The following is a 164709-nucleotide window of genomic DNA, read 5'->3' on the forward strand; positions in this document are numbered from 1 at the left end:
CCATCCCATTTCTAATGCTTGGATTGGGTGTTTGGTTTGTGCTGAGGGGGTTTAACCTGGATATTCCATATTTGAGTCCGCCTAAAATGGATACGGGAGTTGAGGTTTGTTCCGTTGCGGATCAGGTCCGCAATGACAACGGATCAGGTCCGCAATGACAACGGATCAGGTCCGCAATGACAACGGATCAGGTCCGCAATGACAACGGATCAGGTCCGCAATGACAACGGATCAGGTCCGCAATGACAACGGATCAGGTCCGCAATGACAACAGGTCGAACTATGAAATAAATAATTTTCTATTTTAATGCAGCATTCTAATCTGGATATAATTCCTTCCATTCGGGATTGGATTTATCGATAAGGTCATTTTTCCAGCTCCGTTGCCAATTTTTTAATTGCTTTTCCCTCCGGATAGCTACCCGGATATCAGAATATACCTCAAACCATACCAGTTTATTGCAATTATTCTTAGAGGTAAAGCCAATATTTAGCTTTTCTTTATGTTCTTTAATCCTCCTGCTCAGATTGTTAGTCACACCAATATATATTACAGAATTTGATGAATTGCTTAACATGTAGACGAAATATTGAGCCATAACTAAAATTATGAATTCATAATTTTAGAATTTTGGAGAATGAGTAAACGGTTGCTTTGCGGGTCAAGCCCGCAATGACAACGGGTCAAGCCCGCAATGACAACGGGTCAAGCCCGCAATGACAATGGATCAGGTCCGCAAGATGGTAGAATCAATCCAGCAATGACAACGAGCCTCTAGTCCGCAATGACAGTAGGATTCTGTCATTCCAGGCTTGACCTGTCATTCCGGGCTTGACCTGTCATTCCGGGCTTGACCTGTCATTCCGGGCCTGACCTGTCATTGCGGGCTTGACCCGCAACTAGCCCGCCATACTAAACAACTGCGTTTCCGGTTGGCTGGCCCATAGATGAGCATCAAAGGCCATACAGATATTTCTAAGGAATCGTTTTCCAGGCGGTGTTACAGCTAAACTATGATCCCTGATAATCAGCAATCCATCTTCCTGAAGTGTTTTAGCGCGCTCCAGCCCTGATACCATGGCATCAATCAAAGGCTCGTTTATATTCCAATCTGTTTTCCCTTTGCACATCAGATTTAAGATATGCTTCCGGATAATCAGATCCTCCTCCGATAAATGATGTCCTTTGAAAACAGGTAACTTTCCACTATTCACCATTTCGAGATAATCTTCTACCTTTTTAACATTTTGTGCAAAAGCAAACCAACTGTCACTGATTGATGAAACCCCAAGGCCTACCATCAATTGTGTGTATTGGTGGGTATAACCCATAAAATTCCGGTGAAGTTTTCCTGAATGTTCAGCCTTGAACAAGCTGTCGGTACTGAGTGCAAAATGATCCATGCCAATCTCTTCATAACCCATTGAAGTAAACATCTGACGGCCTAATTCATATAAACGTTGCTTCTCATCTACTGAGGGAAGATCTGCTTCTGTAAAACTCCTTTGTCCGGGTTTAATCCATGGCACATGGGCATAGCTATAAAATGCGATACGGTCGGGCATGAGTTTCTCAACCTGAAAGATCGTATCTCCCAGCCCTTCATAAGTTTGGAGCGGCAAGCCATAGATCAGATCAAAATTGATGGAAGAGTACCCAATCTTTCTTGCCAGTTCTGTTACAGCTTTTACCTGTTCAAAGCTTTGCATGCGATTGATTATTTTCTGCACCTTTGGATCAAAATCCTGTATACCAAGGCTCAGACGGCGAAAGCCCAAATCATATAAAGTTCTTAGATGGTCTTCTCTGGTATTGTTGGGATGAGCTTCAAAACTAAATTCTGCATCAGGATGTAAATCGGCACCCGCAGTCAGACCATTTATGAGAAGCTTTAGGTTTTCAGCAGCAAAGAAAGTTGGTGTACCTCCACCCAAATGAATTTCTCTGATTTTTGGTTTATCTGCAAATACCCCTTTGTACAATGCCCATTCTTTCAAAACTGACTGAATATAAGGATCTTCCACCTGATGATTCCGGGTAATCCGGGTATTGCAGCCGCAATAAGTACAGAGACTTTCGCAGAAAGGTAAATGCACGTACAAACTGATTCCATTCCCGGAATTACTTTGATCAAAAGAAAATTTAACAGATTCTTTCCATTGACTAATATCCGGAACATCGGTATTCCAATATGGAACAGTTGGATAACTGGTATATCGCGGAGCTGCCACGTGGTATTTATTAATCAGATTCTGGGTATTCATAATTAGTCGTTTGAGTCTAATATTTCAACGTTTTGAGCATCCATCAGCACATACACAGGCTTTACCTGAGCATTTTCCGGCCTGCCAGTTATCCAGGTTCTTAATGATCAGATTTGCAATTTCCTGAAGCGCTTCTTTAGTCAAAAATGCCTGATGAGGTGAAATAATTACATTCGGGAATGAAAGTAATTCTTCCATGATCGGATCTTTGACATGATCGGCACGATGATCAGAATAGAACATATCCTTCTCAAACTCATATCCATCCAGGCCGAGCCAGCCGATCTTAGCGGTCTTTAATGCCTTAATCAAATCTTCCGATTTGATTAATCCGCCTCTGCTGGTATTAATCAGCATCACACCATTCTTCATTTTGGAAATACTCTGCATATTAATGATATGCTTTGTTTCTGGGTTTAAAGGAATATGAAGGGAGATAATATCTGACTCTTCCAAAAGCTGCTCAAAACCAACTTCCTCTATACCATCCAGATTTGGAACCGGACTACTATCATGGCCAAGGATTTTACAGCCCAGGCTCCTGAAAACTGTGGCCGTTGCTTTTCCAATCGCTCCAAGCCCAACAATTCCCACAGTTTTTCCTTTAAAATTGAAACCTATATGCTGATCTATTCTGAAATCAAACTCACGGCTACTGTTCACTGTGGAGATGATCCTTCGGCCTAAAGAAAGAGCAAGCATTAGGGTGTATTCTGAAACAGCTGCGGGGGAATAAGACGGCACATTTGCCAGTTTGATATTTCTCTTACCAGCAGCTACCCTGTCAATATGATCGGTCGACACCGAACGTGTGGTAATGTATTTAATGCCAAGATCTGCCAGTTTTTCGATCACTTCTTCAGAAAGATCATCCTGGGTTGATACCACAACAGCCTCTTTGCCTTGTGCATAAACTGCAGTTTCAAGGCTTAGGGAATTGGAAATCAGTGTAATATCGTGTTGTTTTTGATTTGCACGAGCTACAAATTCTTTCTCAAACTCTCTAACACTATAGGCAACAACTTTCATTAATAAACATTTATTCCAAAAGTACTTTTAGGAATAAGGTTTCGTAATGAGTGATGTCATAAAGAAAAATGATCTTTATCAGTTTTTCATTTTATGGAGCTTGGAAAAATCGATGATATCAATCACGCTGCCTTTCTTTTCAATGATTCCTTCATCCTTAAAATCGCTCAGGGTTCTGCTAACTGTTTCTGTAGCCATGCCTGCCATTGATGCCAGGTCCTCCCTTGAGATGCGGATCTGGGCTTCAGAATTTTCTGTGGGATTTTGCTGCTTTGCCAGGCGAATCAGAATCTCGGCCATTCGTTTCCTTACTGAGTGATAGGCGAGCTGAAGTAATTGTTCCTCCTTCTCAATCAGATTGCTGGAGAGCACCTTTATAAATTTCTGACCAATATCTGTATAGGTATCAAGAAGCTGCTTTACGGTATCCTTAGGAAGAAGGCAGATTGTAGTATCATCTACAGCTTCAGTAGTTTCATTATAATGATCTCCGGAAAGCATGGCCTGAATTCCCAGATATTCATCCGGCCCATACATTCCTGTCACCAATTCTCTGCCGTCTTCACTTAATTTAACAGCCTTCACCCTCCCACTAAGTATTAAATATATGCCAGTTATTGCATCACTCTCATAATAAATAATCTGCTTTTTTCTGACCTGTTTAACCTTACGATCGGCGATAATTTTCTTCAATTCATCAAGACCCTGACCCTGATTCTGGTTAGTCAGAAGCTGGAGACTTTCAAACGATTTACTGTAAAAAGCTTCTATTTTTTCCTTTTTCTGAAAGCGCGACTCAATGGTATTCAGTAATTCCATATCATCAAAAGGCTTAGTCAGATAATCATCGGCACCCATGTCCATACCTTTTCTCATATCGGCCCTTTCAGCTTTTGCTGTGAGAAAAATGAAGGGGATATTAGAGGTTTCCCTATTTTTTGACAAGAGATATAAAACACCATAACCATCCAATTCAGGCATCATTATATCACAAAGTATCATATCAGGAATATGCTGCTGCGCCAGCTCCACCCCTATTTTACCATTATCTGCTTCCAAAACTTCATATCCTGCAAGTTGCAGAATTTCAACAGAACTATCCCTGATATCCTCGTTATCTTCGATTATTAGAATTTTCTTCTTTTTCATAGAATTTTACTGTGGGAAATTTAGGGTAAAAATTGTTTTCTGTTTAGGCAGACTTGTAAAATTAACCTTTCCACCCATCAAATTAACATAACGCATGATAATATTAAGCCCAAGACCTGTACCCGGAATATTTCCGGTATTGTTGGCCCTGAAAAACGGTTCAAATAAATGCTTGTGATCTGCTTCAGGTATGCCAATTCCATTATCTCTGACTGTAACAATACATTCCTTATCCGAAAGTTCAGTATTAAACTCAATGAAGGTATTCTCGCCAGAATATTTGATGGCATTAGAAATTAAATTGATAATACAGTTCCTAAGCAAATTCTGATCCAGTAACACCGTACTATACAGCCCGGTATGCTGATAAATGATATTCTGATCCTTCTTAGCCATCATTTGCATCTCCTCAGTAATCTCTTCAGAGAGTTTGACAATATCAAATTTCGAAAAAGCTGTTTCAATTTTACCTGCCTCCAGACGTTCGAGAGAGAGAAAATCATCCAGAATGGTCGTTAAATTACCGACTGAATTTTTAATCTTACTTACATGCTTTGAAATATTGGCTCCATCATCCTGAAGTTTATACTTTTCAATCAATGATGCAGATAATTGTATGGAGCTAAGTGGTGTTCGAAATTCATGGGAAGCCATTGATACAAACCGGCTTTTCAATTGATTGAGTTCCTTTTCCTTTTCGAGAGATTTACTAACCGTTTCTTTAGCCACCTCAAGTTCTGTTACAGACTTCTGAAGAGAATTTGTACGATCTTCAACTAATTTTTCGAGTTGTGAAGCATAATGCAATATCTGGGCCTCTGCTTCTTTTTCCCTGGTTAGGTCATGAATAAACCCGGTATAAATTGTTCTGCCTGAATACTTTACCTCACTTACTGCCAAACGGAAAGGAAATAAAGTACCATCCTTCTTCAGGCCTTTGACATCACGCCCCATACCAATGATATGGGGAGTACCCGTCCGCTGATAACGTGCAATGTATTCATCATGCTGACTCTTATCAGGCTGAGGCATCAGCATGGAAACATTCCTTCCGGTAACCTCCTCAATAGTATAGCCAAACAAGGCGCAAGCAGAAGGATTTATTGACTCAATTAGTCCACGCTCATCAATTGTAATGATTCCATCAATCGCATTTTCAATAATAGCATGTAATAATGCGCCTTTTTCAGTCATTTAACAAAAATAGTCTTTTGAATATAAAAATGAAGATTTGCCACTGAAAGTACTGTTTAAAATTCAGAAGTTCTCTTTCCTGATTTTGAAAATTCAGACTGTGGATTTATTGAAAAATTAATTCAAAGCCAGATAGAGTAGAGCGGCCAGACCAGCTCCAATCATAGGTCCCAGAACCGGTATCCATGAGTACGACCAGTCGCAGTTTCCTTTACCAGCTACCGGAAGTATTGCATGCATAATCCTTGGGCCGAGATCGCGTACCGGGTTAATTGCATATCCGGTTGTGCCCCCAAGGGAAAGCCCTATGGCCCAAACCAAAAACATTACAGGAATGGCGCCCAATGAGCCCAGACCAACAGGTGTTTTAGTGTCAGCTATTTCTGCACTTGTAAAATGGAATATCACGAACAGAAGCACAAAGGATCCTATAATTTCACTTGTAAGATTTGAAAAGGTATTTCTTATCGCAGGCCCGGTGCAAAATGCCGCAAGCTTTAATCCTTTGTCTTCAGTAGCTGTAAAATGATCTTTATACTTCAGCCAAACCAGTGAAGAGCCAAGCATTGCTCCAAGCATCTGAGCTAGCATATAGGCAGGAACCTGTGCCCAGTCAAACTTACCGCTTATTGCCAGTGCGAAGGTAACTGCAGGATTAAGATGTGCACCGCTGTAAGGAGCCGAAACAACTACCCCAACAAAAACTGCCAGTGCCCAGGCTGTAGTGATTACTATCCATCCCCCGCCGTTACCTTTGGTACCGGTTAAAACAACGTTGGCAACAACTCCATTACCCAGTAAGATCAATAGTGCTGTTCCTAAAAACTCAGCTGTAAAAGGTGTCATATCTGAAATTTCTATTTTAAAGGTTCACATTAGCTTTTGCGGCTCTTACAGCCCGGTTCCAGCCATTAACAAGATCATCATAATTTTCCAGATCCTCTGGTTCGAAATTTCTTTCAACCTGCCATTGTTCTGCAATTTCTTCAATACTCCCCCAAAAACCGGTTGCGAGCCCGGCAAGATAAGCTGCCCCAAGAGCAGTTACTTCGGTAACCTTTGGCCTGATAACCCTGCATTTCATAATATCAGCCTGGAATTGCATTAATAAATTATTGGCTGTGGCACCTCCATCTACACGCAATTCACTGATTGGAGTACCCGCATCCGCTTCCATTGCCTTCAATACATCCATTGTTTGAAAAGCAATACTTTCAAGGGCCGCTCGTGCAAAATGCCCTGAATTTGTACCCCTGGTAATCCCTGTAATTGTTCCTCTTGCATGCTGGTCCCAATGTGGTGCTCCCAATCCGGCAAAAGCCGGAACCATATAAACACCACCGGTATCTTTTACTTTTGCAGCCAGTTCTTCCACTTCAGCTGAGTTTTTGATCAGACCCAGCTCATCTCTCAGCCATTGAACTACGGCTCCACCAATAAAAATTCCTCCTTCGAGTGCATAAGTGACTTCTCCGTCTATTTTCCAGGCGATTGTAGTAAGTAGATTATTTGAAGATATTCTTGACTTTTTGCCTATGTTCATCAGCATGAAACATCCGGTACCATAGGTATTTTTTACCATGCCGACCTTTGTGCACATCTGACCAAAAAGTGCTGCCTGCTGATCACCTGCAATTCCGGCAATAGGAATTTTAGCAGCAAGAATATCCCCTGCAGTTTCGCAAAATACTTCACTTGATGATTTGACCTCTGGCAACATGGCCATAGGAATATCGAATATTCCGAGCAATTCCTTATCCCATTCAAGGGTATTGATGTCAAAAAGCATCGTCCGGGATGCATTACTTACATCCGTAAAATGACATTTACCTCCCGACAATTTCCAGATCAACCAGCTATCTACCGTTCCAAAAAGCAATTTTCCCTGTTCCGCACTTTCTCTTGCTCCTTTAACATTTTCAAGAATCCACCTCACTTTAGTTGCTGAAAAATAAGAATCAATGATCAGACCGGTCTTTCTCTGGATTTTTTCACCATGTTCTTTTCGGATTGAATCGCAATAATCGGAAGTTCTCCGATCCTGCCAAACAATTGCATTATAAACAGGAAGCCCGGTTTCTTTATCCCAAACGACGGTCGTTTCCCTTTGGTTTGTAATTCCAATGGCATGGATATCCCTGGGATTCAGTCCCGCTTTAACCATCGCCTCAGTTGCTACTGAAACCTGTGTTGACCAGATCTCTACAGGATCATGTTCCACCCATCCTGGCTTGGGATAGATTTGCTCAAATTCCTTTTGCGAAACTGCAACGATACTGCCCTTACGGTTAAATATAATGGCTCTGGAACTTGTCGTACCCTGATCGAGTGATAAAATATAATCTGGCATATTGATATTAATTTATTCAGCCGGATTGTTTATGGCCTAATTAAATATGAGAAAAATATGTAATATTGACGATAATATTTACCTATTAAAAGGTATCATGGCTTGCGAATATATTTCAGCAGCATGAATTTTATTGTTTTTGATTAAAGTTAAAACCGGATAAATTTATCCACAAATACATCAGCTCTTAAACATGAATATAGGAATCATAGGCCTCGGTGACATGGGCTGTATCTACGCTAAGTCTTTTGCTAAAGCCGGATACAGAGTTTACGGATGCGACCTGCCTAATCGTAGAGAATTACTTGAAACTGAGCTGAGCCCTTACGGGATTGAAGTAATGGATGATGGCAAAGCTATATCACGAATTTCTGATGTGATCATTTATTCTGTTGAAGCTGAACGAATTGCTGAAGTTCTGAGTTTATATGGTGCATACACCAAGTATGGAGCAATTGTCGCCGGACAAACTTCTGTTAAACATCCTGAAATAGAAGCTTTTGAAAAATACCTTCCGAAGGATGCCCATATCATAACCTGCCATTCCCTGCATGGTCCCGGATTTGATCCGAAGGGCCAAAAAATGATTGTTATCCCGCACAGAACCACCAAAGAAGCATATCAGCGTATGACAGATCTTCTATCTACATTGGGTTCGGTGCTTGTAGAAATAGCAGATTTTCATGAACATGATAAAATTGTTGCTGATACACAGGCGGTGACTCATATGGGTTTCGAGAGTATGGGAACTGCATGGAAAGAAGCAGGTTTCTTTCCATGGGAGAATGCTTCATATCTGGGAGGGATTGATAATGTTAAGATCTTGATAACACTTAGAATCTTTAGTTATAAGGCCCATATTTATGGCGGACTCGCAATTTTGAATCCATATGCCCGTCATCAGATCAAGCGATATGCTATTTCTGAATCTGAGTTATTTAAGCTGATGATCAAGGAAGAGGAGGCAGCCTTCCGCAAGCGGCTATACCAGGCAAGGGACTTTATTTTCGGCAAGGATCATAAACCGGTCATGCTGGATGAAAAAGTGATGCAGGAATTCTCCTTATCTGCAGGATCAGAAAGCCGGAAGCCAAATTCTCACCTCAGTCTGCTAAGTATGGTTGATGCATGGCACCATCTTGGCATTAATCCTTATGATAATCTGATCTGTCAGACACCCCCATTTAGATTGAGATTGGGCATCGCTGAATACCTTTTCAAAAATGAAGAATTACTTGAAGAGTCGATCAATACAGCATTATTTGACAAGACCATTCGCGGCGATGATCTGGAATTCCATTCAGCTGTCAGGGAATGGACCTCACTCATTGTTTACGGTGATATGGAGGGTTATAAACAGCACTTTGACCAGGTGAAAACATTCTTTGCCGGAAGACTTGATCAGGGAAGGGCACAGAGTGCCGAACTGATCAGAAAGCTTGAAATGGAATAGGAATAATGCTTTCAATACTCTGATTCAGGATATTTCATTAATTTATATATTAAAATCCCATTGTAATTTCTTTAATATGTGACCGCTATCATATTTTAAGAATTCTTTAATGCCCTTATTTGTACTCGTGGATTAACCCTTTTTAATTCTTTTCATGAGTCATACATTTCATATTCCTGTACTTGGCCTTGCCTATTCAGTAGACACACCAATAAAAGTTGCCCGATATGGTATCAGTTCGGTGGTGTCAATTGTAGATGATATTTTAATTGAACGAATGCGTCAATTATATACCGAAAAAATCAATGAGGAATTTGTTCCTATCGATCCTAAGGAAGCTAATTTCCGTAGTAAAAGAATCACGGCATACCTTAATCTTGTTAAGAAGATCGTTGACAAACAGTTCGAAACACTGCGCAATGAAGCATTTGCAGAGGGTACTGACATCACAAGGTATTTTAATCTCCTGCCGGAAAGCTCTCCGCTAAAAATAAAATATCATCAAATGCTCAATGAAGGGGATGCGGTAAAGCGTATTGCCCTGCAAAATGAATTACGCAATGAAATTGAAAAGGGCGAGATTCAGGTCAACATAATGGCTAAAGTCGACCGTATGAACCCAAATACTACCGGTGAGCAAATTTCGGATGCATTATCTGCTTTGAAGGGATTTGCAGAGAGCGAATTAAATACCCCTGTAGTCCTGTCGGCCGGAATGAATCCCCGACTGTACAGCTATCTTGAAAATTTTCAAGAATTCTTACCCGGTCAATTCAGCAATTTCAGAAAAAGTGTTATTCTGAAGGTAAGTGATTTCAGGTCTGCATTAATACAGGCAAAATTTCTTGCTAAAAAAGGTCTTTGGGTTTCAGAATTCCGTGTTGAATCAGGTCTGAATTGCGGTGGACATGCGTTCGCAACCGAAGGATACCTCCTGGGTCCGATTTTGGAAGAATTTAAAACCAAAAAGCAGGAAATGATCGATGAATTATATCAGATTTACAGCAAGGCAATAGAAGAAAAAGGAATTCAGCTATCAAGCGTTCCAAAATTAAAGATCAGTGTTCAGGGGGGTATTGGAACTTCAGATGAGAACGATTTTCTGATGAAGCATTATCAGCTTGATGCCACCGGATGGGGCAGCCCCTTTTTACTGGTACCTGAAGCAACAAATGTGGATGCCGAAACACTTGAACTACTTTCTACGGCTACTCATGATGATTTTTATATCAGTGGTTCATCACCACTTGGGATACCCTTCAACAATTTCAGAAAAAGCACTGCCGAGAAACAGCGTCTTGAGCGGATTGCTAAAGGCAGGCCCGGAAGTCCATGTGTTAAAAAATTCTTGTCATCCAATACCGAATTTACTGAACAACCAATCTGCACCGCATCCAGAGAGTATCAGAATCTTAAAATCAAGCAACTGGAAGCAGAAGGCTTGCATGCGGAAGAATTTAAGACAAAATTTGAGGAGATAACCGAAAAACTATGTCTTTGTGAAGGACTTGCAGCACCGGCATACTTAAAAAACAATATTCTTAAACCCAAAGAGAGTCAGGCTACAGTCATTTGTCCGGGACCTAATATTGCTTATTTCAGCGGTAAGTTTTCACTGGATGAGATGGTCAGCCATATTTATGGTAAACTCAACTTATTGAATGACCCTAATCGTCCTAACCTCTTTGTCAATGAGCTCAGTCTTTATGTGGAATACCTCAAAAAAGATATCAGCAAGCAGATTCAGGAAATGAACGACAAAAAAGCAAAATACATTGTAAAATTTAAAGAGCAGCTGGAAAACGGAATCGAATACTATAAACAACTGATTCCCAAAATTACTGACCAGACTGAAGTTTACAGGAAGAAAATGTTGAATGAACTCCTTGAAATTGAAGAAAAATTACAGCATTTAAATCCTGTTGTTGAGCAGAGGGTCTAAGCGACCAAACAATCAGCCGGCTCTAAAATTAAGAGCCGGTTTTTTTATGCAATCTCAAAAAATCCTTCTTGTTTTAAGTTTTCAAAGCTCTAATAACACTTCATTCATTCATACTTGTTCAATAAGATAAAAATACATACATCTTCCTGAATTACAGATACTTAATCTCATAAAAAAGTGACTAAAAAATCATTTAAATATGACTAAAGTCATAGTATAAAGAGATAATTCTCAATAAATTGGATGTAAGAAAACTAAATTAAAAATTATGAGAAAGATCTTATTAGCTACATCAATGATCGGTGTATGCGTATTGCTGAGCTGCAATAGCGGAACAGAACAAAGTGCCGGTACACAAACCAGTGAGGAAAGTCAGGCCGTCGGACAGTCGGGCGTTCAGGATGACATGTCGCAAAAGAACGTTGTTCAGGTTGCAGCGGGCAGTAAAGACCACACTACCTTAGTGACTGCTGTTCAAGCAGCAAAATTGGTCGATGCATTAAGTAATGCGGGGCCCTTTACCGTGTTCGCTCCTACGAATGCAGCTTTTGATAAATTGCCGGCAGGAACTGTTGATGGTCTTTTAAAACCCGAAAGCATTGATGACCTGACTAACATCCTGCAGTACCATGTTACTGTTGGGGTATTTAAGACAGAGAGCTTAAGCGATGGACAAGTAATAGGCCAGGTAAACGGAAATGACGTTACCATTGGTGTAAAAGATGGAAAGGTGACGGTCAACGGAGCTAACATTGTTGCTTCAGTACCCGCATCAAATGGTATCATTCACGTAATTGATGCAGTATTATTACCACCTGCAGCTAATTAAACTTAAACCGAAGAAAGAGTTTTTGCAAATGACAAGGGGATTACTTTTCAGTAATCCCCTTGCTTGCCTGTGACCGATTCCGGTTCTTTTTATTACTATTTCCCGTGCACCCCGGTTTTAATATCTTTGGTTGTTTTCTGATATTCAAAAACCTTATCTCTTATAATTCCGGAGATACTAATAGCCCTCTCCTTAGCAAGTTCAGCCTTTGAACCTTCAAACAATTGATCCACAGTTAGAATGAAAAGCTTGTTCCATCGATCAAAATGAGTTTTACTAAGCGGTTCAATAGCGTGTAAATGCTTGTGCAAATGTACCGGATTACCTTCATAAGATCCTGTAAAAAGGATTACATTTTCCCAGAAATCATATAAGAGTGGGATATGTGTTGACCAGTTAACCTTAGCAACATCCTGAAAAATAAACCCAAGTTGTTTATCGGCTAATACTTTTTTATAGAAAGCATCAACCATAAGTTCAATATCAGATCTATTTTCAATATCCTTTTTCAAGCTATTTTTCAGTATAAATATCAGCAAGTTTATTTAAACCTTCATCAGGACAACATTCCTGAATCAGTGGAAATATCACACGGTCTTCCTTACGTACATGGCTTTCGAGAGCCCGTCCGATTACATCAAGCTGAGTAGGAAGATCCTGATCAATATTTATAGAATTAAACAGGGAATGTAATTCCTGATGTTCGGCTTTCATACAAGTAAGTAAACTATCCAGAGTAGCATTTATACCCTTTATCATTGGTATCATTTTCTCTTCCTTTTCAAAATGATCTAACAGCTCTTCCCGATAATATTTCATTGCATACTCTGCTTTCCCTTCTGCATCAAGCGGAAGTCCCTTGAAAGGAGGTGAATCTGATCGTAACAACCTGGCCAGTATCAATGTCCCGTGATGATCTCTTGATAATGGAATAAGTGCTTCATGTCTTTTCATATCACAGATCTTTAGAGTTAAACTTCAAGGTGGAATACCACACTGGTATTACAATCCAGGATAGCAGCACAAAAAATGAAAATATAAGGCCATTGCTTGCTCCGAAAAAGTCTTTGAATACTGCACCTGTATAACCCATCATCGCCGAAACATCCAGTTGAAGCAGAATCAAAATACGGCTCAGATCAATTGGGTTTAATGCACTTAAGCCTATCATTGCATTTTCCATCGGATAGTCTGCAAATTGAAATAAGATAAATAGAACCAATCCGTCGAACAAGAGCGAAAAGTATAACCACAGCATGATAGCTGCCCCAATTCCTTTGGCCTTATCCCGTGTTTGTACGGTAGCCAGAAATGCGATTGCTGCAAAAATAATACTGAGTAACACCCCGGTTAAAATCATGGTGAATCCAACTAAATTGGCCTGATAGATCAAGACCGGGACACCTGCACCTATTAAAAATGCAATTGAAAGTGAGGAGGCTAAGCCGGTGAACAAACTGAGCCAGATCGTATTTCTTTTCAAAGGCTGACTCACCAGAAGCTCTATGAACTCTGCAGAATTGTACATATAAATGGTTGAGAATATGATGCTAACCAAAGGAACAACGATTAGAATTATATTCAATAAACTTAAAAGACCTTTACTGCTGTTATCTTCCAGACTGAACACACTGAATGATGCCGCAAGTAAAAAAACGGTATAGATAAGCACAATTTTATTGCGCAGGATATCTGTAATTACATATTTTATAATCTTATTCATAATTGCTGATCATTACCTGTGCAATTGATTTAACCAATCTTTCTTCCCCGGTATCCTGCCTTAATTCTTCGATGCTCTTATGGAAAATAAGTTTCCCTTCCTGCATGTATATGATCCGGGTAACCAAATCATCCAAATCACTCAGGATATGAGAAGTGATTAGTACAAGTTTTCCTTTATCCCTTTCAGCCAGGATCTTTTCTTTAAAAAGTTCTGATGCTACCGGATCAAGACCAGCAGTTGGTTCATCAAGAATTAGTACTGAGGGATTGAACAAAAAGGCGAGCGCTGCACTTACTTTTTGTATAGTTCCACCCGACAAAGTACCCATACGCTTGTTCAATAGGTTCTGAACCGAAAAAGCCTTAATCAAATCCTCATCCAGACCTTCAGATTTGCCACGGATGTCTTTCATCATCCCCAATACCTGCCCGATGGTCATATTATCAGGATAACGACCCATTTGGGGCATATAACCAATCTGATCCCGGTACTGCCAATGGTTTAGAATATTATTACCTTTAAATGTAATTGAACCACTATCCGGAACTACCATTCCCAGAATTGTTTTGATCAGAGTAGTCTTACCGCAACCGTTTGGCCCGATCAGAGCAATACATTCTGATTTCTCACAGATTGTTGTTACACCGTCCAGAGCTTTCAGTTTGCCAAAGTGCTTGCTGATATTTTTTAATTGAATCATATTTCTTCTATTTCATCTCTGCCCAAAATATTTATTGGGCAATAAGCCCATTAAAAGGCTCTTTTCATCATTGGAGCAGGATCTTTCAGGTTTTCAGGAGTGAGGCTCGGTATTAGTTTTTCTGTTTTATCGAGCAGACTAGTTATAAAACTTCTAAAAAGGATCATTGCCGGAGGATATTTTTCAACGATCATTGAATACATGCTTACCGGACGGTAAGGTATATCTCCTATCTTATCCTTATCAAGATCATATCCATCATATTTATCCCAATAATTATTATTAAACCGATTAAGAACCAATGAGCCATTGGTACCCACATCAAATGTATTTCCTATGAAATTATTTAGCTCAAGCACTACATCCATACAACTCGCCTGAATTTTTAAAGCCCATCCATTGTTCTCAAAAACGTTGCGTTTCATATAGATCCTGTTGGCTCCTTCCATATAAATTCCACTGGTATTCCTTTTGAAATAATTACCCTCCATAAAACCATCTGAAATTTCTTTGAGCAAAATTCCATGAGCAGCATCTCCCCAGTTCTCTTCAAAATAATTGCTGAACATTTTGATTCGGTTAGAGTACATAACAGATACTCCCGAGCCATTATTTCTGAAAACATTGTTCACATACATATCATCATTTGAGAACATAAAATGTAATCCATAGCGGAGATTATTCTTTGACACATTTCTCCAGATCACAGAATTCTTAACAAACTCAAAGTATATTCCATCACGGTGGCCGGATATTTGATTCCCGATTACTCTCAGGCTATCCCCTTTCCAGCAATGAATTCCATTCCCACTCTGCTGCTCTTCCAAACCTATTGCAATGAGCTGATTGTTTTCTATACTGCAGTTTACACCGTTCTGGATATATATTCCGAAAAAAGTATCTTCCAGAATATTATTCCTGATAACAACATTCCTGCTGTCATATACTTTAATTCCACTTAGGTCTTCAAGACTCGATATACCACTATGTATTAATTTGAATCCGTCGACAACAGCTCCATCTGCTGTTATGGAGATAATCTCGTATTTTTTTTCACCATCCAATACAGGAGAACCAATACCTTTCAGGACAATACTTTTATCTATAATCAGATTCTTTTCTCTGTAATGCCCGGCATCAACGAAAATGGTATCTCCTGGCAGAGCTGCATCCATCGCAGAAATGATTGTCTTGTGACTACGCTTTGCTCCAACATAAATATTAGCTGCTGAGGCACTGCAATATAAAAGTGTAAAAAATATGAAAGGAAAATATCTCACTTCAGTATCTCCTCCCAGGTAATTTTATTTCCGTAAAATGTCTGAACGGCATTTTCCAGGCTATCATTATGGCTGAAAGCGGCAATATTGCCATTCATCGGACTTTTTAAGGAAGGGCTTTGAAGGAAAAATGCATTTTCAACATTAATAAGAGCATGTGGTTCGTTGAAATCTACAAAATAAACACCTGAAATGTCCTCATCTTTAACTTTATCCTCATATAAGAACTGGGACAGGCAATGCTGGTCATCAAACTTATGCTTTTTACCCTTTTTTGTTACAATTTGGGCTCCAAACCTGGAATCACTGATCGTCATTTTGCAAAAATCACAATTGTCTTTCCCAATTCGTATTGGTTCTGGTTCCGTACTGCAGGAACTAAAAAGCAGAGAAAGTAGTCCGACAATAACCAGATTTAAAGCGCCTTTAGGGTGTTTACTTTTGTTTTTTCTTTTCCACTCAAAAACAACAACACCCAAAAGAACAACACCAGCTCCTATAAAGATCCATCCACCGGTATCAGGAATTGAATAGGCCCCAAAATTAAGAAGCTGTTTAAATCCGATCAATGGCGGCTGATAAGCCATGCCAGGTACTATGATGGCTGCATTTGGATCCAGATTATGACCGTAATCGTATTCCCATCTCCAAAAATCAACCATTGCCAATACTCCAAAGAGAATAAATAATCCTAGGAGGAAGTTGATAAGCTTCCTTCTGGCAAGCAGACCGGCCAGAACAAAAAAGGCAGCAAAAAATAATATGATGCCCGGAAGCACTTTAAATTCAACAAAATCATCCGCATGAAGCGTCTTCATTCCAATATAATGATTCAATCCGTTTATAATCTCCACATTTCCGGCCAGCTTATTTGCATGAATCAATAAACTTAAGCCCTCTGGATATTGGGGTGCATCCAGTTCAATTCTCCAGATTGGAGTAAAGAGTACCAGAACTAAAGAAAGACCGCATACAACGAGTGCAATGCTGCTTGTTTTGGCAATTTTATTATTATTCATAATAAATTGATAAAAAAAGAGAGATATGAAATTGCTTAAAGCATTTTTCATACCTCTCCCTGATGAAAATTATTTCTTTGCAGCAGCACTGTTAGCGACTGCCTTATCTTTTTCCGCGATATTAGTACCGGTACTAAAACTAATCGGCACATTACTTCCTGCAGGAGAAACACGCACATATCCTGACATTTCCTGGTGTAATGCACTACAGAAGTCGGTACAATACATTGGGTACATACCGGCTTTTAGCGGAATCCATTTCAAGGTAGTTGTTTCACCCGGCATAACTAAAAGTTCGGCATTTAAAGCTCCTTTAACTGCAAAACCATGTGGAACATCCCAATCCTGTTCAAGGTTGGTGGTATGGAAATAAACTTCATCGCCTACTCTGACTCCTTCAATATTATCAGGGGTAAGGTGTGAGCGCATCAAGGTCATGTTAATATGCACCTTATTTCCTTCACGCCATACTTTTGCCTCTTTCTCACCTTTAGCAACGTAAGGGTGTTTATTTTCTTCGATCTTAAAGAACTTAGTTGAATTGTTTTTTATTACATCAGCAGCAACTCCCTGGGCATAGTGAGGTTCACCAATAGTAGGGAAATCTAATAATAATTGCATTTTATCTCCGCTGATATCATACAACTGAGCACTCTGAGAAAGTTCAGGGCCTGTAGGCAAATAACGGTCCTTGGTGATTTTATTATAAGCTACCAGGTATTTTCCTGTTGGCTTTTTGGAGTCTCCTCCCGGAATCATCAGGTGACCTACAGAATAGTAAGTAGGAACTCTGTCTAAAACTTTAAGATCCTTTACATTCCATTTTACAACCTCACTTGAAACGAACATGGAAGTGTACGCATTTCCTTTATCGTCAAATTCTGTGTGCAATGGGCCTAAGCCTGGCTTTTTAACCTCACCGTACAAGGCAGCTTCATACTTGATGACTGGAATACCATCATATTCGCCGTCAAAGGCTTTATCTGCGATAGCTTTCTGGATTTTATCAAAACTGAATACAGGAATCAATGCAGCAAGTTTACCGCTACCAACGATGTACTCACCTGTTGGATCAACGTCGCAACCATGTGGAGATTTAGGGCATGGAATCATATAAACCAATCCTGGGAAATCTCTGATATCCAGAACGGTTACCTGATTCTTGATTGTTGAAGTTGCAGTATGAGTGCTTTCATCAAAACGATTGCTGGCATATTTTACAGCCTGTTTGCGACCCTTACCTTCTTTGATTAGTTTTTCAGCCATCTTCCAGTTTACTGCCATGATAAAATCCTTATCACGTTTGGATGCATTCACTTCCAATAAAGTATTGGCTTGCTCAGTATTATAAGTACTGAAGAAGAACCAGCCGTTGGATTTTCCTTTTCCGGCATGACTCAGGTCAAAATTAACGCCGGGACCCTGCAACTGGAATGCAACATCCATGTTTCCACTGGTCTTATCTACACTAATAAAGCTGATTGTACCTTTAAAATTCTCCTTATAAGTATTGATCGGAACATCCCCATTTTTATCATCCGGTGGAATACTAAATCTGGTTCCTGCAACAATATATTCTGAGTTCTCTGTAATAAAGGGTGAAGAGTGGTTACCACCACTGTTTGGAAGCTCCAGAATCTCTGCAGTACGGAATGTTTTCAGATCAATTCTGGCAACACGCGGAGTATTGTTTCCATTGGCAAATACCCAGCGACCATCAATTTCGCCATTGGTTTGGGACATAGAGACGTGGTGAAGATCATCCCATGGAACATTTCCGTGAGAGGTATTTAACATTGGCTTGGTTTCTTCAGAATAACCCCAGCCCTTTTCAGGGTCTACTGAAAAAACAGGGATTACACGAAGCAGTCTGCCGCTTGGAAGCCCGTAAACAGAAAGTTGTCCGCTAAATCCCCCGGATACGAAGTTATAATACTCATCATATTTACCCGGGGCAACATACACTTTGGCAGCAGCATCTCCGCTAACAACAGAGCCTGCATCTTTTGGCTTACAAGCATTCATGCTTGTTAATAATGCAAGGGCAGCCATCCCCTGTACATATTTGGAATTTATCTTCATTTTTTTAATAATATGGTTTCAATAATTTTAGTTTAACTCTCCTTTTTATGTTTTAAAAAGAACAAAGCATCCCCCTTAAGCATTTTTTTGAATGCCATTATCCTCTTTAAGAAATTCACAGAGCTTATAAGGCCTGGATCAAACCTATTTTACTCCGTCATTCTGGCGCATGAATTCAAGCAGATTTCTGGCATCTTCATCTGAAAGATTTTGATTTGGCATACGTACCAGACAAAGTTCAAGCTGCGCCTGTACTTCAGGATCTTTATTGATCATTACATCCGTATTGGTGATGAAATTCATAATCCATTCCGGTTTCCGTCGGGTTGTCACCCCTGCCCATCCCGGTCCTACCAGTTTCTCATCAGTAAGTTTATGGCAACTGCTGCACTTGACCTGAGAAACCTGATTCCCTAATTCAGCTTTTGCGGCATCCAAAGTCGGAGAAATATCTACGCTGGTAAATTTGCCTTCTCCTCTGTGCGGATCATAAGATGGGTTACCATCATCTGAATCTGTACTTGCAGTTGACTCTGTCGTAGCTTCAGTGGTTTTCTCCGAATCACTACTACCACCGCATGAAGCTGCAGCAATAATAATCAGAGTAATAATACTTAGTGAAAGAAGTTTTTTCATGTTTCAGAATTTAATTTTAGGAATTATTTGCTTGTACAATTTTACCTAAGACCAAAGGATCTTCTTATGCGTTCAATCATAAGTGATAAACATCATATATTTGAATAAGCAAAGTCACAAACCGTGCCATGTCCAGACTTTAATTTTGCTTATCGCTCATAACATCATAGAGAATGATTGATATCAACTTATTACTTGCATGGGGGGCTACTTATAAAAAAATAAGTTCAGGAGAAACTATCTTCCGCGAAGGTCAGATTTGCACCTACTATTTTCAATTAGTAAGTGGAAATGTAAGATGGATTAACATTGATGCTGAAGGCAGAGAATGTATCCATAGTATTATTGAACCTGGTGAATCTTTCGGTGAATTCCCGCTCTTCGATGATGAACCTTATGCCGCATCAGCAATTGCCGAATCAGACTGCATTCTGATAAGACTTTATAAGTCAACATTTATCAATCTGCTGAAGGAAAATACGAATTTGCTTTTTGATTTTACCAGATTATTAACCAGAAGATTAAGATTCAGGTATGCTGTTATTCAATCATTTGCCTGCCACAACCCTGAAACAAGAATAATTAATCTGATTAACCATCTGAAAGCAGAAAACAAGAACTTCTGTAAAGAGTGCAATCAATTAAAATTAACCCGACAGCAAATAGCTTGCATGACTGGTCTGAGGGTTGAAACCGTTATCCGAACCATGCGTTTAATGCATGAAAAAGGAGAACTGGTAATTAGTAAGGGTAAGGTGTATTGCAAGGATATGATTGAAGTCATAGCGACATAATTAATTCCGGGCTATTTTTGTATTAATCATGAATAGCTTTCTATCCAAGTGGCTCAGTATTTCTATACTAAATTTATCGTTTGTTGCAGCCCTGGGCTTAATTCTGCGTTATAAAATTGCCTATTCCCTTCCCTTTCTTGATCAGAAATATATTCTGCATAGTCATTCTCATTTTGCATTCTCCGGCTGGATCACTCAAACGCTGATGATTCTGATGATCATTTATCTGAGTAAAGCTTTGGGCAAAGAGATTAATAGCAGGTACCGCTGGTTATTATACACTAATCTGATCAGTTCCTATGGTATGATGATTTCCTTCATCATACAGGGATACGGTTTGTATTCGATAAGTTTTTCAACACTCAATATTTTTGTTTTTTACGCCTTTGCATTTTATTTCTGGCTGGATCTTAACAGAATTAAAGATAAAAGCACGAGTATCCTCTGGTTTAAAGCCGCTTTACTTTTTGGGGTCATTTCATCACTCGGAGCATTTAATCTGGCTTATATGATGGCCAATAAGATGAGTAATCAAAACGTATACCTGACCTCAATTTATTTTTTTCTGCATTTTCAGTACAATGGCTGGTTCCTCTTTGCAGGCTTGGGTCTGCTCAACGACAAGCTGGAATTTATTACCGGCGAACGAAAGAAACTTTACAGGGCATTCCAGCTTTTTTGCTTTGCTTGCATACCAGCGTATTTCCTTTCAATCCTTTGGATGGAATTTATCAGTACTATTTACATTTTGCTTATTGCGGCAGTCATTGCACAATTGGCTGCCTGGATAATTGTACTGAAAGTTTATTACAAGAATAGAAGTTTGATCCGACAGAAGATTACATATTATGGAAAAATCCTGCTGATCTTGTCAGCTTTAGCTTTTTCAATAAAATTGATTTTGCAATCGGGATCGATACATACGGAGTTAAGCCATTTATCCTATGGATTCAGGCCAATAATAATCGGGTACCTCCATCTTGTTCTGTTAGGTGTAACAAGTATATTTCTGTTGGGATATATTGTTTCCTTTGAGCTGATCAGAATCAACAAATCATTAATTAGAGGAATATTCATCTTTGTTGCAGGAGTAATTATCAATGAGTTGCTACTGATGATTCAGGGTGTGTCAGCATTGAGTTATACCGCGATACCCTATATCAATGAGATGTTGCTGGCTGCTGCAGTCATTCTGTTCAGCGGTATTCTGATTATGCTGATCAGTCGCTTCGCATATATGAAAAACAATATCCCTGAAAGGCTTCCCACTCGTCCTGATTGAAATATGAACCTGATAAAAATACTTGACCCCTGGTACTCAATACGCTATACTCAATACTCTAAACTCAATGCTCACCTCAATATCGTCACCGCCCCCGAAATAACTTGCCTGCCTTTAGTTTTAGGGTCAATAATATAATAATAGGTGCCTACCGGTAAATCCAGACCATTAAATTGCCCGTTCCATGGTTTAGCATAACCCTTACTGCTTTGATAAACTATCCCCCCATACCTGCTGAAAACCTTAACTGTAGCATTGGCATAGCTTTCGAGGTATTTCACATTCCAAAGGTCGTTCATCCCATCGTTATTGGGACTAAAAGCATTCGGCACTTCAGGCTGTTTCAAAACCTTGATCCGGATATTATCCATAGCGGCACAAGCCTGATCGGAGGTAACAGTCAGTGTATAAATAATGTCCTCTGTAGGGCTTGCTACCGGATCTGGTATATCATCACGGCTTAAACCAGTTGAAGGAAACCATTTATAAGTCAGGTTACTACCACTGGCTATTGCATTCAGTTTAGTTCCACCCCCTTCAAGGATTAATGTATCTCTGCCGGCATTGACCGAAGGAGTTGGCATGACTGTTATTGTCTGAGAAATTGATTCAGAGCAGCCATTATTAGCAGAAAAGACATATTGCAGGGTATGTGTGCCAACTCCCGCTTGTGCGGGATTGAATATCCCTGTTGAAGAAAGTCCGGGACCATTAAAAGTACCTATCCCCGACTGTCCAGATAATTCGCTTGCCTGCGTAATGCGAAAAGGAGCGATTTCCTGACAAACATTGGTCAGGGCAGTAAAACTAACTGAAGGAGCTGCCAACAAAGTAATGAGTTGTCTTTTCTCATCAAAGCAGCTTCCTCCCGAAAAAGCGACCATTCTTACTCTGATTGGTTTTGTAGCCGGTGAGCTGAAAACAGGATAAGCAAAACGATATTCCTTGTTAGGAACTGGGTTTTCATCAATCATTTTAATCGTGGGAGCATTGTCATAATCAAAATACCATTCTATTTTTCCCACATCTCCAAAATCAACAGTAGATGTATTACGAAATATAACTTCCTTATTACTACATAAGCCGCTAGGGTTTAAAACTTCAAATCCCGCTGTCGGGATGGCACCATTTACAGTGAATGTTTTAACCAGGGTATTTACACACCCAGCTTTTGATGTTACAGTTAGCGTAACCTGATAATTTCCTGCAAGAGTATACCTATGTGTCGGATTTTTAAGTGAGGAGGTATTCGTGCCCGGTGCCGCTGTAGCATTCCCGAAATTCCAAAGATAAGTCAACTCAGACCCATCTGATATTGTCGTAGAATCTGTAAACTGTGCAAAGGAGTCTTTAATACAAACCTCAGGGACACCAAAATTGACTACTGGAGATGGATTGATAAGAATAGATTTTTCAAAGGCCACACTCTCGCAGCCATTTTCTGTCAGCACCTTTAATTTGACGATATAAGTTCCACTGCTTTTGAAAGTATGGGTAAAGGGAACTGCTGAATCCTTTTCCTCTACCGGACTCTGGTCGCCAAAATCCCAGAACCATTTAATGATCTTACCCTGTGAAGAAACCGACTGATCATTGAAAGTCAGTGTTTTATTTTCGCAGGCAGGTGAACCGGCCGTAAAATCTGCGACCGGAAGGGCATAGACAATAATATCCTGGCTTAGAATATTAGATTCACAACCACTTTCACCTTCAACCAGAAGCTTTACTGTATATACACCACTTTTAAGGAAGGTATGTACAGGATGTTGTAAATCAGAGAGCCCCCCATCTCCGAAATCCCATAACCATTTTATGATCTTGTTGCCGTTCGCAGAACTTGTATCTCTAAAAGCGGTGGGGACATTCACGCAGGAACTTTTCAGGGCTGTCATAACAGCACTCGGTGGATTAATGGCTGAAAATTGCAATTCTATTACCTCACTACTTCCACATCCATCGGTGGAAGTTTTATCTGCAGTAACTTTTATCTTGTAATTCTGGAGTGCATTATAAATTACCTTTTGGGGAAATATAAATTCATATAATCCATCTGTCGGAGTTGAATTTACAGGAACCGGATTTAAAATTTCTGTTGGAGTTGATCCATTGCCCAGATCCCAAACTATTTTGCTGGTTAATGAATTCAGTTTAACACTTAAGATGAGCTGCTCATTTACACAAACTGAACTGACAAGTTTATTATTATTTGACTTTCTAATCTCAACTCCAAGGCCTTTTATATTCGTGCCCGCAGCATAACCATAAGATTCTGCGTTACCAAATCCATAAGCGATAGCATTGAACCCGGCATTTGCCTGTAAATTATGAGTCCCGGATGAAACAGGTATTTGTGCATAAGAATATTCGGGATTAGCAGCTACTGTTTGAAACAGACTTGCCTGAGAAATTCCATCTAATGTAAAACTTGACACAGCAGTTTTGGGTATGACTATATTAATAAAATGCTTGGTTATCATGTGAAGCTGGGTAGAATACATGGTTATCTGCGAAAGTGTCTGTTCCAAAGGATTTAAAAAAATCATTTCAGGATCACCAACATCTCCCGGCACATTCGTACAATTCATTGACTTACCCTGAGTAACAGCATAAAGTGCTACCTGGATAGCTTTATCAGATTCAACATAATTAACTGTTTGCCCTGCAAATTCGTAGTAAAAATTATTAACAAAACTTGCCGTGGGAATAATAGTGCCATTTAACTTAACAACGGCATTCGGATCACTTTTAAAAATACGATAAACATCGTAATTCCTGTCCTTTGATGGTACAGTAATAAATGATTTACCCCAACTGGCCGTTGGATATACCTGCTGGAAAAGATTATCTGCAGATCCTGCTGAACCATTGGCATTCAAACAACCTATTGCCATTTTACCACTTCCTGCGAATACAGCGATTTTTTTACATGGTTCGGAAGTTGTAGATATCGATTGAATTCTGCTGCCAGTAAGATCACCTCCTTTTGTAGTTGAACCGATCCTCGATGTCTCAACTCCAAATACCTGATAGATTTCACCCTTGTTTAATTTGATCGGAGCAGATGCTACACCAGCTTTTAAGCCTCCCTGAGTATTAACTGAAGGTGTAATAATAATCTCTGTATTGTCTTCAGTCGCCACAACAAAAAAGAATGAATGAGAATTGAGGCTATTGGATATTTGCTCATAATTGAGTGAAAAATAATCTTTACCCAATGTGTTGGTTGGCAAAACTAAAGTTGCTCCTGAAACCGCCTGATCATAAATATGAGCATATACCACTATGGGCAAGAGAGAGGTGATATGAATTCCTTTATCGCTAATCTTACTTTCTACATTTCCGATATAGGCCATCTGCGGAACTGTTACATTGGTGATCGCATTTGCGCTTACCTGAAATGGGATACTGGTACCCCCCACTTCCAAAACTCCGGATGTACTGACATCTGAAGTAATGTAGACCACCATTTCCTGACCAATAACCGGGGTATATCCTGCGACATGATTTCCATAGGCAAGCCAGAAGTCAGTCCCTTTGTTTGATGTACTTTGTGCGGATGCAGATTTGAATAAACCGGCAATCAGGCCAAAAACAACCAGTAATATTCCTGAACTACGTTTCAAATACTTATAAGATTATTTATCAGAAGAAATCTGCATCTAAAACTACGTAAACAGTTTGATTTGATGTTAGAAATTAATGATTCAGGTTAATTAATAATCATTATTCCATAAATCAGGGCAGACCAAAATACTTATTCAATTGGAATAAATCTAACTAAAGAAGGTTTGTCGATCTGCAATTTTTGACCTGTAGGACTTAATTTTCCAGTTTGCTGATCCCGCTTAAATACAATGATCTCATTGCTGGCCTGACCAGTAGAGAGAAGCCAGTTGCCGCTTGGGTCAATTTCAAATGTACGCGAACTTCTTCCCAATGAAGGCTGCCTCCCAATCAGGTTAAGCATTCCTGTTTTCTGATCAATTGAATATATAGCTATCTCATTCAGTGTACTCCGGGTACTTGCATAAAGAAATTTCCCATCTGCAGAAACATGAATATCTGCTCCATGGCCCGGACCATTAAAACCCTCAGGAACCATAGAAATAGCCTGAATCTGACTTAAATGGCCTTTTTTATATTTAAAGGCATATACTTTTGAGTTAATTTCTGTAACTGAATAGAGAAATTTTTTATTAGGATGAAATGTTAGGTGTCGCGGGCCAGCGCCAGGATCCAGAATAAAAAATAGCTGAGCCGCTACCGATAAGGCCTGTGGCCTGCCTTTGGCGCGGAACTTGTAAATATTGATCTTATCTGTTCCCAGATCGGCAGTTAATACGAATTTATTATCCGGTGATACTATTGCTGAGTGTACAAAGGGTTTTTTCCTGGCAATACTGCTTCCTTCATGTTTAATATCCTGAATATCTGCACCTAGTGTACCATCTTGCTCTATCGGCAAAGCGGTGAGAGAGCCTCCACCATAATTGGCGGCAAATACATATTTTCCTTTAGCATCCACAGAAATATAAGTTGGCCCGTTGCTACCTGAAGGCTGACTGTTTAAATAATTCAATTCCCCGGATTTAGCATCAAATGCAAATGAACTAATCTTACTCCCTCTCCCTTCTGTTACCGCATAAACAAATTTCCTGTCCTTTGTCAAAGCAAAATAGGATGGGCTTTCTATTATTGCCTTCGATTTATAAGTCATAGAACCATTCTGACTGTCAAATTCATACACATAAATTCCTTCACTCTTTCCCGGAGATGTGTAGGTGCCTATTAGCAAATGGTATTTTGTACTTTGAGCCTTTAAGCTTGAACATAAAAGCAATAAAGCAAAAAGTAATGTAATCCTAGTTGTAGCCATAATTAATTTTTCTGGGTCGATTCCAAAAATATTAAAAAAAAGGGGAGAAATCTGCACAGAACAGATTCTCCCTCTTTATTAATATTTAACCAGGGAATAAGTCCTGGAAATCAAAAACTCCTAGTTCTGTGCGGTATGTACCACACCAGAGGCTGTAATTGTTAATCCTCCAATCTGCCCGCTTTTCAAAACAAAATTAGCCTGTGTATCACCCCATATCAGATTGAAACCATATCCACCACGTGGTGCTCCTGTACCAACATTAGTTGAAGGATAACTACCCGGATCCCCTATCACAATACGATCACTCAATTGAGACAAGTTAACGCGGCTGCCATTCAAAGTTAAATATTGAGCTCCGTCTCTGGCACCCGTGCCGCTGTCAAATAACCAGTCAAAATTAGTTTTTGAAGATCCATACTCAAAAATCTTCCATTCAGCACGTGTACTAAAATTGGTTCCAACATAATTGTTTTCAGAAGAAATTACTGCATAATTTCCTAATCCGTCAGTTACCCATATATTCAGATAAGGGACAATTCCTGAATTTCCTGCGATCAGAGTCCAATTCACACTTTGAATTGAATTAAGTTTCTGTCCATCAAAAAAATCTGTACCATAGCCTACTTTTTGTCCTGCACGCGGAGTGCTGTATAAAAAGCCATCTCCAGTCCCATTTTCTGTCAGCAGAACATCTGCATCCCATGGCGCGACAATGGTCCCCGCATTATTTCGAATATTGAATATTACGAAATCAGGATCGCAATTTTCATCAATTAGGCCATTGCAGTTATTATCCTTGCCATCCCCACAAATTTCAGTAGCTCCGGGATTTATGCTTGCATCATTGTCATTACAGTCATCCTTTGTGCCAGAACATGCACCAATCGCTGAATAACCGTCACCATCAGCATCAAGTACAAAATCCCCATGCGCCAGATGAGATGCCAATGCATTTGCATTTATCTCTGTAATATTTATTTTGCCCTTACCTGCCTGATGACAAACCTTTACTTTCTTTCCATGCCCATTCTTTATCGCATCTATTAAAAGGTCAGTCTCAGCTTTCTTACAGGAAGACAGGATCAATAAAAAAGAAAGACCCAAATAAATTAAATTTTTCATGATTAATGTTTTGAGTTACGTTTTAGTTTTCAGGTGTTTATACTCAAATACAGAAAATTAGTTTTTAAAAAATATCGCAATCAGAAAAAATATTTCAACCAGAAAGCGTATCCATCTGTAATGAGTTAAACAGCCCGAATAAAATCCTGATTAATCAAATAATTCCTTTCCATTTTCTGATATGGATTAATTTACATTATATTTATGGGTACGTACACAATCTATCTATGAGAACGAAATTCACTTTCCTGCTTTTAATCTATGTCTCACTTTCTCTTGAAGCTTTTTCTCAAAAGCAGGTCAGGGTTATCCCTCTTCCCGACAAAACAGGTTTTACAGTAGAAACCTCTACGAAGGATCTGGGCAATGGTTTTTTTGACCATGGTGTGGCCTCTCCAATCAGCAATCATCGTGGGGTGGTTTCTACCATTGACAGCAAGGGAAAGAATGTAGTTTTGGTATGGCTTTTTGATCATCGCGGGGGATATTCTTTATTAATGATCGATGCTGAGACCGGGAAGAGCGAGGAATTTCCAATTCCATTTGATCCGAAGCAGGATACCCCATACTCATCAATTTTGTCAAAGGATAATAAATTCTATACACACTTTAGCGATCATTTCACTGAATTTGATCCGGTAAAACGAGCCTTTACATTCACTCAAAAGACTATGCCGCAGATGGCTATGTCGATGACAGAAGATGATAATGGCAAAATATGGTCTGTAACTTATCCAAATAGCGGACTCGTTGCATTTGATCCAAAAAAACGGGAGCTGATAGACTATGCTTATGTTAATAAGGAAAACTGGCGTCAGTATCAGCGTTCCATCGCTGCTGATGATACAGGCTGGATCTATTTTGGATTGGGAAATGCCTCCAGCCAGATCCTTGCCTTCGACCCGAATACAGGAAAAGCCAGCGGCATTCTTCCCCAGAGTGAACGAAAACTGGGAACTGCCGCAGTTTACAGGGATGAGAATGGTAAAGTTTACGGTCGCGCATTAGAATCAATCAAGGATCAATGGTACGAGCTTTATAAAGGTGAGGCCAGAAAGATTGGAGAATACAATGACCTGAAGCCCGTAAAAATCATAACAGGTTCTCAAAGTCTGTTCCATAGAAATTTCCCTGATGGCACTATTCTAAAAGATCTTGATCTAGTTAACCGCATCCTCATTACAGAAAACCCCAAAACAAATACAACAAAAGAAGTTTCTTTTGATTACACCAGTGATGGAGCAATCGTAATGGGTATTGGTACGGCTCCTGACGGGACTATTGTTGGTGGTACGGCATTCCCCATGCGTTTTTTTAATTATGACCTAAAAAAAGACAGATGGATAAACCGATTCGCTTTAGGACAATTCAATGCACTGGTAAACCAGAACAAAAAGGTCTATTTTGGAGTGTACTCGGGTGGACATCTAATAGAGTGGGATCCGTACAAGCCATGGGTACAAACCAAACTCAATGATAAAAGTTCAAACCCGCTTCATCTTACCACAGTTTCGCCCGAATTAATCCGCCCTTACCGCATCATCGCACATCCCGATGGAAAAACCATTATCATGGGTGGTACCCCTCAATACGGCGCTACCGGTGGTGGATTATTGCTCTATGATAATCAGGCAAAAAGCAGAGTCCTTCTTACTGACAGCATGGTTGTAAAAGATCAAAGCAGTATGAGTCTTGTACCTCTGAAAAATGGCAAACTTTTGGGTGGCACAACAACCTCACCTGGAACCGGAGGCGAAAAAAAGGCGAAAGAAGCACAAATGTATATCATGGACATGGACAGCAAGAAGATCGAATGGCAGGAAGTCGTTTTTCCGGGAGTTCAGGAATACAGTGAGATGCGTATGATGCCGGATGGCCTTGTATATGGTATTACCGATAAGAGAAAGTTCTTCGTTTTTGATCCTGCGAAGAGACAAGTGGTCTATACGAAAGACATTTTTTCTGAATTCGGACCCACAACTGCAGAACAAAGTCCGAGGATATTTGTTATGGGTCCCAGGAATGAAGTTTATATACTTTTTGCAAAAGGAGCTATCGTGCAGGTTTTACCAAAGAGCTACGAAATGAAGCTTATAGCTACCGCTCCGGGTCCGATCAAAGCGGGCGGGGATTATGCCCATGGCAGGATATTCTTTGTATCAGGCTCTCATTTAATGAGTTATAAACTAAAATAATTACAAATACATCTGAAAATACCCCTTATTAAATTCAATCTATGAAACATATAATCCGCTATTGCTTAGCCATTCTGACACTTACCGCAATTTCTCAAATCAGTTTTGCGCAGCGCCAGTATGGTGGTTTCTACACCCGGGAAAAGATTCAAAACCTTAGAAACAATTGCGATAAATACGATTGGGCAAAGGAATTGAAAAACTCTGTTATTAATAATGCGAAAAACTTTGCCAATAAAAGCGATGAAGAAATATGGTCATTGGTACCCGGGCAGAATACTCCGCGCGGCATCGATGTCACCCTCGACCGTATAGCAAAAGGCCCTAAAGTTTTAGGTTGCTTAAAATGTGGACTTGATGTACTTAAATTCGGTAATTATCCCTATGAACCGGAATTTGAAGATAAACCATGGAAGCTAACCTGTCCTTCCTGCAAAAGTGTATTTCCAACGAATGATTTCGGTAAATTTTATGCGAGTGCACTTGATGAACGGGGTCAGTTTGATGTAACAAAAGGCGACAAAAGCCTGCTTTTCAATACAGTCCATCCCGATCCATCCGATCCACTGCATAAGTATGGCGTTGATGATGGCTATGGCTTCATTGATCAGAACGGTCGTGCCCATCGCTTCATTGGTTATTTCGTCTGGAAAAAATGGGATTACATCAGCAAAGGACTTGCAGACCTGGCTGAAGCTTATTTGTACACAGGCGATAAAATGTATGCGCGCAAAGCCGCAATCATTTTAGACCGCATCGCTGATGTTTATCCTGAAATGGACTGGAAACCCTATGCCGACAAGGGATGGTATCATTCTGACGGAGGACGCAATATGGGCAAAATACATGGATCGATCTGGGAAACTCAAATCATCACATCTTTCGCTGATTCGTATGATAAAATTATAAGTGGTACTGTTAATAATAGTGAATTATATAGCTTCCTGAAAAAACAATCCGAAAAATATAAAATAGGAACAAAAGGTACCCGGGCATTATTAATGCAAAATATAGATGACGGACTTCTGAGAACGGCATACAAAGCTGTTTTGTCCACACATATCAGGGGTAATCAGGGAATGCATCAGTTGACTCTGGCGACTTGTGCAATTGCACTTGATTCGCAACCGGAAAGTAATTTATGGCTCGACTGGATCTTTGCAGCGGATGGCGGAAATATCCCGGGTCTGATGATTTCCACTTTCGACAGGGATGGCACCTCCAATGAAGGTGCTCCGGGTTATACCCTGATGTGGGGACGACTGATTACTCAGGTTGCTGAACGTCTGCAGGGCTATCCGGCTTATACAAAGCACAATATCATTAAGGAGTTCCCTCAGTTCAATACCACATTTCTTGCAGCCTATAGGATGGCAGCCCTCGGTATAGCCATTCCGAACATGGGCGATAGCGGTGCAACCGGAACTGTGAGCAATGGCTATGCAGACCCAAAATTTATCGCAAAGGGTTATGTTTTCACTAAAGATCCTGAATTTGCAAAAGCGGCTTACTTATCCAATAAAAATTCGGGAGAGAAACTTGGCAGAGATATCTTTTCCAAAGATCCTGATGCAATCAGCAGAGAAATACAAAAAATAGCTGAACCTCTTGGTCCGCGGCCGCAGGGAGGATATTTAATGAGTGGCTTCGGACTTGCCTTATTGGAAAATGGAATCGGAAACACCGGAGTTGCTATTGCGAATAATTTTGGAAGAACCATCATGCATGCGCATCCAGACCTAATGAATTTTGATCTCCTTGCTTTCGGCAAGTGGCTGGCACCTGATCATGGATACCCTGAATTTGCGACTAATATTCCAAGCAATCGCGACTGGACAGGAAGCACAGTATCACATAACCTCGTTTTTGTTAATGAAAAGCCTCAAAAAGAAATTTGGGGCGGACATACCCGAACATTTAAACAGTTGAAAGGTTTTGGTGTGTTCGAAATCGATGGACAAAAAGCCTACCCTGAGACGAAAACCTATCAAAGAACCATGTTTCTTGTGGATGCAGAATCAGGTGAAAACAATTCCTATGTCATTGATATTTTCAAGGTGGATGGCGGCAAAGACCATTTATTTAGTTTCCACGGCCCTCCGGGAGAAATCAGCACTTCAGGACTGAATTTAACAGCCCAAAAAACAGGAACCTATGCCGGCGAAAATATTGAGAAAGGAATTGCCGCCAACGGGTTTCCAATGGGTTATTCATTCTTTTACAATGTAAAAAGGGATTTAAGTCCGGCCTCAGGATTCATGATCGACTGGAAAACCGAAACAGGCTATCGTGGCACTAAAGCAGATGATAACATTCATTTAAGAATGCATTCCATCAGTCCGGCAAATGATGTTACACTTGCAGATGGGGATCCCCCACAAAACAAAGCAGGGAATCCTAAAAAATTGGGCTATGTTCTGGTGCACAGAAAAGGTGAAAATCTCAATAGTACTTTTATCTCAGTATTTGAACCTTACCGTCTAAATCCTTTCATTAAATCAGTGAAACGCATCGACAATGGGGATGAATCGCAGATCGCATTGCAAATTGAACATACCAATGGCAGCATTGATCAGATTTTATACAATCCTGAATCAGAAAAACTGATGAAACTACCCAAAAATGTCAGTATGACCGGAAATATAGGCTTCCTGAGGACAAAAAATAATCAATTAAGCAAGGCTGTTCTTGTCAATGGTACTGCTTTAAGTTCCGGGGATTTGAATCTTAAATCCGATGGACAAATAAAAGGCAAGATTGTTAAGATGAATAAAAATCCTTCTGGAAGCGGCTGGGTCCTGGTTGATCAGATTCTTCCTGCAAACGGCAGCCTGATTGGTGAGCAACTGATCATCTCAACCACAGGAGAAAGAGATGCTACGTACACGATCAAAAGTGTGAAAAGAGAAGGAAAATATACCCGAATAGATTGCGGACCAATCACTTTTGCAATGGGATTAAAGAGTAATCCATCAGCAGACCCGAAAAATCCATACAGCAATTATATCTATGAATTTGAAGAAGGAGCTGCATTCAGTATTCCTACTCATACAGAATGGTCATCTAAAAAGTAAAATATGGAAATAAAAAATTTTAACAGAAGACAGTTTGTTACTGCTGCCTCTTTAGGCTCACTGGCTGCATTAAGCTCAATCAGCCCGGCAATTGCGGCTGAATCAAATTTTGAGACTGAAGCTGCCAAAAAAGAAAAACCTACCTGGAAAAAAATCGGCAATGCCATTTATGGAGCTAAAGCCGATGAAACCGGACCTATCGGAGGTGGCAAAGGCTATACAAAGATCATCACTAGCGGTGATTACACTGTCGACAGCCTCGAATCACTGATTGAAGCACTTGCTAAAGCAAAATCGGGACAGGTAGTTTTCATTCCGGGAGATAAGATTATCGACATGACCACTTTCATCTATATTGATAAGATCATGCTGAAGATCCCCGGAGGAGTTACCCTGGCCAGCGACAGAGGACATAACGGCTCTTCAGGAGCACAGATTACGAGTGATAGCCTGGATACCCCGGGAATGATCTCAATTGAAGGTCCGGGAGTACGGCTTAGTGGTATCAGGTTACAGGGACCAAATTCAAAACGATACCTCGACCATCATAAAAGAGCATTTGGTCCTGGAGGCCCTGGTCATACCTATTATTATAAATTCCCTACATCAAGAGGGATTATCACCAAATTCGGAAATCTGGAAATAGACAATTGTGAGATTTCGGCTTTTGCCAATGCAGGTGTTAGCTTACAAAAAGGCACTGGCAATCATATTCATCATAACCTGATTCATAAATGCCAGTACAACGGACTTGGTTATGGGGTTAGTCATGATGAAGCCAGTTCTACCATTGAATTCAACCATTTCAATGAGAACCGCCATTCATTGGCAGGAACAGGCAGACCAGGCTGCGGCTATATTGCACGTAATAATGTGGAATTGGGAATTTCGCTTAGCCATAACTTTGATATGCACGGAGGACGCGACCGTAAAGACAATACCACTATTGCCGGAACTACTATGGAAATGTATAATAATACCTTTCTTGGGCCACAAAGAGCCGTTGTGATCCGCGGAGTACCGCAGGATAAATGTGATGTGCACCATAACTGGATGCCTACCCATAAAGATGCTGCATCTGCAGTCAGGGCTGAGGAAAAAACTTATACCACTAATAATCTTTATGCAGACGGGAAGGTTGCCTGATCTACTTTAATCTCTTAAAAGAAAGCTTTTTCAATATCCGGGAGAGCTCTCTTTCCGGCTTCGCCGGAAATTACTAAATTGATTTTTCCAAAGGATAAGCAATGAGAACAAAATACATGCAATTCTTATCAACGGTACTACTTATTGTCCTGCTAAGTACATTTTCTTCAGCACAAGAGAAAAAGGATTTAACTATCGTCACTTTCGGTAATTCCACGACGGCACCAAGAAAAGGGATTGAGAAGGTTTATGCTGTCAGGATACATGAGGCATTAAAGACAGCCGGGATACCAAATAAAGTAATTAATTCAGGAGTTGGAAGCAATCATACCGGCTCAGTAAAGGATAATGATCGTCCTAAAATCGAGCATGGAATGGACAGGTTTGAAAAGGCGGTATTAAGCCATCATCCGGATTGGGTAACTCTCAATTTCGGTCTCAATGATGCTTATCAGGACAAGGGAGATGGCACTGCATCACGTATCCCACTGGAAGCCTTTATTGCTAATCTGACTCATTTCATAACTGAGATCAAAAAAATCAATGGCAGAGTTATACTTCTGACCCCGAATCCGCTAAGTTCAAAACTGGAACCATTCAGGCATGAGCGCCTGAAATTATATAAAAATGCAGTTATCAAACTAGCCAAATCAGAGCATGTTGAGCTCATCAATTCCTGGAAAGTCTTTGGAAAATATGCCCGGAAAGACCCCGCCGGAATGGAGGGGCTCTTGCCAGACGGCCTCCATCCAATGGATACCGGTCATAAGCTGATTGCTGATGAAATAGTGAAAATCATTAAGAAAAGGAACCGCTAAATTCAGAGGCGGAACATCTTTTTAGCGTTATTGTAGAGGATTTTTCGTTCAATGGCTTTACTCGCTGAGAGTTTTTTGATTGCTTCAATAGTTCCAGCACCCTGACAAGCCGGACCATGTCCTGCATAGTCATCACAATCACTGCCATACAAGAGTTTGTCCTGATGTTTGCCGAGAAAGGCGCGCGCATGATCCTCATCCCTGGTCATGGAACTCAGTCCGGAACCTCCGGAAATGTCACCATATATATTCGGATAATCGCTCATCAGGCGATCTGTTAATCCACCCGGGCTTACCTTGCCGCGGGGATATAAGATATTCTGATCGGCATGATTCTTATCGATATTGGCCCAGAAGGTTTGAGAATGTCCTAAAAAATTCACTTTTGGGAACTTTTCGAGCATTTTATGGAAACGATCAAAGCCACGATTATACATATTGTATTGCCAGTGCATCAGTACAGGTACATCATACTCCTGAGCAAGCTGATAAATCTTTTGCATTTCGGGGGAATCACAATCCACATTGAACTTTAACTCTCCGATCATTTTTGCACCTAATTTCAGGTACTTTTCAATTTCGGGAATCGCCCCCGGGAAATCAGGCACCTCGCATGCTCCGAAAAGCATTTCAGGAGCACGATCTTTTGCATATTGGTAACAAACTTCATTCCCTCCCGCTTTAACCTGCAGTCCGTTACTTACCCCATAATGTGTTGAACCATAATTCAATGGCCTACCACCGGGCAAAAGTATTGTGGTCGTAATTCCCATCATCCGTTGATGTGCAAGCATTTTATCCTGCGTTCTCCCGGCATAATCGGTATGCTGGTGAATATCAATGATCGGCTCAGAAGGCTGAAGTATAGCTCCATTAAGTCTCAGACTATAGCCAGCAAGCAGCAAACCTGTTCCTGCAATAAAGTGGCGGCGATTGATTGTATTTTTTGTTTCCATAATAACGTTTACGTACCCAATTTACACATTGTATGTCAAACTGGAAAATTTCCCGAATGCGAAATCACCTGGCCGAGTGGAAAGCAGATTTCGTCTTCGCATACTAGAATGGTGACTGACGAATTTAAAAAGCATGATGCCCAGGTAAATTCGTAAGTCTGAACTATCAAAATGTCATTCCCTCAGTCACCTGTATTTTACAGTCAATGTAGATTACATTAATCAAATCTTAATTAACTTTATCTCCTCAAATAAAATTATGAAAGCAGTAAAAGCATATGCCGCCCAAAGTGCGGAAAGTCTACTGGCACCATGGCACTTAGATCGCCGTGAACCAGGGGCAGAAGATGTTGAAATCGAGATCCTTTATTGCGGTGTTTGTCACTCAGATATTCATACCGCCCGTAACGAATGGAGAGGAACAGTATATCCCGCAGTCCCGGGTCATGAGATCGTCGGAAAGGTCACCCGTGTGGGTGATTCAGTTACCCGCTTCAAAGCAGGCGATACCGTTGGCGTGGGTTGTTTTGTAGACTCTTGTGGACATTGCAGCAATTGCAATGACTATCTGGAGCAGTATTGTGAAAACGGACATACTCAAACTTATAATTCCTTAAGTCAGGACAAAAAATCGATTACCCTTGGCGGATATTCTACTCATATTGTAGTTAGGGACCGATTTGTACTCAATGTCTCTGATAAACTGCCCCTGGCAAACGTTGCACCCCTCCTGTGTGCCGGAATTACAACCTACTCTCCCATCAAACACTGGAATGTAAAAAAAGGCGATAAACTGGCGGTTTTGGGCCTTGGAGGATTAGGACATATGGCAGTTAAAATTGCCTCATCTATGGGTGCCGAAGTCACGGTGTTAAGTCGCTCAAAAAGTAAAGAAAAGGATGCAAAACGTCTGGGTGCGACACATTTTAAACTTACTTCAGACCCAGAAGTAATGAAATCACTCGCTTCAAGCTTCAATTTCATCATTGATACAGTCTCTGCGGATCATGATTATAATGAATACCTGGCACTCTTACGTTCAAATGGCGTGATGATACTTCTGGGTGCTCCACCAAATCCTGCCGATGTATCTGCCTTTCAACTGATCGGTGGTCGCCGGAGTCTTGTGGGTTCACTGGTTGGAGGCACGAAAGAAACCCAGGAAATGCTGGATTACTGTGCCGAACATAATATTACATCAGACATCGAACTGATCAATATTGACCAGATCAATGAAGCCTATGAACATACATTAAAGGGAGATGTTCATTACCGCTTTGTAATTGACATGAAATCACTGAAATAAGGCTTATTTTAATGTATATATTTATTAATTTTGAGATTATCTAAAAAAAACAAAATGACAAAGAAATTCCATGTTCTTGCAGCAGGTGCGGCAATAATTTTTACCTCTTACAGCAATAATGCCAATGCATTTGCAAAACATAACTCAATCCAGGACACCACAAAAGCTCCTGTTGAGAAATTAGCTCCAAACAATAGTTATTCTCCTGCATTCGCAGGTCAAACCAGAATTGCTGGAACAAAAACTAAAACACCGCTGGCTGTTAAAATTCTTGCCGAAGGATTGAAAAGACCCTGGGGAATAACTATTCTTCCAGACGGCCGTTTGCTGATTACTGAAAAAGCCGGGACGATGAAAATTGTCACCACAGCCGGAAAGGTAAGTGAGCCTATCACCGGTTTACCGGAAGTAAATTCTGGTGGTCAGGGAGGTCTATTGGGCTTAACCACCGATCCTGCTTTTTCAAAAAACAGAATTGTATACTGGGTATACTCAGAAAAAACCAGCACAGGAAACCTGACTGCTGTTGCGAAAGGGACTCTTTCTGCTGATGAGAAAAAAATGGAAAATGTTAGTGTCATTTACAGAGCTGATCCTGCGCACCCTAGTATGGGACATTATGGGGGCAGAATCCTTGTCGACAAAACAGGAAATCTACTGGTAACAACCGGAGAACGTTCTTCATTGGAAACCAGACCACAGGCACAATATCTAACATCTGCCAATGGTAAAGTTATACGCATAACCAAAGAGGGAAAACCTGCTCCGGGCAACCCGGTATGGAGCGCTGGCGCAAGACCTGAAATTTATTCTTATGGTCACAGAAACGTACAGAATCTCGCATTCCACCCTGTAACAGGTGATATCTGGACTGCAGAATTTGGTCCGATGGGTGGTGATGAGCTAAACCTCGTAAAACCAGGCAAGAACTATGGCTGGCCAACAATCACCTATGGCCTGGAATACAGCGGAGCCAAAGTGGGCGATGGAATACAGCAAAAAGAAGGTATGGAGCAACCTGTTTACTACTGGAACCCATCCATCTCTCCAAGCGGAATGTCTTTCTACTCAGGCAACATGATTCCTGAATGGAAAAACAATCTGTTCATTGGTGCTTTAAGTGGCAAACACATCTTGAGATTGGTAATTAAAGACAATAAAGTTATTGGAGAAGAAAGATTACTGGCAGATCAAAACCAAAGATTCAGAGCGACCATGCAAGGCAAAGACGGAGCACTTTATGCAATTACTGATGAAGGAAGGCTTTATAGAATAGCTAAGAAGTAATAAGAATAACGCCTCCAAATTAAAGGTGTCAATTGCTCAGTATATATTTTCAATGTTCTGAATTAAACTCAAAACGGCAATTTTCAATCTGGAAATTGCCGTTTTCATTAAACACAAATCCCTGCACAGGTGCATATAATTCCATTGGCTGCGTTAACGATGGGAGAGGCATCCTTTTTGGCTTTTTGGAGCCAAAAAGATACAGCGGACAGCGTGTTTAAACGCCCAAAATATCAATTTATATTGCCTTATACTTTAGTGGTTAAACTCCGGGCATTAGAACAAGGAGACTTAATAAATATTAAAAAATGTCTGTAATTGTTGATTTTTACCTGTCAACCCTGTTTCTTTTAATTCATTATGTTCCAAACCTTAATTTTTAAAATAAAATTGAGCATATTTATTTTTCAATCGCATACAAATTCATGAGATCATTTATCCTTTATTTCAAATCAGCATTCCTAGGCTTAATTCTATTCCCTTTACTTAGCATTGCTCAGGAGAATGATTTTAAAAATTATACTCAAAACCTCGAAGGAACTGATCTGAAGTTTGACATGATTGCGATACCGGGTGGAAGTTTTAACATGGGTAGTCCACTGAATGAAGCTGGCCGACGCCCTGATGAAGGTCCGCAGCACCAGGTAAAGATCAGTCCCTTCTGGATTGGGAAACATGAAGTTACCTGGGACTTTTTTGAACCTTTCGTTTATAAAAACCAGGAAATCAGTCGCAGTAAAGTACCTCTAAAACAACAGGTTGATGCCTTAACCCGTCCGACGAAACCCTATGTCGATATGACCTGGGGCATGGGTAAAGAGGGTTTCCCGGCAATAGGCATGACTCAATACGCTGCGATTCAATTCTGTAAATGGCTTTATGCCAGAACAGGTGAGTTTTACCGCCTTCCAACAGAAGCAGAATGGGAATACGCCTGTCGTGCAGGAACCAATAGCGCATACTCACACTCTTCCGAATCGAAACTTGAGGACTATGCCTGGTACAAGGCAAACAGCAGCAATAAAACACATCCGGTAGGAGAAAAAAAGCCTAATCCCTGGGGTATATTTGATATGCATGGAAATGTCACAGAATGGACCTATGACCAGTATAAACCTGACACTTATTCAAAATTCGCAGGTACAATCGCCCAGGATCCGGTAATTCCTTTTGAGACTTTATATCCAAATTCCGTCCGTGGAGGATCCTATGAAGACCCCGCAACAGATTTACGCTCGGCAAGCCGGAGAGGATCATTAGCTGAGTGGAAGCAAATAGATCCGCAGATCCCAAAAAGTAACTGGTGGTTAACCGGAGGTACATTTGTTGGGATACGGGTAGTACGTCCTCATGTGCCGCCTTCTAAGGGAGAAATTGAAGCATATTACAATCGTGAACCTATAGCTGACTTTTAATTCAAATTATTCATAACATGAAGAACGAAATTTCTGAAACTAAACACAGGAGAGATTTTCTAAAAACCTCAGCCATCCTTACCGGTGGTGCATTATTGAGTGGAATTCCACTTGCAGGAGCCTATGCAAGCGGCTCCGACGTTATTAAAGTTGCCCTAATCGGCTGTGGCAGCCGCGGTACAGGAGCTGCATTTCAGGCCCTGAGTACGAAGTTCAATCTAAAGCTTGTAGCCATGGCAGATGCTTTTCCCGATAAACTCGAGAAAAGCTATCAGACCCTTCTGACAAAATTCGGTGCTGAAAAAATCAGTGTTCCGGCTGATAAAAAGTTTGTTGGCTTCGATGGTTATATCGCAGCCATGCAGGATGCTGATGTAGTTATGCTTTGTACTCCTCCGGGATTCAGGCCAGCACATTTTGCAGAAGCAGTAAAACAGAACAAACAGATCTTCATGGAGAAGCCGGTTGCAACCGATTCGCCGGGTATCCGAAGTGTATTAGCAACAGCTGAAGAAGCAAAGCGTAAAAAACTGAACGTAGTCGTTGGACTCCAGCGTCATTATCAGAAAAATTACCGTGAGATCATCGACAGAGTTCACCAGGGTGGAATCGGAGATGTTATTTCAGGACAGGTGTACTGGAACAGCGGTGGTGTATGGGTAAATCCACGCCAGCCAAACCAAACAGAGATGGAATATCAAATGAGAAACTGGTATTATTTCAACTGGCTTTGCGGCGATCATATCGTTGAGCAGCATGTTCATAATATCGACGTAGCCAACTGGGTAAAAAACAAATATCCTGTTTCAGCATATGGCGCAGGTGGTCGCTTTTTAAGAACCGGAAAAGATTATGGAGAGATCTTCGACAGTCACTCTGTTGAATTCGTTTACGATGATGGTAGCGTAATCTCAAGTCAGTGCCGTCACTATACCGGTGGTGCAAACCGTGTGGATGAATCCTTCCAGGGGACTAAAGGCAAGGTCTTCCTTGATTCGAGTAATATTGGTAAGATTTGGGATCATAAAGGGAAAGTGCTGGTAAATTATGAAGGAAAAGGCGATGCCAATCCATACCAAACTGAGCACGATGAATTATTCGCAGCCATTACTGCCGGTCAGTTCAAGTTTTCGGATGCAGAAAATGCCGCAAAAAGTACAATGACCGCAATTCTGGGTCGTTATGCATCCTATTCAGGTAATGTGGTTAAATGGGATGAGGCCCTGAATTCGGAGATCAGTCTGATGCCTGAACGCCTCGCATGGGATGCATTGCCTAAAGTTTTACCAAATTTCGATGGCACCTATCCCTATGCAATTCCTGGAGTAACAAAAGTGGTCTGAGAAGCTTAAAAAATAAATACTATGAAACGAAGTGAATTCATAAAAAGCAGCGTCATGCTCGGTTTGGGTGCAACTGCCGCCAGCTCAACTCTTGCTGCAGCTATGCCTGCAGCTAACAAGGCAGAAAAAACCTTTAATCTGGATTATGCACCGCATGCAGGCATGTTTGCTGCCCATTCCGGAGAAAATTTTATCGATCAGATTAAATTCATGCACGACCAGGGTTTTAGAAGCATTGAGGACAATGGTCTCATGAAGCGCCCGGTAGCTTTGCAGGAAGAAATAGGGAATACCCTGGCAAAGCTCAACATGACCATGGGAGTATTCGTTGTCGATAAAGGCGGAAACGGTGCAAACACCCTCGCAGCAGGCAAAAAAGAATACATCGACATCTTCTTAAACGGATGCCGTCAGGCTGTTGAGGTAGCCAAGCGGGTTAACGCAAAATGGGCAACAGTAGTTCCCGGTGATTTTGAGCGCGCTCTTCCCATAGGTATACAAACCGGAAATGTAATCGAGGCATTGAGACGCGGTGCCGAAATTCTGGAACCGCATGGATTAATTATGGTGCTTGAACCACTCAGTGACACCCCTAACCTATTCCTGCGTCATTCCGACCAAACCCATCTGATCTGTAAAGGTGTAAATAGTCCTTCCTGTAAGATCCTGTACGATATTTACCACATGCAGCGCAATGAAGGCAATCTGATTCCGAGCATGGAGAAATGCTGGGATGAAATCGCCTACATTCAGATCGGTGATAATCCTGGAAGAAAAGAACCAGGAACCGGCGAGATCAATTACCGGAATGTATTCAAATACATTGATGGTAAAGGCTTTAAGGGAGTACTCGGAATGGAGCATGGAAATGCAATACCGGGCAAAGACGGAGAACTCGCGTTGATCAAAGCTTATCGGGAAGCTGATAAGTTTAAATAAACTGTTTGGATTTTAAATCTTTATGGGTAAGATATAGAGATGATTTTCATTTATGCTAAAAGGTTTATCATCTGAAAAACTGCTGTTCTGCAATCTTTAATGGTAGCCCCCCTTTGCGCTCATACTCCACAGGCCTTAAGCACAGGCCGGTATCCGCTGCAATCGGGTTTAAGAACCAAAGGCAGTACTTAAAAACCTAATCAGTCCCAATTAAAAATGGACTTATAAAGCTGAAAATTCTGATGAACCTGTCCCGCTTTGAGGGACAGGTTCATTTCATTTATTAAAAGAAAAAAACTTACAATCAATCCACTTTCAAGATCGTTCCCTGAATCGATCTGGTCCTATTATCCTTATTGAAATAATAAACAACCAGAACCCGCTTCTTATCTAACTGTACCGGCCAGGTGTAGCCGATATCGCTACTCCCACCATCCTCACGTAGAATAATCTCTGGTGCTGTTTTAAAATCAGTACACTCCTCATTCAGAATCCGGGCACGGATTCCAAAAGGCTTGTGGCGGTAGCCATAGGTGATCAGCACCCGCTTATCCGGAAGTCGGAGGGCATTCAAAGGATGACCCTTAAATCCCATGCTCTCCCATTTGCTGAAAGTTTTGCCTTCATCTGTTGAACGGGCAATACAAGCCTGGTCTTCATAGCCTGCTGTCCTCAGGAATGCGAGAATATCCCCCTTTGGAGTTTCATAAACCGAGGTCTCATTGAATGAAATTTTATCATCTACAGCCACAGGAGCGGAATAATTCCAGGTCTGACCCTTATCGTCAGAATTGATCAGATGAACAGAAGTTTTTCCGGGAGCATGGCTTGCTGCCACCGCCCAGAAGATTCTTCCGCTCTTGCCTTCATACAGGGCACCACGGTTGTAGGCCGGGACAGGATCGCCCATCGGATTAATATTGATCTCAGGCTCAATATGAGGTGGATAGATTGGCTGCTCCCAGTTCTCTCCTCCATCTTTTGAACGTACCAGATAGCCTCCTAAAAACACTGCACCCCCGGTCAGGAAATAAGGCTTTTTAAGATTTACCATACCATCGGGTCGGACAAATGCCCAGCCATAACTCGTACACAATAAGGTGCCGTCGCGCAGTTGTAGTAAACAAGGATCCTGAGATCCACCAAATGGGTGAGCATAGATCAGTTCCGGATTCTTTGACCAGTTTTCTCCATCTTTCGACCTTAATGAAACCAGATAACTGTTTGGATCAACATGCTCCGTATGGTCTTCCCCAAATACCTTACGATCGGGTGCCCGTCTGAAAGCCAATAACAATTCCCCGTTTGGGCGTTTTACAATCGATGGAAATGAGGAATAGAATTGAGGGTCTTCATAGATCATAATGTCTTTGATCTTTTGAACTCCGGGGATGCTGTCCTTCCTGAGTGGCTCATCGGGAAAATTCGAGTTGCCCGTATTTGCAATGATGCCGAAACCATTGGTTGTGATGCAAAGAACAAGCACACAAACTTCAAATGCCAGAATTAATCTCAATTTTTTCATAAAAAGGCTTGAAAAAAGAAACTATCTCCTCCAGCCATTTTGAGGAGACACGATTTGTTCAGAGAACAAATTAATAAAAAGAAAGAGGAAATGTTTGTTGATCTTTATTTAAGGACAAAATTTTGTTTCAAGAGCGCTAAGTTCCTTCTCTTCGTTCAGGATTACAGGTTGGTAGGCTGCTAAGTAAATAATAGGGTACTAAAACACTGTCATCCCGATAGCTGCCCTTCAGCAGCTGAGGGAACTTAGCGCTAAGAAATGAGAATTTTTCTTCAATTGGTGAAGATCCCTCCTGCGTCGGGAAGACAGGTAAAACGTTCAGGATGACAGGTTGCAAGGCTGCTAAGTAAATAATAGGGTACTAAACGCAATGTCATCCCGATAGCTGCCCTTCAGCAGCTGAGGGAACTTAGCGCTATGGAATGAGAATTTTTCTTCAATTGGTGAAGATCCCTCCTCCGTCGGGAAGACAGGTAAAACGTTCAGGATGACAGGCTGGAAGGCTGCTAATAATGACTAAGCAATCTTATGAGTTTAGTAATAATAGTGAGGAGATTGCTTCTCCGCCCAGAGCGGATCGCAATGACATAACGCTATGCTACCCTACCATTGACTAACCCATCCTATCCCAAAACCGTAAAAACCAAAAAAGCCACTGGAATAGCAAGAATCATCCCAATAATAACCAGCGATTCTTTATGCGCAAAATTTAAGGTCCAGCCGATGCCGATACGCTTTTCAATCCATATAGAAGGATCACTCGGATTGAAATAGATAATGCCCCATTTCCAAAACTCATTATTCTGCCTGTTGAAATCATCCATGGTTGGCTCTTGCTTAAATAATTTCTAATAGTTTGTAGGTAACAAAACAATTCCTTGCTTGCTTCTATCCCCTAAATTACTGATATTCAGAAAACTTTGCAAAAAATCTGATTCAATACCTAAACTTAAAATCTATGACTGTTCATACCCAAAGATCATTCAAACAGTTTAACCAAAAGTCGCTAAGGTTTACACTCATCATCCTCTTCGGAACTTTTCTTATTTCCTGCGGCAAATCAGGCTTTGATAATTTAGCTGTCAAATGTCTGAAAGAACCGGTCGAAATTATCAGGGATGAATGGGGTGTGAATCATATCTATGCGAAAAATCAGCATGATCTGTTCTTTGCCCAGGGATATGCCGCAGCCAAAGACCGCCTGTTTCAGTTCGAAATATGGAGGAGACAAGCAACCGGAACCGTTGCAGAAATCCTCGGGGAACGGGAAATAAAGCGGGATATTGGTTCCCGATTATTTAAATTCAGAGGAGATATGAAGCAGGAAATGAATCATTATCATAAAGATGGTGAAGAGATCATTACTGCCTATAGCGATGGAGTGAATGCCTACATTGAAGAAATCCTTAAAAAGCCTGAAAAACTACCTATTGAGTTCAAATTGCTAAATATTAAACCCGGCAAATGGACCCCAGAAGTAGTCATCTCCCGGCATCAGGGTTTATTGGGAAATATTGGAGTAGAGCTAAAAACAGGCCGTGCAGTAGCCCGACTGGGTTCTGAAAAAGTGAAGGAGCTTTCCTCCTTCCATCCACAGGTTCCTGATATAGATCTTGATCCGGCAATCAATAAAGAATTATTATTTGATGATATTCTGGAATTGTATGATGCTTTCCGTGCGACTGTAAAATTCGAACCCGAAGATATTCAGGCGGAGTATCGCGGAGATAAGAAGCTGACCGCCGGTCTGAATATGCTACCTGCTGATGAATCAAAAGAAGATAAACTTTCAATAGGCAGCAATAACTGGGTCGTGGGAGCAAATAAAATGGCCGATGTAGCTGCTTTCATGGCCAATGACCCCCATCGTACAATTTCTGTTCCATCACTTCGCTATATGAGTCACCTGGTCGCGCCCGGATGGAATGTAGTGGGTGGTGGAGAGCCAGAAATTCCGGGTATTTCAATCGGGCATAATGAATATGGGGCTTGGGGTTTAACCATTTTCGGTACCGATAGTGAAGATCTTTATGTTTACGATCTAAATCCAAATAATCTGCGTCAATATCAATATCAGGGGAAATGGGAGGATATGAAAGTCATTCAGGAAAGGATTAAAGTGAAAGGTAAAGCTGATGTATCAGTTGATTTGCTTTATACCCGTCATGGACCGGTAAGCCATGTCGATAGCCTGAATAAAAAGGCCTATGCAGTCCGCTGCGGATGGCTGGAACCTGGTGCAGCACCTTATTTGGCCTCCTTAAGAATGGATCAGGCGAAAAGCTGGGAAGAATTCCGCGAGGCCTGCTCTTACAGTCATATCCCAAGTCTGAACATGGTATGGGCTGATAAGCAAGGAAATATTGGCTGGCAGGTAGTTGGTTATCAGCCAATTCGGAAAAAATCAAGCGGACTGGTACCAGTACCCGGCGATGGTCGCTTTGAATGGGAAGGCCGTTTGCCAATTAAAGAACGTCCGCATACCTATAATCCTTCCAAAGGCTTTTTTGCGACTGCCAATCAGAATCTGACCCCTGAGAGCTTTAATCGCTGGGATGCTACCGGCTTTGCCTGGGCAGATCCCTTTCGCGGAAACCGCATCAATGAGGTTTTGAGCACGGATAAAAAATTAACAATGGATGATATGAAAGCCCTTCAGGTTGATTATCTGTCGATTCCGGCAAGAACAATCACTCCTCTGCTGAATAATTTATCCCTTTCTGGAAAAGAGGCAGAGGCAAGAGAACAACTCAAGGCCTGGGATTTTAAACTCAACCCGAATTCCATTGAAGCTGCAATCTATGTAGCATGGGAAAATCAGGTCAAATCACAAGCTGCTGAACGATTTATTCCGGTATCAGTTAAAGGTTTGATTTCTCTGCAGACTAAGAAGATAATCGATTGGGTCATGAACCCGGACAAAAAATTCGGTTCAAACCCAATTGCCGGCCGCGATCGCTTTTTAGCTGAAACCTTTAGCGCCGGGTTAAAAGATCTCGAAGAAAAGCTTGGTCCTGATAAGAGCAAATGGCAATACGGACAGGCAAAATATAAACACAGCTATATGGCTCATGCATTGGGGCATCTCGTAAAAGACAGCATTAAAGCAAGTTTAGATCTCGGTCCCCTGCCTCGCGGCGGTTATGGCGATACTCCGGGTTCAACCAGCGGAAATTTACGCCAGAATGCAGGTGCTTCCTTCCGCATCATCGTAAATACCGGCGATTGGGATGCCGCGGTAGCGACCAATGGTCCGGGCCAATCAGGTGATCCTGCAAGTCCCTTTTACAGAAACCTTTTTGAGCCCTGGACCAAAGACCAGCATTTCCCAATCTATTATTCCAGAGATAAGATTGAGAAGGTAAGCGTAAGTAAGACCTTACTGAAACCTGAATAAGCCTAAATCATCACGCAAGAGGGACAAGCTCGCAGACCCAGAGCTTGTCCTTTTTTTATGAAATCAATATCATTTCCTTCCAGATGTGTATTTTGGCTCCTGAACAATTAAATACCTATGGATATCGTACAAAATGTCAATTCACTAAAAATTGATCTTGAAAATTTACCTAAACCGGGCGGTTCTTATACCGCAGTCAATACCCGCGGCAATATTGCTTATGTTGCAATTCAGTTTCCGATAAAGAATGGGCAGCTCCAGCATGCCGGCCGTTTGGGTGATCAGATCAGCACGGAACAGGGTTATGAAGCTGCAAGAATCTGTGCAAGGAATATCATCGGACAGATTCAAAAATTCATTGGATTTGAAAATGTTGAAGGCCTCAATCATCTTGACATCTATTTTCAGAATGCTGAGAACTGGAATGATGGTCCAGCAGTAGCAAACGGTGCTTCTGAACTCTTTAATGAGGTACTGGGAGGAGCAGGAATACATACCCGCACAATAATTGGTGTACACTCCCTTTCCAGAAATTCCTGCATTTCAATTACCAGTTCCTTCACCTTAAAATCGAAATAATGCCTGCATCTTTTAAACAGCAAATACTTAGTTTCAGCACCCTATGAATCAATTTATACTTCGAAACATAAAAACTTTTGAAATGATCGGGGTCATTATGCGGATTTTCAGCTTTACGCTGGTCAGTTGGCTCGGTCCCGATAGCCCCTTTCTTTTTGTATGGGTTTTCAATACCATTGATGCTATTCTTCTTTCCTGGTGTGCGATACTCAAAAAAGACCGTGCCTATACCCTATTGAATGTGTTCTGGATTCTTGTTGGGATTATTGGAATTTTGAGAGCCATTGGCTACATTTAATTTAACCCTGAGAAATAGCTTGTTTTGGTATTGAACAATAAAAAGAATATGAGAAATTTCATTATTACAGGTATTTTGTTCCTTTTAGCTTCCTGCGGACAAAATGCAGAAGTACAGGGTCCGGCAGATCAGATCAGATTTGTGAACTATGTCAAATCAATCCGGGATGTTGTAAATGCTTCAGAACAGGATAAAGCCAATCGGAGTATCCTGCTCGACAATGGGGTAATTTCTACTAAAGCCTATGTAAAAGACAGTCTGGCTTTAAAGTTTAATTCCTGGCAGGCTACTCTGGTTGAAATCATCGAAAAGCCGGCTTCTATTGAAGTAAATTTCAGTATTCCGCTTGATCCTTCTAATAAATCTGCCCAGAAGTCGATTATTTTAAGCAGTATGCTGGAAATAAACAAAAAGGAAATGATAAAGGGATTAAAAACAGGCGATCAGGTGAAAATTAGTGGAAATTTTATTGAAAAAGAGGGATTTATTGATATCGATAGTTATAGTGATTATAAGTTTTCGAAGAATGTGTTTGATAATCCGGAATTCAAAATAGAGTGGATAATTGAGAATTGAGAGGGGAGAATTAAAAACGGATAGTAAATTAAGCCACGATGTCATCCCTGACACAGGAGGGAACTTAGCCATTGAATTGATAGTTGAGAGTGGAGAGTTGAGAATGTGGATTTCGTAGCTTGAGAACATAATTTGGGGTGGTAAATAAACAGGGAATTATATACATGGAAAACGATAAAGTTAAGAACATATCAAGGCTCAGTTTTTTAAAGAACACGGGTATTATCGCTGCGGGATTAACTTTTCTGCCGGAATTACTGAGTGCGGAATTGAAGGAAAGTCTTTTGGGCAGGCAAATGACCGGAGATGGGATTTTGGATTATCAGATCATTATTCCGGCACAGGCGAACGGGATTGAGAAGGAGGCAGCCTTGCAGCTGCAGAAGTATTTATCCAAATTATCTGTTAAGGCGGTTCCAATTTCAGAAGAAGGGAAATCAGTAGTAAAAAATGGTATTTACCTCGGTGAAACGGATTATGCGAAAGCCAGGCAGATCAATTTTATTCAGCTACCTGAAGCCGGTCTTATCCGGAAAACTGTTGGGAACAATTTTATAATTGCCGGTAGTGCGAAGAGGGGATTACTTTTTGGCGTTGTTGATCTGCTGGAAGATCTGGGTTTCAGGAAATATTCACCTGAGATTGCGACAAGTCCAAAAGCTAAGACTTTCAATCTACCCAAGACTGAAAAGGTGGTTGAGCCTAAGATCAAATACAGAACCACCTCCTACAGCCAAATGGCTGATCAGGAGTATTCAGACTGGCACAAACTTTCATCGAGGGATGACTGGGGATTATTTGTACATACCTTTAACACGCTGGTTCCGCAGCAACAATATGCCCAAAGCCATCCCGAATATTATTCACTGATCGATGGTAAAAGACGACCGGGAACCCAGTTATGCCTGTCGAATCCTGAAGTTTTAAAGATTCTTGTTGCCAGCCTGAAAAACAAAATAAAGGAAAAACCAAATTCCAGCTATTGGTCTGTTAGTCAGGATGATAACGACAGGTATTGCCAATGTGATGGCTGTAAGGCATTGAATGAAAAATACGGAAATGTCCCAAGTGGCTCGATCATTTATTTTGTCAATCAGGTCGCACGCGAAATTCCCGATAAGATCATTTCAACTTTGGCTTATTGGTACTCCCGCAAGGCTCCAAAAAACATTGAAATTGAGCCCAATGTTAATATTATGCTTTGCAATATTGAAAGTTCGCGTCAGGCTCCGGTTTATGTCACAGATCCGGCTTTTTCAAAAGACCTGAAAGATTGGGGTGCACTTTCAAAAGATATCATCATCTGGGATTACAATATACAGTTCACCAATTTTATATCCCCTTTTCCAAATCTGTATACCTTAAAACCCAATATTAAATTCTATACCGATAATCGCGTAAATGCTTTGTTCATGCAGGCAAACAACGAAGCAGCAGCCGAAATGGCCCTGCTGCGCTCTTACCTGATCAGCAAATTAATGTGGGATCCTGATGCAGATGATAAAGCAATTATCAATGAATTTCTGAACGGATATTTCGAAGCGGCAGCTCCATTTATCCGTCAGTACATTGAAAGCATGCAGGAATCACTCGTAAAAAGTGGCATGGTACTGAGTATTTTCGGGGATCCTATCCATGCAAAAAATGCCTATTTGTCGGCAGGAATGATGCAGCAGTACAAGCAGCTTTTTGATAAAGCCGAAAAGGCAGTAGCTTCAAAACCTGAATTATTAAAGCGCGTAAAAACTGCCCGTTTACCTCTCATGTATGCCGAGATACAAATTGGCCGCACAGAGATCAATACCGACCGAAGCATGTTCCGGAAGGACAGTGCCGGGCGGGTTTTACCTAAAGCAGAATTTAAAACCCTGGTCAATAGTTTTGCAGATGGCTGTACCCTGGATAAGGTCAAACTGGTGCGGGAAAGAAGCGGAACACCGGAACATTATCGTGCATCCTATATGCGGATTTTTGACAATATGGAAGGAATGAGCGCTGTTAAATCATTCCAGAAAAAAATCATCCCAATCAGCAAAGCGAATCCTAAATCAAAAGCTTTGGAAAGCCTGACCGACGGCATTTTTGCATCCTATGAATCATGGCAGGAAGCCGATCAGAACTGGGTATATTGTACCGCCGAACATATGGATTTTATCCTTGATCTCGGAGAAGTCATTCCTGTCAATTCTTTAAACATGGATTTCCTGAACCCGCAGGCACAACCCGACTGGCATTTGTTTGCTTTGCCAAAATTTGTTAGCTATTCCCTTTCTTCGGATGGTAAGGAATACAGCGAAGCCATTACAATCAGCAACCCCCATAACCCAAACCCGCTCGAAAACCAGGGAATTATAAAAATCTCATTCCTCCCATTTCTGGCAGAATTAAAATCAGGGACGAAAACCCGATACATTAAAGTCCATGCAGAAAGCTGGTTAAAAACTCCATCCTGGCATATTAGATCAGGGCAACCGCTTTCAATTTATACGGATCAGATTGCGGTGAGGTGAGGGGGAAAGGATTACTTAATATTAGGTTAAATTAAGGAGATACTACAATTAATCTTCTGTCCGTAAGGTTTCCATCGGTTACCATAATTGATTGTCCGGTACTACAGTAATTAACTGTTGTACAGTTTCAGCGCAGCGTCTCCGGATTGTCGAATGATGAAGAGCCCCACCTACGCTATTGTCCTTTCCCCATCATAAGCAGATGAAAATATACTCAAATTTCCTATGTTTGGGTCTATGACCCAGCCAACTACCCCCGCGAATCCGGTACGCCGTATTTTAGCAGCGAGCCTCATCGGCACCACCATTGAGTTTTTCGATTTTTATATTTATGCCACTGCTGCGGTACTGGTCTTTCCGAAACTATTTTTCTCAGCTTTGGATCCAGCTATGGCTACGCTCGAGTCGCTGGCTACTTTTGCACTGGCCTTTTTTGCAAGGCCCCTGGGTGCAGCACTATTCGGACATTTCGGCGATCGCAAAGGTCGTAAGGCGACGCTCGTTGCTGCGCTTATGACGATGGGTCCATCCACTGTCGCCATCGGACTCTTGCCGGGCTATGCCTCTATAGGCATTGCAGCCCCGATATTACTGGCCGTATTTCGTTTCGGTCAGGGATTAGGCCTGGGTGGTGAATGGGGAGGTGCAGTTTTACTGGCGACAGAAAATGCCCCTCCACACAAAAAAGCATGGTACGGTATGTTTCCGCAATTGGGTGCGCCAATAGGTTTCCTTTTATCTACAGGTTCTTTTTTTATACTGAGCAGAACCATGAATGATAGCGACTTTATAAACTATGGCTGGCGTATACCATTCATAGCCAGTGCATTGCTCGTATTTGTGGGCCTCTATGTGCGATTAAAAATTACCGAAACGCCTGATTTTATGAAGATCGTCGACAATAAGCAACAATCAAAAATGCCGGTTAAGGATGTGTTTGTAAAACATACCAAAGCCATCACTTTAGGTACACTAGCAACGATCACCACCTTCCTGCTCTTTTATTTAATGACTGTATTTACGCTGAGCTGGGGTACAACGGCGCTGAATTACACTAAAAGTGATTTCCTGATCCTGCAAATGGTCTCTATGCTGTTCTTCGGATTAGGCATCCCCCTATCTGCCTGGCTGGCTGATAAATATGGACGTAATGAAATGCTGGTTGCAGCAACTATTGGGATCATGTTGTTCGGACTTTTCTTTGCTTTCATATTTATCTCAGACAACCTATTTCTCACAGGAGTATTCCTTTCACTGGGTATGTTCCTGATGGGCCTTAGTTACGGACCAATAGGTACTGCACTTGCAGGGATCTTTCCGGCGCCTGTGCGTTATACCGGCGCATCCCTGGCTTTTACCCTGGCCGGGATTTTAGGTGCTTCCTTAACACCCTATTTAGCTACCACCCTTGCGCAGAATTACGGACTTGCCTATGTGGGTTATTATCTGACCATTGCTGCTGGACTTACGCTGCTGGCTTTGCTGGGATCGAGGAAAATGATGAAGGAGGTTTAAGCTAAAAGCAGAAAGCTTAAAGCCTAAAGCAAAAAGTCATAACCATAGAATAGAAATTAAAATGAGTACATAGAAAGCATAAACAAATAACAACATGAGAAATTTAATTTTTTTTATGCACACTTCACTTGATGGTTTTGTTGCAGGACCTAAGGGGGAATTGAACTGGGCAAAATTAGATGATGAGATTTTTGACTTTGTTGCAACAATGACCGACAAGGCTGACACCGCACTTTACGGACGGGTAACTTATCAATTAATGGAAAGTTATTGGCCCACTGCTGCCGATCATCCAAATTCCTCAAAACACGACAAAGAGCATTCAGTCTGGTACAAGAAAGTCCACAAAGTTGTTTTATCAAAGACAATCAGTGCAAAAGGACTTGAAAACACAACAGTTATTAGCGACAAACTCACAGAGAACATAAATAAAATCAAAAATCAGGAAGGGAAGAATATTTTAATCTTTGGAAGTCCGACAGCTTCACATTCATTGTTAAGTGAGGGTTTGATTGACGAATTTTGGTTATTTGTTAATCCGGTCTTACTGGGAGAGGGCATTCCTTTATTTAAAGGGATCAGCGAAACGACAAAGCTGAATCTTATCGAAACGAAAACATTTGATTGCGGAGTGATTGCACTACACTACCTTAAAGCTTAAAGCAGAAAGCTTAAAGACTAGCAGGCTGAGAGGACAAAAGGGTATATTCCAAAAGCTTTTGGCAGTAACGATTTGAATCTCAATCAATTCGTATATTTGTATCATGACAAGTTTGATAGACATCAAAAACACATTAAGAAACCATAAAGCACGGCTAACAGATAAGTATGGCTTGAGTTTTATGGCGATTTTTGGATCATATGGTCGTGGTCAACAGACAGAAAACAGTGACATAGACATTTTAGTTGACTTTCAAAGGCCTATTGGGGTTGAATTTATTGACTTAGCTAATGAACTTGAAAAACTTCTTAAGGTAAAGGTTGATCTGGTTTCAAGAAAAGGAATAAGGCCTCAATATTTGAAACAAATCGAACAAGAGTTAGATTATGTCTAAACGAGATCCAAAACTTTTACTTGCTGACATCCTTGAAGCCGTTAAAAAGATAAAAAGATATACAGTTTGACTATCTTATGAACTTTTCTCAGAAGATTCAAAGACACAGGATGCAGTAATTCGTAATTTTGAAATAATTGGAGAAGCTGCTAATCGGCTTCCTGAAGAATTTAAAGATCAACATTCGGCGGTTGACTGGTTTAGAATTATCGGATTCAGAAACCGAATAGTTCATGATTACATGGGTGTGGATTACGAGATCGTTTGGACAATAATTCAGAATGACATTGACAAATTATCCTATGATATAAAAAATTTATCTCTCAATAAATAAATACCCAATCTACTAACAGATCACAAGACTATGCCCTGTATCTCGTTTAGCTTTGAAAATCGTTCCAATAAACAAAGAATATGACAGAAAGAAAACTCTCAGAATTAACAGACAAAGGATTATTGCAGGTAGTAAAAAAAATGAAATCTAATTCAATTATGAATGCTGTATTAATTGGCTTTCTGGCAGGTATTATAATTTATAGTGTTGTGAAAAACACTTTAGGATTGTTGACACTAATCCCTCTGTTCTTAGCATATAAATTGGTTAATAAGTCGAATCCTAATAAACAGGAATTAGAAAATCTTTTAAAAGAACAGAATTTAAAATAACGTGGATTCAAAATTGAATTCTTAAGGAAATTACTCTTTTAGGTGGTTCTATCATCATTATATTTAGCACTTAAATTACAAGTAGCACCAATCAACATTAGAATTTTAATCCAAAGAATAAGAAATTTATTTTAATTGATAATTAATGTATTTTTATTGTTTATCAATAAATAATTATTATCTTGCAACATTAATTTAAATTTCTAAAAGGATGAAAAAGAAAAATAACTACGTGTTTACATTCCTGACTATTGTGGCATGGGTCATCTTCGTTGGCTTGTGTATTGAAGCCGGAGGCTTGATCGTCAATTTTATATTCAGCTTATACAAGCCTGAATTTGTCCAAAATTTATATCAGAAGCTGGACTTAAGTGAAATGTATAATGTTAGCAAATGGGATTTTTTCAATATGTACACCTTTATCCTGGCTATCTCACTTTTGAAAGCCTACTTATTTTATATCGTCGTCAGGCTAATAAGCAAACTTGATTTGTTAAAACCATTCAACAGTTTTGTTTCAGAACAAATTACTCAAATTTCTTACTTTACATTGTCCATAGGATTATTAAGTTCTCTAGCTCAGCACACAAGCACAAATTTGCTTAAGCAGGGCCTTAAAATTGATACACTGGGCCAGTTTTGGGCAGACAGTGAAGCGTTTATTCTAATGTCGGCGATTATTTATATAATTGCGACCATTATAAAAAGGGGAATTGAGATCCAAAACGAAAACGACTTAACTGTATAATCTATGCCAATCATTGTAAACCTGGATGTGATCATGGCAAAGAGAAAAATATCTCTGAATGAACTTTCCGAAAGAGTTGATCTGACATTATCCAATCTTTCAATCTTAAAAACCGGAAAGGCCAAAGCAATCCGTTTTAGCACCTTAGACGCAATTTGTAAAGCCCTGGATTGTCAGCCTGGTGATATTTTGGAATACGACAATGAGAACAAAGGAGGATAATATTGATTTTCAACCATTTTTAAAATTAGAGGAGTCGGGAGAACCTCATCTTTGATAATCCGTAGAGGCGCTGCGCTAAGGACAGTCGGTAATGATTCATAATAATCAAATAAATCATCTGAATCATGGTTCAGACAACAGCATAGTCGGGACTTTTCATCATTCTACAATTCCGCTATTCGATATCTTCTGCAAGGCATATCGAATTCCAGATGATGCGGGTTCTTAAACCGCATTTTAAATACATAAAAATCAGCAGGCAAAATTTTTATTTAATTTATAGATTTATAATAAATGAACCGCAGGGCAGATTCATTCCTATTCAAGAAAATAAAACATCATGGCAAAGAGAACAAGCGAAATCAAAGGCAAGGCGGCAGATACATTCCCCATCAATGAAATTATTGAGTCAAACCCAGGCTTCACCCGGCGGGAAGTGCTCGGTATGGCCGGCTTAGCGGGTATAATGGCCCTTACCGGCAATGCAGCGGATGCTTTCGCGCATACTCCGCAGACAAAACCTCGTATCGCTTGTCTTGTCAGCTATTGGGCTGCTACCAGATCTCATGCCGACTGGATCATTTGCAAGCTATTGGACGGTTATTGGTGGCATGGCGCCCATACTCCGTCGCGGGTGGAGGTTGTGTCTGTTTACATCCATCAACTTGAAGAAAGCGCATTGGGTCAGAAAATATGTAAAGCGAAAAACATTCCGATCTTTAAGACAGTAGCGCAAGCCGTCACACTTGGGGGAACGGAACTTGCCGTGGATGGTGTGGTCATTATTGGGGAACACGGGAATTACCCAACCGATCTTAAGGGGCACTGGCTCTTGCCGCGCTGGTGGATTTACAATCAGGTTATTCGCGTTTTCGAGCAGAGTAAGCGCTCGGTACCGGTCTTTAACGATAAGCACCTCTCCTATAATTGGGATGAAGCTAAGTGGATGTTTGACAAATCCCGGGAGCTGAACTTTCCCCTGACAGGAGGGTCTTCCATACCCAGCTATTATCGCAAGCCAGAAATAGAACTGGATATTGATACACCCATAAAGACATCGCTTGTGGTTGGAGAAGCTAATGATGAGGGAGCCATTTTCCATTGCATCGACCTGCTACAGTCCTTTGCAGAACGCCGAAAAGGCGGTGAAACTAGTGTTGAATCGGTACAATCAATCCGGGGTCCTGAAACATGGAACTGGGTCGAACGCAATCCATGGGCTGGCAAACTGCTTGAGGCAGTGCGGGCAAGTTTTGATCTGAAGCCGGGTTACTTTCAGGAGAATAACAGACCAAGTGTCCTTATCGTGGAGTATAATGATGGAACAAAAGCAGCTATAATTTCAGGCAGGAATGTGGGCTGGACTTACGCCGGCGAAATCGAAGGGCGCAAAGAACCGGTAATCGTCTCGATGCTTGGGATGCCCGGCCCCTTCGGGCAGTACCACGCCGCCAATGACCTGCCGCACTGGATTACCGAGATGATGCTGACCAAAAAAGAACCATTCAATGCTGAGCGGCTGCTATTGTCAACCGGAATTGTGAACCAATTCAATGAATCGAACTGGGAGAACAGCCGTTACTCTGCAATCGGACGACGTATCGAAACACCGTTCCTGAACATATCCTACCGCTCTACGCGCGGAGCACTCTTTAACAAGGGCGAACGACCGCCTAACCAACCCTACATCCGGGGTTTTGATCAGTAAATCAAAGAGCAAGGAGCAAACCTGCCGGCAGGCAGGGAAAACTATTAAACTCATCCGATGACTTGAGTCATCCGATGAGTTTAATAATTAATGTTGTGCTAAAAAATCAATTTTCGTAATCGATGGAAACTCTACGGACAGTTGAGTTGATGAACTTATTCCTTATTCGATATATTCTGAAAACCACCAATCCCCCTCCACTACATTTGTTACATGCCCCGACATTTATTCATTCCTAATCATTCAAAGTATTGTTAATTTAGTTTCCGGATATAGATTAAATGACAGGGCATAATATTCACTCCTAAACAAGAAAGAAAACCTTATGGCAAAGAAACAAGCGGAAATTGCAACAGGAGCTGCAGATTCCTTCCCAATCACTGAAATTATGGATGCTGATCCGCTGTTTACCAGGCGTCAAATGCTTGGAATCGCGGGTATGGCAGGTTTAACGGCTTTTGCGGGTAATGCTGCAGCTGCTGCTTTTCCGAATACTCAGCAAAGCCGACCCCGTATCGCTGTTCTGGCCAGTTATTGGGCTTTTACGAGATCGCATGCCGACTGGATTGTAAACAAACTGATTGACGGTTATTGGTGGGATGGTGCCTACACTCCTTCGCGGGTAGATGTTGTGTCTATTTATATGCACCAGCATGACGAAAGCTTATTGGGTCAGAAAGTGGCCAAGGCGAAAGGCATTCCGGTCTTTAAAACAGTAGCTGAAGCGTTGACACTAGGGGGCAAGGAACTTGCAGTAGATGGTGTTGTCATAGTTGCAGAACACGGTGAATATGCAACCGACCTCAGAGGGCACTGGCTCCTGCCACGCTGGTGGATCTACCAGCAGGTTGTGCGGGTTTTTGAACAAAGTAAGCGCTCGGTGCCGGTCTTTAACGATAAGCACCTCTCCTATAACTGGGATGAGGCAAAGTGGATGTTTGACAAATCTCGTGAGCTGAACTTCCCATTAACAGGAGGTTCCTCCATACCGGTCTATTACCGCAAGCCTGAGATAGAAATTGATATCGATACTCCTATAAAAAACTCAATCGTAATTGGAGGTGCGGGAGATGAGGGTGGTATTTTCCATGCTATTGATGTACTTCAAGCCTTCGTAGAGCGTCGTAAAGGTGGTGAGTCTGGCGTTAAGTCGATACAATCTATCCGCGGACCTGAAGCATGGAAATGGGTCGAACGCAATCCATGGGCCGGCAAATTGCTTGATTCAGTCGCTAAAAGATTTGAATTTAAACCCGGATATTTCCAGGAAAGCCCACAAACAAATATATGTGTCATCGACTATAATGATGGAACAAAAGCTGCTGTAATTGGCGGCCAGGGTGTGGGATGGACTTACGCAGGTGAAATCGCAGGACAAAATGAGCCGACGATTATTTCTATGCTGGGCTGGGCCGGACCTTACGACCAATATCATGCCTCTAACGCTCAACCACACTGGATCACAGAGATGATGGTTACTAAAAAGGAACCATTCAATGCTGAGCGTTTGCTTCTATCTACCGGTATTACAAACCACTACATGGAATCAAACTGGGAAGGCAGTAAGTACTCCGCAGTCGGACGCCACCTTGAAACACCTGCCCTGAACATCAAGTATCGCTCTACAAGAGGAGCACAATTCAGCAAGGGGGAAAGACCACCGGCACGGCCGTATATCAGGGGGTTTGATCAGTAGGAAAATGAGGTAGGAGGTCTGAAGTCTGAGGTAGGAGGTTTCAGACATCAGACATCAGACATCCGACTTCAGACCTCAGACATCCCTCCCATAAAACAGTAACAAGAAACACAGAAAAAGAAACCAAATAAAATTGCACCCATGGATCCAGATTCACTACCGATAAATAAAATCATAGAGTCAAACCCAAACTTTACCCGCCGTGAAATACTGGGTATTGGTGGAATAGCAGGTTTGGCTGCATTAACAGGCATCTCAAGCGATGCTCTTGGAAAGACTCAGGACAGAAAACCCCGGATTGCCGTGTTAGCTACCTTTTGGGGTGCTACGAGATCACATGCCGACTGGTTGGTAAACAAGCTGATTGATGGTTATTGGTGGCAGGGTGCTTACCATCCTTCCCGTGTTGAAGTTGTATCACTATACCTGCACCAGCATGATACAAGCTTGCTCGGACAGAAGGTCGCTAAAGCAAAAGGTTTTCCGGTCTTTAAATCGGTAACTGAAGCTTTGACACTCGGTGGCAAGGAACTTGCAGTGGATGGTGTGGTCATCGTTGGAGAACACGGCAATTATACCACCGATCTTAAGGGGCGTTGGCTCCTGCCACGCTGGTGGTTATACAATCAGGTTATCCGCGTTTTCGAGCAGAGTAAGCGCTCGGTACCGGTATTTAACGATAAGCATTTTTCATACAACTGGGATGATGCGAAGTGGATGTTCGACAAATCCCGTGAATTGGGCTTTCCATTGACCGGCGGATCCTTACTTCCGGTCTACTACCGCAAACCCGAAATAGAACTGGATAACGACACGCCAATAAAGCACTCAATCGTGGTTGGAGCTGCTCCGGATGAGGGAGCAATTTTCCATTGCATCGAATTGCTTCATGCATTCGTTGAGCGCCGCAAGGGCGGCGAGACAGGTGTGAAGTCGATTCAATCCATCCGCGGGCCCGAAGCATGGAAATGGGTAGAACACAATGCCTGGGCAGGCAAACTGCTCGATGCAGTCGCGAAAAGTTTAGACCTGAAGCAGGGACACTATCAGGCGAGCCCTAGAATAAACATCTGTGTCATTGAATATAATGATGGAACAAAAGCGGCTATCATTGGTGCTCAGGGGCCATCCTGGACTTACGCAGGTGAAATTGAAGGGCAAAATGAGCCGACAATTGTCTCTTTACTTGGCTTCCCGGGGCCATTCGACCAGTATCACGCATCAAACGCCCAACCGCACTGGATTGTAGAGATGATGCTAAGCAAAAAAGAACCATTCAATGCAGAGCGACTGCTTCTTACCACAGGAATTACAAACCATTATATGGAGTCAAACTGGGAAGGCAGTAAATACTCTCCTGTCGGACGCCGCATCGAAACTCCTTTCCTGAATGTGACTTATCGTCCAACACGTGGAGCACAATTTAACAAAGGTGAGCGGCCACCGGCACGGCCGTATATTAGGGGATTTGATCAGTAAGAGGCAGGAAGTCTGAGATAGGAGGTCTGAGGTAGGAAGCTTCCGACATCAGACTTCTGACTTCTGACCTCCGTCTTCAGACCTCAAATTTGAAATTAGCAGCCTTTATTCTGATAACAGGCAACCGACAACAGACATTAAACACATGAAAAGAAGAGACCTGATAAAGACTTTAACACTACTTCCTTTAGCTGGAAGTTTTCCAATAGATTCCCTTTTTGCTACTCCGGTAGCCGGAAATAATGTGCCCTTTAATATGCAGAATAAACCAATGCCTGATCTGCATCGCAAAGCATTTGTGATGGATGGGCATACGCATGTGATGACCCGCGAGCTGTTAATGGGAACTGATATCGGTCAGCGTTATACCGATGGGAATGTCGATCTGCCAAGGGCAAAAGAAGGTGGCGTTGACGCGATGTTCTTTTCAGTCTATACTCCTGAACACTATTATCCGGGAAGGTTTGAGACAAAAAATACTTTTCGGGTAGTAAACCTGGCATTGGACCAGATCAAAAAGAATCATTCTCAAATCGAACTGGCGCTTAATGCCAGCGATATCCAGCGCATCAATAAGAAGGGCAAAATGGCTGCTTTCCTCGATCTGGAAGGTCCATGGGACATGGATGGGGATATAAACCTGCTCCGGGCACTTCATCGCTTAGGACTTAGATCCATTCAACTGCCTGCACATAACACCACCAATGCGTTTATTGATACCTGTAATGATGTAAGTCGCTGGGGTGGCATTAACGATCTTGGAAGAAAAATCATCCGGGAAATGAATGAGCTAGGTATGGTGATCAATATTGCCCATGCATCTAATGATGCTATCCTGCAAAGTGTTGAGGCCAGTAAGCATCCCCTGATTTACAGTCATGGAGGATTTTACGGCATTGTACCACATCCACGCTGTATTACCGACGAAGCAGCAAAATCTCTCGCAGCAAAGGGTGGAGTGATTGGTATCCACTTCGGTAGCCTCTTTAACAATCCTATATACTGGAAATGGCAGCAAGGGCAGAAAAAATCCAACGAGACAAAGCCTGGCACAGTACAGGCTGCTCCTCTGAAGACCATTGAAGAAGTAGATAAGGAAGTACTTAAAGAGGTTCCATTGAGTTTCAGAGGAACCATCCCTGAAGAGTATTGGATGCATGTAGATCAGTTGGCTAAAGTGATTGACTATGGTGTGCAATTAGTGGGTGAGGATCACATGGCTTTGGGTTCCGATTTAGACGGTGGCCCCGAATTGCCGCGCGAAATTAAAGACATCAGCGATTATCCGCAGATGACCATGGCGATGCAAAGGCTGGGTTACAGTGATACGAGGATTAAGAAGATTCTTGGATTAAACTGGCTGAGGGTGATTCGGGAGGTGACGGGAAATTAGTAAATGAGCAAATAGAATAATTTGTCAATTTGTGTGAATAATCAGATTCCGGTCTCCGAACCGTATTCTAGGTTTATTAAAATCGATTTGTCATCGTGGCGAAAGCCACGACCTAATCTGCTTCTCAAGTAATCCAAATATTAGTCCGCTCAGTATGAATAAAGACGCTAAAAGCTTCCATGATTGTATTTCTTCACCTAAGTATATTGCCGAACTCATGAATCCTACCACCGGTACCAAAAGCGTAAAAGGAACAACCACTGAGGTGGAATAGGATTTCATCAGAAATCCCCAGGCACCATAACCTATATGGGTTGAGAAGTAAACAATATAACATACTGAGGCAATCGCAGGCCACGACATATTTTTCAATGAACTCTGGATAACATGCGGCCCTTCAAAAAAGTATGAGACCAGAACCATCACCGGAAAGGCTGCCAGATTACCCCAGACTACCAGTGCAAGTGGAGATTCTGAATGAATTTTCTTGGTGAACATATTCCCTGCAGCCCATGAAAAGGCAGCAAGAAGCATCAGAATCAGACCTGTAAAGGTGCTCCCACCATTAACATGATATCCCACAATCCCGATGCCGACGAAAGATATCAGGGAGCCGGCAATTTTGAAAGGACTTGGCCGGTCGTGAAAGAACAAGAAAGCAAGGCCCATTGAAAAGAATACCTGAATCTGGAGAACGAGTGAAGCAAGCCCCGGAGATATCCCAAGATGGATTCCGGTAAAAATGAACCCAAACTGCAGGGCGAAATTAAAGAGGCCGTAATATACAATCAACTTAACTGAGCCTTTGGGCCTGGGTATGAAAAACACCCATGGTAGGGCCGAAAGGCCAAATCGAAGCGCACTTAACAGAAAGGGAGGGAAACTCTTTAATCCGATATAGACTGCAACAAAATTGACGCCCCATATCAACACGATGGCAAGAACCATGAGAAGATGTTTTGGAGGTAAATTTATCGTGTTCATTATTTTAATAACATGTAAGCATGATGAGCCTCCTTATTAAATCATCCTCATTCTGATCCGAAACCTGTTTCCTTTACCAATGGACTGACTAGATTACTCATAAACCATAAAGCAGTCCGGTACTTTTTGAGTCTGTAAGATTCGAGTGGGGCAGGCCTCTTTACAAGGAGCGACAAATGTAGCCATCTTTACGAATCTGTATTGAAATTTTTGAAATAATCTGCCGAATGGTCCAAAACCTGTGGAATTCTCCTTCATTCGTTTTATTTCATATTCTCTTGACTATTCCGCCCTGATATAACTGAACAGGTTAATTAACGAGTTCGATATAGGCATTACTCTTCTAATCAGATTGAGGTTTCAGCTTTGAGCTGTAGAGAAGAATTGAGCGCTGAAATTTTACTCTCTCAACCCGATTGTACTATCGCGTTTCCTATTCCCTATTCCTACCTGATATCTTTCCCAGAGTTTGAACAGTCATTAATCCTTATTTTATAAAAAAGAACACAAGTTTTCATAATTACGGAAATTGATTTTTCAGTAAAACATTGAATAGCTGTTGTACAGTTTCAGCAAAGTATTTCCACAGACAGTGAGTCTACCTGCAAAGAAAGGGCATTCCAGAGCTAATTCAATTTCGGCAAAGAAAAACAGACTGTAGTCCCCTTACCTAATGTACTTTCAATCCATAATTCGCCATGATGATTTACGATTAACTCTTTAGAAAAAATCAATCCGAGTCCACTGCCTTTTTCATTGGCGGTACCGCGCATTGTCGTTCGCCTATTCATATCGAAAAGTGATTTCAAGGAATCATGGCTCATGCCAACACCTTCGTCCCTGACTAAAAAAGTCAATTTATCCTCAGCTTCTATTGCAGAGAAAATAATGGTTTGGTTACTATGGCTAAATTTAACAGCATTAGCTGTTAAATTTCTTATAACGAATGAAATCTGCTCCAAATCGGCTATAATGCCGATTGCCGGCGAGATATTGTTTTTAAAAACTATGTTTTTCTTAAGAGCCGCCTGATTGAAAAACAGTTTTATTTTTTCAACCACCTGATAGAGATCTATCTGTTCAGGTTTAATCTTACTTTCAGAATTATCAGCATAGTAAGTTTGTGTTGCCCATGCTAAAATATTATCCAGTGTTTCCAGCGAAAGGTCTACGCTTTTCTGTAAATCAGCAGTTAAGCTTTTCTTTTCGTTTTCTGTCAATTCATTGTTCACCATAAGTTCCAGTATCCCCTTTGCATCTACAAAGGGGGTACGCATATCATGCCCAATGACAGTAAGCATCCTATTCTTAAACATGATCGAATTCTCAAGGGCTAATTTTTGGTCTTGTATAATTTTTTCGGATCGTTTAGCATTATTAAAGACTACGATATAAATAAAAGAAATGGCGATTAAGGGAATTACGGTGTTTATAAGATAAAATACAGGTGCTGCTTTGGGTAAGGGAAAGTAGGGAAAATAAAATTGCTGATGTAAATTAATAATTACAGCAACCATAAGTATGATCAGAATACTAATTATTTTATATCGGGTACTCTTACTGAAAATTGCCAAACAGATGAGGGCAATGATCAAATAATTTTGATTGCCAAGTTTGGTTCCAAATGCTAAACATGAATAAATAATCCAGATGGTGGTGCTTATCGGCAAAAAGTACCGTACAAGGTTTATAGCTTTAAAATAGCAAAGTACCAGCGAAAAAGTCATAATTCCCGCAAGTGCAATCAGGGATATGGCATAAGGTACCGAGTCTCTTCCAAAAAATGCACTGATAAGCGCCATAACACCACTAGTGGCACTAATAGCACTCATTATTTTAACAAAGGAACTATCCGCAAATCCGGTTTCGCCGTTCCTTAAAAAATAGTGGTTTGACATATGGTTAAAATTTATCCGAATATAATACTTAAAAAAATAAAGCAGGAAAGGAAGAATATGATCTCAGCTATTAAAATTAATTAAAGGACAAATTGTCTTAAGATTTATTAACTTATAGAAAAGTATGTCTTAGGTCCTACCCCTCCCCAGGGTTTTCATTAACTATATAATTTTTAAACTAATGATGCACAAAAGAACTAACATACGCCAACTATAAGCAAGAGCATTCTGAAGCCCAGAAACTACTTTACAAAATCCCCCGCCGCGTGATTGACAAAGAAATTAAATAGAAAAAGCATAAAAATTGTCCCCATAAAAGTTAAAAACGGATCTTTTGTAGCTGGAACGATCGGATGGTCATTCCTCCAGTATCGCCAACAGGCAAAACCAAAATTTTAAACGAGTTGAATCTAAGTGCGTTCGCATAAACGTATATAACATATCAAATTTGTTCATGAAAACTCTCCTGGCCTATACTGCAATTTGTTTTTTAATAAATAACACCAGCTTTGCACAGGTTAAGATAGATGCTGCAGATTCCATCCACAAAGAAGTAAATCAGGAATATATCGAGCGATATAAAGAAAACCGCGAACTATCCTATACTAGTCCTTTCGGGGAGATAGGCGCTCCTGCTAAATTTATTATCGAGGGGCGGCTCACCACCACTTACTTAATAATTGCCAGTAAACACTTGCCGGTATCACTTGCGCTAATTCCTGATTTTACAGTTAAAGTGCTCAATGAACGGTCGGCCGGAGTGCGCACCTCTAGCTTTAGGCTTGGAGCAGCAGCCTATGTGCGGTTAAACAACGATGCTGAACATTATAAATATGCTGAGCTAAGTTTTACCCATCATTCTAACGGACAGGATGGCAATGCCTTAAACCCAGACGGCACAATAAACACGTATAATGGCAATTTCAACACCAATTACATCACTGCTTTGTACAGGTTTGGCCATTTTCAGAATCAGGATCCTCAGCATACTGCATATTCTTCATTTAATCATCGCGTAGGTGTAGAAATACATAAGGGTTTTAGCTATGAGCCCATCTTAAAAAACGATTATGGTTTTACCCGGATCCTGTATAGCTTTTCCTTCAGGAGGTACAACCTATATAAAGAAAATGGCAGATCGTGGAAAAAGTTGAAAAACAGAGAGAACGATGACCAGAAGGTATTGGAAAAGGAATTGATTCGGGTGAACGCTGATTTATCTTATGCCGTTAATCCGATGGCTGAATACAAATTTGGATCAGCAAAGAAAAGACTAAATGCAGAGGTTTCATTCAACTACAGCATGCCTTTTATGCAGAACGCATTTCTGATGGCTTCCGCCGGATATTATGGCGAGGATCCATACAATATCTATTACACAAATCAGTATAGTTATATCCGTTTGGGGATTTCCAGCGGATTTATAAAGAATAAGATTCGTTCATTGCAATACTTAAAATGAGGGATTCTTATTTTCGCTAATGAATGTAGATTGAGCTATAACGTGCCAAAATGTGTCAGCAAACGTGTCAATAAACCTTAAAATCCTTATAATTATATCTACAAATTAAGTATTAATTCTAGACACAAGGTAAGCCATCAAATAGCATAAATACCCCCTCAAGCAGGCCGGCGACACCTTGCAGCATAAAAAAGCCTCAGAGAATATCTCCGAGGCCTGTGCACCCAACTGTGCGTTTCTCGAACCACTTTATGGATGATTTGAAGCGATTAGTGGATCTATGTGCTTGAAACAAGGTTTTGATAAGAACCCAACTGTGCGTTTCTCGAACCGGGAAACTTAAATACATTTCATTTAAGTAATGTCCGTGACACCACTAACTCGGTTTTTTATCCATAGTTTAAGGTCACTATCGATAATAATTAACGGTAACATATCGGCAATTCAAAGGAAAATTACCCCTCTTAAAAGAAGCATTCGTCTAAAAAGATAAAATTCGCTAAATAGCATAAGATGATCTTACCAAGGCTCAACATAGATAAATATCTGCCTCCATTATTACACATGTTAGGATGGTTTGCCTACATTTTAATGGTTTACATTGGAAATGCGTCAAGGGTAAGTTCCTATTCTTTATTAGTTCATCAGGGCTTAGGCATCGTATGCCAGGGGATAATCTTTTATGCAAACTTCATTTATCTGCTCCCCTTCATTTTTAAAAGGATCAGGCTTATTAGTTGGATCTTTATTAATCTGCTATTGATCGTCTTTTTATCTGCTTTTTTTGTCTGGGTTCAGTATGCATTTAATTATCATACCACCCTATCCGACAGGCACTATATTCTAGATATCTTCATACGTATTATTAATAATGTAGCATTTCTTGGACTTGCTATGATCATACGGTTCAGTATTGATTGGTTTAAACAGAAATATAATGAAAATGAATTGGAGAATAAAACACTTAAAACAGAGCTTGCTTTTTTAAAAACACAGATCAATCCTCACTTTCTGTTCAATGCACTCAACAACTTGTATGCGTTGTCATTAAAGAATTCTCCTGAAGCTCCTCAATCCATTTTACAGATCTCAAAGATCATGCGTTATTTGCTTTACGAGACCAATGACTCGAAGGTTCAACTGAGTAAAGAAATAGAGATCATTCAGGATTATATAGCCCTGCAGCAATTAAAATCCAAAATAAAAACTGAAGGACTATTTACGATAACCGGAGATTCTGAATTAATCAATATTGAACCTTTATTGCTGCTTCCGTTGGTTGAAAATGTATTTAAGCATGGTGCGGCGCCAATGAAGATACAACTAACTATAACGAGCAAAACAATAACATTCGGAACTGTTAATCTTAAAAAAACAGAACAGAAAACAGCGGAAGGCATTGGCCTGCAAAATCTAAAAAGACGACTTGAACTACTTTATCCAGATCAATATCAATTGGATATTGATGAAAAAGAAGGCAACTTTATAGCAGAGATGATTATACAATATAAATCATGATCAGATGTATTGCGATAGATGATGAGTTTCTGGCCTTAGAGGTTATAGAAAATTATGTTGAACGGTTGCCGCATGTCCAATTGGTAAAAACATTTACGAATGCGCTGGAATCGATATCGTTTCTCAATCAGGAACAACCTGACCTTATCTTTCTGGATATTGATATGCCCGAGATCAATGGCATTGAGTTTCTCAAATCATTGAATAAACCTCCCTTAGCCATTTTTACAACAGCTTACTCTCAATTTGCACCAGAAGCATTTGATCTTGATGCTGTTGATTACCTCATCAAGCCCATTCCTTTTGAACGCTTTTTAAAAGCAATACAGAAAGTAGAGCAAAGGATGAATTCCACAGCCGATAAGAACAACCAGCCCTATCTGTTCATCAAATCAGATTATAAGACATTCAGGGTTGATTTTGATGATATTCTGTTTATTGAAGGGATGAAAGATTTTATATCCGTACGCACCTCCAACCAGGAAATTCCAACACTGTTAACCATAAGTGGAATCCTTGAAAAATTACCTGCATCTAATTTTATACGTGTCCACCGTTCCTTTGTAATAGCGTTGAACAAAATAAGCAGCATTGAACGCGGCCATATCTTTATCGGCGAGTTCAAAATCCCTATCGGAGATATGTATCGCGATGAGCTGATGAAAAGGATCGTCTGACCTTCATTTTTGCAGGCATCTTTTTTTAACCCCCCTATTCTGACCGTTCACCTCCAAAATCAGGTCATTGATGAATTTATTCTTCAATTGGACAAGTCGCCTGTTTCTTTGATGACATTATTAGTTAAACACGAATATGTCATCAATAGTAAAGACAACAAATCTGGATTACTCCTTTAACGCCGGAGAAAAGATCCTGGATAATATCAATTTGGATATCCCGGACGGAAGCATTTATGGTTTTCTTGGCCCGAATGGTGCCGGAAAAACAACCACACTACGGTTATTGCTTGGTCTGCTTCAGATTAAAACACCTGGCATCAGGATATTGGGACGGGATTTCAAAAGCAACCGGATCTCAATTCTCCGGTCTATCGGTTCGCTGATTGAACAGCCCTCGTTATACCTCCACCTTACCGGTAATGAAAATCTTGAGATCTTCCGCTTATCCTATGATCTTCCCAAGTCGCGAATTGCAGAAGTCTTGACTATTGTTGGCCTAAGGGACGCGGCAAATAAAAAGACAAAGGCATATTCTTTAGGGATGAAACAACGGCTTGCGATAGCTATTGCTTTACTTCATGACCCGGAACTTTTGATCCTGGATGAACCTACTAACGGACTGGATCCAAATGGCATCGTTGAAATCCGAGATCTGATAAGCAAGCTAAACCAACAACATGGCAAAACCATTATTATCTCCAGTCACCTGCTCTCTGAAGTAGAAAAAATAGTTACTCACGTAGGGATCATCCATCACGGCAAATTACTCTTCCAGGGTACCTTTCCTGAATTACAGAAATTGCAGTCCAACCATTCCTTCATCGAAATTAACACCAGTGATAATATAAAAGCTATGGATATTCTGGGTGGGGCAATTTCAAAGAGTAATATGCTGCGGGTACATTATAAAAACGACAAACAACTGGCAGAGATTAACCGAACATTGGTTTTGAAAGACTTTGAGGTATATCATCTGGCTCGTGTAAAGAATGACCTCGAAGAGATATTTATGGAACTAATTGCTGAATGATCATGAAAAGATTTTTTTTAAATACAAAAACTGAGTTCCTGAAAAGTAAAGGAACAGCAGCAGTGTGGCTCACTATTCTGGCTGCACTATTTATCCCTGTCATTTATGCCATGGTGTGTTTGGAACGCCCTGATGTGATGGTTAAAAAGATCAATTCTGATCCATGGATGGCTTTCCTAAGAATGAACTGGAAAAATGTAGCCGCGGTCATTCTTCCACTTTATTGTGTACTGATGACCAGTCTGATCATACAAATTGAATACCGGAACAATACCTGGAAACAGGTTTATACCCTTCCGCGAAAATTTGCAGATGTGTTCTTTTCTAAATTTATTGTTATCCATTCGTTCCTCATTGGATTTATTCTGCTATTCAGCAGCGCAATAATTATATCCGGATTATCAGTTGCTCGGCTCAATCCGGCATATCATCTTCTAAGTAAAGATATTCCATGGATGATGCTACTGATTATAGCATCAAGAATCTATCTCGGCCTGTTCGCCATAACAATTGTACAGTACTGGTTAAGCCTTCGATTTAAGAATTTTGTCGTTTCGTTGGGGATTGGCATGGGCCTTTGGATTACTGGTATAGTGTTGATGGATTGGGACAAGATCGTCTATTACCCATACATGTATTCAACGTTTATGTTCTTTACAGATTTTGATAAAAATCCCGAAACGCTTGTACAGTTGAGCCTGTGTTCAATTATTAGTTCTGTCTTGTTCCTGACCTTATCCTTCCGGGATATTTATCTATTACCTGAACGGGGATAATCTTAAAAACTTCTAAATCAATACAAATGAAAGCATTAATTTTTCATATAGCATTGCTATTGGCTGTAACAAGCGGCTATGCGCAACAAATAAACGGGTCTGTTAAAGGTGAAGATGGTTTCCCGTTAAAAAACGTATCTGTATCTCTAAAGAAAACAAGCGATAGCTCAACTGTTAAGCTAAATATATCCGATGAAAAAGGGAACTATAGTTTTAATAATATTCCTGCGGGAAAATATTTCATTACAGCCGCATATACAGGTTACCTGAACCAACGATCGGATGATTTTGAGGTAACAAAAAGTGATGCCAATATTCAAACTATTTTTCTGGCAAAAGCCCAGATAAATTTAAAGGAAGTAACAATCACTTATCAAAAACCCTTAATAGAAGTCAAATCTGACAAGATCGTTTTGAATGTAGAAAACACAATAAATGCTATCGGTCAGGATGCATTAGAGCTGCTTCGCAAGTCTCCCGGTGTCATTCTCGACAAGGATGATAATTTAAGTTTGAACGGCAAAAATGGGGTGCAGGTTTATATTAATGGTAAGCCAAGCCCACTGTCAGGGACTGATCTTTCGGAATACCTAAAATCATTTCAATCTTCACAGATTGAAGCCATAGAGATCATTTCCAATCCATCCTCCCGTTATGATGCTGCCGGCAATGCAGGTATTATAAACATCCGGTTAAAGAAGAATAAAGCTTTTGGAACCAACGGTACATTGACAGCCGGACTTGGAATGGCAAACAGTCCAAAATATAATGGCGGGCTGACACTCAACCACCGTAATAATAATATAAATCTATTTGGAAGCTATAGTTACAATGAACGTAAAAATGATGGATATTTAACGACCTACAGAAAGCTTTTGGACTCCACTTTTAATCAATCTGCCGTTAATGTCAATCAATCAGAATCTCATAGTCTGCAGGGAGGCGCAGACTATATTCTAAATCAAAAGAATACTATTGGAATTCTTTTAAATGGTACGCTATCTGATAATCATGTAAACTTTAATAATAAGACGGTTATTTCTTATACTCCAACAGGCCTGATCAGCAAAAGCTTAACAACAAATACACTAAATGAAACAACCAGGAACAACGGTAGTATCAATCTCAATTATAGATTTGATAACACAAAAGGCCACTCCTTAGGGATTGATGCTGATTACGGCATTTATTCGGTTCATAACAATCAACTTGTACCGAATCAATATTTTTCTCCCGCCGGAACATTTTTATATGACAACACGTATCGGCTCTTAGCCCCAACCACCATTCAAATTTATAGTTTCAAATCTGACTATGAGCGAAAATTAAATAACGGTACACTCGGGCTGGGTGCTAAAAGTTCCTATGTAAATAGTTCCAATGACTTTCGCGAATACAGTATCAAAAATGGAGCAGAACAATTGAATATTGATCACAGCAATAACTTCGCTTATAAAGAGAATATCAACGCAGCGTATGCCACATATAATCAGGCATTTAAAAGCTTCACTATACAGGCAGGTTTGCGTTTGGAAAATACAATTGGGAAAGGGGTATCGATGAGGTATAGTTCAATAACCGGATCTTTTGCCAGTGATTCAGCTTTTCATCGTAATTATACGTCTCTGTTTCCAAGTGCCTCGATCAATTTTAACCATGATCCGATGAAGCAATGGAGCATCAATTACAGCAGACGTACAGACCGGCCATCTTATACAGACCTTAACCCTTTTGAGTTCAAGCTCGATGATTATAACTTCAGGAAGGGTAATACATTGCTTACGCCTCAATATACAAACAGCATTGGAATCACTTATCTATATAAGCAGAAATTAACTACGGGTTTGAACTATAGCCATGTGAAGGATGTGTTCGGCATCATTCGGGATACTCTAAACAGATCTATGACTTATGTAATGAAAAAGAATCTTGCATCGCAGGATATTGTTAGCCTGAGTATGAGTTATAATCTTTCTGTGAAATGGTACACGCTCTTTGCAAATTTAAACTCCTACTATGTTGACTATAAAGGAAATTTTGGGCCAGGAAAAACGATCAATATGAATACTGTTGCAACGGAAGTCTTCCTGCAGCAATCTTTCCGTCTCGGTAAAGGATGGTCATCGGACCTTGGCGGATTTTATAATTCGCCAACAGTTATCCAGGGTGCTACAAAGCTCAAAGGATATTGGAGTACAGACGCGGGACTTCAAAAACTATTACTGCAAAATAAAGCTTCACTTAAGTTATCTGTGAGCGATCTTTTTCACACATTATATAATACCGGAACAATTAATTATGCAGGACAGCAAATTATTGCAAAAAGCGGAGGTGAGACACAGGTTTTCAGGTTAGCTTTTTCATGGAGATTTGGGAATAGCCAACTAAAAGCACTTCCAAAACATAAAGCGGGAACGGAGGATGAAAATAGACGGTCTGTAAATTAACTGTAAACAATGATAGAAAAATCCAAATTGGGCTCGAACCAAAAAAGTGCCTTTGCAAGCTTTAAATAACATTTTCAGAATAGATCGAATCAAAAAACGGCCTTAATGATATCATTAAGGCCGTTTGTGCGCCCACCTGGGCTCGAACCAGGGACCAAAAGATTATGAGTCTTCTACTCTAACCAACTGAGCTATGGGCGCCTTCGTCCGACGTAGCTTTAGCGAAGTCGGATTGTTGATTTCCCACCTACGCTAAAAAGCTACGGCGGGTGAATAAGGTTGCAATTTTACGGAAATGCTTTGGGATTCTAAAATAGAATTTAGGAATTATTCGAATTTGATAAACGAGTGATGTTTAAGAGGGGTTTGGAGCCCAAACACCTACCTGCAAAACTAAATAAAGACAAGACTCTGCCCTAATGTCCATTTTGGACATCAAAGCATCTTACAAAAATTGATTGATCAAAAGCACTCCGAGTAAACCAAGCACAGATACCAAACTCTCCATTATAGTCCATGTACCGAAAGTCTGTTTCAAACTCAGGTTAAAATATTCCTTAAACATCCAGAATCCGGCATCGTTCACATGAGAAAACATCAGGCTACCGGCACCTATAGAAAGCACCATTAACTCTGCAGATACGCCACTCCCGACCAATGGAAGGACAATACCTGCTGCTGTAAGTCCGGCAACCGTAGCCGAACCCAGGGTAACCCTGATTAAAGCGGCGATGAGCCAGCCAAGAAATAAAGGTGACAGATCAAACCTTGCGGAAAACTCTTTGACTGTATCTCCTACTCCACTGTCAATAAGAACCTGCTTAAATGCACCGCCTGCGGCAATAATCAAAATAATCATCGCAACACCTTTAAGCCCCTCGGCACTGTAATCCATTGCCTTAGCGATTGGGATTTTGAGAACAATGATGCTAAGCAATACCGCTGTCAGCAAGGCAATTGTAGGATCTGCCATAAACACAAACAGGGGTTGAATAGCTTCCGAACGAATGAAAAAAGTGCCTGCAGTACCCGCAATTATTAAAAATACCGGCAACAAAGCTGTGATAAAGCTCCTGAAGCCAGATGGCAGTAGTTTCTCCTCTTCTGGTAAAAATTCAAGCGGACTGGCAACAGACAAATTATTCTTCAGGATGATGCGGGGTAAAATTATTCCTCCGGCGATCGCAACAGGAATAGTTAATATTAAACCATAGATAAGAATAATGCCCACATCGGCTTTAAATATAGACGCTATGGCCAATGGACCGGGATGAGGAGGGAGAAAACCATGAGTAACTGACAATGAAGCCGCCATTGGCAAAGCCAGGTATAATAAGGGCAAACGCGTGGTGGAAGCAATGGCAAATATCAGCGGAACCAAAACCACAAATCCTGCATTATAGAATAAGGGGATACCAACCAGTAAGCCCGTTAATAATATCGCCCATTGAATATTTTTAATCCCGAAAAGACGGATCAGGATGAATACAATTTTTTTAGAAGAACCACTTTCTTCAATCAATTTACCCAACATTGCACCCAGAGCTAATACCATCACCATACTTCCGAGCGTACTGCCTATACCGCTTGCAATGGTGGTCATTACTTTACCCGGCGTCATACCAAGCAGTAGGCCCGTGATAATAGATACGATAAGTAAAGCCAGCATTGGACTTACTTTTTTTACAATAAGAATGAGAAGAAGCAGAAGCCCAAAGAGTACAATGAGTAAGGCCATAACAATAAATTAATGCTCAGAAAAACTGATTTGTTTTAATAAAGATTAGCAAATAAATCCTTATTTAACAAAATATTGAGAGAAATAAACAAATAGAGGTTCAAGAATTTTCTCAATTATAAGCCCGATCATTTCAATTTTGAAACCGCCCAAAATATGGCATTTCTGTACAGGCTCGTATAGGATGGATTTTCAAACAGTTCAGGCCCATGCCCCATAAAAATATAGACATTCCTGGCTTTCATTTTTGTATTTGTCCAGATAACGGGATGATCTCCCATCTTAATATCCCTTGACGGGATATAGGTATTTTCATCTACAGTAGCCAGAACCTGTATGTTTTTATTCAAGCGCGGACTTTTATCATAGGTATACCATTCTTCTCTGACAATAGGAAAAGAAGCTGGTACACCTGCCATTACAGGATGTTTCTTAATCTCTACATTCACTGTGGCCGCTGCAAAATCCGGGATGTACTTTTTGAATTGAATGCCGCCCATAAATTCGGAAAACCATTGCCATAATGGAAAACCATCGAAAGTTCCGAGCAGGGTAGCATGATGAAAACCTATCCAGCCTCCTTTACCCTGTTCAATATATTCAATAAAAGCATCTTCGGATTCTTTACTCCAGGAATAAGGGGGATAATCGATCTGAATAAATAGTTGATACTGCCCGAGGAACTCCTTAGTAATGGGCTTGGTATTGGTATAATAATCAATGGTAAAATTACTATCTGCCGCAAGCTTGTTGAGCCAGATCTTCGCTGCCTGAGTGTGCAGAAGATGGTGCCCACCGTTCTCTCCTATGGCAAGCACCTTAAATCGCGGTTTAATGGTTTGAGCGCTAACAGAATTGCTGAAAAACAGAACGCAGAGAAATAAAAGTATTTGAAACTGCCTCATCTTTATTTTTAATATCACTGAAATATCCATGCAGCTTAATTAGGGAGTGTAGCAAAAATTAAAGTTTCTACTTGCCCTGAATAAACCCTGGATTTACCAATTAGCATTTGGAATGCGAACACAGAATTTACTACCTTTTCCCATTTTACTTTCCACCCAGATTGAACCTCCGTTCTTTTCAATAAAATCTTTGCATAAAAGTAGTCCAAGCCCTGTACCCTGCTCATTATCAGTACCACGGGTAGTAAAGGTCTCCTGCTCAAATAATTTCTTCTGGTCAGCCTCAGAGATTCCAACTCCGGTATCTTTGATACAAAGAATAGTATTATTTCCTTCCGCACTAGTGCTAAGTTTAATATTACCACCACGTTTTGAGAATTTCATGGCATTGGATATCAAATTCCTGACTACCAGTTGGATCATGTCTTTATCCGCATAAACCTTACACCCCAATTGAATATTGTTTTCTATTAAGATATTCTTCTCGTGAATTATGTTCTCAAAAAGATGAAGTACATTAACACTAACTTCTTTCAAATTAAAATAAACAGGTTTTACCACCTCTCCCTGAAGCTGACTTTTCGACCAGAATAAAAGATTCTCAAGTAGACCGCTGGTATAGCCAATGTTCTTTGATAATTGGGGCACAAATGATTTGAACTCTTCCTCAGTAATCATACCCTCATTGAGCATTTTGATAATATCATTTAAATTGATCAGTGGCCCCCTGAGATCATGTGAAATGATCGAAAACAGTCGGTCTTTCAGCTTGTTCATGCCTAAAAGCTCATCCGACTGCAGGCGCACCTTATTTTCAATTTCTACGCGTTCTGTAATATCCCTGATCAGGATAATCAAGCCGCTGTATGCATGCTGATTTTCAAACAAAGGAGTAAGGCTGGCTTCCAGAAAAAGCTCAGAGCCCACAAGTTTCAATTGTAATTGCCCACCCTTTCGGGCCTTAATCAATTCATAAAGCTCAGTCTGCTCCGGAAGGATTATCTCAAGTCGCTTACCAATGATTTTTTTCTCTTCAATCGAGAGGATCTTCCTGATTTCCTGATTCAAATCTACAATCCGGTCCTGATTATCCGTCACAATCAGACCTTCGTTCATAGCTTCAATAACTTTCTCACGTGCAATTGGGATGATATCCAGCAATCTGAAACGAACGAGTCCGATACTAAGAAACAGCATCGTAATGACGAATGCAAAAGGTGTACTATCAATATGTCCCATTGGCCGGTAACCAAACAAGTACAGTACATTGGCAACCCATGGAATGAATACCGCAATGAGAATGGTTAGATTCTGCCTTCTAAAGACCTGGTCAGACTTCCTGTACTTATTGACAAGCAAGATTACTCCCCAAACCAAAAGTGTATAGAAATAAATAGTATGAACGATATACCAGGGGCCAGTTTCAAGGCTTAATAATGGGAAGGGACCCGAGTTATCAACCCCTACACTTTTATAATGAAGATGATGATACTTATTGGTCCATACCATCAGTAGCGTGATTAATGGCAACACCATGAAGGCATAAAAATATTTCGGGTTCAGCCACTTATCCTTGCCGGTAAACTTTAAGAGGAACAATAACCAGAATGCCGGGATGAAGGCTATTCCAAGATACTCGACATTGATCCAGAATAACATCTGCTCAAGGCTGGTACTTGAAAGTTCTAATCCATAACTTAGCGCCCAGATTGCAATGCCTAACATCATAAATCCAAACCAGCGTACAACGATCTCATATCTGCGAAAAATCCTGACACACATATAGAGTGTGATGAGGCCGCAGATTATTAGAATAATTGAATAGGTATTCGGAATAAATGTCATTTAGCAGATCAGATCGGGCAAGAAAAAAACAAAAAAGAACCCTGACTTTAAAAGGTTAAAATTTTAATATACTGCACTAAATATATGAATAAGATTAGAAATATAATTTTCGATTATGGTAATGTAATTTTCACTATTGACTTCAACAAAGCCCAGCATAGTTTTACTGAGCTTGGAGTCAAAAAAATAGAACATTTCTTTTCACATAAAGGTCACGATTCACTGTTTGATCAGTTTGAACAAGGCCTTATCTCCTCTTCAGAATTCAGGGAGGGTATTCGCAAAGCCACCGGAATCGAAAGTTTAAGTGATGCTGAGATTGATAAGGCATGGAATTCCCTGCTAATCGGTGTTCCTGAGCCAAACCATGATCTTCTTTTGAAAGTAAAAGAAAAGTACAGAACCTTCCTGCTTAGCAACAACAATGAAATCCATTACAACTGGATTATGGATTACCTTCAAAGAGAGCATCAGTTAGATTCCAATGCTGTATTTTTTGAGAAAGATTATTATTCCCATCTCATGAAAATGCGGAAGCCCAATCGCGAGATCTTTGAATTTGTAATGCGTGAAAACAATCTCAATCCTAATGAAACCCTTTTTATAGACGACAGCCCGCAGCATTTGAAAACTGCTGATATGCTGGGACTTAACACCCACCTGCTAACAGCGGATGAGACACTGGAAAGTTATTTGTATGATTCCGGAATATTAAGCAGATAAATGCTTTGATCCAGGAACCAAGAACCAGGAGCAAAGACAGATTGGAGTTAATTAGAGATTAGGCTTTTTTGTCTTGGTTCTTGGTTCTTGATACTTGATACTACTTCAGTTTCCGGCGCTTCATTTCGGCAGAGATCAAACGAAGCTCCCTGCCCATTTGCCCGGCAACTGATGTGTTTTCCTCTGCCCTCCTGAAAAGATAAGGCATAACCGCCTTTAGCGGCCCATAAGGAACATATTTCGCAATATTATAACCTGCTTCACCCAGATTAAAGCTTAAATTATCACTCATCCCAAGTAATTGGGAAAAATAAATATGCTCATGATTATGTGGGATACCCTTTTCTTCGAGCAATTCAGTCAGTAATTCACAGCTAAATTCATTGTGAGTACCGGCGACAAAGGAAACAAAATCGATCTTACTGATACAGAACTTTAAAGCATCATTATAATCATTGTCTGTGGATTGCTTATCCGTATGAATTGGCGAAGCATAAGCCATCTCAACAGCACGCTCACGTTCCTTTTCCATATAAGCACCCCTAACCAGTTTGGCTCCAAGCATGAATTGTTCTGAACCCGCTAATGTGATATCTGCCTGGAGCGATGCTAATTTGTCTTTTCTGTAAAGCTGGTAGGTATTAAAAACGATTACCTGCTCCTGATTATACCTGCGCATCATTTCAAGAGCCATCGAATCTATCGGATCCTGAATCCAGCTTTCTTCTGCGTCAATCATCACCCTGACATTCAACTCATGTGCGAGTCGGCAGATCTGATCAACCCTGTGACTCAGTCGTTGAAATTCCGATTTTTCAGCGGATTCAAGAGCTTGACCTGCATTTATTTTCTCAAGTAAAGCAAATCTGCCCAGTCCGGTGACTTTAAACACTGTTAAAGGAATACGATCGTCACCATCCGCATGACGAATCGTTTTCATGATTTCTTCACAGGTATGATCAAATACCTCTTCATCATCTTCCCCCTCAACCGAATAATCGAGAATTGATCCTACGCTGCCGGCATGAAGCTGAGCAACAGTTTGTTCACATTCTGCAATACTCTCTCCCCCGCAAAATTGACGGAAGATGGTAGCTTTAATTAGTGATTTAATAGGTAAGCCCAACGTAAGGGCTGCATTGGTGATTGAAGGACCAATCTTCGTTAGAAAATTAATACTAATAAACTTAAATAACCAGTATGCACGGGTTAGATCTGAATTCGATTTTCCACGAAAAGCAATCTCAGTATTATCAAATGATAAATTATGGCTTGTTGCCGGGCGGCTCTTCAAAATAATTGGTTTATTGCACAAAGGTAGAAATATTGAGATATTAACATACAAAAGCTAAAATTTGTAAGTTTGCTGCATGCTCGAATTTAAATTAGAAGGAGAATTCATTCCGATGATCCAGTTACTGAAGGCGATGAACCAGGTCCCAAGCGGTGGAGAAGCCCAAATTGTGGTGGAAGCAGGATTAGTGAAATATAACGGAGAGGTGGATCTACGCAAACGCCTGAAAGTTAGACGTGGCGATATCGTTGAATTCAAAGGACAAAAAATAAAAGTTACATGAAACCCATTGAGAGTATAAGCTATTCCGTTTTTTTCGAGAACAGTCTGCAGGAATTATCTGCATTTTTAAATAAAAAGAAATACAGCAAGGTTTTTGTTCTGGTTGACAGCAATACAGAAATTCATTGTCTGCCGGCATTACAGGAAGCTTTAGGATCCATTGAATTTGATCTGATTGAAGTTACACCTGGTGAGGAAAATAAGAATATTGATTTTTGTATCGGGATCTGGAGAATGCTCCTTGACTTTGGCGCCGACAGAAACAGCATCATGATCAACCTTGGCGGTGGTGTGATTACTGACATGGGTGGTTTTGCAGCTTCTACATTCAAGCGGGGTATTGATTTTGTACAGGTACCTACTACCCTATTATCCCAGGTTGATGCTTCCGTCGGTGGCAAAACCGGAGTGGATATGGAGAGTGTAAAAAACATCATTGGCACCTTTACTCAGCCTAAGGCGGTCTATATCCAAACCCAGTTCCTGAAGACATTAAGTGACAGGGAACTCCGTTCTGGATATGCTGAAGTAATTAAACACGGACTCATTTACGATGCCTCCCTGTTCGAAGAGCTGAAGGGAATTGTTCCAAAAGAACTGAGTGATGAAATTATCTACCGTTCCATTGAAATTAAAAATGAAGTAGTCATTGCAGATCCTTTTGAAAAAGGGTTACGAAAAATTCTGAATTACGGTCATACCATTGGGCATGCTGTCGAAAGTTACTCTTTGAAACATGATAAAAGTCCATTATTGCATGGAGAAGCGATTGCAATTGGTTTCATTTGCGAAGCTTTCCTTTCTGAAAAAAGAAATGGCCTTAAAAAAGAGGAGCTTTCTGAAATTGTAAAAACCATTCAGAATACTTACCCTGCTTATAAATTAAATAAAAGCATTTATCCTGACCTGCTTGATATCATTAAGAATGATAAAAAGAACAATGCCGGGCAGATCAGCTTCTCCTTGTTAAGTGAAATTGGTAAATGCGGATACGACATTTATTGCACCGAAGAAGAGATATTTGAGAGTTTAGATTTTTACATGACTTGCGAAATCACCTGACAGAGCGGAAAGTAGATTTCGTCAGTCTGAACTTCCCCGACTTGCGAAATCACCTAACCGAGCGGAAAGTGATTTCGTCAGTCGCAAATCTAAATAGGGCGACTGACGAATTTGTCTTGCATGATGCCCAGGTAAATTCGTAAGTCTGAACTTCCCCGACTTGCGAAATCACCTAACCGAGCGGAAAGTAGATTTCGTCAGTCGCAAATCTAAATAGGGCGACTGACGAATTTGTCTTGCATGATGCCCAGGTAAATTCGTAAGTCTGAACAAGCATATAAATTAGATGATTTGCAAAAATCCAGTCGATTCACAAAATAATTTATTTTTTCTATTGACAGAATTAAATTTTGTGCTACATTTGGAAAACATAAGGATGAAAAATTCAACTACATATTACTTCGCTTATTTTTACTATCACGGTAAGAGCGGGGAAAATATGCAATAGATCTTAATATAGAAATTAGCAAAAAGTCCCTGCCCAAAAGCAGGGACTTTTTTTATTTAAAATCAAATGCAAAAAAAACGAGTAGCAATTCAGGGAATCCGGGCATCATTTCACGAAGAGGCAGCATTTAAATTCTTCGGGACTGATATCGAAACCATTGAATGCGAATCATTCAAAAAAACCTGTGAGGTTTTGAAGAATAAACAGGCAGATTACGTGGTCATGGCTATTGAAAATTCAATTGCCGGAAGTCTTCTGCCTAACTATACCCTGCTCAGAGAATACAACTTCTCCATAGTCGGTGAGGTCTATCTCGCGATACAACTTCATTTGCTTGCGCTTCCTGGAGTAAAATTCGAAGATGTAAAGTATGTTCAGTCACATCCGATCGCCATTCGTCAATGCAGTGATTTCTTCGAAGAATTTCCTCATTTACAAGTAGTTGAAAGCAGTGATACTGCGGCCTGTGCGAAGAAAATCAGAGAAGAAAACCTGACTGATACCGTAGCTATTGCAAATCTTCTTGCTGCTAAACTATATGATCTGGAAGTCATGGAAAGAAGGATTGAATCTAATAAGAAAAATTTTACCCGATTCCTGATCCTTGCAAATAAACCACTCGAAAATGTTGAAGTCAATAAAGCTTCCTTTAGTTTCCAGGTAGGGAACTCCGTTGGATCGCTGGCCGATGTGCTGAATATCTTTGCTTCCAAAAAGATAAATCTGAGCAAAATCCAGTCAATGCCCGTACTTGGAAAACGAAATGAATATAATTTTTACGTTGATATAGAATGGAAAAATCAGGCCGATTATGATTCTGCGATCCGTCAGGTTTTAAAACATACCATCAACTTCACAATTATGGGTGAGTACTTAAAAAACGATAAAGTTTAACCTAAAAAAGCAAACAACAATTAAAAACGATACTATAATCAACCCTGGAAAGCTTTCCGGACCAAAAATTAAAACGATGAAATTAAATTTAAAATTACAGCCCTTAAGTACCTGGGTAAAAACAAAAAACGAGCCTTTATTAATTGCAGGGCCATGCAGTGCTGAAACTGAAGATCAGCTGATGGCTACCGCACATTTACTGGCAAAAACAGGAAAGGTTTCTGTTTTAAGAGCTGGAATCTGGAAACCGCGTACCCGTCCCGGAGAGTTTGAAGGTATTGGAAGTATTGGCTTAACCTGGTTAAAAAGAGCCAAGGAAGAAACAGGCTTACCTACTGCAGTAGAAGTAGCAAACGCAAAACATGTAGAAGAAGCCCTGGCAGCAGGAGTTGATATACTTTGGGTGGGTGCACGTTCAACGGTAAATCCATTTACAGTACAGGAAATTGCCGATGCCCTTAAAGGTGTAGATATTCCGGTGATGGTTAAAAATCCGGTTAATCCTGACCTTCAGTTATGGATAGGTGCATTGGAACGTTTCAATAATGCTGGTATCACAAAGCTTGCGGCTATTCACAGAGGATTCTCTTCTTTTGAAAAAACCGCGTTCAGAAATGAACCGATGTGGGAACTGGCCATTCAGCTAAAAACTTTATGTCCTGAACTTCCAATCATCAATGACCCTAGCCATATTTGTGGAAACCGTGAATTGATTCAATACGTTGCCCAAAAAGCACTTGATCTGGATATGCAGGGATTAATGATCGAGTCTCACCTTGACCCTTCTGTAGCATGGACTGATGCAAAACAACAGTTAACTCCTGCTGCATTATCAGAATTAATGGAGCTTCTTACACTGCGTAAGCCGGAAAGTAAAGACAAAGAGTTTACTGATAAACTGGCTGATCTGCGTACCAGTATTGATAAAATTGATGATCAGATCATTCAGAAAATAGCCGAAAGAATGCAGGTAGTTCAAAAAATCGGTGAATTCAAACGTGATAATGGAGTAACTATCCTTCAGGTAAACCGCTGGGATCAGATCATGAACAAACGCAGTGCATTTGCAAAGGCTTTAAAGCTGGATCTTAACTTTACAGGTAAACTTCTGGAATTAATCCACAGCGAATCTATCCGCAAGCAAACTGAAATCATGAACGATAAAGTGAATGTTGAATAACAATGAGTTCAGCAAGCATAAAAATATCAGCAGCAAATAAAAAACTAGACTGCACCATACCTCTGACCGGATCAAAAAGCGAGTGTAACCGCGCTTTGATCATGCAGGCATTGAGTGATGGTGCGGTCCAGGTAGAGAATATATCTGAAGCTGCTGATACTGTTACGTTAAACAATATCCTCCGAGATAAGGCACAAAAAATAGTTGATATCGGTCCGGCAGGTACTGCCATGCGCTTTTTAACTGCTTTTTACTCCCTACAGGCTGGTGAAGTGATTTTAACCGGGTCGGAGCGCATGAAACAGCGACCTATCGGGATTCTGGTTGATGCTTTAAGAACGCTCGGTGCTGATATTCAATATGCGGAAAAAGAAGGATTCCCTCCATTAAAAATCAGGGGTTCGCTTCAGCAGAAAACGAATCAAGTGAGTATAAAAGGCAATATCAGTAGTCAGTATATTTCTGCCCTATTGCTTATTGCCCCAAAACTTGAACAAGGTTTGAATCTTGTGATTGAGGGGGAATTAACCTCAAAACCATATGTTCAGATGACCCTTGCAATGATGGAACAAGCTGGCATCAGACATACCTGGAGTGATAATGTGATCAGCATTGCAAGGCAGCCTTTCAATAAGTCGGTAATTAATGTGGAACCCGACTGGAGTGCAGCTTCTTATTGGTATGCTATTGCGGCCTTATCTGAAGAAGCCCGTCTTTTCCTACCGGGATTGAATGGATATAGTCTCCAGGGAGACAGTATGATTACTGAGATTATGGCAAACTTTGGCATAAGCTCACAGTTCAAAGATGGTGGTGTCTATTTATTCAAGGAAGCAAAGAAATTGGAGCGAAAGATCTTTGATTTTAAGGAATGTCCGGATCTGGCACAGACTGTAATTGTTTGTTGTGCAGCACTGGGACATGATGCTACCTTCACCGGATTGGAGACTTTAAAAATTAAGGAAACCGACCGGGTCAATGCACTTCAGACTGAACTGGCTAAGATCGGAGTAAAGCTGATTGAAAAGAATCAAACTTATAAACTGGATTGCTCAGGACTAGATCTGAATAAAAAAATTCAGATAGCAACTTACGATGATCATAGAATGGCTATGGCCTTTGCACCACTTGCATTAGTTATGCCGGAGCTCGAAATTGAAGATCATCTGGTTGTTGAAAAATCATATCCGGATTTTTGGAAACATCTGGAAATAGCAGGATTCAATTTAAGGAGTATTGAGAAGTGAGTATTGAGTATTGAGAATGAAAAATCCTACTACCAACTATATTTTTTACCACAAATTGTAATTTTAACTACTTATAACTTAAAACCTACAACTTATAACTTATAACTTATAACTTATAACTCAAAAATGGCAGGCAATTCATTCGGTCAACTGTTCCGCATAACAACTTTCGGAGAATCACATGGTGAGGCTATTGGGGTGATTATCGATGGCTGTCCTTCTAATTTGGTGGTCGACATGGATTTCATCCAGTCTGAGCTCGATAAGCGTAAACCGGGACAATCAAAGATTACAACCCAGCGCAAGGAAAGTGATACAGTACAGATCCTTTCAGGAGTATTTGAAGGCAAAACCACCGGCACTCCTATTGCTATGATCATCCCGAATGAAGATCAGCGTTCAAAAGATTATTCGCATATCAAAGATGCCTATCGTCCCTCACATGCAGATTATACTTACGATGCCAAATACGGTCATCGGGATCACCGCGGTGGTGGAAGATCATCTGCAAGAGAAACAGCAGCAAGGGTAGCCGCAGGAGCAATCGCTAAACTTTTATTACAACAATCCGGAATCGAAATATTTGCACATGTATCATCAGCAGGTACCATCGAAGCTCCCCTGCTTTCAATAAATTCGATACCAGAATTGCTTGAGATCAGGGAGAGTAATATTGTACGTTGTGCCGATCCGGCTACCGCCAATCAGATGATTGAACTGATCGATGGGGTCAGAAAAGAAGGAGATACGATCGGTGGTAAAATTTCATGCCTGGTTAAAAACTGTCCCGTTGGATTGGGAGAGCCTGTTTTTGACAAACTGCATGCCGATTTAGGTAAGGCGATGTTAAGTATCAATGCCGTTCATGGCTTTGATTATGGATCGGGGTTTGCAGGTTCAGAAATGAGAGGTTCTGAGCATAATGATCTTTTTGTAGCCCCTTCAGAAGGACAGGAAAACAGTAATTTCCGTACTCTGACTAACTATTCGGGCGGAATTCAGGGTGGGATATCAAACGGAATGGATATTACCTTCAGGGTGGCATTCAAACCGGTAGCAACCATCATGCAAAATCAGGCCAGCCTCGATTCTGCAGGTAATGCAGCAAATGTTCAGGGAAAGGGCAGGCATGATCCATGTGTTGTGCCCCGCGCGGTAGCAATTATTGAAGCTATGGCAGCACTGGTACTGGCTGATCATTTATTGAGGAATAGGGTAATCAGGCTTTAGGGGATTCGTGAATGACAGTATTTGTGTCATTGCGAGCACAGCGAAGCAATCTCTTGGTTATTCAATCACCAATTGCATAAGATTGCTTCGTCGTACCTCCTCGCAAAGACATTCTATTATTGATACTGCTAATTTTGGCAAAGGAGTGCCGCCTGACCAGATGGGCAGGTACGATGGAGAAATCTGTTCTTCAATGGCAAAGTGTTACTCAACAGATTTCTCCTCGCGTTGAAAATCACCTAATTACAAAAATTTTAGCTCGCTCGTATGACGGGATGTTGTTCGTAACGATTAAAATAACTTTGGAAACTTATCCGGGAAACTGTCGTTCATCATTGCATAAACGATTTCAACAACATCATCCACAGAAGGTTTGGTGAAATAATCACCATCCGAACCATAGGGTGTACGGTGTGGTTTGGCAGTCAGTGTATGCGGCTGCCCGTCCAAAAACCGGTATCCATTCTGACGTTCCAGTACCTGCTGCATGATAAAAGCTGATGAACCTCCGGGAACATCTTCACCAACAACAAGCAATTTATTAGTCTTACTCAAAGATTTTGCGCACAGATTGTCAAGATCAAAAGGCAAAAAAGTCTGTGGATCAACAATTTCAATATCGATACCCAAACTCTCAAGTTCCTCAGCAGCCTCTTCCACTATTCTCAAAGTTGAACCGTATGAAATAACAGTGATATCCTTTCCTTCACGAATAATCTCTGCTTTACCCAATTCCACTCTGAATTCACCTACATTATCAGGCATGGTCTCTTTCAGGCGGTAACCGTTAAGACACTCAATAACCAAAGCAGGCTCATCCCCACGAAGGAGTGTATTATACATACCTGCAGCCTGAGTCATATTTCTGGGCACACAAACATGCACACCTCTTAAAGAATTGATGATCACTCCCATTGGCGAACCTGAATGCCAGATTCCCTCTAAGCGGTGTCCTCTGGTTCTGACGATAAGGGGAGCTTTTTGCCTGCCTTTGGTACGGTAACTTAATGTTGCCAGATCATCACTCAGAATATTTAAGGCAAATAGCAAATAATCCAGATACTGAATCTCAGCAATGGGTCTTAAACCCCGCAAAGCCAAACCAATTCCTTGCCCGATGATGGTCATTTCTCTGATACCGGTATCCGTGATCCTCTTTTTACCAAATTTAGCTTGCAGACCGGCAAAACCCTGATTTACATCCCCAATAGCTCCAACATCCTCACCAAAGGCAAGAACACGGGCATCGCGAGCGAAATTTGCATCAAAACATGCATTTAGAATTTCCCTGCCATCAACCACTTTTGAACTTTCAGAGTATTCAGGTTTAAGTCCTTCGAGATTTAATGGAGATTCCTTTGATCCTGTGAAAAGTTTGGAATTATAACGATCAAAAATCTGGTCATGCTGCTGGCTATACCAATCCAACAATGCCTTTTTTGATTCTGAATGATCATGACGCAATAATCTTATTGCATTTCTGACCATTGCTATGACATCCTTACGGGATGGGTCGATACTTGTTTTAAGCTGAGTGGCTAACTGGATAAGTTCAGGCTTCTGCGTCCTCTCAACAAGACTGATCGCTGAATCAAGCTCTGATTTCATCCCTGAATTGAACTCAGCCCATGCCTTCTTCTGACAATTACGAATATATATTTTGGCATTTGCTTCGATCTCATTCAACTCATCTTCTGAAGATATAGCTGATTCGATCATCCATTTCCGCATCTGCAACATGCAATCGTATTCATTTTCCCAGGCTATCCTATCCTTATTTTTATAGCGTTCGTGTGAGCCTGAAGTCGAATGCCCCTGTGGCTGGGTCATTTCAGTAACATGTATCATTACCGGAATATGCTGTTCACGGCAAACCTTGATCGCTTTTTCATAGGTTTCACACAAACCGGGATAATCCCAGCCCCTGACTTTAAATATCTCGTACCCTTCGCCCTTATCATCACGCTGAAATCCCTTCAGAATTTCAGAGATGTCCTGTTTGGTGGTCTGATATTCGGCAGGAACAGAAATCCCATAGGCATCATCCCATATAGAAATTGCCATTGGCACCTGCAGTACTCCGGCAGCATTGATAGCCTCAAAGAAAATACCCTCTGAAGTCGAAGCATTACCTATGGTTCCGAAAGCAACTTCATTACCATTTACCGAGAAATTCTTTAAATAATTAAGATCCGGATTGTTTTTATACAACTTCGAAGCCAGAGCTAAACCTACAAGGCGCCCCATTTGCCCGCCTGTAGGCGAAATATCTGAGGACGAATTCTTAGTACTTGTCAGATCCATCCAGCTACCATCTTCGTTTAATAGACGGCTTGCAAAATGGCAATTCATCTGTCTGCCTCCCGAACCCGGGTCAGCATCAGGATCTGTATTGGCATAAAGCTGAGCAAAGAATTCAGGCATCGTTAGCATACCTGCTGCAAGCATAAAGGTTTGATCCCGGTAATACCCTGAACGCCAGTCGCCAGCCATAAAGACCTTTGCCATAGCCAGCTGTGCTACCTCTTTTCCATCCCCGAAGATTCCGAATTTAGCTTTACCGGTCAGAACTTCCTTACGGCCCAAAAGACTTGCCTGCCTGCTTTCAAAAGCAATTTTGTAATCATTAACGATTATGCTTTTGAATGCTTCAAAGCTTAATTCCTCTTGTTCCTGCAGATTGTTCTCGTTTACCCGGATTTCTATCATAGAATTGCTTTATGGCCAAAAATAAGAAAAGAGTGCAGGAAATGATAATCCTGATGCAAAATAATAATTCGCTTATTCAGGAATTAGCCAAATAATAACATCCGGATGATTAATAAATAAATGCAATCGCCTGATTTGGAATGATATTTGAATGATTCTGTTTGATATTGCTAAAATAAATTAAGATGAAAAAAGTATTAATCCTGTTAGCTGCCGTAATTGTAATTGTGGTTTTTAAGTCAATGCAAACTGAAAATAAAGCAGAATTCAAATTTGATAAAGAAACTCATGATTTCGGACAGATCCCGAAGGGCACACCAGTTAGTGCCGAATTTACCTTCACAAATACGGGAGGTGAACCATTGATTATTTCCTCAATTGAATCAAGCTGCGACTGTATCATTACCAAATTCACTAGAGAACCTATTTTAGAAGGAGGCAAAGGAATTATTACTATCACTTATGATGCTGCTTTGCCTCAGGCAGGATTTACAAAAGCTGTGAGGGTTAAATCCAATGCAAGAACCCCTATTAAAGTACTCTATGTTAAAGGTGAGGTCCGGAGTGCCGGCTGATAAATAATCATAAATTAAAAATTAAAAAGCCTCTCCCATTCGGAGAGGTTTTTTAATTTTGTACCATGCCAGAAATTTCAAGTAAAGGCAGGCAGATGCCTGCTTCTCCAATTCGCAAGCTTACTCCTTTTGCTGATCAGGCAAAACGTGAAGGAAAAAAGGTTTATCATTTAAATATCGGTCAGCCGGATATTGAGACCCCTCAGGGAATGCTCGATGCGATAAAAAATATAGATTTTAAGGTCTGGGCCTATACCCCTTCAGAAGGAACGCTGGTTTATCGTACCAAGCTGACTGAATATTATAATAAACTGGGTTATAACATCAATCCGGCACAGATCCTGGTGACAGTAGGTGGTTCTGAAGCAATTACTATCGCAATGCAGGCCTGTGTCAACGAAGGTGATGAGATCATAATTCCTGAGCCTTTTTATGCCAACTATAATGGATTCGCCTGCATGAGCAATGTGGTGGTGAAGCCCATCCTGTCTGTCATTGAAAACGGATTTGCGCTCCCTCCGATCTCTGAATTTGAGAAACTGATTAGTCCGAAGACCAAAGCTATCATAATTTGTAATCCAAATAACCCAACCGGGTACCTGTATTCAAAACAAGAATTGGAGGCTCTTAGAGAGTTATGCCTCAAATATAACCTGTTCCTCTTCTCTGACGAGGCTTATCGTGAGTTCTGCTATTATGGTAAGGAATTTATTTCTCCAATGCATCTCGAAGGACTTGATCAGCATGTGATCGTTTTAGATACTGTTTCCAAACGATACAGTGCCTGTGGTGCCCGTCTGGGATGTCTGATTACAAAAAACAAGGAAGTAATTGCCGCGGGATTGAAATTCGCACAGGCACGTCTGAGTCCGGGTATGGTTGAACAGATTGCAGCAACAGCCGCAGTTGACACACCTGATAGCTATTTTGAACAGGTAAATAAGGAATATACCATCCGCAGGAATACACTGGTTGAGCGACTTAACAAAATTGAAGGGGTATTTTGTCCGAACCCCGGTGGTGCGTTTTATGTTGTTGCAAAATTCCCGATCGACAATGCGGATAAATTCTGCCAGTGGATGCTGGAAGAGTTTGAACATGAAAATTCGACAGTAATGATGGCGCCTGCAACCGGATTTTACAGTACTGCAGGGGCCGGAACTAACGAAGTACGTTTGGCATACGTTTTGAACAAGGAAGATCTGGAAGCCGCAATGACCTGCCTTGAGCAGGCATTAAAAGTGTATCCGGGACGGATATAGTGGCTTTTGCAGGGATGCTATTGTAATATTTCGTATCTTTGCATTATATACTCTCCAACACAAAATTCAGGGGCCGACCGGAATTGACAGGATGGAGGCAGGTATGTAAGCATGCAGCGCATTGTGAGTAGTAGCGCTTAAATCTGAACTTTCAAACCACAATTGGCGAAAATAACTACGCCTTAGCTGCTTAATTTAGAATTAAGTAAGCTTTTGTTCCGTCAGATTCTGTTCTGTAATCTGACATCAGGAGCATCGAACAACAGGACTGGCCAGGGTTTAATGATGTGATAATCCGGTAAGACAAGACATCTACGGAAGACGGTACAGGTAAGCGGTTGACCTTCCCCTTCCCGACAATTAAACAACAGCTAAGCATGTAGAAAGCGTAACATGTCCCATGTTTGGACGAGGGTTCGAATCCCTCCGGCTCCACCACAGAAGCAGAAAAAGCTATCCTTATGGGATAGCTTTTTCGCTTCGTGGTGTTCCACAGCGATGGAGGCACGACATCTGCTGTCGGAACTCTATATAATTGAGTTCAATTTAGTAAGTTTATGAATGACACAAGCTTTGCCATATTGTATATATGTACTTTTTAGCGAAAAGGATGCAATGCTTTATGTTGGATATTCTTCAAATCTTGCAAACCGGATAGTAAATCACAATGCCGGTAGAACGAAAAGCACAGCGTCAAGAAGACCTCTCAAACTAATCTTCTGCGAATTTTATCTGTTTGAAAAAGATGCCAGAAATCGTGAAAAGTATTTAAAAACTACAGCAGGTAAAAGAGCATTAAAACTAATGCTTCGATCAACGCTTCATAGCCTTGGCTATGCGGAAAAAGTATCATTTATTTTCGCCAATGAGGATGAGGATAATGACTAATATTTGGATGAAGCTCTTCTGATTCGCCGAAGCGACCTATGGTGGACGAAGTCCACCGCAGGGTTGCGAAGGAGACTAAATGATAAAAACCAAGCCCATAAGGTTTGGTTTTTTTATGTAATAATTTTCAGGAGGGATGAGAACCCGGATGGCTCTAAACTTTCTCTGGATGGGGATGAACGAAAATCATAACATCAAGAGCCTTATTAAAATAATCATCTGTTATTTCAGTCCGATTTAAATAGCTTAAGCGATATTATACTATAGACAAAATCTATAACAACATAAACATAATCGATAAGATTTATAATATAGAATAATGTAGCTTTGAATAGGCGAATTAAACCGCAAAAACCTACAAATTCGATATATTTATCTTATATAATTTAATAAAATTTTAATAAAATGGAAAATAACACATCCCAGGGCAAGTGCCCGTTTGGTCATGGTTCATTAAAACCAAGCGCAGGTGGTGGCACAAGCAACCGCGACTGGTGGCCAAATCAGTTAAAACTGAACATTCTGCGTCAGAACTCTACACTATCTAACCCTATGGGCGATAGATTCAATTACGCCGAGGAGTTCAACAGTCTGGATCTGGATGCTGTAAAAAAAGATATTTTCGAATTAATGACTACCTCACAAGACTGGTGGCCGGCTGATTATGGTCATTATGGTCCATTCTTCATTCGTATGGCATGGCATAGTGCCGGAACTTACAGGATCCAGGATGGACGTGGTGGAGCTGGCTCTGGAACCCAGCGCTTTGCACCCCTGAACAGCTGGCCTGATAATGTGAGCCTCGACAAGGCACGCTTACTGCTTTGGCCGATAAAACAAAAATATGGCAGAAAAATTTCCTGGGCAGATTTGATGATCCTCACCGGTAACTGTGCACTAGAATCAATGGGTCTCAAAACCTTTGGTTTCGGTGGCGGACGTGAAGATGTTTGGGAGCCTGAAGAAGATATTTACTGGGGTTCTGAAAAAGAGTGGTTGGCCGATCAACGCTACACTGGCGACCGCGAACTTGAAAACCCTTTGGCAGCTGTACAAATGGGTCTGATTTATGTAAATCCAGAAGGACCTAACGGAAATCCTGATCCGATTGCGGCAGCACGCGATATCCGTGATACTTTTGGCCGTATGGCAATGAATGACTACGAAACTGTTGCCCTGATTGCGGGCGGCCATACCTTTGGTAAGGCACATGGAGCCGCTGATCCTGGTGAATATGTAGATGTGGCGCCAGCAGCTGCAGGTATTGAAGAGCAAGGCATGGGCTGGAAAAACACATTCGGCAGTGGCAAAGGAGCTGATACTATCAGTAGTGGGCTGGAAGGTGCCTGGACAACCACACCTACCAAATGGAGTAATAACTATTTTTGGAATCTGTTCGGCTACGAATGGGAATTAACCAAAAGCCCTGCAGGTGCTCAGCAATGGATACCGAAGCATGGAATGGGTGCAGGAACTGTGCCTGATGCTCACGACCCTTCGAAGCGTCACACACCAATCATGTTCACTACTGACCTTGCATTAAGATTAGATCCAGTTTACGAAAAAATTTCAAGGCACTTTCATGAGAACCCGGATGAATTTGCAGATGCCTTTGCCAAAGCCTGGTATAAACTTACCCACCGAGATATGGGACCTACTTCACGCTATCTTGGTAAAGAAGTTCCTGCTGAAGTATTAATCTGGCAAGATCCAATTCCTGCAGTTTCGCATGAGTTGATTGACAATAATGATATCAATGCACTGAAAGCTAAGATACTTGAATCAGGACTTTCAATTTCCCAACTGGTTTCTACGGCATGGGCTTCGGCATCAACCTTCCGTGGTTCTGATAAACGTGGAGGTGCAAATGGTGCACGCGTCCGCCTGGCTCCTCAAAAATACTGGGAAGTCAATAATCCGGCTCAACTCGCTCAGGTGATTGATAAACTGGAAAGCATTCAACAAGAATTCAATAGTGCCCAGTCTGGTAATAAAGCAGTTTCCCTCGCTGATCTGATCGTTCTTGCCGGCTGTGCAGCTATCGAGAAGGCAGCTCAAAATGCCGGTCATCATTTACCAGTTCCATTTACAACAGGAAGAAGCGATGCTTCACAGGATCAAACTGATGTAGAATCATTCGCTGTTTTAGAGCCACAAGCAGATGGTTTCCGTAACTACAAGAAGTCCAGGTCAACTTCTACAACAGAAGAAATGCTAATCGATAAGGCACAATTATTAACGCTTACTGCACCAGAAATGACTGTTCTTGTAGCCGGCATGCGTGTCCTCAACACAAACTTCGATCAGTCTCAGCACGGTGTCTTCACAAAAAATACAGAAGCACTTAGCAACGACTTTTTCGTGAACCTGCTTGATTTAGGTACAACCTGGAAAGCAATTTCTGAATCTCAGCAGGTATTTGAAGGTCGTGATCGTGCAACAGGTGAAATCAAATGGACCGCAACCCGCGCCGACCTGATTTTCGGATCAAACTCCGAGCTTCGTGCAATCGCCGAAGTTTATGGATGTGAAGACTCCAAAGATAAGTTCGTTCAGGATTTTGTTGCCGCCTGGACTAAAGTGATGAATCTTGACCGATTTGATCTTGCATGATTTAATAAAAAATAATTTAATAGAAAAGGTGGCCAGATAATGAGCCACCTTTTTTTATACCCTGCTCATTCGCTTATTATCTATTCGAATAGATTTAATATCCATAAAAATTTAGCGACTAGAATTTAGTTGCAATTACAAATCGCCTTTTATAGATTTGTAATAACCGTTTAATAATTCAATGACATAACCTGTAGCTGCTTATAGATATATTGGTTCAGTTTATAAACTGTTCCATCATGTCGAGATTTGAAAAGCTACAAAGAAGATTTTTATCAGTACCTAAAGACTTCACATGGGAAGAATTGGTTAAAATTTTATCTGCCTTTGGTTATGAAGAAATTATTGCTGGAAAAACGGGTGGATCAAGAAGGAAATTCAAAGATAGTAACAATAATATCATCTCCCTTCATAAACCTCATCCCTCCAGCATATTAAAAGAATACACTATTTCTGATGTGATTAATCATCTAAAAATAAATGGGCATATTAAACATGAATGATATCTTACAATACAAGGAATACTATGCTTCGATACAATTAAGTGCTGATGATGAAATATTTACCGGCAAGGTATTAGGCATTAATGACCTGATAAATTTCGAAGGGTCTTCAGTTTCAGAATTAAAAAAAGCTTTCAAAGAGGCTGTAGATGACTATCTGCAAACCTGTTCAAGTATTGGCAAAACACCAGACAAGACTTTTAAAGGCAGTTTCAATGTCCGTGTTTCGCCTAAGCTTCACCAGGAAGCTTCTACATTTGCAGCCATTCACAATATTACTTTAAATGAATTTGTTAAAACAGCACTTTCATATGCATTGAAGCAAAAAGAAGATGTCAGTCAAATTCTGGAAGAAAATAACAAAAAGCTGGAAACCGCTTAAGCGCCTTTCGAAACATTATATTATTAAAAAATGATCCAAAACCTCATCCATCAATACAATTTACTCCCCCACCCCGAAGGAGGTTATTTTAAAGAGACTTACCGATCAACAGAAAGTATTCCGGCGAACGGATTACCATTAAGATTTCCCGCTGAGCGGACTTTCAGCACCGCCATTTATTTTCTGTTATTAAAAGATTTATTTTCAGCTTTCCACCGCATCAAAAGTGATGAATGCTGGCATTTTTATGAAGGAGACAGCCTGAGTGTGCATGTGCTGCATCTTGACGGAACTTACGAACTGATTCGTCTGGGTAAAAACCGCGAAGAAGGAGAAGTTTATCAGGCCATAGTACCTGCCTGTGCATGGTTTGCTTCAGAAACAAGCGGAGAATATTCATTTGTTGGCTGTACCGTAGCTCCGGGATTTGATTTCACCAATTTTGAACTTGCTAAAGCTGCTGAACTGAAACCAGAATATCCCGAATCTGCAAGCTTAATTGAAAGACTTTGTCGTCAGTGAAAAATCTTTAAATTACAGTATAATTAATACAAGTTTTCATTCATGAAAATTCTATCATTTATTCTGGTGGTACTTATACTTCCAACGAGTATAATTGCTCAAAAAATCACCACAAGGGCAAAAAATGTATTGATTATTTATTCAGATGATCATAGTTATCATGCCTTAGGTGCTGCCGGGAACAAGGAGATTTCAACCCCAAATCTGGATAAACTGGCAAAATCAGGATTGATGTTTACCCAGACTCATGTAATGGGCGGGCATCAGGGTGCAGTTTGTATCCCAAGCCGTGTGATGCTACTAACAGGTCGCTACGTAAACAGATTACCCGGAGATGGAAATACAATCCCCGATAGCATTGTTAGTTTGCCCGAAGTATTACGAAAACAGGGTTATAACACCTACCATACCGGTAAATGGCATAGTGATAAAGCATCCCATAGCCGCATGTTCAGTACAGGAGGGGATATATTTTTTGGAGGAATGCATTTTCCGAAATTTGGCGGACAGGAACATCCAACAGTATCTCTTTTCGATAGTACCGGAGTTTATAGTGAAAACCGCAAGCGGGTCAGTGATATTTACAGCACCACGCTTTATGCAGATAATGCCATCCGCTTTTTGAGTAGTTCAACAGCGAATACAAATCCATTTTTCTGTTATGTGGCTTTTACTTCTCCGCATGATCCAAGAACTCCTCCAGGGAATTTTGCAACAATGTATGATCCAAAAAAAATTACCTTGCCAGCAAATTTCCTGATTAAACATCCTTTTGATAATGGTGATCTGAATGTACGGGATGAACAATTGTTACCTGTTCCCCGGGATCCGGAAGCTACTAAAAAAGAGATTGCCCTATACTATGGAATGGTTAGTGAAATGGATGCCCAGGTTGGGAGGATTTTAGAAGCACTTGAGAAAAACGGCTTGAAAGAAAATACCTTAATTGTTTTTGCAGGTGATAACGGCCTGGCAGTGGGACAGCATGGATTACTCGGCAAGCAAAATCTTTATGAGCATAGCATCAGAGTACCCATGATTATGTCAGGTCCCGATATACCTGTTAACAAGAAAACTGAAGGATTTACTTACCTGAGTGATATTACACCGACAATAATAGATTATCTGGAGGTAAAAAGACCCTCAAGTGTGGAAGGACGTTCATTATTGCCTGTTATTCAGGATCCATCAAGAAAGGTCAGATCATCTATTTACAATGTTTATGGTCACTGGAGCAGAAGTATTAAATCTGAGGATGGTTATAAAATGATCGTTTATAATGTGGATGGAATCGCAACTACACAGTTGTTCAATCTCAAAAAAGACCCATTGGAAATTAAAGATCTTTCCAAAGAGCCGGCCTACAATGAAAAGATCCTGCAAATGAGAAATCTGCTGAAACAGCAAATGACAGCTGCATTCGACGATCTTAATATTGATCTGCCTGATTGGGGAAGAAAGAAAAATCAGAAATCCCGTGGTAGTTGAAAACAGAAAATCAATTAAAATGATAATCAATACTTCAAATAAATACATTGCTTTAATTACTGCATGCCTGATACTTGTCTTAACCGACAAAATCTATGCTCAGAAAAATATTCCACTTCCTAAAAAAAGTCAGTTAGTCTGGCAGGATGCAGAACTTACGGCACTAATCTCTTATGATCTGCATGTTTTTGATGGTAAAAAATACAATCAGGCGTTAAACAGGATCACACCTATCGCCGATTACAATATTTTTAATCCCACAAAACTGGATACTGATCAATGGATCAGGTCTGTGAAAGATATGGGAGGTAAGATTGCGATTCTTACGGTAACACACGAAACCGGATTTGCACTTTACCAATCTGATGTGAACCCCTATTCCATGAAGGCTCTTAAGTTCAGAATATCAATAATTAGTTAACCCGAGTAATAGCCTGATTAACCTGAGATTGATATTAAACTATCTAAAGATTAATATTTAACCACATAGATTGACTGTTATTATGCTTTAAAGGAGACATAGATTGTAAATCACATAGCTTGAAGCGAAGCTTCAAGGCTATCTGTGTCTAAAATATGGGGTAGAAGCTATAAAATGCTATGTTTCTATGCGGTTTTTTAAATATTATGTCGAACTCACGTTAATTAACCAGAAAATGTAAAATTCTGCAGGCATTGCCATTACTCTTGCTATTCTTTTCTGAAAGGGTTCTGATAATCAGGGTATGCTTTTTATCATCTAATTGATCATTTAGCATGATGTACCAGGGAAGATGAAGTCCCCCGCTCCATTGGGTGTAAAGATCTGCCTTTTTAAAAGCAGCTCCGTCAATACTATATTCAATCATACCTGCATCCGGACCTGAAGCAATACAGATACCAATAGCCTTTCCGGTAAAGTCAAGCTTCATTTCAGCACCGGATACTTCTGCGACCATTGCCGGAATGTCCACATAGCGCTTTCTTGTAGAAACACCATCCTTAGGCGACCATTTCTCAATAAAATTCCAGTTAATCACATTTCCCGCCTGACTAACAGGCAGATACTGACCTGAGGTATAACTGAAGCTATCCAGCGCTTCGGGCAATAGCCTGGCTGTAGGTTTCGGACTGTCTGCAGCAACCTTTGCGAATGCATTATCCAAAAATGTGCTGATCGAGCGGGCATAAATCTCATGGCCAAATTCTGATGGATGAAGATCCTTAAAATCATCTTTCCAGTTAAACTCAGCGGCAAGAATCCGGTCGCTAATCTCTCTGGCCAAATGAATACTATTCACTTTGTATCGCTCAGCTACCTTTTCGTGATTGATAATAACTTCCGGCACACCACCATTCCTATAAATTTCTAGTTTTGGGGGATCAATAAAATGCAACATCACCACATCCATTTTGGGATAACTTCTTAATGCATGACTAATAATACCTTCCATCCCCCTTAATTGTGATTTTCCATCAAAGCCATTCACTTCATCATTTACAGCTGCCTCTTCAAAAAACAAGTCGATCGGACCTTTTGAAAGCACATCCTGTTCCAGCCTGAATGCTCCGGGAGTGCTTCCGGTTGAACTGATTCCGGCATTGATAAATTCAAAATCAGTATCCGGAAAACGGCCTTTCAGATAGCTTTCTATCTTCCCGCGCCAGGCACCACCTTCCGTAATTGATCCACCCATAAAAGCTACCCTTCCTTTTTTCTCCTGACTGAATTTATTATAACTGTTTTGCAAGCTCTGCCGGTGAATATGGTAATTGGACGGCGGAATAAAATTATTTGAAGCCCCATTTTGCTTTCCCGGTGGCTGAATAACTTGCTGAAGCCTTAATGAATCTGCGATCTGTTCGTATAATTCATCAGGCCATGGAATCTGCTTACCTGTTTTCTTGTAAGTTGGCATAGCAGCCCCCCTTTTTTTAAGCTCATTGGTCAGAAGCCCCGCCATTTCCTTCAACTTTTTGACTTGAAGCATTGAAAGATCGTTTTTCTCCCCAATATCAGCCTGAATATCATATAGCTCCAGCTTAGCTGCCTTATGAAAATAAATAAGTTTCCATTTACCTTTGCGAATGGCAGAAGCCCAGGAAATTCCTTTCAGATTGATAGTTGTCCAGTTATTTGGATAATGCCATAACAGAATCTTCTCATTATCTGTTTTATTCGAATCAAACAGAAAAGGGCTGATACTTCTACCGTCAACTTGTTGTATAGTGCTGTATTTTTTGAGTCCGGCCAATTCCAACACAGTTGGAAAAATATCATCAATACCTACATATTGATTATTGGTACTGGCTTTGGCTATTCCCGGCCCTGCTGCGATCATTGGAATACGAATTCCCCCTTCATACAAAGATCCTTTCCCCATTTTTAATGGCAAATTTTGAGTATGTGCCAATCCACCTCTGTTCGGTGTAGTTGTTAATCCACCATTATCAGAAAGAAATAGAATATAGGTATCATCGGATATTCCTTCGGCATCCAGATAATCCATCAGATCACCCAAACTTTTATCCATGCCTTCAATTAAGGCTGCATATCGGGCTTCTGTATCCGACAAACCCCTATCGATATAGTTCTGATAAAAACGTTTGTCCTTACTGAATGGCAAATGCACCGCATAATGCGACATGTACAAAAAGAATGGCTTTTTATTTTTCCTGTTTGATGCTAAAGTAGCAATGGCCTCTCTGGTCAGAGCCTCGGTAAGATTTAAACCCTGATCTGCATACTTATCCAATCCCCTGACACCCCAGGTAGTGTCATTTGGATTGTTTCTATATCGGTCTTCGGCCAGAAAACTTCCCGGATGACCGGCTGCTGTGCCTGCAATATTCACGTCAAAACCAATTGTTAAAGGATCTGATGCAGGGGTGCCATATGGAGCAAAATGGGCCTTTCCGCAATGTATATTGAAATAGCCTGCCTGCTTTAAAAGTACTGGAAGTGGTGTAGCTATTACGCTATTGTTAATTCCTTTTGCCAATGCAAGTCCGTTATGGTTCCACACCGGAGGAATCAGAACACTGTCCGGATAATCGGTAGGCGTATTCTTTTTTACATTGGTCCAGTTAGTTATTCCATGCCTGGCTACATTCATTCCGGTTACCAGACTAACCCGGGTTGGTGTACAAACTGAATTAGCATAAGCATTACTAAATTTCATCCCACGCCTGGCAAGACGCTCCATATTTGGGGTACGATAGATCCCGTTTAAACTGGTTGATTTAGACCAGAAAGGCACAGAAGTATCCTGCCAACCCATATCATCAACCAGAAATACGATGATATTCTTTTTTTTCTGTTGGGAAAATGCCTGCATCGAAATAACTGAAAGCAAAGCAATTAGAAGGGAGTATCTGATCTTTAGCATTTGACTAAATTAAATAATAAAACCAAAAAATGATACTCAGGTAATAAAAATGCCTTATTGAAAACGGAGGGTAGTATTTCGTCAATCCATGAAGAATATTGAATGAAAATGTGAATACAATTTTTCTATCTTGTCATTCAAATTCAATTTTGATCACAAATATGTTAAAAGAAGCAAGGAATACTTTAAATCAATGCTTAGGAACATCGGGCCTGTTTGTTTTATTTTTCCTTATTCCTTTGTTCATTATAGCGCAGGAACAAAAAACTAAACCAAACATTATTTACATCTATGCTGACGATCTTGGCTATGGAGAGCTTGGCAGCTATGGTCAAACAAAAATAAAGACCCCACATCTTGACCGGATGGCAAAGGAGGGAATGCGTTTTACACAGCACTACAGTGGAGCACCCGTTTGTGCACCATCCCGGAGCATTTTGATGACAGGAAAACATTCAGGGCACTCTTATATCAGAGGGAATTATGAAATGGGTGGTTTTGCTGATAGTCTGGAGGGCGGACAAATGCCCCTGCATGAAGGTGCCTATACAATTGCCAAAATGCTTAAAGAAAGAGGCTACCATACCGGGCTTGTTGGGAAATGGGGAATGGGGGTTACCGGAACTACCGGTAGTCCGCTGAACCATGGCTTCGATTATTATTACGGAGTTCTGGATCAGAAGCAGGCACATAATTTTTACCCTACACATCTCTGGGAAAATGACAAATGGGATGCATTGAACAATCATGTATTCAGTGTTCATGGAAAAATTGATTCAAAAACTGCAACAGGCGCCGATTTTGAAAAGTTCAGAGGCAAAGATTATGCTCCCGCAAAATTCACTCAGAAGGCATTGAGTTATATTGAAAAGAATAGCAAACAACCTTTCTTTTTATACCTGCCCTATACCTTGCCGCATCTGGCTTTGCAGGCTCCAGAGGAATCTGTCAGGAAATATATTGGTCAGTTTGATGAAAAGCCCTATTATGGCGAAAATGGTTATGCGCCCAATAAATATCCACTCTCAACCTACGCTGCTATGATTAGCTATCTTGATGAGCAGGTAGGAATCATCATGGACCGGATAAAAAAACTCGGACTGGATGAGAATACGATCATTATGTTTTCAAGTGATAACGGTGCTACTTTCTCGGCAGGGGTGGATACAAAATTTTTTAACAGTGTTTCAGGTTTACGCGGATTAAAAATGGATCTCTATGAAGGCGGAATCAGGGTACCGTTCATAGCCCGATGGCCAAATCATATTAAAGCGAATACCGTGAGTGATCATGTTTCTATTCAATATGATATTATGCCTACCCTTGCAGAACTAAGCGGCTCAAAAATTACACAAACAGATGGAAAATCATTAGTCCCGGAACTATTAGGAAGGGAAACAGAGCAGAAAAAACATGAATTCCTTTATTTTGAATACCCTGAAAACGGAGGGCAACTAGCGGTTAGAATCGGAAATTGGAAAGGGGTAAAAAGAAATGTGAGGAAGAATCCCAAAGATCCATGGGAGCTTTTTGATCTTGCAACAGACAAATATGAGCGTAATGACCTTGCTGCTAAACATCCGGAGATCATTGAAAAGATGAATGCTATTGTAAAGCGGGAACATGTTCATCCTCATATACTTGACTGGGAATTTATTGACCCAAAAATCATCAGGAACTAATTTAGTATAGACCAAATTTTAACACCAAAATATGAAGTATCGCTTTTTAATATTATTTCTGATTCTGGCTGCGGAATCATTCGCACAGAAGCCTAATGTGGTCTTGATTTATGCCGATGATTTGGGTTATGGCGATCTCAGTTGCTATGGTGCAAAAGCCATAAAAACGCCAAATATTGACAAATTAGCCAAACAGGGAATGAAATTTACCAGGGGCTATAGTACTTCAGCAACCTGTACGCCATCCCGATATTCCTTGCTAACCGGCCGTTATGCATTTCGTCGGAACGATACTGGAATAGCCCCGGGAAATGCTTCCGCACTAATTAAGGGCGGGCAGCAGAGCGTAGCTACTGTTTTCGGTAAAGCAGGTTATCAATCGGCAGTTGTAGGTAAATGGCATCTGGGCCTTGGTGGTGCTGAAGGCCCTAACTGGAATGGTAAGATATCTAACGGACCACTAGATATAGGATTCAATTATGCATTTCTGATCCCTGCAACCGGCGACAGGGTACCTTGTGTCTATGTTGAAAATGATCGGGTAGTAAATCTGGATCCAAAAGATCCGATTGAGGTTAATTATGTAAATAAAATAGGACAATGGCCAACAGGGAAAGATAATCCTGAACTTTTAAGAATGAAACATTCTGACGGGCATGATAACACCATAGTCAACGGAATCGGTCGTATAGGTTACATGACTGGCGGAACCAGCGCCCTATGGAAGGATGAAGATATTGCCCAGCGAATTACTGACAAAGCAAAAGAATTTATTTCAAAGAATAGCCAAAATCCATTCTTCCTTTTTTTCTCTACTCATGATATTCATGTTCCGAGAGTCCCTAATTCCCGATTCCTTGGCAAAAGTGGCCTTGGAAACAGAGGCGATGCAATTTTGCAATTCGACGATTCAGTTGGGCAGCTTATGAAATTACTTGATTCGCTTCAACTGAGTTCAAACACTATGGTTATTCTAACAAGTGATAACGGACCCGTTGTAGATGATGGATACCATGATGGTTCAAAAGAGAATATTGGAAAGCATAAGCCCGCTGCGGGCTTAAGAGGAGGAAAATACAGTGCTTTTGAAGCAGGTACACGGGTACCATTTATTGTCAGGCATCCATCAGTAAAAGCAGATGAGAGCTCAAGTGCCTTGGTATCACAGGTAGATTTTTTGGCAACAATGGCGGGTTTAACGAATCAAAAATATGATGTAGCTTCAGCATCAGACAGTCAGAATCAGCTGAAAACCTGGCTTGGCTCCGATACCAAAGGAAGAACACATGTTATTGAACAGTCAGGAACATTAAGTATCGTACAAGGTAACTGGAAGTATATCAAACCGAATAAAGGTCCTGCTTACAATCCTAAAATCGATATCGAATATGGTAACGATGAAGCAGAACAACTCTACGATCTTAGCAGGGATCCCTTTGAGAGATATAATCTCGCAACTTCCGTTCCGGCAAAATTAAGTGAATTGAAAAGTCTCTTACAAAACGAATTATTAAAGAAATAAAAATTTGTTCTGTTAGAAAAGCTACATCAGTTCACATATTAGATTCATGGATATCACAGAAAGAAAATATTTATCTAATTTAGAAATCTAGCAACAATCCAATTAAAAGAATTTAGTGTACTATTAATCTGCAATTAATAAACATTATAACCTGTTAAACTCTCATATTTATTTAGAAGATTTAAAAAACCAGATTATGCTGATTCCAGAAAAAGATGATGAAAGTGATAAGCGCTTTTACAAAGCAGCCCAATTAAGCAATCAGATTTATATTGACACCCAAAAAATTAAAAAATTTCTATACTACACCTTTCTAATACAACTAACATTCAATCTTGTAGTAGTCTTTTTAACTGAAGCAGGCCATACCAATTTTTATGGTTTTAAAAAGTTCTTCTTTGATGATGAAGAAAGTATACCTACTTACTTTTCAGCTATTAACCTGCTTTTCGCGGGCATTCTATTGGCCTTAATTACAAATTTAAAGTCAAAGGTAAATGATCCTTTTACTATGCGCTGGAAGATACTTTCAATCCTGTTTATACTCTTATCGATCGATGAAATTGCTGGTTTTCACGAAATGACCATCGATCCTTTGGTTCGGGTTTATCAGCTTAGCGGTTACATGAGGTTTCCCTGGGTTATTTTGGGATTAATTTTCATGACCGGTTTTTCCCTGTACTATTTTCAATTTCTAAAAGCCTTGCCCAGACCTTATATTAAAGGCTTCTTTTATTCTTGCTTGATTTTTTTAAGTGGCTCAATTGGTCTGGAAATTATAAGTGCCAAAATATTTATCAGTCTGGAACAAAGTCCTAAAGATCTGATGTATAATTTAGTAACAACCATGGAAGAAAGCTGTGAAATGCTTGGAATAATTATGTTCATTAATGTTTTGCTTTCATATCTAAAGTCATTGAATATCACCACTAACTTATATTTTCAACACAGTGAATAGCATTAAATCACTGTGTTGAATTATTATTCTCTAAGAAAAACTGATCACTAAAGTTGACCAGAAACAGCTCCTTATTAGAGCGGGTGACCCCGGTATAAAGCCATCTTAAAAATTCAGTATTCAGCATTTCATCGGTAAGATATCCCTGATCGATAAAAACGGCAGGCCATTGTCCGCCCTGAGCTTTATGGCAAGTGACAGCAAAGGCAAATTTTATCTGGAGGGCATTGTAGTATGGATCCTTCTTTAGTTCCTCCATCCTGAGTTTCTTGTTTTCGATATGCATATAATCCTGCAATACTGCTTCATAAAAGCGTTTATTGTCGGCATTGGAAAGGCTTGGCGTTTCAGAATATAAGGTATCCAGCATCACTTTACAGCTCAGTGGTTCCTGGTCAGGATAATCAAGCAATTCAATGACAAGCTCAGCAAAGCGGAAGCCATATTGCTCTTCAATGCTTCTCACCTTCCGTATCTTTGCAATATCTCCATTTGCAATAAAATCACCGCTATTATCTTCCGGTTTCAGCCAGAAATAATTATTACGAACAACCATAATATGGTCGCCACTACTTAACTCCTCCTCCCGGTACAAAATCCTGTTACGGATATTTTGATTGTAGGCATTTGCATTTTTATTGGAGCGGCAGATCACAATGCTATTTTCCATTCCATACTTATCATAGGCATAATTCAGGCCTTCAATAAGTCGTTCACCGGTCATTCTGAAAATATCCTTGTATCCCCTGATCTTAAATTTTGGGAAGACTTCTTCTCCTTTCCGTACCAACTCACGGAGTTGTGTAGCATTAAACAGTATTCCGGATTCCTTTTCCTGACGAACTACATCAGTCAGTTCATAGGTAAAAACACTCAATCGGAACTGATCGGAAACGAATTGTTTGTTCAGTGCCGGACTTATAGCCGAACCTACCGGCGGCAATTGTGCGGTATCGCCTACTAACATCAGTTTACAGTTTTTACCATTGTAAACGTAGGAGATCAGATCCTGCAAAAGGCTTTGACGACTGTAATCATGCACCTGATCGGAGATCATGGAAGCCTCATCAACGATAAACAAGGTATTTTCCATGATATTATCACCCAGTACGAAATTCATTTCCGGACTTGCCGCAACTTTCTTACGGTATATTTTCTTATGGATAGTAAATGCTTTCTTGCCTGAATAATTACTGATTACTTTAGCTGCCCGGCCGGTCGGTGCGAGCAAAACTGATTTTAACTTCATTTTAGGCAGTACCTTAACCAGTGCACTGATCAGAGTAGTTTTACCGGTTCCTGCATAGCCTTTCAGAATGAAGCATTCATCAGCGTTTGTTGAACTAAGAAACTTCTCGAGCATAACAAAAACCTCTCTCTGCTGGGCGGTAGGTATTTTGCCAAAATTTTGCTCGATAAGATCCCGGATATACATTTCCGCAAATTGCAAATAATGAATCTATTATTTTTCGAAAGCATAAAATGGATTGAAAATAATTAAAGTGCTAAATCAGCAGATTGTGCAAAATATTGCAGAGAAACTATATTTTTGTTGTTGATGATCAAATTACTACACTTAGTCGACAACAGCTTACAATCTCAAACAGCAGCAAAGTGCGATCTTTTGATCCATATAGGTATTGGAAAACTACAATACGCCATTATTGATAAGGTAAGGGATGAACTTAAAGCTCTTGCAGAATATGAATTGCCTGAGATTAGTAATCTGGCTGACCTGATGCTTGCAATTGAAAGACTTCCTGAAACCAAACGGGAATTTACATACCCTTTCAGTAAGATCCGGATTTCTTTCGACTCCTATAAGTTCACGTTCATCCCTGAAGAATTATATGAAAATGAGAATGAGCAGGAATATGCAAAATTCTTTAATCCTTCGGCAACAGATCTGATTCTAACGAACAGGATCAGAACTTCCAAAATCAGAAACATTTTCGCCATCGATGCAAATTTCAATAGCGCTTTAAATCATATTTTTCAGAAGCCGCGTATTTACAGTCAGGCTAGTTCTTTCATTGAAGGCATAAAAAAAACCAACCCCGACAGAAATGGCACCTGCTTATTCATCGATTTTCATGGCGATCATATCCAGATTGCTTGTTTAAAAAAATCTGAACTTGTATTGTACAATATACTCGAATGTATCAATGCAGATGAATTTAACTACTATCTGCTAAATACAATTGATTCGTTAGATCTTGACCCAGCAATTACAAAAGTGATGATTTCAGGAGATGTGACATCCGGGAATGATGAATATTATGAGAGGATTATAAAATATTTTAAAGTACCGATGTTTGCCGATAGTAGATTAATTGTTAATCACCCGGAATTGTTTAATAATGTAAGTCCTCATACTTATTTCTCACTAATTAGTCTGGACGAATGCGAATAATAGGCGGGAAATTAAAAGGCCTGCGTTTAAACCCTCCAGCGAAATTACCTGTCAGACCTACAACTGATGTTGCAAAAGAAGCCCTGTTTAATATCCTTTTTAACCAGTTTGATTTTGAAAAGATTCGGGTTTTAGATCTTTTTAGCGGAACCGGAAATATTTCAATGGAATTTGCATCAAGAGGAGTCCCCAATATCTGCTCAGTCGACCGCGACTTTGGCTGCTATAATTACCTCAAAACATTAGCAAAACAATACGACCTTCCAGCCATAAAATCTTTCAAGGCTGATGTATTTAAATTCCTGGAATCTGAAACAGAAAAATATGATCTGATATTTGCTGATCCACCCTATGACCTTCCTCAAATCAATATAATTGCAAAAACAATTTTTGATCGTAATCTATTAAAGGCTGATGGATATCTGATTATTGAACATTCAAGTATGAAAAAGCTGGATAATCACCAAAATTATATTGAGCAGCGACAGTATGGCTCATCTTCATTTAGCCTTTTCAGGGAAAAGCAAGGTAAAAATGAAGATTGATTATATTCAATTATATTTAACTTTAATAAAAAAGCACTCTAAAGCAATTTCTGAATAAGTACAGATCATTTTAATTAATCGATCCGCCCCGGGCGGAAAAACAAAAAAACCTATGAAGATCGCCCTTTTTCCAGGCTCATTTGACCCGGTTACAAAAGCCCACGTCGATATACTAAAACGTTCTTTACCCCTTTTTGATAAAGTTATTATCGGTATTGGCTTAAACAGTACCAAAGCCCCATACCTTGGTATCGACATCAGAAAAGCAATGCTCAGAGCGGTATTTGCGAATGAGCCTAAAGTTGAAGTTCAAACCTATGAAGGACTGACGGTTGAATTTTGCAAAAAGATCAATGCCACATACATGATCAGAGGCATTCGAACAGTTTCAGATTTTGAATATGAAAAGGCGATCGCTCAAATGAATCATGCACTCGTACCCGAAATTGAAAGCATCTTTATTGTCAGCAAACCGGGGTATTCATCCATAAGTTCGACAATAGTTCGTGATATAATGAGGAATAATGGGGATGTGAGGCAGTTTATACCTCAGGAAGCGTTTGATTTAATTAACCCGAATTCGATAAAGAAAGGGTAAAATAATACGATTATAATTGGTCAGGTCGGGCTCTGGAGCGAAAATAATTTGATTTTTGAAACCAATACAGTTTTGCGTGTATTATAAGTAGCCGATTAAAAAGCACTTAACTTTCAGTTTGGCAATGACTTTATTAAAAGCACTGACCTTTGATTTATTAGTGGCTGTGCTTTATCTAATCTTGATGTCCGTAACCTAATTCTTCATTTTTGTCCCAAAATGCCATAAAAAGTTCCGCAGAAGTTCCTTTTCTACTAGTCCACTCCGCAACAATCTTTATTGCTTCTTCAAGGTCTTCAATATATGCCATTCTACCATCACTACCTCTTATTCCTTTTTCGTCCTTTTTAGCTCCTCGATTAATAAGAATATTTTTTTCATCATAAACAATTCTTCTCACATCTTCAAATTCCTTTCCTTTTGGAAGACTGTCTTTTAATAGCTTAGATAGACCGTGATAATATAATTGAAACTTTTGTACTGGGTCGTCTATTCGCTGACCAAGGAGAAGTTCCGCTTGATTTTCAACAATAAGTTCCGAGTCAAGATTTATAGAAAGTTGCTCTCCTTTTATATCTTCAGACTTTTGTAGAATTTCTAATCTCTCTAAGTCTTCCTTGGAAAGTTTCCTTTCTATTTTGCTTTGGTCTGTCTTTTTATCTTTCATACCACAATTTTATACTGTTAATAATTCTCTTATTTTTAATGCTGCTTCTTTAATTGATTCTATGTCCCAATTTGAAACGTTTAATTTTTTAGTGACGCTTTTTATATTAGGAAAATGTTCTTTAAAAGCACCCCAGTAATCATTTCCTTTTTCTGATTGCCTCCATTGGTACTGTGAATAAATTATACAAGGATGAACTTGACACTCTTTTGCAAATTTTTCCACCATAAATCTATTATGCATCATCTTTTCAATAAATCTCATTTTCTCAGATGATAATAAATACTCAGATGCAAATTCGTTTGCTTTATCTTCTTGTATTAAAAATAGATCAGGCTCACCAGACAAATGATAATTTGTTTTTTCAATTGTTTCCAGGTCAAATAAAATATGATGGAGTTCGTGAATCAGAGCAAACCAAATCGTTGAATAATTCCTATTGAAATCTGTAATTACGATACAAGGTTTATTTTTAATTAAAAACGTTGCTCCTCTTATTTGTGTTTTTGGCAAAGAAGGTTGAAAAACTACTGTAATACCGATGTTGTATAAGGCTTGAAAAACTGTAAGTAAACCTGTTTCAACGTTTTGCGTATATGGTTTGATTTTAGGAATTAATTCAACTAAATTTCGTCTGCTGTAATCGTTAGGGTTATCAATTAACTCAAAATATTTATAACTTGATTTAATCCAAAAATCTTTCATTTTATCACTAAAAGACTTTTTGGTTCTGCTATAAAACGCTTCACTTAATTCTCTATCATATTCGTAAATACTGTCTATATCGAAAAAATTACAAATTCTCTCTTTCAGTTTATCCAAAGAATCATTCTTATCAATAAACCCTAAATTTATCAACGTTTTAAGATCAAAATATTTATTGATAAATGTAATGTCCATTGATGATTGGAGTTCTTTTATTTCCTCAACAGGTCTATCTTTAAAATGAACGATTAATAGTTCATTGAAATCCATTTCTAAGAACTCAGCAAGTTTTAAGAGTTTAATTATGTCTGTTTGTTTGGAAGTTTTGTCAAGAATGGCATCTAGACTTCTTCTTTCCATTCCCGATAATTTTTCAAATTGAGTCTTAGTCAAACCCGAATTTTCAAGCTTCTCTTTAAATAGTTCTTCAAGAGTTGGACCATTATACTGAAAGCTTCTATCTAAAATATTATCTATCATTGAATTTATTTGAGGTAAATATACCGCAAATATAATGATATTAATTAAATAAGCAAATAATTAAAGGTAAATTTACCTTTTAAAAAAATTAGCATTTTCCTCTTTGTTTAATTGATTTAGCTGTGTGGTCAGTTAGCATAGCCACTAACTTTGTGTTATAGATTGGCTCAGCCCTTTCCTCCGGAGTATTTCCGGCAATAAATCCCGTTCTATTTCAAATTACGAATAGCCTGAAGCTACCTCCTCCGGCAAGGTTTATTTTACCCGGAGCTGTATTCCATTGGGACAGACAGCTCGGCCTTGCCGCTGCGCGCACTATAAATTAACGTGTTCTCGACATAATATTTTAAAAACCACATAGAAACATAGCAATTTATAACTTCTAACCTATATTTTAGACACAGATAGCCTTGAAGCTTTGCTTCAATCTATAGGATTTACAATCTACGTTTCCTTTAAAGCATAATAAAAGTCAAACTATGTGGTTAAATTTTAATCTTTAGATAGTTTAATATAGAACTCACGTTAAATTAGCACACATTACACACGTGCGCTGGCAAGTAGGCTGGCACAACCGAAGAGAAACAGACCCTGCTTTCTAAAACAAGAGAAAATCATTCAATCTAAAATAGCCCCGCAGGATTTTATACCGAACTCAGGTTAATTAATACCTGAAAATCAGAACTCAGCATTCAGCAGATCCCTGATCGAAGGATAAGTATTCTGCCTGATCATCATAAAATCACCCGGAGCAAGCCATCGTACATCTGTGATTCCTTCTTCAAGCTGAGGGATCAATACCTTCTGATTAACAGCGCTCATCCGGTACCAGGAAGTTTTCTTTAATATCCGTTCTTTGTTCATTTCATAAATATGATAGGTGTTACAGATCTTATCTCCAAGGCTCTCGATACGAATACCACACTCCTCTTCCACCTCCCGTACCGCAGCTACTTTAGCAGTTTCTCCACTATCCAGCTTTCCCTTTGGCAAATCCCACTTACCATTTCTGAAAATAAACAAGTAGTGCTTTTCTTCATTACTCACAAGTCCACCTGCAGCCTTTATCATTTTCATTGACCGCTTAATTTTCTTGAAATGCGACTTAAAATTTTTGCTTAAAAGAAGAAATATTTTAGGGCTGTTAAGCTCTCTGACCTGTTCATAAAACCTGAAAAAATTAAACTCTGAAATTTTAAGTTCCTGATAGTCTTGAATATCTGAAGGTTGAGAATCTGTAATGATTAAAGCTACTTCGTTGATATAAATTTTATAAATTTGAGCCATGATTAATAAGAGTGAGATTGAACAAAAAGTAGCTGAATTTTTGCTACAAATTAAAGCAATTAAATTACAACCCAACAATCCATTTACATGGGCTTCGGGTTGGAAATCCCCTATTTACTGCGACAATCGCATCACTTTATCGCATCCATCTATCCGTACTTATATCCGGCAAAAACTTTCTTCCTTGATTCAGGAAGAATTCGGTTCTGTTTCTGTAATCGCCGGAGTGGCAACTGCCGGTATTCCGCAAGGGGTTCTTGTAGCACAGGAACTAGGGCTACCATTCATTTATGTGAGGGCAAAAGCCAAAGAGCATGGAAGAGGAAATCTGATTGAAGGTGAATTTTCACCCGGGCAAAGGGTTGTTGTTGTCGAAGACCTGATCTCGACCGGAACCAGCAGTTTACAGGCTGTCCATGCGCTTCGGGAAGCCGGTTGCGAAGTTGCAGGATTGGTTGGAATTTTCAACTATGGATTTGACGCTGCTGATGAAAATTTCAAAAAAGCAAAATGTCGTTTCTTAACACTTTCTAATTATAATACTTTAATCAATTACGCCGCAGAGCACAGTTTTGTATCAGCAGAAGATTTGAAATTATTAAGAACCTGGCGTGAAGACCCTCAAAACTGGGGTAATACCTTAGAAAGCTAAACCTGATCGTATGACGAACATTGAAAGTACAGTATCTATTGACAGGCTGCTTACTGAAGTATTCGACTTCCTTGCCGACCTGAACAATCATCAGCAGCTGATGCCTGAGAATATTTACAACTGGTCGTCTACAAAAGATGAAGCCCGATTCACCATACAAAATATGGCTAAACTGGCTTTAAAGGTTTCCTCCATTACAAAAGACAAAGAAATTATCGTCAAACCATCAGAAGCTGCACCGTTCGAGCTGGAATTAAAATGGACCCTCAATGATCTTGGGGATGGAAAAACAGAAGCCATATACACTATTTCTGCAGATCTGAATATGATGATGAAAATGATTGTTTCCGGTCCGCTTCAAAAACTGGTAGATCATGAAGCAGCTCAACTTAAAGCTGTTCTTTCAAAATAAACAAGTTTAATTTTTTCTGGTATGCTGTTTAGCAAAACAGATCCCTTTATCCTGCCTTTCTGATTGCATTTCACCAGGACAATGTATCAGGTTAAATTGCTAATTTACAGACATTTAGTCAGTATTATTTAAATTTTACTGACAAAATTTCAGTTTGTCCAAGAGTATCTCAAGATGGCAATCAATTTGAGAGTATATTGATACTATGAACCTAAACAACTTCACCATCAAAGCACAGGAAGCAATTCAGAAAGCTTCAGAAATAGCAGGCGGCAATCAGCAGCAGGCTATAGAAACTGCACACATACTGAAAGGATTATTAAGTGTTGATGAGAATGTGATCAGCTACCTTCTGAAAAAACTGAATGTCAATATTAACCGGATTTCTGAAGTTCTTGACGCTCAGATCCAAAGCTTTCCAAAAGTCAGTGGAAGTGAGATTTACCTTTCTTCAGGTGCCAATTCAGCGCTGCAAAAAGCAGTTTCTTATTTAAAAGAATTTAAAGATGAATTTGTTTCTGTAGAGCATGTCCTTTTGGGATTGCTTGAAACAGGCGACAAGGTTAGCTCAATTCTAAAGGATGCAGGTGTTAACCAAAAAGATCTTAAGAAAGTGATTCTGGAGCTTCGGGGTAATACAAGAGTGACCGACCAGAATGCAGAGGCAACTTATAATGCCTTGAATAAATATGCACGCAATCTGAATGAATATGCTGAATCGGGCAAGCTTGATCCGGTAATTGGACGTGATGAAGAGATCAGAAGGGTTATTCAAATCCTTTCACGACGCACAAAGAATAATCCGATACTGATTGGAGAGCCGGGTGTGGGTAAAACTGCCATTGCAGAAGGTATTGCTTTTAGAGTTATACAGGGAGATGTTCCAGAAAATCTGAAAACCAAGACAGTTTTCTCTTTAGATATGGGTGCCCTGATTGCCGGAGCAAAATATAAAGGTGAGTTTGAAGAACGTTTGAAAGCAGTAATCAAGGAAGTAACGCAGAGTGATGGGGAAATTATCCTTTTCATTGACGAAATCCATACACTGGTAGGTGCCGGAGGTGGAGAAGGTGCAATGGATGCTGCAAATATTCTTAAGCCGGCACTGGCGCGCGGAGAATTACGTGCGATCGGAGCAACTACCCTGAACGAATACCAGAAATACTTCGAGAAAGACAAAGCATTAGAGCGTCGCTTCCAAAAAGTAATGGTTGATGAACCAAATACTCAGGATGCAATCTCTATCCTGAGAGGCTTAAAGGAAAGATATGAGACTCACCATAAGGTAAGGATCAAAGACGAAGCTATTATTGCCGCGGTAGAATTATCGCAGCGCTATATTTCAGATCGCTTCCTGCCTGATAAGGCCATTGACCTTATGGACGAGGCTGCCTCAAAACTACGCTTAGAAATGGATTCGGTGCCGGAAGCAGTCGATGAACTGGATCGCAAGATCATGCAGTTGGAAATTGAACGTGAAGCCATTAAGAGAGAGAATGACGAGAAAAAAGTAAAAGAACTTTCTGAAGATATCGCTAACCTTTCAAGCGAACGCGATTCGCTCAAGGCACGCTGGAAGGCTGAAAAAGACCTTGTGGATGCGATCAATAATCAGGGAGAACAGATAGAAAGCTTTAAACTGGAAGCAGACCAGGCCGAACGTGCCGGAGATTACGGCAAGGTAGCTGAATTGAGATATGGTAAGATTAAGGAAGCCCAGGACAAGGTTGAGCAATTGAAGCAACAACTGGCCGAAACTCAGGTTGATAACCGGATGCTGAAAGAAGAGGTAACCTCAGAAGATATAGCTGGAGTTGTTTCTCGCTGGACAGGTGTACCAGTTACCAAAATGATTCAGAGTGAACGTGAAAAGCTGCTCCATATGGAAACTGAGCTACATAAACGTGTTGCAGGTCAGGATGAAGCTATTGAAGCTATTTCAGACGCTATTCGTCGCTCCCGTGCCGGATTACAGGATAAAAGGAAGCCAATTGGCTCGTTCATTTTCCTGGGAACCACAGGTGTAGGAAAAACCGAGCTTGCCAAAGCATTGGCAGATTATCTATTCAATGATGAGCATGCAATGATCCGGATTGATATGAGTGAATACCAGGAGCGCCATGCAGTTTCGAGACTGATTGGTGCGCCTCCGGGATATGTTGGATATGATGAAGGTGGTCAGCTAACCGAAGCGGTAAGAAGAAAACCTTATTCTGTGATTCTGCTTGATGAAATAGAAAAAGCGCATCCTGATGTATTTAATATTTTATTGCAGGTATTGGATGATGGAAGATTGACGGATAATAAAGGCCGTTTGGTTGATTTCAAAAACACAATCATCATTATGACCTCAAATATTGGATCTCACCTGATTCAGGATAATTTTAAAGATCTAAACGAAATAAACAGGGATGAAGTGATTGCCAAAACAAAGACTGAATTGTTTGAACTCTTAAAACAAACCATCAGACCTGAGTTTTTAAACCGGATCGATGAACTGATCATGTTTACCCCCCTTAACAGGAATGAACTCAGGGATATTGTAACGCTTCAGTTCAAAGGGGTACAAAGTACATTAGCTGAAATGGGCATTGAAATTGAAGCTTCTGAAGAAGCACTCGACTGGCTGGCACAATTGGGATACGACCCACAATTTGGAGCACGTCCATTGAAAAGAGTCATTCAGAAGAGAATATTGAATGAATTATCAAAAGATATCCTTTCGGGGAAGATAGATAAAGACAGCAGAATCAAACTGGATGTATTTGACAATCATTTTGTATTTCTGAATGCAGATAAAGCCTGAGCCTGAATTTTAATAGAAAAGCCGTGCAGATCTGAATCTGCACGGCTTTTTGTTAGGATGTAATATCCGCTTAGAATCAAGTAAAAGTTTATGCAAGTCTTACATTAACTGCGCTTAAGCCTTTTTTACCTTCTTCAACATCGAACTCTACTTTATCATTTTGTCTTATATCCTGTTTAAGTCCGCTTACGTGAACAAAAATTTCTTTGCCATCCTCTTGGGTAATAAATCCGAATCCTTTGGACTCGTTGAAAAATTTTACTGTACCGGTTTCCATTAATGAATAGTTTAGTTGTTTAATTTGTTAAGTGTTATTGCAAATTACTTATTTATTTGCAATAATAAATATATAAAAAACAAAATTAAATTCAGCTAATTTAATTTTTCATGTTCAGAATAAAAACACTCAAAAAATATCGGTCTTAATTCTCTTTTAAACACTTATTAACAATATCTACCAATATTTTCTCCTTTTCAAAGAATTCAGCCAATAATTTAAACTGGTTTCTTGTCCTATCGAGGTTTTGCTCCGGGTAAGAGATGGGATAATAAATACTTCCATTCAAATAATCACTTAAAAACCTAATTGCCTGCATATAAATCAGGTACTTTCCGGAAAATAAGATCAAATCCTTTTCAACTTCGGTCAAAATAGAGCCCATTTCGTGCAAATAACCTTGAATAATAGCCTCAAAATATTCAATACGTATAAATATCTTATCAGTATCCGGTTCATTCTCTGAAAAGGCACACAGGTAGGTCCGCATCATATCCCCAAGGTCCGAAATAAATTTTCCCGACATCAGTGTATCCAGATCGATAACACAGATACCCTTCATGGTATCCTTGTCGAACAGCATGTTACTGATTTTGGTATCATGATGCATCGCCCGGTTGGGAAAATCACGCGAATTTTTAAATGAATTAAAATAGTCGAGAATAAAGGAATAATGTTTGGCCTTCTGAATTTCAGGTTCAGCCTTTTGTTTTAATGATTCAGTAGTATTCTCGAGCGCTTCGGCAAATTGCCTGTAGCGCAATCCAAGATCATGAAAACCAGGAATAGTTTCCTTCAACTGAGAAGCATCAAAATCAGCGAGTAATCTGTTTAACCTCCCAAACTGCATGGCAGCTTCATAGGCCTGATCAGGATCGCTTAGGGTATCGAATGAAACCGAATTTTTAATGAAGTCAGTCAGCCTCCAGTAGATATCCCCGACGAATGCCATTTCGCTACCATCCCGGGTTGGAATAGCACCCACAAAAAGATAATCAGGATTATGTTTTTTAAGATAATCTGATACCAGCTTCACATTGGCGGCAATAAATTCTGGCTCCTTAAATACATTTCTGTTGATACTTTGCAATATGTATTGTTCTGAACTATTCTGAATGCTAACTAACCACGTAGAATTTATGTGACCAGTTCCAAAGGGCTTATAATTTACCTGATCAGGCTGAAATCCGTATTCATTAAGAACTTGTTCGATGAGTTGTTTATCCATTTTTGATTTAAAACGATATTTCTTTGTTAATATTCAGCAAATGGCTTATTTAAAACCAGCGACTTATACTTTGTGTAAAAGTAAATAAATGAAAAGACTGTCAGAGCTAGTCCGGCTACCGATAGCCCTATGACACTATTTGAAAAGAAGGTTACCCAATTAAGCTGAACCTTGAAGATCTCTTTACTAAGCATGACCCCGACACTTCCAACATAGCCGAAAGAATCAGCAAGATAGATCAGAAAACCTACGTTCCCGGTATGTTTAAAACTAGCTATCATACGTTCAAAAAACACGGAATTAAACGGAATATAGACCATATACAAGCCAAGTCCAACGAGAGTCATCCACCAAACCGGTGCCATCGCCCCGGTGATAAAAAGGAAGGAACATACTCCTGCCAATACAAAACCAAAACCGATGAAAATATGGGAAAGCATAAAGGCTTTAAAACTATCCTTAATCATCACCATACTTCCGATCAGCACCAGAATAATTATAGTTATTGGCGTTTCAGTCCTCGCAAAAAGATCTGGTTTATCAAAAAAACCCATTTCTTTCCACATTTCTGCACTGAAATTATCACGCATATCCCTGAAAATAGTTGCGAAGGTATAGATCAGAATACATGCTGCAAGTCCTGGAAAAAACATTCTTACAAACTTTTTCCGGTCGGCAGCTAACATCGGAACCCTGTTCATCCGGTAAGCAATATCTTCATCATCTGGTGCCGGAATTTTCTCAATGAGGTAAACAAACAGCAACAATGGAGCTGCAAAGACTAATCCGGTATAAAAAGGGACCCAAAATTCTGTAATATTAAAGGTCAGCATTAACCAGGTCCCAACAGTTTTGACAAAGCCGGAAGCAAAAATGAAGCTGACTGCTAGCGTAGCTCCAATAAAGTCAGTACTCCTTCTACCTTCAACATAGGAGAAAACAACTCCCCATAACATACCTAAAGGAAAGCCATTAATGAACAGAAAAAGAATATTGTATGGAGCAGGTACCAGGGCAAAAAACAACCAACTAAGCCAGGCAATAAGCGTCAGAATGAGAATAATCCTTCCACGGCCATGTCGTTTTAATTCAGATATATACTTAATTCCATAGAACTTTGCGAGCATATAACCTAACATCTGGGAGATCACCAGTACAGTTTTATAACTATAACCTGCAATTGTCATCCCATCGAAAGTAGCAACAGTAAAAGATTTCCGGAACCCAAAAACCATCGTGTAGGTCAGAAAAACAGTAATGGCTGCATACAAACCTATCTGGAGGGAATTACCCTTAATATGTGCGGGTTTAAATAAACTCATTCAATTTCTGGGCTATCAATTGGATTTCATTAAGGCAGGAAGGTAATAAAACCTTTGACAATGCAAAAATCAGATCATCGAATTTTCTGATAATGCAAATATTTTTCAGAATTCAGGTCACCCTTAAAATGATTAAAAATTTCCAATTCAGGATGAATTGTATAACTTCAATTTAGCATATATACCCCAAAACATGAAACTAAGATTCTTAAAGCTGTTATTTCTATTATTTCCTATTGTTTCTTCTGTGATTGCACAGGAAAAACCACTACAGATTATAATGATTGGAGCACATCCCGACGATTGTGACATCAAATCAGGCGGAACTGCTGCTCTTTTTGTAGCCATGGGTCATAAGGTTAAATTTCTATCGGTCACTAATGGGGATGCCGGTCATATGAAAGAAGGCGGTGGAATGCTCGCTCAGAGGCGATTGGAAGAAACAAAAGAAGTTTCAAGAAGATTAGGAGTTACTTATGAAGTATTGGATAATCATGATGGAGAATTGCTTCCTACTTTAGCCATTCGTATGGAAGTTATCAAAAGGATCAGAGAATGGAATGCAGATGTGGTTATTGCACCCAGATCAAATGACTATCATCCTGACCACCGTTATACCGGAATATTAGTACAGGATGCCGCATTTATGGTTGGAGTTCCCAATATTGCTCCTGACACCCCTCCCCTGAGCAAAAACCCGGTATTCCTTTATTTTCAGGATAATTTCAAGAAACCGAACCCCTTTCAACCGGATATTGCAGTAGATATTAGCAGCGTAATTGACAAAAAAGTATACAGTCTGGATGCCCATCAGTCGCAATTCTATGAGTGGCTTCCATGGATTGGAAACTATGAAGATCAGGTTCCAAAAGGAAAAGCAGAACGATTGGAATGGTTAAAGAAATTAAGGGGAAGCGGCATCAATCCGGCTGTTAAAAGCAGTCTTGAAAAATGGTATGGATCAGCAAAAGCAGGCGAGGTAAGCTATGCCGAATCATTTGAAATTTGTGAATATGGGAGCCGACCAAGCGACGAGGACATAAAAAGATTGTTTCCTATGTTAGGAAAATAGCTTAATACGGTATTACTCCGGTTTCGGACCACGCTTGTAAATAATCAATCCGTTAAGAAAATTCCGCAGAATCTGGTCGCCGCAAGGCTTAAAATTCTCATGCTCCTTATTTCGGAAAATCGCTCCTAATTCGGCTTTTGTAATTGAGAAATCTACCAATTTAAGTATGTCAACAATTTCCTGATCGTTTAGCTTTAGTGCTACCCGAAGCTTTTTCATAATGTCATTATTACTCATATCAATTATCTGGAAACTTCAATTTTGATTTTTTTATTCTTAATCTTTTCCATTTTCAGCAGTCTAACCACCACATCAATTTTATTGCGCTTTACAGCGGCATAGGATGAAAAGTCCTGAACCTCTATTAAACCCAGTTCATCCTTATCCAATTTACCCTTTTTCATTAAAAGGCCAACAATATCAATCTTATTAATTTTATCCTTTCTGCCTGCTCCAAGATACAATGTTGCCCAATCAGTATTCGCCGGAGTGACATCCTTTTCAGGTAAGTCCTCTACTTCTATTTCGTCTGAAAGAAAAGATGGACGTTCGGTCTCAGTAAGAATTACATAGGCCGTCCCGCTTGAATGCATCCTTGCAGTGCGCCCATTTCTATGCAGAAAGGCTTCTTCGTTATGAGGCAGTTGATAGTGTATCACATAATCAATTTCAGGAATATCAAGTCCTCTGGATGCCAGATCCGTAGTGATCAGCAAACGGTAACTGCCATTTCTGAATTTTAACAAGGCCTTTTCACGATCCTCCTGTTCCATCCCGCCATGAAAAACCCCATGATCCAGGCCCATATCCCAAAGCAAAGCACTAATCCTGTCGACCGCCTCCCTATGATTACAAAAAACCAAAGCTGAGCCATTCCTGATTTTGCATATCAGGGAAAATAAGGTCTCCAATTTATCAGCAGCTTCAGAAATCACTGATCTGACTTTTAGGTTAGGAAGGCTGTTAGTATCTTTCAAGAAATTAACCTCAAGAGGGTGCACAAGTCCGGTAAACAGTGGTATCCCCTCCATCTTTGTTGCAGAGGTCAATATTCTTCTTTTGACGTTCTTTAAACGGCTGATAATAAAACTCATATCATCTTCAAAACCGAATTCCAGTGCCTTATCAAATTCATCCAATACCAGTGTATGTATATCATCCGGACTAAAATTCTCATGCCGGATATGGTATGCTATCCGGCCGGGAGTACCAATCAAAACAGCCGGTGCCTGGGTCAGATTGTTCTTCTCCGTCCTGACCGGATGCCCGCCATAAAAACAATTGACCTTAAAGCCAGTCACCATAGCTTTAAAAACCTGTTCGATTTGCATAGCCAATTCTCTGGATGGAACAAGAATCATTGCCTGTACCCCCTGTTTTGAATCATCAAGGCGCTTTAACAAAGGAATCAAGAAAGCAATAGTTTTTCCGGAGCCTGTAGGCGATAAAATAATCGTATCCTTATTAGCTGCAGCATCTATAGCAACACGCTGCATCTCATTCAGGGATGCTATTTTTAAATTCTTTAATACCTTTTCAGTCATCTGGCTTTTCAAAACGCAAAGGTAATGCAAATATCCTCAATCGATTTAGTCATTTGGACTTAGTTCTTCAATATAAATTTCAAAGCCAATTCTGTGGATCAGCCTATTTTTCTCTATTTTCGTGAATAAATTTATCAAACACTCAAGCCTATCTATTTTCAAATGATGAACAAAAAATTAATCCCATTTTATGTACTTGTACTAAGTATTTTCCTCAGTTCCTGCCAATCAAATTCCAAAACACTCGCATCAGACTCTGCTGATAGTACTTCAGCAACTCAAAATGTTGAGGAAAGCAGCTCGGACGAGCCGGAAAAAGCAGAAACACAACAAAAAGGAGGTAAAAAGGCCAATGCAGCAGAGATTCTTGCCAGACCTCAGGTACCCATTCTTTGTTATCACCAGATAAGAAATTGGGTTTCAACCGACGGAAAAATGGGGAAAGATTATATTGTACCTATTGCAGAGTTCAAATCGCAGATGAAAATGCTTGCTGATAGCGGTTATCAGACTATTTTACCTGATCAGCTTTATAACTACCTGGTTTATGGTACCAAATTGCCTAAGAAGCCAATCATGTTGACTTTTGATGATACCAAACTGGATCAGTACACCAACGCACTCCCGGAATTGAAAAAATATGGTTTTAAAGGCGTGTTTTTCATCATGACTGTTTCTTTAGGTAAACCAAATTATATGAGCAAAGCACAGGTAAAAGAACTATCGGATGCCGGACATGTTATTGGTTCACATACTTATGACCACCAGAATGTAAAGAAATATCAGGGTGAAGATTGGATAACTCAGATTGAGAAGCCGACTAAAACGCTTAAAGAAATTACAGGTAAGGATGTGAACTATTTTGCTTATCCCTTCGGCTTGTGGAATAAGGAAGCCATTCCTGAATTAAAGAAAAGGGGATTCACCTCTGCATTCATTCTTGCAGAAAAAAGGGATGAAAATGATCCACTATTTACAATCAGAAGAATAATAGCTAGCGGATACTGGAATACCCGTACACTTCATAACAGCATTGTAAAAAGTTTTTAATTTTATATTTAAAATCAACCTAATCGATATATTTATAGATTATAAAAGATAAAAATCATGAAAAAACTATTTCTATTAACCCTGGTTACAGGACTATTTTTAAGTCTTGGTTCATCCGCTCAGCAGGATAAAAGTAAAAGACCAAGTCCGCCTGCAAAAGTTTCGAAAACTATTGCTTCAGGCGCTGAAATTTCAGTTGATTACAGTCGCCCCTCTTTAAAAGGAAGAGCTTTAACAGCTCTTGCTCCTGTTGGAAAAGTTTGGCGTACAGGAGCAAACGAGGCTACCGTGTTCGAAACAACTAAGGATGTAAAAATTGAAGGCAAAACCTTACCAGCTGGCAAATATGGTCTTTATACCATTCCGGGAGATGATGAATGGACTATAATTTTCAACAAGACCTGGAAGCAATGGGGAACTGTTTATAAAGACAGTGAAGACGCATTACGTGTGAATGTTAAGGCAGGAAAATCCTCAGAAAATACAGAAGTATTTACTTTTGATATTGCTGACAATGGAAACGTCTCCATGATGTGGGCTAACACTAAAGTAGTTTTTAGAGTTCGATAAAAAAGTTTCTTATATTACAAGGGCTTAAGTTGTTAAACTTAAGCCCTTTTTTGTGTTCATTTATTTAGCTTGAGATTATCCCTAAGCCCCTTATGAAGATTCTTTACTCGTTTACCTTTTTGTGTTTAGTATCACTCACTCTCCTATCTTCCTGTAAATCAGACAATAAAACAAACTCAAAGAAGAGAAGTACCGATTATCTTCAAAATGATTTCAAACCGGATGAATTTTATCCGGCCGGACAGGTTGAATTGCAAATGAAATCAGATGGCTCAACCATGTATGGTTTTGCTTACACAGCCGACGGAAAGGGTCCTCATCCAACGGTGGTTTTGCTGCATGGATTACCAGGTAATGAACGAAGTCACGATCTTGCTCAGAACTTAAGGCGTGCGGGTTATAATACCATCTATTTTAATTACAGTGGAGCATGGGGCAGCAAGGGCACATTCGGATTTCAGAATGCAATTGACGATGCGAGCGCAGTAGTAGATTTTCTTACCGATAGCGTGAACACAGAAACTTTAAGGGTCGATACCTCAAAAATAGCATTTGCAGGCCATAGTATGGGAGCCGGAATAGCGCTGCTTGCTGGATTAAAAGATCCAAGGGTTAAGTCAATTGTTGGAGTTTCGGTGTTTAATCCTTATACCCTTTTACAAGGAGAAGGTGCGGCAGGTAATCTCATCGGACTCAAAGAATACCTCTTAACCCTGGGTATGCTTAACTGTGAACCCAATAAATTTTTAGATGATATCCTGGCCAAACTTGATTCTTATGATATTGAGACTCAGGTTTCCAAATCTAACAAAGCAATATTGGTTCTGGATGAACACCAGAACAATACCTATTTCTCAAAATTTAATCCGAGGAAAAATTTTGACTACAAGATCTGGAACACAGACCATGCCTTTACCAACAAACGTATTGCACTGGCTAAAGAAATTGTTAACTGGTTTGATGAAACGATGATAGATAAACCAAAAGCTAAGTAGAACCTGTTTATTGGATATCTTCTATTTTAAAAGTCTTACCATTAAAGTCAAACTCATGCCCTATCTTCTGCCGCATTAATTTTGTCCCAATTGGCGAAGCTGCAGAAATTGCGAAATAGTTGACTCCCTCAACATGCATCTGTCCGCGGCTGATTGCAATATAAAATTTACCAAAATTTGTAATAACCAGGCTTCCTGTTTGAACAATATCATAATGCTTTTGATGTTCAATCTGCTCGAGGCTTAACTTTTGCATTTTAGCTTCTTCAAGTTGCTTCCGGTTTCTGTCGATTTCCTGTTGCATCATCTCCCTCCCTGTTTCATACTTATCGCCGGCACTGCTCTTTGTATCATCATTGGATGATTCGATTGCAGCATTAATAGCCTGCTGAGCAGTATCAATACAATCCTGAACATACTTCAGGCACTCTTTGTACAGTTCTTCTTTTATCCCAATCATTTGTGCAAAGAAGCATAATTTTTCAGGATTAGCGAAGATGTTAACGCTAAATTGGGCTGATATTTATGAACAATTGATAGCAATTAAACAGAATGGAATCAGGATTTCAATTTCTTCAAAATCCGTTTCCCACGACTTTGAACCGCAGCCGAACCATTCTTTAGCAAGAATTGAACCTGAGAACGGAGTTCGTCAGTGATCCAGGCCTGCTTTTTACCAAACTGAAGTAAAATATCCATACAATTAACTTTCACAGCGACTGGTGTTCGCGGATCAATCAGCCAATCAAAAGTAATCTCTATGACCTGCTCCTGATATTCAGTTATCAGAGAATGAGTTTCTGTTACTGATGTAGAATCAGTCAGATACATCATGATCTTGGTATAATGTCGTTGACAACTGCGGTTCTTCTGAATGAGATAACTTGTAATAAAATCAGGGAGGTATGGTACAAGATCAGCCCATCTGAAATAAAGAAACTGTTCAAGTACCCAGGATGCCCTGAAGGCGATTTCATTCTGAGGATATAAACTTAAACTAATCAGATCAGCAGGCATACAGGCTTGGTCAAGGGCAATCTTAACAGCATCCGCTTTGCTCAGGGTTTTAGAAAGTCTGTTGAATAATTTATCCCTGTCCATGCACAAAAAAATAAGAATTAGTCATTCGTCTGATACAAACATTCGCTCATGATTAAAATACACCATTAAATCCGTACCTTTGCAGTTTATTTTAAATACATGATTACAGTATCTAATCTTTCACTTCGTTACGGAAAACGAACTCTTTTTGAAGAAGTAAATTTAAAGTTTACTCCCGGGAATTGTTATGGTATAATAGGTGCCAATGGTGCCGGCAAATCAACTTTCCTCAAGATTCTTTCTAAGGAGATCGACCCAAGCAGCGGCTCAGTTTCCTTCACCCCGGGTGAAAGAATGGCTGTTCTAACCCAGAATCACTACGCTTTTGATGAGTTTCCAGTCATTGAGACAGTTATGATGGGTCATAAAGAGCTGTACAGTATCATGAAAGAGAAGGATTCATTGTATGCCAAAGAAGATTTTTCAGAAGCAGATGGTGAACGGGCAGGTGAACTTGAAAATATCTTTGCGGAGATGGATGGATGGAATGCAGAGAATAATGCTGCAACCATGTTGAGCAATTTGGGTATCAAAGAAGAATTCCATTATAATCTATTGAAAGACCTCGATGGCAACCAGAAGGTGCGGGTGCTTCTTGCCCAGGCATTGTTTGGAAAACCTGACATTCTCTTACTGGATGAGCCTACGAACGACCTTGACATACAAACCATTGCCTGGCTTGAAGATTTCCTGGCATCCTATGAAGGAATTATCCTCGTTGTATCTCACGACAGACACTTTTTAGATACAGTTTGTACTCATGTTGTCGACATTGATTTCAGTAAAATGAATACCTATACCGGTAATTATTCGTTCTGGTATGAATCTAGTCAGTTAGCATTAAAACAACGCTCTGATCAGAATAAAAAAACTGAGGAAAGAGTAAAAGAACTTCAGGAGTTTATCCGTCGTTTCAGTGCCAATGCCTCGAAATCCAAGCAGGCAACCAGTCGCAAGAAAGCGCTGGATAAAATCAATATCGATGAGATCAAACCATCAAATCGTAAATACCCTGCAATTCTGTTCAATCATCAGGGACGTGAAGCAGGTGATCAGATCCTTCAGATTGAAAATCTAAAAAAGGAATTGAATGGCGAAGTGCTGTTCTCAGGCATCAACCTGATGGTAAATAAAGGTGATAAAATCGCGGTACTATCTGAGAATAGCTTAGCAACTACTGCATTTTATGATGTTTTAACAGGAAGGGATAAAGATTACAAGGGTTCATTTAAATGGGGAGTGACTATTAATATTGCTGATATTCCGAATGATAACTCAGCATACTTTAAGGGTAAGGATACAAACCTGGTCGACTGGCTGCGTGAATATTCTGAAGCCGACAAGGATGAACAATTTATCAGAGGTTTCTTAGGCCGAATGCTGTTTTCGGGTGAAGAAGTTTTAAAACAATCTTCTGTTCTTTCGGGTGGAGAGAAAATGCGCTGTATGTTTTCGAGAATGATGCTTCAACAGGCTAATCTTTTGTTATTCGATGAGCCAACAAATCACCTGGATCTGGAATCAATTACTGCTCTGAACAATGGAATGAAGGACTTTAAAGGGGTAATCTTATTCACTTCACGAGATCATGAGCTGACAGAAACTGTTGCGAACCGCATCATTGAGTTAACACCGGGAGGAATCATTGATAAATTAATGACTTATGATGAATACATTAACAGTGATGTTGTTAAACAACAACGTGAAGAGCTGTATTCTTTGGTCTAGCTTTAAAAATCACATAAAAAAGCTGGCGAATTAGTATTCACCGGCTTTTTTAATTTAATACAATCTGGCTCGCTTCCTTAATTCAGCGATAGGCATTGTAAGCATTCGCCCTACAGGTTCTTTACCCTTGTAAGTAATTACTTTCAACTGTTTGGCGTCAATAGGTGCGGTCAATGTAGTCATGTATTTTGGGTAAAATCTGTCAGGGAATGAATTATCAAATGAATAATAGATATCCAGTCCTTCAACTTCAGTACTCAAGTCAATTGTCAATCTATTATCTGCAGTTTTACCAGCCTTGAATATAGGATCATAGACTGCAGGAGAATATTTGGTTTCGGAGATAGCAAGGCGGCCAAAATGCTTCTCAACCCTGCTAAAGAAATCAGGCCAGTTTTTCTGCTGATTTGGTGACCATACTGATTCTGCAATTGCAAAGCCTCTTGGCCAGGTCATATATTCTGCCTGCCGGATATTGTAAACCTGCTCGGTCCATAAATTAGCCTGTCCACCTTTAATAAATTGCGGATCAACTCCCGTAGGAACAGGCTCGAATTCATAGGATTTACTCAGGCGTAATGAAGCATAAACCCTGGGTTCAGATATTTCATCAGACTGCATATAATCAAGATAAGCGTAGGTTGTAGGACTCATGACCACCTGATGTTGATTCTGTGCTGCTTCTATTCCATATTTCATCCCACGCCAGCTCATCACTGCAGTAGACGGACTTACACCTCCTTCCAAAACCTCATCCCATGCCATCATTTTCTTACCTTTCGATTCCACAATCTGTTCAACCCTTTTCGTAAAATACCCCTGAACCTGTTTAATATCTTTAATGCCTTCACGAGCCATCAGAGCCTTGATCTGCTCATTCTTTTGCCAGAAGTTTATTGGCGCTTCATCACCTCCAAGGTGTATATACTCAAAGGGAAATAGTTCTGCTAATTGTGTAATCACAGTATCCATAAAACTGTAAACCAATTCATTGGCAGGGCAAAGCGTATTATCTAATAAAGCTATTGGCGGCGCTCCCCTCGACCAGTCCATGATCTTCTCGCCAGATCTTACTTTATATTTTATCGCTTCCGGTGTACATGATAATTCAGGATATGAGGCAATAGCTGCAAGGCTATGACCCGGAACGTCAACTTCAGGCAGTATATTTATGAAACGATCTTTGGCAAACTGCACCAGCTCCCGGATATCATCCTGTGTATAAAAACCACCGTAATCGCGGGGTTCATCTGCTTTTGGTGGGATAAAATCACCAAACTCCCCTACCCGCTTTACATTCCATGCTCCGATTTCTGTAAGCTTTGGAAAACCCTTGATTTCTATTCTCCATCCTTCATCATCTGTTAGGTGAAGATGAAGCACATTATACTTATATCGAGGCATTGCCAAAATGTATTGTTTAACTTCATCCTTTGTAAAAAAATGTCTGGCAACATCAAACATTAAACCCCGCCATCCAAGCTTTGGATAATCAGTAATTTCAACCGAAGGAATCACCCAATGGACATTCTTTACAAGAGTTTTGCTTTCTATTTCTTTTGGCAAGAGCTGCAGCAAAGTTTGTACCCCATAAAATAATCCAGCAGGTTGATTTGCTCTGATAGTTACATGTGAAGAACTTACAGATAGATAATAACCTTCAGATCCTAATTTATTATCGGCAACCGAATTAATTAATAATTTAACAGAAGCATTTTCAGGACTTCCTGAAGTGGATATATGAAAACCAGTGGGTAAGGTCAGCCGCTCCTTTAAGAATTTGATGGTTTGCGCCAATTCAGGAGCAGGACTTGAATAGATAACTACATTCCTGGGTAAATTAAAATGACCTGTACCCCTATGCATTTCGACCGGCTTAGGAATTATCGAAATTTCCGGATTAAAAGCCTGGCTGAATGTCTTAACAGAAATGAAAAAACAAAATAAAAATTGAATAGTAAACTTCATTAGATTATACTTTTTTAATTGAATAAGCATTTGAAAACCTTATTCATATGTTAAAGAACCAATTATTTCTGATTAAATTATCCGGAAGGCAATTTATGTAAATAATAATGAACCCTATAAAATGATTCGAAATCCGAATCTATTTTACAGAAAACAGGCCGCCTATCAAAATAAAAAAGACCGCATCCCTGTTAGGATACGGTCTTCAAAAGCAAGTGTAAAAGAGAATTTTATCGGATGGTTACAGCCCTTACAAATTGTCCGTTAGCATCAAAATGAATTGCATATTTGGTTAGGTTAGCATCAATCAAAACCAGATATCCTTTCAATGCTCCATTTATTTTCAGCTCGAAAGCTTTTTTGAATACATAATTAGGATAGGTAGTGCTTAGGTATGATGTTGTATTTGAAGGCAATGCTGTAGCCTCTATTGATCTTCCCTTTGCATGTGCTGCAGGCAATTGAATGCGTTTTATAAATGCATTTGCTGTTGAAAATGAGGTAGCATAAAAATCAACGTTTTTACTGATCAAAACTATACTTTGATCTTTATTTACAAATGCATGAACAAGGGTATCAGTAGGGTAAGTTGAAGACATATAGGTCTTAACTGCTGTTGGGATAGCACTAATGGCAAGGGTATCACGTTGCTTACCATCCCTGTTATCAAAACAACCACCTGCATGCCAGCCACCTCTGCCTTTCATGTTTCGTCCTTCTCGTATTTCAAGCACTTTTACAAAGTTCCCACTGGCATCAAATTTTATTGCTACAGGCTTATCATTAAATTGAACAAGGACTACATAACTTTCTAAGGCAGATGTTGATTGATTTGCAATTTGGTAAGCCTTCAGAAAGGTATTACCTGCATAATTTGCACTTAAATAAGTTGTAACTGATGCCGGAAGTGAGCTTTGCTCAACCGGAGTTTTTTTATTTCCTTTTTTACATGCCTCCATCGCATATAAGGAATCAGTTGTGCTTCCCGAACCTTTGATTGCAGTGGTACTGCTGATGGTAATAGCTTCGAGTTTTGCAAACTGAAGTTCTTCATCAAGTGAAAGGGCATTATTTTTTTTGCATGAGCTAAGGCTCAAAATAGCCATACTAACTACCAGCATGGCACTTTTAATGTGTGTGTATCTTTTCATATCTGTGTTTTTTTATATAAACCTAGAGATACAAGATGAAGAACAGATGATTTTTGATTATTTTGAAAAATAAATAGAAAATTACTGTCAGAGCTATCCTGAACCAGAATAAAATTCAATTTTTCCTGATTGGCCTGATCATCTAAAATAAAAAAAGGGCACTGCCAATGGCAATGCCCTTCCGATAATATATGTATTGAATTAATGACCTGCGTGTCCGTCTGCGCCATGAGCATGGCCATGTGCAAGTTCTTCATCAGTGGCAGCACGAACAGAAATGATCTTACCGATAAAATGAAGATCCTGGCCAGCCATTGGGTGGTTCAGATCTACAACTACAGCTGATTCGGTGACTTCATTTACTTTCGCCCTGAACTGGTTACCTTCGTTATCCTGTAATGGAAGAACTGATCCGATCTCAGGCATTTCCATATCTCCAAACATATCCAAAGGGAGCTCAGTGATTGCATTTTCATCTTTTAAACCGTAAGCATCTTCAGCTACAAGATGAAAATCATACAGGTCGCCAATGTTCAAACCTGCCAGATTTTCTTCGAACTTTGGAAGCATCATTCCTACTCCGTATAAAAAAACCAATGGGTTTTGCTCATCGGCTTTTTCTACAAAAACTTCCTGTTCATTTTCTTTTGTGTAAAGATCATAGGTTAGCGCTACAACGCTGTTTGATTGAATTGTCATTTTAATAGTTTTAAGTAATAACAGGTTTGGGATTCTTAATTCTGTCCCCCCGGCGTTGTACTTGGGTTATCGATTTGTTTAATTGCTTCAATTGCCTCTGTTACAGGCAAGAGACAAGTTTTATTCCGGCACAAATAAATTTTTGTTTCTGCCGCCAGCCTGTCCGCTAGCAAAGGTAATGTTCCTGAAGTTCCTCCCAAAAGTATTTTATTAGGAATGTAATATTTTTCCATTTCCTTGCGCTTTTCCTCTGCCTCAGTTCCGGTAATTGCTATCTCATATAATCCAAAAACATTATTTAACAAAAGAATAGCCCAGTTCGAATAGGCTGAACCGTATGATTTGATATGAGGATGAACATTTCGCAACATCTTCAAAGAAATTTCCAGGTAGTTCTGCTGGTCAAAGAGATGGCCAAGCTTATACAGGCTATTAGCCATTACAGAATTGGAAGATGGAATCACATTATCCATAATTTCCTGCTTTCTGGCAATAAGTTGTTCGCCTGTGTTCGGTGTATAAAAGAACATACCACTTTCGGTATCATAAAAATCTGAAATAGTATAATCTGTCAATTGTTTTGCTTTATACAGATAGCCTTCATCAAAGCTGGCTTCATACAAGCCAATGAAACCATCTATCACAAAGGCATAATCATCCAGAAATGCCCCCGACCATTCATCCAGGGAATTATCAGAAGGATATACTCTCCTGATTTCATTACCAGCCATAAGTTTATTCTGAATAAAAGCAGCACTTAATTTCGCCTTTTCAAGAAATTCAGGCTCTCCAAAAACACGGTAGGCATCAGTATAGGCTTTCAGCATCATACCATTCCAGGAGGCAAGGATCTTGTTATCAAGTCCCGGACGAATACGAGTTGCCCGGGCAGCAAGTAATTTATTCTTTGATGCTGAAATATTATCTGTTAGTTCTTTCAGGCTTATTCCAATCTCGGAAGCCAGTTCAGAATCTTCCATATTCCTCATCAGGATATTTGTACTTTCCTCCTCCCAGTTGCCATCATCTGTAATCTGATAATAAATGCAAAACAGGTCTTCATCTTTATTTAAAATGGCTTTTATCTCATCCTTGGTAAAGGTGTAAAACTTACCTTCAACACCTTCACTATCTGCATCCAGAGCCGAATAAAACCCATTTTCAGCTGACGTTAATTCCCTCTCTACAAAATTCAGACTTTCATAAACTATATCCCTGTAAATCGGATCGGGGGTGTATTGATATGCTTCAGAATAAAGTGAAATTAACTGTGCATTATCATAGAGCATTTTTTCAAAATGTGGGACATGCCATTTGCCATCAACAGAATATCGGGCAAATCCTCCGCCTATCTGATCATAAATCCCCCCAAATGCCATTTTCTGAAGGGTAATCCTTACTGCTGCATGAGCTGCATCATCTTTCATTAAATGTGCATACCTCAGCATAAATTGCCAGTTGTTAGGCAATGGGAACTTCGGAGCCCGATTATATCCCCCATCAATTAAATCGAAAGTTCGCTTCCAGGGGATAAAAATGTTCTCCAAATCCTTTCTGGTAAAAACAATATCCTCCTTAACAGGAACAAGTTGTTCCGTCTGATTAACTCCCTCCGTTAACCTGACTGCATACGCTACAGCCTCATCAGGCTTTTCTCTCCAGAAATCGGCGAGATTCTGTAATAAACTTTTCCAGTCATTTTTCCTGAAATAGGTGCCGCCGTATACAGGTCTTTGATCGGGAAGACAAAAACAATTAAGTGGCCATCCTCCACTTCCTGTCATTAGCTGAACTGCACTCATATAAATCTGATCAATATCTGGGCGCACCTCACGATCGATCTTGATACATACAAAATGCCTGTTCATAATTTCAGCAACCTCTGAATCTTCAAAGCTTTCATGTTCCATAACATGGCACCAATGACAGGCCGAATAACCTATACTTACAAGAATCAGTTTGTTCTCCGTCCTCGCTTTTGCCAAGGCTTCATCACCCCATGGATACCAATCAACAGGATTTTCTGCGTGCTGCAGCAAATATGGAGAGCTTTGGTTCTTTAATCTGTTTGACATAATCTAAAATAATTAGGTAAAAATAAGAAAGGCATGATCAATTGAGGAGGTCTATAAAATTTAATGACCCCTTCATGTTGAAACTCCAATTTAGGCTGACAAAATATCAGATTTATTCATCTGCTATCGAATTTTAAAGAAATACCACCCAGTGTAAACAGAAAACTTTAAATTTCGCCATGAAAATAACCCATACAGATATATACAGATTTAGTATCCCCATGGAGCCTTTTACAATCGCAACCGGCACTATGGATTTTGCACAAAATGTTTTTATAAGAATTCATACAGACGGTGATTATTATGGGGTTGGTGAGTGTTCCGCATTTCCAATGATCGTTGGAGAAACACAGGAAACCTGTCTGGCAATGGCCAAAGATTTTGCAGGAATGCTCAAAGGAAAAGACCCCCTTGCAATAACAGCACGATTGCAGGATCTTCACAATTTCACTGCTTTAAACTCAACTATAAAAAGTGCTTTCGATATGGCACTTTATGATATTGCCGCAAAAAACGAAGGCCAGCCACTCTACAGGTATTTAGGTGGAGAAAAACGAGTGATTGAAACCGACATGACTATAGGCATCGCTGAGCCTGAGGAGATGGCTGAAACTGCAGTGAAATATCAGAAGCAGGGTGCCCGGATTCTGAAAATAAAATTAGGTAAAGACCCAAATCTGGATCTGCGGCGAATCAGAACCATAAGAAAAAAAGTTGGAGAACAAATAATTCTCAGGATTGATGCAAATCAGGGTTGGAGTTTTGATGATGCAGTAAGGTGTTTAAATGGTATGCAGGATCTTAATATCGAATTTTGTGAACAACCAATGCGTACCTGGTATGACGACAGACTTCCTGAATTAAAACAACAGACAAACATAAAAATAATGGCAGATGAGAGTTGCTATAATCATCATGATGCAAGGAAACTCGTTAATTCAGAATCATGTGACTATATCAATATTAAATTCGCCAAGTCGGGAGGTATTCATGAAGGACTTAAAATTCATCAAATAGCTTTTGAATCAGGTATTCCATGTATGATTGGAAGTATGCTCGAAAGTAGAATTGCCCTGAGTGCAAACTTACATTTTGCTTATGCCTGCCCTGGTATTAAATATTTCGATCTGGATACCTGCCTGCTTGGGCATCTGGTGGATCCGGTAAACGGAGGGCTCAGTTATGATGGATTTTTTCTGGATGTTCCCGAAACTCCCGGTATTGGGGCAGATGCTGATGAAGAATTTCTCAAATCCTGCGAAAAGTGGAGTGTTTAATTAACCTGAATCGATATAGGGAAGGGTAAAATAATATGGTTATAATTATCCAAATTAGGCTCTAGAGCCTAAATAATTTGATTTTGGAAAGCAATACCTGCGTGTATAGGTTAGTTCAGTCCTTTCCTCTGGAGTAGTGCCGGCAAGAATTATCCTTATTATTTAAACGCACATTAGCCGGCAGCTACCTCCTCCGGCAAGGTTTATTTTACCCGTGCCTGTATTTCATCGGGACGGGCAGCCCGGCGCTGCTGGTATGCGTGCCGCGCGTTCCAGAAATTAAATAAAGAAATACACGCGCACTAGCAAGTGGACTGGCACAACCGAAGAGGCACAGACCCTGCTTTCTAAAACAAGAGAAAATTAGGCAATCTAAAATAGCCCGGCAAGATTTTATATTCGAACTCACGTTAAATAACAAAAGCCGGAGAATTCCGGCATTTGTTATTTAGCAATTTATCTTTTCTTTATCTACTGAGTTCAGCAAAGTACTTATGAAATAGCGGAATTGTTTCAATTCCCTTGTAGAAGTTAGCAATATCAAATTTTTCATTTGGAGAATGAAGATTATCACTGTCCAAACCGAAACCCATTAAAACTGTTTTAATACCCAGCTCCTTCTCGAATAATGCTACAATTGGAATGCTCCCTCCGCCTCTGGTTGGGATTGGTTCCTTACCAAAAGATTCAAGAATTGCTTTTTGTGCCGCCTTATATGCTATACTATCAGTTGGTGTTACTACGGGTTCACCTCCGTGATGTGGAGTAACTTTAACTTTTACGCTTTTTGGCGCAATACTTTCAAAATGATCTTTAAAAAGCTTAGTGATTTTATCAGAATGCTGGTTTGGTACCAGACGCATAGAGATCTTTGCAAATGCTTTTGATGGCAAGACAGTTTTGGCACCTTCGCCAATATAGCCACCCCATATACCATTAACTTCCAGAGTTGGGCGGGTACCAGTTCGTTCAAGAGTGGTATAACCTTTTTCCCCCCATAATTCATCTACCTTCAAATCGATTTTATATTCCAACTCATTATAAGGTGCTCTGTTGAGCATTTCCCTTTCTTCAACACTTAACTCCAGTACATCATCATAAAAGCCGGGAATCGTAATATGATTGTTTTCGTCGTGCATTGAAGCAATCATCTTCGACAGGATAGTAGCCGGATTTGCAACTGCACCACCATAAACACCTGAATGTAAGTCACGGTCTGGCCCGGTAACCTCAACTTCTACATAGGATAGTCCGCGCAAGCCCGTTTCCAGTGAGGGGTGTTCCAAACTTATCATAGAGGTATCTGATATCAATACCACATCTGCTTTTAAGCGCTCTTTATTCTGACTAACAAAAATTCCAAGGTTACTTGAGCCAACTTCTTCCTCTCCCTCGATCATAAATTTAATATTACATGGAAGTGAATTGGTGCTCATCATTAGCTCAAAAGCCTTCACATGCATATAAAACTGCCCCTTATCGTCGCATGAGCCACGTGCATAGATCTTTTCATCCCGAATTGTCGGTTCAAAGGGAGGTGTATGCCATAAGTTAAGTGGATCAGGTGGCTGAACATCATAATGTCCATACACCAAAACCGTAGGAAGCGAGTTATCGATAATTTTTTCGCCATATACTATCGGATAACCCGCTGTTGCACAAATCTCAACTGTATCGGCACCGGCAGATTTTAACTTTTCAGCAACGTACTCCGCAGTTTTAAGCATATCGGCTTTAAACTTTGGATCTGCACTAACTGATGGAAACCTCAATAACTCAAATAACTCATCCAGAAAGCGCTGTTTATTTTCGCCCACATACCGTCTAATATCTTGCATATAATTGATTTTTCTGCAAAGATATGAATCTAAGTTCAGCCATAAACCGGTTTATAAAAAAATCAGCATAAGGATACACATAACAGAATAAAACATTCCATTCAGATTATCATTTTGCTGATTTATCAGCTGAGGTTAATCCGGGCTCAGCTTCAATTCAGGATTAAATTAATCCCAGCTTGCCAGACGCTTGTCGCTGCCTTCATTTGAAGTATCTGGCTTTTTAGAATCTACATGTTTAACCGGTGCCGAGCTAACCTCGTTGGTTGTAGTTTTACTTTTTTCAATCAGGGTAAAACCTAATGAGATAAAACCTGCCAATGCTAATGTTATGATTATTTTTTTCATGGTTGTAAAATAAAATTGAGAATGTGAGTTAATTTCAATTGTGGTAGTTAATTCCATATTGATCACATTGATTTTTTTAATGCTTAAAGGAATTGAACCAATTTTGCGGTATGGATTTAATCCCAGCCTGCAGGAGTACTTCTATCAGCAACTTTCTGTGCTGAAGGTTTTGCAGATGGAGTAGCCATTTCTTCTTTTTTGCATGAACTGAAGCCTAAAGCTGCAATTACCATGATTATTAGTGTCTTTTTCATGATTGTTGGTTGGGTTGTTTAAATCTGTTTATGTTTAATTAATTTGCGGACTAAAATAAAATTTTTTATACAAATAATATTTTCGGAGGAATGCATTAAAAACTTAAAAAGGGTGATCAGAATCGCTAAATTTACCTAACTAATATTTTATCTGTTGACATGAAAATATCGGCCTTAGCAATTTTCTCTTTCTTTATAATATTCAACGCTTATACTCAAAATAGTTCAATAAGTTCGGATAAAATTTTAATTTATAGTAAAGATACTACTCAGGTTATCAAATTAAATGATCTGGGTTTTAAAAATCGGCTAATCGATCCTGAACTAACTATCCTTTATGGCAATAAGGCCTTATCATTAGCTAAAAATTTGAAATATGATTCCGGAATTGCTGAAGCTTATCGTGTTATTGGAGTAGGTAAATATTATCTTAATCAAAACGAAGCTGCTATAGAAAACTATTTAAACGCATTGACTTATTTCAAAAAAAGTAAACAACTCGAAGGTGAAGCCAAGGTTTATAACAATATCGGAAATTTATACCGTGAAATAGATTATGATAAATCACTCGAAAATTTTGAAAGATCACTCATAATAGCCCAAAAACTTAATATAAAAGATCTGATAGCTGGTCTGTATCTAAACCTGGGAGCCGTATATTTTAGAAAAGAGGAATACAACAAAGCCTTAACTCATTATCAGAACAGCCTTAGAATGTTCACGGAACTGAACAATGCAGTCGGCATCCTTCAATGTAAGCAAAATCTGGGTCTGATCTACTTCAATCTGCATCAGTTAAATAAATCTGAAGATTTATTGCTTGAAGCCCGGAAACAAGCTTTAAAAAATAAATTAAACAATTCAATTGCGAGCATTAATCTGACACTAAGTTCAATATATATATCGCAGGGGAAATATGAACTGGCAGAAAAGACAATACAGGAAGGGGTTTTATACGCCGGCCTGGTAAAGAGCCCTAAACTGAAATACGATTACATTTTGACTTCTTATGAATTAGAAAATAAACGCAAAAACTACCAGCGCGCTTTATTTTATCTTCAGCGAGTCTATAAACAGGACAGCATAACTTATAAAGCCAGCGTTTCAGACAAGATCAATCTGTTAGAAGTTCAGCATAAACAACTTGAAAAGGAAAAACAAAACGAACTCACCATCGCCCAGCAAAAAAATACAAAAATTTTATTCTGGGCAAGCAGCGCCATTGCTATTATGGCATTTTTTGTTATTTTTTTATTGATTAGAAATGTCCGTAAGTCCTCACTTACAAATAAAGAATTAACCAGGCTGAACCTAGCGATCTCAAAGCAAAAAGATGATCTGGATCAGGCTAACCAAAATCTCGAAGAAATAATTGAAGCCCGGACCAGGGACATTAAAATCAAAAATAAAAAGTTATCAGAATATTCCTCTCACCTATCTCATCAGATCAGAAGTCCTGTAGCAACATTGAAAGGTCTTATGCTTTTAGAAAAGGATGATTTAATAGAAAAGGATGAACTGGTCGAGCAAATTGGTAAATGTATTTATGATCTTGATGATAAGATTATGAATATCAATGAAAACCTCAATAATCCTCATAAGTCAAGTTTGATCAGTGAGGAATAATCCTGAGTTTTCGTCTTTGGTATAGCAATAATTAGCCAACAGCTTCAATTGCTATTTAGGCATAAGTATTCAAACCCGGGCCTTAATCTCAAATCTCTTTCTTAATTTAGCAGACAAAAACAGGAGTAAATTTTGAATTATTTAGACGGACTAAATCCTTCTCAGCGGGCGGCAGTTGAACAGATAGAAGGACCAGTGATGATTGTTGCCGGTGCGGGATCCGGGAAAACACGGGTAATTACTTACCGTGTTGCTCATCTCATCAGAAAAGGAGTTGACCCATTCAACATTCTGGTGTTGACGTTCACAAACAAGGCTGCAAAAGAAATGCGGGAACGTATCATGAAAGTAGTCGGTGCGGAAGCGAAAAATATCTGGATGGGCACTTTTCACTCGGTTTTTGCAAAACTCCTCCGTGTTGAAGCCATAAAAATTGGTTATCCTTCCAATTTCACAATCTACGATACCGATGATAGCAAGAGCCTTATCCGAACTATCCTCAAGGAGAAACAATTAGATGATAAATTATATAATGCCAATTTCGTCTACAACCGGATATCATCCTCAAAAAACAACCTTATTTCTCCGGCAGAATATCTCCACAACGAACATATTCAGGCTGAGGATTTTTCAACAGGACGTGGGAATTTAGGAGAAATCTACCAAATATATGCTCAGCGATGTTTTAAGGCTGGTGCGATGGACTTTGATGATCTTCTTTTTAAGACAAATGTGCTGCTGCGTGAGCATCCTGAAGTACTTTATAAATACCAGAATAAATTTAAATACTTAATGGTTGATGAGTATCAGGATACAAATTTCTCTCAATACCTGATCGTTAAAAAACTTGCTGCAAACAATGAAAATATCTGTGTTGTAGGAGATGATGCCCAAAGTATCTATGCATTTCGGGGAGCAAATATTCAAAACATACTCAATTTTGAAAAAGATTATCCTGACCTGAAGGTTTTTAAACTTGAACAAAACTACCGCTCAACACAAAACATTGTCAGTGTTGCGAATAGTATTATCGCCAATAATAAAAATCAACTCAAAAAATCAGTCTTCTCTGAAAATGAAGAAGGAGATAAAATCAAGGTTTCGAGGGCTTTTAGTGATAATGAAGAGGGCAAAATTGTAGCTGAGGCCATTGTACAGGAACAGGCCCAAAAAGGATCAAAATATCACGACTTTGCTATCCTCTATCGTACAAATGCTCAATCAAGGGCGATGGAAGAAGCACTCAGAAAACTAAACGTTCCTTATAAAATTTATGGAGGGCTCTCATTTTATCAGCGCAAAGAAATAAAAGATCTTATCGCTTATTTCAGGCTCACCTTTAATCCCAATGATGAAGAGGCCCTCAAACGGGTGATCAATTATCCCCGCCGCGGGATTGGAGACACTTCGATTGAACGGATCATGATTGCAGCTGATCAGCATAATATGACGATGTGGGAAATTATTTGCGATACCCCTAAATACCTGGATTCAAGAAGTTCAGCATCAGTTGCAAATTTTGCCTCCCTGATTCAAAGTTTTCAGGTGATGACAAAAACGCATTCGGCCTATGATACGGCCTTGCATATTGCTCAACACTCCACCCTTCTGAAGGATCTTTATTCTGATAAATCTGTTGAAGGCTTAAGCAGATATGAAAATATTCAGGAACTACTAAACGGAATAAAAGAATTCAGCGAACGTGAAGATATTGAAGAAAAAGGTCTGGACATATTTATGCAGGATATTGCCCTGCTCACCAATGATGACAATGATAAGAACCCGGATGCTGATACTGTATCCTTAATGACTATTCATTCGGCAAAAGGACTCGAGTTCGACAATGTCTTTGTAGTTGGCTTAGAAGAAAACCTCTTCCCTTCCCAGATGTCATTAAGTTCACGTACCGATCTGGAAGAAGAGCGCAGACTTTTTTATGTTGCAATAACCAGGGCAGGAAAAAAACTAATGCTCTCCTATGCAACATCACGCTACCGTTGGGGAACATTGACCAGCTGTGAACCCAGCAGGTTTATTGAAGAGATTGATGCCAGATATCTTGAACTCGACTTTAAACCTCAGACAAAAAATTCAGGTAATTCACTTTTTGATGATGAAAGGTCGGCATGGCAGCAAAAAGAGACTTTTAGCAAACCAAAACCTTCATCTATTCCAAAGACAAGCTCCATTCTTCTTAAAGCACATGTGCCCAGTGAGGGATTCGCTCCATCGGATACATCAGGTTTACAGATGGGTATGGAAGTGGAACATGAGCGCTTTGGTTTTGGTAAAGTAATCCATTTGGAAGGCAATAAACCCGACATCAAAGCAACTATATTTTTTAAAGATTTGGGACAGAAGCAATTATTGCTAAAATTTGCTAAATTGAAAATTATAAAATAAATTCAAAATCGCGATTTAGAGCTTAAAAACCGCATATTAAAGCCCGCGCCAACATAAATTACAATGACATTTGATTATAATACAACCAGGAAAAAATTAATTCTTGCCGAATATGGACGTAATGTCCAGAATATGGTTAAATATATTGTTGATCTGCCTACTAAAGATGAGCGTAACCGATATGCTCAGGTAGTGATAGATCTTATGGGATTTTTAAACCCCCACTTACGTGATGTTGCCGATTTCAAACACAAATTATGGGATCATTTGCACATTATTTCTGATTTTAAAATCGATGTAGATTCCCCATACCCGAAACCATCTGAAGATGCCATACGTTTTAAACCGGCTCCATTGTCTTATCCGCAGCAAAGGATAAAATATAAACATTACGGAAAAACTGTAGAGCTCATGATAAGCCGGGCTAAAAGTATCGAAGATCCTGAACGTAAACAGGCTATGGTTCAATCAATTGCCAATTTCATGAAAATGGCCTACGTTACCTGGAATAAAGATAGCGTTGCCGATGAAACCATTATCAAAGATTTACGTGAAATGTCAAATGGTGCTTTGCAGTTAGAAGAAAATGTTAACCTGCAGCGTGTAGAAGTCAGACAAGCACCAAGCGCCAGCAGACAAAGAAATACGAACCAGAATAAAGGAAGACAGAACAGTAGTAATAGAAATAATTCAGGTTCAAATCGCCAGAGAAGTAATAATCCCGGCGGAAAAAGATATTAATCCTGTTAAGCAATACTCTGCTTCTAACTTATCGGATCCATTTTTCCTGTATGCAAAGTCAGAACAATCAGTTGAGTTAATTAGAGAGTATTATCTTCCCTATTAAAAAAAATTTAACTAATTCAATAACATTTTAATTAAGTAAGGAAAGCTGGTTTTTGTAAATTAGCATTTTCGCTATATATTAAAACATTAAAACCCTTTACCGAAAAGATGAATGCATTTGAAATTGTTGGTGGTAAACCTTTAAAAGGAGAAATTATACCTCAGGGGGCTAAAAATGAAGCATTGCAAATCATTTCTGCTGTTCTCCTGACTGAAGAAAAAATTACAATCAGCAATATCCCGGATATAAAAGATGTTAATAAACTCATCGAATTAGTTTCTGATCTTGGAGTAAAAGTTGAACGCATAAATCAGGACACTTATACCTTCGAAGCATCAAAGATCAATCTTGATTTTTTTCAATCGGAGGCTTTCAGGGCAAAGGGTGGTAGTTTAAGGGGTTCGATTATGATTGTTGGTCCCTTATTGGCACGTTTCGGAAAGGCAGCTATTCCCAAACCTGGTGGTGACAAAATTGGACGAAGACGCCTTGACACACACTTTCTTGGATTTGAAAAGCTGGGTGCCAAATTTATTTACGACAAAAAAACAAACTTCTTTAACGTTGATGCCAGCAATCTGAAAGGTGCCTATATCTTATTGGATGAGGCTTCTGTTACCGGAACTGCCAATGTGGTTATGGCTGCCGTACTTGCAAAAGGCGAAACAACAATTTATAATGCAGCCTGCGAGCCTTATCTACAGCAATTATGCAAAATGCTCAACCGGATGGGCGCTAAAATTACCGGCATTGGCTCTAACCTTCTGAAAATTGAAGGTGTCAAAAAATTGGGAGGGACAGAACACCGGCTCTTACCGGATATGATTGAAATTGGCTCTTTCATCGGATTGGCGGCCATGACCGAATCTGAAATCACAATCAAAAATGTTCATTTTGAAGAACTGGGTATGATTCCTGAAGTATTCAGAAAACTGGGTATTAAATTTGAATTGAGAGGTGATGATATTTTCATCCCATCCCAGAAACATTACGAAGTAGATACCTTTATTGATGGTTCAATTATGACCATAGCAGATGCACCATGGCCCGGATTTACTCCGGATTTACTTAGTATCATGCTGGTAATAGCCACTCAGGCCAAAGGGAATGTCCTGATTCATCAGAAAATGTTTGAAAGCCGGCTTTTCTTTGTCGATAAACTGATCGACATGGGTGCTCAGATCATTTTATGTGACCCTCACCGCGCAACGGTAATTGGTCTGGATAAAAAAGTGAAACTTCGGGGGATTGAAATGACTTCCCCCGACATCAGAGCAGGTGTTTCATTACTCATCGCAGCTCTTTCTGCACAGGGAACATCCATCATATATAATATCGAACAGATTGAGCGTGGTTACCAAAATATTGATGTACGACTTAAGGCACTTGGGGCTGATATAAAACGAATTAATGTGACTAACAAAACCGGGCACTAATCAAATAATTTAGCCTATACAGCCTACACATTATAATACAAGAGTTTAGTTTGTTTCTGTTATCATTTCCCGGATTCTCAATTTGGGGCTTGAGATAACACAAAAGAAATAGATAATTAGTCCAGTTAACTTGACCTCATTCACCTGTTTTTAATCTGCTGATCCTAAACCTAAAGGCAAAATTGGATTTAGGTACACTCCAAAAGCCCGACTCTCCATAAAATAATCAATATTAATAATCCATTATAGTACATTATTTCGTATAATGGTTAGAATCAAGCAAAACAGCAGATACCAGCTTAACAAAATCATTCATGAATATTGTCATCATAGGGAATGGTATTACAGGAATTACCTGTGCACGGAATATCAGAAAGCTTGATTCCAATGCCTTCATTACTGTAATCTCTGAAGAAAGCGAACATTTTTTTTCACGTACCGCCCTGATGTATATCTATATGGGGCACATGAAATTTGAACATACTAAGCCATATGAAGACTGGTTTTGGAATAAAAACAGAATAAGTCTCATCAGGGCATATGTTAAAACCCTGAATTCAAAAGATAAAACACTCCATTTTGATAATGGCAAATCAATAGCCTACGACAAACTGATCATTGCAAGTGGCTCAATACCCAATAAATTTGGATGGCCGGGAGAAAACCTCTATGGAGTTCAGGGTCTTTACAGTATCCAGGATCTAGAACAAATGGAGAGAAATACCAAAAATATTTCATCCGCAGTGATTGTTGGCGGAGGATTGATTGGTATTGAAATGGCTGAAATGCTTCACAGCAGAAAGATTGAGGTTAAGATGCTTATACGAGAGAATCTATATTGGAGTAATATCTTACCCAGGGAAGAAGCACAACTTATTGGTAAACATATAAGCGCACATGGAATAGATCTTCGCTTTAACACTGAGCTTAGAGAGATTATTTCAGATGATCAGGATCGTGTTAAAGGAGTGCTCACAAACACAGGGGAACAATTTGAATGTCAGTTTGTTGGTCTTACTGCAGGCGTAAAGCCGAACATCGGCTTCCTTGAGAAACATGAATTAGAAACTGAGCGCGGGATTCTAATTAATGAATACTTTGAGACCAGCATCCCGGATATTTATGCTGCCGGTGATTGTGCACAGTTTCGTAATCCAAAATCGGGAGAACCCGCCGTTGAACAATTATGGTACACCGGAAAAATGCAGTCAGAAACACTGGCTAGAACTATTTGTGGAGATAAGTCTGCCTACAATCGGGGAATTTGGTTTAATTCTGCTAAATTTTTTGATTTAGAATATCAAACATACGGGCAGGTTTTGCCTGAAATCAACGATCAGCAGAAAAGTTTTTACTGGGAACACCTAAATGGCAAACATGCTTTCAGGGCAAATTACAGCAATAAAGATGAAAGCATTTTAGGCTTCAATTTCATAGGAATCAGATTCAGACAAGCTATTGCAGAAGATTGGATCAGGGAGCACAAAACAATTGATTTTGTGATTCAAAATCTGAAAAAAGGCTGGTTTGACCCTGAGTTTTCCAAAGCCTATTACAATGATATCTCCCATTCCTATTTACAAAGTTTAAAAGGTGGAAATGAAGAATAATAAGCATTTAAAATAAATGAAAGACATTTCACTTTCAATCGCCAGTCCATCTGCAGCTAACCCTCTACAAAAAATGGGGGCTGCACTTACTGCATGCGCAATACTGTGCTCGATAATTGCCGCTTTCGGAGTCGGAAAGTCCCATCCCCTACTATTCTTTTTCCTGATAACCGGTTTATTCATTTCCGGTGGCATATTTTATTCAATTCCCTATTTTAAGGCGCAGGCAGGAATCAAAAATGATGGGATAATGCAAAATTCCCTAAGCAGCCGGGGTGCTATTGCCTGGGGCATTGCGATATTAATGACCGGGTTTTATATCATTCTTTATTGGTTTCCTTATTATCTTGAAGGTCTGATCCGGACTATGGATCCATTGAGCATGATGCTGAGAGGTAAAGCATCTGATCAATGGTTTTTATATGGTGCTTTTTATACCCTGGCTGTTCTCATCATGGGAATGCGCTTCATTGCAAAATACAAATTCAGTCGTTATCACATCATAAGAACTATTTCTGTGATGTTTTTTCAATTAGGCTTTGCATTTTTGCTACCTGCATTTCTATTAAAATTAAATCAGCCTGAATTTTATTTTTCTTATTTCTGGCCGTTAAAATACTCCTATTTATTCCCGAATGATTTAGATTATCTTATCCAATCAGGGAATCTGGGGGTATTTATGGTATTCTGGGGTTTAGTCATGACGTTCATCGCTACCCCTATACTAACCTATAATTTCGGTAAACGCTGGTACTGCTCATGGGTTTGCGGCTGCGGTGCCCTGGCCGAAACCTTAGGCGACCCCTACAGGCAAAATTCAGATAAATCTTTGAAAGCATGGAAGATTGAACGCTGGATGGTTCACTCTGTCCTCGTTTTCATTACACTCACTACAGCTCTGCTCTGGCTGAATTCATGGAAAAGCGGAACAATTTTAGGTGATGCATCAGGCCTGTTTTCTCAGTGGTATGGTTTCCTGATAGGCTCGGTTTTTTCAGGGGTTATTGGAACCGGATTTTATCCCATTATGGGATCTCGTGTTTGGTGCCGCTTTGGATGCCCGATGGCAGCAATTCTGGGATTATTCCAACGGTTCAAATCGAAATTCAGAATTACGACAAATGGTGGACAGTGTATCTCCTGCGGAAATTGCTCAACCTACTGTGAAATGGGAATTGATGTCAGGGCCTATGCGCAAAAAGGCGAGAATATAATCCGGGCATCTTGTGTAGGTTGCGGTGTTTGTTCATCTGTTTGTCCGCGCGGGGTTCTAAAACTTGAAAATCTGGAAGAGGAAGGTCGCTTTATTCCATATATTCGTCATGAAGACAAAAAATGAATCAGGAGAAACAAAACCCATTAATTTATGTAATCATCCCTGCATTCAACGAAAGCAAATCAATAGGAAAGGTTATTGCTGATATCCCTGAATTGGTCACTGAAATTATTGTAGTTGACAATGCTTCCACAGATAATACGGGAGATTTCGCAAAAGAAAAAGGTGCTACCGTTTTAAGGGAAAACAGAATGGGTTATGGATATAGCTGTCTAAAAGGTATGGACTATATCAGTAAGAAAGTCAAACAGAATGATATCATTGTGTTTTTGGATGGTGACTATTCTGACTTTCCCGCTGAGATAGAATTGCTGGTCTCTCCTATTATGTCTTCTGGTTTTGATATGGTAATTGGTTCAAGAGTACTGGGAGAAAGACAGAAAGGCTCCATGCTTTTCCAGCAAATTGCCGGAAACTGGCTGGCTACCACATTGATCAAACTATTTTACAATGCTCATTTTACCGACCTTGGACCGTTCAGGGCAATCACCTGGAATGCCCTTCAACAAATAAACATGAAGGATAAAACCTTCGGCTGGACAGTAGAAATGCAGGTCAAAGCAGCCAAAATCAAACTGAAGTTTACCGAAATCCCGGTTAGTTACCGGAAAAGAATTGGGGTTAGCAAGGTCTCAGGCACTATAAAAGGCACAATTTTAGCCGGATATAAAATATTACTCACCATTTTTAAAAATATTTAATTTTATACTACGGATTTATGCTTGAACATGGTATTGTAATCCTTTACTACTTTTTCTTTTTTTTCATAATCCTATTCAGCATCGGGCAACTGGCCTTGTTAATCACATTTCTTTTCAACAGAAAAAAAGAAAATCCACTTAATAAAACATTTGAATTACCCTCACTGACTATTCAATTACCCATCTTTAATGAACGCTTTGTAATTGAGCGCTTATTGGATTCAGTTGAACGATTAAATTACCCCAAAAGCCGCTTAGAGATCCAGGTACTGGATGATTCTACTGATGATACTAAGACAATTGCTGCAAATAGGGTTGAAGAATTAAAAACTCTTGGTTTCAACATACATCATATTCATCGATCAAATAGGGAGGGGTATAAAGCAGGTGCATTGCAAAACGGACTAAACAGTGCATCAGGTGATTATTTAGCAATATTTGATGCCGACTTCGTTCCGCATCCGGATTTTTTTATCGATACATTGCCCTATTTCACTGATAAACAAACAGGAATGGTTCAAACACGATGGGGACATCTGAATGCAATGCAATCATTACTGACCAGGGCACAGGCAACCGGCCTGAACAACCATTTTATAATTGATCAGGAAGGAAGAAACAAAGGCGGATATTTTATAAATTTTAACGGAACTGCAGGGATCTGGAAAAAAGAGTGCATCATTGATGCTGGTGGCTGGAAATCGGATACCCTCACTGAAGATCTTGATCTAAGTTACCGGGCCCAGATTAAGGGCTGGAGATTTAATTATTGTCCAAACATAATCATACCTGCAGAATTACCTGACCGGATAAGCGCAGTACGTACGCAACAATTTCGCTGGACAAAGGGTGGTGTCGAAACTTCAAAAAAACTTTTAGGCAAGCTTTGGAAGGCTAAGCTCAGCTTAGCTGTGAAACTATTCGGAAGCTTTCATCTCTTGAATAACTATATCTATGCTTTTGTCTTAATTAGTGCATTAATAAGCGTTCCATTAATGTTCGTTAAAAACACATCAACAGAATTTAATCAGCTCTTTAAATGGAATACCATTATTCTGACAGTAATGATGATCAACTTCCTTTATTGTTTTATAGCAATCTTAGCTGATAAAAAGAAATTTATCGCAGCGCTGATAGAAGTCATAACTGCATTCCCGGTTGCCATGGTTCTTTCTTTGGGAATGTCATACCATAATACAAGGGCAATATTACAGGGAATTACAGGAAAAAAGACAGCTTTTATAAGAACCCCAAAGGTCAGTAAGTCTAGCGGAATAAATCCCTATTTAAAGAGACCAGGATATAAAAAATATACCCCTGAATTTCTGCTTTTTCTTTACTTTTTATTTGCTGCTTGCTCAGGGATATACTTCAAAGATTTTGGTTTTCTGATCTATCATGCATTATTGCTCTCAGGATTTGGCTTCGTACTATGGAGTGCCTGGTTCGAAACATCTGAGAATTAATCCGATCAGACAGATATCGCATTAATGATATCATACTGTGTAATGATCTCGATTTCACCTAATTCACCTTCAACCAGAACAGCCATATTTTCCTTATTAATAATCGATGTAATTTTATCAATAGAGGTATTCAGATCAACAAATGGAAAAGAAGAAGTCATGATATCCTTTACAGAACCTGATCGAAGTGCCGGGTTCTCCATAACAGAACTCAGGATATCACTCTCCGTGATCTTACCAACGATCATACCTTTCTGAGTGACCGGAATCTGTGAAATATTCAATGACTTAATTGTGTTGATCGCCTGCAGTACGGATTGTTCACAATCAATCGTTACAATTTCCTGTCTGCCTCGCTTAATTAAAATGGACTTGGCTGTAAGTTTTTCATCTGTAAGAAAACCCCTCTCCCTCAGCCAGTCTTCATTGTACATCTTGCCCATGTATCTGGAACCATGATCATGAAAAATGACAACAACAACATCACCCTCTTTTAACTCATCCTTAAGCTGCATCAGACCTGCAAGAGCCGATCCGGCAGAGTTTCCGGCAAATATGCCCTCCTTACGGGCTATCTCCCGGGTCATTAATGCGGCATCCTTATCTGTTACCTTTTCGAAACGGTCAATGATATCGAAGTCAACGTTTTTTGGAAGAAAATCTTCACCAATTCCTTCGGTAATGTATGGATAAATCTCATTTTTGTCGAGGATACCGGTTTCCTTATACTTCTTAAAGACAGAACCATAGGTATCAATTCCCCAAACCTTGATAGCCGGGTTCTGCTCTTTGAGGTATCTTCCGGTACCTGATATTGTACCACCGGTTCCAACCCCTACAACCAGATGAGTGATTTTTCCCTCTGTTTGTTTCCAGATTTCAGGACCTGTTTGCTCATAATGAGCCATTGAATTAGAGAGATTATCGTATTGGTTAGGTTTCCATGAGTTTGGCACTTCTCGCTCCAGGCGAGAAGAAACTGAATAATAGGAACGGGGATCTTCAGGCTCAACATTTGTTGGGCAAACAATAACTTCGGCACCAAAAGCACGCAATGCATCAACCTTTTCCTTTGATTGCTTATCTGTGGTCGTGAAAATACACTTATAACCCTTTATGATCGCCGCCATTGCCAATCCCATTCCGGTATTTCCTGAGGTTCCTTCTATAATTGTTCCTCCCGGCTTCAATTTTCCTTCCCGCTCAGCATCCTCAATCATTTTAACTGCCATCCGGTCCTTTATTGAGTTCCCGGGATTGGTAGTTTCAATTTTTGCTAAAACCGTAGCCTTAACATCTTTTGTTATTGTGTTTAATTTAACCAGGGGGGTGTTCCCAATGGTTTCGAGAATATTGTTATACCACATGATACAAAAATAAGCATTTAAGCCCAAAACAACAGAATAAATGCCTAAATGGAATAAAATCAAAATAATATATCAATTATTACTTAAAAACAAAATAATATATCGTAAGACTACTAGTTAAGTAGTCTTAACCATTGGAAATTCGGAAAAAAACAGAAGAAAAATTATACCGGAATAAAGGAATCAATAAATAGAATCGAAAATCTCTTAGAATTTCAAATGCTTAACTGTTAAGCCATTATTGATTAGTTGCTTTAATGAATCAACGCCTATCCTGAGGTGGTTCTCAACATATTTCTCAGTCACATGCGAATCACTCTCTGCTGTTTTTACCCCTTCCGGAATCATTGGCTGATCAGATACCAATAGTAAGGCTCCGGTTGGGATCTTATTGGCAAATCCGGTAGTGAAAATGGTTGCAGTTTCCATATCAACAGCCATAGCACGCAGACTTTTAAGATATTTTTTAAAAGTCTTGTCATGCTCCCAAACCCTCCGGTTTGTAGTATACACTGTACCTGTCCAGTAATCTAAGGAGTAATCACGTATTGTTGTAGAAATGGCCTTTTGCAAGGCAAAGGCAGGCAGGGCAGGAACTTCAGCCGGTAAATAATCATTGGATGTACCCTCTCCCCTGATTGCTGCTATAGGAAGAATAAGATCACCTATTTTATTTTTTTTCTTTAAGCCTCCGCATTTCCCTAAGAACAAGACTGCTTTGGGCTTGATGGCGGTAAGCAGGTCCATCATGGTTGCAGCCATTGGACTGCCCATTCCAAAATTGATCAATGTGATACCATTTGCCGAAACACTCTGCATTGGCTTATCAAGACCCATAATTGGTGCATTATCATTCCATTCCGAAAAGAGATTAAGGTACCTTGAAAAATTTGTCAGCAAAATAAAATTACTGAACTCAGCAAGTGGTCTTCCGGTATAGCGTGGTAGCCAATTGGCGACAATATCATCCTTAATCTTCAAACCAGGTTTTACAGGCGTTTCAAGTTCACGATCCCTCTTAACAGTAGAGGCAGTTTCAGATTTAAGGTCCTTCTTTTCCATGATAAATAATTGTTAATTGAACAAAAAACCCCGGAACAGGTCCGGGGCTTATTTTATGCAACTTTTAATTTTTTCAGATCTGATTTCTCAAATTTATCTTTAGCATATTCGAGTGTAATAAACAACTCCTTTCCACTTTTTCCGGAGGGTGTCTCATACATTGCATCGATCATAATCGCTTCGCAAATGGAACGTAAGCCTCTGGCACCAAGTTTGAACTCCATCGCCTTATCCACAATAAACGCCATTACTTCCTTGTCAAACTCAAGCTTTACATTTTCATATTCAAATAGCTTTTTATACTGTTTGATCAATGAATTTCTCGGCTCCTCCAATATACTCAGCAGAGTTTCCCTATCTAATGGATTCAGGTGAGTTATCACCGGTAATCTGCCAATAAGTTCAGGAATAAGCCCAAATGACTTCAAATCCTGAGGGGTAATATATTTATATAGGTTTTTAAGATCAATAGTAAATTCATCCTTATCAACCTTGTAACCAACAGTTTGTGTACGAAGCCTGTTGGCTATCTTCTTCTCAATTCCATCGAATGCACCGCCGCAAATGAACAGGATATTATTCGTGTTCACCGGAATCATCTTTTGATCGGGATGTTTCCTTCCACCCTGTGGTGGAACATTGACAATGGTACCCTCCAGAATCTTCAACAAGGCTTGTTGTACTCCCTCTCCTGATACATCGCGTGTGATTGAAGGATTATCACTCTTGCGGGCTATTTTGTCAACCTCATCAATATAAACGATACCACGCTCAGCAGCAGTTACATCATAATCGGCTGCCTGAAGTAAGCGGGTCAAAATACTTTCCACATCTTCCCCTACATAACCTGCTTCAGTTAATACCGTAGCATCACATATACAAAAAGGTACATTTAAAACTTTGGCAATTGTTTTAGCAAGAAGGGTTTTTCCTGTACCCGTTTCGCCAACCATGATGATATTGGACTTCTCAATCTCAACTTCATCCTTGCCTACCTTTTGATTCAAACGTTTATAGTGATTATAAACAGCTACAGAAAGTATCTTTTTTGCCTGATCCTGTCCGATAACATACTGATCAAGGTGAGTTTTTATCTCAACAGGCTTCAGAAGGGTTTCGAAGGTCTGAGTTGATTTGGCTTTCCGGACATTAAGTTCTTCCGCCAGTATCTGATTCGCCTGTGTTACGCACTTATCACAAATATGTGCATCAAGACCAGCGATCAGCATCAGTGTATCCTGTTTGCCTGAGCCACAGAATGAACATTTAATATCCTTACTTCCCTTACTCATTATTTCTTATCTCCGGTTCCAACCAAAACTTCATCAATCATACCAAATTCTTTAGCTTCATTAGCGATCATCCAATAATCACGGTCAGAAGCCCTCTCCACCCATTCGTATGTTTGACCTGAATGTTTAGCGATAATATCATAAAGTTCTTTTTTAAGTTTAAGCATCTCACGCAGATTGATCTCCATATCGGAAGCAACCCCCTGAGCACCACCTGAAGGCTGATGAATCATCACCCTTGAGTGTGGCAATGCTGCCCTCTTACCTTTTGTTCCTGCACAAAGCAATACGGCTGCCATTGAAGCTGCCATACCAGTACATATTGTGGCAACATCCGGACTGATGTACTGCATGGTATCATAGATACCTAAACCTGCATAAACAGAGCCGCCTGGTGAATTGATGTAAATCTGGATATCCCGTTTGGAATCTGTCGACTGTAAAAATAACAGTTGAGCCTGGATAATATTGGCTATCCCTTCGTGAACAGCATCACCTAAAAAGATGATTCTATCCATCATTAAACGTGAAAACACATCCATTTGTGCCACGTTCAACTGACGTTCCTCTATGATATAGGGTGTCATGGCTGTAGGAATTGAAGCGTTTTGAACTCTTCCAATAAAACTATCTACATGCTGACTGCCGATACGATGATGTTTAACGGCGTATTTTCTGAATTCGTTCTTATCTATGTTCATTTTTGAATTTATAATTAATATTTAACATTTATTTCGAAAGTGTATAATAAAGAGAGATCGAAATAAATGGTCCTAATAAAACCAAAAACAATCAAATTATTTCAACTCCAGAAACTTATTATACTCTATATCTTTTTTATCTAAGGTAATAACACCCTTCAGATAATCAAACACATGCTGTGCTTTTACTTCTTCAAAAATACGATTTCCATTCTCCTTATTCTGTAAGAACTGGGCAGTGTATTGTCCCAATTGTTCTTCAGAAAGCGGCTGTGGACTATACATACGGAACTGTCCGTCAAGGCGAGTTTTAGCAGCTGCAAACACTTCCTCGTATTTTATCTCTAATTTATTGTCCTTGATAATCTTGTTCTCGATCAAAGTCCAGCGCAGATTACGTGCAAAATCATCATAACCTTTTTCCAATTCCTCGTCACTCAACTTTTCATTGGTTGCCTTTAACCATCTTTTCAGGAACTCATCAGGCAAGCTAAGCTTCACTTTATCCAGACCAAACTGGAACAAATCTGCCTGAAGCTTCTGATCAGCATTTTGAACCATCATACTTTCAAGCTCTTCCCTGATCTTCTGCTCAAATTCAGCTTCTGTCTTTACAACATCTTCACCGAATATCTTATCAAAAAACTCCTGGTTCAGATCGCCTTCTTCCAGTCGATTTATATTTTTAACTGATAATTTAAATTTAGACTTAAGATCCTGAGCATCTTCTTCAGAAATATTCAAAAGCTTTGCAATTATTGTTGCATTGCTATCAAATGCTTTTTGAATATCCAAAACCACTTCATCATCTTTTTTAAGACCAATCAATGATTTCTTAATCTTCGAATCTTCAACCTGATCCAAACGAACAGATGCCGTATTCGAAATTCCTCCTTCAAAAACAGAACCATCTGCAGCAATTTGACTTAAATCAGCATAGATAACATCATCTTCTGCCGATACGTCAGGATTTGACATTTTGCCATAACTTTTTCTAAGGTTTTTGATCCTTGAAGCAAGTGTATCTTTATCAACTTTAACCTGATAATAGGTTAATTTATCTTTTGATGAAAAATCAAGATCAAATTCCGGAGCTATTCCCAGTTCATAAATGAACTCAAATTCATCTGTAAAATCCCAGTTGAACTCTTTGCTATCATCGATTTTAGGCAGTGGCTGCCCAAGTACTTCAATCTTATTCTCACTGATGTAATTACTCAAGGTATCATTCAGGATATTATTGATCTCATCGACCAGGATATTCTTCCCATACATCTTTTTAATATGGGCGGCTGGAACCATTCCTGGGCGAAATCCAGGTAGCTTTGCTTTTTTTGCCTGCTCTTTGATCGCTTTTTCAACGCGTTCTTTGTAATCTTCAGGATTAATCTTAACAGTAAGTACAGAATTCAGATTGTCTATTTTGTCCTGTGTAATGTTCATTTTATATGTTTTATGTCGTTTTTGTTTATACAAAAATTCCCCGGCTTATAGCCGGGGAATTAATCAGTGCGGATGAAGGGACTCGAACCCCCACGCCGTGAAGCGCCAGATCCTAAGTCTGGTGCGGCTACCAATTACGCCACATCCGCATTGTTAGGATTATTTTCCAAAATTTCCCGGATGCTTGAATAGGTTATTGGTTAACGATATTCATCACAAATCCGATATATTTCGGTCGGCAAAAATAACGTTTTTCTATCTAACTACAAAATGATTTATGCTTATTATTTAAGCTTATCATTTTATTTTTATCCTAATGATCTCAAATAGGCAGGGCTGAGAAGAAGCCTGCTACCATACCATGAGAGCATTTCACCGTCAACAATTGAAACCCGGGCATCCGGACAAATTCTTTGAATCTCCTTAACATGCTCATCTTTAAATGGATATGGTTCTGAAGAAAGGAAGATACATTCAGGCTTGAGGTTTTTCAGTTGATCAACACTAATTTCCGGGTACCGATCATCACTGATCACATTCTCAAACCCTCCTCTGCGTAAAATATCATCAATAAAAGTTTGTTTTCCTGCCAGCATATAGGGGTCTTTCCATATAAAATAGGCAGTCCTGACCGGCTTATGTATTTTCTTTAATTTCAAAAACTGCTCATTAATATCATCTGCAATTACCTCCGCCTCTTCTGACCTGCCTGTCAATTCACCAATCTGTTTGATCATATCAATCGCTTCAGGCAGAACCTCTATGTCGCTCATCCATACAGGAAATTCCTTCATCAGTTCCTCTATCTGGGTTCTGTCATTCTCTTCTTTGTTCCCAATAATGAGATCAGGCTTTAATTCGCGAATCTTGCGAAGATCCAGCATTTTTGTGCCACCAATTTTAGTTGATCGCTTAAATTTTTCCCTGGGATGAATACAAAATTTTGTGATACCAATAATTTCCATGTCCAAACCCAAATCAAATAGAAGCTCCGTTTGTGATGGTACCAGGGAAATAATTCGTTGAGGGGGATAAGGAACGGAAATAAGCCTTCCCATCTGATCGGTAAATGTGCGCTTTTGCATACTTTTACAAAGTAAGCTAATTTTTATAAATGCCTAAATGGATCCAATATTTTCTTCTTTTAATATCGCTTACAGGCTATATTCTGCTCGGATATTATATTGAAAGATCAAATTTTCTGCAGCTAATCAGCATTTACAGTTCCTTATTTCTGATTGCCTATATTCTTCACAAAAACAGCAGTCCAGATAATTTCAGGGTTCTGCTGCTGAGTGGTATACTCTTCCGGTTTTGCCTGATCTTTTCAATACCGGCGCTTTCTGATGATTTTTATCGTTTTGTATGGGATGGAAGGATTCAGCAATTGGGGATTAACCCCTTCGATTTTACTCCGGCACAATTTATTAAACAGCATTCTGATCCATTGCTGCACAAAATCTTTCCTTATCTCAACTCTCCCGATTACTACAGCGTCTATCCACAAATTTGCCAGTCGATTTTCAAAATCGCCTCCGGAATTGGCGGTGATAGTCTGTATCGGACTATCGTTATTTTAAAATCTGCAATCTTTCTATCTGAACTTGGGACAATTTTCCTATTAAAGGCACTACTTTCAGCAAGGAAGAATGCCCAATCACTTCAATTAATTTATGTTCTCAATCCATTGGTGATTATAGAACTCAGTGGGAACATCCATTTTGAAGCCTTCATGATCTTATTTATTCTGATGGCTGTCTGGCTGATTAATCATCAGAAATACATCAGTTCAGCCGGAGCATTATCACTCGCCATTCAGGCGAAATTATTGCCTCTGATCTTTATTCCTTTACTCTTCAGACAGATTGGTCTGAAAAAGACCATTAATTATGCAATTGTTTGCCTGATTATCACAGCAGTCCTGAGTCTGGCATTGCTTAATAACACAGAGCGATTTTCCCATTTTTCAGAAAGCCTGAGCCTTTATTATGGCAAATTTGAATTTAATGGTAGCTTTTATTTGCTATTCAGATCTTTTGGACAATGGTTTCTGGCTTATAATCCAATAGCTGTATTGAGTAAGATGATGATCGCTCTTGCTCTATCAGGAATGATTTGGGTTTACTTCAGAAAACTTGAGCTTTTGAATGGCCTGTTCTGGCTGCTGACTATTTACCTGGCATTCTCTGCGATAATTCATCCCTGGTATCTTACACCATTGGTAGCACTTTCTGCTTTTATCAGACTTCGCTTTGCTTTGATCTGGTCAGCACTGATACCTTTGAGCTATTATACTTATAGTAAGACCCCTTACAGTGAAAATTATTGGTTTACCGGGATTGAATATCTCTTTGTTATCGGATTCCTTATTTGGGAACTTAATAAGGCGGAATCATCTCAAACCTTAACCTGAAATATTTCAGGATTATTCGTCATAGAAATCCTGCAATGCACCAAAATAATTCAGATTCCAACCATCAACCATATCATCGATATCTGAGTCAGGGATATTAGTATGTCTGAGTTCAACAGAAGTGCCATTTTTATCGGGATGGAGAATAAATGTCACCATTGATTCCTCTGGCTGATCTCCAAAATACCATTGCTGAACAATCCTTTTGTTTTCTACGAACTCAATGTTTTTCCCGCAAATGCTATCATCCCATAGCGAAAACTCTGAACCTGGCTCGGTGCTCATGATCGCTTCGGCTCCGGTCCATAAAGAGATCGTCAGTGGGTTGGTCAATGCCAGGTAAACCTCCTCCGGACTTGCCTGTATCAGGTAATATTTCTTGAAATCTTTCATAGTTGTGAATTGCAAATCTAATACAAATGCCCTGATAATTTAAATCAGGGAAATGATTTAATGTCACATCAGGAAGCTCTACAAATATGCGAAAATCACTTTTTTATTTTTTTTAGCAACATTTTGTAATAGCTGTCGTCATATAGTCAAGCAAAGAGATAGGAAATGTAGCAATTTATGGTAAGCCAGGATCAAAACAGTAGAAATCAGCCCATTAGACCAGAACGCAGACCTATAACCCTAAGACTGAGTTATATGCCTGATCATGTTCCTCATATAGCTAATGCCCTTGATTTTGTCATTGAAAAGCTGCAATTCCTTCCAACTGAAAAATTCCTTTTAAGTGAAGCTCTTAAAAATGAGCCACTTCAATTGAGAGACATTAATGGCAATTTATTAACCCTGATTATGAAGGAAATTGAAAATAAGCCCGAATTCAATTATATCATTTTTCATACAGATGATTGCCTTAGGGATTACCACAAATATATCCTTGCAGGGGTTGAATTTATCAGCAGACCTGAATATACTGATGCAGGCCTGAGGGTAGATTTCCTGGGACATAAAGAAAACCGATATACTTTACTGGAAGAAAGAATATATACCGATATATAGTTTAAAAGAAAATGAAATACTTACGTGTACTTAAGAATAATAATCAGATATCAAGCGAAACTGTGAAGCAAGCTTACTATCCGGAGCACATAAGCAATTTTTCAATGCAAATGGTATTTAGCGGTAATTCGACTTATGATATCGGAAAAAGACATTTAAATCTATACCCTGACAGTTTTCTTGCTCTGAATCAGGGCACACATTATTCTAGTAAAGTGGATTCCAATATACCTGTCAACATGCTTTCAATCTCCTTTGCCCCCGAATTTCTGAGTGATTTTTACAGAACCCAGCATAAAAATATTAACGCGCTACTGGATGATCCTTTCAATACGACTGAGCATTCTCAGGGTTTCTTTTTAGAAACTATCTATCCCTTTTCAGGAGATATGAAGTATAACATTCTCAACCTTAAAAACCAACTTGAACAGGAGTCGCCTGATGATTTGCTTGTCAATGAATACCTCCACCATAGCCTTATCAACTACTTTAAAATCTATCATAAAGAAGTTTCCAATAAATCAGAAAATCTTAGCTTTCTGAATAAAAGCACAAAAATTGAGATACTCAAACGCCTAACATTTGCTAAAGAGTACATCTCGAGCAACTACAATAAAAACATAGATCTGGAAGACATTGCGCAGACTGCCTGCTTATCTGTAAATCATTTATTGCGTACATTCAAACAGGCCTATGGCATATCCCCGCATCAATACCTGATAAAAGTGAGGATAGACAGATCAAAATATCTGCTCACTAACACAAGATACACTCTGAACGAAATCGTGGAAATCGTCGGATTTGAATGTCCAAGTTCATTTATAAGACTTTTCAAAACGATGAACAGTACTACACCGGGGAAATATCGTTTGAATCTTCAATTAAACTAATTTAGCTTCTCCCTGCTGTAAGGGAATTCAATCTTTCTGAATTTACCATTTACAGTACCTTCAATCCAGGCTAGAACATTGCTGGCCGACTGGGGTTGATATGAAATTCGCTGAGGAAAATCATGGTTCCTGTTTTCAAAAACAAAAATTCCATTCTCCGTCGAGATTAACTTAAACGAAACTGTAGAATCATTACCTGCTCCATTTCCGCTTGGTTCATAATAAATACTACCAGCAGATTCATAAAGTTTTATCGTTTCAAGTAAAGTACTGTCACCTGTATTACTTATTGAAAAACTGATTCCATCCATCCCGGAATCTTTGTTCAATTTCCAGGATTCAACAATACGGCCCTTTGCTGTATTCATAGTCCAGCTTCCTTTCAGAAAACCAAAATCCCTGACTGAAGTTTTTTGCTGGGCAATTGAACCAGAACATAGTACAAGTAAAAAACTAAACAGCAACAGTTTTTGTTTCATAAATACTCTGATGAATATGCTCTCTCTTTTATAAATGCTCTTGAATAAAGATCAGTATTCTGATGAAATAAATTTGGTATATATCAAAATATTTTAGAAATAAAAGTCCTTTATTTTTCAAAAATATATATAATTAAATGACTGTTTTTTTTCTAAACTGTCCTCATTTTCCCCCTTAACAAAATTTAACAGACCATAAGTTGAATGATTTCAAAAATTTCAATTTTCATGTTATAAAACAGAAAATTCCAAATGCGAAATTAATCATATTTAATTAATTATCAATTAGTTATAAATAAATTAATTAACATTTCACAGACAACATAAAAAAATATCAGAACCTGAAAGTATTTACTCCAAATGAAATTAATGGTGTTTTTTGCCTATGTGCAAGGCTGGTTTTATATGGAAATTTAGATCAGAAAATTATATTAAAAAAACACAAAAATGAACCTTAAATCAATTATGTTTTGCACTGTACTATGTGCAGTTCTAACAACCACAGCATTCGCAAAAAATCGTCCTGCACCTAATGTTAAAAATGTGATCAATGAATTTGCGGAAAGTCATGTAAACACAGACGCTGCCAAACTAGGCAGGATTCTCAGTTCAGATGCAGTTCTTAAATTTTCAAAAGGTGATGAAGTACTTTCCCAGAGTCAGATTTCAATCATGAAGATTATGAAACAGAATGAAGGAATTAAGCAAAATTGCTCCACCACAATTGATGTAATTGCCAGCGGTTCTGCTTTGGCAATGGCAAAAGTGAATTTCGTTTATGAAGATTTCGTAATTGAGAACTTCCTGACACTTGAGCTTGACAAGAGTGGCAACTGGAAGATTACCCGGATAAATAAATTTTTTACGGAAACAACATCCAGGGATGTTCTGTCAAGACGTTAATCTAAATATCTACCGAAAATCAGTGCTGCCAATTTACGGTACTGAATTTTCGGTAAATGAAATATGCATTTGAAGGCATTCTATCACTTTTTTTACATGGAGAAATTGTATTCGATGCAACATTTTCAAAAATCCTTCGTCTAATTTTTAACGTAATTTATTGTGCGTTCGAGTTCAAAGATTTAAGCGTAAAATAAATAAGAGCTACAATGATGAATAATGAAAGTACCGTCAAATCTGAACGTTATAGTAGCAGGTACACAAGAGGGTTCCTGAGAATGCTGACGAATGAGGGGCAAGTTCTGACTGACAAGTTTGTTGAACAGTTTTACACCTCAAAAAACTATCAGGAAAGGCTTGAAGCTATAAAATACCTTATCAGCGTTACCGGTAAGTATAGTTTCCCGGAGAAAATTTTGGCTGATGCCCTGAAAGATTTTTGCTCTCAGGTAAAAGTTTATGTTTTAAAACATTTTAATTTTTCAGGGGTAGTTGATCCTCAGATAAAGGATTGTCTGAAGGATATCGCACAAAATGATGAGAAATTACAATTGAGGACCCTTGCTCTTGAAAGGCTGTCTGAGCTTGATGACAAATATCATTATGATTTATTTTTCTCAACCTCTTTATTAAAAGGATCAAAGGAATCGTCTGCAGGTTTAAGAGGATTATACAAGCTGGATAAGGAAAAAGCTTATCAAATGGCAAAATTCAGAACTGAGTCATCGAGCGGAAATCTGGATATTGCCATAGCTGAAATATTTCAGAGTGAAGGTGATATAAATGATCTTGCCTTTATTAAACAACGCCTGAAAGCACGGAATAAATTCAACAAAATTGAGCTGATCAGGATTTATCTTAAGTTTTTGGGTCGATTAGAAATTGATACAATTATCAGAAGCAACATTCTTTTTATAAGTGAGGATATTCTCGCTACATCGAACCGGGAATTAGTACAGCTTCTGATAATGGAACTTCATCATTTTGTCTCCAGCTATCACGATTATTTAAGCAAGAATGAGAACCTGCTAAAATATTTGAACAAAACAATCGATATTCTGCTTGAAAAAAAATATCTGAACAATGGTCAAAATGATCCATTTGGGCCGATTTAATAAATAAAAAAACAATAATTCAGCAACAATAAAAAAGCCCTCCCAAAAATTGGGAGGGCTTTTTTATTATTTAAAACAGTGAGAAAAATTATTTAGCACTATTTTTTTTCTCAGTAACTTCATTTCTGATCTCTTGAGCAAGATTTTTCAAATCCTGCATTCCTTTACGAACTCTTGTTCCGGCTGCACTGTTACCTGAATTGTAGAATTTGTTTGCATCAACTTCAACTGAAGCGAGCAAATTTTTCATTTTTGTAAATTTGTCCATTGTTATATTTTTTAGGTTAAACAAATCTAATTTAATTACAGAAAATGACAAGTCATTTTTGTAATTTTTTTCCACCCTCTCAAACTTTAATATTTAAACCAATTCAAATGGACAAATCTAAGAGCCAGATTTTGAGTTTTTTGAAAATTTGCCTTGCTATTCTGTATTTGATCTTAAGAAGCTATTTAATTTTTAACGATTTTCTGAATAAAACTCAAATGATGATTCCTATCATTTTTTTGAATGCTTATAATCAGATAGTAAGCTAATCAATACTCATAAATTGACATTTTATTGTAAGCTAAAAAACAAAATCATGCCTGTACATAACTATATCATTCCGTTCAAACAGATAAGCATAGAAGATCTTCCAAAGGTTGGTGGAAAAAATGCATCATTGGGTGAAATGTTCAATCAACTTTCATCTAAAGGCATAAACATCCCGGATGGATTTGCCCTAAGTGCAGATGCTTACAGGCTATTCCGAAAAGAAAAGAAAAATAAACTTTCACTAAATAGAGCAGAAGTCATTCTTCTAGCCAAGTGGTGCCTCCAGATTGAAGAACATTATAGAAAGGCAATGGATATAGAATGGGCGAAGGACGGACTTAACAAGCAGCTTTATATTGTTCAGGCCAGACCAGAAACTGTTCATGCTAAAGGGAAAAAACAGGTTCATGAAATCTTCAAACTAAACGAAAAAAGCAAAAGCCTGGCAAGCGGAATTGCTCTTGGAGATAAAATCGCTTCAGGAAAGGCAAGAATTTTGAAAAGCCCGCTTGAAGGCGATCAATTGCTGCAAAGTGAGATCCTCGTAACAGACATCACCAACCCTGATTGGGACCCAATTTTAAAGAAAGCAGCGGCTATTGTTACCAATAAAGGAGGTAGAACAAGCCATGCAGCAATTGTAGCCCGTGAGCTTGGAACAGTAGCAGTGGTTGACTCAGGAAATGCTACAGAGGTCATTAAGAATGGTGATGAAATCACTGTTTCCTGCGCTGATGGGAAGGATGGACATATCTATGAGGGTTTGTTAAAATGGTCTGTGAATGAACAGGATTTCAGCGGACTTAAATTACCAAAAACTTCCGCTATGTTTATCCTTGCAGATCCGGACAGAGCATTTGAATTGAGCTCTTATCCCAACAAAGGAGTGGGATTGTTAAGACTTGAATTCGCGATCTCAAACAGTATCCGGATTCATCCGCTTGCATTATGTGAGCCTGAAAAGATTAAGGACAGAGCTTTACAAAAAGAGATCAATAATCTGACAAAAGATTATAAAGACGGAAAGGAATACTTTGTTGACCACCTTGCTGAATCCGTAGCATTGGTGGCAGCGGCATTTTACCCTAATGATGTCATTGTAAGGCTCAGCGATTTTAAGAGTAATGAATATGCCAATCTTTTAGGGGGTAAATACTTTGAACCTGATGAAGAAAACCCGATGATCGGTCTCCGCGGTGCTTCACGTTATTACAGCGATTTTTACCGTAAAGGCTTTGCACTGGAATGCAGGGCAATGAAAAAAGTAAGGGAAGAAATGGGGCTAAAAAATGTAAAATTGATGATTCCATTCTGCCGGACGATAGAAGAAGGGGAAAAAGTACTGGAGGAAATGAAAACCAATGGTTTGGTTCAGGGTGAGAACGGACTGGAGGTTTATGTTATGATTGAGATTCCAAGTAATGTATTACTCGCTGATGAATTCGCAAAACTCTTCGATGGCTTTTCTATTGGCTCAAATGACCTGACTCAGCTTACATTGGGCATCGACCGCGATTCCAGCCTGGTGAGTTATTTATTCAATGAGGAGAATCCTGCTGTAAAAGGCTTGATCCGGGAGGCAATCAGAGCTGCAAAACGAAATCATATTAAAGTAGGTCTTTGCGGTCAGGCTCCAAGTGATATTCCAGCATTTGCAGAATTTCTGGTTCAGGAAGAAATCGACAGTATTTCATTTAATCCCGATGCATTGATAAAAGGTATTGAAAATATGAATAAGGCGGAGAACAAGAAATAATATGGCGTGATTTTAGACTAACAAAGACTTATATTAAAATAACTTTTAATGAACCGTAATATTCCGGTTTAAAAACCTGCTAAATTTGGTTTAATGAACTGGCATAATTCAAGTATTTCCGACGTTTATAAATTACTGGATAGTTCAGCTTCTGGTTTGGACCAGAATAAGGCAGAATTAAGTCTGGCAAAAGTCGGCCAAAATATAATCCAGGAAGGTAAAAAGAAGACAGTATGGAATATTGTACTTCATCAGGTCAGCGATTTTATGATCATTATTCTGATCATAGCGGCAGTAATTTCGGGCATTGCGGGTGACCTAACTGATACTATAATTATTCTTACCATAATTATTCTAAATGCTTTAGCGGGATTCATTCAGGAGTACCGTGCCGAAAAAGCAATGGAGGCTCTGAAAAATATGTCGAGCAGCCAGGCACTTGTTCTGCGAAATCAGAAAGCCGTAAAAATAAACGCGACAGAACTTGTCCCGGGTGATGTGATTCTTTTAGAAGCCGGTGATGTTATATCTGCTGATATCCGGTTTATTAAAGTTCAATCTCTGAAAGTAGATGAATCTGCGCTAACCGGCGAGTCTGAAAATGTGGAGAAGAATATTAAAAAGCTGGAATCCAAAAATTTAGTCCTTGCCGACAGGACGAATATGGGCTTCAAAGGCACCTTCATCAATAGCGGGCATGGGACGGCCATTGTTGTTGAAACCGGAATGCAAACTGAACTCGGACTTATTGCATCCATGATTCAGATTGCAGATAATAGTACTCCCCTTCAGAAGCGGCTTTCTGCATTCGGCAAACGTCTTTCCCTTATTATTCTGCTGATCTGTGCAATTATATTTATTTCAGGATGGTTAAGGGGAGAGGGTTTAACTGAAATGCTTTTGATATCTATTTCGCTTGCTGTGGCAGCGATTCCTGAAGCTCTGCCCGCACTGGTTACTATTTCACTTGCCCTTGGGGCTAAGAAATTGGTTAAACAGCATGTACTCATCCGTAAACTTCCTGCTGTTGAAACCCTGGGTTCAGTAAGCTATATCTGCACAGATAAGACCGGCACACTAACCATCAATAAGATGACAGTCAGAAAGATTTATGAAGCTGAACATCAGGTTAAGGCGATCTTTTCGGCTAAAAAGAACAATCTCCTTTCTGCCATGGCATTGAATAATGATATCCTGAAAAGTGATAAAGGAGAATGGCTTGGTGATTCCACTGAACTTGCATTGGTTCAATATGCCTCCTCAAAGGGATATGATAAGCTAAAATCAGAAAAAGAATTTCCCAGAATTGCTGAGATTCCATTTGATTCTCAGCGAAAATGCATGAGCACATTCCATCAAGCCGAAGGAGGAGTGATCATGATCACCAAGGGTGGTATGGATGTCTTACTTGGTAAATTGACCCATCAAAACGGGAAAGAGCATACTAAATTTGAAGAAGAACAAAATGCCATGTCTGCCAGCGGGCATCGTGTGCTGGGCTATGCCTACAAGCTTCTACCTAAAATGCCGGATAAAATAAATTCAAAAGAGTTGGAGTCATCTTTAACAATGATTGGATTTGCAGGGATGATCGATCCGCCGCGTGAAGAAGCAAAACTGGCCATATCTCAATGTAAGGATGCAGGGATTAAGCCCGTAATGATTACCGGTGATCATAAGCTAACTGCTACGGCAATCGCAACTGATCTGGGAATTATCAGTTCTGATGATGATCTGGTTATGACCGGGGCTGAATTATCTGATCTTAGCGAATCAGACTTCAATTCAGTAGTTGAAAAGGTATGTGTATATGCCCGGGTTAACCCTGAACAAAAATTAAGAATAATCCAGGCATTACAAGGCAAGAATAATTTTGTAGCCATGACCGGTGATGGTGTTAATGATGCCCCGGCATTAAAAAATGCAGATATCGGCATTGCAATGGGAATTAATGGTACTGAAGTTTCAAAACAAGCCGCTCATATGATTCTGCTTGATGATAATTTTGCCACTATAATTAAAGCCATCCGGCATGGCCGAAGAATCTATGACAATATTTTAAAATTCATCAAATACATAATGACTGGGAATTCCGGTGAGATCTGGGCGATTTCCCTTGCACCATTTCTGGGGCTTCCGATTCCGCTGCTTGCCATTCATATCTTATGGATAAACCTGATAACTGACGGGCTTCCGGGCCTGGCATTGGCTTCAGAACCTGCGGAAACAAACATAATGAAACGACCACCACATGATCCTAAAAAAAATATATTTGGAGGAAGTATGGCCTGGCATATTCTATGGGTCGGTTTATTGATGGGTCTTGTTACCCTGGGGATACAGGCCTGGGCTGTACATAACAACAACCCCTACGGACAGACTATGGCCTTCTCTGTTTTATGCTTCAGTCAGTTAGGTCATGTGATGGCCATACGCTCAAAGAGAGATTCCATATTTAAAATCGGAGTGTTTTCAAACAAGCCGATGCTGGCTGCATTGCTGGGAACTGTTTCACTTCAATTCATGATCATTTATGTGCCATTTTTCAACCCAATCTTCAGAACACAGCCATTACCAATCTATGAATTGCTGATTACCATTGCGGCATCTGCTATTGTATTCTGGGCGGTAGAATTTGAAAAAATTATAAAAAAGCGGATTAAAAAAGGTCATAAAGCAAAATAAGGTAATGAGAAAGGGGTGAAAGAATGTCCCTTCTACAAAGACAGAAAAGTTTTATCATGAAGATGCAAATCCTGGTGATTGGAAACCCCTGGTTAAAGCTTTTCTACTGACCGCCATGGACAGTCATATGTGATAAACAAACAATCCTGTTATTCAATCCATTGGAATAAATACTCATCCTTAAATTCAATGTGAAAACTATTTAGCAGAGAAATGTATTCTTCCTTGAAAGTTATATTCCGATGGTGTTCTTTTTGAAGTTGAATGTAACCAATTACACTATCCAGTGATGAATGGCTATAAGAGAAAGCTCCAAACCCTTCCTGCCATTGAAATTTTGATTTTATAAAATTCTTTTCACTTACAAAATCTGTAGATGACTTTTTTACTTCCCGAACAAGATCAGATAGACAACATGAAGGCTTCATACCAATCAGGAAATGAATATGATCGGCCATGCCATTAATTTGAAGCATCTTTTGCCCTTTATTTTGAATAATCCCGGTAATATATTTATATAATTCCTCTTCCCATGAGGAACGAATTAAACATTCCCTGTTTCTGACAGCAAAAACGGCTTGAATATAGATTTGATAAAAAGTTCCTGGCATCGTCATAAATTAAAGGGGCAATATTGCAGGATATTTATACAAATGGATTATCAATGAGTTTACGGCAGATTGAAACTAGTTAACGGTAGGGTAATGAATGAATGAATGGGTTAATGATAAACGAGGCACATACGACCACCTTCCTTTAGATTAGTAATCTCTAAGAAAGAGTGGTTATTGTTATTGTAGGATTTTCTTTTTGCTTCTTTTTCTTTTGTTAATAACTGAAATTTATGTGTAAAAGTTAACACTGACAGAGGCGACTTA

Annotated in this window: 138 protein-coding genes, 2 tRNA genes, 1 other RNA gene and 1 pseudogene; 83 read left to right on the forward strand and 59 right to left on the reverse strand. The window is 39.6% G+C overall.

Translation table 11 applies throughout. From position 1 onward, the window contains the following. Positions 1-317: 317 nt before the first annotated feature. The 7 genes from Q8M41_RS03570 to glpK all read right to left on the reverse strand — a co-directional run bounded on the left by Q8M41_RS03570 (position 318) and on the right by glpK (position 7987). Positions 318-599, reverse strand: coding sequence for a GIY-YIG nuclease family protein (locus Q8M41_RS03570; protein WP_305363871.1), 282 nt, complete (start codon positions 597-599; stop codon positions 318-320). Between the two features lie 301 nt (positions 600-900). Continuing rightward, positions 901-2265 (reverse strand): oxygen-independent coproporphyrinogen III oxidase, encoded by a 1365-nt coding sequence (hemN, locus tag Q8M41_RS03575; protein WP_305363872.1) that lies wholly within the window; start codon positions 2263-2265, stop codon positions 901-903. Between the two features lie 24 nt (positions 2266-2289). Continuing rightward, a complete protein-coding gene (locus tag Q8M41_RS03580; protein ID WP_305363873.1) occupies positions 2290-3294 on the reverse strand; it encodes a 2-hydroxyacid dehydrogenase in 1005 nt (334 codons plus the stop codon). Between the two features lie 78 nt (positions 3295-3372). Further along, positions 3373-4443: a response regulator gene (locus Q8M41_RS03585; RefSeq protein WP_305363874.1), complete on the reverse strand. Its 1071-nt coding sequence runs from the start codon at positions 4441-4443 to the stop codon at positions 3373-3375. Between the two features lie 6 nt (positions 4444-4449). Beyond that, on the reverse strand, positions 4450-5637 hold the full coding sequence (locus tag Q8M41_RS03590; RefSeq protein ID WP_305363875.1) for a PAS domain-containing sensor histidine kinase: 1188 nt from the start codon (positions 5635-5637) through the stop codon (positions 4450-4452). A gap of 117 nt (positions 5638-5754) precedes the next feature. Continuing rightward, positions 5755-6483 carry an MIP/aquaporin family protein gene (locus Q8M41_RS03595; protein WP_305363876.1) on the reverse strand — a complete coding sequence of 243 codons (729 nt, stop codon included), beginning with the start codon at positions 6481-6483 and terminating at the stop codon, positions 5755-5757. 16 nt (positions 6484-6499) lie between these two features. Beyond that, positions 6500-7987 carry a glycerol kinase GlpK gene (glpK, locus tag Q8M41_RS03600; RefSeq protein ID WP_305363877.1) on the reverse strand — a complete coding sequence of 496 codons (1488 nt, stop codon included), beginning with the start codon at positions 7985-7987 and terminating at the stop codon, positions 6500-6502. Between the two features lie 193 nt (positions 7988-8180). Between glpK and Q8M41_RS03605 the strand changes: the two genes are divergently transcribed. The 3 genes from Q8M41_RS03605 to Q8M41_RS03615 all read left to right on the forward strand — a co-directional run bounded on the left by Q8M41_RS03605 (position 8181) and on the right by Q8M41_RS03615 (position 12211). Beyond that, on the forward strand, positions 8181-9440 hold the full coding sequence (locus Q8M41_RS03605) for a prephenate dehydrogenase (protein ID WP_305363878.1): 1260 nt from the start codon (positions 8181-8183) through the stop codon (positions 9438-9440). Positions 9441-9594: 154 nt separating this feature from the next. Further along, the gene (locus Q8M41_RS03610) at positions 9595-11382 is read left to right on the forward strand and encodes a hypothetical protein (protein ID WP_305363879.1); all 1788 of its coding nucleotides are present in this window, start codon (positions 9595-9597) and stop codon (positions 11380-11382) included. 268 nt (positions 11383-11650) lie between these two features. After that, positions 11651-12211 (forward strand): fasciclin domain-containing protein, encoded by a 561-nt coding sequence (locus tag Q8M41_RS03615; protein WP_305363880.1) that lies wholly within the window; start codon positions 11651-11653, stop codon positions 12209-12211. Positions 12212-12306: 95 nt separating this feature from the next. Here the strand turns inward: Q8M41_RS03615 and Q8M41_RS03620 are convergent, their stop codons facing one another. From Q8M41_RS03620 to Q8M41_RS03655, 8 genes are all read right to left on the reverse strand, one after another. Next, the gene (locus Q8M41_RS03620; protein WP_305363881.1) at positions 12307-12723 is read right to left on the reverse strand and encodes a group III truncated hemoglobin; all 417 of its coding nucleotides are present in this window, start codon (positions 12721-12723) and stop codon (positions 12307-12309) included. A gap of 1 nt (position 12724) precedes the next feature. Further along, positions 12725-13165 carry a hemerythrin domain-containing protein gene (locus Q8M41_RS03625; RefSeq protein ID WP_305363882.1) on the reverse strand — a complete coding sequence of 147 codons (441 nt, stop codon included), beginning with the start codon at positions 13163-13165 and terminating at the stop codon, positions 12725-12727. A 1-nt stretch (position 13166) separates the two neighbouring features. Beyond that, a complete protein-coding gene (locus Q8M41_RS03630; RefSeq protein WP_305363883.1) occupies positions 13167-13934 on the reverse strand; it encodes an ABC transporter permease in 768 nt (255 codons plus the stop codon). Further along, the gene (locus tag Q8M41_RS03635) at positions 13927-14637 is read right to left on the reverse strand and encodes an ABC transporter ATP-binding protein (RefSeq protein WP_305363884.1); all 711 of its coding nucleotides are present in this window, start codon (positions 14635-14637) and stop codon (positions 13927-13929) included. The genes Q8M41_RS03630 and Q8M41_RS03635 overlap by 8 nt, the downstream gene beginning before the upstream one ends. 50 nt (positions 14638-14687) lie before the next feature. Beyond that, entirely contained in the window at positions 14688-15812 is a 1125-nt protein-coding gene (locus Q8M41_RS03640) for a nitrous oxide reductase family maturation protein NosD (RefSeq protein ID WP_305363885.1), read from the reverse strand. A gap of 101 nt (positions 15813-15913) precedes the next feature. Further along, complete coding sequence (locus tag Q8M41_RS03645; RefSeq protein ID WP_305363886.1) at positions 15914-16936, reverse strand: nitrous oxide reductase accessory protein NosL; 1023 nt, start codon at positions 16934-16936, stop codon at positions 15914-15916. Positions 16937-17005: 69 nt separating this feature from the next. Further along, complete coding sequence (gene nosZ, locus Q8M41_RS03650) at positions 17006-19018, reverse strand: Sec-dependent nitrous-oxide reductase (RefSeq protein WP_305363887.1); 2013 nt, start codon at positions 19016-19018, stop codon at positions 17006-17008. Between the two features lie 144 nt (positions 19019-19162). Beyond that, positions 19163-19654 carry a c-type cytochrome gene (locus tag Q8M41_RS03655; protein ID WP_305363888.1) on the reverse strand — a complete coding sequence of 164 codons (492 nt, stop codon included), beginning with the start codon at positions 19652-19654 and terminating at the stop codon, positions 19163-19165. Positions 19655-19827: 173 nt separating this feature from the next. On the opposite strand from Q8M41_RS03655, the gene Q8M41_RS03660 reads away from it, so the two are divergent. Together Q8M41_RS03660 and Q8M41_RS03665 are read left to right on the forward strand one after the other, a co-directional pair. After that, a complete protein-coding gene (locus Q8M41_RS03660) occupies positions 19828-20448 on the forward strand; it encodes a Crp/Fnr family transcriptional regulator (RefSeq protein ID WP_305363889.1) in 621 nt (206 codons plus the stop codon). Between the two features lie 28 nt (positions 20449-20476). Continuing rightward, entirely contained in the window at positions 20477-21730 is a 1254-nt protein-coding gene (locus Q8M41_RS03665; protein ID WP_305363890.1) for a hypothetical protein, read from the forward strand. Between the two features lie 71 nt (positions 21731-21801). Here Q8M41_RS03665 and Q8M41_RS03670 read toward each other — a convergent pair whose 3' ends face one another. From Q8M41_RS03670 to Q8M41_RS03680, 3 genes are all read right to left on the reverse strand, one after another. Next, positions 21802-25353, reverse strand: a complete 3552-nt coding sequence (locus tag Q8M41_RS03670; RefSeq protein WP_305363891.1) for a PKD domain-containing protein — start codon at positions 25351-25353, stop codon at positions 21802-21804. Positions 25354-25484: 131 nt separating this feature from the next. Further along, positions 25485-26606 carry a lactonase family protein gene (locus Q8M41_RS03675; protein ID WP_305363892.1) on the reverse strand — a complete coding sequence of 374 codons (1122 nt, stop codon included), beginning with the start codon at positions 26604-26606 and terminating at the stop codon, positions 25485-25487. 120 nt (positions 26607-26726) lie between these two features. Then, positions 26727-27731, reverse strand: a complete 1005-nt coding sequence (locus Q8M41_RS03680; RefSeq protein ID WP_305363893.1) for a putative metal-binding motif-containing protein — start codon at positions 27729-27731, stop codon at positions 26727-26729. Positions 27732-27958: 227 nt separating this feature from the next. Here Q8M41_RS03680 and Q8M41_RS03685 point away from each other — a divergent pair, with 227 nt between their 5' ends. The 4 genes from Q8M41_RS03685 to Q8M41_RS03700 all read left to right on the forward strand — a co-directional run bounded on the left by Q8M41_RS03685 (position 27959) and on the right by Q8M41_RS03700 (position 34964). Beyond that, on the forward strand, positions 27959-29926 hold the full coding sequence (locus Q8M41_RS03685; RefSeq protein ID WP_305363894.1) for a hypothetical protein: 1968 nt from the start codon (positions 27959-27961) through the stop codon (positions 29924-29926). Positions 29927-29967: 41 nt separating this feature from the next. Further along, positions 29968-33000 (forward strand): heparinase II/III family protein, encoded by a 3033-nt coding sequence (locus Q8M41_RS03690; RefSeq protein ID WP_305363895.1) that lies wholly within the window; start codon positions 29968-29970, stop codon positions 32998-33000. Positions 33001-33003: 3 nt separating this feature from the next. After that, a complete protein-coding gene (locus tag Q8M41_RS03695; protein ID WP_305363896.1) occupies positions 33004-34146 on the forward strand; it encodes a right-handed parallel beta-helix repeat-containing protein in 1143 nt (380 codons plus the stop codon). 101 nt (positions 34147-34247) lie between these two features. Beyond that, positions 34248-34964 (forward strand): GDSL-type esterase/lipase family protein, encoded by a 717-nt coding sequence (locus Q8M41_RS03700; protein ID WP_305363897.1) that lies wholly within the window; start codon positions 34248-34250, stop codon positions 34962-34964. 2 nt (positions 34965-34966) lie between these two features. On the opposite strand, the gene Q8M41_RS03705 is transcribed toward Q8M41_RS03700, so the two are convergent. Then, on the reverse strand, positions 34967-35920 hold the full coding sequence (locus Q8M41_RS03705) for an amidohydrolase family protein (protein ID WP_305363898.1): 954 nt from the start codon (positions 35918-35920) through the stop codon (positions 34967-34969). A gap of 259 nt (positions 35921-36179) precedes the next feature. Here Q8M41_RS03705 and Q8M41_RS03710 point away from each other — a divergent pair, with 259 nt between their 5' ends. The 5 genes from Q8M41_RS03710 (at position 36180) to Q8M41_RS03730 (ending at position 42210) form a co-directional block, all read left to right on the forward strand. Then, on the forward strand, positions 36180-37226 hold the full coding sequence (locus Q8M41_RS03710; protein WP_305363899.1) for an NAD(P)-dependent alcohol dehydrogenase: 1047 nt from the start codon (positions 36180-36182) through the stop codon (positions 37224-37226). Between the two features lie 54 nt (positions 37227-37280). Then, complete coding sequence (locus tag Q8M41_RS03715; RefSeq protein WP_305363900.1) at positions 37281-38513, forward strand: PQQ-dependent sugar dehydrogenase; 1233 nt, start codon at positions 37281-37283, stop codon at positions 38511-38513. Positions 38514-38938: 425 nt separating this feature from the next. After that, the gene (locus Q8M41_RS03720; protein ID WP_305363901.1) at positions 38939-39928 is read left to right on the forward strand and encodes an SUMF1/EgtB/PvdO family nonheme iron enzyme; all 990 of its coding nucleotides are present in this window, start codon (positions 38939-38941) and stop codon (positions 39926-39928) included. A gap of 17 nt (positions 39929-39945) precedes the next feature. Next, complete coding sequence (locus tag Q8M41_RS03725) at positions 39946-41271, forward strand: Gfo/Idh/MocA family oxidoreductase (RefSeq protein ID WP_305363902.1); 1326 nt, start codon at positions 39946-39948, stop codon at positions 41269-41271. 21 nt (positions 41272-41292) lie between these two features. Beyond that, positions 41293-42210 (forward strand): hydroxypyruvate isomerase family protein, encoded by a 918-nt coding sequence (locus tag Q8M41_RS03730; protein ID WP_305363903.1) that lies wholly within the window; start codon positions 41293-41295, stop codon positions 42208-42210. Between the two features lie 304 nt (positions 42211-42514). Here the strand turns inward: Q8M41_RS03730 and Q8M41_RS03735 are convergent, their stop codons facing one another. Continuing rightward, positions 42515-43735 (reverse strand): sialidase family protein, encoded by a 1221-nt coding sequence (locus Q8M41_RS03735; protein ID WP_305363904.1) that lies wholly within the window; start codon positions 43733-43735, stop codon positions 42515-42517. 623 nt (positions 43736-44358) lie between these two features. Continuing rightward, entirely contained in the window at positions 44359-44559 is a 201-nt protein-coding gene (locus Q8M41_RS03740; protein WP_305363905.1) for a DUF5808 domain-containing protein, read from the reverse strand. Between the two features lie 134 nt (positions 44560-44693). Between Q8M41_RS03740 and Q8M41_RS03745 the strand changes: the two genes are divergently transcribed. The 16 genes and pseudogenes from Q8M41_RS03745 to Q8M41_RS03815 all read left to right on the forward strand — a co-directional run bounded on the left by Q8M41_RS03745 (position 44694) and on the right by Q8M41_RS03815 (position 61577). After that, positions 44694-47132, forward strand: a complete 2439-nt coding sequence (locus tag Q8M41_RS03745; protein ID WP_305363906.1) for a penicillin acylase family protein — start codon at positions 44694-44696, stop codon at positions 47130-47132. A 117-nt stretch (positions 47133-47249) separates the two neighbouring features. Beyond that, positions 47250-47711, forward strand: a complete 462-nt coding sequence (locus Q8M41_RS03750; RefSeq protein WP_305363907.1) for a RidA family protein — start codon at positions 47250-47252, stop codon at positions 47709-47711. A gap of 82 nt (positions 47712-47793) precedes the next feature. Continuing rightward, positions 47794-48009, forward strand: a complete 216-nt coding sequence (locus tag Q8M41_RS03755) for a hypothetical protein (protein ID WP_305363908.1) — start codon at positions 47794-47796, stop codon at positions 48007-48009. A gap of 48 nt (positions 48010-48057) precedes the next feature. Then, positions 48058-48585 (forward strand): hypothetical protein, encoded by a 528-nt coding sequence (locus tag Q8M41_RS03760; protein WP_305363909.1) that lies wholly within the window; start codon positions 48058-48060, stop codon positions 48583-48585. Positions 48586-48749: 164 nt separating this feature from the next. Beyond that, a complete protein-coding gene (locus Q8M41_RS03765; RefSeq protein ID WP_305363910.1) occupies positions 48750-51095 on the forward strand; it encodes a DUF4838 domain-containing protein in 2346 nt (781 codons plus the stop codon). 237 nt (positions 51096-51332) lie between these two features. Beyond that, on the forward strand, positions 51333-52610 hold the full coding sequence (locus Q8M41_RS03770) for an MFS transporter (protein ID WP_305363911.1): 1278 nt from the start codon (positions 51333-51335) through the stop codon (positions 52608-52610). A gap of 94 nt (positions 52611-52704) precedes the next feature. Further along, positions 52705-53271: a dihydrofolate reductase family protein gene (locus Q8M41_RS03775; protein ID WP_305363912.1), complete on the forward strand. Its 567-nt coding sequence runs from the start codon at positions 52705-52707 to the stop codon at positions 53269-53271. 103 nt (positions 53272-53374) lie between these two features. Further along, on the forward strand, positions 53375-53665 hold the full coding sequence (locus Q8M41_RS03780; protein ID WP_305363913.1) for a nucleotidyltransferase family protein: 291 nt from the start codon (positions 53375-53377) through the stop codon (positions 53663-53665). A gap of 85 nt (positions 53666-53750) precedes the next feature. After that, positions 53751-53999: pseudogene (locus Q8M41_RS18180) on the forward strand (DUF86 domain-containing protein); the annotation flags it as partial. An 80-nt stretch (positions 54000-54079) separates the two neighbouring features. Further along, positions 54080-54331 (forward strand): hypothetical protein, encoded by a 252-nt coding sequence (locus Q8M41_RS03785; protein ID WP_305363914.1) that lies wholly within the window; start codon positions 54080-54082, stop codon positions 54329-54331. A gap of 211 nt (positions 54332-54542) precedes the next feature. Continuing rightward, on the forward strand, positions 54543-55079 hold the full coding sequence (locus tag Q8M41_RS03790; protein WP_305363915.1) for a DUF2975 domain-containing protein: 537 nt from the start codon (positions 54543-54545) through the stop codon (positions 55077-55079). A gap of 3 nt (positions 55080-55082) precedes the next feature. Beyond that, the gene (locus tag Q8M41_RS03795) at positions 55083-55301 is read left to right on the forward strand and encodes a helix-turn-helix transcriptional regulator (RefSeq protein ID WP_305363916.1); all 219 of its coding nucleotides are present in this window, start codon (positions 55083-55085) and stop codon (positions 55299-55301) included. Positions 55302-55935: 634 nt separating this feature from the next. After that, positions 55936-57009, forward strand: coding sequence for a hypothetical protein (locus tag Q8M41_RS03800; protein WP_305363917.1), 1074 nt, complete (start codon positions 55936-55938; stop codon positions 57007-57009). A 325-nt stretch (positions 57010-57334) separates the two neighbouring features. After that, the gene (locus tag Q8M41_RS03805; protein WP_305363918.1) at positions 57335-58705 is read left to right on the forward strand and encodes a hypothetical protein; all 1371 of its coding nucleotides are present in this window, start codon (positions 57335-57337) and stop codon (positions 58703-58705) included. Between the two features lie 141 nt (positions 58706-58846). Then, positions 58847-60184 carry a hypothetical protein gene (locus Q8M41_RS03810; RefSeq protein ID WP_305363919.1) on the forward strand — a complete coding sequence of 446 codons (1338 nt, stop codon included), beginning with the start codon at positions 58847-58849 and terminating at the stop codon, positions 60182-60184. Between the two features lie 145 nt (positions 60185-60329). Beyond that, a complete protein-coding gene (locus tag Q8M41_RS03815; protein WP_305363920.1) occupies positions 60330-61577 on the forward strand; it encodes a dipeptidase in 1248 nt (415 codons plus the stop codon). A 90-nt stretch (positions 61578-61667) separates the two neighbouring features. Here the strand turns inward: Q8M41_RS03815 and Q8M41_RS03820 are convergent, their stop codons facing one another. Both Q8M41_RS03820 and Q8M41_RS03825 read right to left on the reverse strand, forming a co-directional pair. Continuing rightward, a complete protein-coding gene (locus Q8M41_RS03820) occupies positions 61668-62561 on the reverse strand; it encodes an EamA family transporter (RefSeq protein ID WP_305363921.1) in 894 nt (297 codons plus the stop codon). Between the two features lie 626 nt (positions 62562-63187). After that, positions 63188-64459 (reverse strand): sensor histidine kinase KdpD, encoded by a 1272-nt coding sequence (locus Q8M41_RS03825; protein ID WP_305363922.1) that lies wholly within the window; start codon positions 64457-64459, stop codon positions 63188-63190. Between the two features lie 454 nt (positions 64460-64913). Here Q8M41_RS03825 and Q8M41_RS03830 point away from each other — a divergent pair, with 454 nt between their 5' ends. From Q8M41_RS03830 to Q8M41_RS03855, 6 genes are all read left to right on the forward strand, one after another. Continuing rightward, positions 64914-65921 carry a hypothetical protein gene (locus tag Q8M41_RS03830; RefSeq protein WP_305363923.1) on the forward strand — a complete coding sequence of 336 codons (1008 nt, stop codon included), beginning with the start codon at positions 64914-64916 and terminating at the stop codon, positions 65919-65921. Positions 65922-66434: 513 nt separating this feature from the next. Continuing rightward, positions 66435-67439: a sensor histidine kinase gene (locus tag Q8M41_RS03835; protein WP_305363924.1), complete on the forward strand. Its 1005-nt coding sequence runs from the start codon at positions 66435-66437 to the stop codon at positions 67437-67439. Beyond that, positions 67436-68116: a LytTR family DNA-binding domain-containing protein gene (locus Q8M41_RS03840; RefSeq protein ID WP_305363925.1), complete on the forward strand. Its 681-nt coding sequence runs from the start codon at positions 67436-67438 to the stop codon at positions 68114-68116. The genes Q8M41_RS03835 and Q8M41_RS03840 overlap by 4 nt, the downstream gene beginning before the upstream one ends. A 136-nt stretch (positions 68117-68252) precedes the next feature. Beyond that, positions 68253-69149, forward strand: coding sequence for an ABC transporter ATP-binding protein (locus Q8M41_RS03845; protein ID WP_305363926.1), 897 nt, complete (start codon positions 68253-68255; stop codon positions 69147-69149). A 2-nt stretch (positions 69150-69151) separates the two neighbouring features. Continuing rightward, entirely contained in the window at positions 69152-69925 is a 774-nt protein-coding gene (locus Q8M41_RS03850; RefSeq protein WP_305363927.1) for an ABC transporter permease, read from the forward strand. A 26-nt stretch (positions 69926-69951) separates the two neighbouring features. Then, positions 69952-72372, forward strand: a complete 2421-nt coding sequence (locus Q8M41_RS03855; RefSeq protein ID WP_305363928.1) for a TonB-dependent receptor — start codon at positions 69952-69954, stop codon at positions 72370-72372. Positions 72373-72499: 127 nt separating this feature from the next. Here the strand turns inward: Q8M41_RS03855 and Q8M41_RS03860 are convergent. The 4 genes from Q8M41_RS03860 to Q8M41_RS03875 form a co-directional block, all read right to left on the reverse strand. Next, positions 72500-72573, reverse strand: a tRNA-Ile gene (locus Q8M41_RS03860). Positions 72574-72817: 244 nt separating this feature from the next. Further along, the gene (locus tag Q8M41_RS03865; RefSeq protein ID WP_305363929.1) at positions 72818-74110 is read right to left on the reverse strand and encodes a gluconate:H+ symporter; all 1293 of its coding nucleotides are present in this window, start codon (positions 74108-74110) and stop codon (positions 72818-72820) included. Between the two features lie 128 nt (positions 74111-74238). Further along, positions 74239-75045 (reverse strand): ThuA domain-containing protein, encoded by an 807-nt coding sequence (locus tag Q8M41_RS03870; protein ID WP_305363930.1) that lies wholly within the window; start codon positions 75043-75045, stop codon positions 74239-74241. Between the two features lie 63 nt (positions 75046-75108). Beyond that, positions 75109-76860, reverse strand: a complete 1752-nt coding sequence (locus Q8M41_RS03875; protein WP_305363931.1) for a histidine kinase N-terminal 7TM domain-containing protein — start codon at positions 76858-76860, stop codon at positions 75109-75111. 84 nt (positions 76861-76944) lie between these two features. Here Q8M41_RS03875 and Q8M41_RS03880 point away from each other — a divergent pair, with 84 nt between their 5' ends. Next, positions 76945-77583: an HAD family phosphatase gene (locus Q8M41_RS03880; protein ID WP_305363932.1), complete on the forward strand. Its 639-nt coding sequence runs from the start codon at positions 76945-76947 to the stop codon at positions 77581-77583. Positions 77584-77683: 100 nt separating this feature from the next. On the opposite strand, the gene Q8M41_RS03885 is transcribed toward Q8M41_RS03880, so the two are convergent. Then, positions 77684-78880, reverse strand: a complete 1197-nt coding sequence (locus Q8M41_RS03885; protein ID WP_370870437.1) for a proline dehydrogenase family protein — start codon at positions 78878-78880, stop codon at positions 77684-77686. A gap of 73 nt (positions 78881-78953) precedes the next feature. On the opposite strand from Q8M41_RS03885, the gene Q8M41_RS03890 reads away from it, so the two are divergent. The 6 genes from Q8M41_RS03890 (at position 78954) to aroC (ending at position 85220) form a co-directional block, all read left to right on the forward strand. After that, complete coding sequence (locus Q8M41_RS03890) at positions 78954-79160, forward strand: RNA-binding S4 domain-containing protein (protein WP_305363934.1); 207 nt, start codon at positions 78954-78956, stop codon at positions 79158-79160. Then, positions 79157-80221 carry a 3-dehydroquinate synthase gene (gene aroB, locus Q8M41_RS03895; RefSeq protein ID WP_305363935.1) on the forward strand — a complete coding sequence of 355 codons (1065 nt, stop codon included), beginning with the start codon at positions 79157-79159 and terminating at the stop codon, positions 80219-80221. Before Q8M41_RS03890 ends, aroB begins: the two co-directional genes overlap by 4 nt. Positions 80222-80735: 514 nt before the next feature. Then, positions 80736-81563, forward strand: coding sequence for a prephenate dehydratase (locus Q8M41_RS03900; RefSeq protein ID WP_305363936.1), 828 nt, complete (start codon positions 80736-80738; stop codon positions 81561-81563). 76 nt (positions 81564-81639) lie between these two features. Then, positions 81640-82743 (forward strand): chorismate mutase, encoded by a 1104-nt coding sequence (locus Q8M41_RS03905; RefSeq protein WP_305363937.1) that lies wholly within the window; start codon positions 81640-81642, stop codon positions 82741-82743. Between the two features lie 2 nt (positions 82744-82745). Continuing rightward, positions 82746-83990 carry a 3-phosphoshikimate 1-carboxyvinyltransferase gene (locus Q8M41_RS03910; RefSeq protein WP_305363938.1) on the forward strand — a complete coding sequence of 415 codons (1245 nt, stop codon included), beginning with the start codon at positions 82746-82748 and terminating at the stop codon, positions 83988-83990. A 126-nt stretch (positions 83991-84116) separates the two neighbouring features. Beyond that, positions 84117-85220, forward strand: a complete 1104-nt coding sequence (gene aroC, locus Q8M41_RS03915) for a chorismate synthase (RefSeq protein WP_305363939.1) — start codon at positions 84117-84119, stop codon at positions 85218-85220. Between the two features lie 291 nt (positions 85221-85511). On the opposite strand, the gene Q8M41_RS03920 is transcribed toward aroC, so the two are convergent. Then, complete coding sequence (locus Q8M41_RS03920; protein WP_305363940.1) at positions 85512-87929, reverse strand: thiamine pyrophosphate-dependent enzyme; 2418 nt, start codon at positions 87927-87929, stop codon at positions 85512-85514. Between the two features lie 185 nt (positions 87930-88114). On the opposite strand from Q8M41_RS03920, the gene Q8M41_RS03925 reads away from it, so the two are divergent. The 10 genes from Q8M41_RS03925 (at position 88115) to Q8M41_RS03970 (ending at position 96583) form a co-directional block, all read left to right on the forward strand. Continuing rightward, positions 88115-88504 carry a DUF1573 domain-containing protein gene (locus Q8M41_RS03925; protein ID WP_305363941.1) on the forward strand — a complete coding sequence of 130 codons (390 nt, stop codon included), beginning with the start codon at positions 88115-88117 and terminating at the stop codon, positions 88502-88504. Between the two features lie 65 nt (positions 88505-88569). Continuing rightward, positions 88570-89766, forward strand: coding sequence for a pyridoxal phosphate-dependent aminotransferase (locus Q8M41_RS03930; protein ID WP_305363942.1), 1197 nt, complete (start codon positions 88570-88572; stop codon positions 89764-89766). A gap of 69 nt (positions 89767-89835) precedes the next feature. Continuing rightward, positions 89836-90204, forward strand: a transfer-messenger RNA (tmRNA) gene (gene ssrA, locus Q8M41_RS03935). 123 nt (positions 90205-90327) lie between these two features. Next, positions 90328-90654 (forward strand): GIY-YIG nuclease family protein, encoded by a 327-nt coding sequence (locus Q8M41_RS03940; protein ID WP_305363943.1) that lies wholly within the window; start codon positions 90328-90330, stop codon positions 90652-90654. Between the two features lie 405 nt (positions 90655-91059). Further along, the gene (gene katG / locus Q8M41_RS03945; protein WP_305363944.1) at positions 91060-93267 is read left to right on the forward strand and encodes a catalase/peroxidase HPI; all 2208 of its coding nucleotides are present in this window, start codon (positions 91060-91062) and stop codon (positions 93265-93267) included. A 239-nt stretch (positions 93268-93506) separates the two neighbouring features. Then, positions 93507-93770, forward strand: a complete 264-nt coding sequence (locus tag Q8M41_RS03950; protein WP_305363945.1) for a type II toxin-antitoxin system HicA family toxin — start codon at positions 93507-93509, stop codon at positions 93768-93770. Beyond that, complete coding sequence (locus Q8M41_RS03955) at positions 93763-94152, forward strand: type II toxin-antitoxin system HicB family antitoxin (RefSeq protein WP_305363946.1); 390 nt, start codon at positions 93763-93765, stop codon at positions 94150-94152. The genes Q8M41_RS03950 and Q8M41_RS03955 overlap by 8 nt, the downstream gene beginning before the upstream one ends. Positions 94153-94182: 30 nt before the next feature. Continuing rightward, positions 94183-94674 carry a cupin domain-containing protein gene (locus Q8M41_RS03960; protein ID WP_305363947.1) on the forward strand — a complete coding sequence of 164 codons (492 nt, stop codon included), beginning with the start codon at positions 94183-94185 and terminating at the stop codon, positions 94672-94674. A gap of 42 nt (positions 94675-94716) precedes the next feature. Further along, complete coding sequence (locus Q8M41_RS03965; RefSeq protein WP_305363948.1) at positions 94717-96162, forward strand: sulfatase-like hydrolase/transferase; 1446 nt, start codon at positions 94717-94719, stop codon at positions 96160-96162. A gap of 19 nt (positions 96163-96181) precedes the next feature. Next, entirely contained in the window at positions 96182-96583 is a 402-nt protein-coding gene (locus tag Q8M41_RS03970; RefSeq protein WP_305363949.1) for an alpha-L-fucosidase, read from the forward strand. A 220-nt stretch (positions 96584-96803) separates the two neighbouring features. On the opposite strand, the gene Q8M41_RS03975 is transcribed toward Q8M41_RS03970, so the two are convergent. Continuing rightward, positions 96804-99530 (reverse strand): sulfatase-like hydrolase/transferase, encoded by a 2727-nt coding sequence (locus Q8M41_RS03975; RefSeq protein WP_305363950.1) that lies wholly within the window; start codon positions 99528-99530, stop codon positions 96804-96806. A 161-nt stretch (positions 99531-99691) separates the two neighbouring features. Here Q8M41_RS03975 and Q8M41_RS03980 point away from each other — a divergent pair, with 161 nt between their 5' ends. The 3 genes from Q8M41_RS03980 (at position 99692) to Q8M41_RS03990 (ending at position 103692) form a co-directional block, all read left to right on the forward strand. Further along, positions 99692-101212 carry an arylsulfatase gene (locus Q8M41_RS03980; protein WP_305363951.1) on the forward strand — a complete coding sequence of 507 codons (1521 nt, stop codon included), beginning with the start codon at positions 99692-99694 and terminating at the stop codon, positions 101210-101212. Positions 101213-101243: 31 nt separating this feature from the next. Beyond that, positions 101244-102734 (forward strand): arylsulfatase, encoded by a 1491-nt coding sequence (locus Q8M41_RS03985; protein WP_305363952.1) that lies wholly within the window; start codon positions 101244-101246, stop codon positions 102732-102734. A gap of 196 nt (positions 102735-102930) precedes the next feature. Next, complete coding sequence (locus Q8M41_RS03990) at positions 102931-103692, forward strand: hypothetical protein (protein WP_305363953.1); 762 nt, start codon at positions 102931-102933, stop codon at positions 103690-103692. 7 nt (positions 103693-103699) lie between these two features. On the opposite strand, the gene Q8M41_RS03995 is transcribed toward Q8M41_RS03990, so the two are convergent. Then, positions 103700-105127, reverse strand: coding sequence for an ATP-dependent RecD-like DNA helicase (locus tag Q8M41_RS03995; RefSeq protein ID WP_305363954.1), 1428 nt, complete (start codon positions 105125-105127; stop codon positions 103700-103702). Between the two features lie 123 nt (positions 105128-105250). Between Q8M41_RS03995 and Q8M41_RS04000 the strand changes: the two genes are divergently transcribed. The 3 genes from Q8M41_RS04000 to coaD all read left to right on the forward strand — a co-directional run bounded on the left by Q8M41_RS04000 (position 105251) and on the right by coaD (position 107248). Continuing rightward, positions 105251-106105, forward strand: a complete 855-nt coding sequence (locus Q8M41_RS04000; protein ID WP_305363955.1) for a DUF3822 family protein — start codon at positions 105251-105253, stop codon at positions 106103-106105. Next, positions 106096-106650, forward strand: coding sequence for an RsmD family RNA methyltransferase (locus Q8M41_RS04005; protein WP_305363956.1), 555 nt, complete (start codon positions 106096-106098; stop codon positions 106648-106650). Before Q8M41_RS04000 ends, Q8M41_RS04005 begins: the two co-directional genes overlap by 10 nt. A gap of 112 nt (positions 106651-106762) precedes the next feature. After that, positions 106763-107248 (forward strand): pantetheine-phosphate adenylyltransferase, encoded by a 486-nt coding sequence (gene coaD / locus Q8M41_RS04010; protein ID WP_305363957.1) that lies wholly within the window; start codon positions 106763-106765, stop codon positions 107246-107248. A 175-nt stretch (positions 107249-107423) separates the two neighbouring features. Here the strand turns inward: coaD and Q8M41_RS04015 are convergent, their stop codons facing one another. The 3 genes from Q8M41_RS04015 to Q8M41_RS04025 all read right to left on the reverse strand — a co-directional run bounded on the left by Q8M41_RS04015 (position 107424) and on the right by Q8M41_RS04025 (position 110387). Then, positions 107424-107915, reverse strand: coding sequence for a hypothetical protein (locus tag Q8M41_RS04015; protein ID WP_305363958.1), 492 nt, complete (start codon positions 107913-107915; stop codon positions 107424-107426). Positions 107916-107924: 9 nt separating this feature from the next. After that, complete coding sequence (locus tag Q8M41_RS04020) at positions 107925-109100, reverse strand: ImmA/IrrE family metallo-endopeptidase (RefSeq protein ID WP_305363959.1); 1176 nt, start codon at positions 109098-109100, stop codon at positions 107925-107927. Positions 109101-109778: 678 nt separating this feature from the next. Next, the gene (locus Q8M41_RS04025; protein WP_305363960.1) at positions 109779-110387 is read right to left on the reverse strand and encodes an NUDIX hydrolase; all 609 of its coding nucleotides are present in this window, start codon (positions 110385-110387) and stop codon (positions 109779-109781) included. Between Q8M41_RS04025 and pyrE the strand changes: the two genes are divergently transcribed. The 3 genes from pyrE to clpB all read left to right on the forward strand — a co-directional run bounded on the left by pyrE (position 110386) and on the right by clpB (position 114257). Further along, a complete protein-coding gene (gene pyrE, locus Q8M41_RS04030; protein ID WP_305363961.1) occupies positions 110386-111039 on the forward strand; it encodes an orotate phosphoribosyltransferase in 654 nt (217 codons plus the stop codon). The genes Q8M41_RS04025 and pyrE overlap by 2 nt on opposite strands. Before the next feature lie 10 nt (positions 111040-111049). Continuing rightward, positions 111050-111451 carry an SRPBCC family protein gene (locus tag Q8M41_RS04035; RefSeq protein ID WP_305363962.1) on the forward strand — a complete coding sequence of 134 codons (402 nt, stop codon included), beginning with the start codon at positions 111050-111052 and terminating at the stop codon, positions 111449-111451. Between the two features lie 205 nt (positions 111452-111656). After that, positions 111657-114257, forward strand: coding sequence for an ATP-dependent chaperone ClpB (clpB, locus tag Q8M41_RS04040; protein WP_305363963.1), 2601 nt, complete (start codon positions 111657-111659; stop codon positions 114255-114257). Between the two features lie 88 nt (positions 114258-114345). Here the strand turns inward: clpB and Q8M41_RS04045 are convergent, their stop codons facing one another. The 3 genes from Q8M41_RS04045 to Q8M41_RS04055 form a co-directional block, all read right to left on the reverse strand. Next, positions 114346-114534, reverse strand: coding sequence for a cold-shock protein (locus tag Q8M41_RS04045; RefSeq protein WP_305363964.1), 189 nt, complete (start codon positions 114532-114534; stop codon positions 114346-114348). 145 nt (positions 114535-114679) lie between these two features. Further along, positions 114680-115762, reverse strand: coding sequence for a phosphotransferase enzyme family protein (locus Q8M41_RS04050; protein WP_305363965.1), 1083 nt, complete (start codon positions 115760-115762; stop codon positions 114680-114682). Positions 115763-115788: 26 nt separating this feature from the next. Further along, complete coding sequence (locus Q8M41_RS04055) at positions 115789-117084, reverse strand: DUF5690 family protein (RefSeq protein WP_305363966.1); 1296 nt, start codon at positions 117082-117084, stop codon at positions 115789-115791. Between the two features lie 193 nt (positions 117085-117277). Here Q8M41_RS04055 and Q8M41_RS04060 point away from each other — a divergent pair, with 193 nt between their 5' ends. Continuing rightward, complete coding sequence (locus Q8M41_RS04060; protein ID WP_305363967.1) at positions 117278-118156, forward strand: PIG-L deacetylase family protein; 879 nt, start codon at positions 117278-117280, stop codon at positions 118154-118156. Between the two features lie 12 nt (positions 118157-118168). Here Q8M41_RS04060 and Q8M41_RS04065 read toward each other — a convergent pair whose 3' ends face one another. Beyond that, entirely contained in the window at positions 118169-118375 is a 207-nt protein-coding gene (locus tag Q8M41_RS04065) for a DUF1456 family protein (RefSeq protein WP_305363968.1), read from the reverse strand. 23 nt (positions 118376-118398) lie between these two features. Next, positions 118399-119700: a DEAD/DEAH box helicase gene (locus tag Q8M41_RS04070; protein WP_305363969.1), complete on the reverse strand. Its 1302-nt coding sequence runs from the start codon at positions 119698-119700 to the stop codon at positions 118399-118401. 165 nt (positions 119701-119865) lie between these two features. Between Q8M41_RS04070 and Q8M41_RS04075 the strand changes: the two genes are divergently transcribed. From Q8M41_RS04075 to Q8M41_RS04085, 3 genes are all read left to right on the forward strand, one after another. After that, complete coding sequence (locus Q8M41_RS04075) at positions 119866-120750, forward strand: polysaccharide deacetylase family protein (RefSeq protein WP_305364008.1); 885 nt, start codon at positions 119866-119868, stop codon at positions 120748-120750. A gap of 57 nt (positions 120751-120807) precedes the next feature. Further along, the gene (locus Q8M41_RS04080; protein ID WP_305363970.1) at positions 120808-121320 is read left to right on the forward strand and encodes a DUF2911 domain-containing protein; all 513 of its coding nucleotides are present in this window, start codon (positions 120808-120810) and stop codon (positions 121318-121320) included. A 92-nt stretch (positions 121321-121412) separates the two neighbouring features. Continuing rightward, positions 121413-122315, forward strand: coding sequence for a S9 family peptidase (locus Q8M41_RS04085; protein WP_305363971.1), 903 nt, complete (start codon positions 121413-121415; stop codon positions 122313-122315). A 7-nt stretch (positions 122316-122322) separates the two neighbouring features. Here the strand turns inward: Q8M41_RS04085 and Q8M41_RS04090 are convergent, their stop codons facing one another. Next, positions 122323-122775 carry a 3-oxoacyl-ACP synthase gene (locus Q8M41_RS04090; protein WP_305363972.1) on the reverse strand — a complete coding sequence of 151 codons (453 nt, stop codon included), beginning with the start codon at positions 122773-122775 and terminating at the stop codon, positions 122323-122325. Positions 122776-122873: 98 nt separating this feature from the next. Beyond that, positions 122874-123416, reverse strand: a complete 543-nt coding sequence (locus Q8M41_RS04095) for a hypothetical protein (protein ID WP_305363973.1) — start codon at positions 123414-123416, stop codon at positions 122874-122876. 99 nt (positions 123417-123515) lie between these two features. Between Q8M41_RS04095 and Q8M41_RS04100 the strand changes: the two genes are divergently transcribed. Beyond that, on the forward strand, positions 123516-125144 hold the full coding sequence (locus Q8M41_RS04100; protein ID WP_305363974.1) for an ABC-F family ATP-binding cassette domain-containing protein: 1629 nt from the start codon (positions 123516-123518) through the stop codon (positions 125142-125144). Between the two features lie 54 nt (positions 125145-125198). Here the strand turns inward: Q8M41_RS04100 and Q8M41_RS04105 are convergent, their stop codons facing one another. The 4 genes from Q8M41_RS04105 to Q8M41_RS04120 form a co-directional block, all read right to left on the reverse strand. After that, positions 125199-127142 carry a beta-N-acetylhexosaminidase gene (locus Q8M41_RS04105; RefSeq protein ID WP_370870436.1) on the reverse strand — a complete coding sequence of 648 codons (1944 nt, stop codon included), beginning with the start codon at positions 127140-127142 and terminating at the stop codon, positions 125199-125201. A gap of 200 nt (positions 127143-127342) precedes the next feature. Then, positions 127343-128263 carry a PepSY-like domain-containing protein gene (locus tag Q8M41_RS04110; protein ID WP_305363976.1) on the reverse strand — a complete coding sequence of 307 codons (921 nt, stop codon included), beginning with the start codon at positions 128261-128263 and terminating at the stop codon, positions 127343-127345. 201 nt (positions 128264-128464) lie between these two features. Then, positions 128465-128962, reverse strand: coding sequence for a peptidylprolyl isomerase (locus Q8M41_RS04115; RefSeq protein WP_305363977.1), 498 nt, complete (start codon positions 128960-128962; stop codon positions 128465-128467). 35 nt (positions 128963-128997) lie between these two features. Further along, the gene (locus tag Q8M41_RS04120; RefSeq protein ID WP_305363978.1) at positions 128998-131037 is read right to left on the reverse strand and encodes a thioredoxin domain-containing protein; all 2040 of its coding nucleotides are present in this window, start codon (positions 131035-131037) and stop codon (positions 128998-129000) included. 179 nt (positions 131038-131216) lie between these two features. Here Q8M41_RS04120 and Q8M41_RS04125 point away from each other — a divergent pair, with 179 nt between their 5' ends. Then, positions 131217-132314, forward strand: coding sequence for a mandelate racemase/muconate lactonizing enzyme family protein (locus tag Q8M41_RS04125; RefSeq protein WP_305363979.1), 1098 nt, complete (start codon positions 131217-131219; stop codon positions 132312-132314). A 467-nt stretch (positions 132315-132781) separates the two neighbouring features. On the opposite strand, the gene Q8M41_RS04130 is transcribed toward Q8M41_RS04125, so the two are convergent. The 3 genes from Q8M41_RS04130 to Q8M41_RS04140 all read right to left on the reverse strand — a co-directional run bounded on the left by Q8M41_RS04130 (position 132782) and on the right by Q8M41_RS04140 (position 134754). Continuing rightward, the gene (locus Q8M41_RS04130; RefSeq protein ID WP_305363980.1) at positions 132782-134152 is read right to left on the reverse strand and encodes a dipeptidase; all 1371 of its coding nucleotides are present in this window, start codon (positions 134150-134152) and stop codon (positions 132782-132784) included. Positions 134153-134320: 168 nt separating this feature from the next. Beyond that, a complete protein-coding gene (locus Q8M41_RS04135; protein WP_305363981.1) occupies positions 134321-134500 on the reverse strand; it encodes a hypothetical protein in 180 nt (59 codons plus the stop codon). 116 nt (positions 134501-134616) lie between these two features. Beyond that, positions 134617-134754 carry a hypothetical protein gene (locus Q8M41_RS04140; RefSeq protein ID WP_305363982.1) on the reverse strand — a complete coding sequence of 46 codons (138 nt, stop codon included), beginning with the start codon at positions 134752-134754 and terminating at the stop codon, positions 134617-134619. A 159-nt stretch (positions 134755-134913) separates the two neighbouring features. Between Q8M41_RS04140 and Q8M41_RS04145 the strand changes: the two genes are divergently transcribed. The 8 genes from Q8M41_RS04145 (at position 134914) to Q8M41_RS04180 (ending at position 146179) form a co-directional block, all read left to right on the forward strand. After that, positions 134914-136380, forward strand: a complete 1467-nt coding sequence (locus Q8M41_RS04145; RefSeq protein WP_305363983.1) for a tetratricopeptide repeat protein — start codon at positions 134914-134916, stop codon at positions 136378-136380. A gap of 132 nt (positions 136381-136512) precedes the next feature. Beyond that, a complete protein-coding gene (locus Q8M41_RS04150; protein WP_305363984.1) occupies positions 136513-138783 on the forward strand; it encodes an ATP-dependent helicase in 2271 nt (756 codons plus the stop codon). 63 nt (positions 138784-138846) lie between these two features. Then, positions 138847-139524, forward strand: coding sequence for a DUF4290 domain-containing protein (locus tag Q8M41_RS04155; protein ID WP_305363985.1), 678 nt, complete (start codon positions 138847-138849; stop codon positions 139522-139524). Positions 139525-139737: 213 nt separating this feature from the next. Continuing rightward, the gene (gene murA, locus Q8M41_RS04160) at positions 139738-141066 is read left to right on the forward strand and encodes a UDP-N-acetylglucosamine 1-carboxyvinyltransferase (RefSeq protein ID WP_305363986.1); all 1329 of its coding nucleotides are present in this window, start codon (positions 139738-139740) and stop codon (positions 141064-141066) included. Positions 141067-141380: 314 nt separating this feature from the next. Beyond that, positions 141381-142676: an NAD(P)/FAD-dependent oxidoreductase gene (locus Q8M41_RS04165; protein ID WP_305363987.1), complete on the forward strand. Its 1296-nt coding sequence runs from the start codon at positions 141381-141383 to the stop codon at positions 142674-142676. A gap of 16 nt (positions 142677-142692) precedes the next feature. Further along, positions 142693-144015: a 4Fe-4S binding protein gene (locus tag Q8M41_RS04170; protein WP_305363988.1), complete on the forward strand. Its 1323-nt coding sequence runs from the start codon at positions 142693-142695 to the stop codon at positions 144013-144015. Next, a complete protein-coding gene (locus Q8M41_RS04175; RefSeq protein ID WP_305363989.1) occupies positions 144012-144713 on the forward strand; it encodes a glycosyltransferase family 2 protein in 702 nt (233 codons plus the stop codon). Before Q8M41_RS04170 ends, Q8M41_RS04175 begins: the two co-directional genes overlap by 4 nt. 17 nt (positions 144714-144730) lie before the next feature. Beyond that, a complete protein-coding gene (locus Q8M41_RS04180; RefSeq protein ID WP_305363990.1) occupies positions 144731-146179 on the forward strand; it encodes a cellulose synthase family protein in 1449 nt (482 codons plus the stop codon). Between the two features lie 5 nt (positions 146180-146184). Here Q8M41_RS04180 and Q8M41_RS04185 read toward each other — a convergent pair whose 3' ends face one another. From Q8M41_RS04185 to Q8M41_RS04215, 7 genes are all read right to left on the reverse strand, one after another. After that, on the reverse strand, positions 146185-147546 hold the full coding sequence (locus tag Q8M41_RS04185; RefSeq protein WP_305363991.1) for a pyridoxal-phosphate dependent enzyme: 1362 nt from the start codon (positions 147544-147546) through the stop codon (positions 146185-146187). A 207-nt stretch (positions 147547-147753) separates the two neighbouring features. Then, complete coding sequence (locus tag Q8M41_RS04190) at positions 147754-148611, reverse strand: AMP nucleosidase (protein WP_370870438.1); 858 nt, start codon at positions 148609-148611, stop codon at positions 147754-147756. Positions 148612-148661: 50 nt separating this feature from the next. Next, positions 148662-149900: an ATP-dependent Clp protease ATP-binding subunit ClpX gene (gene clpX / locus Q8M41_RS04195; protein WP_305363993.1), complete on the reverse strand. Its 1239-nt coding sequence runs from the start codon at positions 149898-149900 to the stop codon at positions 148662-148664. Then, entirely contained in the window at positions 149900-150601 is a 702-nt protein-coding gene (gene clpP, locus Q8M41_RS04200; RefSeq protein ID WP_305363994.1) for an ATP-dependent Clp endopeptidase proteolytic subunit ClpP, read from the reverse strand. The genes clpX and clpP overlap by 1 nt, the downstream gene beginning before the upstream one ends. 96 nt (positions 150602-150697) lie before the next feature. Next, positions 150698-152044 (reverse strand): trigger factor, encoded by a 1347-nt coding sequence (gene tig / locus Q8M41_RS04205; RefSeq protein WP_305363995.1) that lies wholly within the window; start codon positions 152042-152044, stop codon positions 150698-150700. A gap of 67 nt (positions 152045-152111) precedes the next feature. After that, a tRNA-Leu gene (locus tag Q8M41_RS04210) sits at positions 152112-152193 on the reverse strand. A 159-nt stretch (positions 152194-152352) separates the two neighbouring features. Further along, positions 152353-153129: an ABC transporter substrate-binding protein gene (locus tag Q8M41_RS04215; protein WP_305363996.1), complete on the reverse strand. Its 777-nt coding sequence runs from the start codon at positions 153127-153129 to the stop codon at positions 152353-152355. Positions 153130-153158: 29 nt separating this feature from the next. Here Q8M41_RS04215 and Q8M41_RS04220 point away from each other — a divergent pair, with 29 nt between their 5' ends. Next, positions 153159-154457, forward strand: coding sequence for a hypothetical protein (locus Q8M41_RS04220; protein WP_305363997.1), 1299 nt, complete (start codon positions 153159-153161; stop codon positions 154455-154457). Positions 154458-154469: 12 nt separating this feature from the next. On the opposite strand, the gene Q8M41_RS04225 is transcribed toward Q8M41_RS04220, so the two are convergent. Then, a complete protein-coding gene (locus Q8M41_RS04225) occupies positions 154470-154850 on the reverse strand; it encodes an SRPBCC domain-containing protein (RefSeq protein ID WP_305363998.1) in 381 nt (126 codons plus the stop codon). Between the two features lie 177 nt (positions 154851-155027). On the opposite strand from Q8M41_RS04225, the gene Q8M41_RS04230 reads away from it, so the two are divergent. Further along, complete coding sequence (locus Q8M41_RS04230) at positions 155028-155465, forward strand: hypothetical protein (RefSeq protein WP_305363999.1); 438 nt, start codon at positions 155028-155030, stop codon at positions 155463-155465. Positions 155466-155476: 11 nt separating this feature from the next. Then, complete coding sequence (locus tag Q8M41_RS04235) at positions 155477-156355, forward strand: AraC family transcriptional regulator (protein ID WP_305364000.1); 879 nt, start codon at positions 155477-155479, stop codon at positions 156353-156355. Here the strand turns inward: Q8M41_RS04235 and Q8M41_RS04240 are convergent. Then, entirely contained in the window at positions 156352-156834 is a 483-nt protein-coding gene (locus tag Q8M41_RS04240; RefSeq protein ID WP_305364001.1) for a DUF6265 family protein, read from the reverse strand. The genes Q8M41_RS04235 and Q8M41_RS04240 overlap by 4 nt on opposite strands. A 447-nt stretch (positions 156835-157281) precedes the next feature. Between Q8M41_RS04240 and Q8M41_RS04245 the strand changes: the two genes are divergently transcribed. Further along, positions 157282-157737 (forward strand): nuclear transport factor 2 family protein, encoded by a 456-nt coding sequence (locus Q8M41_RS04245; protein ID WP_305364002.1) that lies wholly within the window; start codon positions 157282-157284, stop codon positions 157735-157737. Between the two features lie 209 nt (positions 157738-157946). Continuing rightward, on the forward strand, positions 157947-158852 hold the full coding sequence (locus Q8M41_RS04250) for a hypothetical protein (protein ID WP_305364003.1): 906 nt from the start codon (positions 157947-157949) through the stop codon (positions 158850-158852). Positions 158853-158940: 88 nt separating this feature from the next. On the opposite strand, the gene Q8M41_RS04255 is transcribed toward Q8M41_RS04250, so the two are convergent. Continuing rightward, entirely contained in the window at positions 158941-159120 is a 180-nt protein-coding gene (locus Q8M41_RS04255; RefSeq protein WP_305364004.1) for a histone H1, read from the reverse strand. 316 nt (positions 159121-159436) lie between these two features. Between Q8M41_RS04255 and ppsA the strand changes: the two genes are divergently transcribed. Continuing rightward, positions 159437-161146, forward strand: a complete 1710-nt coding sequence (gene ppsA / locus Q8M41_RS04260) for a phosphoenolpyruvate synthase (protein WP_305364005.1) — start codon at positions 159437-159439, stop codon at positions 161144-161146. A gap of 93 nt (positions 161147-161239) precedes the next feature. After that, a complete protein-coding gene (locus tag Q8M41_RS04265; protein ID WP_305364006.1) occupies positions 161240-163831 on the forward strand; it encodes a cation-translocating P-type ATPase in 2592 nt (863 codons plus the stop codon). A gap of 149 nt (positions 163832-163980) precedes the next feature. Here Q8M41_RS04265 and tnpA read toward each other — a convergent pair whose 3' ends face one another. Then, entirely contained in the window at positions 163981-164442 is a 462-nt protein-coding gene (gene tnpA / locus Q8M41_RS04270) for an IS200/IS605 family transposase (protein WP_305364007.1), read from the reverse strand. Positions 164443-164709 lie beyond the last annotated feature (267 nt).

This window comes from Daejeonella sp. (genome assembly GCF_030684675.1).
GTDB lineage: Bacteria > Bacteroidota > Bacteroidia > Sphingobacteriales > Sphingobacteriaceae > Daejeonella.

What these genes read in the sequence shown, in the direction of transcription:
- Q8M41_RS03815 (WP_305363920.1), top strand. Translation starts at nt 60,330, where the DNA reads ATGAAAAGAAGAGACCTGATAAAGACTTTAACACTACTTCCTTTAGCT.
- Q8M41_RS04230 (WP_305363999.1), top strand. Translation starts at nt 155,028, where the DNA reads ATGGTAAGCCAGGATCAAAACAGTAGAAATCAGCCCATTAGACCAGAA.
- Q8M41_RS03810 (WP_305363919.1), top strand. Translation starts at nt 58,847, where the DNA reads ATGGATCCAGATTCACTACCGATAAATAAAATCATAGAGTCAAACCCA.
- Q8M41_RS03580 (WP_305363873.1), bottom strand. Translation starts at nt 3,294, where the DNA reads ATGAAAGTTGTTGCCTATAGTGTTAGAGAGTTTGAGAAAGAATTTGTA.
- aroC (WP_305363939.1), top strand. Translation starts at nt 84,117, where the DNA reads ATGGCAGGCAATTCATTCGGTCAACTGTTCCGCATAACAACTTTCGGA.
- clpX (WP_305363993.1), bottom strand. Translation starts at nt 149,900, where the DNA reads ATGAGTAAGGGAAGTAAGGATATTAAATGTTCATTCTGTGGCTCAGGC.
- Q8M41_RS04185 (WP_305363991.1), bottom strand. Translation starts at nt 147,546, where the DNA reads ATGTGGTATAACAATATTCTCGAAACCATTGGGAACACCCCCCTGGTT.
- Q8M41_RS03990 (WP_305363953.1), top strand. Translation starts at nt 102,931, where the DNA reads ATGCTGATTCCAGAAAAAGATGATGAAAGTGATAAGCGCTTTTACAAA.
- Q8M41_RS03855 (WP_305363928.1), top strand. Translation starts at nt 69,952, where the DNA reads ATGAAAGCATTAATTTTTCATATAGCATTGCTATTGGCTGTAACAAGC.
- Q8M41_RS03760 (WP_305363909.1), top strand. Translation starts at nt 48,058, where the DNA reads ATGAGAAATTTCATTATTACAGGTATTTTGTTCCTTTTAGCTTCCTGC.
- Q8M41_RS03615 (WP_305363880.1), top strand. Translation starts at nt 11,651, where the DNA reads ATGAGAAAGATCTTATTAGCTACATCAATGATCGGTGTATGCGTATTG.
- Q8M41_RS03605 (WP_305363878.1), top strand. Translation starts at nt 8,181, where the DNA reads ATGAATATAGGAATCATAGGCCTCGGTGACATGGGCTGTATCTACGCT.
- coaD (WP_305363957.1), top strand. Translation starts at nt 106,763, where the DNA reads ATGAAGATCGCCCTTTTTCCAGGCTCATTTGACCCGGTTACAAAAGCC.
- Q8M41_RS04045 (WP_305363964.1), bottom strand. Translation starts at nt 114,534, where the DNA reads ATGGAAACCGGTACAGTAAAATTTTTCAACGAGTCCAAAGGATTCGGA.
- Q8M41_RS03900 (WP_305363936.1), top strand. Translation starts at nt 80,736, where the DNA reads ATGCAAAAAAAACGAGTAGCAATTCAGGGAATCCGGGCATCATTTCAC.
- Q8M41_RS03635 (WP_305363884.1), bottom strand. Translation starts at nt 14,637, where the DNA reads ATGATTCAATTAAAAAATATCAGCAAGCACTTTGGCAAACTGAAAGCT.
- Q8M41_RS03955 (WP_305363946.1), top strand. Translation starts at nt 93,763, where the DNA reads ATGAATGATATCTTACAATACAAGGAATACTATGCTTCGATACAATTA.
- Q8M41_RS04135 (WP_305363981.1), bottom strand. Translation starts at nt 134,500, where the DNA reads ATGAAAAAAATAATCATAACATTAGCATTGGCAGGTTTTATCTCATTA.
- Q8M41_RS04000 (WP_305363955.1), top strand. Translation starts at nt 105,251, where the DNA reads ATGATCAAATTACTACACTTAGTCGACAACAGCTTACAATCTCAAACA.
- Q8M41_RS03875 (WP_305363931.1), bottom strand. Translation starts at nt 76,860, where the DNA reads ATGACATTTATTCCGAATACCTATTCAATTATTCTAATAATCTGCGGC.
- Q8M41_RS03705 (WP_305363898.1), bottom strand. Translation starts at nt 35,920, where the DNA reads ATGGAAACAAAAAATACAATCAATCGCCGCCACTTTATTGCAGGAACA.
- Q8M41_RS03665 (WP_305363890.1), top strand. Translation starts at nt 20,477, where the DNA reads ATGAATAGCTTTCTATCCAAGTGGCTCAGTATTTCTATACTAAATTTA.
- Q8M41_RS04070 (WP_305363969.1), bottom strand. Translation starts at nt 119,700, where the DNA reads ATGACTGAAAAGGTATTAAAGAATTTAAAAATAGCATCCCTGAATGAG.
- Q8M41_RS03785 (WP_305363914.1), top strand. Translation starts at nt 54,080, where the DNA reads ATGACAGAAAGAAAACTCTCAGAATTAACAGACAAAGGATTATTGCAG.
- Q8M41_RS03825 (WP_305363922.1), bottom strand. Translation starts at nt 64,459, where the DNA reads ATGTCAAACCACTATTTTTTAAGGAACGGCGAAACCGGATTTGCGGAT.
- Q8M41_RS03970 (WP_305363949.1), top strand. Translation starts at nt 96,182, where the DNA reads ATGATAATCAATACTTCAAATAAATACATTGCTTTAATTACTGCATGC.
- Q8M41_RS03775 (WP_305363912.1), top strand. Translation starts at nt 52,705, where the DNA reads ATGAGAAATTTAATTTTTTTTATGCACACTTCACTTGATGGTTTTGTT.
- Q8M41_RS03570 (WP_305363871.1), bottom strand. Translation starts at nt 599, where the DNA reads ATGGCTCAATATTTCGTCTACATGTTAAGCAATTCATCAAATTCTGTA.
- murA (WP_305363986.1), top strand. Translation starts at nt 139,738, where the DNA reads ATGAATGCATTTGAAATTGTTGGTGGTAAACCTTTAAAAGGAGAAATT.
- Q8M41_RS04080 (WP_305363970.1), top strand. Translation starts at nt 120,808, where the DNA reads ATGAAAAAACTATTTCTATTAACCCTGGTTACAGGACTATTTTTAAGT.
- Q8M41_RS04125 (WP_305363979.1), top strand. Translation starts at nt 131,217, where the DNA reads ATGAAAATAACCCATACAGATATATACAGATTTAGTATCCCCATGGAG.
- Q8M41_RS03690 (WP_305363895.1), top strand. Translation starts at nt 29,968, where the DNA reads ATGAAACATATAATCCGCTATTGCTTAGCCATTCTGACACTTACCGCA.
- Q8M41_RS03680 (WP_305363893.1), bottom strand. Translation starts at nt 27,731, where the DNA reads ATGAAAAATTTAATTTATTTGGGTCTTTCTTTTTTATTGATCCTGTCT.
- Q8M41_RS04235 (WP_305364000.1), top strand. Translation starts at nt 155,477, where the DNA reads ATGAAATACTTACGTGTACTTAAGAATAATAATCAGATATCAAGCGAA.
- Q8M41_RS03940 (WP_305363943.1), top strand. Translation starts at nt 90,328, where the DNA reads ATGACACAAGCTTTGCCATATTGTATATATGTACTTTTTAGCGAAAAG.
- Q8M41_RS04255 (WP_305364004.1), bottom strand. Translation starts at nt 159,120, where the DNA reads ATGGACAAATTTACAAAAATGAAAAATTTGCTCGCTTCAGTTGAAGTT.
- Q8M41_RS04250 (WP_305364003.1), top strand. Translation starts at nt 157,947, where the DNA reads ATGATGAATAATGAAAGTACCGTCAAATCTGAACGTTATAGTAGCAGG.
- Q8M41_RS03655 (WP_305363888.1), bottom strand. Translation starts at nt 19,654, where the DNA reads ATGAAAAAACTTCTTTCACTAAGTATTATTACTCTGATTATTATTGCT.
- Q8M41_RS04020 (WP_305363959.1), bottom strand. Translation starts at nt 109,100, where the DNA reads ATGATAGATAATATTTTAGATAGAAGCTTTCAGTATAATGGTCCAACT.
- Q8M41_RS03765 (WP_305363910.1), top strand. Translation starts at nt 48,750, where the DNA reads ATGGAAAACGATAAAGTTAAGAACATATCAAGGCTCAGTTTTTTAAAG.
- Q8M41_RS04170 (WP_305363988.1), top strand. Translation starts at nt 142,693, where the DNA reads ATGAAAGACATTTCACTTTCAATCGCCAGTCCATCTGCAGCTAACCCT.
- Q8M41_RS03965 (WP_305363948.1), top strand. Translation starts at nt 94,717, where the DNA reads ATGAAAATTCTATCATTTATTCTGGTGGTACTTATACTTCCAACGAGT.
- Q8M41_RS03630 (WP_305363883.1), bottom strand. Translation starts at nt 13,934, where the DNA reads ATGAATAAGATTATAAAATATGTAATTACAGATATCCTGCGCAATAAA.
- glpK (WP_305363877.1), bottom strand. Translation starts at nt 7,987, where the DNA reads ATGCCAGATTATATTTTATCACTCGATCAGGGTACGACAAGTTCCAGA.
- Q8M41_RS03865 (WP_305363929.1), bottom strand. Translation starts at nt 74,110, where the DNA reads ATGGCCTTACTCATTGTACTCTTTGGGCTTCTGCTTCTTCTCATTCTT.
- Q8M41_RS04115 (WP_305363977.1), bottom strand. Translation starts at nt 128,962, where the DNA reads ATGACAATTCAATCAAACAGCGTTGTAGCGCTAACCTATGATCTTTAC.
- Q8M41_RS04050 (WP_305363965.1), bottom strand. Translation starts at nt 115,762, where the DNA reads ATGGATAAACAACTCATCGAACAAGTTCTTAATGAATACGGATTTCAG.
- Q8M41_RS03985 (WP_305363952.1), top strand. Translation starts at nt 101,244, where the DNA reads ATGAAGTATCGCTTTTTAATATTATTTCTGATTCTGGCTGCGGAATCA.
- Q8M41_RS03930 (WP_305363942.1), top strand. Translation starts at nt 88,570, where the DNA reads ATGCCAGAAATTTCAAGTAAAGGCAGGCAGATGCCTGCTTCTCCAATT.
- Q8M41_RS03805 (WP_305363918.1), top strand. Translation starts at nt 57,335, where the DNA reads ATGGCAAAGAAACAAGCGGAAATTGCAACAGGAGCTGCAGATTCCTTC.
- Q8M41_RS03695 (WP_305363896.1), top strand. Translation starts at nt 33,004, where the DNA reads ATGGAAATAAAAAATTTTAACAGAAGACAGTTTGTTACTGCTGCCTCT.
- Q8M41_RS03795 (WP_305363916.1), top strand. Translation starts at nt 55,083, where the DNA reads ATGCCAATCATTGTAAACCTGGATGTGATCATGGCAAAGAGAAAAATA.
- clpP (WP_305363994.1), bottom strand. Translation starts at nt 150,601, where the DNA reads ATGAACATAGATAAGAACGAATTCAGAAAATACGCCGTTAAACATCAT.
- Q8M41_RS03585 (WP_305363874.1), bottom strand. Translation starts at nt 4,443, where the DNA reads ATGAAAAAGAAGAAAATTCTAATAATCGAAGATAACGAGGATATCAGG.
- Q8M41_RS04165 (WP_305363987.1), top strand. Translation starts at nt 141,381, where the DNA reads ATGAATATTGTCATCATAGGGAATGGTATTACAGGAATTACCTGTGCA.
- Q8M41_RS04120 (WP_305363978.1), bottom strand. Translation starts at nt 131,037, where the DNA reads ATGTCAAACAGATTAAAGAACCAAAGCTCTCCATATTTGCTGCAGCAC.
- Q8M41_RS04075 (WP_305364008.1), top strand. Translation starts at nt 119,866, where the DNA reads ATGAACAAAAAATTAATCCCATTTTATGTACTTGTACTAAGTATTTTC.
- aroB (WP_305363935.1), top strand. Translation starts at nt 79,157, where the DNA reads ATGAAACCCATTGAGAGTATAAGCTATTCCGTTTTTTTCGAGAACAGT.
- Q8M41_RS04105 (WP_370870436.1), bottom strand. Translation starts at nt 127,142, where the DNA reads ATGCTTATTCAATTAAAAAAGTATAATCTAATGAAGTTTACTATTCAA.
- Q8M41_RS04240 (WP_305364001.1), bottom strand. Translation starts at nt 156,834, where the DNA reads ATGAAACAAAAACTGTTGCTGTTTAGTTTTTTACTTGTACTATGTTCT.
- Q8M41_RS03685 (WP_305363894.1), top strand. Translation starts at nt 27,959, where the DNA reads ATGAGAACGAAATTCACTTTCCTGCTTTTAATCTATGTCTCACTTTCT.
- Q8M41_RS03755 (WP_305363908.1), top strand. Translation starts at nt 47,794, where the DNA reads ATGATCGGGGTCATTATGCGGATTTTCAGCTTTACGCTGGTCAGTTGG.
- Q8M41_RS03920 (WP_305363940.1), bottom strand. Translation starts at nt 87,929, where the DNA reads ATGATAGAAATCCGGGTAAACGAGAACAATCTGCAGGAACAAGAGGAA.
- Q8M41_RS04130 (WP_305363980.1), bottom strand. Translation starts at nt 134,152, where the DNA reads ATGCAAGATATTAGACGGTATGTGGGCGAAAATAAACAGCGCTTTCTG.
- Q8M41_RS03595 (WP_305363876.1), bottom strand. Translation starts at nt 6,483, where the DNA reads ATGACACCTTTTACAGCTGAGTTTTTAGGAACAGCACTATTGATCTTA.
- Q8M41_RS04055 (WP_305363966.1), bottom strand. Translation starts at nt 117,084, where the DNA reads ATGAGTTTATTTAAACCCGCACATATTAAGGGTAATTCCCTCCAGATA.
- tnpA (WP_305364007.1), bottom strand. Translation starts at nt 164,442, where the DNA reads ATGCCAGGAACTTTTTATCAAATCTATATTCAAGCCGTTTTTGCTGTC.
- Q8M41_RS03745 (WP_305363906.1), top strand. Translation starts at nt 44,694, where the DNA reads ATGACTGTTCATACCCAAAGATCATTCAAACAGTTTAACCAAAAGTCG.
- Q8M41_RS03625 (WP_305363882.1), bottom strand. Translation starts at nt 13,165, where the DNA reads ATGAAAAGACATGAAGCACTTATTCCATTATCAAGAGATCATCACGGG.
- Q8M41_RS04180 (WP_305363990.1), top strand. Translation starts at nt 144,731, where the DNA reads ATGCTTGAACATGGTATTGTAATCCTTTACTACTTTTTCTTTTTTTTC.
- Q8M41_RS03950 (WP_305363945.1), top strand. Translation starts at nt 93,507, where the DNA reads ATGTCGAGATTTGAAAAGCTACAAAGAAGATTTTTATCAGTACCTAAA.
- Q8M41_RS04100 (WP_305363974.1), top strand. Translation starts at nt 123,516, where the DNA reads ATGATTACAGTATCTAATCTTTCACTTCGTTACGGAAAACGAACTCTT.
- Q8M41_RS03995 (WP_305363954.1), bottom strand. Translation starts at nt 105,127, where the DNA reads ATGTATATCCGGGATCTTATCGAGCAAAATTTTGGCAAAATACCTACC.
- Q8M41_RS04060 (WP_305363967.1), top strand. Translation starts at nt 117,278, where the DNA reads ATGAAACTAAGATTCTTAAAGCTGTTATTTCTATTATTTCCTATTGTT.
- Q8M41_RS03750 (WP_305363907.1), top strand. Translation starts at nt 47,250, where the DNA reads ATGGATATCGTACAAAATGTCAATTCACTAAAAATTGATCTTGAAAAT.
- Q8M41_RS03645 (WP_305363886.1), bottom strand. Translation starts at nt 16,936, where the DNA reads ATGAATAATAATAAAATTGCCAAAACAAGCAGCATTGCACTCGTTGTA.
- Q8M41_RS04005 (WP_305363956.1), top strand. Translation starts at nt 106,096, where the DNA reads ATGCGAATAATAGGCGGGAAATTAAAAGGCCTGCGTTTAAACCCTCCA.
- Q8M41_RS03835 (WP_305363924.1), top strand. Translation starts at nt 66,435, where the DNA reads ATGATCTTACCAAGGCTCAACATAGATAAATATCTGCCTCCATTATTA.
- Q8M41_RS03720 (WP_305363901.1), top strand. Translation starts at nt 38,939, where the DNA reads ATGAGATCATTTATCCTTTATTTCAAATCAGCATTCCTAGGCTTAATT.
- Q8M41_RS04025 (WP_305363960.1), bottom strand. Translation starts at nt 110,387, where the DNA reads ATGGCTCAAATTTATAAAATTTATATCAACGAAGTAGCTTTAATCATT.
- Q8M41_RS04015 (WP_305363958.1), bottom strand. Translation starts at nt 107,915, where the DNA reads ATGAAAGATAAAAAGACAGACCAAAGCAAAATAGAAAGGAAACTTTCC.
- Q8M41_RS03710 (WP_305363899.1), top strand. Translation starts at nt 36,180, where the DNA reads ATGAAAGCAGTAAAAGCATATGCCGCCCAAAGTGCGGAAAGTCTACTG.
- Q8M41_RS04145 (WP_305363983.1), top strand. Translation starts at nt 134,914, where the DNA reads ATGAAAATATCGGCCTTAGCAATTTTCTCTTTCTTTATAATATTCAAC.
- Q8M41_RS03840 (WP_305363925.1), top strand. Translation starts at nt 67,436, where the DNA reads ATGATCAGATGTATTGCGATAGATGATGAGTTTCTGGCCTTAGAGGTT.
- Q8M41_RS03870 (WP_305363930.1), bottom strand. Translation starts at nt 75,045, where the DNA reads ATGGATATTTCAGTGATATTAAAAATAAAGATGAGGCAGTTTCAAATA.
- clpB (WP_305363963.1), top strand. Translation starts at nt 111,657, where the DNA reads ATGAACCTAAACAACTTCACCATCAAAGCACAGGAAGCAATTCAGAAA.
- Q8M41_RS03960 (WP_305363947.1), top strand. Translation starts at nt 94,183, where the DNA reads ATGATCCAAAACCTCATCCATCAATACAATTTACTCCCCCACCCCGAA.
- Q8M41_RS03925 (WP_305363941.1), top strand. Translation starts at nt 88,115, where the DNA reads ATGAAAAAAGTATTAATCCTGTTAGCTGCCGTAATTGTAATTGTGGTT.
- ppsA (WP_305364005.1), top strand. Translation starts at nt 159,437, where the DNA reads ATGCCTGTACATAACTATATCATTCCGTTCAAACAGATAAGCATAGAA.
- Q8M41_RS03590 (WP_305363875.1), bottom strand. Translation starts at nt 5,637, where the DNA reads ATGACTGAAAAAGGCGCATTATTACATGCTATTATTGAAAATGCGATT.
- Q8M41_RS03740 (WP_305363905.1), bottom strand. Translation starts at nt 44,559, where the DNA reads ATGGATGATTTCAACAGGCAGAATAATGAGTTTTGGAAATGGGGCATT.
- Q8M41_RS04035 (WP_305363962.1), top strand. Translation starts at nt 111,050, where the DNA reads ATGACGAACATTGAAAGTACAGTATCTATTGACAGGCTGCTTACTGAA.
- tig (WP_305363995.1), bottom strand. Translation starts at nt 152,044, where the DNA reads ATGAACATTACACAGGACAAAATAGACAATCTGAATTCTGTACTTACT.
- Q8M41_RS03850 (WP_305363927.1), top strand. Translation starts at nt 69,152, where the DNA reads ATGAAAAGATTTTTTTTAAATACAAAAACTGAGTTCCTGAAAAGTAAA.
- Q8M41_RS04090 (WP_305363972.1), bottom strand. Translation starts at nt 122,775, where the DNA reads ATGATTGGGATAAAAGAAGAACTGTACAAAGAGTGCCTGAAGTATGTT.
- Q8M41_RS04215 (WP_305363996.1), bottom strand. Translation starts at nt 153,129, where the DNA reads ATGCAAAAGCGCACATTTACCGATCAGATGGGAAGGCTTATTTCCGTT.
- Q8M41_RS03640 (WP_305363885.1), bottom strand. Translation starts at nt 15,812, where the DNA reads ATGGATGCAGCTCTGCCAGGAGATACCATTTTCGTTGATGCCGGGCAT.
- Q8M41_RS03700 (WP_305363897.1), top strand. Translation starts at nt 34,248, where the DNA reads ATGAGAACAAAATACATGCAATTCTTATCAACGGTACTACTTATTGTC.
- hemN (WP_305363872.1), bottom strand. Translation starts at nt 2,265, where the DNA reads ATGAATACCCAGAATCTGATTAATAAATACCACGTGGCAGCTCCGCGA.
- Q8M41_RS03910 (WP_305363938.1), top strand. Translation starts at nt 82,746, where the DNA reads ATGAGTTCAGCAAGCATAAAAATATCAGCAGCAAATAAAAAACTAGAC.
- Q8M41_RS04065 (WP_305363968.1), bottom strand. Translation starts at nt 118,375, where the DNA reads ATGAAAAAGCTTCGGGTAGCACTAAAGCTAAACGATCAGGAAATTGTT.
- Q8M41_RS03610 (WP_305363879.1), top strand. Translation starts at nt 9,595, where the DNA reads ATGAGTCATACATTTCATATTCCTGTACTTGGCCTTGCCTATTCAGTA.
- Q8M41_RS04085 (WP_305363971.1), top strand. Translation starts at nt 121,413, where the DNA reads ATGAAGATTCTTTACTCGTTTACCTTTTTGTGTTTAGTATCACTCACT.
- Q8M41_RS03725 (WP_305363902.1), top strand. Translation starts at nt 39,946, where the DNA reads ATGAAGAACGAAATTTCTGAAACTAAACACAGGAGAGATTTTCTAAAA.
- Q8M41_RS03845 (WP_305363926.1), top strand. Translation starts at nt 68,253, where the DNA reads ATGTCATCAATAGTAAAGACAACAAATCTGGATTACTCCTTTAACGCC.
- katG (WP_305363944.1), top strand. Translation starts at nt 91,060, where the DNA reads ATGGAAAATAACACATCCCAGGGCAAGTGCCCGTTTGGTCATGGTTCA.
- Q8M41_RS04095 (WP_305363973.1), bottom strand. Translation starts at nt 123,416, where the DNA reads ATGGACAGGGATAAATTATTCAACAGACTTTCTAAAACCCTGAGCAAA.
- Q8M41_RS03675 (WP_305363892.1), bottom strand. Translation starts at nt 26,606, where the DNA reads ATGGCTACAACTAGGATTACATTACTTTTTGCTTTATTGCTTTTATGT.
- Q8M41_RS03980 (WP_305363951.1), top strand. Translation starts at nt 99,692, where the DNA reads ATGTTAAAAGAAGCAAGGAATACTTTAAATCAATGCTTAGGAACATCG.
- pyrE (WP_305363961.1), top strand. Translation starts at nt 110,386, where the DNA reads ATGATTAATAAGAGTGAGATTGAACAAAAAGTAGCTGAATTTTTGCTA.
- Q8M41_RS03890 (WP_305363934.1), top strand. Translation starts at nt 78,954, where the DNA reads ATGCTCGAATTTAAATTAGAAGGAGAATTCATTCCGATGATCCAGTTA.
- Q8M41_RS04155 (WP_305363985.1), top strand. Translation starts at nt 138,847, where the DNA reads ATGACATTTGATTATAATACAACCAGGAAAAAATTAATTCTTGCCGAA.
- Q8M41_RS04265 (WP_305364006.1), top strand. Translation starts at nt 161,240, where the DNA reads ATGAACTGGCATAATTCAAGTATTTCCGACGTTTATAAATTACTGGAT.
- Q8M41_RS03830 (WP_305363923.1), top strand. Translation starts at nt 64,914, where the DNA reads ATGAAAACTCTCCTGGCCTATACTGCAATTTGTTTTTTAATAAATAAC.
- Q8M41_RS04225 (WP_305363998.1), bottom strand. Translation starts at nt 154,850, where the DNA reads ATGAAAGATTTCAAGAAATATTACCTGATACAGGCAAGTCCGGAGGAG.
- Q8M41_RS03780 (WP_305363913.1), top strand. Translation starts at nt 53,375, where the DNA reads ATGACAAGTTTGATAGACATCAAAAACACATTAAGAAACCATAAAGCA.
- Q8M41_RS03660 (WP_305363889.1), top strand. Translation starts at nt 19,828, where the DNA reads ATGATTGATATCAACTTATTACTTGCATGGGGGGCTACTTATAAAAAA.
- Q8M41_RS03735 (WP_305363904.1), bottom strand. Translation starts at nt 43,735, where the DNA reads ATGAAAAAATTGAGATTAATTCTGGCATTTGAAGTTTGTGTGCTTGTT.
- Q8M41_RS03820 (WP_305363921.1), bottom strand. Translation starts at nt 62,561, where the DNA reads ATGAACACGATAAATTTACCTCCAAAACATCTTCTCATGGTTCTTGCC.
- Q8M41_RS03715 (WP_305363900.1), top strand. Translation starts at nt 37,281, where the DNA reads ATGACAAAGAAATTCCATGTTCTTGCAGCAGGTGCGGCAATAATTTTT.
- Q8M41_RS03905 (WP_305363937.1), top strand. Translation starts at nt 81,640, where the DNA reads ATGAAATTAAATTTAAAATTACAGCCCTTAAGTACCTGGGTAAAAACA.
- nosZ (WP_305363887.1), bottom strand. Translation starts at nt 19,018, where the DNA reads ATGAAGATAAATTCCAAATATGTACAGGGGATGGCTGCCCTTGCATTA.
- Q8M41_RS04175 (WP_305363989.1), top strand. Translation starts at nt 144,012, where the DNA reads ATGAATCAGGAGAAACAAAACCCATTAATTTATGTAATCATCCCTGCA.
- Q8M41_RS04110 (WP_305363976.1), bottom strand. Translation starts at nt 128,263, where the DNA reads ATGAAAAGATACACACACATTAAAAGTGCCATGCTGGTAGTTAGTATG.
- Q8M41_RS03770 (WP_305363911.1), top strand. Translation starts at nt 51,333, where the DNA reads ATGACCCAGCCAACTACCCCCGCGAATCCGGTACGCCGTATTTTAGCA.
- Q8M41_RS04140 (WP_305363982.1), bottom strand. Translation starts at nt 134,754, where the DNA reads ATGAAAAAGACACTAATAATCATGGTAATTGCAGCTTTAGGCTTCAGT.
- Q8M41_RS03730 (WP_305363903.1), top strand. Translation starts at nt 41,293, where the DNA reads ATGAAACGAAGTGAATTCATAAAAAGCAGCGTCATGCTCGGTTTGGGT.
- Q8M41_RS03790 (WP_305363915.1), top strand. Translation starts at nt 54,543, where the DNA reads ATGAAAAAGAAAAATAACTACGTGTTTACATTCCTGACTATTGTGGCA.
- Q8M41_RS03975 (WP_305363950.1), bottom strand. Translation starts at nt 99,530, where the DNA reads ATGCTAAAGATCAGATACTCCCTTCTAATTGCTTTGCTTTCAGTTATT.
- Q8M41_RS03880 (WP_305363932.1), top strand. Translation starts at nt 76,945, where the DNA reads ATGAATAAGATTAGAAATATAATTTTCGATTATGGTAATGTAATTTTC.
- Q8M41_RS04245 (WP_305364002.1), top strand. Translation starts at nt 157,282, where the DNA reads ATGAACCTTAAATCAATTATGTTTTGCACTGTACTATGTGCAGTTCTA.
- Q8M41_RS04220 (WP_305363997.1), top strand. Translation starts at nt 153,159, where the DNA reads ATGCCTAAATGGATCCAATATTTTCTTCTTTTAATATCGCTTACAGGC.